General features: G+C 70.3%; 204 protein-coding genes, 15 pseudogenes and 1 riboswitch (2 of these 220 running past the window's edge). Of the genes and pseudogenes, 127 read left to right on the plus strand and 92 right to left on the minus strand.

Annotated elements, in window-relative coordinates; genetic code table 11:
- The 3 genes from P2L57_RS03615 to P2L57_RS03625 all read left to right on the plus strand — a co-directional run.
- Positions 1-289, plus strand: the end of a protein-coding gene (locus P2L57_RS03615; protein WP_275808054.1) for an exo-beta-N-acetylmuramidase NamZ family protein. Its footprint begins 1013 nt before the window's first position; the window shows 289 of its 1302 coding nt (coding positions 1014-1302); the start codon falls outside the window, past its left edge; the stop codon is at positions 287-289.
- Between the two features lie 47 nt (positions 290-336).
- Entirely contained in the window at positions 337-2118 is a 1782-nt protein-coding gene (locus tag P2L57_RS03620; protein ID WP_275808057.1) for a serine hydrolase domain-containing protein, read from the plus strand.
- Positions 2119-2257: 139 nt separating this feature from the next.
- Entirely contained in the window at positions 2258-3343 is a 1086-nt protein-coding gene (locus P2L57_RS03625) for a glycoside hydrolase family 6 protein (protein WP_372515613.1), read from the plus strand.
- Here the strand turns inward: P2L57_RS03625 and glxA are convergent.
- The gene (gene glxA / locus P2L57_RS03630) at positions 3291-5222 is read right to left on the minus strand and encodes a radical copper oxidase GlxA (RefSeq protein WP_275808063.1); all 1932 of its coding nucleotides are present in this window, start codon (positions 5220-5222) and stop codon (positions 3291-3293) included. The two genes, P2L57_RS03625 and glxA, sit on opposite strands and share 53 nt — an antisense overlap.
- A gap of 29 nt (positions 5223-5251) precedes the next feature.
- Positions 5252-7129, minus strand: a complete 1878-nt coding sequence (locus P2L57_RS03635; RefSeq protein ID WP_275808066.1) for a glycosyltransferase family 2 protein — start codon at positions 7127-7129, stop codon at positions 5252-5254.
- Between the two features lie 263 nt (positions 7130-7392).
- On the opposite strand from P2L57_RS03635, the gene P2L57_RS03640 reads away from it, so the two are divergent.
- Complete coding sequence (locus P2L57_RS03640; protein WP_275808069.1) at positions 7393-8136, plus strand: type 1 glutamine amidotransferase domain-containing protein; 744 nt, start codon at positions 7393-7395, stop codon at positions 8134-8136.
- Positions 8137-8145: 9 nt separating this feature from the next.
- Here P2L57_RS03640 and P2L57_RS03645 read toward each other — a convergent pair whose 3' ends face one another.
- Both P2L57_RS03645 and P2L57_RS03650 read right to left on the minus strand, forming a co-directional pair.
- Complete coding sequence (locus tag P2L57_RS03645) at positions 8146-8817, minus strand: UdgX family uracil-DNA binding protein (protein ID WP_275808072.1); 672 nt, start codon at positions 8815-8817, stop codon at positions 8146-8148.
- 94 nt (positions 8818-8911) lie between these two features.
- Positions 8912-9799 (minus strand): UbiA family prenyltransferase, encoded by an 888-nt coding sequence (locus P2L57_RS03650; RefSeq protein ID WP_275808075.1) that lies wholly within the window; start codon positions 9797-9799, stop codon positions 8912-8914.
- Positions 9800-9979: 180 nt separating this feature from the next.
- Between P2L57_RS03650 and P2L57_RS03655 the strand changes: the two genes are divergently transcribed.
- Entirely contained in the window at positions 9980-11044 is a 1065-nt protein-coding gene (locus tag P2L57_RS03655; protein WP_275808078.1) for a type III polyketide synthase, read from the plus strand.
- A gap of 81 nt (positions 11045-11125) precedes the next feature.
- On the opposite strand, the pseudogene P2L57_RS03660 reads toward P2L57_RS03655, so the two are convergent.
- Positions 11126-11539, minus strand: a pseudogene (locus P2L57_RS03660) (L,D-transpeptidase); the annotation flags it as partial.
- A gap of 14 nt (positions 11540-11553) precedes the next feature.
- On the opposite strand from P2L57_RS03660, the pseudogene P2L57_RS03665 reads away from it, so the two are divergent.
- Positions 11554-12341: pseudogene (locus P2L57_RS03665) on the plus strand (serpin family protein).
- 23 nt (positions 12342-12364) lie between these two features.
- Here the strand turns inward: P2L57_RS03665 and P2L57_RS03670 are convergent.
- From P2L57_RS03670 to ligD, 3 genes are all read right to left on the minus strand, one after another.
- Positions 12365-12835 (minus strand): LysR substrate-binding domain-containing protein, encoded by a 471-nt coding sequence (locus P2L57_RS03670; protein ID WP_275808084.1) that lies wholly within the window; start codon positions 12833-12835, stop codon positions 12365-12367.
- Positions 12836-12918: 83 nt separating this feature from the next.
- A complete protein-coding gene (locus tag P2L57_RS03675; RefSeq protein WP_275808087.1) occupies positions 12919-14268 on the minus strand; it encodes a phosphodiester glycosidase family protein in 1350 nt (449 codons plus the stop codon).
- Positions 14269-14547: 279 nt separating this feature from the next.
- On the minus strand, positions 14548-15555 hold the full coding sequence (gene ligD / locus P2L57_RS03680) for a non-homologous end-joining DNA ligase (RefSeq protein ID WP_275808090.1): 1008 nt from the start codon (positions 15553-15555) through the stop codon (positions 14548-14550).
- Positions 15556-15621: 66 nt separating this feature from the next.
- Here ligD and P2L57_RS03685 point away from each other — a divergent pair, with 66 nt between their 5' ends.
- The 7 genes from P2L57_RS03685 (at position 15622) to P2L57_RS03720 (ending at position 23863) form a co-directional block, all read left to right on the plus strand.
- Positions 15622-16683, plus strand: a complete 1062-nt coding sequence (locus tag P2L57_RS03685; protein WP_275808092.1) for an ATP-dependent DNA ligase — start codon at positions 15622-15624, stop codon at positions 16681-16683.
- A gap of 409 nt (positions 16684-17092) precedes the next feature.
- The gene (locus tag P2L57_RS03690) at positions 17093-17386 is read left to right on the plus strand and encodes a hypothetical protein (RefSeq protein ID WP_275808095.1); all 294 of its coding nucleotides are present in this window, start codon (positions 17093-17095) and stop codon (positions 17384-17386) included.
- 1061 nt (positions 17387-18447) lie between these two features.
- On the plus strand, positions 18448-18879 hold the full coding sequence (locus P2L57_RS03695) for a VOC family protein (protein WP_275808098.1): 432 nt from the start codon (positions 18448-18450) through the stop codon (positions 18877-18879).
- On the plus strand, positions 18876-20975 hold the full coding sequence (locus P2L57_RS03705; RefSeq protein ID WP_372515593.1) for a PfkB family carbohydrate kinase: 2100 nt from the start codon (positions 18876-18878) through the stop codon (positions 20973-20975). Before P2L57_RS03695 ends, P2L57_RS03705 begins: the two co-directional genes overlap by 4 nt.
- Before the next feature lie 194 nt (positions 20976-21169).
- Positions 21170-21736: a GNAT family N-acetyltransferase gene (locus tag P2L57_RS03710; protein ID WP_275808101.1), complete on the plus strand. Its 567-nt coding sequence runs from the start codon at positions 21170-21172 to the stop codon at positions 21734-21736.
- A gap of 22 nt (positions 21737-21758) precedes the next feature.
- Positions 21759-22784, plus strand: coding sequence for a glycosyltransferase family 9 protein (locus P2L57_RS03715; protein ID WP_275808104.1), 1026 nt, complete (start codon positions 21759-21761; stop codon positions 22782-22784).
- Complete coding sequence (locus P2L57_RS03720) at positions 22781-23863, plus strand: GNAT family N-acetyltransferase (RefSeq protein WP_275808107.1); 1083 nt, start codon at positions 22781-22783, stop codon at positions 23861-23863. The genes P2L57_RS03715 and P2L57_RS03720 overlap by 4 nt, the downstream gene beginning before the upstream one ends.
- A gap of 43 nt (positions 23864-23906) precedes the next feature.
- Here P2L57_RS03720 and P2L57_RS03725 read toward each other — a convergent pair.
- Positions 23907-24281 (minus strand): annotated as a pseudogene (locus tag P2L57_RS03725) (transposase); the annotation flags it as partial.
- A gap of 85 nt (positions 24282-24366) precedes the next feature.
- On the opposite strand from P2L57_RS03725, the gene P2L57_RS03730 reads away from it, so the two are divergent.
- From P2L57_RS03730 to P2L57_RS41080, 13 genes and pseudogenes are all read left to right on the plus strand, one after another.
- Complete coding sequence (locus P2L57_RS03730) at positions 24367-25614, plus strand: DegT/DnrJ/EryC1/StrS family aminotransferase (protein WP_275808110.1); 1248 nt, start codon at positions 24367-24369, stop codon at positions 25612-25614.
- Positions 25611-25775, plus strand: coding sequence for a hypothetical protein (locus P2L57_RS03735; protein WP_275808112.1), 165 nt, complete (start codon positions 25611-25613; stop codon positions 25773-25775). The genes P2L57_RS03730 and P2L57_RS03735 overlap by 4 nt, the downstream gene beginning before the upstream one ends.
- A complete protein-coding gene (locus tag P2L57_RS03740; RefSeq protein ID WP_275808115.1) occupies positions 25772-26767 on the plus strand; it encodes a GNAT family N-acetyltransferase in 996 nt (331 codons plus the stop codon). The genes P2L57_RS03735 and P2L57_RS03740 overlap by 4 nt, the downstream gene beginning before the upstream one ends.
- Positions 26768-27310: 543 nt before the next feature.
- Complete coding sequence (locus P2L57_RS03745; protein ID WP_275808118.1) at positions 27311-28732, plus strand: FAD-binding protein; 1422 nt, start codon at positions 27311-27313, stop codon at positions 28730-28732.
- Between the two features lie 45 nt (positions 28733-28777).
- On the plus strand, positions 28778-29644 hold the full coding sequence (locus tag P2L57_RS03750) for a sugar phosphate isomerase/epimerase family protein (RefSeq protein ID WP_275808121.1): 867 nt from the start codon (positions 28778-28780) through the stop codon (positions 29642-29644).
- Positions 29645-29685: 41 nt separating this feature from the next.
- A complete protein-coding gene (locus tag P2L57_RS03755) occupies positions 29686-30102 on the plus strand; it encodes a hypothetical protein (protein WP_275808124.1) in 417 nt (138 codons plus the stop codon).
- The gene (locus tag P2L57_RS03760) at positions 30099-31337 is read left to right on the plus strand and encodes an MFS transporter (protein WP_275808126.1); all 1239 of its coding nucleotides are present in this window, start codon (positions 30099-30101) and stop codon (positions 31335-31337) included. The genes P2L57_RS03755 and P2L57_RS03760 overlap by 4 nt, the downstream gene beginning before the upstream one ends.
- Positions 31338-31459: 122 nt before the next feature.
- Positions 31460-32134 carry an SIS domain-containing protein gene (locus tag P2L57_RS40540; protein ID WP_372515596.1) on the plus strand — a complete coding sequence of 225 codons (675 nt, stop codon included), beginning with the start codon at positions 31460-31462 and terminating at the stop codon, positions 32132-32134.
- Positions 32131-33102 carry an NAD-dependent epimerase/dehydratase family protein gene (locus tag P2L57_RS03775; RefSeq protein WP_275808133.1) on the plus strand — a complete coding sequence of 324 codons (972 nt, stop codon included), beginning with the start codon at positions 32131-32133 and terminating at the stop codon, positions 33100-33102. The genes P2L57_RS40540 and P2L57_RS03775 overlap by 4 nt, the downstream gene beginning before the upstream one ends.
- The gene (locus tag P2L57_RS03780; RefSeq protein WP_275808136.1) at positions 33099-33863 is read left to right on the plus strand and encodes a D-glycero-alpha-D-manno-heptose-1,7-bisphosphate 7-phosphatase; all 765 of its coding nucleotides are present in this window, start codon (positions 33099-33101) and stop codon (positions 33861-33863) included. The genes P2L57_RS03775 and P2L57_RS03780 overlap by 4 nt, the downstream gene beginning before the upstream one ends.
- 77 nt (positions 33864-33940) lie before the next feature.
- Positions 33941-35524, plus strand: coding sequence for an FAD-dependent oxidoreductase (locus tag P2L57_RS03785; protein WP_275808139.1), 1584 nt, complete (start codon positions 33941-33943; stop codon positions 35522-35524).
- Positions 35524-36249: an SDR family NAD(P)-dependent oxidoreductase gene (locus P2L57_RS03790; RefSeq protein WP_275808143.1), complete on the plus strand. Its 726-nt coding sequence runs from the start codon at positions 35524-35526 to the stop codon at positions 36247-36249. The genes P2L57_RS03785 and P2L57_RS03790 overlap by 1 nt, the downstream gene beginning before the upstream one ends.
- 321 nt (positions 36250-36570) lie before the next feature.
- Positions 36571-36636 (plus strand): annotated as a pseudogene (locus P2L57_RS41080) (ISAzo13-like element transposase-related protein); the annotation flags it as partial.
- Positions 36637-36639: 3 nt separating this feature from the next.
- Here the strand turns inward: P2L57_RS41080 and P2L57_RS03795 are convergent.
- Positions 36640-36946, minus strand: a pseudogene (locus tag P2L57_RS03795) (PHP domain-containing protein); the annotation flags it as partial.
- Positions 36947-37176: 230 nt separating this feature from the next.
- On the opposite strand from P2L57_RS03795, the gene P2L57_RS03800 reads away from it, so the two are divergent.
- Positions 37177-38382, plus strand: a complete 1206-nt coding sequence (locus P2L57_RS03800; RefSeq protein ID WP_275808147.1) for a cytochrome P450 — start codon at positions 37177-37179, stop codon at positions 38380-38382.
- A 56-nt stretch (positions 38383-38438) separates the two neighbouring features.
- Positions 38439-39581 carry a type III polyketide synthase gene (locus P2L57_RS03805; protein ID WP_275808150.1) on the plus strand — a complete coding sequence of 381 codons (1143 nt, stop codon included), beginning with the start codon at positions 38439-38441 and terminating at the stop codon, positions 39579-39581.
- Here P2L57_RS03805 and P2L57_RS03810 read toward each other — a convergent pair.
- From P2L57_RS03810 to P2L57_RS03845, 8 genes are all read right to left on the minus strand, one after another.
- Positions 39549-40430 carry an ABC transporter permease gene (locus P2L57_RS03810; RefSeq protein WP_275808152.1) on the minus strand — a complete coding sequence of 294 codons (882 nt, stop codon included), beginning with the start codon at positions 40428-40430 and terminating at the stop codon, positions 39549-39551. The genes P2L57_RS03805 and P2L57_RS03810 overlap by 33 nt on opposite strands.
- Entirely contained in the window at positions 40430-41443 is a 1014-nt protein-coding gene (locus tag P2L57_RS03815; protein WP_275808155.1) for an ATP-binding cassette domain-containing protein, read from the minus strand. The genes P2L57_RS03810 and P2L57_RS03815 overlap by 1 nt, the downstream gene beginning before the upstream one ends.
- 122 nt (positions 41444-41565) lie before the next feature.
- On the minus strand, positions 41566-42564 hold the full coding sequence (locus tag P2L57_RS03820) for a carbohydrate kinase family protein (RefSeq protein ID WP_275808158.1): 999 nt from the start codon (positions 42562-42564) through the stop codon (positions 41566-41568).
- A gap of 64 nt (positions 42565-42628) precedes the next feature.
- Positions 42629-43618, minus strand: a complete 990-nt coding sequence (locus tag P2L57_RS03825) for a zinc-dependent alcohol dehydrogenase family protein (protein WP_275808160.1) — start codon at positions 43616-43618, stop codon at positions 42629-42631.
- Positions 43615-44445, minus strand: coding sequence for a carbohydrate ABC transporter permease (locus P2L57_RS03830; RefSeq protein ID WP_275808163.1), 831 nt, complete (start codon positions 44443-44445; stop codon positions 43615-43617). Before P2L57_RS03830 ends, P2L57_RS03825 begins: the two co-directional genes overlap by 4 nt.
- Positions 44442-45410, minus strand: a complete 969-nt coding sequence (locus P2L57_RS03835; protein ID WP_372515597.1) for a carbohydrate ABC transporter permease — start codon at positions 45408-45410, stop codon at positions 44442-44444. The genes P2L57_RS03830 and P2L57_RS03835 overlap by 4 nt, the downstream gene beginning before the upstream one ends.
- Before the next feature lie 43 nt (positions 45411-45453).
- The gene (locus P2L57_RS03840) at positions 45454-46830 is read right to left on the minus strand and encodes an ABC transporter substrate-binding protein (protein ID WP_275809167.1); all 1377 of its coding nucleotides are present in this window, start codon (positions 46828-46830) and stop codon (positions 45454-45456) included.
- A 54-nt stretch (positions 46831-46884) separates the two neighbouring features.
- Complete coding sequence (locus P2L57_RS03845) at positions 46885-47646, minus strand: DeoR/GlpR family DNA-binding transcription regulator (RefSeq protein WP_275808166.1); 762 nt, start codon at positions 47644-47646, stop codon at positions 46885-46887.
- A 637-nt stretch (positions 47647-48283) separates the two neighbouring features.
- Between P2L57_RS03845 and P2L57_RS03850 the strand changes: the two genes are divergently transcribed.
- Together P2L57_RS03850 and P2L57_RS03855 are read left to right on the plus strand one after the other, a co-directional pair.
- Positions 48284-51202, plus strand: a complete 2919-nt coding sequence (locus tag P2L57_RS03850; protein WP_275808169.1) for a non-ribosomal peptide synthetase — start codon at positions 48284-48286, stop codon at positions 51200-51202.
- Between the two features lie 185 nt (positions 51203-51387).
- The gene (locus tag P2L57_RS03855; protein WP_275808172.1) at positions 51388-52725 is read left to right on the plus strand and encodes a phosphoribosyltransferase family protein; all 1338 of its coding nucleotides are present in this window, start codon (positions 51388-51390) and stop codon (positions 52723-52725) included.
- A 12-nt stretch (positions 52726-52737) separates the two neighbouring features.
- On the opposite strand, the gene P2L57_RS03860 is transcribed toward P2L57_RS03855, so the two are convergent.
- A complete protein-coding gene (locus P2L57_RS03860; RefSeq protein ID WP_275809170.1) occupies positions 52738-53073 on the minus strand; it encodes a YnfA family protein in 336 nt (111 codons plus the stop codon).
- Between the two features lie 140 nt (positions 53074-53213).
- Between P2L57_RS03860 and P2L57_RS03865 the strand changes: the two genes are divergently transcribed.
- The 4 genes from P2L57_RS03865 to P2L57_RS03880 all read left to right on the plus strand — a co-directional run bounded on the left by P2L57_RS03865 (position 53214) and on the right by P2L57_RS03880 (position 57621).
- A complete protein-coding gene (locus P2L57_RS03865) occupies positions 53214-54515 on the plus strand; it encodes an RNA polymerase sigma factor (RefSeq protein ID WP_275808175.1) in 1302 nt (433 codons plus the stop codon).
- 94 nt (positions 54516-54609) lie between these two features.
- Positions 54610-56022, plus strand: a complete 1413-nt coding sequence (gad, locus tag P2L57_RS03870; RefSeq protein WP_275809173.1) for a glutamate decarboxylase — start codon at positions 54610-54612, stop codon at positions 56020-56022.
- A gap of 305 nt (positions 56023-56327) precedes the next feature.
- The gene (locus tag P2L57_RS03875) at positions 56328-57350 is read left to right on the plus strand and encodes a tetratricopeptide repeat protein (protein WP_275808178.1); all 1023 of its coding nucleotides are present in this window, start codon (positions 56328-56330) and stop codon (positions 57348-57350) included.
- 40 nt (positions 57351-57390) lie between these two features.
- On the plus strand, positions 57391-57621 hold the full coding sequence (locus tag P2L57_RS03880) for a DUF2277 domain-containing protein (RefSeq protein WP_275808181.1): 231 nt from the start codon (positions 57391-57393) through the stop codon (positions 57619-57621).
- A 58-nt stretch (positions 57622-57679) separates the two neighbouring features.
- On the opposite strand, the gene P2L57_RS03885 is transcribed toward P2L57_RS03880, so the two are convergent.
- Both P2L57_RS03885 and P2L57_RS03890 read right to left on the minus strand, forming a co-directional pair.
- Positions 57680-58462: a peptidylprolyl isomerase gene (locus P2L57_RS03885; RefSeq protein WP_275808183.1), complete on the minus strand. Its 783-nt coding sequence runs from the start codon at positions 58460-58462 to the stop codon at positions 57680-57682.
- Complete coding sequence (locus P2L57_RS03890) at positions 58459-63675, minus strand: glycoside hydrolase family 38 N-terminal domain-containing protein (protein ID WP_275808186.1); 5217 nt, start codon at positions 63673-63675, stop codon at positions 58459-58461. Before P2L57_RS03890 ends, P2L57_RS03885 begins: the two co-directional genes overlap by 4 nt.
- 288 nt (positions 63676-63963) lie before the next feature.
- Here P2L57_RS03890 and rpmB point away from each other — a divergent pair, with 288 nt between their 5' ends.
- Together rpmB and rpsN are read left to right on the plus strand one after the other, a co-directional pair.
- Complete coding sequence (gene rpmB, locus P2L57_RS03895; RefSeq protein WP_275808189.1) at positions 63964-64200, plus strand: 50S ribosomal protein L28; 237 nt, start codon at positions 63964-63966, stop codon at positions 64198-64200.
- Positions 64200-64505, plus strand: a complete 306-nt coding sequence (rpsN, locus tag P2L57_RS03900; RefSeq protein ID WP_275808192.1) for a 30S ribosomal protein S14 — start codon at positions 64200-64202, stop codon at positions 64503-64505. Before rpmB ends, rpsN begins: the two co-directional genes overlap by 1 nt.
- A gap of 458 nt (positions 64506-64963) precedes the next feature.
- On the opposite strand, the gene P2L57_RS03905 is transcribed toward rpsN, so the two are convergent.
- Positions 64964-66592 carry an FAD-dependent oxidoreductase gene (locus tag P2L57_RS03905; RefSeq protein WP_275808194.1) on the minus strand — a complete coding sequence of 543 codons (1629 nt, stop codon included), beginning with the start codon at positions 66590-66592 and terminating at the stop codon, positions 64964-64966.
- Positions 66593-66959: 367 nt separating this feature from the next.
- On the opposite strand from P2L57_RS03905, the gene P2L57_RS03910 reads away from it, so the two are divergent.
- The 7 genes from P2L57_RS03910 to P2L57_RS03940 all read left to right on the plus strand — a co-directional run bounded on the left by P2L57_RS03910 (position 66960) and on the right by P2L57_RS03940 (position 72326).
- Positions 66960-68114: a SchA/CurD-like domain-containing protein gene (locus P2L57_RS03910; RefSeq protein ID WP_275808196.1), complete on the plus strand. Its 1155-nt coding sequence runs from the start codon at positions 66960-66962 to the stop codon at positions 68112-68114.
- A gap of 71 nt (positions 68115-68185) precedes the next feature.
- Positions 68186-68599 (plus strand): cupin domain-containing protein, encoded by a 414-nt coding sequence (locus P2L57_RS03915; RefSeq protein ID WP_275808199.1) that lies wholly within the window; start codon positions 68186-68188, stop codon positions 68597-68599.
- Entirely contained in the window at positions 68596-69864 is a 1269-nt protein-coding gene (locus P2L57_RS03920) for a beta-ketoacyl-[acyl-carrier-protein] synthase family protein (RefSeq protein WP_275808202.1), read from the plus strand. The genes P2L57_RS03915 and P2L57_RS03920 overlap by 4 nt, the downstream gene beginning before the upstream one ends.
- Positions 69861-71105, plus strand: a complete 1245-nt coding sequence (locus tag P2L57_RS03925; RefSeq protein ID WP_275808205.1) for a ketosynthase chain-length factor — start codon at positions 69861-69863, stop codon at positions 71103-71105. The genes P2L57_RS03920 and P2L57_RS03925 overlap by 4 nt, the downstream gene beginning before the upstream one ends.
- Positions 71106-71147: 42 nt before the next feature.
- A complete protein-coding gene (locus tag P2L57_RS03930; protein ID WP_275808208.1) occupies positions 71148-71399 on the plus strand; it encodes an acyl carrier protein in 252 nt (83 codons plus the stop codon).
- 2 nt (positions 71400-71401) lie between these two features.
- Positions 71402-71893, plus strand: a complete 492-nt coding sequence (locus tag P2L57_RS03935; protein ID WP_275808212.1) for an SRPBCC family protein — start codon at positions 71402-71404, stop codon at positions 71891-71893.
- A gap of 100 nt (positions 71894-71993) precedes the next feature.
- Positions 71994-72326, plus strand: coding sequence for a TcmI family type II polyketide cyclase (locus P2L57_RS03940; protein WP_275808215.1), 333 nt, complete (start codon positions 71994-71996; stop codon positions 72324-72326).
- 2 nt (positions 72327-72328) lie between these two features.
- Here P2L57_RS03940 and P2L57_RS03945 read toward each other — a convergent pair whose 3' ends face one another.
- The 3 genes from P2L57_RS03945 to P2L57_RS03955 all read right to left on the minus strand — a co-directional run bounded on the left by P2L57_RS03945 (position 72329) and on the right by P2L57_RS03955 (position 75669).
- Positions 72329-73360 (minus strand): methyltransferase, encoded by a 1032-nt coding sequence (locus P2L57_RS03945; RefSeq protein ID WP_275808218.1) that lies wholly within the window; start codon positions 73358-73360, stop codon positions 72329-72331.
- A 30-nt stretch (positions 73361-73390) separates the two neighbouring features.
- Entirely contained in the window at positions 73391-74449 is a 1059-nt protein-coding gene (locus tag P2L57_RS03950) for a right-handed parallel beta-helix repeat-containing protein (protein ID WP_275808221.1), read from the minus strand.
- A gap of 431 nt (positions 74450-74880) precedes the next feature.
- Positions 74881-75669 carry a VOC family protein gene (locus P2L57_RS03955; protein ID WP_275808224.1) on the minus strand — a complete coding sequence of 263 codons (789 nt, stop codon included), beginning with the start codon at positions 75667-75669 and terminating at the stop codon, positions 74881-74883.
- Positions 75670-75997: 328 nt separating this feature from the next.
- Here P2L57_RS03955 and gnd point away from each other — a divergent pair, with 328 nt between their 5' ends.
- The gene (gene gnd, locus P2L57_RS03960; protein ID WP_275808227.1) at positions 75998-77437 is read left to right on the plus strand and encodes an NADP-dependent phosphogluconate dehydrogenase; all 1440 of its coding nucleotides are present in this window, start codon (positions 75998-76000) and stop codon (positions 77435-77437) included.
- 30 nt (positions 77438-77467) lie between these two features.
- Here gnd and P2L57_RS03965 read toward each other — a convergent pair whose 3' ends face one another.
- Complete coding sequence (locus P2L57_RS03965; RefSeq protein ID WP_275808230.1) at positions 77468-78679, minus strand: PucR family transcriptional regulator; 1212 nt, start codon at positions 78677-78679, stop codon at positions 77468-77470.
- A 140-nt stretch (positions 78680-78819) separates the two neighbouring features.
- Here P2L57_RS03965 and P2L57_RS03970 point away from each other — a divergent pair, with 140 nt between their 5' ends.
- The 3 genes from P2L57_RS03970 to P2L57_RS03980 all read left to right on the plus strand — a co-directional run bounded on the left by P2L57_RS03970 (position 78820) and on the right by P2L57_RS03980 (position 82342).
- Positions 78820-80007, plus strand: a complete 1188-nt coding sequence (locus P2L57_RS03970) for a lactate 2-monooxygenase (protein ID WP_275808232.1) — start codon at positions 78820-78822, stop codon at positions 80005-80007.
- Between the two features lie 10 nt (positions 80008-80017).
- Positions 80018-81004, plus strand: a complete 987-nt coding sequence (locus tag P2L57_RS03975; RefSeq protein WP_275808235.1) for a 2-hydroxyacid dehydrogenase — start codon at positions 80018-80020, stop codon at positions 81002-81004.
- A gap of 165 nt (positions 81005-81169) precedes the next feature.
- The gene (locus tag P2L57_RS03980; protein ID WP_275808238.1) at positions 81170-82342 is read left to right on the plus strand and encodes a permease; all 1173 of its coding nucleotides are present in this window, start codon (positions 81170-81172) and stop codon (positions 82340-82342) included.
- Between the two features lie 93 nt (positions 82343-82435).
- Here the strand turns inward: P2L57_RS03980 and P2L57_RS03985 are convergent, their stop codons facing one another.
- The 3 genes and pseudogenes from P2L57_RS03985 to P2L57_RS03995 form a co-directional block, all read right to left on the minus strand.
- Positions 82436-82723 carry a hypothetical protein gene (locus P2L57_RS03985; protein ID WP_275808241.1) on the minus strand — a complete coding sequence of 96 codons (288 nt, stop codon included), beginning with the start codon at positions 82721-82723 and terminating at the stop codon, positions 82436-82438.
- 33 nt (positions 82724-82756) lie between these two features.
- Positions 82757-83962, minus strand: a pseudogene (locus P2L57_RS03990) (globin domain-containing protein).
- A gap of 100 nt (positions 83963-84062) precedes the next feature.
- On the minus strand, positions 84063-84509 hold the full coding sequence (locus P2L57_RS03995; RefSeq protein WP_275808244.1) for an RrF2 family transcriptional regulator: 447 nt from the start codon (positions 84507-84509) through the stop codon (positions 84063-84065).
- 182 nt (positions 84510-84691) lie between these two features.
- On the opposite strand from P2L57_RS03995, the gene P2L57_RS04000 reads away from it, so the two are divergent.
- The 4 genes from P2L57_RS04000 (at position 84692) to P2L57_RS04015 (ending at position 87490) form a co-directional block, all read left to right on the plus strand.
- Entirely contained in the window at positions 84692-85564 is an 873-nt protein-coding gene (locus P2L57_RS04000) for a polysaccharide deacetylase family protein (protein WP_275808247.1), read from the plus strand.
- 20 nt (positions 85565-85584) lie between these two features.
- Positions 85585-86400, plus strand: a complete 816-nt coding sequence (locus P2L57_RS04005; protein ID WP_275808250.1) for a uracil-DNA glycosylase — start codon at positions 85585-85587, stop codon at positions 86398-86400.
- Positions 86401-86479: 79 nt separating this feature from the next.
- Entirely contained in the window at positions 86480-86767 is a 288-nt protein-coding gene (locus P2L57_RS04010) for a hypothetical protein (protein ID WP_275808253.1), read from the plus strand.
- 63 nt (positions 86768-86830) lie between these two features.
- Complete coding sequence (locus P2L57_RS04015; RefSeq protein ID WP_275808257.1) at positions 86831-87490, plus strand: PhzF family phenazine biosynthesis protein; 660 nt, start codon at positions 86831-86833, stop codon at positions 87488-87490.
- A 65-nt stretch (positions 87491-87555) separates the two neighbouring features.
- Here the strand turns inward: P2L57_RS04015 and P2L57_RS04020 are convergent, their stop codons facing one another.
- From P2L57_RS04020 to P2L57_RS04075, 12 genes and pseudogenes are all read right to left on the minus strand, one after another.
- Positions 87556-87948, minus strand: coding sequence for a CBS domain-containing protein (locus tag P2L57_RS04020; RefSeq protein WP_275809176.1), 393 nt, complete (start codon positions 87946-87948; stop codon positions 87556-87558).
- Between the two features lie 217 nt (positions 87949-88165).
- Positions 88166-89167: a proline racemase family protein gene (locus tag P2L57_RS04025; protein WP_275808260.1), complete on the minus strand. Its 1002-nt coding sequence runs from the start codon at positions 89165-89167 to the stop codon at positions 88166-88168.
- A gap of 9 nt (positions 89168-89176) precedes the next feature.
- Positions 89177-90100, minus strand: coding sequence for a dihydrodipicolinate synthase family protein (locus P2L57_RS04030; RefSeq protein WP_275808263.1), 924 nt, complete (start codon positions 90098-90100; stop codon positions 89177-89179).
- Positions 90100-91581 (minus strand): NAD(P)/FAD-dependent oxidoreductase, encoded by a 1482-nt coding sequence (locus P2L57_RS04035; RefSeq protein ID WP_275808266.1) that lies wholly within the window; start codon positions 91579-91581, stop codon positions 90100-90102. Before P2L57_RS04035 ends, P2L57_RS04030 begins: the two co-directional genes overlap by 1 nt.
- Positions 91578-91898 (minus strand): (2Fe-2S)-binding protein, encoded by a 321-nt coding sequence (locus tag P2L57_RS04040; RefSeq protein ID WP_275808269.1) that lies wholly within the window; start codon positions 91896-91898, stop codon positions 91578-91580. The genes P2L57_RS04035 and P2L57_RS04040 overlap by 4 nt, the downstream gene beginning before the upstream one ends.
- Positions 91895-93103: an NAD(P)/FAD-dependent oxidoreductase gene (locus P2L57_RS04045; protein WP_275808272.1), complete on the minus strand. Its 1209-nt coding sequence runs from the start codon at positions 93101-93103 to the stop codon at positions 91895-91897. The genes P2L57_RS04040 and P2L57_RS04045 overlap by 4 nt, the downstream gene beginning before the upstream one ends.
- Before the next feature lie 39 nt (positions 93104-93142).
- The gene (locus P2L57_RS04050; RefSeq protein ID WP_275808274.1) at positions 93143-93763 is read right to left on the minus strand and encodes a helix-turn-helix domain-containing protein; all 621 of its coding nucleotides are present in this window, start codon (positions 93761-93763) and stop codon (positions 93143-93145) included.
- Positions 93764-93835: 72 nt separating this feature from the next.
- Positions 93836-94191 (minus strand): annotated as a pseudogene (locus tag P2L57_RS04055) (ArsR/SmtB family transcription factor).
- A 21-nt stretch (positions 94192-94212) separates the two neighbouring features.
- Entirely contained in the window at positions 94213-94731 is a 519-nt protein-coding gene (locus P2L57_RS04060; RefSeq protein ID WP_275808277.1) for a hypothetical protein, read from the minus strand.
- A 113-nt stretch (positions 94732-94844) separates the two neighbouring features.
- Positions 94845-95789: a polysaccharide deacetylase family protein gene (locus P2L57_RS04065; RefSeq protein WP_275808280.1), complete on the minus strand. Its 945-nt coding sequence runs from the start codon at positions 95787-95789 to the stop codon at positions 94845-94847.
- A 635-nt stretch (positions 95790-96424) separates the two neighbouring features.
- The gene (locus P2L57_RS04070; protein ID WP_308292429.1) at positions 96425-96742 is read right to left on the minus strand and encodes a histone-like nucleoid-structuring protein Lsr2; all 318 of its coding nucleotides are present in this window, start codon (positions 96740-96742) and stop codon (positions 96425-96427) included.
- A gap of 136 nt (positions 96743-96878) precedes the next feature.
- Positions 96879-97466 carry a pyridoxamine 5'-phosphate oxidase family protein gene (locus P2L57_RS04075; protein WP_275808286.1) on the minus strand — a complete coding sequence of 196 codons (588 nt, stop codon included), beginning with the start codon at positions 97464-97466 and terminating at the stop codon, positions 96879-96881.
- A gap of 185 nt (positions 97467-97651) precedes the next feature.
- Between P2L57_RS04075 and P2L57_RS04080 the strand changes: the two genes are divergently transcribed.
- Both P2L57_RS04080 and P2L57_RS04085 read left to right on the plus strand, forming a co-directional pair.
- Positions 97652-99370: a purine-cytosine permease family protein gene (locus tag P2L57_RS04080; protein WP_275808289.1), complete on the plus strand. Its 1719-nt coding sequence runs from the start codon at positions 97652-97654 to the stop codon at positions 99368-99370.
- Positions 99371-99555: 185 nt separating this feature from the next.
- Positions 99556-100602: an ArsR/SmtB family transcription factor gene (locus tag P2L57_RS04085; protein ID WP_275808292.1), complete on the plus strand. Its 1047-nt coding sequence runs from the start codon at positions 99556-99558 to the stop codon at positions 100600-100602.
- Between the two features lie 209 nt (positions 100603-100811).
- Here the strand turns inward: P2L57_RS04085 and P2L57_RS04090 are convergent, their stop codons facing one another.
- The 4 genes and pseudogenes from P2L57_RS04090 to P2L57_RS04105 all read right to left on the minus strand — a co-directional run bounded on the left by P2L57_RS04090 (position 100812) and on the right by P2L57_RS04105 (position 103640).
- Complete coding sequence (locus P2L57_RS04090) at positions 100812-101567, minus strand: PP2C family protein-serine/threonine phosphatase (protein WP_275808295.1); 756 nt, start codon at positions 101565-101567, stop codon at positions 100812-100814.
- A gap of 180 nt (positions 101568-101747) precedes the next feature.
- Positions 101748-101888, minus strand: a pseudogene (locus P2L57_RS04095) (BBE domain-containing protein); the annotation flags it as partial.
- 114 nt (positions 101889-102002) lie between these two features.
- The gene (locus P2L57_RS04100) at positions 102003-102704 is read right to left on the minus strand and encodes a metal-dependent hydrolase (protein WP_275808298.1); all 702 of its coding nucleotides are present in this window, start codon (positions 102702-102704) and stop codon (positions 102003-102005) included.
- Between the two features lie 465 nt (positions 102705-103169).
- Positions 103170-103640 (minus strand): C40 family peptidase, encoded by a 471-nt coding sequence (locus tag P2L57_RS04105; RefSeq protein ID WP_275808301.1) that lies wholly within the window; start codon positions 103638-103640, stop codon positions 103170-103172.
- Between the two features lie 505 nt (positions 103641-104145).
- Between P2L57_RS04105 and P2L57_RS04110 the strand changes: the two genes are divergently transcribed.
- Positions 104146-104601, plus strand: a complete 456-nt coding sequence (locus P2L57_RS04110) for an NUDIX hydrolase (protein WP_308292430.1) — start codon at positions 104146-104148, stop codon at positions 104599-104601.
- Here the strand turns inward: P2L57_RS04110 and P2L57_RS04115 are convergent.
- The 5 genes from P2L57_RS04115 to P2L57_RS04135 form a co-directional block, all read right to left on the minus strand.
- Positions 104595-104987: a profilin gene (locus tag P2L57_RS04115; RefSeq protein WP_275808304.1), complete on the minus strand. Its 393-nt coding sequence runs from the start codon at positions 104985-104987 to the stop codon at positions 104595-104597. The genes P2L57_RS04110 and P2L57_RS04115 overlap by 7 nt on opposite strands.
- A gap of 203 nt (positions 104988-105190) precedes the next feature.
- Positions 105191-105433 carry a helix-turn-helix domain-containing protein gene (locus tag P2L57_RS04120; protein ID WP_275808307.1) on the minus strand — a complete coding sequence of 81 codons (243 nt, stop codon included), beginning with the start codon at positions 105431-105433 and terminating at the stop codon, positions 105191-105193.
- A gap of 292 nt (positions 105434-105725) precedes the next feature.
- On the minus strand, positions 105726-107468 hold the full coding sequence (locus P2L57_RS04125; protein WP_275808309.1) for a TIGR03767 family metallophosphoesterase: 1743 nt from the start codon (positions 107466-107468) through the stop codon (positions 105726-105728).
- Between the two features lie 182 nt (positions 107469-107650).
- Positions 107651-109567, minus strand: coding sequence for an ABC transporter ATP-binding protein (locus tag P2L57_RS04130; protein ID WP_275808312.1), 1917 nt, complete (start codon positions 109565-109567; stop codon positions 107651-107653).
- Positions 109568-109875: 308 nt separating this feature from the next.
- Positions 109876-110307, minus strand: coding sequence for a hypothetical protein (locus P2L57_RS04135; protein ID WP_275808315.1), 432 nt, complete (start codon positions 110305-110307; stop codon positions 109876-109878).
- A 261-nt stretch (positions 110308-110568) separates the two neighbouring features.
- Between P2L57_RS04135 and P2L57_RS04140 the strand changes: the two genes are divergently transcribed.
- The 6 genes from P2L57_RS04140 to P2L57_RS04165 all read left to right on the plus strand — a co-directional run bounded on the left by P2L57_RS04140 (position 110569) and on the right by P2L57_RS04165 (position 120094).
- Positions 110569-112962: a phosphoketolase family protein gene (locus tag P2L57_RS04140; protein ID WP_275808320.1), complete on the plus strand. Its 2394-nt coding sequence runs from the start codon at positions 110569-110571 to the stop codon at positions 112960-112962.
- A 98-nt stretch (positions 112963-113060) separates the two neighbouring features.
- Positions 113061-115499, plus strand: coding sequence for a glycoside hydrolase family 65 protein (locus tag P2L57_RS04145; RefSeq protein WP_275808323.1), 2439 nt, complete (start codon positions 113061-113063; stop codon positions 115497-115499).
- A 154-nt stretch (positions 115500-115653) separates the two neighbouring features.
- Positions 115654-116082 carry an Hsp20/alpha crystallin family protein gene (locus tag P2L57_RS04150; RefSeq protein WP_275808326.1) on the plus strand — a complete coding sequence of 143 codons (429 nt, stop codon included), beginning with the start codon at positions 115654-115656 and terminating at the stop codon, positions 116080-116082.
- Between the two features lie 63 nt (positions 116083-116145).
- A complete protein-coding gene (locus P2L57_RS04155) occupies positions 116146-117570 on the plus strand; it encodes a nicotinate phosphoribosyltransferase (protein WP_275808329.1) in 1425 nt (474 codons plus the stop codon).
- A 76-nt stretch (positions 117571-117646) separates the two neighbouring features.
- A complete protein-coding gene (locus P2L57_RS04160; protein ID WP_275808332.1) occupies positions 117647-118249 on the plus strand; it encodes a class I SAM-dependent methyltransferase in 603 nt (200 codons plus the stop codon).
- A 114-nt stretch (positions 118250-118363) separates the two neighbouring features.
- The gene (locus tag P2L57_RS04165; RefSeq protein WP_275808335.1) at positions 118364-120094 is read left to right on the plus strand and encodes a sensor histidine kinase; all 1731 of its coding nucleotides are present in this window, start codon (positions 118364-118366) and stop codon (positions 120092-120094) included.
- Here the strand turns inward: P2L57_RS04165 and P2L57_RS04170 are convergent.
- Entirely contained in the window at positions 120091-120840 is a 750-nt protein-coding gene (locus tag P2L57_RS04170; RefSeq protein ID WP_275808338.1) for a response regulator, read from the minus strand. The two genes, P2L57_RS04165 and P2L57_RS04170, sit on opposite strands and share 4 nt — an antisense overlap.
- Before the next feature lie 103 nt (positions 120841-120943).
- Positions 120944-121441 (minus strand): CBS domain-containing protein, encoded by a 498-nt coding sequence (locus tag P2L57_RS04175; protein ID WP_275808341.1) that lies wholly within the window; start codon positions 121439-121441, stop codon positions 120944-120946.
- A gap of 197 nt (positions 121442-121638) precedes the next feature.
- Here P2L57_RS04175 and P2L57_RS04180 point away from each other — a divergent pair, with 197 nt between their 5' ends.
- The 3 genes from P2L57_RS04180 (at position 121639) to P2L57_RS04190 (ending at position 123791) form a co-directional block, all read left to right on the plus strand.
- Positions 121639-122520, plus strand: a complete 882-nt coding sequence (locus tag P2L57_RS04180; protein ID WP_275808344.1) for a universal stress protein — start codon at positions 121639-121641, stop codon at positions 122518-122520.
- Between the two features lie 77 nt (positions 122521-122597).
- Positions 122598-123158, plus strand: a complete 561-nt coding sequence (locus tag P2L57_RS04185; protein ID WP_425574829.1) for an Rv1733c family protein — start codon at positions 122598-122600, stop codon at positions 123156-123158.
- A gap of 210 nt (positions 123159-123368) precedes the next feature.
- Complete coding sequence (locus tag P2L57_RS04190; RefSeq protein WP_275808350.1) at positions 123369-123791, plus strand: pyridoxamine 5'-phosphate oxidase family protein; 423 nt, start codon at positions 123369-123371, stop codon at positions 123789-123791.
- Between the two features lie 9 nt (positions 123792-123800).
- Here P2L57_RS04190 and P2L57_RS04195 read toward each other — a convergent pair whose 3' ends face one another.
- Both P2L57_RS04195 and P2L57_RS04200 read right to left on the minus strand, forming a co-directional pair.
- Positions 123801-124031, minus strand: coding sequence for a hypothetical protein (locus P2L57_RS04195; protein ID WP_275808353.1), 231 nt, complete (start codon positions 124029-124031; stop codon positions 123801-123803).
- A gap of 18 nt (positions 124032-124049) precedes the next feature.
- Positions 124050-124334 (minus strand): hypothetical protein, encoded by a 285-nt coding sequence (locus P2L57_RS04200; RefSeq protein ID WP_275808356.1) that lies wholly within the window; start codon positions 124332-124334, stop codon positions 124050-124052.
- Positions 124335-124602: 268 nt separating this feature from the next.
- Here P2L57_RS04200 and P2L57_RS04205 point away from each other — a divergent pair, with 268 nt between their 5' ends.
- Positions 124603-125601, plus strand: coding sequence for a CapA family protein (locus P2L57_RS04205; protein ID WP_275808360.1), 999 nt, complete (start codon positions 124603-124605; stop codon positions 125599-125601).
- Here the strand turns inward: P2L57_RS04205 and ftsH are convergent.
- The 5 genes from ftsH to P2L57_RS04230 all read right to left on the minus strand — a co-directional run bounded on the left by ftsH (position 125596) and on the right by P2L57_RS04230 (position 130710).
- Positions 125596-127551, minus strand: coding sequence for an ATP-dependent zinc metalloprotease FtsH (gene ftsH / locus P2L57_RS04210; protein WP_275808363.1), 1956 nt, complete (start codon positions 127549-127551; stop codon positions 125596-125598). The genes P2L57_RS04205 and ftsH overlap by 6 nt on opposite strands.
- A 168-nt stretch (positions 127552-127719) precedes the next feature.
- Positions 127720-128583, minus strand: coding sequence for a universal stress protein (locus P2L57_RS04215; RefSeq protein ID WP_275808366.1), 864 nt, complete (start codon positions 128581-128583; stop codon positions 127720-127722).
- 22 nt (positions 128584-128605) lie between these two features.
- Complete coding sequence (locus P2L57_RS04220) at positions 128606-129079, minus strand: STAS domain-containing protein (RefSeq protein WP_275808370.1); 474 nt, start codon at positions 129077-129079, stop codon at positions 128606-128608.
- A gap of 164 nt (positions 129080-129243) precedes the next feature.
- Positions 129244-130245, minus strand: coding sequence for a 2-hydroxyacid dehydrogenase (locus tag P2L57_RS04225; protein ID WP_275808373.1), 1002 nt, complete (start codon positions 130243-130245; stop codon positions 129244-129246).
- Positions 130246-130260: 15 nt separating this feature from the next.
- The gene (locus P2L57_RS04230; protein WP_275808376.1) at positions 130261-130710 is read right to left on the minus strand and encodes an SRPBCC family protein; all 450 of its coding nucleotides are present in this window, start codon (positions 130708-130710) and stop codon (positions 130261-130263) included.
- A gap of 86 nt (positions 130711-130796) precedes the next feature.
- Here P2L57_RS04230 and P2L57_RS04235 point away from each other — a divergent pair, with 86 nt between their 5' ends.
- From P2L57_RS04235 to P2L57_RS04250, 4 genes are all read left to right on the plus strand, one after another.
- Complete coding sequence (locus tag P2L57_RS04235; RefSeq protein WP_275808379.1) at positions 130797-131036, plus strand: hypothetical protein; 240 nt, start codon at positions 130797-130799, stop codon at positions 131034-131036.
- 53 nt (positions 131037-131089) lie between these two features.
- Positions 131090-131617 carry a SixA phosphatase family protein gene (locus P2L57_RS04240; protein ID WP_275808381.1) on the plus strand — a complete coding sequence of 176 codons (528 nt, stop codon included), beginning with the start codon at positions 131090-131092 and terminating at the stop codon, positions 131615-131617.
- Between the two features lie 219 nt (positions 131618-131836).
- The gene (locus tag P2L57_RS04245) at positions 131837-132616 is read left to right on the plus strand and encodes a hypothetical protein (protein WP_275808384.1); all 780 of its coding nucleotides are present in this window, start codon (positions 131837-131839) and stop codon (positions 132614-132616) included.
- Positions 132617-132750: 134 nt separating this feature from the next.
- Positions 132751-133821 carry a hypothetical protein gene (locus P2L57_RS04250; protein ID WP_275808387.1) on the plus strand — a complete coding sequence of 357 codons (1071 nt, stop codon included), beginning with the start codon at positions 132751-132753 and terminating at the stop codon, positions 133819-133821.
- A 191-nt stretch (positions 133822-134012) separates the two neighbouring features.
- Here the strand turns inward: P2L57_RS04250 and P2L57_RS04255 are convergent, their stop codons facing one another.
- Entirely contained in the window at positions 134013-135335 is a 1323-nt protein-coding gene (locus tag P2L57_RS04255; RefSeq protein WP_372515599.1) for an MFS transporter, read from the minus strand.
- A 109-nt stretch (positions 135336-135444) separates the two neighbouring features.
- Here P2L57_RS04255 and P2L57_RS04260 point away from each other — a divergent pair, with 109 nt between their 5' ends.
- On the plus strand, positions 135445-136962 hold the full coding sequence (locus P2L57_RS04260) for a glutamate synthase subunit beta (RefSeq protein ID WP_275808393.1): 1518 nt from the start codon (positions 135445-135447) through the stop codon (positions 136960-136962).
- 20 nt (positions 136963-136982) lie between these two features.
- On the opposite strand, the gene paaK is transcribed toward P2L57_RS04260, so the two are convergent.
- Complete coding sequence (gene paaK, locus P2L57_RS04265; protein ID WP_275808397.1) at positions 136983-138329, minus strand: phenylacetate--CoA ligase PaaK; 1347 nt, start codon at positions 138327-138329, stop codon at positions 136983-136985.
- A 259-nt stretch (positions 138330-138588) separates the two neighbouring features.
- Between paaK and P2L57_RS04270 the strand changes: the two genes are divergently transcribed.
- The 15 genes from P2L57_RS04270 (at position 138589) to hypE (ending at position 153472) form a co-directional block, all read left to right on the plus strand.
- Positions 138589-140298, plus strand: a complete 1710-nt coding sequence (locus P2L57_RS04270) for a hydrogenase maturation protein (RefSeq protein WP_275808400.1) — start codon at positions 138589-138591, stop codon at positions 140296-140298.
- 172 nt (positions 140299-140470) lie between these two features.
- A complete protein-coding gene (locus P2L57_RS04275; protein WP_275808403.1) occupies positions 140471-141556 on the plus strand; it encodes an NADH-quinone oxidoreductase subunit B family protein in 1086 nt (361 codons plus the stop codon).
- 83 nt (positions 141557-141639) lie between these two features.
- Positions 141640-143418 (plus strand): nickel-dependent hydrogenase large subunit, encoded by a 1779-nt coding sequence (locus P2L57_RS04280; RefSeq protein ID WP_275808406.1) that lies wholly within the window; start codon positions 141640-141642, stop codon positions 143416-143418.
- Positions 143415-144005: a NifU-related iron-sulfur-binding protein gene (locus P2L57_RS04285; protein ID WP_275808410.1), complete on the plus strand. Its 591-nt coding sequence runs from the start codon at positions 143415-143417 to the stop codon at positions 144003-144005. Before P2L57_RS04280 ends, P2L57_RS04285 begins: the two co-directional genes overlap by 4 nt.
- On the plus strand, positions 144002-144652 hold the full coding sequence (locus P2L57_RS04290) for a DUF5947 family protein (protein ID WP_275808413.1): 651 nt from the start codon (positions 144002-144004) through the stop codon (positions 144650-144652). Before P2L57_RS04285 ends, P2L57_RS04290 begins: the two co-directional genes overlap by 4 nt.
- Positions 144649-145308, plus strand: a complete 660-nt coding sequence (locus tag P2L57_RS04295; protein ID WP_275808416.1) for a DUF6084 family protein — start codon at positions 144649-144651, stop codon at positions 145306-145308. Before P2L57_RS04290 ends, P2L57_RS04295 begins: the two co-directional genes overlap by 4 nt.
- The gene (locus P2L57_RS04300; RefSeq protein ID WP_275808419.1) at positions 145305-146684 is read left to right on the plus strand and encodes a hypothetical protein; all 1380 of its coding nucleotides are present in this window, start codon (positions 145305-145307) and stop codon (positions 146682-146684) included. Before P2L57_RS04295 ends, P2L57_RS04300 begins: the two co-directional genes overlap by 4 nt.
- Entirely contained in the window at positions 146681-147229 is a 549-nt protein-coding gene (locus P2L57_RS04305) for a hydrogenase maturation protease (protein WP_275808422.1), read from the plus strand. The genes P2L57_RS04300 and P2L57_RS04305 overlap by 4 nt, the downstream gene beginning before the upstream one ends.
- Positions 147226-147330, plus strand: a complete 105-nt coding sequence (locus P2L57_RS40545) for a DUF6893 family small protein (RefSeq protein ID WP_372515600.1) — start codon at positions 147226-147228, stop codon at positions 147328-147330. Before P2L57_RS04305 ends, P2L57_RS40545 begins: the two co-directional genes overlap by 4 nt.
- 171 nt (positions 147331-147501) lie before the next feature.
- Positions 147502-147891 carry a hydrogenase maturation nickel metallochaperone HypA/HybF gene (locus P2L57_RS04310; RefSeq protein WP_275808425.1) on the plus strand — a complete coding sequence of 130 codons (390 nt, stop codon included), beginning with the start codon at positions 147502-147504 and terminating at the stop codon, positions 147889-147891.
- Between the two features lie 3 nt (positions 147892-147894).
- Positions 147895-148602: a hydrogenase nickel incorporation protein HypB gene (hypB, locus tag P2L57_RS04315; protein ID WP_275808428.1), complete on the plus strand. Its 708-nt coding sequence runs from the start codon at positions 147895-147897 to the stop codon at positions 148600-148602.
- A 14-nt stretch (positions 148603-148616) separates the two neighbouring features.
- Positions 148617-150968 (plus strand): carbamoyltransferase HypF, encoded by a 2352-nt coding sequence (gene hypF / locus P2L57_RS04320; RefSeq protein WP_275809179.1) that lies wholly within the window; start codon positions 148617-148619, stop codon positions 150966-150968.
- Positions 150969-151000: 32 nt separating this feature from the next.
- Entirely contained in the window at positions 151001-151288 is a 288-nt protein-coding gene (locus tag P2L57_RS04325; protein WP_275808431.1) for a HypC/HybG/HupF family hydrogenase formation chaperone, read from the plus strand.
- Positions 151285-152409 (plus strand): hydrogenase formation protein HypD, encoded by a 1125-nt coding sequence (gene hypD, locus P2L57_RS04330; protein WP_275808434.1) that lies wholly within the window; start codon positions 151285-151287, stop codon positions 152407-152409. The genes P2L57_RS04325 and hypD overlap by 4 nt, the downstream gene beginning before the upstream one ends.
- On the plus strand, positions 152402-153472 hold the full coding sequence (gene hypE / locus P2L57_RS04335) for a hydrogenase expression/formation protein HypE (protein WP_275808437.1): 1071 nt from the start codon (positions 152402-152404) through the stop codon (positions 153470-153472). Before hypD ends, hypE begins: the two co-directional genes overlap by 8 nt.
- A 108-nt stretch (positions 153473-153580) precedes the next feature.
- Here hypE and qcrB read toward each other — a convergent pair whose 3' ends face one another.
- Genes qcrB through qcrC form a run of 3 tightly spaced genes read right to left on the minus strand, consistent with a single transcriptional unit; the run spans position 153581 to position 157070 of the window.
- Positions 153581-155221, minus strand: a complete 1641-nt coding sequence (qcrB, locus tag P2L57_RS04340) for a cytochrome bc1 complex cytochrome b subunit (protein WP_275808440.1) — start codon at positions 155219-155221, stop codon at positions 153581-153583.
- Positions 155218-156270 (minus strand): cytochrome bc1 complex Rieske iron-sulfur subunit, encoded by a 1053-nt coding sequence (qcrA, locus tag P2L57_RS04345; RefSeq protein WP_275808442.1) that lies wholly within the window; start codon positions 156268-156270, stop codon positions 155218-155220. Before qcrA ends, qcrB begins: the two co-directional genes overlap by 4 nt.
- Positions 156270-157070: a cytochrome bc1 complex diheme cytochrome c subunit gene (qcrC, locus tag P2L57_RS04350; RefSeq protein WP_275809182.1), complete on the minus strand. Its 801-nt coding sequence runs from the start codon at positions 157068-157070 to the stop codon at positions 156270-156272. Before qcrC ends, qcrA begins: the two co-directional genes overlap by 1 nt.
- 268 nt (positions 157071-157338) lie before the next feature.
- On the opposite strand from qcrC, the gene P2L57_RS04355 reads away from it, so the two are divergent.
- Both P2L57_RS04355 and P2L57_RS04360 read left to right on the plus strand, forming a co-directional pair.
- Positions 157339-157740 (plus strand): DnaJ family domain-containing protein, encoded by a 402-nt coding sequence (locus tag P2L57_RS04355; protein ID WP_275808445.1) that lies wholly within the window; start codon positions 157339-157341, stop codon positions 157738-157740.
- 138 nt (positions 157741-157878) lie between these two features.
- Complete coding sequence (locus tag P2L57_RS04360; RefSeq protein ID WP_275808446.1) at positions 157879-158523, plus strand: DUF4360 domain-containing protein; 645 nt, start codon at positions 157879-157881, stop codon at positions 158521-158523.
- 102 nt (positions 158524-158625) lie between these two features.
- Here the strand turns inward: P2L57_RS04360 and P2L57_RS04365 are convergent, their stop codons facing one another.
- Both P2L57_RS04365 and P2L57_RS04370 read right to left on the minus strand, forming a co-directional pair.
- Positions 158626-159390, minus strand: coding sequence for a VIT1/CCC1 transporter family protein (locus tag P2L57_RS04365; RefSeq protein ID WP_303655974.1), 765 nt, complete (start codon positions 159388-159390; stop codon positions 158626-158628).
- A 266-nt stretch (positions 159391-159656) separates the two neighbouring features.
- Positions 159657-160976 carry a cytochrome P450 gene (locus P2L57_RS04370; protein ID WP_275808452.1) on the minus strand — a complete coding sequence of 440 codons (1320 nt, stop codon included), beginning with the start codon at positions 160974-160976 and terminating at the stop codon, positions 159657-159659.
- A gap of 313 nt (positions 160977-161289) precedes the next feature.
- Between P2L57_RS04370 and P2L57_RS04375 the strand changes: the two genes are divergently transcribed.
- From P2L57_RS04375 to P2L57_RS04395, 5 genes and pseudogenes are all read left to right on the plus strand, one after another.
- Positions 161290-161643, plus strand: coding sequence for a hypothetical protein (locus P2L57_RS04375; protein ID WP_275808455.1), 354 nt, complete (start codon positions 161290-161292; stop codon positions 161641-161643).
- A 122-nt stretch (positions 161644-161765) separates the two neighbouring features.
- Positions 161766-162020, plus strand: a pseudogene (gene tpg, locus P2L57_RS04380) (telomere-protecting terminal protein Tpg); the annotation flags it as partial.
- Between the two features lie 83 nt (positions 162021-162103).
- On the plus strand, positions 162104-162382 hold the full coding sequence (locus tag P2L57_RS04385) for a hypothetical protein (protein ID WP_275808458.1): 279 nt from the start codon (positions 162104-162106) through the stop codon (positions 162380-162382).
- A gap of 74 nt (positions 162383-162456) precedes the next feature.
- On the plus strand, positions 162457-162777 hold the full coding sequence (locus P2L57_RS04390; RefSeq protein WP_275808461.1) for a plasmid stabilization protein: 321 nt from the start codon (positions 162457-162459) through the stop codon (positions 162775-162777).
- Between the two features lie 117 nt (positions 162778-162894).
- The gene (locus P2L57_RS04395; RefSeq protein ID WP_372515615.1) at positions 162895-164115 is read left to right on the plus strand and encodes a threonine synthase; all 1221 of its coding nucleotides are present in this window, start codon (positions 162895-162897) and stop codon (positions 164113-164115) included.
- Positions 164116-164198: 83 nt separating this feature from the next.
- On the opposite strand, the pseudogene P2L57_RS04400 reads toward P2L57_RS04395, so the two are convergent.
- Positions 164199-165032 (minus strand): annotated as a pseudogene (locus tag P2L57_RS04400) (DMT family transporter); the annotation flags it as partial.
- Positions 165033-165100: 68 nt separating this feature from the next.
- Between P2L57_RS04400 and pdxR the strand changes: the two are divergent.
- Positions 165101-166519, plus strand: a complete 1419-nt coding sequence (gene pdxR, locus P2L57_RS04405) for a MocR-like pyridoxine biosynthesis transcription factor PdxR (protein ID WP_275808467.1) — start codon at positions 165101-165103, stop codon at positions 166517-166519.
- An 83-nt stretch (positions 166520-166602) separates the two neighbouring features.
- Here pdxR and P2L57_RS04410 read toward each other — a convergent pair.
- Positions 166603-166959 (minus strand): annotated as a pseudogene (locus tag P2L57_RS04410) (transglycosylase family protein); the annotation flags it as partial.
- 4 nt (positions 166960-166963) lie between these two features.
- A riboswitch (cyclic di-AMP (ydaO/yuaA leader) is annotated at positions 166964-167128 on the minus strand.
- Between the two features lie 313 nt (positions 167129-167441).
- Between P2L57_RS04410 and P2L57_RS04415 the strand changes: the two are divergent.
- The 6 genes from P2L57_RS04415 to P2L57_RS04440 all read left to right on the plus strand — a co-directional run bounded on the left by P2L57_RS04415 (position 167442) and on the right by P2L57_RS04440 (position 172795).
- Complete coding sequence (locus P2L57_RS04415) at positions 167442-168767, plus strand: deoxyguanosinetriphosphate triphosphohydrolase family protein (protein ID WP_275808470.1); 1326 nt, start codon at positions 167442-167444, stop codon at positions 168765-168767.
- A 78-nt stretch (positions 168768-168845) separates the two neighbouring features.
- Positions 168846-169388, plus strand: coding sequence for a hypothetical protein (locus tag P2L57_RS04420; RefSeq protein ID WP_275808473.1), 543 nt, complete (start codon positions 168846-168848; stop codon positions 169386-169388).
- A 42-nt stretch (positions 169389-169430) separates the two neighbouring features.
- Positions 169431-169847, plus strand: a complete 417-nt coding sequence (locus tag P2L57_RS04425; protein ID WP_275808476.1) for a cytidine deaminase family protein — start codon at positions 169431-169433, stop codon at positions 169845-169847.
- Positions 169848-169948: 101 nt separating this feature from the next.
- On the plus strand, positions 169949-170590 hold the full coding sequence (locus P2L57_RS04430; RefSeq protein ID WP_275808479.1) for a GNAT family N-acetyltransferase: 642 nt from the start codon (positions 169949-169951) through the stop codon (positions 170588-170590).
- Between the two features lie 103 nt (positions 170591-170693).
- Positions 170694-171449, plus strand: coding sequence for an alpha/beta fold hydrolase (locus P2L57_RS04435; protein WP_275808482.1), 756 nt, complete (start codon positions 170694-170696; stop codon positions 171447-171449).
- A 5-nt stretch (positions 171450-171454) separates the two neighbouring features.
- Positions 171455-172795, plus strand: a complete 1341-nt coding sequence (locus P2L57_RS04440; RefSeq protein ID WP_275809185.1) for a cytochrome P450 — start codon at positions 171455-171457, stop codon at positions 172793-172795.
- Between the two features lie 94 nt (positions 172796-172889).
- Here the strand turns inward: P2L57_RS04440 and P2L57_RS04445 are convergent, their stop codons facing one another.
- Positions 172890-174137: a PucR family transcriptional regulator gene (locus tag P2L57_RS04445; RefSeq protein ID WP_275808485.1), complete on the minus strand. Its 1248-nt coding sequence runs from the start codon at positions 174135-174137 to the stop codon at positions 172890-172892.
- A gap of 173 nt (positions 174138-174310) precedes the next feature.
- Between P2L57_RS04445 and P2L57_RS04450 the strand changes: the two genes are divergently transcribed.
- From P2L57_RS04450 to P2L57_RS04460, 3 genes are all read left to right on the plus strand, one after another.
- The gene (locus P2L57_RS04450) at positions 174311-175678 is read left to right on the plus strand and encodes an alkyl sulfatase dimerization domain-containing protein (protein ID WP_275808489.1); all 1368 of its coding nucleotides are present in this window, start codon (positions 174311-174313) and stop codon (positions 175676-175678) included.
- 208 nt (positions 175679-175886) lie between these two features.
- Positions 175887-176240 (plus strand): class I SAM-dependent methyltransferase, encoded by a 354-nt coding sequence (locus P2L57_RS04455; protein ID WP_275808492.1) that lies wholly within the window; start codon positions 175887-175889, stop codon positions 176238-176240.
- 65 nt (positions 176241-176305) lie between these two features.
- Complete coding sequence (locus tag P2L57_RS04460) at positions 176306-176821, plus strand: hypothetical protein (protein WP_275808495.1); 516 nt, start codon at positions 176306-176308, stop codon at positions 176819-176821.
- 2 nt (positions 176822-176823) lie between these two features.
- Here the strand turns inward: P2L57_RS04460 and P2L57_RS04465 are convergent, their stop codons facing one another.
- The 4 genes and pseudogenes from P2L57_RS04465 to P2L57_RS41240 form a co-directional block, all read right to left on the minus strand.
- Complete coding sequence (locus P2L57_RS04465; RefSeq protein WP_275808498.1) at positions 176824-176988, minus strand: hypothetical protein; 165 nt, start codon at positions 176986-176988, stop codon at positions 176824-176826.
- A gap of 27 nt (positions 176989-177015) precedes the next feature.
- The gene (locus P2L57_RS04470; RefSeq protein WP_275808501.1) at positions 177016-180243 is read right to left on the minus strand and encodes an LpqB family beta-propeller domain-containing protein; all 3228 of its coding nucleotides are present in this window, start codon (positions 180241-180243) and stop codon (positions 177016-177018) included.
- Positions 180244-180710: 467 nt separating this feature from the next.
- Positions 180711-181094 carry a beta-ketoacyl-[acyl-carrier-protein] synthase family protein gene (locus P2L57_RS04475; RefSeq protein WP_275808504.1) on the minus strand — a complete coding sequence of 128 codons (384 nt, stop codon included), beginning with the start codon at positions 181092-181094 and terminating at the stop codon, positions 180711-180713.
- A 236-nt stretch (positions 181095-181330) separates the two neighbouring features.
- Positions 181331-181552, minus strand: a pseudogene (locus P2L57_RS41240) (hypothetical protein); the annotation flags it as partial.
- Between the two features lie 32 nt (positions 181553-181584).
- Here P2L57_RS41240 and P2L57_RS04480 point away from each other — a divergent pair.
- On the plus strand, positions 181585-182358 hold the full coding sequence (locus P2L57_RS04480; protein WP_275808507.1) for a polysaccharide deacetylase family protein: 774 nt from the start codon (positions 181585-181587) through the stop codon (positions 182356-182358).
- 105 nt (positions 182359-182463) lie between these two features.
- Here the strand turns inward: P2L57_RS04480 and P2L57_RS04485 are convergent, their stop codons facing one another.
- Complete coding sequence (locus P2L57_RS04485) at positions 182464-183000, minus strand: DUF4232 domain-containing protein (RefSeq protein WP_275808510.1); 537 nt, start codon at positions 182998-183000, stop codon at positions 182464-182466.
- 250 nt (positions 183001-183250) lie between these two features.
- Between P2L57_RS04485 and P2L57_RS04490 the strand changes: the two are divergent.
- Positions 183251-183784 (plus strand): annotated as a pseudogene (locus P2L57_RS04490) (fructosamine kinase family protein); the annotation flags it as partial.
- 57 nt (positions 183785-183841) lie between these two features.
- Here the strand turns inward: P2L57_RS04490 and P2L57_RS04495 are convergent.
- A complete protein-coding gene (locus P2L57_RS04495; protein WP_275808513.1) occupies positions 183842-184525 on the minus strand; it encodes a DUF429 domain-containing protein in 684 nt (227 codons plus the stop codon).
- Between the two features lie 423 nt (positions 184526-184948).
- Here P2L57_RS04495 and P2L57_RS04500 point away from each other — a divergent pair, with 423 nt between their 5' ends.
- The 4 genes from P2L57_RS04500 (at position 184949) to P2L57_RS04515 (ending at position 188214) form a co-directional block, all read left to right on the plus strand.
- Positions 184949-185410 (plus strand): transglycosylase SLT domain-containing protein, encoded by a 462-nt coding sequence (locus P2L57_RS04500; RefSeq protein ID WP_372515602.1) that lies wholly within the window; start codon positions 184949-184951, stop codon positions 185408-185410.
- Between the two features lie 299 nt (positions 185411-185709).
- Entirely contained in the window at positions 185710-186396 is a 687-nt protein-coding gene (locus tag P2L57_RS04505) for a transmembrane-type terpene cyclase (RefSeq protein WP_275808516.1), read from the plus strand.
- A gap of 77 nt (positions 186397-186473) precedes the next feature.
- A complete protein-coding gene (locus P2L57_RS04510) occupies positions 186474-187661 on the plus strand; it encodes an AAA family ATPase (protein ID WP_275808519.1) in 1188 nt (395 codons plus the stop codon).
- Between the two features lie 373 nt (positions 187662-188034).
- Positions 188035-188214, plus strand: coding sequence for a hypothetical protein (locus P2L57_RS04515; RefSeq protein WP_275808521.1), 180 nt, complete (start codon positions 188035-188037; stop codon positions 188212-188214).
- Positions 188215-188256: 42 nt separating this feature from the next.
- Here the strand turns inward: P2L57_RS04515 and P2L57_RS04520 are convergent, their stop codons facing one another.
- The 3 genes and pseudogenes from P2L57_RS04520 to P2L57_RS04530 all read right to left on the minus strand — a co-directional run.
- Positions 188257-189915 (minus strand): APC family permease, encoded by a 1659-nt coding sequence (locus P2L57_RS04520; RefSeq protein WP_275808524.1) that lies wholly within the window; start codon positions 189913-189915, stop codon positions 188257-188259.
- 360 nt (positions 189916-190275) lie between these two features.
- Complete coding sequence (locus P2L57_RS04525) at positions 190276-190596, minus strand: PASTA domain-containing protein (protein WP_275808526.1); 321 nt, start codon at positions 190594-190596, stop codon at positions 190276-190278.
- A gap of 266 nt (positions 190597-190862) precedes the next feature.
- Positions 190863-190991, minus strand: a pseudogene (locus P2L57_RS04530) (GNAT family N-acetyltransferase); the annotation flags it as partial.
- A gap of 124 nt (positions 190992-191115) precedes the next feature.
- On the opposite strand from P2L57_RS04530, the gene P2L57_RS04535 reads away from it, so the two are divergent.
- Genes P2L57_RS04535 through P2L57_RS04550 form a run of 4 tightly spaced genes read left to right on the plus strand, consistent with a single transcriptional unit; the run spans position 191116 to position 194752 of the window.
- On the plus strand, positions 191116-191706 hold the full coding sequence (locus P2L57_RS04535) for a hypothetical protein (RefSeq protein WP_275808528.1): 591 nt from the start codon (positions 191116-191118) through the stop codon (positions 191704-191706).
- A gap of 13 nt (positions 191707-191719) precedes the next feature.
- Positions 191720-192640: an MNIO family bufferin maturase gene (gene bufB / locus P2L57_RS04540; RefSeq protein WP_275808531.1), complete on the plus strand. Its 921-nt coding sequence runs from the start codon at positions 191720-191722 to the stop codon at positions 192638-192640.
- Positions 192633-193469: an HvfC/BufC family peptide modification chaperone gene (locus tag P2L57_RS04545; RefSeq protein WP_275808534.1), complete on the plus strand. Its 837-nt coding sequence runs from the start codon at positions 192633-192635 to the stop codon at positions 193467-193469. The genes bufB and P2L57_RS04545 overlap by 8 nt, the downstream gene beginning before the upstream one ends.
- Before the next feature lie 47 nt (positions 193470-193516).
- Positions 193517-194752, plus strand: a complete 1236-nt coding sequence (locus P2L57_RS04550; protein WP_275808537.1) for a ferritin-like domain-containing protein — start codon at positions 193517-193519, stop codon at positions 194750-194752.
- Between the two features lie 67 nt (positions 194753-194819).
- Here the strand turns inward: P2L57_RS04550 and P2L57_RS04555 are convergent, their stop codons facing one another.
- Positions 194820-196325: a pyridoxal phosphate-dependent aminotransferase gene (locus P2L57_RS04555; RefSeq protein WP_275808540.1), complete on the minus strand. Its 1506-nt coding sequence runs from the start codon at positions 196323-196325 to the stop codon at positions 194820-194822.
- Positions 196326-196451: 126 nt separating this feature from the next.
- Positions 196452-197426, minus strand: a complete 975-nt coding sequence (locus P2L57_RS04560) for a magnesium transporter CorA family protein (RefSeq protein WP_275808543.1) — start codon at positions 197424-197426, stop codon at positions 196452-196454.
- Positions 197427-197544: 118 nt separating this feature from the next.
- Here P2L57_RS04560 and P2L57_RS04565 point away from each other — a divergent pair, with 118 nt between their 5' ends.
- Positions 197545-197745 (plus strand): hypothetical protein, encoded by a 201-nt coding sequence (locus P2L57_RS04565; protein ID WP_275808546.1) that lies wholly within the window; start codon positions 197545-197547, stop codon positions 197743-197745.
- On the opposite strand, the gene P2L57_RS04570 is transcribed toward P2L57_RS04565, so the two are convergent.
- Both P2L57_RS04570 and P2L57_RS04575 read right to left on the minus strand, forming a co-directional pair.
- Positions 197714-198466, minus strand: a complete 753-nt coding sequence (locus P2L57_RS04570) for an ArsR/SmtB family transcription factor (RefSeq protein ID WP_275808549.1) — start codon at positions 198464-198466, stop codon at positions 197714-197716. The genes P2L57_RS04565 and P2L57_RS04570 overlap by 32 nt on opposite strands.
- A 58-nt stretch (positions 198467-198524) precedes the next feature.
- On the minus strand, positions 198525-199781 hold the full coding sequence (locus P2L57_RS04575) for a benzoate/H(+) symporter BenE family transporter (RefSeq protein WP_275808552.1): 1257 nt from the start codon (positions 199779-199781) through the stop codon (positions 198525-198527).
- 36 nt (positions 199782-199817) lie between these two features.
- Here P2L57_RS04575 and P2L57_RS04580 point away from each other — a divergent pair, with 36 nt between their 5' ends.
- The 3 genes from P2L57_RS04580 (at position 199818) to P2L57_RS04590 (ending at position 203343) form a co-directional block, all read left to right on the plus strand.
- The gene (locus P2L57_RS04580; RefSeq protein ID WP_275808554.1) at positions 199818-200411 is read left to right on the plus strand and encodes a helix-turn-helix domain-containing protein; all 594 of its coding nucleotides are present in this window, start codon (positions 199818-199820) and stop codon (positions 200409-200411) included.
- Positions 200412-200805: 394 nt separating this feature from the next.
- Positions 200806-201804 carry an MASE1 domain-containing protein gene (locus P2L57_RS04585; RefSeq protein ID WP_372515604.1) on the plus strand — a complete coding sequence of 333 codons (999 nt, stop codon included), beginning with the start codon at positions 200806-200808 and terminating at the stop codon, positions 201802-201804.
- Between the two features lie 210 nt (positions 201805-202014).
- On the plus strand, positions 202015-203343 hold the full coding sequence (locus P2L57_RS04590; RefSeq protein ID WP_275808557.1) for an alpha/beta hydrolase family protein: 1329 nt from the start codon (positions 202015-202017) through the stop codon (positions 203341-203343).
- A 72-nt stretch (positions 203344-203415) separates the two neighbouring features.
- Here P2L57_RS04590 and P2L57_RS04595 read toward each other — a convergent pair whose 3' ends face one another.
- On the minus strand, positions 203416-203865 hold the full coding sequence (locus tag P2L57_RS04595; protein ID WP_275808560.1) for a hypothetical protein: 450 nt from the start codon (positions 203863-203865) through the stop codon (positions 203416-203418).
- Between the two features lie 200 nt (positions 203866-204065).
- Positions 204066-205109 (minus strand): alpha/beta fold hydrolase, encoded by a 1044-nt coding sequence (locus tag P2L57_RS04600; protein ID WP_275808563.1) that lies wholly within the window; start codon positions 205107-205109, stop codon positions 204066-204068.
- A gap of 445 nt (positions 205110-205554) precedes the next feature.
- On the opposite strand from P2L57_RS04600, the gene P2L57_RS04605 reads away from it, so the two are divergent.
- Both P2L57_RS04605 and P2L57_RS04610 read left to right on the plus strand, forming a co-directional pair.
- Positions 205555-206262, plus strand: coding sequence for a GntR family transcriptional regulator (locus P2L57_RS04605; protein ID WP_275808566.1), 708 nt, complete (start codon positions 205555-205557; stop codon positions 206260-206262).
- A 296-nt stretch (positions 206263-206558) separates the two neighbouring features.
- Entirely contained in the window at positions 206559-206930 is a 372-nt protein-coding gene (locus tag P2L57_RS04610; RefSeq protein WP_275808568.1) for a hypothetical protein, read from the plus strand.
- Between the two features lie 64 nt (positions 206931-206994).
- On the opposite strand, the gene P2L57_RS04615 is transcribed toward P2L57_RS04610, so the two are convergent.
- Positions 206995-208917 carry an alkaline phosphatase family protein gene (locus P2L57_RS04615; RefSeq protein WP_275808571.1) on the minus strand — a complete coding sequence of 641 codons (1923 nt, stop codon included), beginning with the start codon at positions 208915-208917 and terminating at the stop codon, positions 206995-206997.
- Positions 208918-209421: 504 nt separating this feature from the next.
- On the opposite strand from P2L57_RS04615, the gene P2L57_RS04620 reads away from it, so the two are divergent.
- The gene (locus P2L57_RS04620) at positions 209422-209904 is read left to right on the plus strand and encodes a hypothetical protein (RefSeq protein ID WP_275808574.1); all 483 of its coding nucleotides are present in this window, start codon (positions 209422-209424) and stop codon (positions 209902-209904) included.
- 85 nt (positions 209905-209989) lie between these two features.
- Here P2L57_RS04620 and P2L57_RS04625 read toward each other — a convergent pair whose 3' ends face one another.
- Positions 209990-210412 (minus strand): HIT family protein, encoded by a 423-nt coding sequence (locus P2L57_RS04625; protein ID WP_275808577.1) that lies wholly within the window; start codon positions 210410-210412, stop codon positions 209990-209992.
- Positions 210413-210608: 196 nt separating this feature from the next.
- On the opposite strand from P2L57_RS04625, the gene P2L57_RS04630 reads away from it, so the two are divergent.
- From P2L57_RS04630 to P2L57_RS04640, 3 genes are all read left to right on the plus strand, one after another.
- Positions 210609-211751: a site-2 protease family protein gene (locus P2L57_RS04630; protein WP_275808580.1), complete on the plus strand. Its 1143-nt coding sequence runs from the start codon at positions 210609-210611 to the stop codon at positions 211749-211751.
- Between the two features lie 164 nt (positions 211752-211915).
- Positions 211916-212554: a DedA family protein gene (locus P2L57_RS04635; protein WP_275808583.1), complete on the plus strand. Its 639-nt coding sequence runs from the start codon at positions 211916-211918 to the stop codon at positions 212552-212554.
- 130 nt (positions 212555-212684) lie between these two features.
- A complete protein-coding gene (locus P2L57_RS04640) occupies positions 212685-212966 on the plus strand; it encodes an acylphosphatase (protein ID WP_275808586.1) in 282 nt (93 codons plus the stop codon).
- 138 nt (positions 212967-213104) lie between these two features.
- Here the strand turns inward: P2L57_RS04640 and P2L57_RS04645 are convergent.
- Together P2L57_RS04645 and P2L57_RS04650 are read right to left on the minus strand one after the other, a co-directional pair.
- Positions 213105-213208 (minus strand): annotated as a pseudogene (locus P2L57_RS04645) (alpha/beta hydrolase); the annotation flags it as partial.
- A 143-nt stretch (positions 213209-213351) separates the two neighbouring features.
- Complete coding sequence (locus tag P2L57_RS04650; RefSeq protein WP_275808589.1) at positions 213352-214533, minus strand: thiolase family protein; 1182 nt, start codon at positions 214531-214533, stop codon at positions 213352-213354.
- A 133-nt stretch (positions 214534-214666) separates the two neighbouring features.
- Between P2L57_RS04650 and P2L57_RS04655 the strand changes: the two genes are divergently transcribed.
- Both P2L57_RS04655 and P2L57_RS04660 read left to right on the plus strand, forming a co-directional pair.
- Entirely contained in the window at positions 214667-215176 is a 510-nt protein-coding gene (locus P2L57_RS04655; RefSeq protein WP_275808592.1) for a winged helix-turn-helix transcriptional regulator, read from the plus strand.
- A gap of 49 nt (positions 215177-215225) precedes the next feature.
- Positions 215226-216344 (plus strand): PP2C family protein-serine/threonine phosphatase, encoded by a 1119-nt coding sequence (locus P2L57_RS04660; protein ID WP_275808596.1) that lies wholly within the window; start codon positions 215226-215228, stop codon positions 216342-216344.
- Positions 216345-216493: 149 nt separating this feature from the next.
- On the opposite strand, the gene P2L57_RS04665 is transcribed toward P2L57_RS04660, so the two are convergent.
- From P2L57_RS04665 to P2L57_RS04675, 3 genes are all read right to left on the minus strand, one after another.
- Positions 216494-217549, minus strand: a complete 1056-nt coding sequence (locus P2L57_RS04665) for an NAD(+)/NADH kinase (protein WP_275808598.1) — start codon at positions 217547-217549, stop codon at positions 216494-216496.
- A 117-nt stretch (positions 217550-217666) separates the two neighbouring features.
- The gene (locus P2L57_RS04670; RefSeq protein ID WP_275808601.1) at positions 217667-220012 is read right to left on the minus strand and encodes a glycoside hydrolase family 65 protein; all 2346 of its coding nucleotides are present in this window, start codon (positions 220010-220012) and stop codon (positions 217667-217669) included.
- Complete coding sequence (locus P2L57_RS04675) at positions 220009-220752, minus strand: HAD family hydrolase (protein ID WP_275808604.1); 744 nt, start codon at positions 220750-220752, stop codon at positions 220009-220011. Before P2L57_RS04675 ends, P2L57_RS04670 begins: the two co-directional genes overlap by 4 nt.
- A gap of 215 nt (positions 220753-220967) precedes the next feature.
- On the opposite strand from P2L57_RS04675, the gene P2L57_RS04680 reads away from it, so the two are divergent.
- Both P2L57_RS04680 and P2L57_RS04685 read left to right on the plus strand, forming a co-directional pair.
- Positions 220968-222782, plus strand: coding sequence for an APC family permease (locus P2L57_RS04680; protein WP_275808607.1), 1815 nt, complete (start codon positions 220968-220970; stop codon positions 222780-222782).
- Between the two features lie 227 nt (positions 222783-223009).
- Positions 223010-223759, plus strand: coding sequence for a DUF4118 domain-containing protein (locus P2L57_RS04685; RefSeq protein WP_275808610.1), 750 nt, complete (start codon positions 223010-223012; stop codon positions 223757-223759).
- A gap of 41 nt (positions 223760-223800) precedes the next feature.
- Here the strand turns inward: P2L57_RS04685 and P2L57_RS04690 are convergent, their stop codons facing one another.
- On the minus strand, positions 223801-226347 hold the full coding sequence (locus P2L57_RS04690; protein ID WP_275808613.1) for a sensor histidine kinase: 2547 nt from the start codon (positions 226345-226347) through the stop codon (positions 223801-223803).
- A 459-nt stretch (positions 226348-226806) separates the two neighbouring features.
- Here P2L57_RS04690 and kdpF point away from each other — a divergent pair, with 459 nt between their 5' ends.
- Positions 226807-226896 (plus strand): K(+)-transporting ATPase subunit F, encoded by a 90-nt coding sequence (kdpF, locus tag P2L57_RS04695; RefSeq protein WP_275808616.1) that lies wholly within the window; start codon positions 226807-226809, stop codon positions 226894-226896.
- Between the two features lie 114 nt (positions 226897-227010).
- Positions 227011-228217: the 5' portion of a potassium-transporting ATPase subunit KdpA gene (gene kdpA / locus P2L57_RS04700; RefSeq protein WP_275808619.1), read on the plus strand. 458 nt of this gene lie beyond the right edge of the window; 1207 of the gene's 1665 nt are visible here — the first part of the coding sequence; its start codon is at positions 227011-227013; the stop codon falls past the right edge of the window.

Here is a 228217-nt window from a genome sequence, read left to right on the forward strand (position 1 = left end):
CTTCGACAAGTTCGCCAACACCACATGCGGCGGCGTTCAGGTGCATCTCACCGACCGCCGCCAGGTTGATGCCATCAGCACGGCGGTGGCCATGATCGTGACCGCCCGTCGGCTGTACCCGTCGGTCTTCGGCTGGCGCCCGGACCACTGGATCGACGATCTCACGGGCTCCAGCAGACTGCGCACCATGGTCGACGCGGGCGCCTCGGCCGATGAGGTGGTCGGCGCCTGGCACACCGAACTCGAGCACTTCCGCAAGCGACGCGAACCGTTCCTGCTGTACCGCTAGGCGCGCGGGCGCCGAGTGCGTATGTCCGAGTGAGGGGAGGACCCGCGATGTTCGCTCGCCGAGCCGCCCTGGCGGCCGTGGCGGTGGCCGCGACCGCAGGGCTGATCGCCGGGACCGCGAGCGCCGGTGCCACATCGGCGCGCCCGGTCCGTCCCCCCGCCGCCGGGCGGTTCGACCAGCCGTACCGCGGTTTCGCGCCCGCCTGGACCGTGCTGCGCCATGGCACGCCCGAGCAGGCCGGGCTCGACCCGGCTCCGCTGCGTACCGCCGTGGACCAGGTGGACGCCTGGACCCGGCCCGACCCGGGCACCGGCCACCCGATGTTCTCCGGCCAGGTGACGCTGCTGGCCCATGACGGGGTGGTGGTGGCCGACCACCCCAGTGGGTACGCACTGCGCTACGCGGACCAGAAGGGCGATCCGCTCCCCGCCGACCAGCAGATCCCCATGCGCGCCGACACCATCTTCGACCTGGCGTCACTGTCGAAGCTGTTCACCTCGATCGCGGCCGTCCAGCAACTCCAGGCCGGGCGCCTCGACCTGAACGCCACCGTCGCCGGCTACCTGCCGGAGTTCGCCGCCAACGGCAAGGGCTCGATCACCGTCGAGCAACTGCTCACCCACACCTCCGGCCTACCGCCGGACCCCAGCCCGCCGTTGTGGCAGTACCCCGACATGGGCTCCCGGATCAAGGCCATCTTGGACACCACACCGCAGCACCCGCCAGGCACCGCGTACCTCTACTCCGACCTGAACATGCTCACGCTGCAGCAGGTGCTGGAGCACATCTCCGGCAAGCCACTGGACGCCCTGGTACGCGACGGCATCACCGGCCCGCTGGGCATGCACGACACCATGTACAACCCGCCCGCCTCCCTCAGGCCGCGCATCGCCGCCGAGGAGTACGAGGAAGGGCCCGGCGAGCCGCCGCGTGGACTGGTCTGGGGCCAGGTGCACGACGAGAACGCCTGGGCGATGGGCGGCGTCGCCGGTCACGCCGGGGTGTTCTCCACGGTCGGCGACATCGCGGTGCTGGCACAGACCATCCTCAACGGCGGTACCTACCGCGGCCGCCGCATCCTCAGCCCGCACTGGGTGCGCGAGATGCTGACCGACTTCAACAGCGGGTTCCCCGGCGACGGCCACGGCCTCGGCTTCGAACTCGACCAGCGCTGGTACATGGGCCGGCTGGACGGTCCCGCCACGGCGGGGCACACCGGCTTCACCGGCACCACCGTCGTCATCGACCCCGAATCGCGGTCCATCGCGCTGCAGTTCAGCAATCGCGTCCACCCGACCCGCGACTGGGGCTCGACCAACCCGGCCCGCCGCGCCGTCGCCAACGGCCTGGCCGACGCCATGGCGGTCCGCGCGCCGCACGACGTACCGTCCTGGTACTCCGGCATCGGCGACGCGACCACCGCGACGCTCACCACGTCCCTCAGCCCGCTCGGCGGCCCGCTCGCCATCCGCTACAACACCTTCGTGGACACCGAAGCCGACTCCGACTTCGTCTACCTGGAGTCCAGTACGGACGGCGGCACCACCTGGCAGCCGGTCCCGGTGACCGTCACCGGGCGCGGCGCGCCGCCCGGCACGGTCTCCGCGCTGTCCGGTGGCGCCCGCTCCTGGTGGCGGGCGTCCGCGCAACTCCCCTCCGGAGCGGGCAAGTTGCTGCTGCGCTGGCGGTACACAACGGACCCCGCGTACACCGGTCGAGGGGTGAACGTGTCAGGAGTCCGGGTGTCCGACGGCCATGGCCTGCTGCTCGACGGCGACCGCGATCCCGGCGCCTTCGCCGCTGACGGGTGGACGCTGAGCGGCCGTTGAGGACGGCCGGCCGGTCATCGACACGACGCGCCTGACACGTTGAATCATGTCTGATTAATCGCCATATGTGAGTCTAGGAGGGATGCCGGCGGTATCCGGCTGCCGCCGTTGACGGAGAAGAGGGTGAGTACTGGTGCGTCTGTCGGCTCGCTATACGACGTCCGCCTGTATCGCTGCCGCACTGCTCGGGGTCCAGGGGCTGCTCACCCCGTGGTCCACGGCCGCTGGCGGACCGCTGGTCGTACCACTGGACCAGCCCGCATCCGGCCCGGGTTCGCCCTTCTGGGTGGATCCGCAGAACCGGGCGGACGAGCAGGCCGCCGTGTGGCAGGAGCGGGGCAGGGAGGACGACGCCGATCTGCTGCGGCGGATCGCGGATCAGCCGACAGCGACCTGGCTCGGCGAGGGGGACCCGGAGGAACGCGCGCGACAGGTCACGATGCAGGCCCAACTGGCCCAGCGGGTTCCCGTGCTGGTGGCCTACAACATCCCGCACCGCGACTGCGGCCAGTACTCCGCGGGGGGAGCCGCGGACGGCGCCGCGTACCGCGCCTGGGTGGACAAGCTGGCCGACGGGATCGAGAACCGCACGGCGTGGGTGGTGCTGGAACCGGACGCGGTGGCCCAGCTGGTCACCTGTCCCGCCAGCCAGGGTGACGGCGAGCGGCTTGCTCTGCTGGCGTACGCGGTGCGGACGCTCAAGGCGCGGCCGAACACCTCCGTGTACCTGGACGCCGGTAACGCGGGCTGGATCCGCAACCCGGAGCAACTGGCGGACGCGCTGCGGAAGGCGGACATCGAGCACGCCGACGGGTTCGCGCTCAATGTGTCCAACTTCCAGACCACACGGGCCAGTGGGGTCTACGGCCATCGGCTCTCCGCGCTGCTGGGCGGCGCGCACTTCGTCATCGACACCAGTCGCAACGGCGGCGGCCCCCTGCGGCGCTCCGCGGGCACGGAACCCGAGGGGGCGCAGCCCTGGTGCAACCCGCCGAACCGGGCCCTGGGCAGACCGCCGACCACGGCGACCGGCGACCGTCAGGTGGACGCCTACCTGTGGGTCAAGCGCCCCGGCGAGTCCGACGGAGCCTGCCGGGGCGGCCCGCCTGCGGGACAGTGGTGGCCCGACTACGCCCTCCAACTGGCCCGCAGGTCCGGGGACTGGCCGTCCGTCAGTGAACATGAACCCAGCGGGCCTGTGATGGAGTCCCCCGCTGGTCGGTGAGGAACAGCATGTACCAGCCGGACTGCAGCAAGGACGGGTCCTGCGGCACCGTGACGGTGACCGAGCGGTCATGCCGTACCAGGTCCAGCGCGATCGACCGCTGTTCCACGTCGGTGGCGTGGGTGACCGCGCTCGGGCGCATCAGCCGCGCCGCTCGCACCCCGGCGGCGGATGAGCTGGCGAACGTCATCGACTGCCCGCGATCCACCTCCACCGGGCCGGAGCCCAGTTCCGGCCTGGTCCTCCCGTACAGATACGGCGGGCTGTAGACCTCGATGCGCTGCTCGAAGGGCGCGTCCTGGGTGTTGGCCTTGTCCGCGAACAGCGGGTTGGATCCGAAGACGGCGATCCGCCCGTCCGGCAGCAGCAGTGCCTCGGAGTGGTAGTCGCGGCCGACGGTCGGCGCGGCGGCCGGGCGGAACGTGCCGTGGGCTGGGTCGTAGAACTGCGCCCGGAGGATGTCGCTGGCGCTCTTGCCCCGGTAGTCGCCGGATCCGCCGGAGGTGAAGACGGAGTCGTCCGGAGTGAGCACCGCGTTGAGGTAGCGGGTGCCCTGCGGGAGGTCCGGGCCGTCCGTGTAGTGCGGGTGCTGCTGGGCGAGGTCCACGACCGCGGTCCGCGCGGTGGACCTGTGGGACTCACCGACTCCGCCACCGCCGAGGATCATCACCGACTGCCGCTGCGCCGGGGGCAGCAGCACGGACGCGGAGGTCTCGGTCTGGTCGGGGTCGTGCAGGCCGGGGACCGGGGCGAAGGTGTTGGTGTGCGGGTCCCACACACCGGGTGTCCGGCCCTGGTTGGCCGGTCCGTACCCGGCGTTGGAACCCGAGTAGAACAGGTTGCCGCTCTTGGTGAGGAACAGCGCGGGATAGGTGGGGAAGTAGCGCGTGGGGCCCGGGGACCACTTGCGCGTCGCCGGATCGAAGATCTCGTTCTTGCCGGGAATGATCTGACCGATGTCGTCCAGTCCGGAGACGGCCATCACCCTGTTGTCCGCCAGCGTGACCAGGGTCGGGTACCAGCGGGCCTCCGACATGGAGTCCACCTGGACGTAGCGCTCGGTGTCCGGGTCGAACGCATACGATTCCCTCAGCCCCTGGAAGTCCTTCTTGTCCAGGCCGAGTTTGGTCGCCAGCCCGTAGTGGTTGCGCGCTTCGCTGCCCTTGAGGCCGACGATCTCGTACTGGTCGGCGGTGTTGGAGATCCCGGCCTCGCCCTCGTTCACCGCCTCGACGTAGACCCGCGCCTCGCTCGCGGTGACCGTGACCTTCTGCGTGGGGCCGGACCCGGTCACCGTCTTCTTCGCCGCCGGTACCACGATGGGGAGTTGGGAGGCGTACTCCTTGCCGGTCGAGCCGCGGAAGACGGTGCCCTTGGGGAGCACCTGTGGCCGGTCGGGGCTTTCGTTCTTGACCAGCATCGCGCCGCCGGCCCGCTTCACATCGCCCTGGAGCTTCTCGTAGCGGGCCGTCCCGCCGGCCACCAGCAGCTGACCGTCGGGGAGTTGGGCGTGACCGCCGCAGAACATGTCCTTGGGGGTGGGGATCTCCTTGAAGGTGTTCTTCACCGGGTCCCACAGCACGCTCTGGAACGTCCCCGCCCTGAAGTTCTTCTCGTTGTTCCCCGATCCTGCGATCAGCAGCACCTTGCCGGTGTGCAGCAGCGCGGCGTGGATGGAGTTGATCCGGTACTGCTTGGGCACGTCGACCAGGTCCCAGTGCCCGTAGAGTGCCTTGTACCGGGGCTGGTTGATCCTGTACTGGTGGTAGGAGTGCTCGGCGAAACCCAGTGCGGCCGGGCCGTTCATCGCAGCGAGGACGACGAACGCCGTGGCACCGAGTGCGGTCTTACGGGTCTGCGGGCTGGGGCGGTACCTCACGGGATGTTTCCTTTGACTGGTGCGGTGTACTAGCTGGTGCGCTGGGCGACGGGCCGGGGCGCCTGCCGGCGCGGCGCGCCCAACCGCTGTCTGGCGGCTGTGGCCCGCCACACCAGCAGTGGTGCGAGGGCGGTCAGCAGGGCGAGCACCGCCCAGATGCGCATCGCCACATGGGTGTGGCCGAGGAAGAACGACGCGGCCAGTGAGCCGCCGAAGAGCGCAGCCCAGCCCAGATGGGTGGAGAAGGTCGCGAGCCGGTCGGGGCTGGCGGAGTTCCCCTTGGGGGTGACCACGAAGCCCGCCTTGCGCCGCAGCAGGGCGCCGACCAGCGATCGGGCGTACAGCGGCGCGGAGAGTGCGGACATCACCATGCCCGCGGCGCCGGACGAGCCCTCCGGCTCATGCGGGCTGACGTTGTGCCGCCGGTTCCACAGGTACAGCCCGATCTGGAGAGCCGCGGCGTCGCTGTAGAGCATCATCCAGATCTGCGACTCGATGTGCACACCGGAGGCGCCCAGGACCATGAAGAGGAAACAGGAGACGCCGCCGAGGATCCAGTTGAGTGCCGAGATCGGATAGAACGAGACCAGCATCAAGTAGTTGAACAGACGGCCGGGAGACAGGATGAAGTGCGTCTTCCACAGCTGCCGCAGCAGCGTCTCGTAGGTGCCCCGGCTCCAGCGCAGCTGTTGGTTGAAGAAGTCGGTCCATGACGACGGGCCTTCACCGACGGCCAGCACGTCCGGGGTGTACACCGAGCACCACCGGTTGCCGGTGCGCGGATTGCGTCTGCGGTGGATCTCCAGGCCGGTGGCCATGTCCTCGGTGATGGAGTCGTACAGCCCGCCGATCTGCCGCAGCGCGCTGATGCGTACGCAGTTGTTGGTGCCCACGAACATCGGCGCGCGGTAGGCGTTCCCGGCGCGCTGGATGAGCGCGTGGAAGAGGAACTGCTGGCTCTCCGAAGCCTTGGTGACCGCCGTGTCGCAGTTGCCGTAGACCTGGGGGCCGACGACGAACGCCACGTCGAGGTCCCGGAAGTAGCCCAGCATCCGCTCCAGGAACTCGGGCAGCGGTACATGGTCGGTGTCCACACAGGCCATGAAGTCGTAGTCGCGGCCGTGCGCGTTCAGCCAGGAGTTGTAGTTGCCGTGCTTGGTCTTGGCCCGGAACGGTCCGCTGGGCCGGTTCCACTTGTCCACGCCCTTGCGGGAGAAGTGGTGTACCCCCAACTCCGCGCACAGCGCCCGCACTTCGGGGACATCGCCCTCGTCCAGCAGCCAGATGTCCAGTGGGCCGTCATGACGCAGTCGCACCGCGCCCTGAAGGGTGGCGCGCACCATCTCCAGCGGCTCCTTGCCCGGTACGAAGCTGGTCAGGAACGCCACCCGGGTGCCGGGCTCGGGCCGGACCGGGATCGGGTCGCGGGCGACCAGTGTGGCGTGTGCGTTGGAGAGCACGTTGACCACGCGGAAGCTTTCGATGAGCCCGATGGAGACGAGCATCACGACGTCCAGCGCGGACTGCCACTCCGGGACGTAGCGCCGGTGCACCCAGTGCTCCGGCAGCATCAGCCACACCAGCAGCAGCAGCGAGAGGACCGGCGCCGCGGACAGCAGCAGGGCGGTCCGCACCCGGTGCCCTCCCCTGGCGAGCAGGTTGCGGTACCGGACCCGGTACGTCCCGTCCGGACCGGGTTCGGGTTCGGTGAGCGGTCCGGCGAGCTGGCTGAAGTGTTCGTAGTCGTACTTGGCGGAGCGTCGCACTCCGCGTCTGCTGGTGGTGGTCTGGTTGCTGGGCTCGCCGCTCGGCGAGCGAGGACCGGGTGCGATGGCCGGGACCGGCAAGCGGGTGTTCGTAGCTGTACGGCCGGTCGTCTGCCGGTCGCTGTCCTGCGAAATCGTCACAGCATCCCCGTATGCATAGTGAAGACTGGCGCCCTAAAAGACGCGAATGTCTAATTTCAGGCAGAAGATAACAAATGATTTATGGACGGCATGACAGGCTGATCTTCGGCGCGGCGCCCGTCCCGCACTGGGCGCTGTTCTCGCGCGCGCCCCGCCATCTCCTGGCGGGCCGCACCCCGATCGGCCAGCGGGGTATCGCCAGGATGAAAATAGGACTGCCTGAGTCTTCTGCCCTTGCCGACCTCTCACCTCTAGGACGACCAGTGCGTGTTCTTCTTCCCGTTCCCGACCGGGATTTCGACGTCACCGAAGTGTCGGTGCCCTGGCGGATTCTGCGTGACGCCGGGCACGACGTGGTCTTCGCCACCGAACGGGCGGGCACCCGCCCCGCCGCCGACCCACGGCTGCTGTCGGGCGTCATCTTCGGGCAACTCGGCGCCACGGAAGAGGCGAAGCGGTGCTACGAGGAGCTCACCCGGGCCGACGAGTTCACTGCCACCGCCGCGTGGTCGGATCTGGACCCGGCCGCCTTCGACGGACTGATACTGCCCGGCGGGCACGCACCGGGAATGCGGCAGTACCTGGGCTCGCCCGTACTGCGTCAACTGGTCGCGCGCTTCTGGTCGTTGGACCGGCCGGTCGGGGCGATCTGCCACGGAGTGCTGGTGCTGGCACGGGCCACCGACCCCGCCACCGGCCGCGGCCTGCTCGCGGACCGCCGTACCACCTGCCTGCCCAAGTACATGGAACGCACGGCCTACTTGACCACCGCCTGGCGGCTCGGCCGCTACTACCGGACGTACCCGGCGTATGTGGAGGACGAGGTCAAGTCCGCGCTGGACGATTCCGGCAGCCAGTTCCAGCGCGGGCCCAGGGTCCTCACCTGCCGCGGCACGGCGACCGATGACACACCGGCGTTCGTCGTCACGGACCGGAACTACCTGTCGGCACGATGGCCGGGTGATGCGTACCTGTTCGGCCGCCGCTTCCTCGAACTGCTGAAGTGAACTCGCCGTTCAGCCCAGCGCCTTGGCGGCCACCCGCAGGTCAGACAGCAGCCCCTGGTACGCGGCCTCCCGATCGTCGGCCCGCAGCACGGCGGACGGGTGGATCGTCGCCACCAGCCGGCAACCGCTCCCACTGTCCGCCCCGTCGTCCCCGTCCAGCGGCGGAAGCCGCAGCAGGGCCCCACGCTGTTGGGTCACCCGGAACGACGGGCCCAGCAGGGCCTTACCCGCCGTCGCGCCCAGGGCAACGACGACTTCGGGGTCCACAAGCCTGAGTTCGGCGACCAGCCAGGGCCTGCACGCGGACACCTCGCGAAGGCTCGGGGCCTTGTGGATCCGCCGCTTGCCCCGCTCTGCCCGCTCGAACTTGAAGTGCTTGACCGCGTTCGTGATGTACGTCTGCGCCGGATCGATGCCCGCCTCGTCGACGGCGCGCATCAGCACCTTCCCCGCCGGGCCGACGAACGGCCTGCCCTGGCGGTCCTCCTGGTCCCCGGGCTGCTCGCCGACCAGCACCATACGAGCCGCGACATCACCGGAGCCGAAGACGGTCTGCGTGGCTTCGCGGTACAGGGGGCACCCCCGGCAGTCGGCCGCGGCTGCCGCGAGCGCCGCCAGATCGGCCCCATCGGGTACGTGGGGACCCGCGTCATACGCTTCCGGCGCCCAACCGTGTGCCATGGCGGCCTCCGTCTGCCCTCGACGGTTTCGATCGCCCCCCGCTGACCTGCGGATACCCAGCCCCGCGAGGTTCAGACCTCGACGGCCGACCGGTTCAGGCCAGCGTGGCGCCGCGCAGCAGCAACAGCGCGACATCGACCACCGCGATGGCCATGGCGGCCAGGAACGGCGTACGGCCGCCGGCCCCCGAGCCCGGCGCGGCCACCGCGTAGCCGGACAGCGAGGCGGCGAAAGCGAGCGCCGCCCATCCGGCGGCGCCCACCGGCCCGGCAGGCCCGAAGACCAGCACCGCCGACGCGCTGAACAGCGCGCAGACCGCCAGCACCCTGGTACGGCGCCGCCCCAGCCGCTGCGGCAGGCCGCGCACCCCGGCGCTGGTGTCGGCCTCGATATCCGGCAGCACATTGGCCGCATGGGCGCCCACGCCGAGCAGCGCCCCGGCGAGCACCGCCCAGGCAGCCGGCCAGGGGTGGCCGGGGAGCCCGAGCGTCACGGCCGCCGGCAACAGGCCGAAGCCGATCGCGTACGGCAGCCAGGAAGCGACCGTTGCCTTGACCCCGAGGTTGTAGCTCCAGGCCGCGGCCACCCCGACGAGATGCACGGTACCCGCGAGCAGCCCGTATCCGAGCGAGAACGGCACACAGGCCGCCAGCGCGACGCCCGCCGCCACCGAGACGGCGGCCGGGCGGATGTCTCCGGTCACCAGCGGCTTGTCGGCACGCCCGGCGGCGATGTCCCGTCGCAGATCGACGCGGTCATTGCACCAGCCGACGGAAAGCTGTCCGGACAGCACCGCGAGCCCGGCCAGTGCGCACCCCGTCGCACCGCGCCCGCTCAGCGCTGTCAGGGCGGTCGCCAAGACGGCGACGACCATGGCCGGAGCGGGATGGCAGGCGCGGAACAGCCCGAGCAACGGGACAGGGCGCGCCCCGTACCGAAATCGCGGCTGGGCGTCGAATTCCGCGGCCTGGTCGATGGGCACCCGGGGATGCTATGGCACCGCCACCGCACCAACGCCCATTGCCGGGTACCGCGTTTTGCCGGGGCACCGGCGGACCACGGGCTGAAACCGCGGGCCGGGCGCCGTTGCCGCGGCGACATCGCAAGGCGAAGCCCGATAGCAATACCCGTCGATCGTGGTGAGCCGTGATACCCCTGAGCGATGACGCGAATCGCGGCCGTTTGCGGGGCGCTTCCACCGCATCGTTACGAGCAGCGCGAAATCGCCGACGCGCTGGCCGCCATGTGTGTGCCCTCCGGCGTCGACCGAGGCGTACTCGACCGGTTGCACACCACTTCCACGGTGCGCAGCCGGTATTTCGCGCTGCCCCTTGAGCGGTACGAGACGCTGGGCGGTTTCGGTGCCGCCAACGACATGTACATCGAGGCCGCCCTGGAACTCGGCGAACGCGTCCTGCGAACGGCGCTCGCACAGGCGGGGATCGAAGCCCGCGAGGTCGACCTGGTGATCTCCACCTCCGTAACGGGCATCGCCGCACCGTCAGTTGAGGCCCGGCTGGCCGGGCGGGTGGGCTTGCGGCCGGATGTGAAGCGGGTCCCGGTCTTCGGCCTCGGCTGCGTGGCGGGCGCGGCCGGAATCGCGCGGCTGCACGACTATCTGGAAGGCCATCCCGGTGCGGTGGCGGTGCTGCTGTCCACCGAACTGTGCTCCCTCACCCTGCAGAAGACCGACAACTCCATGGCCAACCTGGTGGCGGGAGCCCTGTTCGGCGACGGCGCGGCCGCGGTGGTCGCCGTCGGCCGCGCGCGGCCCCGCCACCACGCGTGCCGCGGCCCGGCGGTCGTGGCGACCCGCAGCCGCCTGTACCCGGGCACCGACCGGGCACTGGGCTGGGACATCGGCGACCATGGCTTCCGGATCGTGCTCGGCGGCGATCTGCCTGACCTGGTCAGACTGCAGGTGGGCGAGGAGGTCCGGGCGTTCCTCGCCGAGCACGACCTCAAGCCGCAGGATGTGACGGGCTGGGTCTGCCACCCCGGTGGCCCCAAGGTGCTCGACGCGCTGGCCGAGTCCCTCGGCCTGCCCCAGGACGCACTGGAGCTGTCCCGGCGCTCACTGGCCGAGGTCGGCAACCTCTCCTCGGCCTCGGTCCTGCACGTACTGCGCGACACCCTCAGCCTGCGCCCGCCGCCCCCGGCAACCCCGGGACTGCTGCTCGCGCTGGGCCCCGGGCTCAGCTCGGAACTCGTTCTGCTGCGCTGGTAGCCGCCGTGCGGACAGCCGCCGACCGCTGTCTCGACCCGAGCGGCCGTCGTCCATCGGGGTCCACGAAGGACACCGGATGGTTCAGGTGCCGGGCTTGCGGCCGTAGACGAAGACGTCGTCGCCGTTCCTCAGCAGCCCCCAGTACCTCCGGGCGTCGTTCGGCCGCATGCTGACACAGCCGCCCGAGCCCGGCGGAGACCAGACGCTCTTCGCTATGGAGTGGAACGCCTCCCCGCCGTCGAAGAACTGGCTGTACGGCATGTCGACCTTGTAGAGCGTCGACCAGTAGTGCAGCGAGCGCCAGTAGACGCGCTTCAGTCCCGTCCGGGTCGTGCTGCCCGCGCGCCCGGTACGTACCGGCACCGGGCCGTAGACGAGCCTGCGGCCGTCCTGGATCCAGCTCAGCTGCCGGGCGAGGTCAACGCAGGCGACACGGCCCCGGTTGGTCGGACAGTGACCGCCCCGGTTGGGGTTGTGACCGGCCGCTCTCTGCTGCCTTCGACACCGGCGTGCACGCCGTCGACTTCCGGGCCGATCCCGACGGAGCCCGCAGGACCGTCAACGATCTGGTCAAGCGGCAGACCGACGGGCAGATCAAGGGCCTCTTCCCGTCCGGGTCGATCGACGGCAGCACCCGGCTGGTGCTCACCGACGCGGTCACCTTCAAGGCGAAGTGGCAGCAGTCCTTCCGCGCTGATGAGACCACTGGCGAGCACTTCCACCGCCTCGACGGGTCAACGAGCGATGCCCGGCTGATGAACCACGACGGCCGGTACGGATATGCCGAGGGCGCGGGCTGGCAGGCCGTTGAACTCCCGTACCAGGGTGGGCACCTGGCCATGGACGTCCTGCTGCCGAACAGTGGCGGCCTGCAGGGCCTGCAGGGGTTCGTCAGCTCGCTGACTCCCGGGCGGCTTGTGCAGATAGCCGGAGGTCTGCACGAGACCGGAGTGCGCCTGGCGCTGCCCCGTTTCACCTTCGACTACCAGCAGACGCTGAGCTCCACCCTGGCGCGGCTGGGTATGCCCACCGCCTTCAGCGACGGGCAGGCGGACTTCGGCGGCATCGCGACCGATCCCGCGGAGCGGATCCACGTCCGGAACGTGGTGCAGAAGGCCCATGTGGCGGTCGACGAGGACGGCACGACCGCGGCGGCGGGCAGCGGAGTGGCCGTGGGCGTGGCCGCCGCCCCTCGCACACGGTGTTCCGGGCGGACCGCCCGTTCGTCTTCCTCATCCGCGACCTGCGGTCCGGACAGATCCTGTTCCTCGGTCAGGTCACCGATCCACGGCGGTAGCTCTCGGCAGGGCGCGGATCCCTTCAGTCCGCGCGGATCGGGGTGCGCAACGCGGTTCTGGCGTGGCCGATGAGGGCCCGGCCGGCCGGGCCGATCGGTCCTTCCGCTCGCCAGGCGAGCGCGATCCGCCCGCGCAACCGCGGGTGGGTGATGCGCACCGCGTGCAGTTCCGTCCGGTGCGCGGCCGCCAGGGAGGCAGGCAGAACGGCCACGCCCAGCCCTCGCGCGGCGAGTTGCACGAGCACCCGCGGATCGCTGGCCTCGAAGGCGACACGCGGCGGGAAGCCCGCCGCCGCACAGGCATCATCAACACGTGAGCGCAGGCCGGTGCCGCGGGGGAGGCTGATCAGCGGAAGGTCCCGCAGCCCCGAGAGCGTAATGGTCCGCCGCCCGTCCAGTGTGTGGCCATGGCTGACCGCGGTGACCAGCAACTCGTCCGCGACGACATGGATTTCGACTCCCGATGGCGTCGTGGACCCCAGGCCGACAGCCACAACGTCATGCGCGAAGGGGCGGATGACCTGCTGAAGATCCTGCTTGAGGTGCCGCGGCGGTAACCCGACGTACAGGCAGGGGGTTAGGGCCTGGAGAACAGTCCGATGCCCTCGGGCACCAGCCGCTCGGTACCGTCGCACGGATGGTTGCGTACGGTCACCCGGTCGCTCCCGGGGTTTCGGGCGACGAGGGTGGCCGAACCGCCGCCGTCCAGGTCCACCGCGTTGTCCGCGCCGATGGCCCGCATCGTGTGGGCGAACTGGGTCAGCGTCATACCGTGGTGGCCCTGCGGATTGCCGTCCAGCGCCAGCAGGTACAGGCGGCGCCCGCCGGAGCCGTACCCGGCGCCCGCCCGGACCGCGCTCTGCCGGTCGTCGAGTCCGCGCAGCGAGCGGCCGTCGCGCAGAATCGGTACCGCTCCTATCGCGAACCGCAGTGGCCGGGGCTGCACACGGGCCAACTGGTGTGCCAGGCTCGCCTGCTCGCCCTCGGCCAGTTGCTGCAGGGTCTGGGCCAGGCCGGTCGGCTCGCCGCCCTCCTGTGAGACGGTCTCAGCGGCCATCGTCAACGGCGGCGTGACCGGCGCGGATCCGGCGAGCTGGTGCTGCACGTCGACCCGTTCGCCGACGCGCAGCCGACGCAGCGCCTGGGCGCCGCCCTCCCGTCCGACCAGCACGACGGTGTCATGTCCGATGGCTCCGGAACCGGGCTGGTCGGAAACGGAGTTGACCCGGCCACCCCGCACCACCACCTCGTAGGTCTCCGCGCCGCATCCCGTGGCGCGCGGGCCGCAGACCGCGCGGTAGCGGGACGCCTTGCCCCACCGTTCGGTGAACGCGGCGATACCTCCCTCCGGAATCGCGTACTGGTTGAGTCCGCGCAACGCGAGGGTGCCATGTGCGGTGCCGACCGAACCCGACACGGACACCCGGTCCAGTCGTGCCACGCCGTCGGTGGCGACACCGATGACGTCCTCCACCGAGGCGCCGCTGGGCAGGCGCGGTCCCATGCGCTGGCTCCGGGGCGCCGCCGCCTTGAGCATCTCGCCTTCGGAAATCGCCGGGCCGACGGCGGCGCCGGTCGCCGCCGCGCCTTTTATGTCGAAGAAATCCCCGTTGACACCGCCGACCGCGCCCTGTGCGTCGGCCATTCGCGACACGGTGTCCCGCGCCGCCACCGCGCCGGGACGCAGCAGACCCACCCGTACCCGGTGGTCGCTCAGGTCGGCGATCAGCACATGGCCGTAGGCTATGCCGTGTCCAGCGGGGGCCATGAAGCCCCGATACTCGACGCCGGGCGCCACCTGGGACCGTTCGGTGAATCGCACCGCGCTGTCGGCGGAAGCGTTGATCACCCCGGTCCCGGTGCTCAACACACCGGACAGGATCAAGGACACCCACGCCGTACGCAGACGGCACGCATAACTGGCCACGACTTCCCCAAGTCCTCTTCGGATACCGGATATCCAGACGAATACCCGTGAATTCGCTCTGATTAGCGGGGATATCCCTACATGGCGGAAGTACTCGCCGCATTGGGCGCGCAGGAATTGCGGGACGCCAGACGGTGTGGTTACTGGTTGATCAACGCTCCGGTTGATCAGGGCTGCGTCGATCAACGCTGAGTCAGTCAACGCTGAGTCAGTCAACGCAGAGTCAGTCGACGCGGAGTCAGCCGACGCTGAGTCGATCAGCGATCAGTTGATCAGCGATCAGTGCCGGCGGGCCCGGCTCGGCTGGACCCGGGTCGGCTCGCCCTCGACCTTCGGGTGGTCCGGCGGATACGGCATATCGCCCAAGCCCTCGTCGTGGGCCTGCCGTTCGGCCAGTTCCAGCAGTGGTTCCAGGCTGAAAGCGTGCTCGGCCATATCCGCGTGCACATCGCCGAGTTCGGCGAATCGGGCCGGAACGGTACGCAGGTCGAAATCCTCCGGTACCGCTTCCGGCAACTCCTCCCAGCGCAGCGGGGTGGAGACGGTGGCGCGCGGCTGGGCGCGCAGGGAGTAGGGCGAGGCGATGGTGCGGTCCCGGGCCATCTGGTTGTAGTCCACGAAGACCTTCTCCCCCCGCGACTCCTTCCACCAAGCGGAAGTGACCTGACCGGGCATGCGCCGCTCCAGCACCCGGGCCAGCGCGATCACCGCACGCCGGGCGTCGGTGAACGTCCAGCGGGGGACCAGCGGTACGTAGATGTGCACACCGCGCCCGCCAGAGGTCTTCGGCCAGCCGCGCAGTCCGTACTCCGCCAGCAGTTCGCGTAGCCCGTGGGCGGCGCGCACGGCGTCCTGGTAGTCCGTGCCCGGCTGCGGGTCGAGGTCGATCCGCAGCTCGTCGGGGTGCTCGGTGTCGGAACGCCGTACCGGCCAGGGGTGGAACGTCAGGCAGCCGAGGTTGGCCGCCCAGAGCACGGCGGCCGGCTCTGTCGGGCACACCTCGTCGGCGAAACGGCCGCTGGGGAACGTGATCCTGGCGGTCGGCAGCCAGTCGGGAAGGTTCTTGGGGGCGCGCTTCTGGTAGAAGAACTCGCCCTCGACGCCGTCCGGGAAGCGCTGCATCGTGGTGGGACGGTCGCGTAGGCCGCGGAGCACGCCGTCGGCTACCGCCAGGTAGTACTCGGCCACGTCCAGCTTGGTGAATCCGCGCTGCGGGTAGTACACCTTGTCGGGATTCGACAACCGCACCGTTCGCCCGGCCACATCCAGCTCGACGGCTCCTGCCATGGCTCCACGCTAGGTTCTGGCGGCCGTCGGCGCGCGCGGTGGACCGCTGGGACGCAGCATCGGAGTATGCGCCTGCCCGTGATGCCGCCCGTCGCACCGATGCTCGCCAAGTCGGTGGCCGACATCCCGCCGAGCATGCAGTACGAGGCCAAGTGGGACGGCTTCCGGGCGATCGTCTTCCGGGACGGTGACGAGGTGGAGATCGGCAGCCGTACGGGCAAGCCGCTCACCCGCTACTTCCCGGAAGTGGTGGCGGCGGTACGGGCACAGCTGCCGCCGCGGTGCGTTGCGGACGGTGAGATCGTGATCGCCCACGGCGGGCGGCTGCACTTCGAGGAGCTGCTGGAACGCATCCATCCGGCCGCCTCCCGGGTCCGTACGCTGGCAGAGCGCACGCCCGCCTCGTTCGTCGTCTTCGACCTGCTGGCCCTGGGATCCGACTCGCTGATGGACACACCCCAGAGTGAGCGGCGCCAGGCGCTGCTGGCCGCGCTGCGGGACGCCGCCGCTCCGGTGCACACCGCACCCGCCACCACGGATCAGGCGCTGGCCCGCACCTGGTTCGGTCAGTTCGAAGGCGCCGGTCTTGATGGAGTGGTCGCAAAACCACTCGATCTGGCGTATCGGCCCGGGGACCGCGCCGTGTTCAAGATCAAACACGAGCGGACTGCGGACTGCGTCATCGCCGGATACCGGTTCCACAAGAGCGGTCCGGTGATCGGCTCCCTGCTGCTGGGGCTCTACGACGCCGAAGACCGATTGCAGCACGTCGGGGTCTGCGCCGCGTTTTCGATGGCGCGGCGGCGTGTGCTCGTCGAGGAGCTGGCGCCACTGCGCCTCGATGACACCTCCGGTCACCCGTGGGCCGACTGGGGCGACGAGTCCGCGCACACGACCCTGCGGATGCCGGGCGGCCCTAGCCGATGGAGTGGGGCCAAGGACCTTAGCTGGGTGCCACTGCGTCCGGAGCGCGTCTGCGAGGTGGCGTACGACCACATGGAGGGCTCCCGATTCCGCCATACGGCCCAGTTCCGCCGCTGGCGCCCGGACCGCTCGCCGGAGAGCTGCACGTACGAGCAACTGGAGGAACCGGTCAGCTACAACCTGGAAGAACTGCTGGGCGGCTGAGCGGTGCCGGTCTGCCGGTGCGCGCGCTCGCCCGGCTTGCCCGAGGAGAACACCTGGGGACGGGGGAAGCCGGTGTCCAGGTTCTCGACGTTCCTACCGGTGAGCGACGGGCGACACGGGCAGTCCCTGTCTTCTGCCGTCGTCTCAGGGATCACCGAGTGGAGGTGCTGTCCTGAGTATCGAAGCGGCGTCGGGCCGCCTCGATCTGGCTCGGCCGCAAACTCCGGTCTGGTTCGCTTGGGCTTCGCAAGCGCCTTGTGAGTGGACGGGGACGTCCCCGCGGATGCCGCGGCCGGCGGTCAGTAGGTGGAGATCAGCTGGTTGCCGGCGAAGGCGTCGCGGAGTCTTTGTTCTGCCAGGCGGGAGATGAGCGCCGGCCGGCAGAACAGGGTCCAGGTGGCGGGGTCCCGTGACGCAGTCGGCGGGCGAGGTCGTCGGCATCCGGGCCGGGGATGGACAGATCGGCGGGGGCGGCGGGGCGATGCATCGCGTGGGTACCGAGCAGGGACAGGACGAACGACGAGTCGTCGCCCGGCGGGTGAGGCCGCATCAGGTAGAAGATCGCGCCGAGGACGGCTTCGCGGCGGGCGTTGAGGAGGTTGTGGCTGCGGCGGATGGTGCCTTCTGCGGCAACGAGGATGTCGGCGCCCGTGGCGGGGAAGGCGGCGACCTGGCGGCGGGCGATCTGGCCGCTGATCAGTGACAGGACGTCCTTCGCCCTCTTGCGGACCCTTGTCCTTGCCCAGCCACCGTGCCCGTCTTGAAATATTCGGCACAGCCATCCGGCAATTGGCCGGGGGGTTGACAGGCATGGCGCCGCACCGGAGGATTCCAGCAGTGCAACGCCGGATCGAGAGTTTTACGAAGACGCCATCGTCCTGCGGCTGACGCAGAAGAGACGCTCGTTTTGCGCCAAGGTCGATCTCCAGTCATTCTCTCCCTTCCTCAAGACCCGGGGCAGGTCTCCGACACCAGCTCGACATTCCTTCCACTCCTTCCAGCGAGCACGAGCACGCCCTCTAGGCCACTTTCTGTCCGATTACTGATAGTTTGCATTACTACAGTAGGAAAATATTCGAACTTGAGTAGCGCGCATGCTGACGGCTGGGCTCCAAGCGTTCAGGAAATGCTTCGAGCGCCCGGTTTTCACACCTCCCCAGCCACCTCGGGCACCCTCAATATTGTCTGTGGCGGAAACGATCGCGAAATGAAACAGCAGTTGTAGATCGTGATCGCTGATGCGGCTGGCGCTGGACAGCAGGCAGCGCGGGAGATGCACACCGCATATCGCAGCTCTCATACAGAGTGTTCGTTGGTCCCCGCCTGCGCGCCAGGCGTCAGGTTAATTCGTCAGACGTTTGCTGTGCGAGCGCCCCGCTTTCATCGGTTCCGGAAGTAGGGAGTAATCCATGAAGCCAGCTATGACGGCCGCTGCCGTGGGTGCGTTCGCGCTCGCTAGCGTGCTGGTGTCCTCGCCGGCATACGCCGGCAGTAATGGCCAGCGGATCTACTTCCGCCCCGAATCCGGCCTGCCTTCGCGCACCAGCACCGTGCCGACCCGGTGCCCCCGGGGGTATCACCGCGGCAGCCGATGGATCCGTACGGCGCCGCACGGCACGCAGCACCTCACAGATTTCCGTCCGTCCACTCCAGCCAGCCTGTGATCGGAGGGTGTCTTGGATTCTGTGAAATTGGATTCCGTGAAAGCGGATGTGGCCGAATTAGGTGGCGGAACTTCCGTCACTGCTGAAGGAGGATCGCGGCTTGGATAGCGAATCGCAGGACCGTGTGTACGCAGCTGCCTCGGTCACCGCCTTCGACCACATCAGGCTGGACGTAGCGGACATCGACGTCGCCGAACGATTTTATGCCGACGCGCTCGGGCTGTCTAGCGTCGTGCGCTACGATCTGGCCGATCGCGTCATCCTGCAGATGGCGCCGGACGGCATACCAGCGGGTATAGAACTATGGCAGGAACGAGATCTCGTGCCGAACCCGCATCCTACTCACCACGTCGCGTTTCGCGTCGCCGACGTTCCGGCATTGGTAGAACACATTCGCGCGCTCGGTTACCGAGTGGTCACCGAGCCATACCGAATCGAGCAAGAGACGGTGGCGTTCGTGGCCGACCCGGATCGCCACACCATCGAACTCAACGACTTCCTGGGACGCCCGACAGCAGGAGTACCGGCATGACGGCCGACACCTCGACCGCTACGGACTCCCTGAACCAGCTCACCACAGCCCTGAGCGAGATAGACCTGCCCCGGGTCGCGGACTGGGGATCACGGCTGGCTCAGTTACGCAGCAACGGTCAGCGTCTGCTGGTAGCCGGCAATGGCGGGTCCGCAGCGCAAGCCCAACACCTGACGGCCGAGCTGGTGGGTCGATTCCAGACGGAACGCCCTCCGATGTCCGCGTTAGCGCTGCACGCCGAGACGTCTTCGGTCACCGCAATCAGCAACGACTACGGTTACGAGCACGTCTTCGCCCGGCAAGTCCGGGCACACGCGCGTCCAGGCGACACTGTGCTGCTCATGTCCGGCTCCGGTCGCAGCCCCAACGTGTTGCGCGCTGCGGAGGCCGCGCGCGAGGTCGGCGCGGTGACCTGGGCGCTGACGGGACCAGCACCCAACCCGTTGGCGACGCTGGTGGACGAAGCGGTGACCGTACCGGCGCGGGCGGTATCCACGGTGCAGGAATGCCACCTCGTGGTCATCCACCTGATGTGTGCCGGCATGGACGCCGCCGTCGCTGCCATGGACGCCACCGCCACGGACGCCGTCGGTTCCGCCCCGTCCGTGCCGCCACCTTTGTCCACCTCGTCACCGGAGCCGGTGAGGGAACGCCAGCCGGCTACGGCACGCGGAGTCCGCCCGAACCTGGTGGTGGTCGGCGACGCGTTCGTCGACCACGACCACCTTGGCCGTGTGGAGCGGGTCGCATCCGACGAGCCGGCCCTGGTCGTGTCCGGTGGCACCACACACATGCGCCCCGGTGGTGCCGCCCTGGCCGCTGTACTGAGCGCGAGACGGGGCTACCCGGTCACCCTGGTCACCGCGCTCGGCCAGGACGCGGTCGGCGACCGGCTGCGCACGCTGCTGGACGAAGCGCGAGTCGGGGTGGTCGATCTCGGGCTGGACGGCCCGACCGCGGTGAAAACGCGGATCCGCGCCGCCGGGCGCACCCTGATGATGCTGGACGAGCACGACGTCTGCCCGCCCGTTGGGCGGGAGGGCGAAACGGCATTGGCTGCGGCACGGCGCGCGTTGATGGCAGCCGGCGGCGTCCTGGTGTCCGACTACGGTCGAGGCGTCGCCGCGTATACCGACCTGCGTGCCGCACTGGCTGAGGCTGCCCGGCGGTCTCCGTTGGTCTGGGACCCGCATCCGCGCGGCGCGGTTCCGGTCCCCCATACGGCTGTCGTGACGCCGAACAGCCGAGAAGCTCGGGTGATCGCCTCCCTCACGGGCAGCGACACGTTCTCAGATGACATCGAAGCGGCACGTGCGGTATGGCGCGCGTGGGGGCCGGTCCAGGTGGCGCTCACCCGGCACGAGCATGGCGCTGTCCTGCTCGCCGACGCGGATCTGCCGCCGCTGGTCGTGCCCACGAAGGTTGCCGCAGGACGGAAGGCCGACCCCTGCGGTGCCGGCGACTTCTTCGCCGGTCACCTCGCCACCATGTTGGCCTGCGGCCAGCTACCCAGCGAGGCGGTGGCATCGGCGGTGTGGGCAGCGTCGGCGTACGTCGCGGCGGGTGGTCCCAGGTCCTTAGACTTCCCGCCCGACGACGGCTCACCGATGACCGGGCTCTCGGGCGCCGGGCCCGCGGCGGCCGCGCACGGAGCGATCGAGCTCGCCGATGCGGTCCGTGCGAGGGGCGGTACCGTGGTCGCTGCTGGCGGGTGTTTCGACCTCTTGCACGTCGGGCATATCCGGCTGCTCGAACAGGCGCGCCAACTGGGTGATTGCCTGATCGTCTGCCTGAACAGCGACGACTCGTTGTCCCGGCTGAAAGGCCCGTCGCGCCCGATCGTACCGGCGGCACAACGCGCTCTCGTGCTCGAAGCACTCGCTTCCGTGGACGCCGTTCTGGTGTTTTACGAGGACACCCCCGAAGCGGCCATACGCGCGCTGCGACCCGCGATCTGGGTCAAGGGTGGCGACTACTCGGGAATGGAAATTCCCGAGAACGAGCTGGTCAGCTCCCTGGGCGGACGAACCGTGGTCGTACCTTTCGTCGCCGGCTGGTCGACGTCGTCGCTGATCGAGTCGGCACGGACACCGTGATGAGACAACAGAGCGTGCTGGTCACGGGAGCAGCCGGATTCACCGGGAGACGTATGGCGCGGGGCCTTTCTGGACGCCGAGTACCGGGTCACACGGTGGACTTCACCACGTCACCAACAAAACTATCCTGAAAGCGCGTCAGTCGGGGCGCGGAACAAGCCGTTCGATGGAATTTCCGAAGGGATGGAGATCACGTGAGTATTGATACGGTCGTGGTGAGCAAGGATAAGCTGGACATGCTCATGCCTCTGATCGTCGAGCAGCAGTATGACTGCGGAAAAGAGGTCGACCTCGCCACCACCCGCACCTTCTTCGAGGGCATCGTCGACAATGAGGCGAGCTTCCAGATCATGGCGGCAGAAGACGACGTCGCTGTGGGCTTCGTGATGGTCGATCCCATTCCGAACCTCCAGTTCGCCGATAAGGTGGCGTATGTGCACGACGTCTTTGTGACCGAGTCCCTTCGTGGTGTCCGGGGCATCGGAGCAATCCTGATGGTTGCGGGGTTCGCGGAGGCGATGCGGCGCGGCTATGAGTTCGCCGAAGGCGAGACCGACCCCGACAACCGTCCCGCGCGGAAACTCTACGAGCGCATGGCGAAGAAATTGGGAATCGGCTGCAAGGAGGTGGCCTCGGTGCGTTACCTGGTGGACCTTCGTCCCGGCATCGAGCGCGCGCGCCGCGAGCCAGAGTACCTGGACCTACTCGCTACCCCCCAGCTACTCAGCCGTCAGAGTGCTCGACCGGGAGCCGATAGTTAGACGCTGACCTAGAAGGGCGAGTATGCGTACTGCAATGGTCGTGATAAACGAAGGCGTGGGTAACGGGATCATTGTGGCGCCACTACTGGCGGCGCTCGAGCGATGTTATCCGGGATGGCGCTACTTCATGGCACCGAACATTGCGCTCGACGCTGAATGGGTGCGTTCGGCGGTCGGCATACATGGTGCTTCCGGGACGTTCCCGGCGCTGTGGCGGCGGTTCTTACCGGCGGACCGGGAGGCACTGTGGAACTTTATCGATCGCACTGGGGTGGAACTGGTCGTAAACCTCAGAATGGAGTTCGCCGAAGAGGACGGAAACTACTTCGAATTCCGGGCGGAGGCGACGAAAAGGGGAGTCGAGTGCTGGGATCTGCACGAATTGGGCGGGCGGCCGCAGCGGCTGCCCTTCGGTGAACAGGCCGCCAATCTCCTGCGCGCGCACAACGTCCCCGTCGAGCTGAATCGCCCGGCCTGGCTCGCCGACCGACGGCGACCACGTCCGGGCGTGGTCGGTTGCTACGTCGGTGCCAGTGCCGCGGTCAAACGCTGGCCGCTGGGTGACTGGTCGACTCTGATCTCGCATCTGGGCGACCGGCGACTGATCGTCGAGGTCGCGGTCGGCCTGGGAGCGGACGAGCAGGCATTGGCACATCGGCTGTCGTCGGTGCCGGCCGTCGCCGACACGGTGTTCCTGCACTCTCTGGAAGCTCTCCGCGACTGGATCGCCGGGCTGGACGTGCTGGTCAGCAACGACACGCTGGCCGTACACCTGGCGGCCGCACTGGGTTGCCCGGTAGTAACGCTGTACCTGGCGACCGACGGTGACATCTGGTCACCGGCGGCGGCCCCTGATGTCTCGCGGGCCGTGCAGAGCGCTATCGCGCTGTCCTGTTCCTACATGAAGCCGAACGGCACCTGCCGGCGCTACTACGTCGGCTGTCCGGCTCCGTGCGCGGCCGGTGTGCGCCCGGCTGATGTGCTGATCGAACTGGACCAGCTGGAATGGAGTGGGCGGCAAGCCAGTCACCAGGAGGTGGTCAAATGACCCGCCGGCGGGCGATCGCGGTGCTCGGTGGCCGGCCCGGCAATGCGGGAGCCGACGTCCTCCGGCTGGCTGAGATGATCGGCGAGGAGCTCGCCAAACGTGGCTACGGCGTGGTGAGCGGCGGCGAGGGCGGCGTAGCGGCCGCAGCCAACAAGGGCTGCCAGGCCGTCGGCGGCGACACACTCGCGTTGTTGAAGTGGAACCGTCTGTCCGACGCCGAGGATGGGACCACCTGGGCCCTGCCCACGTCGATGGACCTGGCCCGGAGCAACATCCTCAACTGGTGCGGTGACGGCATGATCGCGTTCGAAGGCCGCTACGGCACGCTCACCGAGATCGGTCTCGCCCTGGACACGGGACGCCCTCTGTTGGTCTTGGGTAACCACCCGTTTCTCACCGCAGAGGCGTTCGCGGCGCCCACTTGCCGCGTCGTGCCGGACCCTCGGCCGGAGGACGCCTCCGAGCTGGTCGACCTGCTGGAAACGCTGATCGCGGCCGGCGAGCAGGCATCGGTACGGCCCGGTGCCGCCGTCGTCGAGGACGACCAGGTCGACGAGAGCGGTATCGGTTTGCGACGTGCGATTCCGGGGGACCTGGAGCTGTTCCGCCGAGCGTTCGGCGACGCCGACGTGCTGGCGTGGCGAGCGCTGGAGCCGACCGACGGGGTGCTCAGCCGATTCCAGCACGAACGCTGCCTGGTGATGCTCGAGCGGAATCGTCCGGTCGGCTTCCTGGAGTACCGCACGGAGGCTGATCCGGAGCTCGACCATATCCAGGTCGAGGCGGTGGCGGTGGCCGACGCGGCCGACCGGGGCCGGTCGATCGGGACACGAGCGTTGAGGTTGTTCGCCGGGTCGGTCTTCGCCGCCGGCCGGCACCGCATCACCGCGGCGCCCCATCCCGACAACAGGGCTGCCGTGCGGTGCCTGGATAAGGTGGGTTTCCAGCAGGTCGGCCTGATGAGGGCGTACGAACGCCACCGCGGTACGTGGCGGGACGCGCTGCTGATGGATCTGGTCCCGAGCGACCTGGCCGGCAGGTCGTCCAGGCCACCGGAGATCGAGGTCGGGTACGGATAACTCTCTCGACCACCCAGCGGTGGTGGCTGGTGATCGGGTTGGTCTTCGATCCGGCCTTGTCGCGATCGGTCGGATTCGGTCCGTCAGTGGCCCCCTTGTACAGCCCTCACGCTGACGGAGTCGACTGCGCACCGGGACCGGTCCAGTTCCCCGCGGGCGCCGAGTTCGTCGAGGATGACACGGTGCGGCCTGGCCCAGACCCGGGCTTTGCTCCACTGGGCGAAGCCCGGTAGACCGTGGGTCAGGCCGGGCCGAACACGGGCGGGAGCTGCCGCCAGGTGCAGCCCGACGTAGCCACGAAGATGATCGCGGCCAACGATTCACGGTCACCGGCCCGTCGTCGGCCCCTGCCCTGCGGTCGTATGACCTCCGTGCGAGGCACCACCCGCCGAAACAACTCCCACAACTCGTCCGGCATCAACCGCTCAACCAGATCAAGCGCGAACCGACCAACGACGCAGCAAGCCAAAAGAAGCGATGTATGAGACGAACGGAGGATCGCCATGGCCGGACCAGGAGTTTCCCGCATCGGCCCGGAAGAGGAGGCCGAGGTTCTGGACGTGTTACGTGAGCGAGAGCTGAGCCGGTACCGCTTCGACGACCACGACGGGTCTGCGCGGTTGTCGAAGGTTGCGCGGTTCGAGCAGGAGTTCCGCACCTTGACCGGTGCGCGCCACTGCCTGGGCATGAACAGCTGCACCAGCGCTTTGTTTGCCGGTCTGCTCGCGGCAGGGGTCGGTCCGGGCGACGAGGTGATCGTGCCGGGCTACACCTTTATCGCCCCGATCGCCGCAGTTGCGCATACGGGAGCCGAGCCGGTGCTCGCTGAGATCGACGAGAGCCTCCTGCTCGATCCGGCGGACGTGGCTGCGAGAATCACCTCGCGCACGAAGGCGGTGATCGCCGTGCACATGCTCGGAGCGCCGTGCGACCTCGACGACCTCGACGCCCTCACACGTGAGCACGGGCTGCTGCTCGTGGAGGACTGCGCGCAGGCCGGTGGTGGCACGTACCACGGCCAACACCTCGGGACTTTCGGCCGATTCGGCGCGTTCAGTCTCAACGTCTTCAAGACCTTCACAGCGGGCGACGGTGGCGTCCTGCTCACCGAGGACGACGATCTGTACGAGACGGCGTTCGCCCTGCACGATCACGGCGCCGCGCCGTTGCGGTCGGGCGTCACCGAGGGGCCCCCGCTGTTCGGTCTGAATCTACGGATGCACGAGCTGACCGGCGCGGTCGCGCTTGCCCAGGTCCGCAAGCTGCCGGGCACCCTGCGGACGTTGCGAGCCAACCGGGACAAGTTCGCGGACGCGATCGGCGACCTGCCCGGGGTGACGCGTCGCCCACTGCACGACCCGGACGGCGACTGCGCCACGGTGCTCGCGTACACGTTCGCGTCCGCGGCCACGGCCGGCGAGGTGGCAACCCGACTGGGCACGATCACCCTGAGCCAGTCGGGCAAACACAGTTACGCCAACATGTCCCAACTACAACCGGATCGACTGATCTCGACGGCGTCCGGGACGCGCAGGCCGGATCGCGCCGCCCTGCGTCGGTCCTATCCGCCGGGCAGCCTGCCGCGCACGGACGACCTGCTCAACCGCAGCATCGCGTTGAGCGTCGGGGTGGTCGACTCCTACCTCGGCAGCGGAGTAGGCATCGACGTGACCGCCGATGACGACGCGATCGAGGCAGCGGCACGGCTGTTCAAGAACACAGTTGAGGACGTTGTCAAGGCAGCGTCATGAGTGTGGGAAGGGATACCGACGCCGAATTCGAGGCGGCCGCGACGACCTTGCTGCCGACCGTCGCACTGCGTGGCTGGGCCGTCGCTACGGAAGCGGAGGCTGACGCGGCTCTGCCGGCCTGCGTCGAGCAGGCGTTGCGGTGGAAGGAACGCACCGGATGAGTACAGTTGCGTTCGAGTACGGCGCGCGGGCGGCGACGGATTTCCTGGACGCGCACCGGCTCTCGGCGCGGACGCCGTTCCAGACGCGCGGTTGGTGGCGAGCGTGGATTCGTGAGGCGGCGGACGCCGAGGGCGCGACCCCGGTGCTGGTCCATATGACGCGTACCGACCGGCCCATCCTGGTGGTCGGCCTGCAGTTGCACCAGGACGGCAGTACGGCGGTCCTGCGCCCATTGTCCTGGCCATGGGCCGACTACCACGAGGTCGCTGTGGTGGGCGACGCGTCGCCCACCGGCCCCGAGCCCGACATCGGGTGGTTGGCCGAGGCGATCGACCGGTGTCAGCGGGAGTTCGGCGCCCGACTGGAGTTGAGTGACCTGATTGCCGATGGAGCGCTGCTACGCGCCGTGTCCGAGTTGGGCGCCGCGCCCCGGCCGTCGGAGGTGGTTGTCCGGCTCGACCTCACCGACCCCGACGTCGTCCAACGCGTCAGCGAGCGGCGCGACATGCGGCGAAAGCGCCGCCGGATCGAGCGACTCGGCACGCTCCGGCTCACCTGCGCAGACACCTCGGCGCGGGTCGCCGCCCGCCTGCCGGCCTTCATCGACCTGCATACTCAACGGTGGCGGGACCGGCCTGATGCTGTGGCGCCATTCGACGGCGGTGTGGTCGACCGGACGTTCGCGGCCGTCGCAGCCGAGCCGTCCAGCGCCGCGCGATTACACGAGTTGTGGCTGGACGAAACCCTGCTCGCCGGATGGTTCGGCTTCTGGCACGATCGCACGTACTACGCCTACCGTGCGGCCTACAACACGGGCCACGGCCGCGACTCGCCGGGGCACCTACTGGTGGCCGCGATGGTCACCGAACTCGTCGCCCAAGGGACGGACACCTTCGATCTGACGCGCGGTGCCCACGCCTACAAGCTCGAACTGCCCAGCATCCGCGCGCTCACCATGGCGGCAAGTCTGGAGCAACCGTGCCGGGTGTGACCCCCCGTCGCTCGAGGGCCCTCGGGCACCGGACCGCCTCGCCGACTTGGCGGAGCCATCGGCCGTGGTCGTCCCGTGCACATCCTGCGTCACCTCGACGGGCGGCCGAGGACCGCTGAACACGGTGACGATTTCGGCTCGTTCGTCCGGCCACGACGAGGTGTGGCACCGCCCGGTCCGGACCGTGCAGACAGGCCTGGATTCCGTCGAGCCGAACGCTGCGGAGAGCAACAAGCCGTCGGAGTCGCCGGTGCATTCGAGCCAGGCAGCCTCGGAGGACAACCCTCGTGCCCGTCCTCCCCAGTTGGTGACGACGACCCGGGCAAACCCGGCGGCCTGGAGGGCGCGCGGCGGGCGGATTCCCGACTGGAGGACGAGATCGTCGGGGTGGGACAGAGAGGACGGGGCCTGGTCATGGTGCCGATGCGTGCACCTTGCGCATCAGCGGGGCTGATGCGCACCGCCCACGCGGTCGCCTCACTGCCGGATGACAACACTCAGACTACAAACAACTGTGGGGTGTCCGTGGGATCGTCGGTTGACGTGGAGACAGTCGTAGTCGGCGCAGGCATGGCCGGCCTCGCGACAGCGGCAGAACTCGGCCGACGGGACCGGGGTTCGGTGGCCGTACTGGAGGCTGGGCCTGACCGAGGTCGCACACATATCCAGAACGAATTTTCTTCGGCCGAAGCGCTCCAACTCTGGTTGCGTCCGGACACCGACCCCGACTTCCGCCGTCCGTACCAGACAGTCGGCGGGGTCTACCGCGACTTGGCCGGCCTGCGTCGCCGGGTCGGCGGCCGCTCGCTCTACTGGGGTGGCGTACTGCTACCCATCGAACGCTGGGCCCTTTCCGAGGGGTGGCCGGACGCGGTCGTCACCGAATTGACCGAGACATGGGATGGGGGGCCGTCGTTGTACCAGCGGGTCGTCGACGACGTGGTCAGTTGGGGCGCCGAGCCTCCCGGAGCACCCGGGCTGACCATCGGTGAACTGGCGTTCGACCGAACGCCGCACGCCACCCGCACGGAACCTGCCGGCGGGTGGAGCGCGTTCAGTCCGTTGGCATGGTGGGACGACGACGGCGACTCAAGGGTGCGCCGTGTGCCGATCCTCGCCGGCCATGACGTTCTGGGGGTCCGTGTCGAACACGGCAGGGCGACGGGCGTGCTGGTACGCACCGAGGACGGTGAGCTGCGCGACCTACGTGCGAACCGGGTAGTCCTGGCCGCCGGTACGGTCGTGAACAGCCGGCTGGCGATCCAGGCCCTGGCTGCCTCGGACGCTGACACACCGCGTGAGCTGCCGGGACTCGTGGACAAGATCTCACAAGGGTTCACGGTCGCCTTCACCGATGTCGAACGGCTTCCCGACGCAGTCCGGGCGGCTGCTCATGAGGGCCACGTCTACCATCGGATCGGTACCGTCAGTACCCGGTCCAACCAGTTCGTGCGATTCACCGAAAGCGTGAACGGCACGGTCACCATGGACAGTTGGACCATGGGCGAGCAGCGCCGCGGCCCGCACGGCCGGGTGCGGTGCGACGGCGGCGGCGAATGGCCCTGGTCGACGACTGTGCACGCCCGACTTGAAGCGGCCGACGAGGCGGTGCGCACCAGCCAGCAACACCTGCTCGGCGAACTGTGGGCTGAAATGTCGCACCTACTCGGAGTTCCGGCTGACACGCTTCAATTCTCGCCGCAGCACGGTTCGCCTGACCTGGCCGACCGGCTGACAGCGGTCCGCGAACCGACGCCACTCACCTACAGCTTCCCGCTCGGTTCCGAGCAACACGAGGCCGGCACGTTGGCCCTCGGCGAAGTCCTCGACGAGGACCACCAGTTCACCGCCGTACCGGGTCTGTACGCGTGTGGGCCGTCGGTGATGCCACGCACCGGAGCGGCGAACCCGTCAATGACAACGCTCGCGCTCAGCAAGCGGTTGGGAGCGATCCTCGCCCGGTGACAAGCACCAGAAGCAGCAAGCAGAGAGGCAGCCCCGATGCAAGGAATGTCGATCGCGGTTTCCGGCACCGAATTCACGGACACCGACGGCGTGGACGGCCTGATCGAAATGGCCAGGTCCGCTCAATGCGACGCGGTGGAATTCTGGTATCCGAAGAACGCCCTGCGGGACGGTGTCGACGCCACACTCCGCAAGCTGGACCGTGCCGGGCTGCGGATAGCCTGCGTATCAACCCCCAGCCAGCTCTACGGTTCCGGCGAAGCGGACGCCGTCTCGCTTCTCCACGAGGCGATCACGATAGCGGCACGGACCGGCGGCAACCGGGTGAACACCTACTTCGGTCACGCGCCGGTGGTCGATGACCAGAGGGCAATCGCGGCCTACGCCGGCGCGCTGGCACCGGTCCTCGACCACGCTGCGGCCGAAGACGTGGTGGTCGTGTTGGAGAACGAGTTCGACGCGTTCGGATGGGACCCGGTGGCGTCCGACGTCAGCAGGCGGCCGGTAGCGTTGGCGGCGCTGTTCGCCCGGGTTGACTCGCCCTGGTTCGGCTTGAACTTCGATGCTGCAAACTTCCTCTGCGCGGCGGTCGCCCCGGCCCGCGACGCGTTGCCCCTGCTCCTGCCGTGGGTGCGCTATGCCCACGTGAAGGACGTGTGTCGAGCGTCGGCGGAAACCCCGCCCGATGGCTGGACCCGGTACACCGATCACGGCAGGGCCTACGACACGGCGCCTCTCGGCACCGGGGAACTGGACTGGCCGGCGATCATCGAAAGCCTGGCGAGCGCGGACTACGACGGGTACCTCACGCTCGAACCACACTGCGCGCGGTCGATTCTCCTGGCCGAGACGGCCGGGGCAGCCGACTACCTGCGCGACGTGATCAACGTTCACGCGCCGTCCCACCGGTGATCCAGGAGAATCTTCTCACTACGACTGATTGGCAACCGCGCGTGCTCTCCGACATCGAGGCATCCAGACCCCTTGCCCACACCCTGGGCCAACAGCTGCTTACCCGGTTGCAGCCACGAGGTTCGGTCGCCTCCACCGCCGACGACATGCGGCTGCCCACCCGAGAGGCGGACACCGAGGTCGTGACGGTCGCCTTCGAGACCGGTCGTCAGTGGCTGGAGCGCTCTGAGAGCGACCCGCACACCTACCTGTCGGAGCGGAAGAGGTTTGGGGCGGTCGTCGTAGCCGCCCAGCACTGCTCCGGCGGTACTGCGCTCACCTCGGAGGAGCCGGCCCAGTTCGACGAGGAGTACATCGCCTTGCTCAACCGCCGGCACCGTGAACCCGCCCCCGGCACACGGCACATCTGCGTGCTGTTCCATGCCTTCCCCACCCCCGACCCGACGGAGGCGTCGTGACCTCCGCGGCCGCCGAGCCGTCGCTGTGGCGCAACCGCGACTTTGTCACGCTCTGGAGCGGCCAGGTCGTCTCCACCCTCGGCGCCCGGGTCAGCGCGACAGCGATGCCGCTGCTCGTACTGGCCACGACCGGCTCGCCCGCCGACGCGGGCCTTGTCGGAGCCGCCGGCACTTTGCCCTTTCTCGTCGCCTACTTACCGGCCGGACCACTGGTGGACCGGTACAACCGTCACCGGATCCTGCTGACGAGCGAGATCCTGGCCGGCCTCGCTCTGGCCACCGTTCCGATCGCCCTGTGGCTGCGACTGCTGACGGTCGCTCAGCTCATTGTCGTCGCGTTCGTCCAGGGGCTGTGCTTCGTGTTCTTCAGCCTGGCGGAGACGGCCGCCCTTCCCAAAATCGTGCCGGCCGTCCTGCTACCTGCGGCCCTGGCCCAGAACGAGGCCCGCAGCCGCGGCGCTGCCCTGGCCGGTGGGCCGCTCGGCGGCCTGCTCTTCGGAATCGACCGCGCCCTGCCCTTCCTGGCCGATGCGCTCTCCTACGCCGCCGCCTCCATCGCGCTGCTGTTCCTCCGCAAGGACCTGCAGAACACGACGACCGCGCCGGCCGAGCCGCTGTGGCAGGCGACCGTGGCAGGACTGCGCTGGATCTGGCGCCACCCGCTCATCCGCACCGCGATCCTGCTGATCACCGCCAGCAACCTGGTCTTCCAGGCGCTCGTCCTGACGATCGTCGTCCTCGCCCAACGCCACGGTGCCACCCCCGGCGCCATCGGCACAATGCTCGGCATCTACGCCGGTGGCGGGCTCATCGGCGCACTGGTTGCCACCAGGGCCCACCGATACTTCACCCCCAAAATGGTCATCATCGGGGTCAACTGGATCTGGGCCGCGCTCTTGCCGCTCTTCCTGCTCACCACCAACCCCCTGCACATCGGGGCGATCGGCGCAGCCACCGCGTTCATCGGACCAGTATGGAACGTCGTGATCATGAGCTACACCGCACTCCTGGTCCCCAACGAGATCCTGGGCCGGGTCACCAGTGCGGCGATGACCCTCGCCTGGGGCGTCATGCCCATCGGCTCCCTCGGCGCCGGGTTGTTGCTGACCACCGCAGGCCCCACCGGTGCCGTCCTCGCCCTCTCCGCCATCATGCTCGTCACAGCGGTCGGCGCGACCATCAGCCCGGCCGTTCGCCGCGCCCCACCGCTGACCGCACCCGAGGATGCGATCTGAGGGCGCACTCTGTCCCTGCCCAACGACGTCACCAACGTGGTCTTGAGCGAAGTGGGGTCAACGCCCGGCCAGTTGATCGTCCCTTACCCGCGTTTGACCGTCCCGCCAAGGAGTTGACCGTGATGACGCCAGGTCGCGAGCACGTCCAGGCACTGGCCACCGTCCTGCCCGCGCTGGACACCGATCGTCTCCATGCCTGGGCGCGCATCCTGGCCGACCGGCTCCCGGCAGGCCGGCGGTTGCCGGTCGCGGGCAACGGAAGGAGCGCGGCCGAGGCCCGACACCTGACCTCCGAAATGGGCGGCCGGTTCCACAGCGAACGCCCGCCGCCGTCGGCCATCGCCCAGCACGCGGATTCCTCCTCGGGGACCGCCATCGCCAACGACCACGGCACCGAGGAGGTCTTCGCCCGCCAGGTGGGCGCCCACGGTCGCCCGGCGACGTCCTGCTGCTCTCGACCTCCGGGGCCGACCCGAAAGTTCTCAGCGACGACTCCGGTCCGCCGACTCAAGGGACCAGACCGGCCCGTGGTTGCAGACCACGAACGCGCCGCGCTAACAGAAGCACTGGACTGCGTCGACGGTGTCCTCGTCTTCGCTGAGGACACCCCCGAACGCGTCCTGGCCGAACTGCGCCCCGATATCCGGGTCAAGGGCGATGACCACGCGGGCCGGCGGATCTCCGAGGCCGGCCTGGCGGAAGGCCGTGGCGGTGAGGCCATCGTCGTTCCGTACCTGAACGGGCACTTCACGAACCCCTTCGTCATCCGACTCACCCAGCAGGCAGGCACACCATGAACCCGCGCGTGCTCGTCACAGGTGCGGCCGGCTTCATCGGCCGGCACACCACCGCGGCCTTCCACCAGGCCGGTTACCAGGTCACTGCACTCGACCTACGCTCTGCCCCCGGGCACCTCGCCGAGTCAGCGCGCTGGCAGCGCATGCCCTTCACCTCCCGGGCTCTCCTGGACGAGATTGCATCCGGCCGGTACCAGACTGTCGTCCACCAGGCCGGGATCAGCGACACCCGTGCGGTGGCAGGACCGGAACTGGACGACACCAACACCCACGGCGTATTGCGGCTGGCCGAGGCCTGCCGCACCGGGGGTGCCCGCCTGATCTACGCCTCCTCGCACTCGGTTTACGGCACCCTGCACCACCGAAAGCCGATCCCCGAGCGCGCCGACACCGACCTCACACGTTGCTCAGGTCCGCTGAACCCGTACGCGGCATCCAAGCTCGCCCTCGACCAGCAGATGCGCTCCTGGTACCGCACGGGCCTGGACTGGGTAGGTCTGCGCTATACCAACGTGTTCGGCCCTGATGAGACAGACAAAGGCCCCATGGCCTCGATCCTGTCCCAGCTCCTGCGCTCGGCCGCCGGTACCGGCGAAGTACGCTTGTTCGACGACTCTCTGACCGCGGCCCGCGACTATATCCCCGTCGAGATCGTCGCCGCCACGATCCTCCAGCTCACCCGACAGCACGTCCCTGCCGCGGTTTACAACCTCGGCGCCGGCTTCGCCGTTTCCTTCGCCGAGATCACCCAGTGGTGCGCCCGCCTGCACCGCGAGACCGCCGGTGAGGCACCGCTGCGGGTGACGTTGGTACCGAACGCAGTCGCAGCCGCCTACCAGTACTACACGTGCGCGGAGATGACCGCCCTGGACACCGTGCTACGCGGCCGACCCACAGTCTCCTTCCAGGGTGTGGAAACCCAAGCTGCCGAACTGTTCCACGCCTTCGGCACCCGTGAAGCAGCATGACCGACCCGGCGCGCACCAGCGCCCTTCGGCTGCCGGCGGTGTTCCTCGACCGCGATGGCACCCTCACCGAACCCCGGCACTACCCGTCCCGCCCCGAGGACCTGGTACTCCAGGCGGGCATCGGGCCACCGCTACTCGCCCTCCAGCACGCCGGATTCGCCCTGGTCGTGGTCACCAACCAGAGCGGCCTGGCCCGCGGCCTGGTCGACGAGGCCGCCATCGCACCGATGCACCAGCGGCTGCGGGAACTCCTGGCCCACCACCAGGTCCAGCTGGACGGGATCTACCTGTGCCCGCACCATCCAGGCGGTACCGTGCCGCGGTTCTCCATCGCCTGTTCGTGTCGCAAGCCCGCCCCTGGAATGCTCCACCAGGCCGCCGGCGACCTCGGCCGTGACCTGTCCTCCTCGTGGATGGTCGGCGACTCCGTCTGCGACATCGACGCCGGCCACCGCGCCGGAACCCGCACCGCCCTCGTCGGCCCACAGCCCCGCGCTGATGTCGCACCGACCCTGTACCGGACCACGACCGCGCAGGCACTCACCGCCATCGCGGCCTGCGAAATCCCCCTGTACGAGAGTGACGAGCTGGGGAGCAATGATCTCGGGGCGAAGTGGGCGGCCGTTCGAGAGTCGGTGCTTGGTGAAGCTCACCAAAACGATCGGCCAGGCCTTGCGCGTCCCGTTCACGCCGTGGATGCTCACCCGGGACCGGACGATCGCCGAACTTGGCCTGAAGATCGACGCGCTGACGGCGGCTGAGGAACCGCCCTCAGGGTGAGTGCGACCCGATCCGTAGACCGCATACACGGACCCGACGAACTCAATGGAGAACCATCGTGTCGACAGCTGATCTCTCCCCAGGTCTTGCCGAATGGCAGTGGCCCGCTACGGTTCCAGGCACCGATGACCCGCACTGTCGGGTAGTGATCGCCGGAGGTGGGCTCGCCGGCCTCGAAGTGGCCCGGCAACTGGCCGCTCTCGGTGTCGACGACGTCCTGGTCATCGAAGCTGGACCCGCGCAGGATCTGTTACACATCAACTCCGCGCACAAGCACGATCAAGCGCTGCGCACCTTCCTCGATCCCGCCAGCGACCCACACTTCCAGCGTTGTTGGACATCGGAATCCGCCCCGCACTACGCCGTCAACGCCGGTCTGCGCAAGCGCCTCGGTGGACGTTCACTGTACTGGTACGGCGCGTCACTGCCGGTTGAGGACTGGGCGTTGGCCGACTGGCCGGAGTCGATCGTGACGGACCTGCGCGGCTCGTGGCGGGGCGGCGGACCGCTCTACGAACAGGTCGCGGCAGACCTCCGAATAGATCCGAACCGACTCGACTCGCAGCAACCGGTTCTGAAGCTAGGAGGATTCCGTCTCGTCCGCACCCCGCAGGCCGAAACCCGGTTCGGTGACGATGGCCGCTGGTACGCCTACTCCCCGCTGGACCATTGGCGACACCCGGTAACGGGCGCCGTGCTGGACGGCCCGCGTGGCATCCGGTTCCTGTGTGGCACCGACGTCCTCTCGGTTGACATCAAGGACGGGCGAGCCTGCGGCGTCCTCGTCCGGGAAACCGGCCCGAACGGCAGGGCCCGCCGGATTTCCGCGGACTCGGTGGTCCTGGCCGCCGGGACCATCGAGAACAGCAGGCTGGCCATCCAGGCGCTGTGCGCGATCGACCCCTGCCGCCCGCCCCGGCTGGACGGGCTTACCGACCACATCGTCCAGGGCTTCTTCGTGCGGGTGCGCGACGCCGACGACGACAGGGCATCCCATGGCTTGTCGGACGCCGCATCCGGCTCGTACGTGACCGCGTGCGAGGACGTCGTCCGGTCGAACCTGTTCATCACGGTCGAACGGCCCGAACCCGGCGTCCTTCTGTTCGATGTGCGGCTCACCGGGGAGCAGATGCCCGGAACTGGTAGCCACGTTACGTGCGAGCCGACCGGCGAGTACCCGTGGCGCACAACTGTCACGGCGGATCTGGCCCCGGCCGACCGGGACGTCGTCGGACGCCAGCGCCAGGTGCTGGACAAGGTTTGGCGCCAACTGGCCGCCGAGTTCGGTCTCACCGCCACGCCCCTGGCTTTCGACGACTTCGACCACCCGGTTCGCACCAACGCGTTCGTGCTGCCGGAGTCGATCGGCGCGGAGGCGTCCGAAGGGCCCTTCACCTGGTCAAGCCTGCTGGGTACCGAGGACCATGAGGGGTGCACGTTGCCGCTGGGTGACGTACTTGACAACCGTCACGTGTTCGCCTCCATCCCTTGCCTCTACGCCTGCGGGCCAGCGACCTTTCCCCGCATGGGCGCCGCCAACCCCTCGCTCACCACCCTGGCTCTCGCGCGGCGACTAGCACACTTCCTGGCCGCCACTCATGGCGAGCAATCACACCGAGCAACATCGGAGGCAGACGCGTGATGCTCACGGACAAGCGGGTCCTGGTCACCGGAGCGTCGAAGGACATCGGCCGGGGCATCGCGCTCGACCTGGTCAGGCGCGGAGCAACCGTCGTCGGCACGTACAACACCGGCGCGGCCGACGCAGAGGAACTCCTTGTCCTCGGCGTCAAGGAGATGGTCCACCTCAATCACTTGGACCGGGAGGAATCAGCGGCCACGCTCGGCCGACTGGCCGCTACCGGCCCCTTCCACGGGCTCGTGAACAACGCCGCGGTGATTGAGTTCACTTCCTGGGAGTCCAGTTTGGACTCCTGGGACAGGGTGCTGGACGTCAACCTCCGGGGTCCACTGGCCACCACGATCGCGCTTGCCCCGACCATGCCGCCCGGCAGTTCAATCGTCAATATCTCCAGCACAGCGGGGACGATGGGCTCATTCGATTCACTCGCCTACTCGGCGAGTAAGGCCGCGCTCACCAACCTGACGAAGAGCCTCGCCAACGTGCTCGGGCCATCCGGGATCCGCGTCAACGCCGTCTCGCCCTGCTATATCGACGTCGATGCACCCGCGGAATCAGCCGGATTGACTCCGTTGAGGCGCAACGGGTTCCCAGATGACATCGCCTCGGTCGTGGCGTTCCTGCTCACCGGCGGCGCTCGCTTTGTCACAGGCACGGAAATCACCGTGGACGGTGGCTACACGGCTGCGGATGCCCTCGCGAAACGCGCGTATGACGCGGGCTGACCGATCCACCGCCGATGCAGACCGGGACAACAGAGCCACACCAGAAAGCAGGCAGATCGCGTCGCCATCACGGAGCTCCGCCACTTGCGGAATGTAGCCGGCTCGGCTGTCGGCCTGCCAGTTGGGTGTGTTGGCGGCGGCGAGCATGAACACGTTGTACGTGCATGCCTTGAAAACGACTCATAGGCACCGTTGGCCGTCCGGGACGAAGACGTCTCGGACGGGGAATGGGCGACGGCCTGCTGTTCGTTTACTCCTCGGGCCCGCCGTAGCTGCAATCACTACGGTTGCCTGTCGGGTCCGATGTCACGTCATGTGCGCACCGGCTGGGTCAATGTGGGCACCGACCATGACACCGCTGCGTTCGCCGTCGAATCGATCCGCCGCCGTCGACCAGTCCGAGTGCGCGTGGCAGTCGCCGCGCTGCGCCCGCCGCAGCGTCTCGCCCCGGCGGCCGGTGGCGTCGCCGCCTCCTCCAGCCGGGCCAGGTACACCGGGACCCGTCCACGGCCGTGGTGGTCGGCCCGAGCCCCCGTACGTCCCGCAGGGTTCCCGCGGCGGCCCGTGCCGCCACCTCGTCGTCCCCCAGGGCGCGCAGGGCCTCGGCCGCCCTCCGGAAGGCCTGCACCCGGTACGTCGGCGCCTGCTCGCGCTCCAGCAGGAACGCGATCCTCTGCAGCGCCGTCACCGGCTCCACCGCGCATCCCTCCGGCACCGGACCCCGCGCCCGCCCCCGCTCAACCGTGGCGCACGACGGGTGGCAGCGCATCATGGCGGTATGCGGCCAGACAACACCTACGAGTGGTTTGGGCGTCGGGCGCACATGAGTCTTCGGAGCCGGGGGCAAGGCGTGGTCATTCGAATGGCGGAACGCAAGCGGAACGCGTTCCTCCACAACCTTGCCGCCGCCGGACCTGGAGTCGCTCCATGGAAAAACCCGCCACCGTATGGGACTGCCCGTTCAAGCACGACACCGACCTGGAGTTCGATCCGCTGATGCGGCGATTACTGGCCGAGGAACCGGTCGCCAGGATCCGTATGCCGCACGGCGAGGGCGAGGCATGGCTGGTCACCCGGTACGAGGACGTCCGTACCGTGACCACGGACCGCCGTTTCAGCCGCGCGGCCGGTATCGGGCGCGATCTGCCCAGGATGACCCCCGAACCGATCGCTCAGGTCGAGTCGATCAACCTGATGGATCCGCCGGCCCACAGCCATCTGCGCAGGCTGGTGGCGAAGGCGTTCACCAACCGCCAGGTCGACGAGATGCGCCCGAAGACCCAGCGGATCGTGGACGCCCTGCTCGACGAGATGACGGCGCACGGCAGTCCCGCCGACCTGGTGCGCCACGTGTCGTCCCGGCTACCGCTGATGACGATCAGCGAGATGCTCGGCATACCCGAGGAGGACCGCCCGAGGCTGCGCGAATGCGCCGTCACCATGATGTCGACGTCACCGGAGGGGCGGGCGGCCGCCGCCGCGGCCAAGGCGGAGCTGCGCACCTACTTCACCCAACTGACCGGTCGGCGTCGGCGGAATCCCGCCGACGACCTGCTGAGCGCCCTCGCCGCGTCACGTGACGGCGAGGAGTTGCTCGACGACAGCGAACTGGCCGTCATGGGCATGGTGTTGATGGTCACCGGCCATGACACCAGTACCTACCAGATCAGCAACATCGTCTACACCCTGCTCACCCACCCCGATGAGCTCGGCACCCTGCGGGCCCGGCCCGACCTGCTGCCGAAGGCCATCGAGGAACTGCTGCGCTTCATCCCGTTCCGGCAGGGGGTCGGCATCGCCCGGATCGCCATGGAGGACGTGGAGGTGGGCGGCGTGACCATCCGTGCGGGGGAGCCGGTGCATGTCTCGTACCTGTCCGCCAACCGCGACGAGCGGATGTTCGACCGGCCCGACGAGTTGGACCTGGAACGGGGCGCCGCGAATCACATGACGTTCGGCCACGGCACGCACCACTGCGTCGGCGCACACCTGGCCAGGATGGAACTCCAGGTTGCCGTCGGCACCCTGCTGAACCGCTTCCCGAAGTTGCGGTTGGCAGTGCCTCGCGATGAGATTGACTGGAACAGCGGATCGATTTGGCGGTATCCGCAGGCCCTACCGGTTTCCTGGTGAAACCGGTGAGCTTACCGGATTCCTTCCCGCACCCTGCGCCCGATAGCGGAGATCTCATGGCAACCCTGTGCAGACCGGCTATCCGTGTTCCCGAGCATGTCATCACGATGGAGCAGACTCTGGAACTCGCCCGCACTCTGCATGCCGACCATCCGCAACTCGGCCTTGTGCTGCGGCTGATCGAGAACACCGGTGTGCGTACCCGCCACATCCTCCAGCCCATCGAGGAAACCCTCAGACACCCGGGATTCACCCAGCGCAACGCGCTCTATGAGTCCGGGTCGAAAAGACTCGTGCCTCCGGTCATCGAGGAGGCACTGGACTACGCGCAGTTGCGCCCCAAGGACATCGACCTGATCGTCTATGTGTCCTGCACGGGATTTCTGATGCCCTCGTTGACCGCCTGGCTGATCAACACCATGGGCTTCAGATCGGACACCCGGCAGACGCCCATCGCCCAGCTGGGCTGTGCGGCCGGCGGCGCCGCGATCAACCGGGCACACGACTTCTGTCTGGCCTATCCCGGCGCCAACGTGCTGATCGTGGCCTGCGAGTTCTGCTCGCTGTGCTACCAGCCCACCGATGTGGGCATCGGCTCGCTGCTGTCCAACGGACTGTTCGGGGACGCGGTCGCGGCGGCCGTGGTACGCGGCGAAGGGGGCACCGGCATACGGCTGGAGCGCAACGGCTCCCATCTGGTGCCGGACACGGTGGACTGGATCGCCTACGGGGTGCGCAACACCGGATTCCACTTCCTGCTGGACAAGCGGGTTCCGAAGACGATGGAAATGCTGGCCCCGGCGTTGCGTACGTTGGCGGAACAGCATGAATGGGATGTGTCCGGCCTCGACTTCTACATAATCCATGCGGGCGGCCCGCGTATTCTCGACGACCTGTGCCGCCTGTTGTCGCTGAAACCCGCCGCGTTCCGCTACAGCCGTGCCACGCTTGAGGAACGCGGCAACATCGCGAGCGCGGTGGTCTTCGACGCCATGGCCCGGTTGTTCGCGGACGGTACCCAGGTCGACTCCGCGCGCGGAGTGATCGCCGGATTCGGTCCCGGAATCACCGCCGAGATCGCGCTCGGCAGTTGGACTTCGGCGAGGACGGCACAGGACGAGCGCCTGGTCGCGGTCAACGCCTCGCTTTCTTCCGACACGTCGCTGTCAGGAGAGCACGCGACGGCGGAAGTTCCGTAGGCCCAGGCCGAGAAAGAGCGCGCAGAATCCGGTGAGTACCGGATACACCACGTAGAGATGCATATGTGATGCCTCGGTGAACCCGGCGCGCATTCCCTCGGTGATGTAGATCAACGGGTTGACGAGCACCAGGACTTGGAGCCAGTGGAAACCACCGACATGGACCAGGGACAGCTTGGTCCACTGGTAGTACGTGCCGCCCAGGAACACCAGTGGCAGCACCACGAAACCGAACATGACACCGATGTTCCGCGGCTCGAACGTGGTGCCGAGGAGCAGCCCCAATGAGGTCATGGTGATGCACGCCAGGGGGATCAGGGTGACCACGATCCACCAGTGGACGGTCAGATGCGCGTGCACCCCAGGCGCGTGGACGACGGCCGCGATGGGCAGCACGATGACCGCGGAGATCAGGCCCTGGGTGGCGCCGGACAGTACCCGGGCGACCGCCACCAGCCACAGTGGGCACGGGGCCTGCACCCGGTCCTCGATCTCCCGGGTGAAGCCGAACTCCTGGGACATCTGGATGGCCACCGACTGGATGCCCTGGAACATGATGGCGATCGACACCACCCCCGGCACCAGAACCGTGGCGAACGCCGATTCGCCCGCCGTACCGCCGCCGGAGCCGATGCCCTGGCCGATGGTGGGGAAGACATAGAGGAACACGAACACCAGCAGGAACGGCTGCATCAGCGTACGGCCCACGAACTCGCCGAAGTTCTTGCGCAGTACGGTCAGATCCCGCCGGATCAGCGCGGCCAACGCCGAGCGGCTGGCGGCCGCCGCGGACCTGGTCGGCCGTACGGTGATACGAGTGGGCGCCGAGGGGGCGGTGGGTGCGGTCATCAGTCCCTCAGCTCCTTTCCGGTGAGGCTGATGAACACCGTCTCCAGGGTGCTTTCGGCGATGGAGAGGTCGACCAGGTTGAAGCCGCCGGACTCGGCGCTCGCCACCACCCGGGGCAGCACCCTGTCGTTCCCCTTCACCTGGAGTTCGACCCCGCCGTCGACCAGACGGGTGCGCACGACCCCGTCGATGTCCCGGTGCAGCCGCGCCGCGAGATCGTCCGCGTCGCCGCTGGTGGCCACCGTGACGACGGTGTCGGCGCCGATGCTCCGCTTGAGCGCGTCGGGTGTGTCCAGCGCGAGGATCCTGCCGTGGTCGATGATCGCCACCCGGTCGCAGAGGCGGTCGGCCTCCTCCATGTTGTGTGTGGTGAGCAGGATCGTCTGGCCGTCGGCGATCAACCGGTCCAGGACATCCCACAGCGCCAGTCGGCCCTGCGGATCGAGTCCCGCCGTCGGCTCGTCGAGGAACAGCACGGCCGGGCGGTGGAATATCGCCCGCGCCACCATCAGCCGCTGGGCCATCCCCCCGGACAGCGTGTACACCGAGGACGCCGCCCATTTGGACAGCTGGAACTGATCAAGGAGTTCGTCCGCCATTCGCCGGGACTGCCGAGCGGGAACGCCGAACAGCAGACCGTGGAAGTAGAGGTTCTCCCACACCGTCAGCGCCCGGTCCAGGGTGTTCTGCTGGCTCACCACGGCGATGACCTGCTTGGCCAGGGTGGGTTGGTCGATGACGTCGATGTCGCCGATGTACGCGGAGCCCGCGGTGGGGATGACACGGGTGGTCAGCATCCCGACCGTGGTGGTCTTGCCCGCGCCGTTCGGCCCGAGCAGCCCGAAGATCTCCCCCTGGTACACCCGCAGGTCCAACCGGTCCACGGCGGCGAAATCCGTCTTCGGATAGACCTTGGTCAGCCCCGACGTACGGATGACCGGCTCCCGGCCGTCCGCCGCTCGCGGGCAGCGCCGCGCCGCCGCGCTGTCCGTTTCGGTCTCCGGCGTCCCCATGGCTCACCTCGTCGCATCCGGCCCCGGGGCACCATCCATCGTCCGCCAGCAGTCCGGCCGGTACAACTCGCCGGACGCCGGGCGGGCGGGAGCCCGCGGCGACCGTCAGCGCGTCGAGCCCGTCACCCGACCGGCGGAACGGCCGTCTGCCGATCGGTGAGCTCCGCCAGCGTCGGCGGGTCGGCGCCCGGGCGGCCGCAGGTGAGCGCCGCCGCCAGGCTGGCCCGGGCGAGGGCGGCCGCCACGGCGGCGTCCAGCGCCTGCGCGCCGGTCGCCGCGCGCAGCCTGGTACGGGGTGACGGCTCGGCCCCGGCCGGGAGGCTGCCGAGCATCCCGGCCGACAGCAGCCCGCTGATCAGGCCCGCCATGAACGCGTCGCCCGCGCCCACGGTGTCGACGACCCGCACCTTCGGCACCGGCACCTCGCACCGGCCCACCCGCCAGAAGGCACCCGTACTGTCGGCCCCCCGCGTCAGTACGACCAGGGACGGTCCGGACGACGCCCAGCGGGCTGCCACCTCCTCGGGCTTCCGCTCGGGGTAGAGCCAGGCGAGGTCCTCCTCGCTGGCCTTCACCACGTCGCTGGACGCCACGAACGCCTCCACCCGGGGCCGCTCCTCGGCGGCGTCGCCGAGCAGGCTGGGCCGCAGGTTCGGGTCGTACGAGATGGTGGTGGCATCGCGCGCGGCCCGCACCGCCGCCTCGACATGCCGGGCGCCGGGCTCGAGCGCGGTGGCGATCGACCCGGTGTGCAGGTGGCCCGGGGCGCCGTCCCGCACCAGGGCGAGGGTGCTCGGCGGAATGTCCCAGTGCAGATCGAAGGTGTACGTGGCCGATCCGTGCTCGTCGAGCACCGCGGTCGCGGTGGGCGAGGCACCGGGCACCACGGAACCGTGCGTCAACTCCACACCGCTGTCCAGCAGATGCCGCCGCAGCGCCGCCCCGTTGCCGTCCTGACCCACCCTGGTCGCCAGGCGCACCGGGTGGCCGAGGCGGGCCAGTCCGAGCGCCACGTTCGCCGGACTGCCACCGGGGCGGGCGCTACGGGACCCGTCAGGTCCGCACAGGATGTCCGTGAGCGCCTCCCCGATGACGAGTACGGGTGGTGCGGACGAGGTCATGGCGTGCTCCTTGGCGTCGGGGGGAGCTGCGGCGGCGGGCGCAGAGGACGGAGCTTAGGGGAGCTCACGGGAGGACCTGGATCTTGCGGCCCTTGCCGGCCCGGAAGCGGTCCAGCGCGGTCGGGTACTCGTCCAGTGGCAGCCGGTCGCTGATGAACACCTCCGGGTCCAGCACACCCGCGCTGAACAACTCGGCGGCGCGCTCGTAACTGTGCAGTACCGCCATGGAGCCGGTGATGGTGATCTCCTGGTTGTAGATCCGGTACGGCTCGATGGTGGCGCGGGCCGCGTAGTCCGAGACACCGAACTGCAGGAACGTACCGCCCTTGCCGACCCGGCCGAGCGCGTCCTGGATCGCCTTCTCGTTGCCGGTGGCGTCGATGACGACGTCCCAGCCGCGCGGCCGGTCGATCTCGTCAGCCGAGGTGACCGCGGAACTGCAGCCCAACTGCCCGGCCGTCGCCAGCCGTTCGCGGTTGACGTCGACCATGTCCACCGAGGCGGCACCGGTCAGCTTGGCGAGCTGCAGCATCATCAGGCCCATGGTGCCGGATCCGTAGATCAGCACATGGGCCGCCAACTGGCCGCGCAGCACGTCGTATCCGCGGACGGCGCAGGACAGCGGCTCGATCAGCGCGGCGTCCTCGGTGCGGACATGGTCCGGGAGCTTGACGCAGTTGGCGGCGGGCGCCACCGCGTACTCCGCCGCGCCGCCCGCGGTGCTCACCCCGATCGCCGCCCAGCGCTCGCACAGGTTGTTGCGGCCGCGACGGCAGTAGTAGCACTCATGGCAGTACAGCGAGGGATCCACCGCGACCCGGTCGCCCTCGCGCAGCTCGTCGACGTCCGCACCGAGCGCCACCACCCGGCCGGCGAACTCATGACCCGGTACCACCGGCAGGGTGGGTGCGAACTCGCCCTGCAGGATGTGCAGATCGGTACCGCACAGCCCGCACGCCGCGACCTCGACGACCACCTCGCGGGGGCCGGGGGTGGGGTCCGGAACCTGTCCGACCTCCACGGAACCGACGCCGGTGATGATGGCTGCCTTCATTTGACTGCTCCTAGTGACAGGCCCTGGACGAGCTTGTCCTGAGCGGCGAACCCGGCGATCAGCACGGGCAGTGAGATACAGGTCGCGGCAGCGCACACCTTCGCCAGGAACAGGCCCTGGCTGGTGACGAAACTGGTGAGGAACACCGGTGCGGTACCCGCCACCACCCCGGTCAGCACCCGTGCGAACAACAGCTCGTTCCAGCTGAAGATGAAGGAGATCAGCGCTGTCGCGGCGATCCCGGGCATCGCGACCGGCGCCACGATCCGCACCAGCGTGGTCGGCAGCCGCGCGCCGTCGATGGCGGCCGCCTCCAGGATCTCCACCGGGACCTCGGCGAGGAACGAGCGCATCATCCACACCGCGATCGGCAGGTTCATCGAGGTGTAGAGGATGACCAGCAGCCAGATGTTGTCCAGCATGGCGAGGTGCTCGGCGATCAGATAGACCGGCAGCAGTCCGGCGACGACCGGCAGCATCTTGGTGGACAGGAAGAAGAAGAGCACGTCCGACCACTTGCGCACCGGTTTGATGGACAGCGCGTACGCCGCCGGTACGGCGAGGACCAGGACGAGCAGGGTGGACATCACGCTGGCCGTAAGGGAGTTCAGCAGCGGTGGCCAGGGACTGACCCCGGTGCCCGCGCCGAAGAACTCCCGGTAGCCCTGGAGCGTCAGGGCGGCGCCGGGGCTGGGCGGATTGGTCGCCGCGTCCTGCTCACTGTGCAGCGAGGTCAGCACCATCCACAGCACGGGCAGGACGAACAGGACGCCCGCGATCCAGGCCACCAGTGACCAGACGGCGCCACGTCGTGCCGTTGAACTCATCGTGATGCCTCCTGGCTGAGCAGGGACGAGACGGTACGCAGCGCGAAGGTCGCCACGATGATCGAACCGATGACCACGACGACCCCCTCCGCGGACGCCTGCCCGTAGTCATGGGCCTGGTAGAAGGTCTGGTAGATGCTGTACGGCAGGTTGGCGGTGCCCAGGCCGCCGGAGGTGATGGTGAAGACCGCGTCGAAGTTCTGCACCACGTACACCGAGCCGAGCAGCGCCGCGAGTTCGAGATAGCGCCGCAGATGGGGAAGGGTCAGATAGCGGAAGATCTGCCAACTCCCCGCGCCGTCCACGGTGGCCGCCTCGACCGCGTCCAACTGCCTGCTCTGCAGTCCGGCGAGCAGGATGAGCATCATGAACGGGGTCCACTGCCACACCAGCGAGATCTCCACCGCCATCAGCGGTGTGTGCGAGATCCAGTCCGGCTGCGGTGCGTGATGGCTGCCGAACAGGCTCCACAACCAGCTCAGCACCCCGTTGATGACACCGTACGAGGCGTTGTAGAGGGCATGCTTCCACAGCAGTGCGGAGGCCACGGGGACGATGAGGAACGGCGTGATCAGCAGGGTGCGCACGATGCCCCGGCCGCGGAAGCGCCGGTCGAGCAGGAGGGCGAGGCCCAATCCGAGTACCAGGCTCACCACCACGACCGTGGCGGTCAACGCGATGGTGGTCAGCACCGATGAACGCAGCATCGGATCCGAGATCACCGTCTGGTAGTTGGTGAGTCCGGTGAAGCGGCGGTTCTGCGGCGCCAGCGCGTTCCACTGCATGAAGGAGATCACCAGCGTTGCCACGAACGGCAGTTGGGTGACGATGACCATGAACACCAGCGCCGGGAGCAGCGGGGCGCGGCGCGCCCAGGCCTTGGCCCGTGACCCGGCCTGCCGCGCGGCCCCGGCGCGGCCCAGTGGCGCGGTGGGGGTGAGGGGATAGGTTGCGTTCGTACTCATGCCTGTTCTCCGCTCCGTACGGGGCGCCGAGGCGTGGCGGCTTTCACTTGGCATAGGTCGCGGCGACTCTCGCGGCCAGTGTCTGGCTGTCCTTGAGGGCCTGCTGGACGCTTGTCTGTCCGGCGATGGCGGAACTGAGGTTCTGCGAGACCCTGGTGCCCAACGCGGAGAACTCCGGTATGCCGACGAACTGGATTCCGGGGGCCGGTCGCGGCTGTACGCCGGGGTGGTCGGGGTCGGCACCGGCGATCGCGGTCCTGGTGGGGTTGGCGAACGCGGCGGACGCACGCAGATACGCCGGATTGGCGTACGTCGACGCCCGCTTCCCCGCGGGGACCCGGGACCAGCCGAGTTCCTTGCCGACGAGTTGTTCGTACTGGCTGCTGGTGGCCCAGGAGATGAACTTCCAGGCGTCGTCCTGGTGCTTGCTGGCCTTCTGCAGCGCGAGCGCCCAGGTGTACAGCCAGCCGGAGTTGCGCGTCTGGTCCACCGGCGCGGGCGCGTACCCGATCTTCCCGGCCACCGGAGACCCGGCGCCGTCCAGCGAACCGGCCGCCGCGGTGGAGTCGTACCACATGGCGACCTTGCCCTGCTGCAGATCGTTGAGGCATTCGGTGTATCCGGCCTGTGCGGCACCCGCCTCGCCGTGGGCGCGGATCAGGCCCACGTAGAAGTTCGCGGCGCGGGTGAACGCGGGGCTGGTCAGCTGCGCCTTCCAGCCCTTGTCGAACCAGGTGCCGCCGAAGGTGTTCACCACGGTGGTGAACGGGGCGGCCATCTGGCCCCAACCGGGCTGGCCGCGCAGGCAGATGCCCCGCATGCCCGGTGCGGCGCCGTCCAACTTGGCCGCGGTGTCGGCGACCTGGCTCCAAGTGGGCCGCGCGGGAATGGCGAGTCCCTTGGCGGCGAGCAGGTCCTTGCGGTACATCAGGAACGACGACTCGCCGTAGAACGGCTCGGCGTAGATCTGGCCGTCGGCGGCCGTCAACGAGTGCCGCATCGGGGGCAGCACGTCCTGCTGGTCGTACGACGGATCCTGCGCGGCGCGGCTGCCCAGCGGTGACAGCCAGCCGTTCCTGGCGTAGAACGGCACCTCGTAGTTGCTGATGCTGGCGATGTCGTATTCGGCCGCCTGGCTGGAGAAGTCCTGACTGATCTTGTCGCGGACATCGTCCTCGGGCAGCAGGGTGAAGTTCACCTTGATGCCGGTCTGCCGGGTGAAGTGCTCCGCGGTCAGCTTCTGCAGATCCACCATCTGCGGATTGTTGACCATCAGGACGTTGATGGTGTGGCGGTGCGAACCGCCGCCGAGGGCGTCGCCGCCCGCTCCGGCGCAGCCGCTGAGCAGCAGCGCGGCGCAGGCTCCCAGGGCGCCGAGGCGGCGCCTGAGGGAACGCCTGGTGGGTGGTGTTTTGGGCATGGGGGTGCCGGTGAGGGCGGTCATATGGGTGCCTTCGGGGGAGGGGGAAGGGGGTCAGACCCTTAGCACCTGGGGTCCGAGCAGCGAATAACGGTGGGCTTCGGCGGCGGACAGCCCGGTGTCCGTGACGATGGTCTCGAAGTCCGCGATGCCCGCGAACCGGCAGAAGCTGTTGGCCCCGAACTTGCTGTGGAAGCCGAGGAACACCCGCCTGCGCGAGGACCGGATCGCCTGGGACTTGACCGCCGCCACCGCCGGATCGGGGGTGGTCAGGCCGAACTCGCGGGAGATGCCGTTGGCGCCGAGGAACGCCAGATCGATCACGAAGGTGGAGAGCATCTCGGTGGCCCAGGAGCCGACCGACGCCAGTGTTCTGCCGCGGACCCGGCCGCCGAGGAGCAGGACGGTGATGTCGTCCGATTCCGCCACGGCGGCCGCCGTCGCCAGGGAAGCGGTCACGATGGTGAGCTTCCGGTCGGATGGCAGCATGGAGGTGAGGAGTTGGGGGGTGTACCCCTCGTCCACGAAGACCGTCTCCGCGTCACCGAGCAACCGCACCGCGGCTGCCGCGATACGGCGTTTGTCCGCCACGTTCTGGCTCTCGCGGCGCGCCAGGCTCGTTTCGAAGCCCGCGCTTTCCACCGGGTAGGCGCCGCCGTGGGTGCGGCGGACCAGGCCCCTGTGCTCCATTTCGCGCAGATCGCGGCGGATGGTCTCCGGCGCCACGCCGAAATCGGTGGCAGCGGCCGACACCTCGACCCGGCCCTCGTGCCGTGCGAGGGCGAGGATCCGATGTTGCCGTTCCTCAGCCGTCATGACGGTGCTTGCCTCCTTTCCCGCGCGGTGGTGGCGGCTTTGCCTGATCGGGCATGTGCGGCCCGTTTATGCCCGCCCGAGAGTTATACCAACGGGGTGCTTCGGCGGGTTGGCCCGGAACTGGGAAAGTTATGCCCGGTTTTCTCTGTGGGCGATATCGAGTTTACGCAGGTAGCGGCGGCAAACGGTTGCGAAGCGGGTGGTTTTGCGCCGCCAGCGGTGTCTGTTTGGTGCCCGGGTCCGTTCGGTCATGGTTTTCGGCGGCGATGGGCCGCGGTGGGTTTTACCGGGGCGTGGGTTTGACGCCAGGTGCTGACCGGTGGCAGGGCCGCCGAGGCGGCGACCCGAGTGCGACCCGTTCGAAGTCATCTGCCGTACATCGGGAATACATGCGTCCGCCGCTCAATGCCCCGCAAAGCGGTCGGAATTGACCGAGGGAGACCGAGCGTGGTGGCCAACTACACTGTTTGCCGGTGTTTTTAGGCCAGATCAGCAGAGAACGGGGAATTTACTGTTGAGTACGCCAACCAACAGGGATCGATCGTTCAGCGGACCGACCGCCGCTGGAAATCGCCCCTACAGCAGGGCCGTCTCACCCCTTGAGTGGACCTTCTTGGGTGTCGAGCCGGAGCACAGTGTGATCCACCATCTCGTCGAAGGGGAGGGCAGACTCCGGGCCGAAGAACTCGCCCGCGCCGTGGCCGTTGCCTCGCGGGCCAATCCAGGGGCTCGAGTGGTGCGCCAGGACAAGCGCTGGGTGGACAGCGGGAAGGCGCCCGAAGTGCGTCTACTCGCAGGAGAATCGTTCAATCGGGCGCGTCTCGACGCGCCCGCGCTGCGCGCCGCGCTGACCGATGCGGGACCGACCTGCGAAGTGCTGCTGGTTCCCGGGGACCCGGCAACCGTGGTGTTCCGCGCTGCGCACGCGGTGATGGACGGGCGCGGTCTGCTCATGTGGGCTGCCGATGTGTTCCGCGTGCTGCGCGGCGAGGAGCCGCGGGGCGCGACCGCACCGGTCAACAACGACGATCTGCTGCGGCAGATCTGCGCACCGGATGATCCACCGCCGCCGGCCGACGCGGCGGCCATGGAGTTCCCCTCACCGCTCGGACCGCGCCCGGCTGGTTCAAGCAGTCTGCTGTGGCGGCGCCGGACGGTCGACGGGACCCATCTCGGTGCCACCGCCAAGGCGACCGCCGCGCTCGCCGCGGCATACGGCCCCGGGCGGTACTTCGTACCGGTCGATCTGCGCCGTCACGCCCCCGGAGTCCGGTCGACAGCGACGTTGTCACACCCGCTCCGCCTGGAGACAGCCGCCGACGACGGCTGGGAGGAGGTACAGCGCAAGATGCTCACCGCCATGGCCCAACGGCAGGAGCTGGCCACCGGCGCGGACCCGGCCATCATGGAACTGCCGTTGCCCCTACTGCGCACCGGCATCGCGGAGTTGGACCAGAACGCGGCCCGTGCCGATACCTACACCGGGCGGGCCTTCGTCTCACACCTCGGTTCCGTCGACCTCGACGAGTTCTCCACCGACCACTTCCACGCCACGTCCCTGTACACGCTGGGCGGTGCGAACCCCGGCAGCCCGCCGGAGATCAACCTGGTGGAGACGGCGGGACGCACCGAGATCACGGTGGCCTGGTACGACGGCCCGGACACCCCCGCTCGCGCCGAGGCGCTGCTGGACGTCGTCGAGGAGGCGCTCTCCCCCCGGGAGCACCGCCAGTGGGCCGGAAACCGTACCGAGCGTGCGCTGCCCAACGAGCAGTCGGTGGTCCGGCTCTTCCGCGAGCAGGTCGAACGCACTCCGCACCGGATCGCGCTCAGCGGACCGGAAGGCGAGATCAGCTATGCGGAGCTGAGCCGCCGCGCCGACGCGGTGGCGGCCGAGCTGCGCCGCCGCGGGGTGGGCCCCGGCACGGTCGTCGGACTGCTCGCGGGTCGCTCGGTGGCGGCCGTCGCCGGGCTGTGGGGCGTGCTGCGGGCAGGCGCCTGCTACCTCCCGCTGGACGTACGCCATCCCGATCTGCGCCTCGCCGAGCTGCTCGCCGACGCCGGGAGCACGTACTGCCTGGTGGAGTGGCACTACCGGGAGCGTGACTGTGTCCCCGAAGGCTGCCATGTGCTGCCGCTGGACGACCTGGTGCGTGCGGAGGGCGCACACAGCGCCGATGTTGAGATCAGCCCCTCCGATCTCGCCTACATCATCTACACCTCCGGGTCCACCGGTCGGCCGAAGGGCGTGCAGATCGAGCATCGCAACCTGGTCAACTACGTCCACTGGGCGACCCGCGAGTTCGATGTGGACGAGGGGACCCGGCTGCCACTGCTGACCTCGCCGTCCTTCGACGTCTCGGGCACCTCGGTCTTCCTGCCGCTGCTGGTCGGCGGCCAGGTCGTGCTGATGTCGGACGACCCCAACCACCTCTCGCTGCGCCGCCTGTTGGAGGACTCCGGGGCCAACGCGCTGAACCTGACGCCGTCTCACCTCGATCTGATCGGCAGGCTTGACCTCGCGCCGACCGGCTACCGCAGTGTGGTGGTGGTGGGCGAGCAGCTGCGGGTCGAAGTCGCCGCTCGTGCTCAGGAGATGTTCGGGCCGAAGTGCCGGATCATCAACGAGTACGGACCGACCGAGGCGACCATCGGCTGCACCGCGCACACCTACGATCTGGCGACGGACGGGGACGGGCCGGTGGTGCCCATCGGCATCCCCGCGGACAACACCACGGTGTTCCTGCTCGACGCCGAACGCCGGTTCGTCGCACCCGGCGAGGTGGGCGAGATGTATCTCGGCGGTGCCCAACTCGCCCGCGGCTACCTCGGCCGACCGGACCTCAACCGTGAGCGTTTCCCGACCCTGGCGGACGGCACGCGGGTCTACCGCACCGGTGACCTGGCCCGGGTACTGCCGTCCGGGGAACTGGAGTTCATCGGGCGGATCGACGACCAGGTCAAGGTCCGCGGCCACCGGGTGGAACCCGCGGAGGTGGCACAGGTCCTGGAGGACCATCCGGCCGTGGATCGCGCCGTCGTGGTGGCCAGGAGCAGAGCAGGCCAGTCGGGCAAGGCGCTGTACGGGTACGTGCTGGCCAACTCGGCCGTCACACCGGAGGAGTTGGAAGAGCACCTGGCGGTCCGGCTGCCCGGCTACATGGTGCCCGCCGCGACCCTGGTGGTGCCGGAGCTGCCGTACACGGTCAGCGGGAAGGTGGACGTACGGGCCCTGCCGGACCCGTTCGGCGACCAGCCCGGTGCCGCGTCCGACCCGGCGGACACCGTCGTGGACCCGGTGCAGCAGGCGGTGGCCCAGGTCTGGGCGCGGACCCTCGGGGTGCCGCACGTCCGGCTGGACGGCCAGGCCGACTTCCACCGGCTGGGCGGCGACTCCGTCTCCTTGCTGGCGATGCTCGCCGGAGTCAGCCGGGAGGTGCTGACCGCCGACGGCGAGGCCGCCTTCATGGCCTCGCTGCCGGAGATCCTCCGTGAGCCGACCCTGGAGCGGGTGACCGCGCTGGCCCGCCAGGCGGGTACCAAGACGACCGCCTGACGACCGCCCCGACCTGCGACTTTCCGGTCGTCGTCGGAAGCCCTGCCGGGAGCGCCGGGCGAGGACGACACTGGTAGGGAGCAGGTCGGGGCAGACACGCAGGTCGCTCACCGGAGTCGTCGCCCGCGCGCGGTGTCCGCCTTGGTCCGAAGGGGCCGGAATCCGGCGTGCGAGGAGGTGCGATCGTGTACTTCTACGATCGGCTGGACGCGGGACGGCGCCTCGCCGAGCGCCTGGTACATCTGCGCGGAACGGATGTGGTCGTACTCGGCCTGCCACGGGGGGGTGTCCCGGTCGCCGCCCACGTCGCGGAGGCGCTCAACGCACCCCTGGACGTCTGCGTGGTGCGCAAGCTCGGCGCACCGTTCCAGCCGGAGCTGGCCATGGGGGCGATCGGCGAGGGCGGGGTGCGGGTCATCAATGACGAGGTGGTGGGCTTGGAGCGGGTCTCCGACGAGGAACTCGCCGAGGTGGAGGAACGGGAGCGGGCCGAACTCGCCCGGCGCGCCAGCCAGTACCGTGGCGATCGGCCCCGCCTGGACATCGGAGGGCGCACGGTGATCGTGATCGACGACGGCATCGCCACCGGCGCGACCGCCCGGGCGGCCTGCCGGATCGCTCGCGCACAGGGCGCGGCCAGGGTGATACTCGCCGTGCCCGTCGCGCCGCCCGACCGGATCGTGCCGATGCGACAGGACGCCGATGAACTGGTGTGCCTGGAGACGCCCCATGACTTCTTCGGCGTGGGCCAGTTCTACGCGGACTTCTCGCAGACCACCGACGAGGAGGTCATGGACTGCCTCGCGCGGGCCGCGGAGCGCGGCGGCGCGCTCGGGGCCGCCTCGTCACCGTCCCACGACCACGAGCCGTACGACGGCGAGGTCGAGATACGCGCCGGATCCGCGCAGCTCGCCGGGCGGCTCACCGTACCCGCCGGGGCGACGGGCATGGTCGTCTTCGCGCACGGCAGCGGCAGCAGCAGGCACAGCCCGCGCAACCGCCTGGTCGCGAGCGTGCTCAACCAGGCCGGACTGGCGACACTGCTGTTCGACCTGCTGACCCGGGACGAGGAAGTGGACCGGGCCAATGTCTTCGACACCGTCCTGCTCGCCCGGCGGCTGACCGACACCACGAAGTGGCTGCGGGAGCGGCCCGAGGTGCGCGGCCTGCCGTTGGGGTACTTCGGTGCCAGCACCGGCGCGGCGGCCGCGCTGTGGGCGGCGGCGGAACCCGATGCACAGATCTACGCGGTGGTGTCCCGCGGCGGTCGCCCGGACCTGGCCGGGCCCCGGCTGTCCGCGGTGACCTCGCCCACGCTGCTGATCGTCGGCGGTCAGGACCACGAGGTGCTCGCGCTCAACCGGCAGGCCCAGGCGCGGATGCGCTGTGAGAGCCGACTCGCGGTGGTACCCGGCGCCACCCACCTCTTCGATGAGGCGGGCACGCTGGAGCAGGCGGCGGAGCTGGCGAAGGACTGGTTCCTGGGACACCTCGCCGCCGCACCGGGCGCCGCCGCCGGATGAGCCGCGCCGCGGTCAGTGACCGCGTGGCGCGTACATGATCACCGCCACACCGAGCAGACACACGCACGCTCCGACGATGTCTGCCCAGTCCGGCCGGTAGCCGTCGACGACCACGCCCCAGGCCAGCGACCCCCCGACGAACACACCGCCGTACGCCGCCAGGATCCGCCCGAACGCCGCATCGGGCTGCAACGTCGCGGCGAAGCCGTAGATCCCCAGCGCCAGCACACCGGCCCCCACCCAGGCCCAGCCGCGGTGTTCCCGCACCCCCTGCCACACCAGCCAGGCGCCGCCGATTTCGAAGAGGGCGGCGACGACGAACAACACGACGGAGCGAAGGACGAGCACCGGAGCGACTTCCGTGACGGGGACGGGGGCAGGCGACATGATCGCCTCGCAGAGCGTAGCCCGCTACCTCCGGCGGAAGCCGTCCGGTGGGGCGCGTCGGCCTTGCGGTGGCAGGGATACCACTGCTCTGATGGGGCGGCGTGACAGCTTCCGACACCCATCGCGCGATCGACGCGGTCTGGCGGATCGAGTCGGCGAGGGTGATCGCCGGTCTCACCCGGATCGTCCGCGACGTCGGCATCGCCGAGGAACTGGCTCAGGACGCACTGGTCGCCGCGCTGGAGCAGTGGCCGGAATCCGGCATCCCGCGCAACCCGGGAGCATGGCTCATGGCCACCGCCAAGCATCGTGCGATCGATCTGCTGCGGCGGCAGGAGCGACTCGACGTGAAGGTCCAGGAGCTCGGCCGTGAACTGGAGACCGAACAGCGCGGTGCCGCACCGGACTTCGACACCGCCCTCGACGAGGACTTCGGTGACGACCTGCTCCGGCTGATGTTCATCTCCTGCCACCCGGTGCTGTCCACCGAGGCCCGGGTGGCCCTGACGCTTCGGCTGCTGGGCGGGTTGACCACCGGGGAGATCGCACGTGCCTTCCTGGTGTCGGAGCCGACCGTGGCGCAGCGGATCGTGCGGGCGAAACGGACCCTCGCCAAGGAGAACGTGCCCTTCGAGGTCCCACAGGGACCCGAACTCGCCGACCGGCTGTCCTCCGTGCTGGAGGTCGTCTACCTGGTGTTCAACGAGGGATATGCGGCGACCGCCGGTGACGACTGGATGCGCCCGGCGCTGTGCGAGGAGGCGCTGCGACTGGGCCGCGTCCTGGCCGAGCTCGTGCCGGACGAACCGGAAGCACACGGCCTGGTGGCGCTGATGGAGATCCAGGCGTCGCGGTCGGCCGCGCGTACCGGCCCCTCCGGCGAGCCCGTTCTGCTGCTGGACCAGGACCGCTCCCGATGGGACCAACTGCTGATCCACCGAGGGCTCGCCGCCCTGGAGCGTGCCGAGAAGCTCGGCGGCGCGCGGGGCCCGTATGCCCTGCAGGCCGCGATCGCCGCCTGCCACGCCCGGGCCCGTACCGCGCCGGAGACCGACTGGGTGCGGATCGCCGCGCTGTACCAGGCGCTCGCGCACCGCGCGCGGTCTCCCGTCGTCGAGTTGAACCGAGCGGTCGCGCTGGGCATGGCCTACGGTCCGGCCACCGGACTGGAACTCGTCGACGAACTGGCCTCGGAACCCTCGTTGAAGAACTACCACCTGCTGCCGAGCGTGCGCGGCGACCTGCTGGCCAAGCTCGGTCGTCTGGACGAGGCGCGCGGGGAGTTCGAGCGCGCGGCGGCGCTCACCGGAAACGAACGCGAGCGCACTCTGCTCTTGGCACGCGCCGCCGCGTGCGGCCGTACTGGAGAGGGCGGCCCCGGGCCGCTCAGCAACGGGCACTAGCCTGTCCGCCGCGCGTGACCGGCCCGGCCGGGCCGGCCGACGCCGCATGAATCGGTACGTACGGAACGACGTCGGCGAAAAGGACATGCTCACCATGCCGCTCAAGCGCCCGCACCAGCACCGCGAAGCCAGCAGCCACCTGACGGTGAACCCGGTCTTCACCCGGGAACCCGTTTGCGTCCCCCGGTTCGAGTTGCCCGAGGGGGGGATCGACCCGGACACCGCGTACCAGATCGTGCACGACGAGTTGATGCTCGACGGGAACGCCCGGCTGAACCTGGCCACCTTCGTCAGCACCTGGGCCGAGCCGCAGGCCCAGCGGTTGATGGCCGAGTGCGCCGAGAAGAACATGATCGACAAGGATGAGTACCCGCAGACCGCGGAGGTGGAGGCCCGCTGCGTACACATGCTCGCCGATCTGTGGAACGCCCCCGACTCCCATGCGGCCGTGGGCTGTTCGACGACCGGCTCCAGTGAGGCCGCGATGCTGGCCGGTCTCGCCTTCAAGCGGCGCTGGCAGCACCGCCGCCGCGCCGAGGGCAAGCCGGCGGACCGGCCGAACATGGTCATGGGCATCAACGTGCAGGTGTGCTGGGAGAAGTTCGCCGACTACTTCGAGGTCGAACCCCGTTACGTACCCATGGAGGGCAACCGCTTCACCCTGTCCGCGGACGCCGCCGCCGAGCTGTGCGACGAGAACACCATCGGCGTCGTGGCCGTGCTGGGCTCGACCTTCGACGGTGCGTACGAGCCGGTCGCCGAGATATGCGCCGCCCTCGACGCGTTCCAGGAGCGCACCGGTATCGACGTTCCGGTGCATGTGGACGGCGCGTCGGGTGCGATGATCGCCCCGTTCCTCGACCCCGACCTGCCGTGGGACTTCCGGCTGCCGCGGGTCGCCTCCATCAACACCTCGGGGCACAAGTACGGCCTGGTGATGCCGGGTGTCGGCTGGGCACTGTGGCGGGACGCCGAGGCCCTGCCGAAGGACCTGGTCTTCCACGTCAACTACCTCGGCGGGGACATGCCGACGTTCGCGCTGAACTTCTCCCGGCCCGGCGCCCAGGTGATCGCCCAGTACTACAACTTCCTGCGGCTGGGGTTCGAGGGCTACCGCCGCGTTCAGCAGACCTGCCGGGACGTCGCGACCCGGCTCGCCAGCGAGATAGCCAAGCTGGGGCCGTTCAGCCTCATCACCGACGGCAGTGAACTTCCGGTCTTCGCCTTCCGGGTGAGCGACGAGATCACCAACTTCACGGTGTTCGACGTGTCCGCCGCCCTGCGCGAACGCGGCTGGCTGGTGCCCGCATACACCTTCCCGGCCAACCGCACCGACCTGGCGGCGCTGCGCGTCGTCATCCGCAACGGCTTCGGACACGACCTCGCCGACCTCTTCCTGGAGGACCTGCGCCGGGTACTGCCGCGCCTGCGGGCACAGGCCCAGCCGCATCGCGACGCGGAGAACGCCGGCGCCTTCGCACACGGCGCCGAGACGAAGTCCCGCTGAACCTGGATCGCGTGCCCCGGGGGCAGGCCTCCAACACCCGTTGAGGGTTGGGGGCTTGCCCCCTACACGGCTGCCGAGGCGCGGACCGGCGGTGCCAGGCAATCGGGCCCACCGCCGGGCGGGCGATGTCCTGCGCGGACTCGGTCCGCACCGGGCGTCCCGTACGACTCAATGATGACAGCCACCTTTCGGTGGTACCGGAGTTTGATGCCACAACCCGCGTACAGGTTGATCCGGCGAACTGCCCTGCGCCCATAGGTTCTTGATCGAAGACCGGTGACCGGCGATCAGGAAGACAGACACACATGTACAGCAAGGCGTTCGCTCCCGAGTACCAAGGCGTTCTGGGATCCGCTCTGTCGGTGAACTCCTCGTACGAGGAGGTGCTGGCCAAGGCGACCGAGGAACAGCGCGAGTCAGTGCTGGGGTACGCGCGGGCCGGGCTCGCCGTCGCCGAGGCGAACCGGCGCCTGGGGCGGGTGGCCGACGCGGAGCGGGCCTGGCGGGACAGCTATCGCGCCGCCCGGCGGGCCGGTGACAGTGCGGCGATGGCCTGGGCGCTGTGGAGCGGCGGCACCCTGGCCCGGCAGCGCGGCCGGCTCGCGTTGGCCCGGCGCTGGCTGTCGGCCGCCGCCGAGTGCGCGGAGCGCGGCAGTGACCGGATCGCCCGTGGGTACGCACTGGCGGGGCTGGCGGAGACCGGCCGAATCCAGGGCGACTACGCGGCCGTCACCGAACTGCACGAGCAACTCCTCGCCGAGGCCCGCGCGCACGGCGAGGCCCGGCACACGGTGTGGGCGCTGGAGGGCATCGCGCAGATGCACCGCAACACCGGCTCGTACGACACCGCGCTGGCGATGTTCGAGGAGGCCGCCGAGATAGCCCGGCGAGCGGAGGACGCCCGCGGTCACGCCTGGGCGCTGCGCGGCATAGCCGATGTGCTGTCGGTACGCGGCGAGACCGAGCGGGCGCTGGAACTGCTCACCGAGGCGGAAGCCGTTTGCCGGGGGATGCGGCTGGAGAGCGCGCTCGCGTACAACCACAAGATGCGCGGCAACGTGCTGTTCCGGGCAGGACGGTACGAGGAGGCGCGCGAGGTCTACTCCGGTGCGCTGGAGGAGTTCCGCGCCATCGGCGAGCCGCGCGGCGCAGCACTGTCCCGGCTCGGCTTGGTCAAGTCCCGGGCGCGGCTGGGGCGTTCGGACGCCGAGACGGCGGCCGAGCTGGCCGAACTGGACGAGACCCTGCAGCGCATCGGGCTGCGGCACGCCCGCGCGATGCTCCGGGACTTCCGTGCCGAACTCGGTGGTCAGGCGGAGGCCGCCTGACCACCGAGGGGGGTCGTCTACGCCAGTGCACACTGGACGTATGTGCAGAAGCATCAAGACCTTGCGGCCGCCCGTCATGGAGCAGGTCGGCGACGAGGACATCCGGGCCGCGGCGCTGCAGTACGTGCGCAAGGTGTCGGGATTCCGCGCACCGGCCGCGCACAACCGGGTCGCCTTCGACCGAGCGGTGGACGCGGTGGCGTCAGCCACCGCGTCCCTGCTGGCGGATCTGGAGGTCCGCGGCGCCGCGCCACGGGCGGGCCGATCCTGACGGCGGGGTGCGGCGGTCCCGGCCGCACGACGGGGTGTCGTGGGCCGCGGCCGCAGCATCAGTGGCGGTGGACGGGGTCGGGGAGGCTGGGGTCGCCGGGGTGTTCGTAGCCCGGGGACAAGTGGACGAGGGCGGCGCGGCGGCCGGCCAGCCAGTCGTCGAAGGCCAGGCCGCGGGCGGCGGCCAGTAGGTCGGTGTGGATGGTGTCCCGTACCGCCTCGTACGGCAGGGTGCCGGCCCGCTCGATGTGGTCGAGGACGGCGACATGCCAGCCGAACACCGTCCGCACCGGACCGATCCGGTCGCCCGCGGCGGCGGCGAAGAGGGCGTCCTCAAGGGGGCCGCTGAGCTGGCCGCGGGCGAGTGTCTCGGCGGGCGCGAGGTCGTCGGGGCGCAGGGCCGCGGCCTCCTCACGGGTGGCGCGGACCGCCTGGCGCAGGGTGCGCAGCTCGGGGCGGGTCCACAGGTCGGGGTTGGCGTCGTAGTACCGGCGCAGTTCGGCTTCGGTGACCGTGACATCCGCGGTGACCTGGTCGAACAATGCTCGGGCCGCATGGGTGAGCGCCTGCTGGGTGCCTGGATCCGCGCCGCTGTCATGCACCGGATGCGCCATGGGTGCCTGCGGCGGGACGGTGGTGTGGCGTGCCTCATGGAACACCAGCGCCTCGGAGGCGAGCAGTTGGGCGACCCAGCGGCGCAGCCGCACACCCGCGGGAGTGTGGTCCTTCGGCAACCGTGGGCCCAGTGGCCCGCCCCGGATGGCGGCCAGCCGACGTTCCAGCTCGGCCGTGGTGATCACACGGCCGCCCACCTGGGCGACGATTGGCGACTCGGCGGTCACGATGGCCTCCAGGCGGTGTGGCCGTGGGTGGACGAGCGGCCCTTGTCGCCGTCAGCGCTCTGCCGGGGGGCCGGAGTCTGCGTGGAGGAGCTGATGATGATGGACGCCGTCGGGGTGTAGAGCAGTCTGCCGAAGTACATCAGCTTCACCAGCGCCCACCAGTTGCCGGGCCGGGCGCCCGCCGGGGCGTTGATCTCGAAGCTGACCGCGCTGTCGCCGCCCGCCGCGACCGAGAAGGGCTGGCTCCAGGGCCCGCTGATGGGCCAGATCGCGTACGGGGTGATGAGTTGGGCCTCGCCGTGGATCCGCGAGTGCGCGGTGTTGCGCAGTGCCACGGACAGGTGTCCGGTCTGGCCGGGGGACACCACGAGGTCCTGGGCGACCAGAGCCGCTTCGAGCTCCCCGGCCGGGTTCCACTGCTCGGGGTGTTCGGGTACGACCAGACGCGCTTTGCGGGTGATCTTGTCGATGGACAGCGAGAGCGCCCGTTCCGCCGACGAGTCCTGGACCGGCTCGGTCGGGTCGGAACCGGGCAGCACGGTCCGTACCGGGGATGCCGCCGCCCGGGCGGCGGGTACGTGGTCGACGGTCACCACGTCCTCGTGGATCTGACCGCTCCCGTCGGCGGTGCGGACGGCGACGAAGTAGCGCCCGCCGGGCCCGTTCGGCTGGAGGTGGACGGAGTAGCGAAGATGCGCGCCCGGCGCCAGCGCGTACATACGGGTGGGGGGATCGGCCGTCCAACCGTCCGGCACGATGACCTCCACCATCCCGGCGACCTGCTCGACGGTGTGTGAGGAGGCGACGGTGATCGTGATGTCGTACGGTCCGTGGCCGGTGACGGCGGTCGGCTCGGCCTCGATCGAGGTCATGCGGTAACCCATGGACGCGGCACCCTTGTTGTGCCGCCAGTACCGCGCGAAGACCGGCTGGGCGGGCTCCGCGCTCGGCGCGAGTTGCGGCCTGGCCGTACTCGGCGGCATTCCGCGCTGCCCCTCGGCGGGCTTGCGCGGTGTCGCGACCATGGTGCGGACCTCGAAGGCACCGAGTTCGGCGGTGATCCCGTGCTCCGAGCGTGCCATCGGACGGGCGTCCTGCTCAAGGGGGTTGGCCGTGGCCGCCCAGTCGAGCGGGCGGAAGAACCTGAAGCGGGCGGTCGTCGGCCGACCGGTGGACTCGTAGGCCCGCAGCACGATCCCGGCCGCCGGGTCCATGTCGGTACCGGCCATCGACGCCATCGGGTTGCCGTGCGGCTTGAGCGCGGTGATCACCACGCCATCGCCGTCGGCGGACAGGAAGTCCGCGGCAGCGCCCAGTGGTCCGCGGTGCACTGCCTCCTGCCGGGTGGTGAACGGGTTGTTGTACGCGTGGCCGCGCCGGGCCAGACCTGCCCTGCGCCAGTCGCCGCGGTGACCGACCAGCGCGTAGGCGAAGGTGTGGCTCCAGTGGTTGGTCTCGAAGTTCGCGCCGTCCGGCAGGGTCCGCCGTGGCGGGTCGATCCACGTACCGGACGGCCAGCCGGTCGAGGACCGCAGGATGCCCAGGTAGACGTCGCCGGAGTTGTCGATGGTGAAGCCCGGCAGGCCCCGGTTGAGCACGGCGAAGCCGTACGGTTCGACCTGGCCGGTGGTGCCGTCCAGTTCCGCGGGCTGGACGACGTCGATCCGCGGCGCGCGGCGCAGTTCGGCGGCGAGGCGGTGCAGTGCGGTGCGGGTGTCGGCCGGGGTGCGTCCGGCGATCACGAGCACCGGCAGAGCGCGCGGGCCGCGTAGATCGGCACGCGGGATCCATGCCTCGGCCAGCGGCTTGTCGGCCGGTACCCATACGCGTGCGGTGCGGCCGTGGGTCAGCTGACGGTCCAGTTCGGCCTGGTATCCGGGCGGGGCCGCGTCCAGTACCGCGGCGGTGAAGTCGTTCTCGGCGGGGCCGCCGACGCTGATGCGGACATCGGGCAGATTGGAGTCCACGTCGAGGCTGCCGTAGCGGGACCCGTCATGGGTGGAGGTGGTGGCGGTGACGCCGGTGGCCACCAGGGCGGTGACCGCGTCCCGGGCCGGTTCCGCGTAGGCGGTGATACCGGGTACCACGACCTCGGCGACGCTCACCGCCCGTGCGGCGCGCACCGGGTCGCCGCCCGCCGCGTCCACCAGCGCGACCACGAGCGTCGAACCGAGCTCGACCCAGTTGTAGGCGGGGTACTCCAGCGTCCACTTCGCCTCGGCGTAGTCGACGTTGGGGAACCCGAAGCCCCGCCCCACCACGGCGTCGCCCACCTCGGAGACCGGCATACCGCCCTCGACGTCGGGCTGGAACCGTACCCGCATCAGGCGGTTGGTGCCGGTGAAGCCGTCGATACGGGTGGTCAGGTCGACACGGTCGACACCGTCCCACAGCATGATCTCCTGGGTGTATCGACACAGTGCGAAGTCGGCGGACACCGTGACGCGCTGTCCGATGGGGCAGCGTTCGACACTGACCGTCGCCGGGTAGTTCGAACTCCTCGCGACCGGGCCGCCTTTGGGCACGGTCACCCAGGGGCCGCCGGAGGGAGCGCCGGGGCCGTCCTCGTACTCGTCGTAGGCCAGCAGCTCGTTGGCGAAGCCGCCGGAGCGGAGCATCCGCTTGTCCGCCTTCTTGTCGTACAACGAGCTGATGGCGCCGCCGCGTTCGGGATCCACGGCGAGGTGGTAGTACTCGTTCTCGATCGCCAGCCCGTCGGAGCTGTTCCAGGAGGGTCCGTCCAGCGGGGTGTTGGAGGGGATGACGCGGTAGGTGGCGTAGCCGGTGGCCGGAACGTCATGGGCGACGAACGCCAGCGCGGCGGAGGCGAGTGTGCCGTCGGGGTGGCGGGTCAGGTGCTCGATATGGACGGGCACGCTCCGGCCGGTGGAGTCGAGCAGCGAGATGCCCACCGGGCCGGGCGCCGGGAAGTCCACCGTGGCCCGGGCGGCGTCGGTGCGCGGCCAGGCCATGGCGTTGAACACCAGCACCGGGGTACCGGGCCCGGAGGTGTCCGCGTGTGCCGCGATCAGCGCCTGCGAGCTGTCCAGTGCGGTCCGCCCCAGTTCCAGCGCCTCGCGCCAGCCGCCGAGCAGATCCAGATAGACCTGGTCGCACTCGGAGCCGGTGATCGCGTCGTGGTGGGCGCCGAAGCAGAGCTGGCGCCAGGCCTTGTCCATCGCCTCGACGGGGTAGCGGGCGCCCAGCAGCGCGGCGATGGTGGCGAACCGTTCCGCCGAGAGCAGGGTGTTCTCCGCCTGCCGCTGCGCCTGCTTGGTGTCGATGAACGAGATGTCCTTGCCGGTGAAGATCGGGTTCATGTCCCGGGTCTGCGGAGAGAGCGCCACCCGGTCCCGGGCCAGGTCCCGGCGTACCGCGTCGAAGAACTCGCTGGGCACGGCGGTCACGAACTTCGGCCATACGTACTTCTCGGCCCAGGAGCGGTGGATACGGGTCACCCATCGGTTCGGCGGTGAGTAGTCGGTGCCCACGGGCAGGAGGCAGTTCTTCGTGGCGGCAACCGACTTGAGGTCGCGGAACAGTTCGTAGGTGGCCGCCTCGGCGGTCGGCAGGTCCTTGGCGGTGTCCATCCACCAGCCCGCCGAGTAGTGGTTGGGCATGTAGCTGGTGAGCAGCGACCTCCCGCTGGGCGCGATCCAGTCGAACTCACTGCGGAACTGCATACGCCGGTTGTCGCCGACGCTGCTCTTCGGCCCCCACTCGTGGTGCGGGCCGCGCGCCCATGAACTCGACGTGAGCCCGGCGTCCGCCATGATCCCGGGGAACTGCGGATCGTGCCCGAACACATCCAACTGCCAGGTGCTGCGCGGCGGTCCGCCGAGGACGTCGCGCTGGTATCCCACGCCGTACACGGCGCTGCGGATGGTCAGCTCCATACTGGTGAGATTGGTGTTCGGCTCGTTGTACAGCCCGCCGACGAGCTCCAACCGCCCTTCGCCAAGGAGCTGCCGCACATAGTCGCGCTCCTCCGGGTGGGAGTCCCAGAACGGCTTGAGGTAGTCCAGTTCGGCCAGCACGAACTTGTAGTCCGGATCGCGCCGCGCCATGTCCAGGTGCGCCCGCACCAACGCCAGCCCGGGGCGCTGGAAACCGGAGTTCTCCCATGACTCGGTGTAGGCGCCCTGGGTGTTCCACCAGACCGGGTCGTAGTGGTAGTGCGAGACCATGTACATCGTCCAGCCGGGCTCGGCCGCGGTGATCCGCACCGACTGGGTGTCGCGGACATCACGGGTCCGCGCCTGGACGCGGGCCCGGTGCACCGTGCCTTCGGTCTGCGCCGAGGCGTAGACGACGCCGACCTCGACGGTGTCCTGATGGCCCGGTGGCAGAGCGGTGACGGTGACGGGTTCCGGCAGGCTGATGCCGTCGCCGGTCAGGGTGACGGTCGCCGGAGCGCGGGAAGTCACCGGGCGGTCGCCGATGTTGGCGACGGTGATGTGCACCAGTTGCCTGGGTGCCCGCTCGGAACCGGTGAACAACTCCGTCGAGGCCACCGAGGTGACCTTCACCGCCGATCCGCCGACCGCCGGCTGCGCGCTGACCGCGATCAGCTTCAGCGCCGGGGTGTCCGGCAGCGTCAGGCTCACTGCCTGCCGTGCCGGATCGAAGGGCACCACCTGGAGGAACAGCCGCACCCGCGGGCCCGCGTCGCCCTCGGGCCGGTGCCGGTGGGTGGTCTCGACGGCCACCGCCTCCAGGAACTGCGGCAGATGCGCCCAGTCGGTGAACTGCAGCGGTACCGAGTCGGTGTCGCCGTCGGCGTAACCGACCCGCGCCGTCGCGCTGACCGAACCGCCGGAGGCCGCGCCGATCAGATACAGCAGCGCGTGCCGCCCCTCCGGTACGTCGAGGGTCTGGCCCCGCGCGGCCAGGAAGTTGTTGGCACCCGGCGTGTACGTGGGGAACACGAACGGCACCCCGGCGATCCAGGTGGGCCCGGAGGGCAGTTCCTCGGCCGGAAACGCCCATCCGTGCCCGTCGAAGTCCCCGGCCGAGCGGTCGGAGTCGTACGACGCCCCGTCCAGGTCGTATGGCAGGGGCAGCGGTACCGCCTCGGGCACCGCCACCCCCGCCCGCGCCGCGGCGGTCGTGCCGCCGTCCACACCCACCGCCGCCGCTGACGCCATCGCCAACGACGCCATGAACCTGCGCCGGCTCAGTTTCGCCGCGCGCTCCTCAGGCAGCCCAGACACGGCACCTCTTCTACGGTCGATGTTTGACCACGGCGGTCGGCCCGCCGATCTCCCGCCCAAGATGCCAGGACAAACCCGTACAGATCACTACAAACATGGATTTAGGGATCAACTATGCAAATACGACTAAGCGCTTGCCGTGTCGTCCGGCGATGCGGCGGACGCGCGAGCGGGCCCGTCGTGCGGGTGCTTCCGGGAGCCTGGGGCGCAGATATATAGAATTGGTTTTCATTTTCGTCTAGCTGCTACGGTGGTCTGCCAAGCGCGACTCACCACCGAAGGGACCGTATGTCCGCCCACTGCCAACTCACCGGCCGTCAGCCCGGATTCGGGCACCACATCTCGCACTCGCACCGGCGCACCAAGCGTCGCTTCGACCCCAACATCCAGCGCAAGCGGTACTGGCTGCCCAGCGAAGGACGCCATGTGCGTCTCACGCTGAGCGCCAAGGGGGTCAAGACCGTCGACGTCATCGGCATCGAGGCCGCCGTGGCCCGTATCCGAGCCAGGGGAGGGAAGGTCTGATGGCCAAGAAGAGCAAGATCGCCAAGAACGAACAGCGGCGCGCGATCGTCGCCCGGTACGCCGAGCGGCGCGCCCAGCTCAAGGCGGTCATCGCCGATCCGCGCGCCTCCGACGAGGAACGCACCGCGGCCCAGCAGGAGTTGCGCCGCCAGCCGCGCGACGCCAGTGCCACCCGGGTCCGCAACCGCGACTCGGTCGACGGCCGCCCGCGCGGCCACTTCCGTGCCTTCGGCCTCTCGCGGATCCGACTGCGGGAGATGGCCCATGCGGGCGAGTTGCCGGGCGTGACCAAGAGCAGCTGGTAGGCGGGCTGGACCGCCCCGGCCGGGCGCCTCCGCCCCAACGACCTCCCGCGCCTCCGTCGAGTTGCGGGCCCCCGTACCGCGACGACGCTGAACGGAGGGGAACGGGGGCGAGGGACGCCGGCGGCCGGGGCGAGCGTCCTTCGTGGCTCTCGCCGCTCTGGCTCGGCCTGATCGGCGGCGGCCCGACGTTCCTCGGTACCCTGACCGGTCCGCACCTGGTCGACGACACGCTGTCCATCGCCTTCCTGGCCCTTGTCGCGGGCTCGATCCTGTACCTGGTCATCGAGCTACCGGCGGTCGCCCGCAAGGCCGCCCTCAAGTCGCTGACCACCTGGTGCATCCTGCTGGGCCCGCTCACGGGCTTCGCCATCGACGCCGTCGTCACCGCGGACGGCGCCTGACGATCCGTCGACGCGAATCCGGCCCGGCCCCTGCCGTCCTCGGCGGCCCGGGCCCGGTCAGCCTCTGCGCAGGACGGATTCCAGGACCTCGGTGAGCGCCGCCTCCGGCTCGGCGCTGAAGCCGGCCGTCCGCCAGGCCACGAATCCGTCCGGGCGCACCAGCACGGCACCGTCGGATGAGGTGCCGTGCACCTGTGCCCAGTCGGCGCCCGGTTCGCACACCAGGTCGTGGTCGGCGTCCGGCCCGACCCGGTAGCACTCCAGCGGCAGCCCCAACCGGTCGCCGACCCGCCGCCCCGCGTCGTACCACGTGCGGCCACCGGTACCGCAGAGCAGGACGAAGGCAGCCTCGTACAGATCGAGCGAGGACAGCCGCACACCGTCCCGGCGCAGCCACATGTGGGGTGCCCGGCTGCCCGGTTCGGCGCTGAGCTCCAACTGCTCGGGCACGATCGGCGCGGCCGGATCCGTACCGACGACCGCACCCTCGGTGTAGCGGTAGCCCAGCGCCGTCGCCAGGACGCCGCGTTGCCTGCCGGTGGGCGGTGCGGCGTCGTACCCCGGGTGCCGGTGCTCGGTGGAGCGGGCGGAGGCGCGCTCGCTCGTCGCCCGCGCCACCGGTTGCCGTTCCGACCCGTACGTCTCCAGCAGCCCCGGCCCCGCCCAGCCGTTCAGGACGGCGGCGAGCTTCCAGGCCAGGTTGTGCGCGTCCTGGATGCCGGTGTTCGAACCGAACGCGCCGGTGGGCGACATCTCGTGTGCGGAGTCCCCGGCCAGGAAGACCCGCCCGGTCCCATAGCTGCGCGCCACCCGCTCAGCGGCGTGCCAGGGCGCCTTGCCGGTGATCTCCACCTCCATGTCCGGTACGCCCGTCGCCTGGCGGATGTGCTCGGCGCACCGCTCGTCGCTGAAGCTCTCCAACTCCTCGCCGCGCTCGGGGTGCCACGGGATGTGGAAGACCCACTGCTCCCGGTTGTCCACCGGCAGCAGCGTCCCGTCGGCCTCCGGGTTCCGCAGATAGCAGGCGATGAACCGCCGGTCGCCCACCGCGTCCGCCAACCGCTTGGCCCGGAACGTGACGCTGACGTTGTGGAAGAGGTCGCCGCGCCCGGTCTGGCCGATGCCCAGCCGCTCGCGGACCGGGCTGCGCGGGCCGTCGGCGGCGACGAGGTACTGGGCGCGCACCGTGCGGCACTCGTCGGTGCCCCTGCGGCACACCACGGCGGTGATCCCGTCACCGTCCTGCTCGAAGGAGCGCAACTCCGTCGAGAAGCGAAGGTCGCCGCCGAGCTCGCGGGCGCACTGCACCAGCACCGGCTCAAGGTCGTTCTGACTGCACAGGCACCAGCTCGTCGGGCTGAACAGGGACAGCCGACCGCCTGGGTCCACTTCCTTGAACAGCCACTCCTGCTCGGTTCCGGTCAGCGTCTCGGCCTGCAGGATGCCGTGGTTGTCCGCCAGTGCCGACGCGGCCACATGAATCTGCGGCTCCACACCGGCCACGCGGAAGAGCTCCATCGTGCGCACGTTGTTGCCGCGGCCCCGCGGATGCCGCGAGGTGCCCGGATGCTTCTCCACCAGCATGTGCTCGATGCCCAGGCGCCCCAGGAACAGCGAGGCGGACAGACCCACCAGGGACCCGCCGGTGATCAGCACCGGTACGTGGTCGTCGATCTTCGCGTTCATCAATGGCTCCAGCCGTTACGGGGATTCACAAGTGCGAGAGCGGTTCTGCCGACCACGGCGGCTGCGGGGCCCGCGTCATCGATCCTTGCCCCCGCACCGGTATTCCGCCCGGCCATGTCACCCGAACGGCCTATACGCGTTGCGGCATCCGTGGTATCCCATCACCATCGATTCACGGGCCTGATTCCCGAAATCCGGAAAGATATCCGGGGGAGCGGGTCCGGTGTTCCGGGGAAATTCCGTGGAGCGCCGTGGAGCGATAAGTGCGGCCCGCTGGAAAAGCTTATCCGGCTTAGGCGTGTTTGGCATCCAGTCTGGCCCGAGGCCCGTTGACGCCGAGTCCCCTGCCCGCGAAGGAGCGGTGAAGATGACGGTGCTGTCCAAAGCTGAAGAGCCCGGATCCAAGGTCGACGCGCTTGAATTCGCGCCCGGTGACTCCAAGTTGCGGGTAATTCTCGTGCTGCACATCAAAGAGGGTGCGGAAAAGCGCTTCATGGAAGTCTACGAGAAGCTCAACAGACAGGTGGTGAAAGTTCCGGGGCACATCAGCGGCCAGCTGTGCCAGTCGATCCAGAACCCTTCCGAGTGGATCATCACCAGTGAATGGGAGAGCCCTGCTCCCTACTTCGCCTGGGTGAACAGCGCCGAGCACGTACGCATGGTGGAGCCGATGCACGAGTGCGTGCACAACACCCAGTCGCTGCGCTACGGCGTCCTGCGGGAGAGCCGGCCGGATGCCGCCGCACCCGCCGACGGCGCACGCAGGGCGGAGCGCAACGGGGGCCGCCGCGCGGCGCAGGCCGGCGACAACGTGGTCCGACATGCCGTCACCTTCACCGTCAAGCCCGGCAGCGAGCGGGCCGCCGCGAAGATCCTGGCCGAGTACACCTCACCCGAGGCCGAGGTCGACGCGATCACCCGGCTGCACCGCACCTCCCTGTTCATGCAGGGCAATCGGGTGGTCCGGGCGATCGAGGTGATCGGTGACCTCGGCGCCGCGCTGCGCCATGTCGCCGGCCAGCCGGGGGTCAAGGCGGCCGAGGAAGCGCTGAACCCGCATCTGGAGGAGGCCCGCGACCTCGACGACCCCAAGGCCGCGCGCGAGTTCTTCATGCGGGCCGGGCTGCCCGCGGTGCACCAGCTGACGGTCGGTGACGTCACCGCGCCGGGCGTTCGGCGGCGCGCCTTCAACTACCGCGCCCGTCCCGGCTGCGGGGCCGCGGTGGCTCTGCTGCTGGCCCGCCAGGACCAGCTGGCCGCGGCCCGGCATCCGACCCCGCTGGTGAGCAGCACCATCTTCCAGCGAGATGACATCGTTATCCGGGTCGTCGATCTGCGGTCGCCGAGCGAACCGGACCCCACGGTCGTCCTCGGCATCGACGGACCGCGCGCCCCCGCCGTACTCAGCCGACTGGTCGACCTCGGTGAGAAGGACGACCTGACCAGCGAAGCAGGGATCAAACGCTTCCTCGCCGACTGCGACATGGACCTGGTCACCGACCGCCGGGCGCAAGAGGCCTGACGCCTGCCGCCTGACGCGACTCAGCGGCCAGGCACAGCCCACACGACGCCATGACGCCTTCGGAGAGCCCCATGCCCACACAGACCGCACGCATCGTGCACATCGACGAGACCAAGCCCAACCGCCGACGCGGTGGCGACCTGCGCACCCTGCTCACCCCCACCACCGTGGGCGCCACGAGCGGGTTCATGGGACTCGCCATCATCCGGCCAGGCGAGCGCATCGCGGAGCACTACCACCCGTACTCCGAGGAGTTCGTCTACGTCGTCCACGGCCAGGTCGAAGTCGACCTGGACGGGGAGCCGCATCCGCTGGGGCCCGACCACGCGCTGCTGATCCCGACTCATGTGCGCCACCGGTTCCGCAACGTCGGGGACACCGAGGTCCGGATGGTCTTCCACCTCGGGCCGCTGGCCCCCCGCCCGGAGCTGGGGCATGTGGACACCGAGGACGGGCCGCCCGACCCGGCGAAGGCGGTGTCATGATGCGACGCGTAGCCGTCACCGGAGTCGGCGTGGTCGCGCCCGGCGGAGTGGGGGTGCCCGCGTTCTGGGACACGCTCACCGCCGGACGCACCGCGACCCGGGGAATCTCCCTTTTCGACCCCGAGGGATTCCGCTCGCGGATCGCCGCCGAGTGCGACTTCGACCCGCTGGAGTGCGGTCTCGGCGCCGACCAGGTGGTGCGTGCCGACCGGTACGTGCAGTTCGCGCTGGTGGCCGCGGCGGAGGCGGTGCGCGACTCCGGCCTCGACCTGGAGGCCGAGAACCCCTGGCGGATCGGGGTGTCGCTGGGCTCGGCCGTGGGCGGCACCACCCGGCTTGAGCACGACTACGTCCAGGTCAGTGCCTCCGGGACGCGCTGGGACGTCGACCACCGGCAGGCGGAACCGCATCTGCAGCGCGCGTTCTCGCCCAGTGCGCTCGCCTCAGAGGTGGCCGAGCAGACCGGTGCCCGCGGCCCCGCCCAGACGGTCTCCACCGGGTGCACCTCCGGCCTCGACGCGGTCGGCTACGCCTTCCACGCCATCGAGGAGGGCAACGCCGACATCTTCGTCGCCGGTGCCGCGGACTCGCCCATCTCACCCATCACGGTGGCGTGTTTCGACGCGATCAGAGCGACGTCTCCCAACAACGACGATCCCGCGCACGCCTCGCGGCCCTTCGACGCCCGCCGGGACGGATTCGTCATGGGCGAGGGCGGTGCGGTGCTGGTGCTGGAGGAGACGGAGCACGCGCGGCGCCGCGGAGCACGGATCTACTGCGAGGTCGGCGGCTTCGCCACGTTCGGCAACGCCTACCACATGACCGGTCTGACCCGGGAGGGCCTGGAGATGTCCCGGGCCATCGACTGCGCACTGGAGCACGCGCGCGTGCACAGCTCCGATGTGGACTACGTCAACGCCCATGGTTCGGGCACCAAGCAGAACGACCGGCACGAGACGGCGGCGGTGAAGCGGTCGCTGGGGGAGCACGCCTACTCGACACCGATGAGCTCGATCAAGTCCATGGTGGGGCACTCGCTCGGCGCGATAGGGGCGATAGAGGTGGCGGCCTGCACCCTCGCCCTGGCCAACGGCGTGGTGCCGCCGACGGCGAACTACGAGACCCCCGACCCCGAGTGCGACCTGGACTATGTACCGCGTACCGCGCGCGACATGCCGTTGCGGACCGTGCTGTCGGTCGGTAGCGGATTCGGCGGATTCCAGTCCGCCGTCGTCCTCAACCGCAGGGAGAGGCGGGCACGATGAGTCAGCGCAAGAGTCGCCGGGTGGTCCTGACGGGCATCGGTGTCATAGCCCCCAACGGGGTGGGCACCCGCGCGTTCTGGAAGGCGTCGAAGGAAGGGATGAGCGTCCTGGACGCGGTGTCCCGCGACGGATGCGAGAGCTATCCGCTCCGGGTCGCGGGCGAGGTCCGCGGCTTCGACCCGAAGGACGCGATAGAAGGTCAGTACCTGGTGCAGACCGACCGCTTCACGCACTTCGCGATGGCCGCGGCCGACCTGGCGAAGGGCGACGCGCGACTCGACACGGCCGACCTCCCGCCCTTCTCGGTGGGGGTCGCCACCGCTTCCGGTTCCGGCGGTGGTGAGTTCGGCCAGCGTGAACTGCAGCAGCTGTGGGGCCAGGGGCCGAAGTACGTCGGCCCGTACCAGTCCATCGCCTGGTTCTACGCGGCCAGCACCGGCCAGATCTCGATCCGCGGCGACCACAAGGGGCCCTGCGGAGTGCTGGCCAACGACGAGGCCGGCGGCCTGGACGCGATCGCCCACGCCTGCCGGAACATCCGGCGCGGTGCCGACGCGATCATCGTGGGCGCCGCCGAGGCCCCACTGGCGCCGTACTCGATCGTCTGCCAGCTCGGGTATCCGGAACTCAGCCGGGCGAGCGTTCCCGAGCGCGCCTACCTGCCGTTCACCGCGGACGCCTGCGGATTCGTGCCCGCGGAGGGCGGCGCGATGCTGGTGGTCGAGGACGCGGGCGCGGCCCGTCGGCGCGGTGCCACGGCCAGGGCGGTCATCTGTGGTCACGCGGCCACCTTCACCGGGGCGTCCGCCTGGGAGCGGTCGCGGGACGGGTTGGTGCACGCCATCCGCGGGGCACTGGACCAGGCGCGGTGCGCACCCGAGGAGATCGATGTGGTGTTCGCCGACGCCCTCGGGGTGCCCAGCGCGGACCGTGCCGAGGCGCTGGCCATCAACGAGGCCCTGGGCGGCCACGCCGCCGACGTGCCGGTGACCGCGCCGAAGACCGGTATCGGCCGGGCGTACTGCGGGGCCCCGGTACTGGATGTGGCCACCGCGGTACTCGCCATGGAGCACGGCCTCGTACCGCCCACCCCCAACGTCGTCGAGGCCGTCCATGACATCGACCTGGTCACCGGCCTCGCGCGCCCCGCGCAGGTGCGCACCGCGCTGGTGCTCAGCCGCGGACTCATGGGGTGCAATGCCGCGCTCGTGCTGCGGCACGGCGCCGACGAGCCGTCATGACCGCACCGCCGTCAGCAGAACCGGAAGGGAAGGAGAGTACTGGTGAGTGATCGACTGACGTTCGGCGAACTGGCCTCGCTGATGCAGACCAGCGCCGGAATCACTGTGGACGCCACGGAGTTGGAGAGCCACCCGGACTCTCCGTTCGCCGAGTTCGGCCTTGACTCTCTCGGCCTGCTCGGCATCGCGGAGAAGCTGGAACACCGCTTCGGCCAGCCCGTCGAGGCGGAGACCTGCAAGACCCCCGCCGAGTTGCTCGACCTCGTCAACTCGGCACTGACCGCAGGAGCGTGAACATGTCCGGACACACCGAGAACGAGATCACCGTCGCGGCTCCGTTCGACCTCGTCTGGGACATCACCAACGACCTGGAGAACTGGCCCCGATTGTTCAGCGAATACCGGCACGTCGAAGTGCTCGGCCGGGAAGGCGACAAGACGACCTTCCGGCTGACCATGCACCCCGACGACAACGGCCAGGTCTGGAGCTGGGTCTCCGAGCGGGAGACCCACCGTGCCGCGCGTACCGTGCGGGCGCGCCGGGTGGAGCCCGGACCGTTCGAGTTCATGGACATCCGGTGGCACTACGAGGAGACCCCGGACGGCGGCACGAAGATGCGCTGGATCCAGGACTTCGCCATGAAGCCGACCGCCCCGGTCGACGACGCCGCGATGACGGACCACCTCAACCGCAACACGCGGATCCAGATGGACCTCATCCGGGAGAAGATCGAGCGCCGGGCCCGGGTACGGACCGGGCCGCACCCGCGAGCCGCGGTGCCGAACTAGTGGTGACTCCCGGCGCACCCCGGCCGGGCGCACCCCGGCCGGGGTGCGCCGGGAGGGCCGTCGCACGCCCGAAGGATCTGACGAGGAGAGGACACCGCCCATGCACCGCGCTCTGATCGTCGCCCGGATGAAACCCGGCGCGGCCCCCGGAATCGCCGAGGTCTTCGCCGACTCCGACCGAGGCGAGCTGCCGCGTCTGATAGGCGTCAGCGGCCGCAGCCTGTTCCAGTTCGGCGATGTGTACCTGCACCTGATCGAGGCCGACGAGCCGCCCGGCCCCCGGGTGGCCAGCCTGACCGGCCACCCGGAGTTCCGTACCGTCAGCGAGCGGCTCGCCGCCTACGTCCAGGCCTACGATCCGCAGACCTGGCGGGAACCGAAGGACGCCATGGCCCACGAGTTCTACCGCTGGGACCGCGGCGGCACGGCCTGACCTCAGACGGGCACGGTGGCGTCGAAGGCGTGCAGATAGGCGTTGACCGGCCGGATCTCGCCGAGCTCCAGACCGGCCTCCTTCATCAGCTTGACCATGCTCCCCTTGGAGTGTTTCGCGCCCCCCACGTTGAGCAGCAGCAGCAGGTCCATGGCGGTGGTGAACCGCATGGAGGGGCTGTCGTCGACCAGGTTCTCGATGACGATCACCCTGGCGCCAGGACGAGCCGCGGTCATCACGTTCCGCAGGGTCATCCGGGTGCTCTGGTCGTCCCACTCCAGCATGTTCTTGATGATGTACAGATCGGCCTGGACCGGGACCTCGTCACGGCAGTCGCCAGGCAGTAGCTGGGCCCGCTCGGCCAGCGCGCCGCCGGGCCGCAGCCGTGGATCGGCGTTCGCCACCACCTTGGGCAGATCGAGCAGCGTGCCGCGTACGGTGGGATCCTTCTCCAGCAGGCTGGCGATGACATGCCCCTGCCCGCCGCCGATGTCCACGACGGTCGACACCCCGGTGAGATCGACGAACGCCGCGAGGTCTTCGGCGGACTGCTTGCTCGACTGCGTCATGGCTTTGCTGAAGACATCGGCCGATGCCCCCGCGCCGTCGTGCAGGTAGTCGAAGAACTCCTTGCCGAAGACATCGGGAAAGACCTTCTTGCCCGAGCGTACGGCTTCGTCCAGCCGCGGCCAGACCTCCCAGGTCCACGGCTCGGTGCACCACAGCGAGATGTAGCGCAGGCTGTTCGGCGCGTCCTCGCGCAGCAGCCGGGACATCTCGGTGTGCACCCACTGGTCGTTGCCGGTCTCGGCGAAGATCTCGTAGCAGGACAGGGTGCGCAGCAGCCGGCGCAGCGGTCGTGCCTCGGTTTTCAGCGCCGCGGCCAGTTCCGCGGTGCTGGCCGGGGCGTCCTGCAGGGTGTCCGCGATGCGCAGTTGCGCCGCCGCGCGTACGGCAGCCGCACACGCGGCGCCGAACACAAGCTCCCGAAGCCGCATACCCGCGGGCGGTGAGGTGGATCGTGCGGTGGTCATGAAGCCGCCTTCCCAGTCGTGGAGCCGCGGTCAGCACGAGCCGGTTGGCTCGGAGACACGGCAGGAGTTCCTGGCGAAGGTGTTGTCCTCGCCCACATCCCGGTTGGCCAGGTCCGCCGGGTTGTTGTCGCGCACCGTGTTGTCACGGATGGTGATGTGGGAGTTCGGTGCCCCGAAATGACTGCGGTACAGGACGATCCCGCCGGACATGGGCGAACGGCCGCTGTTGCCGCGTACCAGGTTGTGCGTCACCAGGGTCTGCTCCGCGCCGGTGACCAGGATTCCCACACCCTGGAACTTCGGCAGGTGGGCGGACTTGGGGCAGAGCTTGTTGTTCTCCTCCACCCTGTTGCGGCGGATGGTGATGGCTCCCGCGCGCGGGACGTTCTCGTCGCCCACGACGAAGACGCCACCGCAGTTCCCGGTGATGGTGTTGTGCTTGATCACCAGGTTCCTGGCCCGCCGGATCACCACACCGTAGTGGTTGCCCTGCAGGTAGTTGCCGCCGATCACCGCGCCCTGGGTGTCGATGGCACCGCCCTCCCTGCCGATGACGTTCGCCAGCAGGATGCCCGACTCACCGTTGTTCCTGATGACGTTGTGCCGGAACTCCCCGCGCGTGGACAGCTGTTGGCTGATGCCCTGCTGGCCGTTGTTCTCGACCCGTACGTCGCGGACGCTCATCTGGTCGGTCCAGGAGGCCGAGATGCCGTCCTTCGTGAAGCCGGAGACGGTCAGGGACTGGATCCGCACACCGGCGAGCGGCTTGTTCCCGGTGCCGGTGACGCAGATGCCGTGACCGGCCTTCGCGCAGGCGTTCTCGGGCCTGGTGGTTCCCGGGGTGAGCACGGTTTCGGGGCCCACACCGCGAAGGGTCAGCCCGGGGACGGTGACCTCGATGCTCTCCCGGTACGTGCCGGGGAGGAGGTACAGGGTCTCCCCGGGGCTGGCGTGTTCGACCGCCTGTTGGATCGACTCGCCCGGGTGGACGATGTGCCGATTCGCCGCGGCGGCGGGAGGGGCGGCTGTCCAGCCGCTGACGAGGACCGTGGCGAGTGGCACGAGGTACTGGGCTCTTCGCTTGCGCATGGGACGGTGTCTGCCTTCCTGGATGCCGCGGCGGAGCACCGGGGGTGCTCCGCGCCCGGGCGGGGAGGGAACGTTGCGGGGCGCAGGGCGCACAACGCAGCGGGTCGGACGGCCCTGCCGAATCGAAGCTATGAGTGCCCGTCAGCCCCCGCCACTTGTGCGCCCCCGTCTGGCGCACGAAGATCCCGACCGCTGCTCCGCCCGGGCTACCCGGCGGCCGAGCGTGCGACGCGGGCAGGGTGCCGTATCCCGCTGTCGCCGTCCGCGCGGCGGCGCGGCACGGCGGCGAACCAAGCGCATGGCCCCGGTACCAGTGGCAGTTCTCCCCCTCACGGTCCCGCCCAGGGTGCTGGTGATCGGGAGACCCCCAAGCCCCCTGCCGCGCCACCGCGGCGCGGCCGAAGTCCCTCCCGATCACCTGGCGGAAACGGCTAGCCAGCGGCGGCGCTGGTGATCACGGAGAACGGGGCGCCGAAGGGGTCGGTGAGCGCGGCCATGCGTCCGACGCCCGCCAGGTCCGCGGGCGGTGCGACGACCTGGCCGCCCTTCTCCTTGGCGACGGCGACCGCGGCGTCGCAGTCGGCCACCTCGAAGTACGGCCGCCAGCCCGGCTTCCAGCCGGACTCGCGCAGCTCGTCGTTCACTCCCATGATTCCGCCCTGACCGGCGTCCTCGCCGCCGCCGGCCGGAACGACGACGGTGTACGTGAAACCTTCCATCGGCATGTCCTGGGTCTGCCAGCCGAAGACCGAGCGGTAGAAGGTCTTCGCCGTGTCGGGGGCAGCGGTGTGCAACTCGGTCCAACACAGGGTGTTCGGGTCGTTGACCGCCTCCAGCCCCTGGTTCTCGATGGGCTGCCAGACGGCGAACTCGGCGCCGGTGGGGTCGGTGAAGCCAGCCATCCGGCCCTCGGTGAAGACGTCCATCGGCGCGAAGCGCACGGTGCCGCCCGCCTGCTCCACCGACTTGGCGGTGGCGTCCGCGTCGGGGGTGTGGAAGTAGAGGGTCCAGGCCGGAGCTGCGCCCTCCTGCATGAGGGGTCCGACGGCCGCGACCGTCTTCCCGTCGAGCGTGAACATTCCGTAGCCGCCGGCGTCGGGCCCCGCGGACTGGAACTGCCAGCCGAACAAGGCGCCGTAGAACGCGACCGAGGCGTCCACATCGGGGCTGCCAAGGTCGACCCAGTTGGGGGATCCGGGCACGTGCGAGGTGCTGAGCATGACGGTCTTCCTTCGACGTTTTCCCTGGTGGGACCGCCCGCCGACCAGCTCGTCCGGGCGGCTTCCCTTGGACACACTCAGCATGGCAGGGGGCACTGACAATCGCCCCGCGCAGCGCCCCCGGCCGGGCCGGCCGGCGCTGCGACGCCACCGCGCGCGAACCGTGCGGCTGCCACATGGTGGGGTGGAGGGCTGTCCGCTCGGTGGGGTCCTTCGGGGGCCGCGGCCACCCCTGACACAGGGCGTGGCCACCCCTAAACACCAGGCAATGTCCAGACGTTCTCCATCAACGACAGCTACACTACGCGCTGACTTGAAGGAGCGTCAGATGACTGCCAAAGCGCAGATCGGGGTGACCGGGCTCGCGGTCATGGGCCGCAACCTCGCTCGTAACTTCGCCCGCAACGGCTACACCGTCGCCGTCCACAACCGCACCCCCGCCCGAACCCGAGCGCTGATCGAGGAATTCGGTCACGAGGGCAGCTTCGTACCCGCGGAGAGCCCCGAGGAGTTCGTGGCCTCGCTGGAGCGGCCGCGGCGGCTACTGGTGATGGTCAAGGCGGGAGAGCCCACCGACGAGGTCATCAGGGAGTTCGCGCCGCTGCTCGAAGACGGCGACATGATCATCGACGGCGGAAACGCCCACTTCGCGGACACCCGCCGTCGCGAGGCCGCGTTGCGTGAACACGGCATCCACTTCGTCGGCACCGGGGTGTCGGGCGGTGAGGAGGGCGCGCTGCACGGCCCCTCGATCATGCCCGGCGGCTCGGTGGAGTCATATCGGACGCTCGGCCCGATGCTGGAGAAGATCAGCGCCAAGGTCGACGGCGCCCCGTGCTGCACGCATATCGGAGCCGACGGCGCCGGGCACTTCGTGAAGATGGTGCACAACGGCATCGAATACGCCGACATGCAGCTGATCGCCGAAGCGTACGACCTGCTGCGCGGTGTGGCGGGCATGACGCCGGCGCGGATCGCCGAGACCTTCCGCCGGTGGAACACCGGCCGCCTGGACTCGTATCTGATCGAGATCACCGCGGACATCCTCACCCACACCGATGCCGCCACCGGCAAGCCCTTCGTCGACGTCGTCGAAGACCAGGCCGAGCAGAAGGGCACCGGCCGGTGGACCGTGCAGATCGCGCTCGACCTGGGCGTACCGGTCCCGGGCATCGCGGAGGCCGTCTTCGCCCGCTCGCTGTCCGGGCACACCCACCTGCGGGCCGCCGCCCGGTCGCTGCCCGGTCCGCGGGGCAACACGCTCGACCCCAAGAGCGCGGAGCGCTTCGCCGACCAGGTCGAGCACGCCCTGTACGCCTCGAAGATCGTCTCCTACGCACAGGGCTGGAACATGATCCAGGCCGGTAGCGCCGAATACGGCTGGGACATCGACCTCGGCGCCGTCGCGGCGATCTGGCGCGGCGGATGCATCATCCGGGCCGCCTTCCTCGACCGGATCCGCGCCGCGTACGACGCCGACCGGACACTGCCGACGCTGCTGGCGGACGCGCAGTTCGCCAAGGAGATCGGCGAGGCGCAGAGCGCCTGGCGCACCGTGGTGGCGGCCGCGGGTGAACACGGCATCCCGGCCCCCGGGTTCTCCGCGGCGCTCTCGTACTACGACGCGCTGCGCGCCGAGCGGCTGCCCGCCGCCCTCACCCAGGCGCAGCGTGACTACTTCGGTGCGCACACCTACCGGCGTGTCGACCGCAAGGGCACCTTCCACACCCGCTGGGCCGACGAGGACCGGAGCGAAGCAGAGGTGTGACCCCCGCCCGAGCAGCGGACCGGCCAACCGTCAAAGGCCCAGCGGACTGGGGCGGTTGGCCAGCGTCCGCGCGATGTCGAGGGTCAGGCGCTGCCACGGCTGCCGCGGATCGCGCCCGGTGAGCTGCCCGACGCGGCGCAGGCGGTAGCGCATGGACTGCGGATGCAGATGGAGTCCGCGGGCCGCGGCGGTGGCGGAGCCGGTGTCCAGATAGGCGCCGAGAGCCGCCAGCAGGTGCCGTTGGCCGGGCTCGGTGAGCGGGCCCAGTACCACGCGGGCGATCTGGTCCGTCGTGGCGGCGGCGCGGCCCGCGAGCAGACTCAGCACATGGGCGTCGGCGTCGGTGAGCATCCGCTCCGGCTGATGGGCATGGGCGGGCGCGGTGTCCAGGGCGTCGGCGGCCAACCGGTACGCGGCGGCGATGCGATCGAGGCTCTCCCGGGTGATGGCGCACCCGCGCCACTCGCGGGCGTGCAGCGCCGCCGCCGCTCCGGCGGCCGCCGCCACGGGAAGCAGCAGGACGACGCGCGGACTCCGGGTGGTGGCCAGGATCGTCGCACCACCCTCGGCGGGTGCCAGGCAGTCCAGTAGCTCGGCCGCGGTCGCCTCGGCGACGGAGTGCGCGGAGGCGTCCGTGAAGGTGTCGGGTCTGCACGGCTCGGCCAGCAACAGGCAGTATGGATCGGGCAGTTGTACCCCCAGCCGGGTGGTGCGGTCGGTGATCGCACCGGTCGAGGCGTGCCGTCCGGCGATCAGGTCGTCGAGCAGATCGCGCAGCGCGCGAGCGCGGTCGCTGGCCAGGTACTCGGCGGTGGCGGCGTAGGCGGTGGCCATCACCTCGGAGAGGGTGTCCAGCGTGGTCAGCAGCAGTCGGGTGAGGGCGAAGATGTCATCGCCGTCCACCTGTCCGCCGGTTCGCCCGGCGATCAGCTCGGTGACCTTGGTCAGCGCCACCCGGTAGGCCCGCAGCACGGCCTGCACCGGACGGCCGTCGGCGGCGCGGGCCGCCGCGATGCCGCGCAGTCGACGCAGATCCGCGGCGTCCAGCGCGCCGTCGGTGGTCCACAGGTACAGCACGCGGTTCAACGCCCTGCCGGTGATGGCTCTGACCTCCGCCATCCGGCTGTCGTCGAGCGCGGCGTAGGCGGGCACCTGCTCGCCCACCGCGTCGATGACGGCCTCGATCGTCCGGGGATCGCCGACGAGCTCCCGCCGGATCCGCTCCCGCTCGCGATGCGTCATCCGCAGCCCCTTCCGACTTTGTCACACCGTGATAGTCCTGGCGGTGCCAAGTGCGCAGCGCCATGGACTGGCATTGTCACTCTGACGAGGATCAGGCGTGCAGGGCAGTACCGGACCCCGGCGAGAGGCAGGGCGTATCGATGAGTGGCAGCACGGATCCGGCCAGGGAGTGGGCGGCGTTCCAGTACGAGATCTATCTGAACGGCATGACGGGCGCGGTGCCCCGGCTGCCCACCGATCTGACCCGGCTGGAGGAGGTCGCCGAACAGCGGCTGGGCCCAGGACCGGTCGGCTACGTGGCGGGCAGCGCGGGCAGCGGCCGTACGGCGGAGGCCAACCGAAAGGCCCTGGACCGCTGGCAGATCGTGCCGCGCATGCTGCGCGACGTACAACGCCGTGATCTCTCGGTCGAGTTGCTGGGTGCCCGGCTGCCGGCACCGCTCGCCCTGGCCCCGGTGGGGGTGCTGTCGATCATGCATCCGGACGCCGAACCCGCCGCCGCCAGGGCCGCCGCGGCGCAGGGCGTCCCCTTCGTCCTGTCCTCCGCCTCCAGCACGCCGATGGAGGAGGTCGCCGAGGCGATGGGCGAGGCGGAGCGCTGGTTCCAGCTGTACTGGCCCAAGGACCGCGAGGTCACCAAGAGCCTGCTGGGCCGGGCCAAGGCCGCCGGATACACCGCGCTGTTCGTCACCCTTGACACCTGGCTGCTGGCCTGGCGGCCGCGTGACCTGGACCAGGCGTACCTGCCGTTCCTGCACGGTGTCGGCACCGCCAACTACTTCACCGACCCCGCGTTCCAGGCGGGGCTGGCCAAGCCGGTGCACGAGGACCGGGACGCCGCCGTACTGCACTTCGTGCGGATGTTCGCCGACCCGGCGAAGACCTGGGACGATCTGGCCTTTCTCCGCGAGCACTGGGACGGGCCGATCGTGCTCAAGGGGATCCTGCACCCCGACGACGCCCGCCGCGCCGCCGACGCGGGGATGGACGGCATCGTCGTCTCCAACCACGGCGGCCGCCAGGTCAACGGTTCGATCGGCGCCGCCGACGCGCTGCCCGGTGTGGTCCGGGCGGTCGGCGACCGGCTGACCGTCCTGTTCGACAGCGGCATCCGCACCGGCGACGACATCTTCAAGGCCCTCGCGCTCGGCGCCCGTGGCGTGCTGCTCGGTCGGCCCTACGCGTACGGGCTCGGCCTGGACGGCCAGCCCGGCGTGGAACACGTCATCCGCTCGGTGCTGGCCGAGTTCGACCTCACGCTGGCGCTGTCCGGACACACCGCGCCAGGACAGCTGACCCCCGACGCCCTCACCCGCGCCAACGCCTAGGAGCCCTCCGTTGTCGAACGAGCAGAACACCCTGCGACATGTGCTCGCCGTCGTCTCCCCGCACGTCGGCGGCCGAGCCGCCGGAACCGCGCTTGCCGCCGTCTTCGCCGACCGGGCCCAGGTCACCGCCGTCGAGGCAGCCGACGAGGACCCGAACGCCCTGCGCCAGGCCCAGGTCATCATCACCGGTCTGGGCCCGGTGACCGCGGAGCACATCGCCGCCGCGCCCGACCTGCGGCTGATCCAGTGCGCCAGCCACGGCTACGACTACGTCGATCTGGCCGCCGCCGCAGACCGGGGCATCCCGGTGTGCACCATCGGCTCCAGCGGCGCGGAGCAGCAGAACGTCGCCGAGCAGACCTTCGCCCTGATGCTCGCCCTGGCCAAGCAGCTCATCCCCGCCCACACCGCCCTCGTCGAGGCGGACTGGGCACTGCCGCGGCTGCAGCAGTCCATCACCGAGCTGTCCGGCAAGACCCTGGGCGTCATCGGCTTCGGCCGCATCGGCCAGGAAGTCGCCCGCCGCGCCGCCGCCTTCGAGATGCACCTGCTCTACACTGACCGGTCGGCCGGATCGCCGGAGGCGGAGCGCCAACTCGGTGCGCGCCGGGTGGAGTTGGACGAACTGCTGCGCGCCTCGGACTACGTCTCCCTGCACGCCCCGCTGACCGAGGAGACCCGGCACCTGCTCAACGCGGAGCGGCTGCGCCTGCTCAAACCCACCGCGTTCGTCATCAACACCGCCCGCGGCGCCCTGATCGACCAGGACGCGCTGGCCGACGCGCTGGAGGCGGGAGCGCTCGCCGGAGCGGGCATCGATGTCTTCGACCCCGAACCGCCCACCGCCGCACTGCGGTTGCTCCGCGCGCCGAGGGTGGTCCTGTCGCCGCATGTCGCCGGAGTGACCAGGGAGACGCTGGTCCGTATCGGGCTGGCCGCGGTGCGGAACGTCGCCGACTACCTGGACGGCAAGGAGCCGCGCGACGTCATCCGGTAGCCCGGCGGCTCGCCGTCGCAACGGATCGAACCTCTCCGCCGCGACGGCGAGCATCCACGCGGGCCCGGAACGGGACAGCCCGCGAACGCCGTTGGAGCCCGCCATCCCGGCGACGTGCCCGCGCGCCTTCCGCTCGGGCGTCGATGAGTGATACCGCATAGGGGTATGCCCGCCATCCTGCACGCGCTGTCCATCACCGGCTCGATGACCTGGGAGATCACCTGGGCGCTGATTCTGGGCTTCACCCTGTCGGCCATCGTGCAGGCCGTGGTGCGCAAGTCCACGATCGTGCGGCTGCTGGGTGACGACCGCCCCCGCACCCTCGCCCGCGCGGCAGGCCTCGGCATGGCCTCGTCCTCCTGCTCCTACGCGGCGGTCGCGCTCGCCCGCTCGCTGTTCCGCAAGGGTGCGAACTTCACCGCCGCGATGGCCTTCGAGATCGCCTCCACCAACCTCGTCGTCGAACTCGGGGTGATCCTGGCCCTGTTGATGGGCTGGCAGTTCACCGCGGCGGAGTTCATCGGCGGTCCCGTCATGATCGTCATGCTGGCGGTGCTGTTCCGGCTGCTGCTGCGGGACCCGCTGCTGCGCGGCGCCCGGGTACAGGCGGAACGCGGCCTGGCGGGTGCCATGGAGGGCCATGCGGCGATGGACATGTCGGTACGGCGCCCGGGGCCGTTCGCTCAGCGGCTGTTGTCCCGGGAGGGCTTCACCTCGACCTCGCACGTCTTCGTCATGGAATGGGCCGCGATCCTCAAGGACCTGGTGATCGGGCTGCTGATCGCGGGGGCGGTCGCCGCCTGGGTCCCGGACGGGTTCTGGCGCGGGTTCTTCTTCGCGGGGCATCCCCTCGCCGCCAAGCTGTGGGGGCCGCTGATCGGCCCGTTGGTGGCGGTCGTCTCGTTCGTGTGCTCCATCGGCAACGTGCCGCTGGCCGTGGTCCTGTGGAAGGGCGGGATCAGCTTCGGCGGCGTGGTCGCGTTCATCTTCGCCGATCTGCTGATCATCCCGATCCTGAACATCTACCGGAAGTACTACGGCGCGAAGACGGCGCTGTTCCTGCTGGCCACCTTCTACGTCTCGATGGTGGTCGCCGGGTACTGCGTCGAGTTCCTCTTCGACGGCCTCGGCATCGTCCCCGAGCAGGCCAGAGCCCGGATTCCGGCGGAAGGCGTCTCCTGGAACTACACGACCTGGCTCAACATCGTCTTCCTCGTCCTGGCGGGTGTGCTGCTGGTGCGCTTCGCGCGTACCGGTGGGATCGCCATGCTGCGGATGATGGGCGGCTCACCAGCCGGGCCGGAGCCGAGGGGCGAGCACGGCCACAGCGCCCGGTAGGCCGCTGCGCGGCCCGAACAGCGCTGAGCGACGGCGAGTTGGGCGCCGTGCGCCGGTGGCGAGGCGGCGGCAGGCGCCGCCGGTGCGACGGTTTCACACGATGGCGCGCTCCGGCATGAGCGCCTCTTCGTCGTCGATTTCCAAGGTGCAGTGGGGGATGGCGCAGCCGAACCGCGCCTGATGCACATGGATGCGGAACGGCAGGGGCGGATCCTCGGGCAGCTCGCCGGTGACCAAAGTGGTGCCGGAGCCGCGCACCCGCTGCAAGAAGACCTCTTTGCCGTCGACGAGCAGCTCGATCTCACTGGTCGGCGCGGACCGGACGGTCACCGTGATCGAATGGCCGAGGCGGTCGACGTGGAAATGGTGAGGACGCGCCATGACGCACCTCCGTTGTGCCGTGCACCCTCCAGCTTAGGACCGCTTCGCCCGGTTTTCCGGCTGGCCGATCCACAGATCGGGGCCGAAGACCTCGTAGTGGATGTCGGCCGCGCGGACTCCGAGTCCGAGGAGTTGGGAGCGTGCGGCGCGCATGAAGGGGAGCGGTCCGCACAGATAGGCGGTGGTGTGCGGCGGAACAGGGACGGTGGCAAGGTCGATCAGGCCGGTGCGGTCGGCGGGCCAGGGGCCCTCGGGGTGCTCGTACCACACATGGGCGGTGGCGTTGGGCAGCTTGGCCACGAGCTGGTCGAGCTCGGTCCGGAAGGCGTGGCTGCGTTGGCTGCGGTCGGCGTGGATGGCGATGACCTGGCGCCGTGCGCCGGTGGCGGCGAGCTGGGTGAGCATGGCGTTCATCGGCGTGCAGCCGATCCCGGCGGAGGCCAGCAGTACGGGGGTGTCGCGGTCGTCCAGGGTGATGTCGCCGAACGGGGCGCTCAGGCGCAGGGTGTCACCGTCGTGGACGTGGTGGTGCAGATGGTGGGAGACGACGCCGTCGGGTTCGCCGTCGATCCTCTTCACGGTGAACTGCAGCGCGTCGGCGCGACCACCGGACAGGCTGTACTGGCGTATCTGCCGGGAACCGTCGGGCAGTTGCACCTGGACGGAGACGTACTGCCCCGGCCGGGACGGTGGTGGTGAGCCGTCCGCCGGATGGACCAGGAAGCTGACGACCTCCCCGGTCTCCTGGAATCTGGCCAGCACCCGGTAGTCCCGCCAGGTGTCCCCGTCCGGCGCCCCGGCCTGCGCGTACAGCCGCTCCTCGATGGCGATGAGGGCGTTGGCCATCAGCCAGTAGACCTCCTCTCAGGCAGCGGCGACCTCATCGGTCACCGCCTCTCCCAGCACATCGGCGATGGCCGCGAACAGGTGCGTACGCACGATCTCGTACTGGTCGCGGGTGATGCCGAGCGAGGCGTGCTTGTGGGCGATGCGGGTGAGCATCGTGTCCGGCCGTACGTCGGGGTGCTCGATGAGCGCGGAGGCGAACGCGGCGACGGAGCCCGCCAGGGCCTGCCGCTGGGCGCCGTTGGCCTGGTTGCCGCGGTTGAACAGATCGCGCTCCAGCTCAGGATGTGCCGCGAAGAGCTTGGTGTAGAACACGGCGGCGATCTCGTCGATGGCCGCGCCCACCGCGGGAAGGGTGGCGCGGATCGTCCTGGTCGACTTCTCCGACAGCATCAAGGGCCTCCAAACGAGTATGTCAGATTCGTATTTTCGGGCGAGTGGAACCTGTCGTCGGGTATGGAACGGGACTGGACCGGTGTGGCGCCCGGTCGGCTCAGCCGCCGCCGGTTCGCAGCGGCAGCCCCACCAGGACCGGTCCGGTGGGGGAGGCGACCAGGTCCTCGACGGTGATCGGGTCGAGCGTGGTGTAGAAGGCGTCCTGTGCGGCGCGTAGCGCGGTGCGCAGTCGGCAGGCCGAGCGCAGCGGGCACGGTGGATCGTCCTCGCAGCCGACCACGTCTCCCACCCCCTCCAACTCCCGCACGAGTCGGCCGAGGGAGCTGGTCCGTCCGATGTGGGTGAGGGAGAGGCCGCCGCCCCGGCCGCGGCGGGCCTCGACGACGCCGAGGTGCTGGAGCCGGGTGACGACCTTCGCGGCGTGGGTGTACGGCACCGCCATGGCGTCGGCCACCTCGCGGGTGGTCGGCGCGGTCTGCGCGTCCGCCACGGCGAGGCGCATGGCGATGCGCAGTGCCAGGTCGGTGCTCTTGGTCAGTCGCACGACAGGAGTGTATCTAATGCGAATATGAGACTCCGGATTGGCCCCGGTAGTACGTCACCTACCGCCCGCCGCGGTACCTCCGCCGGGCAACCGGCGATCGACCGCCGCGTTCATCCAGGTCTTAGGGTTGTCCATGCCGGTCGCCGGGACGGCGGGGAATCAGAACATGCGTGGAGGAATGGATGTCGGTGAGTCGCCGCGCGGCACTTGCGGTCATGGCGGGTGGTGTCCTGGCGGGCTGCGGCACCGCGCGGAAGACGTCCGCCGACGCGTCATCGACACCGGCGGCGAGCCCCTCGGGGAGCGGCGCCGCGAGCCCGGAGCCCTCGGCGTCGGCGGCGGGTGGCCCGACGCGCGCCGAAGTGGTCGCCCGGTATGGACGTCTCGTCCCCACCCAGTGGGGGCTGGACGGCGTTCCCGGCATGGTCGCGAGGCTGCCCGCCGCACAGCAGGCGATCGTGCTGACCTTCGACGCGTGCGGCGGCCCGGGCGGCAGCGGCTACGACAGCGCACTGATCGACTTCCTACGGGCACACAAGGTACCCGCCACCTTGTTCCTCAACTCGCGCTGGATCGACGCCAATCGGGCCACGTTCGACCAACTCGCTGCGGACCCGCTGTTCGAGATCGCCAACCACGGGACCCGGCACCGCCCGCTGTCGGTCTCCGGACGCTCCGCCTACGGCATTCCCGGCACCCGTAGCGCGGCAGAGGTGTACGACGAGGTGGCGGGGAACCGGGAGAAGCTCGCCAACCTCCTCGGACGTCCACCGCGCTTCTTCCGGTCGGGCACCGCCTACTGCGACGACGTGGCCGCACGTATCGTCACCGACCTCGGCGAGCGGTTCGTCAGCTTCGACGTCAACGGAGACGGCGGAGCGACCTTCACCCCGCAGCAGGTCCACCAGGCCGTGCTCACCGCACGGCATGGATCGATCATCATCAGCCATATGAACCACCCGAAGGGCGGCACCGCTCGGGGAATGGCCGGCGCCGTACCGAGACTGCTGGAATCCGGCCACCACTTCGTACGGCTCTCCGACGCGCTGACGTAGGCGATCCCGGGAGGTGGAGCATGCGCGACGAGCAGCGGAACCGGCGGCCCGAGGCGCGCCGCCCCGGGCCCGGCGACCCGGGGTACCCGGCGCAGCGCGCGCCGCGTCTGGCGTCGCTGGCGGAGCTGGACGCCGCGGTGCCCGACTGCCGGGCGTGTCCACGTCTGGTGGAGTGGCGGGAGCAGGCCGCACGGGTCAAGCGCAGAGCCTTCCGGGACTGGGACTACTGGGCGCGGCCGGTGCCCGGATTCGGGCCGCCGGACGCGGCACTGGCCATCGTCGGGCTGGCTCCGGCCGCGCACGGCGGCAACCGTACGGGGCGGGTCTTCACCGGTGACCCTTCCGGCGACGTCCTGTACGCGGCGCTGTACGACGTGGGCCTCGCCTCGCAGCCGACCGTCACCCACCGCGGCGACGGGCTGGAGCTGTACGGGGTGCGGATCACCCTCCCGGTGCACTGCGCACCGCCGCAGAACCGCCCTACCCCCGCCGAGCGGGACACCTGCCGACCCTGGCTGGCGCGGGAGCTGGAACTGCTGCGGCCGACGCTGCGGGCCGTGGTGGTGCTCGGGGCGTTCGGCTGGCAGGCGCTGCTGCCGGTGCTCGCCGGCGCGGGCTGGCAGCTGCCCAGGCCCCGTCCGGTGTTCGGCCACGGGGCCCGGGTGCTGCTGCCGGACTCGCGTGGCGGCCCGGGACTGTATCTGCTCGGCTGCTACCACCCGAGCCAGCGCAATGTGTTCACCGGCAGACTCACCCCCGCCATGCTCCGCGAGACGCTGCGGGAGGGCGCCGAACTCGCCGGTCTGCGCCAGCCCCCGGCCGCCGACCGTCGCTGACGCCCCGTGCCGCGGGCCCGCCGCTGCCGGACGGCACGCCCGACATGCGCCGTACGCCGACCTGGCGGATGGTGAGCATATGAACCAGCATCACCACCACCATGGCTCCTCAAGGGCGCTCGACATCGACACCCGCCTGGTCACGGCCGGAGCGATGCTCACGATGTGCGGCTCACTGGTGGCGTTCGCCGGTGTGGCACTCGTCGGTGTCGCGGTGGTCAATGCCGGGCGGCGGTGGGTACGGCGGATGGAGGTGCCGCCGGGCGAACTGGCGGCGGCCAAGCTGCGCCAGGCCAAGCAGGCGTCCCTGGCGGGAATGCAGGCGTGGCAGGCGGCATCGGGCGACGGCGGTAGGTCGGCCCAGTAGCGGGACGGGCGGTCCGGTCGGCCCGCCCGGCGCCCGCGTCTCACGCCGTGCTTCAATCGCCGGATGATTGATCTTGTCGAGCTGCGCGTGTTCATCGGACCTGACGGGCGTGGCGGAAATCCGCTCGGCGTCGTGACCGACGGTGCTCAGGTCCCGGGCACCGCCGACCGGCAGCGGCTGGCCACCCAACTCGGCTTCAGCGAGACCGTGTTCATCGACGATGTCATACGTGGCGCGGTCGACATCTACACCCCCAGCGCCCAGCTGGCTTTCGCGGGGCACCCGCTGGTCGGCACCTCGTGGCTGATGCGGGAGCGCGGGCAGGCGGCTGAGGTGCTGCGTCCGGCGGCGGGGGAGGTACGGACCTGGGCGGAGGACGATTTCACCTGGATCCGCGGGCGCGCGCAATGGGCTTCCGGGCGGCGTACGCACCAGTACGCCACGGCGGCCGAGGTGGACGCGCTGCCCGCACCGCCACCGGGTACGGGATGGCTGTACGCCTGGGCCTGGCTGGACGAGGCGGCCGGACAGGTCAGGGCCCGGGCGTTTCCGCGGCGCGGGGACAACATCGTGGAGGACGAGGCGACGGGCGCCGCCGCCGTCGTCCTCACCGGCGAACTGGGCCGTCCGCTGGACATCCGGCAGGGCGCCGCCTCACAGATCCTCACCCGGGTGCATCCCGGCGGCTGGATCGACGTCGGTGGCCGCGTCGCCCGGTCCTGAGGCGGGTCACAGCAGAGACGGTGCCCGTACCGGAAGAACCGGTACGGGCACCGTCACGCCGGGGATCACCGTGCGGCGTACACCTTCTCGCAGAACTCGGCGACCTCGTGCTCCGGAAGGCTGCGCACCACGTCCGCCTCGCTGATCACGCCGACCAGCCGTTTCTGCTCCAGGACCGGAAGCCTGCGGATCTTCTGGTCCTCCATCAGGTGCAGGGCCTCGCCGATGTCCGCGTCGGCGTCGATCCAGTGCAGATGGCTGGCGAGTTCGCGGGCCTTGACGGTCGACGGGTCGCGGCCTTCCGCGACGCACTTGATCACGATGTCGCGGTCGGTGATGATTCCGGTCAGCTTGTCGTGGTCGCAGATCGGCAGCGACCCCACGTGGAGGTCACGCATCGTTCGTGCGGCCTCCTGGAGGCTCTCGTCCGCCTGGACGCACTTGGCGCCCTGATGCATGATGTCGCGGGCTTTTCCTTGGATTGCTGACTTCCGCTTCGCCACTGTGGCTCACCTCCTCGGTGAATCCCGGCCATGCCGGTAGTCCTCTGCCAGGGCGAACCCGTGCATACCGAGAAAAGTGCAGATCGCTTCCATACTGGACGCCCGGCGGGAATCACACCATTGGAAACCGCCGAACGGGTGAATCTTCCCGGCGGATGCCACCGTCCTCCCCCTACAGCACGAACCCGTATGGAAACGGATCATCGGGGTCGAGCAGGTAGTTCGCGGTGCCCGTGATCCACGCCCGGCCGGAGAACTCCGGCACCACCGCGGGCCGACCGCCGACCTCCGTTTCACCGACCAGCCGGCCGGTGAAACGGGTGCCGATGAACGACTCGTTGCTGAACTCCGTGTGCAGCGGCAGTTCGCCGCGTGCGTGCAACTGAGCCATCCGCGCCGAAGTGCCGGTACCGCACGGTGAACGGTCGAACCAGCCCGGATGGATGGCCATGGCGTTACGGGAGTGCCGGGCGTCCGATCCCGGGGCCAGGAACTGCACATGCTTGCAGCCGTTGATCAGCGGATCGACGGGGTGCACCGGGCGGCGCTGTTCGTTGACGGCCCGCATCGTCGCCAGCCCGGCGGCGAGGATCTCGTCCTTGCGCGCGCGGTCAAACGGCAACCCGAGCTGTTCCAGCTCGACGATGGCGTAGAAGTTCCCGCCGTACGCCATGTCGTAGCGGACCTCGCCCAGCGCCGGAACCTCCACCCTCGCGTCCAGCGCGAGCGCGAACGCGTCCACATTGCGCAATGTCACCCGCTCCGCGACGCCGTCCCGAACCGCCACCCGCGCCTCCACCAGGCCCGCTGGGGTGTCCAGGCGTACGACCGTCTCCGGCTCGGTCACCGTGACCATTCCGGTCTCCACCAGCACGGTGGCCACCCCGATGGTGCCGTGCCCGCACATCGGCAGGAAGCCGCTGACCTCGATGTAGAGCACACCCCAGTCCGCGTCCGGCCGGGTCGGCGGCTGCAGGATCGCACCGCTCATCGCCGCATGCCCGCGCGGCTCGTCGACCAGGAACCGGCGCAGCCCGTCCAGCCGGTCGACGGCGTACCGGCGCCGCTCGGCCATCGTCCCTCCGGGAACCGGCCCCACTCCACCGGTGACCACCCGGGTGGGCATGCCCTCGGTGTGCGAGTCGACCGCGCTGATCGTACGGACAGAACGCATCCGTGGGCCCTACCTTCCGAGGGCCGCGACAGCCCTTGCCATGTCGGCCGCGACCTGTTCGCGGTGCGCCGGGACCAGTGGGCCGCGCGGTGGGCGACAGGGGCCGCCGTACCGCCCGACCAACTCCATCGAGGCCTTGATGGCCTGTACGAACTCGGTGCGCGAATCCCAGCGGAACGCCGCCACCAGCGGCTCGTACAACGCCCTGGCCTCGTCCAGCCGCCCGGCGGCGGCCAGTTGGAACAGACGGACGGACTCGGCGGGGAAGACGTTCGGAAACCCCGCGAACCAGCCCGCGGCCCCCATCAGCAGGCCCTCCAGGACCACGTCGTCCGCGCCGCACACCACCTCCAGGCCGGGTGCCCGCTCCCTGATCTCCAGCACCCGCCGGACGTCGCCGGAGAACTCCTTCACCGCGACCACGTTGTCGATCGCGGCGATCTCGGCGAGCAGGTCAGGGGTCAGGTCGACCTTGGTGTCGATCGGGTTGTTGTAGACCATCACCGGCAGGCCGACCCGGGCCACCGCCTCGAAGTGCGCCAGGACCTCACCGCGGTTCGCCCGGTACATCGTCGGCGGCAGGCAGAGCACGCCGTCCGCACCGTCCTCGGCCGCGGCCTCGGCCCACCGCACGGCCTGGTGCGCACCGACCCCGTGCACCCCGACGACCACCGTGCCACCGCCGCCCACCGCCTCGATCGCGGTACGGGCCACGGCGCGCCGCTCCTCGTCGGTCAGCGACGAGTACTCGCCCAGCGAGCCATTGGGGCCGACCCCGTGACAGCCGTTCGCCACCAGCCATGCGCAGTGCTCCGCGTAGCGGTCGTGGTCGACCGCCAGACCGGCGGGCGCGGACGCCTTCTCGTAGAACGGCAGCGCGGTGGCCACGATGACCCCGCCCAAACCGCTGATCTGCGATCGTGTTGCGTTCATCAACTCCACTCCTCGGTATCGGAGTTCGGGATCCGCTCGGGCGGGGCGGCCAACTCGCCCAGCCTGATCGGCTGGGCGATCGGCCGTCGGTGCGGGCTGGCCGCCGGCAGCCCCTGGACCTGGCGTCCGGCGGCCTCGCCGGACAGCCGCTCGGTCAGCTCGGCGACCGTCGGTCCGCAGACCCGTGCCTGGCAGGGGCCGAGTCCGGCGCGGGTGCGCAGCCTGATGACGCGGGGATCGGCACCGGCCTGGCCGGTGGCGGCCCGGCGCAGTGCGTCGTAATCCGTCTCCTCGCAGCGGCAGATGACCGTCCGCGGTCGCAACCACCCCGGCCACTGGCCGCCGATGGGGTGTGCCCGGGCCAACCGCCGGGCGAACGCCCGCCCTTGGTCACGGCTGCGGCGCAGCGCGAGCAGGGCGGGCAGCCGGGAGTCACCGCCTCCGGCCACCCATCCGGCGAGCGCGCCCTCGGCCCGCGCGGCCTGGGCCCCGGCGATCCCGGTGATCTCCCCTGCGGCGTACACCCCGGGACAACTGGTGCGCTGGTCGCGGTCGACGGCCACGAACTCGCCGGATGACACGGCGCGCAGTGCGCAACCCGCGGCCACGGCGAGTTCCAACCGCGGGCTGAAGCCGTGGGTGACGCACAGCGCGTCCACCGGTACGGTCCGCTCGCTGCCGGGCACCACCGACCAGTCGGCGCGCAGCCGCGCGATGACCACTTCCTCGACCTGGTCCGCACCCCGCGCCTCGATCACGGTACGGCCGGTACGGTACGGCACACGGTGGCCCGCCAAGTCGGCCGCGTACTCGACGAGTTCGGGAAGCTTCGCGGCCTGGGCGGGCAGTTCCCATGGGCGCCGCAGCCAGCCGCGCGCCACGGTGGCCGCCGGATTGGCCTCGAGCACCTCCAGCACCCGTGATCCCGCCTCGAGGAGTGACCCGGCCACAGGGAGCAGGAACGGCCCGGTGCCCGCGACCACCACCCGGTCGCCGACCACTACCCGCTCGCCCTTCGCCAAGGCCTGTGCGGCTCCGGCGGTGAACACTCCGGGCAACTCCCAGCCGGGGAACGGCAGTACCCGGTCATGCGCGCCGACCGCGAGCACCAGTGCCCCGGGCTCCAGCACATGACGGCTGCGTCCGCCGCCGTCGGCGGGGCCGCGCAGCAGATGGACCCTCGGCGGACCCGGCGTTCCGGGGTCCGGGCGCTCCAGCGCCCACACGGCGGTCCGCGGCCACCAAGCACAGCGCGGATGGGCCAGCACCCGCCGACGGCGGCGGTCGAAGGCGTTCCAGCCGTGCTGGAGGCGTTCCGGGTGCGTGGCCGCGTAGGGCTCCGGCAGCATCCGGTGGTACTGGCCGCCGGGCTGCTCCTCGCTGTCGATCAGGGTCACCCGGGCGCCCGCGCCCAGCGCGGCCTCGGCTGCCGCGAGACCCGCGGGTCCCGCGCCGATGACGGCGACATGGCGGCGCGTCATCGGGGCAGCGTCCCCGGCGCGGTCCGGGACTGGGTGGTCACCGCATCACCGTCGCGGGCCGGGCGGCGGCAGGCGCGGACATCGCGCTCGGCGTTGACCGTCACCAGGCAGTCGAAGCAGACGCCGATCCCGCAGAACACCCCGCGCGCCGCGCCGGAGGGGCCGCGCCGCCAGGCCAGCCGCCCGGCGGCGAGCAGCACGCCCGCCACGCTCTGGCCGTCGACGCCCTCGACGGTCTCGCCGTCGACGGTGATCCGCAGTGGTCGCTCGCACCGCCCGACGGCGTCGGTCTCGGCCGGAACACGTCGTGGGCTCATACCGTCTCCTCACTCGAACCGGGTGTGCCCGGCCCCACCACTGCCGGGCGGTCCACCCGGAACACGGTCGCGTCGATCCGCGTCGGCCGCCCCAGCACCAGGTCGCGCAGCAGCCGCGCGGTGCCCAGCGACAGACCGATCCCGGCGCCCTCGTGGCCGGTGGCATGCCACAGGCCGGGCAGCCGTGGATCGGCGCCGATCACCGGCAGATGGTCGGGGACGTAGGGCCGGAAGCCGCCGTACGCGCGCATCACGGGGACGTCGGCCAGGCAGGGGAACAGCCGCAGCGCCTTGGCCGCGATCGACGACAGCACCTCGGGGCGCGGCCGGTCGTCGAACCCGGCGTACCGGCGCGACGAGCCCAGGAGCAGGGTCCCGGCCGGTGTGGACTCCACGACCGCCGAGGTCTGCGACTCCTCGGTACCGCTGCCGACCGCGGCCACGTAGTCGGCGTCGTAGACCTTGTGGAAGACCGTCGGCGGCAGGGGTGCGGTCACCAGGACATCGCCCCGCCGCGGACGGACGTGCACCGGTACGCCGAGCCGGTCGGCCAGTTCCGCCGCCCACGGGCCCGCGCAGTTGACGAAGGCATCCGCTTCGATGAGTCCGGCACGGGTGCGCACCGCGGTGAGCCGGCCGCCGCGGACGGCTGCGCCCAGCACCTCGCATTCGCGCCGCAACCGTGCCCCGGAGGCGAGCGCGTCGGTCAGCAGGGCGACGGCCGCGGCGGCCGGCTGGACCTGGGCGTCCTGCGGGTAGTACACGGCGGCGGTGTTGTCACGGGTGACGAACGGCTCGGCTTCGGCGAGCGCCGCGGAGTCGAGGACCTCGGCGCGTACCGACGCGGCGCGCTGCTCGGCGGCGAAGCGGGACAGCCGCCGGGCCCCGGGGTCGGTGGTCGCGATGACGATGCCGCCCTTGGGCTGCCATTCGACCGCCGCCACCGCCTCGGCGGCTTGGGCGGAGCGCTCGGCGACGGCGGCGAGCACCTCGGGCCACAAGCGCCGGGAGAGCTGGGCCAGTTCGAGTTCCGGGCCGGGGGCCTTGTCGGAGACCAGGATGTTGCCCTCGCCGTGCGAGGTGGTGGCGGCCGCCGCGCCACCGCGGTCGACTACGGTGACGTCGAACCCGGCGAGGGCCAGTTCGCGAGCGCAGGCGGCGCCGATGATCCCGGCGCCCAGAACCGCCACCCGCGTTCCCCGCATGGAAGCCCTCCTCGTTCGATAAAACGAACGATGGTGAGGCTATGGCGCCACTGATGGAGAGTCAACAGTCAGGTCGTGCGGCGCGGCCGGGTGCAGCCGCTGGCCCTTCTGGTACTGCAGCAGCAGCACCGAGCGGACCGCCGCGCCGAGCGCTGTGTAACTGTGCGGCCGGGCCGCGTTGAAGCCCACGTAGTCGCCGGGGCCCAGCTCCACCCGGTGCCCGTCCACCTCGACCCGCAACCGGCCCGCCTGCACGACGGTGTGCTCGGTGCCGACGTGGCCGAGCGAGTCCTGCCGGCAGTCCGCCCGCACCAGTTGGTCGTAGACGTCCACCACGGCATCGCCCGACGTGATGCGCCGCAGTGCGCGCAGGTCGACGCCCGCACCGCTGAGCACCTCCACCTGCGCGGCGCGCACCACGGTCAGTTCGCCGGGCGGCTGGCTGTCCAGCAGGTCGGCGATGGGTACTTCGAGCACCCGGGACAGGCTGAACACCGTCTCGATGGTGGGATTGCCGCTACCGGACTCCAGTTGGGACAGCGTCGCCTTGCCGATTCCGGAACGCCGTGCCAACTCGGAGAGGGAGAGCCCGCGTTGTGCTCTGACCCGCTTGAGGTTGGCTGCCAGCATCTCCCGGATCGAGGCCTCAGGGACGCTCACGCACGCTCTCCTTCATCCCATGATGTTCGTTATGGCGAACGAAGGCGGCAAGCGCAGCGTTCGATGTAGCGGTCAGTGTTGGGGCAGGCGGCACCGCCGCGCAACCGGGGGCGGGTCCTCGCGCAGCACCAGCGCCAGCAGTCCGGGGAACCGCCGGTCGAACTCCGCACGGGGCGGCCGGTTGACCCGCTTGGGGCCCGCGTCTCGCTGTTCGATGAGACCGGCCTGCCGTAGCACGCTGAAGTGGTCGCTGAGCGCGGCCTTGCCCACTGGTACGTCGAAGCTGCCGCAGGCACGTGGCAGTCCTCGGAAGCGGCCAGTTCCCGGACGAGTCCCAGCCGGACCGGGTCGGAGAGGGCGGCCAGGGCGGTCAGCAGCGGGACCTCGTCGGGGTGGGTGTGCTCTGGTGCGGGCCGGTGGCTGCGCATGGGCGGATCCTTCCCTCGTGCCTACCGGGTGGCGACCCGCGCCTGCAGGTGCACCAGTCCCGCGACACCGAACTGGAGCGTCAGCGGCAGGGTGTGGCTGGCGTTGCCGACGTTCACCTTGGGGAGCAGGATGCTGGGTGCGTCCTGACTGCCGAACGTGATGGTCGTTCCCGGCCTGAGCAGGATGCCGGCGGTCGACAGTGATCCGTTGGCCGCACTGCCGCCCCGCAGCGTGGCGCGGCCGCCGTCCGCGGTCGCCAGCATGGCCAGGTGCTCCGGCACGCTGCCGTTGTTGCGGAGGGTCATGGTGAGCTGGCCGGTTCCGGACGGTCCGATGTGGGCGACCGCGTCATGGATCGCCAGGTCGGTGCCGGTGCGGGCGTCCTGGATCACCAGCTCGCCCGGGGTGGTGGGGCTGCTGGACGTAGCGGGGGCTGAGGGCTGGCTCTGGCCACCCGAACAGCCCGCTCCCAGGCCGATGATGGCGGCCGAGACCACGGCCGCGCGACTGGTTCGGGCAAAGACGCCATTGCGTGTCATCTCTGCATTATGCGAAACGTGGTTGGCCGTTCCGTGGTGCACCCCACCGACAACGGCCTCGGTCCGCACCGGTCATGGTGCGGGCCGAGGCCGAGGCCGTGGGCTTGGCTGGTTCAGCGTGCCGGGTAGCTGTAGGTGTAGCCCTGGGCGTCCAACTGGTCGAGCAGCACCGCGAGCGCCGCGACGCTCTGCGAGCGGTCGCCGCCGGCGTCGTGCATCAGGATGATGCCGCCGGGCTTCAGCTCCTGGTTGATGGTCTGCAGGATGGCCGGCACACCCGGACACTTCCAGTCGTTGGTGTCGACCGTCCAGCCGAGCGGCCGCAGGCCGTGGTCCGCCGCGATGTTCCGGATCGCCGGGCTGAAGTCACCGCCGGGCGCACGGTAGTACCACAGCTTCGCCCCGGCCCCGGCGGCGTCGGATATCTCGCGCTGGGCGTCGACTATCTCGTGCGTGTTGTAGTCGAGGGACTTGTGGCTCTGCTGCTCGTCATGGTGGACCGAGTGGTCGCAGAGCCGGAAGCCGGCCGCGGTGATCTCCTTGGTGAGATAGGGGTAGCGCTGGGCGTTGGGGCCTATCTCGCAGAAGGTGGCCTTCGCGTGGTGCTGCTCCAGCAGTGCCAGGACCTGCGGCGTCCACCGCGGGTCAGGCCCGTCGTCGAAGGTCAGTGCCACCGACTTCCCGCCGTCCTCCGTGCCGTGCTGGATGGCGGTGCTGACCAGCGGCACGCCGGTCGGACGGGTGCCGGACGGGGTGCCCGGCTGCGGGGTGGGACTCGGCGTCGGAGTGGCGGAGGGGGTGTGCCGCGCGGACGCCGACGCCGAGGAGGCGGTCGACGACGGTGCGGAGGCGGAGTGCCCGTCCGAGGTTGCCGAGGGAGTGCCGGACCCGGAGGCGGAGGCGGAGTTGGCGACGGAGGCGGAGGCGGAGGGCGAGGGGGACGGCGGGGCGACCGGAGCGGTGTGTGCGCTCACATGCGGACCGCACGCCGCCAAGGCGGCCCCGGACAGGGCCACCACCAGGGCGGCTGTCGCCTTCTTCGCACTGGCGAATGCCACAGCTGTACCTCCAACGGCATCCTGACGGACGCCTGAGTTGCACCTTCAGTAACTACATATGCGCGGTCAGTACGGATCGGGCGGGGAGTCGGGTTCGGCCAGTCCGGCCGCGAGCATCTGATGCGACGGGCCGCACCTTATGACTGATGGCGGCTGGCTCGCTCAACTCCGCTTCACCCCATGCAGGGGATCGGGTACGGAGAGTCCGATTTGCGTACTATGTCGTCAACCGTAGGGGAAGAGTGGTGGGTCAGCCCAGGCTGTTTGGATGTGAGATACGTCCCTTATGCGCTACGGCTCGCGTGTGACATGAGGGGAGGCGGGGTGACGTTTCCGCTCGTTCGGCTGACGCCGGCCGCTCGGTCGTGACGGCAGCCCCGCTGCCTCAACTCACTCAGTATGGGGGCGCGTTGCGGGATTCCGCACCGGTGCGTGCACGGTACGGGCGGCGAGGCCGCGCTGCGGGGTGGCGGGGCCTGGACCCTGGAGATGATGTGTGAGGGAAGCCTGTGGTTCGTGTGACCGGTGATCACTGGGATGCCGACGGCGGCAGGCAGGCGGTGGTCGCACTTCCGCCAGGAACGCTGGACGACGATGAGTAGCCGCCTGCCGCGTACGGGGTTTGCCGGGCGAGGTCAGCTCGCCGCTTCGTACCGCTCCAGTACGTCGCGGGGAATCCGGCCGCGCGGGCTGACCTCGATGCCCTGCTCCTTGGCCCAGGCGCGGACCTTGACCGGGTCGGGGCCGGTGGCGGCCGACTGCTTGCCGAGGCTCCGGCGCGACCCTCCGGTCTTCCTGCCGTGCCGGATGAAAGGCGCCAGCGCCTCCAGGAGTTTGTCGTAGTTGTCGGCTCCGAGGTCGATCTCGTAGCCGATGCCGTCCACACTGAAGGTGTGGGTGGCAATGTCGTCACCCGGTTCACCGTTGATGTCGTCGGTGAAAAGAGTGATCACGCGCTGAACCATTGTCTTGGATCCTTTCCAGGCAGGCCAGTGGATGCTACCCGCGTCTGCTGCACGGACCCAAAGGCATGGGGAAGTAATGGCTGTTCCGGGCTCCTTGACGGCCCCGGCCGACAGTCATAACCCCTCAAGTGGTGCGCGGCGGTAGGGGGAGCGGGAGACCTGGCAGGCCGTCGAGACTGAAGCCCACGTGCTCCTTCTTCTCGCAGTAGGCGGAGAAGGACTCCTCGGTCTCCCGGGCGAAGCGCTGGGTGTGCAGGGTACGGTCCTCGCGGTAGTCCAGATAGGGCACCGCGTATCCGCAGGTGTCACTGATGCGTTCCGCGGTGACCACGATGACCGCGCGCAGGTCGGTGCGGCCGCGGAACTCGTCGCCGAAGTGCGGGAGCAGCTCGTCCCAGCGTGGGTCGTCGCGGAAGACCGGCTCACCCCGCCCGTGGATGCGGACGATTTTGGGCGGGCCGGTGAACGCGCACCACATCACGGTGATGCGGCCGTTCTCCCGCAGGTGGGCGATGGTTTCGGCGCCGCTGCCGCCGAGGTCGAGGTAGGCGACGGTGCGGTCGTCCAGCACCGCGAAGGAACCGGCGAGGCCCTTCGGCGAGACATTGACATGGCCGTCATCGGCCAGTGGCGCGGTGGCCGTGAAGAACAGATGCTGTTCCGCTATGAACTCCCGCAACCGGCCGTCGATTCGCGCATGAGTCTTTCCCATGACGCCATTGTCACCACCCGGCACCGTGACCGCCCACGGTTTTCTCCGTTCATGGCAACGGCGGCCCGGCGCGCCATGATGGTCCGAATCGCGTTACGGGCGTGTCATCCGGGGCCGACCACCGTAACCGCGTGGTAATCGGGTAGGCCGACGGGCTGTCACATCCGGCTCTTACCGTCCGTCGCATGACCGATACAGCCGTGCACTCCGCCGAAGGATCCTCCACCGCTTCGCCGTCCGCCGACCGAAGCGCGGCGCCGCTGCGCAACTATGCCAAGTCGGCCGCCGACGAGAGCCGGGAGGACTACTCGCTGCGCTACGCGCCGCATTCCTTCCGCCGGTGGTCTCCCGGGATGGTCACCTCCACGGCATTGGGCGGTATCGCCTATCTCGCCGACTTCGCGATCGGCGCCTCCATCGTGATGGCGTACGGATTCACCAACGCGGCGGCGGCCATCGCGACCGCCGCCGTGGTCATCTTCCTGACCGGGATTCCGATCGCCCGTGCGGTCGCCCGACACGGTGTGGACATGGATCTGCTCACCCGGGGCTGCGGATTCGGCTACTTCGGTTCGACGTTGACGTCGCTGATCTACGCCAGCTTCACCTTCATCTTCTTCGCGCTCGAAGGCTCGATCATGGCGCAGGCCTTCCACGAGGCGCTCCATCTGCCGCTGTCGGTCGGGTATTTGGTCACCACGCTCATCGTGATCCCTTTCGTCTTCCGGGGGATGAGCGCGCTGGCCAAGCTGCAGGCGTGGACGCAGCCGATCTGGCTGATCGGCATGGCGCTGCCCTTCGTCGTCCTTGCCGCGACCGCGCCCGGGAAATTCGCGTCCTTCACCCAGTTCGGCGGTACGGACGGCGCCGGATCCGGCTTCTCGCTCATCGGTTATGGCACGGGCATCGGCATCGCGCTCTCGCTCATCGGGCAGATCGGCGAACAGGCCGACTATCTGCGCTTCATGCCCGCCAGGAGCGAACAGAACGCCAGGAAGTGGGAGTTCGCCGTGCTGGCGGCGGGGCCCGGCTGGGTGGTGATCGGGGCGCTCAAGCAACTCGGTGGCGCGTTCCTGGCGTTCTGCGCTCTGGAAGCGGTCGGCAAGGCCCATGCCCTGGAACCGATCGCGCCGTACGTGCAGGCGTTGCGGCCCTGGTTCGGGGCGGCCGCGCTGCCGGTGGCCGCGGTCTACGTCGTGGTCTCCCAGATAAAGATCAACACGACCAACGCCTACTCCGGCTCGCTGTCGTGGTCGAACTTCTTCTCGCGGATCACCCACCGGCACCCGGGCCGGGTCTGGTACATCTTCCTCAACGTCGGAATCTCGCTGGCGCTGATGGAACTGAACATGTTCAGCGCGCTGAACACACTGCTCGGCTTCTACTCCAACGTCGGTATCGCGTGGATCGCTTCGGTCGCCGCCGACCTGGTGATCAACAAGCCGCTGGGGCTGAGCCCGAAGTACATCGAGTTCAAGCGGGCCTATCTGCACCCGGTGAATCCGGCCGGCTTCGGGTCCATGGCCGTCGCGTCACTGGTGTCGATCGCCGCCTTCTTCGGTGCGTTCGGCAGCCTCGCGAAGGCGTTCAGCACCTTCATCGCACTGGGGCTCGCGATGGTGCTCAGCCCGTTGATCGCCCGGCTGACCCGGGGGCGTTACTACCTGGCCCGGCCGAACCCGGTGAGCGGTCCGGGCGTTGAGGTCGCCGACATCACCGCCACCCACACCTGCGCGGTCTGCGAGACGGCCTATGAACTGCCGGACATCGCCGACTGCCCGGCGCACGGCGGGGCGGTCTGCTCACTGTGCTGCAGTCTGGACGCCGGGTGTCACGACAGGTGCACCAAGCAGTCGGGAGACGGGCCGGTCCTGCTGCCGCCGCCGACGCTGCGCGGCGCCTGACCCGGCGCCGGTGAGAGTGCGGTATCAGCCCGCCGATGCGGTGTTTATCGGCTGCTTATGGGGGCCCTGGACGGTGGTGAGCGCAGTTCCGCCGTCGGCGAGAGAAACCGGAGTACCCCATGGGCCCCCACGCTGTCGATCGTTTCAAGTGCAGTGCTCTCGTGGTCCGTCGTGGCGTGTAACGGATGGACCTTCCACAGGGCCAGGCCCTGATGCGGATCGAGCTGGACGCCCGCGCGCTGGGCCACGTCAGGTTCGCCCTGTCGCCGCTGCACACTCTCACCGAGGCGCTGCTGCTGATGCGCGGCGCCGCGGCCCCCGGCCGTGCCGGGGTGGCACGGCGTGTCGCGGAGACCCTGCGTGCCCGCCGACTCGACCTGCTGGCCGCACTGTTCGGCGAACCCTGCGACTACATCCCCGACTTCATCACCCCGCGGCCGGTCAGCTACGAGGAGTCCATGGACGGCGAACTCCACCGGATAGCGACGGCGCGGCCAGCAGAGGTCCGGGAGGAAATGGCCCTGCTCATCCACGGCGGTCCCGGGACCCGCGGGCTGGCCGGCAGCCCCGTGCCCCGGCCGCTGCTGCGGGCGTTACGCCGCGGCGAGCGCGTGCTGGCGGAACAAGTCGCCGCGGAGCTCGCCCAGTTGTGGCAGACGGTCGTGCACCCGCACTGGCCCGGTTTGCGGGCCCGGATGGAGGCCGACATCGCGCACCGGGCCCAGCTGATCGCCCGCCAGGGCATGGTCAGCATGCTCGTCGGCCTCCACCCGTGGATCGAGTGGGGCGGCCATCAGGTGCGGCTGGCCGGTCCGGCCCGTACCCAAGTCCGCGGCGCCACCTCCCTGTTGCTGGTGCCCAGGGGGTTCGGTTCCAGCCTGATCACCATCAGCGGCTCCCGCGACCACCGCTACCGCCGTCAGCCGCTGCTGATGTACCCCGCCCTGCCCGTGCCGGACGCCCCACGGCCCGCCCCACCCGCCGCCCATGAACTCCTCGGCAGCACCCGCGCGATACTGCTCGCCGATGTGAGCACCCCGCGCACCACGGCTCAACTCGCCGGTCGGCACGGCCTCAGCAAGAGCACCGTCTCCTACCACCTCGGAGTCCTGCACCGTGGCGGCCTGGTCACCAAGACCCGCGACGCCCGCCAGGTGCTGTACCAGCGGACCCACCGGGCGGACCGGCTGCTGCTCGATCCGTCGCTTGGCCTCCCGGTGCGTACCGGTTGAGTCGAGGGTGGACCTGACGCAGGAATTGAAAAGGATTCGAGGGAGGATTCGAGCCCCTTCGAATCAATTGCCCCCATCGCGGCACCTGGTGTTCCGTGATGGCGCTCACCCGTCGTCAGACGGGCGCCATGAACGGGCTGCGGTCGCCGGTCTGCAGGGGGGACCGGCGGCCGTACGCCTGTGTCGTGGAGTCCCGCCCGGGCAGCGGTTCAGGAAGCGGGGGACCACTCACCGATGCGCACCACGGCAAGCGTGATGTTGTCCGGGCCGCCCGCCTCGATCGCCGCCTTCCACAGCTCGAAGGCCGCTCGGCCGTCCTCGTACTCGCGCAGCAGGCGCTCGAGCACGTCATCGGGCACCGGATCGGTCAGACCGTCGGTACACACCAGATAGCGGGCGTCCTCGGTCAGCGGGTGACGCAGGACGTGCGGATGGACTTCGCTGAACTCAATGGTGCCGCCGAGCGTCTGGGTGACGATGGGTGTGGTGCGCTGCCCCGGAGCCAGCGGTGGATTGTCGTCCACACTGAGCTGACGCAGCCCGTCCTGGCCGATGTGGAAGACCCGGCTGTCGCCGACGTTGAAGGCGAGGACAGACTCCGGCAGTACGACGACACCCGCGACCGTGGTGCCCATGGTGAGCAGGTCGGGGTTGGCCTCGGCGGCCGCGTACACATCGTGGTTGCAGGCGTTCAGGGCTTCGCGGACGGCCGACTCGGTGTCGAGCGCACGGCCGACCCTGGACAGCCGGCGGACGGTCAGCGCGCTGGCCACCTCACCCCCCGGCTGCCCGCCGAGACCGTCGGCGACCGCTACGGCCAGCGGCGTGCCGAACGGGAACAGCAGGGTCTGCGGGTTGTCGGTCACGGTGCCACACAGCGTCCACGGCCCGACCGCCAGGCTGTCCTCGTTGTGCTCCCGCACCAGTCCGACGTGGCTCAACGCGCTCACCGCGATGTAGGCCATGACGGCTCGCCTCCCGTCCCGGCAGGCGTACTGCCCTCTGTCCCATTGTCGCGCCCAGCCCGACGGTGTGCGCAGTGTTCGGGCCGTCCGTGCCGACCGCGCTTCACCTGCGAGCTCACCGCAGGTACGCGCTGACCGCTGGAAAGCGCCGACGCGAAGCGGCCACCGCGCGGCGCTGGGTCAGGGCAGTTGTGCGGACTGGGCGTGCCGGAAGACGTTCTTCGGGTCCCACTTCGCCTTCGCCCGGCGCAGACGGGCATGGTTGTCCTTGTGGCAGAGCGTCGACCACGGCACTTTCGAGGTGTTCCACTCGGCGTCGCCGAGGTCGGTGTCCTCCCTGCCTGCTCGGGCGTCTCGGAGCGCTCAGGGGCAGGCCTGCCCGGGCACCGCCCGCGGCACCGACGTGGCGAAGGCTCAACTGCCCGTCGGCTGGCGTCACTTGTGGAATGCCGGCGACAAAAGTGCGTACCCCAGCAGTCCGAAGGTCGCGACTGACATGAGCGGGACCAGGAACTTGGTTTCGACGCTGTTGCCGCTGCTCTTTATCAGGACGATCTCGTAGCGCTGCTTATGTGGCCACAGCAGCGGTGCACCCATCTTGGTGAGGCAGTCGCCGATGAGATGGGCGAGGGTGCCCAGTGCCACGGTGTACGGGAGCCAGACCGGAGCGCTCGGCATGAAGCGGTCGAGCACGAAGGTGCCGGCGACCGCGAGGACCATCACGGTGAGCCACGTGTGGTGACCGCGGCCGGGCCAGTGCGCGTGCAGTGCCTTGAGCGCCAGCGCAAGGAGGACGAAGGTGGTACCCAGGGTGAAGTCGCGTCCCAGGTAGGTGATTCCCGCCCAGGTCCCGCCGCCGACGAGCGCGGTGAACAGCAGCGAGTGGGTGGCGTGCCGGTGCCCGCCGGAGATCCAGGCCACGATGCGGCACAGCGCTTTGGAGAGCGGACCGAGGAAGTTTGCGATCGTCCCGTCGTGGTGGTCGAGATCGGGCAGCAGCGCGGCGCCGGCGCACAGGATGGTGCCCAACACGATGTCAGCGGGTTTGAGATGGGTGTGCAACAGCAGCGGCGGAAGGAAGGGCGCGGCGCCCGCGTACAGCATCGCTCCGCTGACGGCGTGTGAGTGACCCATCATGGTTGGTTCTCAACCCCCGTTGACCGTCTGAGATGCCGGCCTGGTCAGGCCGCCCGCTTCGGTGAGCGCGGATGACGTTATCAGCAGAGGCTGGCACAGGATTCGGGGGCGGCCATCCCGTCTGACACCGACCCAGGCGGAGCCAAGCAGCCTTGGCACCCAGGGGCGAGCTCGCTTCACGTTCGTATGGGTCGATGGCAGACGGGATGGCAGCCAGGACCCGAACTGGTCGTCCAGGGGCGCGGGGAGTGCGGCGCCGGCCAGTTGGCCCAGGCCGGCGGGGATGGGCGATGATGAGCGGGTAGGCACGGTCTTCCGTCGTGAGGATCAGGGACGCGACACCTCATGATCACCGGAAGCCATGCCTACCTCCGACTCACCGCCGGACAGCCGACCACGAAACATCGCGATCCACCCGATCGCCTGTCAACCGGATAGAGCGCGAGAACCACGACGCCCTGGGCGTTACTCCACGTGTCCGTACCAGACATGGGCCGTCCAGATGCGCTCAAGGCGGACACGTGAGCCAGCCCTGGAGGCATGCCAGATCCTGTCGTGCCCGGCATAGATGCCAACGTGGTAGATGCTGCTTCCGTGGTGGAAGAAGACCAGGTCACCGGGGGCACGAGAGGCGGCAGCGACATGATGTGTGCGGGAATACTGAGCGGTTGCGGTCCGTGGCAGTAGCCTGCCTGCCGCGCGGAACGCGTACAGGGTCAGCCCGGAGCAGTCGAATCGGGACGGCCCGGCGGCGCCGTACTCATACGGTGATCCCTGCTTGGATGCTGCCACCTCCAAGGCCCGCCTGGCCACAGTCGTTCCTATGGCTTGGGAAGGAAGGCTGGGAACGAGGGCGCCCGCGGTGAGAGCTGCAGCGGCGAGGATCGACGTTGCCTCTGGCCGGGAGAACAGGGCGGATGCAAACCGAACAGTCATGCACACCCCTATCGTTTGCCTGCGAAGGATGGCCTGTCCGGGGTCGGGCAGGCCATGATGCCCGGCCACGGCTGCGGTTCCATCCCAAAGGGCTGTCCTGCGGTCTCGGGAGGCGCACTGTGATCGGGCCCTTCGTTCCTGCCGTTTCTGTGGTGTCGACCTTGCGTCCGAGTGCCGACAGGACTCGGCGTACCCCGGACCGCCCCGCCGTAGGGACGGGGAATGTCAGCAGGGATGATTGCGCACGAATGCGACCGTTGCCAATCGTAATGAACGAGGGTGTCGTAATCTGTGTGGCCCCAATTGCCCCGCAATGTAGGTAAGTTGAGGTCGCACAATTGTGTCGGCCCGGTCTGTGCAAGTAGCGCGGTAAAACCCTCGGATGGCGCATATCAGGTCGCACGGCAGCCCCGGGACGGTATCGGCGGTGACGGCGCCTGCAGATCACCTTCTTCAACTTCCGTACCTTGTCAGAGGCGGTAAGCCCAACCCTTGCTTGTGAAGGGTGGGCGTCCGCAGCCCCCTTGCAGGCATTGTCCTCGATGGCCGTGTCCTGCTGCTCCGCCGGGCGGTCGCGGAGGGTGCCCTGCTGTGGGCGTTCCCCGCGGGCAAGGTCGAGGCCGGGGAGTCTCCCGAACCGGCTGCTGTCCGTGAGGCGTTGGAGGAGACCGGGCTGGTCGTGGAGGCGCTGCGGGTGCTGGGCGGCCTGGTACATCCGGCGACGGGGCGTCGGATGGTGTACGTGGCCTGCCGGGTGGTCTCAGACACGGCCTGTGTGGGGTCGCCGCGGGAGGTGGCGGAGGTGGCCTGGGCCGACCGCGTACAGCTCGCAGAGCGCTGGGGTGTTCGGGCCTGTGCGGGGGTATCTCGACGAGGCATTGGGTGGGGGTGTGGGCTGACGGTCCGATGTCCGGGCGCCAAAGCGCCCGGACGTTGTGTGCGGGCTCCGTGGTGTCAGTAGTTTGATTGCTTCAGGTAGTCAGCCGTGCTTTCGATGGCCGTTCGTGCCTGGGCAGCTTCGGAGGACTGGCCCTCGAAGAGGGCGACGATGATGGTCTGGTTGGTTGAGGTGGCGAAAACGCCCTTGGTGCCGGCCTTGCCGAAGATGAGGTTTTCGTCGACGCGCGGGACGATGTATTTGGTTCCGGCGACGGTGACGCCGGTGGCAGGGACGCCGTTCAGGTCGGTGAATGCTTTGGAGAGGGCGGTGCATTCGTCGGTGGTGATGGCGAAGTTGTCCGGGAGCTTCCCCCAGAGGCTGCCGTCTGTTTTGCCGATGATGGCTCCCTGCTTGATCGCGTCAGCGTTGTCCATCATGTTCTTCACGTAGTCCGCCCAGCCTGACATGGCCGTTCCCTCCCTTGGTCCCGTCCGACGCGGGACTGCGGCGTGATCATGGCACAAGGCGAGTGCCGCCCCGGCGTGCTACGTCGCGATCTGGCCAAGGTCTACGGGGGGCTATCGGTGTAGAGCACCGGCCCGCGGTCCGGGCCGGTCCGGGCGTACCTCGGTGGGGTGCCGCGGGAGTTGTGGCGGTGAATTGGAGTCGCTCAGCCGCGAGGGATCGGTTGGCCGCCTACGAGGATGATCTGGGCTGAGCCTGTTTGCCAGCCCAGTGCTTCCTCGATGTGTTCGATTGCCCTTGGGAGGCGCGCGAGTTCGCGGCCACTCTCAAGGCCTTGGACGGTGGCAGGGGACACGCAGGCGAGCAGGGCGAGTTCGTGCCGGGTGAGGCCCTTCTCTTCGCGGGCGGCGAGAATCGCGTCGGCTAGGAGGTTCCAGTCCCTGTCCATGGGCACATGATGCCGGAGCTGACCCGGTTGGATGGCGGGGTCTGCGGAGCGTGAGCGTGTGGTGCACCGGCCCGGGTGTCGGGCCGGTGCGTGCCGGAGTCAGGGCTGGCGTCCTGCCCGTCGTTTGGCTGCTACCCCGGCGGCGACGCTGCTGCCCGCAGCGCCGGATGACGCCACTGGCACCCACATCGAGCACCGCACCCTGGACGAGGTCCACGCCTGCCTCCGCTGCGGCAACCGCGCACGGCTGGCGTGGGTCGGCCGGTGGACCGGCCGAACCCGCTGGCGGGTGTCAGCCTTGCGGCTTGGCCAGGAGCAGTTCGGTGTTGTGGTCCGCCGGTGTGCCGATCTTCTTGGCCGGGGTGGCGTACGGGTCGTTGTAGGACAACTCGCGGTAGAGCGCGGCCAGTCCGGCGTCCGAGGTGTCGCCGAAGTCGGTCGCGTAGCGGGCGGCCGACTCCACGAGGGTGGTGAACAGCGACAGTGTGCCGTCGCCGTTGTCGGCGATCTCGATGATCCGCGCGTGCTGCGGGTAGTCGATGTGCGAGGCGGTGTTGATCTCCCAGAAGGCGCGCTCGGGCACCGCGTGGCCGTGGGCGATGATCTGGTTCTGGTGGGTGTGGCCGTTCACCCAGGCGACGACGTTGGGGTAGCGCTGCAGCAGTGCCACAAGGGCGTTGCCGTCGTGGCGCCCTTCGAACGGGTTGTACGGGTCGGGCAGCAGATTACCCATGGACCCGCTGGTGTGGTGGCTGAAGATGACGATCAGCTCGTTGGACTGACCGCCGCGCACCGGGTGGCCGTCGGTGTCGTACCAGTGGTTGCTGTGCGACTGGAGCACCGACTCCAGCCAGTTCAACTGCGCGGTGCCGAGGGAGCCGTCGGCGAATCCGGCCCGGTTGGTGGTGTCCAGGCTGATGCCCAGGACACCGTCCGAGACCGGGAACGTGTAGTACAGCCGCCCGCTGTCGGCGGCGGACGAGGTGAAACCGTGGCCCACGGGACCCGGACCGGTGTAGGCGGGGTTGAGATGGGCCCGGGCGAACTCCTTGGGCGTGAACGGCAGACGCCGCGGATCGGACGTCACCTGGCGCACCGGACCGCCTTCGCCCAGCAGCCGGGCGAGCAGCGCGACCGCCTTCGCCGGATCGTTGCGCAGGGCGTCGGCCAGCGCGGCGGCGTCGGCGTCGTCACACCCTTCGAGTTTGCGGTCGCCGGTGTAGAGGGAGTTCAGCAGCCCCAGGTCCGGCAGCGAGCCCTCGATGCTGTCGTCGTGGTTGCCGACCGTGGTGTACCAGGGAGTGCGCAGACCGGGGGCGGTGAAGGTGCCGCCCGCCGCGGACAGGAAGCCGGGTATCTGGGGGAAGCCGTGCGCCTTGTAGGTGTCCTGGAAGGACGACTCCGGGTTCCAGTACGCCGAACCACCGGAGTTCTGCACGCCCTCGTAGCGCTTCGGATCGCCGCTGTTCGGGGTGATCGCACCGCCGCTCATCACGGACAGATACCAGTCGAGTTCGATCTGCTCGTGGTTGTCGGTGTTGTCACCTGTCGCCATGACCAGGGAGAACGGTGTGCCGGTGAAAGGGCCGCCGGACAGCGAGTTGATCCGCTCCACCAGGGCGGAGGCACCGCGTACCGTCAGCGCCTCGTGCGGGCGGTGCGCGCTGTCCAGGTACTGGGCGAGGTACTCGAACCGTACCGGGGACTCGGTGTCCACCAGGTGCAGGTCGGTGAACTGTACGAACGAGGCCAGTGCGGTGCGCCGGTCATCGCGCGCAGCCCCCGCCGCGGCGAGATCGGTGCGCACCACGAGCGGCCAACCGGGTCCGGACTGAAGCCGCTTGTATGCTCCGCCGCCGGTCGGTGTGGCGACCTGTTCGAGCGTGGTGCCCGCGGTGCGGACGGCTCGGGTGGCGGTGGTGGCGAGGGCGCGATCGCGCGTCGCGGCGGACGCGAACGGGCCGTAGCTCAGGGCCAGGGCCGCTGCCGCGGCCGAAGCGCCGGTGATGAACTGGCGTCTGCTGTATGCGGGCATGCCGCGTTCTCCTGACGGTCGATCGGGACAACTCCATGCGCGCGGGTCGCCCGAGCACCCCCTTGGCCCCGGCGCCGGGCTACCAGCAAGTAACGCGCCGTCGGACAGCATGCCTGAACGATGTTGGTTGTCCTGTGAACAACCGGCGAAGTATTGGTGAGGAATCGTCGTCCGATCGGCCCTCAGGAGACCTCGTTCGCCGGGGCGGACGTCCTGCGCGAGGTGGGGACACCGCGGTCGTTCTGCAGCGACCACAGATCCCGGAACAGGCCCGGCACGGCGACGAGTTCGGCGAACGTGCCCTGCTGGATGACGCGGCCGTGGTCGAGGACCACGATCCGGTCGGCGATGGTCACGTTGGTCAGCCGGTGGGTTACCAGCACGACCGCCCGGTCCGCGGCGATGTCGCGCAGACCGGAGAAGACCCGGTGTTCGGCTCGCGCGTCGAGCGCGGCCGTCGGTTCGTCCATGACCAGCAGCCCGGCGGGCCGGTGGAACGCGCGGGCGAGCGCGATGCGTTGCCACTGGCCGCCGGAGAGCTCTTCGCCGCCGAGCCACTCCCGCGCCAGCAGGGTGCGCAGGCCGTAGCGGAGACCGCTGACCACCTCGTGGGCGCCGCTGGCCTCGCACGCTTCCCACACCGCGGCGTCACCGTGCGCCGCGGGCTGCCCGAGGGTGATGTTCTGGCGTGCCGACAGCGGCCAGCGCGCGTACTCCTGCGGCACCACGGCGACACGTTCCCACGCGGCGATCGGATCCACTTCCCGGGTGTCCACCCCGTCCCAGCGGACCACACCGGACGTGGGCAGGTAGAGCCCGGTGAGCAGCTTGGACAAGGTGGTCTTCCCGGAGCCGTTCTCGCCCACCAGCGCCAGCACCTCGCCCCGGCGAACCGTCAGCGTGACACCGTCCACCGCGTTGCGGTCCGCACCCTCGTACCGGTACACGAGGTTGTCCGCCCGGACCTCCCGCGGCTCCGTGGGCAGCGCCTCACCGCGCCGCAGGCGGTAGCCGCCGGCCTCGTCCAGGAACTGCGACCAGTCCTCCACGTACATCCCGGTACGGAACATCCGAGCGCCGCCGCCGACCAGGCTCTGCACCGACGAGGTGACGGTGCGCAGGGCGAAGATCGCCGTACCGGCCGATGCCACCGACATCCGCCCGGTGGCGAGCAGCAGCATCAGTGCCGCCCACACCAGGCTCGACGCCAGACCACCCGCCGCCGCGCCGAGCAGGGCGGTACGGGCGCCCTTGCCGACGGCCCGCCGTTCCGAGGCGTTCACCCGGTCGGTGATCCGCCGGTACTTGCCGAGCAGGAAGCCCGCCATGGTGCCGGAACGGATCTGGTCTGCGGCGTGGGTGTCCGCCATGTGCCAGCGCAGGACCGACAGCATCCGGCGGTGGCCCACCATCTCCATGGCCGCCAGATAACTGATCCGTGCGCTGCGCACCTGCGCCAGCCCCTGCGGAAGTCCCGCCAGGAACAGCAGCGGCAGCAGGACGGGGTGCAACGCGGTGAGCACGCCCGCTCCGGCGATCAGTGAGGCGGTCGCGGAGAGCAGGTCCTGGCCTTCCTGGATGAGGTCCTGCGACACCTGCGCGCCGCGCTCCGCCGCCTCCCTGCGGTCGTTGAAGCCGGGGCTGTCGTATGCGGCGAGTTCCACATTGACCGCCGCGTCCAGCAGCATCAGTTCGGCTTCCTGGGACATCAGCGGGGCCAGCCGGGAGGACAGCCAGGTGACCGCGATGCCGAGCACCGCCCGCAGTCCGGCCGCCGCCGCCAGCACCGCCAGCGAGGGCCAGGCCGCCCACAGCCGTTCGGCGATCCGGCCGGAGGAGATGAGCGCCGTGATCGTCCCGGTGGTGGCGAGCAGCCCGAACGCCTGCGACACACCCGAGACGACCTGGCAGACCAGCAGCCCGAGGACCGAGGCCCGGTCCGCGCGCCAGGCCAACGCCAGTGAACGGCGGACCAGTTGCGGAAGCTTGCGTGCCATCTGCCGTGTGGTGATGGACTTTCCGGCCTTCCAGCGCTGGTCGTCGTCGCGCTGGAAGTCCAGTTCCTCGTCAGATTGCGCTGGAACAGTGGTTTCGACCATGGCGCCCCCCATTCAGGTCGGGGTGCTTCACCCGACGGGATGGCCGGACGCTATTGGGGACGGCCGATGCCGTGTCGGTCGTTCGCCGGAAGAACGCCCGATCGAGTGGGGGCGCGTGGTGGCCCTTTCAACGGTGGGGGGACCGCTGGCGCGAGCCACCGGTGGCAGCGGCGAAGCGGCCCGCGCCGTGCGGCGCGGCCGCGGCGGTGGGAACTGTCCGCCGCCGCGGCCGTCGCTTCCCGTCGCGGATCCGCGTCCGCGCCGGACGGGGCGTGGAGGTCGGACGGGGCGTGGAGGTCGTCCGGGGTTTAGAAGAAACCGCCGTCATCGTCCGAGACGTCCTCGTAGACGTCCGTGTTCTCGTAGTAGTTGTTCTCGATGACGGTGCGCGGCTCGTCGTCCTCCAGCATCTCGCCGATGAGCGCGCCGCCCACCAGGCCCGCCACGCCCGCGCCCACCACGGCGGCGGTGCTGTGGCCGGGGCGCTGCTGCGGATAGCCGGGCTGGGCGTACCCGGGCTGGGCGTACCCGGGCTGCGGGTATCCGGCCTGCGGGTAGCCCGCCTGCTGCGGGTACCCGGCCTGGGGCGCGCCCTGCGGCATGTAGTACGGCGGGGGTGTGGTCTGCACACGCTGGGCGCAGGGACCGCAGGCCTGGATGGGGCGGGCCACGCCCCACTGCGGCGACCACATCACGCTCACACTGCCCGGCGCGTGCGCGGAGTCGAAGAAGCAAGTCACGTGTGCCCCCTTGAGGTTACCGGCGGACTTCGCCGGATAGACGATCGGTAGCGCACCCTGCCCGATCCCTTCCGTACAGGGTGCCGCCAGCGTACCCGCGGCCGGTGCGGGGTCTCGGCGTGGGCCGTTCGGCTCTCCTTGGCCTCCCGGACGGCCCGTGCCCGGTGTTACGGGTAAACCCCAGCTGAAGGGTGGCCGCCGCCCGTGACACCCGGCCGCCGCGACCGCATCCGGTGTACCGACGACGATTCGGAGGACGTCATGACCGACGCTGTGGCGGACACCGCCAGCCCCGTCACCGACGAGGAGCTGGCCGCACTGGACGCCCACTGGCGGGCCGCCAACTACCTCGCGGCAGGTCAGATCTATCTGATGGGAAACCCGCTGCTGACCGAGCCGCTGCGCCCCGAGCACATCAAGCCGCGGCTGCTGGGGCACTGGGGGACCTCGCCGGGGCTCACCTTCGTGTACACGCACCTGAACCGGGTCATCAAGGGCCGCGGGCTGGACGCGATGTGCGTCTGGGGGCCGGGGCACGGCGGGCCCGCGGTGCTGGCGGGCGCGTGGCTGGACGGCAGCTACGCCGAGAAGTACCCGGATGTGAGCCGGGACGGGCAGGGCATGGCGCGGCTGTTCCGCCAGTTCTCCTTTCCCGGCGGTGTGCCCAGCCATGTCGCGCCCGAGACGCCCGGCTCCATCCACGAGGGCGGTGAGCTGGGCTACTCGCTGGCGCACGGCTACGGGGCCGCGCTGGACAACCCTGATCTGCTGGTCGCCTGCGTGATCGGGGACGGCGAGGCCGAGACCGGGCCGCTGGCCGCCGCCTGGCACTCCAACAAGTTCCTCGACCCGGTCTACGACGGCGCGGTGCTGCCGATCCTCCATCTGAACGGCTACAAGATCGCCAACCCGACGGTGCTGGCCCGCCTCCCCGAGCCGGAACTCGACGCACTGCTGCGCGGCCACGGGCACGAACCGCTCTACGTGACCTGCGAGGACGGCGACGAGCCGGAGTGGGCCCACCGGGCCATGGCCGCCGCCATGGACACCGCCGTCGAGCGGATCGCCCTGATCCAGCGCGCGGTCCGCGAGGAGGGCGCCGCCGAGCGGCCGCGCTGGCCGCTGATCGTGCTGCGTACCCCCAAGGGCTGGACCGGGCCCGCCGAGGTCGACGGCCTTCCGGTGGCCGGCACCTGGCGCTCCCATCAGGTACCGCTTCCCGCCGTTCGGGAGAACCACGAGCATCTGCGGCAACTGGAGGTCTGGCTGCGCTCGTACCGGCCGGAGGAGCTGTTCGACGCCGATGGGCGGCCGCGTCCGCCCGTGCTGGCCTGCGTACCCGACGGCGACCGCAGGCTCGGTGCCACCCCGCACGCCAATGGTGGGCAGCTGCTGCGGGAGCTTCCGCTTCCGCCGCTGGAGCGCTACGCCGTCGCGGTGGACAAACCCGGTGGCACGCTGCACGAGCCCACCCGGGTGCTCGGCGCGCTGCTTGAGGCGGTCATGGAGGCCACCGCGCAGCGCCGTGACTTCCGGGTGGTCGGCCCGGACGAGACGGCCTCGAACCGGCTGCAGGACCTCTACAAGGCAACGAGCAAGGCATGGCAGGCGGAGGTGCTGCCCACCGACGAGAACCTGGGCCGCCACGGCCGGGTGATGGAGATCCTCTCCGAGCACACCTGCCAGGGCTGGCTGGAGGGCTATCTGCTCACCGGGCGGCACGGGCTGTTCTCCAGCTACGAGGCGTTCGCGCATATCGTCGACTCGATGGTCAACCAGCACATCAAGTGGCTGAAGTCGGCCCGCGCCCTGCCCTGGCGCGCACCCATCGCCTCCCTCAACTACCTGCTCACCTCGCATGTCTGGCGGCAGGACCACAACGGCTTCTCGCACCAGGACCCCGGCTTCGTCGACCACGTGCTCAACAAGTCGCCGCAGATCGTGCGGGTCTACCTGCCGCCGGACGCCAACACCCTTCTCTCGGTGGCCGATCACGTGCTGCGCAGCCGGGACTACGTCAATGTGGTCGTCGCGGGAAAGCAGCCCTGCTTCGACTGGCTCACCCTGGACGAGGCCCGGGCGCACTGTGCGCGCGGCGCCGGGATCTGGGAGTGGGCGGGCACCGAGACCGCGTACGGGGAACCGCAGGTGGTACTGGCCTGTGCGGGCGATGTGCCGACCCAGGAAGTGCTGGCGGCGGCCCAACTGCTCCGTACCCACCTGCCCGAGCTGGCGGTCCGGGTGGTGAACGTGGTCGACATGGCGCGGCTGATGCCCGAGCGGGTCCATCCGCACGGCATGCCGGACGCGGAGTTCGACGCGCTGTTCCCCCCGGACAAGCCGGTGATCTTCGCCTACCACGGCTACCCGTGGCTGATCCACCGTCTGGCCTACCGCCGGGCGGTCCATCCGCAGCTACATGTGCGCGGCTACAAGGAGGAGGGGACCACCACCACCCCGTTCGACATGGTGGTCCGCAATGACCTCGACCGGTACCGGCTGGTCATGGACGTCATCGACCGTGTGCCGGGGCTGGCGGTGTCCGCGGCGGCGGTACGGCAGTCGATGGCGGACGTCCGCACCCGGCACCAGGCGTGGATCCGTCAGCACGGCACGGACCTGCCCGAGGTGGCCGACTGGACCTGGACCGGCTGAACGACCCCTCCCGAGCCCGGCACGGGATGCCGTCCAGAGCGCTCGCGGCGACCCTTGAGGGACGGCAGCGATCAGGGAGAGGTGAGTGGAGAGGCGCGATGCCGGAGGACTGGACGTGGGAGTACGAGGGCTGGGACCCGGCCGAGGAACGGCTGCGGGAATCGCTGTGCACCCTGGGCAACGGCTACTTCGCCACCCGGGGCGCCGCCCCCGAGACCACCGGCGGCCCGGCGCACTACCCGGGCACCTATGTGGCGGGCTGCTACAACCGCCTGGTGTCATCGGTCGCCGGACTCTCGGTGGAGAACGAGGACCTGGTCAATCTGCCCAACTGGCTGCCGCTGCGCTACCGCATCGCCGAAACCGTCGACCGGCCCGCCTCCGCCTGGTTCGGCCCCAACCATCGCGGTCTTCTGACGTACCGTCAGGTGCTCGACTTGTGGCGGGGCACCCTCACCCGGCAGCTGCGCTTCACCGACCGGCTGCGCGGGGACCGCCGACACCTCGGTGTCGAGCAGGTGCGCCTGGTCCACATGGGCAGTCCGCACCTGGCGGCGCTGCGCACCACCTTCACCGCCGAGGACTGGTCCGGCGCACTCCTCATCGAATCCGCGATCGACGGCCGGACCACCAACGCCGGAGTGGAGCGCTACCGCGAGCTGGACGGACACCATCTCGGCCGGATCCGCACCGCGGCGGAAGGCCCGGACATCCTGCGGCTGCGGTGCGCCACCAGGACCTCCGGCATCCGCGTCGCCCTGGCCGCCCGCACCACGGCCTGGCCGAACGCCGCCGACGGCAGGGCGCCGCAGCCGGTACCGCTGCGCGTCCGCCTCGGGGAGCGCACGGCGGCCCATCATCTGACCGTGCCGATCACCCCTGGGCAGCCCGTCGTGGTGGAGAAGGTCGTGGCACTGCACACCTCGCACGATCCGGCGACCAGCGACCCTGACGCGGCGGCCCTCGACCAGGTGGCGCGCGCCCCGGGCTTCGCCGATCTGCTCGAGTCGCACCAGGCGGCCTGGGAGCGGCTGTGGCGGCGGGCCGAGCTGGACGTGTCCGGGGAGCCCGGCCGCATCCTGCGGCTGCACCTGTTCCATGTGCTGCAGACGCTCTCCCCGCACACCGCGGAACTCGACGTCGGCGTGCCCGCCCGTGGACTGCACGGCGAGGCGTACCGCGGGCACGTCTTCTGGGACGAGCTGTTCGTGCTGCCGTATCTGAACCTGCACTTCCCCGAGGTGTCCCGGGCGCTGCTGGAGTACCGGCACCGCCGACTGCCGCGAGCCTGCCGGGCCGCCGAGCAGACCGGGCGGGCGGGTGCGATGTACCCGTGGCAGAGCGGCTCGGACGGGCGCGAGGAGGCCCAGAAGCTGCACCTCAACCCGCGCTCCGGCCGCTGGGTGGCCGACCACTCCTATCTGCAGCACCACGTCGGCTCGGCCATCGCCTACAACGTCTGGCGTTACGGACAGGCCAGCGGGGACACCGAGTTCCTGTACACCAAGGGCGCCGAGACGCTGCTGCAGATCGCCCGCTTCTGGGCCAGCGCCGCCGAGTACGATCCCGCGGCGCACCGGTACCGCATCCGCGGTGTGGTCGGCCCCGACGAGTACCACGACGCCTATCCGGGCGCCCCCGAGCCCGGGGTGGACGACAACGCGTACACCAACGTGACCGCGGCCTGGGTGCTCGGCCGGGCGCTGGAACTGGCTGAGACGATGCCCGAACCGCCCAGACAGGAGCTCTTCGAGCGGCTCGGGCTGGCCGACGAGGAGCTGGCCGGCTGGGAGGACATCTCCCGGCGCGTGCGGGTGCCGTTCCACGCGGGCGTCATCAGCCAGTTCGAGGGCTACGGCGACCTGGCGGAGCTGGACTGGGACGGCTACCGGGAACAGTACGGCGACATCCGCCGCCTGGACCGGATCCTGGAGGCCGAGGGCGACACCACCAACCGCTACCAGGCGTCCAAGCAGGCCGATGTGCTGATGCTGGGTTACCTGTTCCCGCCCGCCGAACTGGCGGCCGTCTTCCAACGCCTCGGATATGCCGTCGACGACGCGTTGTGGCGGGCCACGGTCGACTACTACCTGCGGCGCACCAGCCATGGCTCCACGCTCAGCGGCGTGGTGCACGGCTGGGTGCTGGCCAGGGCCCGGCACTCCGACGCGTGGAAGTACTGCCAGGAGGCCCTCACCGGCGACGTGGCCGATCTGCAGGGCGGAACCACCGCCGAGGGCATCCACCTCGGGGCGATGGCCGGAACGCTGGACCTCGTGCAACGCGGTCTGACGGGGCTGGAGATCCGCGACGACACCCTGTGGCTCGACCCGGCACCGCTGCCGGAGCTCTCCGAATTCGGCCTCACACTGCGGTACCGCGGCCAATGGGGCATCGGCCTGCGGATGAAGCCCGGACAGCTGCTGACCAGCGTCCCCGAGTCGAACGAGGCACCGGTCCGCTTCGTCCTCGTCGACCGGGCCTGGCACGTCACGCCGGGGACGGAACGGGTGGTGGCGCTGCCCCCAGCGGAATAGGGCGGCGGTCAGCGCGGCCGAGGACGGCCCGTGTGCGTACCGCCGGTGCGCGCGCGACGCTGGATAGCGGGGGCTGAAGGCCATCGGGGGCCTGCGGGACGCGGGACACCGGCCACCCGGCTGACAGCGATCACCCGACGGAAGGGAGTAGGCGATGAACCACGTGGTAGAGCGACGCCAGAAGAGGCCCTTCGCACTTCAGGACGTGTTCGACTGGTTCGAGACCGGCCTGCCCGGAATCCACGCGCCGGGCATGCACGGCATCCGGATCGAGGAGCGGACCACCGACGACGCGTACGTCGTGCGTGCCGAACTGCCGGGGATCGATCCGGACAAGGATGTGGAGATCACGGTGGACAACGGAGTCCTCACGCTGCGCGCCGAGCGCACGGAGCGCACCGAGGACGTACGGCACTCCGAGATCCGGTACGGGTCGTTCTCCCGTGCCCTGCGGCTGCCACCGGGCGCGCGCGCCGACGAGGCCGCCGCGTCCTACAAGGACGGCATGCTGACCATCACCATCCCCGTGTCGGAGAAGCAGGCCAGCACCAAGAAGATCACCGTCAAGCACGAGGGGTCCTGATCCGTCCGATGCGGTGCGCGCGACGCGGTCGGGCGCACCGCACGCGGGAAGGAGACGGCACCGATGTCGAGGGCGACCACCACCGACCTCTACGAGGTGACGATGGCGCTGTCGTATCTGGCGGAGGACATGACGGCACCCGCGACCTTCGACCTGTTCGTACGGGACCTGCCGGACGACCGCGGCTTCCTGGTCGCGGCGGGTCTGGAGCCCGCGCTCGACTACCTGTCCGGTTTCCATGTCACCCGTGCGGACGTCGAGGCGTTCGCGACGGTGCTGCGCCGGCCGTACACGGAGGTCGAGCCGCTGCTGGGGCTGGAGTTCACCGGCGAGGTCCGCGCGGTGCCCGAGGGCCGGATCGTCCTGGCGGGCGAGCCGCTGCTGGAGGTGACGGCGCCGCTGCCGCAGGCCCAGCTGGTGGAGACGTACCTGCTCAACCTGGTCAGCCATCAGACGATGATCGCGTCCAAGGCGGCGCGCTGTGTACTGGCCGCGGGCGGCCGAGCGGTGGTGGACTTCTCGCTGCGGCGCACCCATGGCGCGGACGCCGGAATGCAGGCGGCCCGGCTCGGCGCGCTGGTCGGATTCGCGGGAACCAGCAACGTGGCGGCGGCCGTCGCCTACGGGATCGCCGCCACGGGCACCATGGCGCACTCCTACGTGGAGGTGTTCCCCAGCGAGGAGGCGGCGTTCCGGGCCTTCGCCCGCACCCATCGGGGCCCGGTGACGTTCCTGGTCGACACCTACGACACCGAGGAGGGCCTGGCCACGGCCGCGCGGGTGCTGCGCGACCTGGGGCTCGGGCAGGGCAGTGCCGTCCGGCTGGACAGCGGCGACCTGGCGGCGCTGGCGGTACGCGCCCGGCGGATCCTGGATACCGCGGGGCTGCCACAGGTGCGGATCGTGGCCAGCGGCGGCCTCGACGAGTACGCCGTGGACGACCTCGTCGGCGCCGCGGCGCCGATCGACGTGTTCGCCGTCGGCACCCGGGTGGGGGTGTCGGCCGACGCGCCGTATCTGGACTCCGCCTACAAGCTCGTCGCCTACCACGACCGGCCCGTCATGAAGCTCTCGTCGGCGAAGGAGACGGCGCCCGGGCTCAAGCAGGTGTTCCGCCGTCCTGGATACAACGATGTGATCGGCCTGCGCGACGAGACCCCGCCCGCGGACGGTGAGCCGCTGCTGGAGCACGTGATGGTGCGCGGCAGACGGGCCCGCGAGTCGTATCCGGTGCCGTACGCGCGGGAGCGGTTCGCCGCGGACCTGGCGGGTCTGCCGGCCGCGGCCAGGAGGATCCACCACCCGGAGCCGCCCCGGGCGACCCAGTCCGAAGGTCTGACCGCGTTGATCGGACGGGTGCGGCACCGGATCGAGGACGATGTGGTCGGCGCCCACCGGCGGCCCGCCCGGGGGGAGTACGTGCCGAGGACGGCCCGCCCCGGGCCGTCCGGCGAGCCGGCCGGGGGAGACGGAGGCAAACCACGATGAAGGCGCAGACCAGGACGGCACGGGTACCCGAGGCCCGGGTAGCCCAGCGGGCACGCGATCACGATGGTCCAGGGCCATGGCCGCGGTACTGACGCGCGTCCTGGACGCGGTGTTCGGCCATCCGCGCGGTCTGGTCGGACGGCTGGGCGGCGCGCTGATGGCCCGCGGCAACGTGGAGCAGGAACGCTGGGCCGTGCAGCACGCCGGGCTGCACCCGGAGGAGCACGTCCTGGTCGTCGGACCGGGCCCCGGGGTCGGGCTGGCCCTGGCCGCCGAGGCGGTCGGGCCGGACGGGCTGGTGGTGGGCGTGGATCCGTCCACGACCATGCGCGAGATGGCCGCGGCGCGGTGCGCGGCGCAGATCGCCGCGGGGCGCGTCCAGATCCGCCCCGGCCGTGCCGAGCGGACCGAGTGTCAGGACGCCTCGATGGACGCGGTGATCTCGGTGAACAACGTGATGCTCTGGGACCGCCCGACCGGTTTCCGTGAACTGCTGCGTGTGCTGCGTCCCGGCGGGCGGCTGGTGATCACCGTGCACCGGCATGTGCTCGGCGTACCGCCCCAGCAGGTGGTGAGCGATGCCGTGGCGGCCGGATTCGTCGAGCCCGAGCTGACCTTGCGCAAGCGCCGGGCCAACAGCGACGCCGTCCAACTGCTGCTGCGACGCCCCGCCCCCTGAGCCCCCACCGGTCCGGTTCCGGGGGGCCGGATGGCCTATCGCCGGTCGCTGGGGTCTACTGGCGCATAGGGGTGGCTCTCGTTGTCCGACAGCCGACGGAGGGATCGGTGGCTGGTGGGGACGGAAGGTGCCAGGGGAGCTGAGAACCTGCGGCGACTGCAGCTCGATGAGCTGCTGGAGGAGCTGCAGGTACGGGTGGACGCGGCGCGCCACACCCGGGACCGGGTGCACAACCTGCTGGAGGCCGTGCTGTCGGTCGGCCGGAGGCTGGAACTCCCCCAGGTGCTCCGGGGCATCGTGGAGGCCGCCGTCGAACTGGTGGACTGCGAGTACGGGGCGCTCGGGGTGATCGGGGAGCGGCAGAAGCTCTCGCAGTTCGTACCGGTGGGCATGGCCGAGGAGCAGCAGCGCCTGATCGGGCACTTTCCGGAAGGCCACGGGGTACTGGGCGAGCTGATCCGGCACCCCAAGACGCTGCGGCTGCGCGAGCTGTCCGACCACCCCTCGTCGTACGGCTTCCCCCCCAACCACCCGCCGATGCACTCGTTCCTCGGTGTGCCCATCAGGGTGGGCGATGAGGTGTTCGGCAATCTCTACCTCGCCGAGAAGCACGGCCAGCGGGAGTTCGACCTGGAGGACGAGGCGGTGCTGCAGGCGCTGTCCGTGGCGGCCGGCATCGCCGTGGAGAACGCCCGGCTCTACCAGGAGACCCGCGACCGGCAGCGCTGGATGGAGGCGACCGCCGAGGTGACCCGCCGTCTGCTGTCGGGGGCGGACGAGCAGCCGGTGGTGCAGGTGATCGTCGAGCACGCCCGGCGCATCCTGTCCGCCGACCTGGGGCTGCTGGCACTGCCGGTCGAGGGCAGTGACAACCTGCAGGTCGCCCTGGCGGTGGGCGTCGACGCGGAGATCCACCGCGGCCTGGTGCTGCCGCGGGAGGGGTCGTTCGTCGGCGCCGCCTTCGCCGGCGCAGAGCCGGTCACCAGTGTCGACATCGGTGCCGACCCACGGGTCACCGTGGGTCCGCCGCGCTGGGAGGGGCTGGGCCCGGCGGTGGCGGTGCCCATGATCACCGCTGGCGAGACCCGCGGCGTGGTGCTGCTGGCCCGCGCCGAGGGAAGGCCCATGTTCAGGGAGACCGAGACTGTCCCGCTGCTCGCCTTCGCCGGGCAGGCCGCGCTGGCCATGGAACTGGCCGAGCGGCGCCGTGACGCCGAGCAGATGGCGTTGCTGGAGGACCGCGACCGCATCGCCCGCGACCTGCACGACCTGGCCATTCAACGGCTGTTCGCCACCGGTATGACGCTGCAGAGCGCGGTGCGTTTCGTCCAGCATCCGGAGGCGACCGAGCGGCTGCTGAGCGCCGTGGACGAACTGGACGAGACGATCAAGATCATCCGGTCGACGATCTTCGGGCTGCGGGCGCGGGAACGCGGGCCCGCCGAACGCGGGCTCAGGGTCCGTGCCGTCAGCGCGGTCGAGGACGCGGTGCGGGCGCTGGGGTTCACGCCCTCGCTGCGGATGGAAGGACTGATCGACACCGACGTGCCGCATCCGGTCGCGGACGATGTGGTGGCGGTGCTGGGCGAGGCACTGTCCAATGTCGCGCGGCACGCGCACGCGCGGTCCGCCGACATCCGACTCGCGGTCGGCTCGGGCGAACTGACCCTGACGATGACCGATGACGGCGTCGGCGTTCCGGAGGGGATCCACCGCAGCGGCCTGGCCAACCTCGCCGAGCGGGCCGCCGAACGCGGCGGAGAACTGGTGCTGGACACCCCGCCGGGCGGCGGCACACGACTGGTCTGGCGCGTGCCGTTGCGGGAGGCCCCGGCCGAGGGCTAGTAGGGCGACTCCGGGCGGTGTCCGCAGGCCGGGCCGGGCTTGTGGCCGTGTCGTGGCTCTTCGCCGTGCGCGCCCGCCTTCGCCGCCTCGGTGGCGAGCACGGCGGCCTGGATGCGGCGCTCGACGCCCAGCTTGGCGAGCAGCCGGGAGATATGGTTCTTGATCGTCTTTTCGGAGAGGAAGAGCCGCTGGCCGATCTGCCGGTTGGTCAACCCCTCGCCGATGAGCACCAGGATTTCCCGTTCCCGAGGGGTGAGGACGGCGAGCGTCTCGTCCTGCCGGTGCTCCTGGCCGTCGTCGCGCAGGCTGCTCATCAGCCGCGCTGTGGTGTGCGGATCGAGCATCGACTGGCCGGACGCCACCGTGCGTACCGCCGAGACCAGGTCGGAACCCTTGATCTGCTTGAGCACGTACCCCGAGGCACCGGCCATGATCGCGTCCAGCAGGGCGTCGTCGTCGTCGAACGAGGTGAGCATCAGACAGGACAGCCGAGGCAGCTGGGAGCGGAGCTCACGGCACACCGTGATGCCGTCGCCGTCGGGCAGCCGCACGTCCAGCACCGCGACGTCCGGCCGCAGCGCGGGCCCGCGGGACAGTGCCTGTTCGGCGGTCCCCGCCTCGCCGACCACCTCGATGTCCGGCTCGACGTCCAGCAGGTCGTGCAGCCCGCGCCGCACCACCTCGTGATCGTCCAGCAGGAACACCCTTATCGGCGCCTGCGCCGTGAACACGTGCGGCTCAGCCATCTCGGCCCCTTGGGTAGCCCGAACCCCCGCTGACAGCCTGCCCCGTACCGTCACCCGTGCACATGGGCCGAACGGGCGGTCGGGCAGCCGTGGCGCGGCCCGGTCACCGACGCTTCGACTGCCTCGGCGCAGGGCGCGCACGGCCGTCGGGACCGCGGTCGGCCAGTGCCCGGACCACGATGTCCCGGGTCACCACGCCGAGCACCTCGCCGTGCGCGTCGACCACCGGGAGAGCGTCCGCCTCGTAGTCGGTCAGCAGCCGCGCGACGGCGGTCAGGCTGGTGCCGGGTGCCAGCGCGGGGCGGTCGAGGCAGCCGATGTCCCGGACGCGAAGGCTGCGCAGCGACCGCTCGTCGAACGGCGCGCGCGCCGCCAGATGGCGGTCGGACAGCAGTCCGCGGTAGCGGCGCCGGCCATCCACGACGGCGAGGTGCCGGGTGTGCTGGGTGAGGAAGCGCCGCAGTGCCTCCCACAGCGTGGCGTCCTCGCCGATGGCCGCCCCCACCGGACCGACCAGGTCCGCGGCGGTCAGCTCGGCCAGCGGCCTGACCGGCTGCTGGTGCCCCACGCGCACTCGGCGGGCGTTCGCTGTCATGGTCATCGCGGCCACCTCCTGGCGGCACCGTGCCGCTCTGCTTCGAGGGTTCTGTGCGGTGCGTGCCGCCGACAGGGGCTGACAGGGTCGGGCAAGGGGCCGACCGGCCCCTTTCCGCTCGGCCCGCATCACGAGGGAGGCTGGAGGTAGCAGGTCCCGTCCGGTACGGGGCTCGCTCCGCACGCGATCCGGAGGTACGCGCCATGGCTCGCCCCCTCACCGTCGGCCTGAACGGCTCCGCGGAAAGCACCGCCGCCGCGCACTGGGCGGCGCGTGAGGCACAGCTGCGCGGTCTGCCGCTACGGCTGATGTACGCCTGGGAGTGGCTGCCGTCCCATCAGGACCGCGCACCGGACACCGGCGCACGGCAGAGCTGGCCGGAACGCATCTTGAACGACGCGGCGACCGACATCGAGTCCCGCTACCCGGGGCTGCCCGTCTCGGTCGGCGAGATCGAGAACCTGCCGGTCAAGGCGCTCGTAGCGGCCGCGCTCGAATCCGAGCTCCTGGTCCTCGGCTCCCGGGGGGTCGGCGGTGTGCACGGATATCTCACCGGCTCCGTCTCCCTCGGCGTGGTGGCTCGCGCGGAGCGGCCGGTGGTGCTGGTACGCGCCACCGGGACCGCCGCCGAAGCTGCCGGGGCGGCGCGCGATGACCGGCGCGAGGTCGTCGTGGGGCTCGACCCGCGCCACCCCTGCGAGCCCCTGGCCGAGTTCGCCTTCGAGGCCGCGGCTGTCCGTGGGGCTCCACTACGGACCGTGTTCGCCTGGCACGCACCGGCCTTGTACGACTACGCGGCGGGCGGCGTCGACGCCGAATCCGCCGACACCGCGGAGCGGCAGGAACGGCAGGAGCTCTCCGCCGCGCTGCGGCCCTGGCGGGAGAAGTACCCGCGGATCGCGGTGCGCGAGCAACTCGTCGCCGGGAGCCCCGCGGAGCACCTGGTCGCCGCAGCGCCCGACGCCGCCCTCCTGGTGGTCGGGCGGCGCACCCAGCGAACGCCGATGGGCACCCGGCTCGGGCCGGTCGCCCATGCGGTACTGCACCACGCACCGTGCCCGGTCGCCGTCGTCCCGCACGGGTAGCCGCGCGGACGGACCGCGCCACGGCAGGCGCGTATTCCTCGGAAGGGCGGGTGAAGCCCATGGGCGCCACGGTGAGGATGTGGAGAGGGCGGCACAATCCGCTCATGCGGCGGTCGGACGTCGCCGAGGGGTGGATCGGTGTGGCGACGGCCGTGTTGGTGGCCGGGCTGGCCCCGCTGACCGGGGCGGTGCTCGCCGGGAATGTCGATGCGCAGTTGCTGAGCCAGCAGCAGGGCTGGCACCGCACCTCCGCCGTACTGACCCAGGACGCCGCGTCCGCGGCGACCGCGGTGACGACCGGGCAGGACACCGGAAAGGCCCAGGCGACGGTTCGCTGGACGGCTCCCGACCACTCGGTGCGCACCGCGCCGGCCCAGGTGACGGCGGGCGCGAAGGCCGGTTCCACCACGCTGATCTGGACCGACCCCAGCGGGCGGCTCCGGCACCAGCCGATGACCCCGCACCAGACCGGGGTGCTGTCCGACCTCGCGGGCGCCTGCGCCGCGGGCGGGGTGTGCGTGCTGCTGCTGGGCGGCCGTCGGATCATCGTCCGGGGGGCGTTGGACAGGTGGCGGGCGCGGGCGTGGGAGCGCGCGTGGGCCGAGGTCGAACCGCGGTGGACCCACCGGCATGCCTGAACCGCGGCTGCGTCAGGGCAGGTTGGCCGCTGTCCACGCGTCGATTGGGGCCGGTGTCCACTCGGCACCGGCCGACCGACCTCGAAAAGAGCCGTTCGGCCCCTGGCCCGGCGCGGAACCGCGCCGTGTGCTGGTAGCGGTGGCGGCAGGCCGTGCCGTTGACCGTGTGTTCGCGTGCGAACGCGCCGGTGCGCGTGCTGGAGGTGGCAGATGACTGCTGAGAGGCGTTCGCTCGCACGCATGGTCGAGCTCACCAGGAGCGAGGCAATGGAGTTGCTGGCGGGCGTGTCGTTGGGGCGGGTGGTCTACTCGCACCAGGCACTACCGGCGATCCGTCCGGTCAAGCACATCGTTGACGACGGCAATGTCGTCCTCCTGGCGCAGGACGGTGCCGCGATCCTGAGTCCGGGGGAACGCGGGGTGGTCGCCTACGAGGCGGACGAGCTGGATCCGTCGCGGCACACCGGATGGAGCGTAACCGTCACCGGTGCGGCCCGCCTGGTGAGCGACCGCACCGAACTGGCCCGCTACCGACGGACGTTGGCACCGTGGACCGACACCGGGGTGGAGCATGTCATCCGGATCAGCCCGGACATCGTCACCGGCTACCGGCTGACCATCGGTGAGGATTGACCCCGCGGTTTACCCCGGTTTCCTGGCCACCAGGGTGGGCTGCCCGGCATGGATCTCCACCCGCAGCTGGTTGAAGATGTCCGGAAGAGTGGAGTCGACGTACCCGGCCGGTACCTCGACCTCGGCCACCTCGTGGCCGTCCGTGGCGATCAGCCGGTGGCCGGGCTGGCCTTCCTCCACGGCTGTGCCCGACAGGGCGATGAGATTGCCTTCGGTGTCATAGAGCACCTGGACCCTCATACCGCTCCTTTCTGCCGTCTAGGGCGTGACGACGGTCATGACCGCCTGGAATTCCTGCGGGTTGAAGTGTGCGTTGTGCCAGGTGACGAGGCTGTCGTACCGTCTGTCGCCGGAAACCACGTCCCAGTCCTGCGCCTCCTTCTCGATTTCGATCGGAATTCCGTCGCTGCGCGGGGTGGGAGAGGCGGACACACGTTGCCAGGTATGCCAGTCCGCCACGCCCGGCCAGAAATACGCCACCGTTACGCGGGCATCCGCGGCCAGCACCGACAGTGGCAGTGTTCCGAAATGAACCTGTGCCATGGACCCTGATCTTTCCTTTGCGCGATGGTTCCGGCCGCGCCATGGCGAGAGCAGCGGCCTGCTGCGGCGCAATACGCGATCCGCCGCGTCATGGAATGTGGACCCCCCCGCGTGCTGTCGTCTTCCGACCGGCTCTCGTTGAAACGGACAGCCGCATTACCCCTCATTGTGCTCACCACCCAAATGTCCGATACACCGGTCGCCCGGGATTCACTCGGTTGGCCTACGTGGACGGCTCGTGGCCCGGGGATGCCCGACACTCCGGCCGGTGGCAGGCGCACGATGGACGGTGATGACCGTCAAGCTCGCACTGGCCGGCGACACGATGCTCGGCCGCGGGGTCGCCGAATGGCTCGCGCGGTACGGGCCGGGGGCGCTGTTCGCGCCAGAGCTGAAGGAGACCGTGGCGGAGGCCGACGCCTTCGTCCTCAACCTCGAATGCTGTGTCTCCGACCGCGGCCGCCCCGCCCCCGTCCCGGGCAAGCCCTTCTTCTTCCGGGCACCGCCGCTCGCCGTCGAAGCGCTGGCCGAACTGGGTGTGGACGCCGTGTCGCTGGCCAACAACCACGCACTCGACTTCGGCCCCACCGCCCTCGCCGACACCCTGGCGCTGCTGGCCGCCGCCGGTATCCAGGTGGTGGGGGCGGGCGCCACCGCTGAGCAGGCCCGCGCCCCCGTCGTACTGACCGTGGGCGGACTACGGATCGGACTGATGGGCGTCGTCGACCACGCGGAGGAGTTCGCCGCCGGTCCCGGCCGGCCCGGGACCGCCTACGCGGACCTCGCGAGCGGCGTACCGGCCTGGCTCACCGAGGCGGTGCGCGCCCTGCGCCGGCGCACCGACATCACGCTGGTCGCCGTGCACTGGGGGCCGAACATGGTCGGCCATCCCGTGCCGTACGTGCGCCAGGCCGCGCCGGTGCTGACGGCGGCCGGTGCCAGCCTGGTGGTGGGCCACTCGGCCCATGTGTTCCACGGATTCACCCGCCAGGTGCTCTTCGACCTCGGCGACTTCATCGACGACTACGCCGTCCATCCGCTGCTGCGCAACGACCTCGGGCTGCTCTTCCTGGTGACCCTGGACGCGTCGGCGGTGCGCCGCGTCGAAGCTGTTCCGCTGACCCTGAAGTACTGCCACACCCGGCTGGCCCGGGGCAGCGACTACACCTGGATACGGGACCGGCTCAGCCGGGTGTGTGCCACCTTCGGCACCGACATCACGGACCGGGACGGTCGGCTCACCGCGTCCTGGACGGACCGGTCATAGCCGGGCGGCGCGGGGCGCGGCACCGGAGGAGTGCGCATCGTCCGGTCGCTGCTCCTGGCGCAACACCTCAAGGACCGCGGAACCGTCCACCGTCTCCCGAGCGACGAGCAACTCGGCCAACTGGTCCAGGGCCGCGCGGTGATCCGTCAGCAGGGCGAGCGCACGCTGCTCCGCCTGGCGCAGCAGCCGGGCCACCTCTTCGTCGACGACACGCTGGGTCTGCTCCGAGTACGGCGGCCGGGCCAGCAGGTCCTCGGTGTTCTGGCCGAGGTACTGCGGATTGGACGAGGCGTAGCCGATCGGGCCCAACTCCGGGGACAGCCCGAACTCCCGGACCATACGGGTGGCGATCTGGGTGGCACCGGCCAGGTCGTTGGCGGCGCCGGTGGAACCCTCGCCGAAGACGACCAACTCCGCGGCCCGACCGCCGAGTCGTACGGCCAGCAGATCGGTGAGATACCCCTCGCTGTACAAGTGCCGCTCGGCTTCGGGGAGTTGCTCGGTGACGCCGAGCGCCATACCGGAGGGCAGGATGGTGACCTTCGCGACCGGGTCGGCGTGCTCGCACAGTGCCGCGACGAGCGCGTGGCCGGACTCGTGGACGGCGACGGAACGCCGCTCGTCGGGCAGCAGGGCGTTGGACGTCTCCCGTCGGCCGAGCAGCACCCGGTCGCGGGCCGCGTCCAGGTCCTCGGCGCCGATGATCGACCGGTCGGCGCGCACCGCGTTGATGGCCGCCTCGTTGACCAGGTTCGCCAGGTCGGCGCCGGAGAACCCGGGGGTCGCGCGGGCGACTGCGTCGAGGTCGACATCGGGGGCGAGGACCTTGCCGCGGGCGTGGACGGCGAGGATGGCCGCCCGCTCGGCCTGGTTGGGCAGCGGCACGGTGACCTGTCGGTCGAACCGGCCGGGGCGCAGCAGCGCCGGGTCCAGGGCCTCGGGCCGGTTCGTGGCGGCCAGGACGACGATGCCGGTGCTCTCGTCGAAGCCGTCCATTTCGGCCAGGAGTTGGTTGAGGGTCTGTTCGCGCTCGTCGTTGCCACCGAGCCGTACCCCGCTGCGTCGGCTGCCCACGGCGTCGATCTCGTCGATGAAGATGATCGAGGGCGCCCGCTTGCGCGCGTCGTCGAACAGATCACGGACCCGGGAGGCGCCGACACCGACGAACATCTCCACGAACGCCGAGCCGGTCACGGACAGGAACGGTACGTCCGCCTCTCCGGCGACCGCCCGGGCCAGCAGGGTCTTGCCGGTTCCCGGCGGCCCGACCATGATCACACCGCGGGGTCCCTTGGCGCCCGCCGCCGCGTAGCGCGCGGGGCTGCGCAGATAGTCGACGACCTCGCTGATCTCCTGCTTGACCCCGCCGTATCCGGCGATGTCGTCGAAGCGCGTGGTCGGCCGCTCGGCCTCGATGATCTTCGCGCGTGACCGGCCGATGGCGCTCAGCCCACCGGTCAGCGAACTCGCCGTGCGGCGCGCGGTCCACAGGAAGAAGCCGATGAGCAGCAGGAACGGCAGGAAGCCCAGCAGCACCGAGATCAACGGGCTGCCCCTGCCGCCCTGGCTCGCGGTGATCTGCACGTGATGGGACTGGAGTTGCTGCTGCAACTGGCCGGTGCCCAACGCGGTCGGGATCCGGGTGGTGAACCTGGTGCCGTCCGTGAGGGTGCCGCTCACCGCGCCCTTGTCGTCGATGTCGACCTTCTGCACCTGGCTGGCGCCCACCTTGTTGACGAAGTCGCTGTAGGCCAGCTGGGTGTGCGGCGGTCCGGTCGGGGCGCGCGCCAGCAGCACGATGATCGCCAGGGTGGCGAACAGCAGCGGCAGCACCCATCGGCGCCACGGCGTCGGCGGTGGCGCCCCCGGCCGCTGGGGCGGCTCGCGCGGCGGCCCCGGCTTGGCGGGCGGTGTCAGGTGGCGATGCGGCAGGCGTACTCGTGTGATCACGGGAGCGATCTCCTTCACACGGACGTTTACGGGCACGCACCCGCGCACCGCGATCGCGTCCGCGGTCTCTTCCTCCAGTGTCGGCCAGTGTCGGCATTCCGCCATGCGCCGGTCAGCGGCGTGGTGAGCCCGCCCGCGTCGGCCGGGGGCAACCCGGGGCGCGGGAGGTCAGACCGGAACGACCACGACCGGGCAGTGGGCGTGATGGAGCACCCGTCGGGTCACCCGCCCGAACGGCAGCCCGAAGCGGCCACGGTGCCGACGTGCCCCCACGACCACCAGCGACGCCGCTCGTGACGCCTCGACCAGCGCGGCTTCCGGCTCCGCCAGCCGCGCCTCGGTCTCCACCGGTACGTCCGGGAAGGACTCGCGCACCGGCGCCAGCAGGGCATCGAGCTCCTCGCCCTCGCCGCGATCCCGCTCGGCCGTCTCGTGCGGGGGCACCACCGCCTGACCGGGCAGGGCCTGCGGATGCAGCCAGGTCCGCACCGCGTGCAGCGGCACGCCGCGCCGTTCGGCCTCCACGAAGGCGAACTCCAGCGGTCCTCGGGCCTCATCCGGCGCGACGCCCACCACGACCGGCCCGGCCGCCGAGCCGGTCGATCGCACCACGGCCACCGGACATGTCGCGTGTGCCGCCACCGTCTCACTCACCGAGCCCAGCAGCACCGGCTCGAACCGGCCCAGTCCGCGAGCCCCCACCACCAGCAGATCCGCGCCGTCCGCCATGCTCAGCAGGTTCACCGCGGGCTCGCCGGGCAGCGGTTCGGCGGTCACGTCGAGTTCCGGACGGCGGGCCAGCGCCCGCCGCGCGGCCCGCTCCACCAGCTCCTCCGCCGCCTTCTGAGCGGCCTCCACCAGGTGCCCGCGGTCGGCGTCCGGCAGCAGATGGGTGGCCAGGCTCCACGCATGGCCGATGCGCAGCTGGGCGCGGCGCTTGGCGGCGTCATCGACCGCCCAGTCCAGTGCCGTCTCCGCCCCCGCGGACGCGTCTGCGCCCACGACGATGTACGGGTCGCGGGAATCGCTCATCCGCGCCGCCTCGCTCGACGGGTCATCCCGGCAGCGGCGCCGCGTCCCCCAAAGCGCGGGTGCCGGAGAGAGCGGAGACGGGCTGCCCGTCGGCGCCGCTGCTGTGCGCCGCGAGGGCGTCATCGAGCCTGCCGTGGACGTCGAACGCCTTGGACAGCCCGGCCAGCGACAACGTGCGCAGCACATGCGGGTCAGTGATGACCAGTGCCAGTCGGCCGCCGCGCATCCGGACCCGGCGCCGGGCCCGGCACAGCACCGACAGACCGGCGCAGTCGATGAAGGTCACCGGACGTAGATCCATCAGCACCACCTGGCGCCGCCCGGCGGTCAGCGCGTCGATGCGGGACTTCACGGCGCGAGCGGACACGAAGTCGACCTCGCCGTGCAGTTCCACGACCAGGATGCGGCCGACCGCCCTCTCCCGTACGTGGGGCACCGGCTGGCCGTCTGCACAAGTCGCTGACTGGCCGTCCTTCGACGACTGGCTCTCCAACATCGCAGCCTCAGCCTCTTGGTGGCGCTGGCGCCCGACGGCTGTCGTCGGGCCGGGACACGTTCAGCAAAGGCCGGATCCGGCAGCGGCTGGAAGAGCGGATGGTCCCTGGTCGATGGGGCCATTGGTCCCTGCCGGAAGTCGGCCGGCCTCCGGCAGGGACCGCGTCATGCCTGGTCGTGCGGTGAGGTGAGGGTGTTCTCGCCGGTTCGCCCGGCGAGGTAGTCCTCGACGTTCCGAACGGTGGTGTCGACGATCTCGCCGACGGCGTCCTGCGTGAAGTACGCCTGGTGGGAGGTGACCAGGACGTTGCGGAAGGTCATCAGCTGGGCCAGGGTGTCGTCGGCCATCACCTCCAGGGACCGGTCGAAGGAGACCCCGGCCTCCTCCTCGTACATGTCCAGACCCACACCGTCGAGACCGCCCTGTCGCAGCGTCTCCACCAGGGCACCCGCGTCGATCAGACCGCCCCGGCTGGTGTTGATCAGGATCGCGTCGCGCCTCATCCGCCCCAGCGCGTCCGCACCCAGCAGCCGGTGCGTCTCGGGGACCAGCGGGAGATGCAGGCTGACCAGGTCGGCTGCCTCAAGCAGGGGGTCCAGGTCCACGTACTCCATGCCGAGGGCCAAACAGCGGGCGTTCTGCGTGATGTCCCATCCGAGCAGCCGCATGCCGAAGCCGTTCGCGATACCGGCGAAGGCGGTGCCGATCCTGCCGGTGCCCAGGATGCCGACGGTACGGCCGTGGAAGTCGCGGCCCATCAGACCGGTCAGCCGGAAGTCGAACTCGCGCGTCCGCCAGACGGCGCGTACCACCCTGCGGTTCACCGCGAGGGCGAGCGCCCAGGCGAACTCCGCGACGGCATACGGGGAGTAGTGCGCGACCCGGGCCACGGTCAGCCCGAGTCTGCGCGCCTGGTCGAGGTCGATGTTGTGGTAGCCGGTGGAGCGCTGCGTGACCAGCCGGGTGCCGCCCTGGGCCAGTGCGCGCAGGACATCCGCGGCCAGGCAGTCGTTCACACTGCTGATGACCGCCTCGTATCCGGCCGCGGTCGGCGCGGTGTCCTGGTTGAGCACGAGGTCGAGGCAGCGCAGATCGTGCCGCTCCCCGAAGGCCTGCTCCAAGGCGGAACGCTCGTCGGCGAGCACGCCGTAGGCGATGATGTCCACGGCGGTACCCGCCTGTCAGCGCTGGTGTTCCACTAGGTCCTTGAACTTTTCGAGGTCGTGCTGGACCAGCTCCTGGATGGCGTCCGACTGGGCGAAGCCCTTGGGGCCGCCGAACGTGTCCCTGGTCTTCTCCGGGTCGTACTCCACCCGCACCTGGACCTGGGTGTGCTGGTCGTCGATCGCGCGTACGGTGAACGCGCCCTTCAGCTCAGCCCCCTCACCGTGCGCGGTGTGCCAGAGCATCACGTTCCCCTTCGTGCCGCTCTTCGCGCGGTCGGTGATCTCCGCGTCCACCTCCCGCACCTTGCCACCCCCTTCGAGATCCAGATGTGCTCGGCGCTTGCCCTCTGGTCGCGCCTCCCGGACACCGTCGACGAACTGTGGATAGCTCTCCACGCTGTGCAGGCAGTCCCAGGCGACGTCGGCGGGGACGCTGACATCGATCTGCTTCTCGATCGTGCTCATCACGCACCTCCGTGATCATCCGTACGTACACGGCCGGACCCCACCTCCACGATGCGCCGTCCGGGGGATGGCCGCACCCTGAAGGTATGAGGCACTCCACGAAGGCGACCAGCCAGGACTACCCGGTCGAAGTGGCCCCGTACGACACCGACAGCCGCTACCGGCGCGTGCACCTGAAGGGAGTTGGATGGGTCCCCTTGGAACGGGAGGAGTTCGAGCCCCGGGTGCACCAGGAATTCCCGTGGCTCAACCTCGACGACCCGCGCCAGGTGCACTGGGACGACCGCCCCTGGGAGTGGCCGCCCTGGCACCCGGGAGAGGCGTGAGGGCCCGGCCGGTTCCCGACGACTGACCGCGGACGGTGGGGGACACTGGCGCCATGACGATGCCGGGGTACAAACGTGTCTACGTCCTGCGGCACGCGAAGTCCGCGTGGCCGGAGGGCGTCGATGACCGCGAACGCCCGCTGGCCGGCCGCGGGCGCCGGGACGCCCCGGCTGCCGGGCGCTGGCTGCGGACCGCGGGCCGCCTGCCCGACCTGGTCGTCTGCTCTCCGGCGCGGCGTACTCGCGAGACATGGGAGCTGGTGCGCGGCGAGTTGGCGGCCGAGCCGTCCGCCGTCTACGACGATCGGCTGTACGCGGCCGAACTGCCGGAACTGCTCGGTGTACTGCGCGAGACGCCCGAGGAGGTGCGCGCCGTGCTGTTGATCGCCCACCAGCCCGGTGTGCAGGAGCTGACGCTGGCGCTCGCCGGTGATGCGGCGGGTGACTCGCTGGATCGCGCGCGGGAGAAGTTCCCGACCTCCGCGGTCGCCGTGCTCAGCGTCGACGGCCCCTGGTCGGGGCTGGCTCCGGGGTGCGCCCGGCTGACGGAGTTCATCGTTGCGCGCGGTCCGAAGAAGTGACGCGACCCGCACCGGGGTAGCGGACGGCCGGGGCCGGGCCGACACTGGATGCGGCGCACCCGCGCCGACGCCCGCCGCGGCAGCCGTCGCGCCCGCGCCTCCAGCGGGCCGGGCCCCAACCGCGCGCCTGGCGGCGGTGGTTGACGGAGCGGCCGACCCGCCCGGCGGACGCGGTGGCGGCCCGCGGGGACGAGGCCGACGGCACGAGTGGAGGACGACGTGCGTCTCACCGATCTCCGTACCGGGCAACGCGCCGAGATCCAGTCCACCCGCCGCGGTCTGCTCCGGGTGTGCGTGCACCTGTCGGCGCGCGGTGGTTCGCTCGGCTTCGGCGATCTACGTGCGCTGCTGGTGGCCGATGTGCTGGCCCGCACGGCCGAGACCGAGGGCGCACAGGTGGTCCTCGTCCACGCCGCGGGCGGACTCACCGAGGAGCGGGCGAAGGCGTGGGCGCGCGACACCGGTCCACTCGGCATCCACCCGCCCGCCGAGCACGCCGACACCCGCGATCCACGGGCCGCCCTCGGCGGTCCGGTGGACGTACATCTGGTCGCGGACTCGGCCGAGGCATGGAAGGCGGCCGACGAACCGCTCTTCACCACCGGTCCCGTCCACGCCTCGGGCATCGACCGTCTGCCACAGGCAGACGCCCCCGAACCGCTCGCCGTCCGCCTGGCGCTGCTGGGTCAGGCACACCAGCGGGCCGCGGACCTAGATCCCGCGGTGCTCGCCGATGCCCAAACGCTCCTCGACCGCTGGCGGCGGCTGGTCGCCACATGGGCGGACGCGCCTTCCCTGCCCCTGCACATCGAGGCGGTACGACGGGCCTTCGCCGCCTTCCACGACGACCTGGACACCGCCACCGCGCTGACCGTGCTGCGGGAGCTGGAGTCCGATCCGGGTGTCCCGGACGGTGCCAGGTTCGAAAGCTTTCTGCGGGTGGACCGGGTCCTCGGCCTCGAACTCCCCAGGGACATCGGTCGCCAGCACGCGTGGTGACCGGCCATCAGGTTGTAATTTCTCCGCGATATGCGGGATGTCCGGTCTATGGGGGAACCATTAGCCAGGGTGGACAGTCCCTGACTCCATAGGCGTACGAACGCAACCACAGCCCGAATGTGGGGGGAGCCACGATGACACGAAGAATCGCACAGCAGCGTACGGCGAAGGCACACAAGGCGGCCGCGGGTTCGGCGGTGGCGCTGACGGCCGGGCTGGCCCTGGTGGTCGGCACGGCCGGGACCGGACAGGCGGCCACCGTTCCGTCGGTGGACGGCACGCAGACGGCGCCGAGCTGCGGCGCCATGCAGGGCGCGGCCACCGCACCCGCGGACTCCCAGGCCCCGTCGGTGACCGCGGTGGGGACCGCCGGGCAGAAGATCTCCTACGGCCTTGCCTCGCAGGCGCCGATCGGCCTGTGGTCGTCCTCCAGCGTCACCCTGCGCACACCCGTCTCGAAGGGCATGGTGCGGCTGGACGTCAGCAGCCGCGGCTTCAGCACCGACTCGCTCGAAGTACAGCGGTACGTTCCGCAGACCCACCGGTGGGTCGACCTGAACACCAGCCCCGGCAGCGGCAGTTGGCCGCAGCACGGTGTCTTCTCCTTCCCGGTCAGCGCGGCCGCGAGCCCCCGCCACCCCTACACCGTGGCGCTGCGGCTCCAGGACCTCGACCGCCCGGGCAGCCTCACCGTCGCCGCCTCGGTGAACGACGGCCATGGCCACACCTACCGCGCGGCGGCCCGCACCGCCACCGCCACCCGCCCAGCGGTCACCGTCAGCGGCTGGCAACGCGGCACCACGCTGGTGCGCGGCGGCGCGGCGCGCGATCTCACGCTCACCGTGAAGAACACCACCAACCGGGCCTACCCCGCGCTGAACGCCACCTACTTCGCCTACGGCCAAGGCAAGGCGCAGGCACTGGTGCCGAAGGATCTGGTGCTGAAGGAGTACCAGCCCGGCCGCGGCTGGGTGCGGATCTCGCTGCTGCCCAACGGTTGCGACCCGGGCATGGCAGTCCAACTGCGACCGACCGGCAAGGCACCGCTGGCCCCCGGCGCCACCGCCGTCTACCGGCTGCGGCTGGCCGTCGCCAAGTCCGCCCCCGGCGATGTGACCCACGCGGACGCGGGCCTGTCGGTTGGCAACGGGGAACTGCCCTTCACCTCCCAGGAAGTGCCGTTCGCGATCCGCGGCGGCAGGTAGCGTCGCCGTCCTGTCCGGCGGGACCTGACCACCGGGTGTCTCGGCGGTTGATGCCCGCCGGACAGCGTCGCCATGCTCTTCCCCGTCGCGGCGCGATCTTCCTGCCGCCGCGACGGCGAGTAGTCCCACGGCGTGGACCGGCGGTGTCGCGGCATCCCTCAGCGGCCTCCAGCCGCGCAACCGCACCCCGATCACGATCCGCCGGACAGGCCCACCCGCATCCGCACGGCGTGCTCGTTGGTGCGCGCGTCGTACGACATCAGCTTCGGCAGCGCGGCGGCCAGCAGCCCGACCGCCGCCGCGCACATCAGGCCGCCCGACCAGACCGAGGTGCGCGCGGAGGTCCAGCCGGCCATGCCGCCGGACCGCACCTGACCGAGCTGCGGCCCCACCGTGAAGGACAGCAGCTCGATCCCGGCGAGCCGGCCGCGCAACTCGTCGGGAATCGTCTGGTTCCAGATCGTCACCCGGAAAAGACCGCTGACCTGGTCACAGCCGCCCGCGACAGCGAGGAACAGCAGCACCAGCCAGACGTTGCCCACCCGTCCCGCGGCCGCCATCGCAAGGCCCCACACCACCGCCGCGTACACCACCATCCGCCCGTGTCGGTGCACTCTCGAAGACCAGCCGCTGGTCAGGCTGACGACCAGCGACCCGAACGGAACGGCCGCGTACATCAGCCCCAGCGACCAGCGGGCGTGCAGGTCGTCGGCGAGGAAGGGGAAGATCGCCAGCGGCATGGCCAGGAACATCGCCGCCAGGTCGACGGCGTACGTGCCCAGCAGTTCCTTGCGGCTCCACGCGTAGCGCGCTCCGTCGACGATGCTGCGCAGCGACGGCCGATCCGCGTCATGACCCGCGGGCGACGGCCGCAGCCCCGCGCAGAGGGCCAGCGAGACCACGAACGACGCGATGTCCAGTCCGTACGCCCATCCCAGGCCCGCGTAGACGATGAGCACGCCCGCCAACGCGGGTCCGGCGACCGCACCGGCCTGCCAGCGCATGGCGTTGAGCGCGGCGGCCGCGGTGAGCTGCTCATGCGGGACGATCCGCGGCACGATGGAGTCCAGCGCCGGGCGCTGTAGCCCGCTCAGCGCGCTGTCCAGCGCCGCCACCACATACAGCGGCCAGACCGCGGGGTGCGGCAGCAACGTGTTGACCAGCAGGAACACCGAGAGCAGACCGAGGGCCGCCTCGGAGTAGAGGATCAGCTTCCGGCGGTCCACCGCATCGGCGAGCGCGCCGCCGTACAGCCCGAAGACGATCAACGGCACCAGTTGCACCGCCCCGATCGCCCCGACCGCGAGCGCCGAGCCGGTCAACTCCTTGATCTGTACGGGTAGCGCGACAGCGGTGACACAACTGCCGAAGATCGTCACCACGCCCGCACACCACATCAGCCGGAAGTCGCGGGAGGAGCGCCACGGCGCCAGGTCAGGGAGCAGGGCGCGCAGCCTGGGGCCGCGCGCGCCGGGATGGTCGCCGGTCACGAGAGGCCATGGTCCGCCCGGCATTCTGCCGCATCAAACGAATTACCCGGTCGCAATTCCGAATACTCCTGTCGATAGCCGAACAAACTAGCCGTATCGTGACCAAAAGCCTTAGCAAGCTACTGGAGGCCCCATGGCCGACCCCAGAGGCTTTCTCACCACCCCGCGCCGCACCTGCGCCCGCCGCCCGGTCGAGGAGCGGGTGCAGGACTGGAACGAGGTCTACGACGGCCAGAGCCTGCTGCCGATCATCAACGCGCAGGCAGGCCGCTGCATGGACTGCGGCATCCCGTTCTGCCACAGCAGTTGTCCACTGGGAAACCTGATCCCGGAATGGAACATGCTGGTCTCCCGGGACGACTGGGAAGCGGCGAGCCACCGGCTGCACGCCACCAACAACTTTCCCGAGTTCACCGGACGGCTGTGCCCGGCGCCCTGCGAGAGCGGCTGTGTGCTGGCCATCAACGCGGATCCGGTGACCATCAAGAACGTCGAGATGGCGATCGCGGACCATGCCTGGGAGCGCGGCCTGGCCCCGCCGCTGCCCCCGCAGCGGCTCTCCGGCCGGACCGTGGCGGTGATCGGGTCCGGCCCGGCGGGCCTGGCGGCCGCCCAGCAGCTGACCCGTGCCGGGCACACCGTGGTGGTGTACGAGCGCGCTGACCGCGTCGGAGGGCTGCTGCGGTACGGCATCCCCGAGTTCAAGATGGAGAAGCGGCATCTCGACCGCCGGATAGCCCAGATGCGGGCCGAGGGAACGAAGTTCCGTACCGGTGTCGCCATCGGCACCGATGTCGACGCCGCCGATCTGCGGGCTCGCCACGACGCGGTGATGATAGCGGTCGGTGCGACCGCATGGCGTGAACTCCCGGTGCCAGGGCGCGAGTTCACGGGCATCCACCAGGCGATGGAGTACCTGCCGCTCGCCAACCGGGTGCAGGAGGGGGACTTCACCGAGTCGCCGATCACCGCGGAGGGAAAGCATGTCGTCATCGTGGGCGGCGGTGACACCGGTGCCGACTGCCTGGGCACCGTACTGCGGCAGCGCGCCGCCTCGGTGGTCCAGCTGGACATCAACCCGCGACCGGGCGATGACCGCTCCTACGACGAGCCCTGGCCGGTCCATCCGCGCGTGCACCGGGTCTCGCCCGCGCACGAGGAGGGCCAGGTACTCGCCGAGCACCGCGACGTGGACACCGGTGGGCTACCGCTGCCGGAGACCGACGCCGACGTACGGATGTTCTCCGCCTCCACCCTGCGCTTCGAGGGAGACGCCGACGGCCATGTGCGGGCGCTGCACCTGGCCGACACCGAGCCGGGGGAGCGCCGCCCGATACCCGGTACCGAGCGGCTGATCCCGGCCCAACTGGTGCTGCTGGCCCTGGGGTTCTCCGGACCTGAACGGGACAACGGCCTCGTCGAGCAGCTGGGGCTGCAGCTCACCGCCCGCGGCCATCTGGCCCGGGACGTGGATTTCGCCGCCGACGCGCCGGGAGTGTTCGTCGCCGGTGACGCGGGACGCGGCCAGTCCCTGATCGTCTGGGCCATCGCGGAGGGCCGGTCCGCCGCGGCGGCGGTCGACCGCTATCTGACCGGAAGCACCGAACTGCCCATGCCGGTCCGGCCGACGGACCGCCCGCTCGCCGTCTGACGGCCGCGGCCGTCGCGGCACTACGGTGTCCGCTGGTCGATCACCCGCCGCAGCTTGCCCACCGAGCGCTCCAGCGTGCCGGGTTCGACGATCGCGACCTCGACGGTCACGCCCACCCCGTCCTTGACGCCCTCGGCGATGGCCGTCGCCGCGGTGTCCCGTTCCCGGGAACCGGCCTGCGGCCGGGCCTCGACGCGGACGGTCATATGGTCCATCCGGCCGCGGCGGGTGAGCAGCACCTGGAAGTGCGGGGAGACGCCGGGGGTGCGCAGCACGATCTCCTCGACCTGGCTGGGGAAGACATTGACTCCGCGCAGGATGATCATGTCGTCGCAGCGGCCGGTGATCTTCTCGATCCGGCGGAACGCCGGGCGCGCGGTGCCGGGCAGCAGGCGGGTCAGGTCGCGCGTGCGGTAGCGGATGACCGGCATCGCCTCCTTGGTCAGCGAGGTGAAGACCAACTCGCCGCTGTCCCCGTCGGCCATGACCTGGTCGGTGATCGGGTCGACCACCTCCGGGTAGAAGTGGTCCTCCCAGACGTGCAGTCCGTCCTTGGTCTCCACACACTCCTGGGCCACGCCCGGACCCATCAGCTCCGAAAGTCCGTAGATGTCCACCGCGTGCAGATCCAGCCGCTCCTCCAGTTCGCGGCGCATCTGCTCGGTCCAGGGTTCGGCGCCGAATATCCCGATCCGCAGCGAACTGGTCCGCGGGTCGACACCCTGCCGCTCGAACTCGTCGAGCAGGGTGAGCATGTACGACGGGGTGACCATGATGATCTCGGGCTGGAAGTCCTGGATGATCTGTACCTGACGGGCCGTCATGCCGCCGGATGCGGGGATGACCGTGCATCCGGCCCGCTCGGCGCCGTAGTGGGCGCCCAGGCCGCCGGTGAACAGCCCGTAGCCGTAGGCGATGTGCACCTTGTGGCCGGGGCGGCCGCCGGCGGCGCGGATCGAGCGGGCGACGACATCGGCCCAGATCGACAGATCGCGCTCGGTGTAGCCGACCACGGTGGGGCGGCCGGTCGTGCCGGACGAGGCGTGGATACGGCGGACATCGGCCATCGGGACGGCGAAGGTGCCGAACGGGTAGTGCTCACGCAGATCGGCTTTGGTGGTGAAGGGGAACCGCGCGAGGTCCGCGAGCGTCCGGCAGTCGCTGGGCGTCACACCGGCCGCGTCGAACTTGCGCCGGTACATCTCGACATGCTGGTAGGCGTGCCGCAACGTGGCCTGTAGGTGGGCCAGTTGGTTGGCCCTGAGCTCCTCGCGGCTCAACCGCTCGCCGTCGTCCAGCAGTCCCGCCGGCGGGGCTTCGCCCAGTCGCCGCCGCGGACCCGGGGCGGCGGTCAGGTCACTGCTCATCGTGCCTCCCACACCCATGCCGACCGAACATTCGGTTAGTGATGCGCACGGTCATGTAACCCAGCGTGCGATCCGCCTGTCAAGACCTGTTGAGGGCGAACGCACCGCCGAGCGGCCGGACGCGGCGCCGACCCCTGCCTCCCCGCCGCCGACCGGGTGACCCTGCGGGCGGGGCGGCCGAAGGGGTGCTGGGCGGGGCGTCATGATCGCCGTGGCGGGTCAGGGTTTCGCGCCGCGCCGCGGCGCACGGGAGGTTGCGGTGCGTATCCTGCTGATCGCGAGCGCGTTCAACAGCCTGACGCAGCGGGTGTTCGTCGAACTGGGCGATCAGGGCCACACGGTGGCGGTGGAGCTCGCGCTGAGGGACGAGTCCGTACGGGAGGCGGTGCGGCGGCACGCTCCGGACGTCGTGGTCGCCCCGATGCTCAAGACCGCGATTCCACATGATGTGTGGTCCGCGCACACCTGCCTGATCGTGCACCCGGGGCCGGTGGGGGACCGCGGTCCGTCCTCGCTGGACTGGGCCGTTCACCAGGGCGCGGACACCTGGGGCGTGACGGTTCTGCAGGCGAACGCGGAGATGGACGCCGGGGATGTGTGGGCCGCGGTGCCGTTTCCGGTGCCGTCGGTGGGCAAGAGCGACCTGTACCGCAACGAGGTCTGCGACGCCGCGCTGGAGGCGGTGCTGCTGGCAGTGGAACGGTTCGCCTCCGGCACGTACCCGCCGCGCCCGCAGCCACAGGGCGCGGCGCGCATTCGGCCGTACTTCCACCAGAGCCTGCGGCGCATCGACTGGACGTCCGATCCGACCGAGACCGTGCTGCGCCAACTGCGGGCCGCCGACGCACAGCCCGGAGTGCTGGATGATCTGCTCGGCGGTGAGTGGTACCTGCACGGCGGCTGCCCGGAGGACAGCCTGCGGGGGCGCCCGGGTGAACTGCTGGCGACCCGGTCGGGCGCGGTCTGCCGGGCGACGGTGGACGGCGCGGTGTGGATCGCGCAACTGCGGCCGCGGCGGCGACCAGGCGGTCCGGCCACCTTCAAGCTCCCGGCGGTGCTCGCGCTCGGCGACCGGATGCCCGCGCTCCGCGAGGTCCCCGCCCCGCTCTGGCTGCCCGAGCACCGCAGGACCTGGACGGATCTGCGCTACCGCGAGGACGGCGCGGTCGGCTTCCTGTGGTTCTCCTTTCCCGGCGGTGCGATGAGCACCAGTCAGTGCCGACGCCTGCTCGCCGCCTACCGCTTCGCCTGCTCCCGGCCGACCTCCGTCCTGGTGCTGGGCGGTGCCCGGGACTTCTTCTCCAACGGCATCCACCTGGGCGTGATCGAGGCCGCCGCCGATCCCGCCGAGGAGTCCTGGGCCAACATCAACGCCATGGACGACCTGGTCGAGGCGGTGCTGACCACCACCGACCGGCTGGTGGTGGCCGCCCTCGGCGGCAACGCCGGAGCGGGCGGTGCGATGCTGGCGCTGGCCGCCGACCAGGTGTGGTGCCGCCAGGGCGCGGTGCTCAACCCGCACTACCGGCTGATGGGCCTGTACGGCTCCGAGTACTGGACGTACACCCTGCCCCGCCGGGTCGGGGAGGCCGCGGCGGAGCGGCTGACCCGGCAGGCCCTGCCGGTGACCGCGGCGACGGCGCATCAGCTCGGACTGGTGGACCGCCTGGTGCGCTGCGCGCCCGAGGACTTCGGCGGGGCGGCCGCCCGCCTCGCCGCGCACCTCGCCTCCTTGCCGCGGACGCAGCGGTACATCGCCGACAAGAAGGCGGTGCGCGAGCGCGACGAGGCCGTCAAGCCGCTGAGCGCGTACCGCGAGGAGGAACTCACCCGGATGCGCCGCGACTTCTTCGACCCCGAAGCGCCCTATCACGCGCTGCGCAGGGCGTTCGTACGGAAGGAGCCGCCGTCGCAGACGCCCCCGCACCTGCGGATCGAGTCGGCTCGGCCGACCACCCGGCGGCGGTGAGCGGCCCGCGGCGCCGCGGCGGGTGCCGGTCGGCGCGGTGACCGTCACCGGATTGGTCCCGCATGGGGCATGCATTGGCCGCTTGCCTGGTAGGAAGGGCAGAGATTGATTTGAGGTTTATGTAACTCCTATTCCTTTCGTCCATGCCGCTGACTTCCCAGGAGGCCTCCAGATGGGTGCACCGCAGACCGCCGTCGACACCGGCCACGGGCGCGCGCAGGCGGGTGATGAGGCCCCCTTGATCCATGTGCTGTGGATCAACGCGGGTCTCAGCTGCGACGGCGACTCCGTATCGTTCACCGCCGCGATGCAGCCGAGCGTCGAGGAGATCGCACTGGGGGCCCTTCCGGGGCTGCCGAAGGTGGCCATGCACTGGCCGCTGATCGACTTCGACTCCGGTCCCGTGCAGGGCGCGGACACCTTCATCGAGTGGTTCTTCAAGGGCGAGCGCGGCGAGCTCGACCCCTTCGTCCTGGTCGTCGAGGGCTCCATCCCCAACGAGAAGGTCAAGGCCGAGGGGTACTGGTGCGGCTTCGGCGACAATCCCGACACCGGCCAGCCCATCACCACCAGCGAGTGGATCGACCGCCTCGCACCCAAGGCCGCGGCGGTGGTGGCCATCGGAACCTGCGCCACCTACGGCGGAATCCACGCGATGGCCGGCAACCCCACCGGTGCGATGGGGGTGCCCGACTACCTCGGTTGGGAGTGGAAGTCGAAGGCCGGCATCCCGATCGTCTGCGTGCCCGGCTGCCCGATCCAGCCCGACAACTTCTCGGAGACGCTGACCTACCTGCTGTACCAGATGGCCGGGTCGGCCCCGATGATTCCGCTCGACGACAAGCTCCGGCCCACCTGGCTGTTCGGGGCCACCGTGCACGAGGGCTGCGACCGGGCCGGGTACTACGAGCAGGGCCAGTTCGCCGAGTCGTACAACTCGCCGGAGTGCCTGGTGAAGATCGGCTGCTGGGGGCCCGTGGTCAAGTGCAACGTCCCCAAGCGCGGCTGGATGGACGGCATCGGCGGCTGCCCCAACGTGGGCGGCATCTGCATCGCCTGCACGATGCCCGGCTTCCCCGACAAGTTCATGCCGTTCATGGACGCCCCGCCCGGAAGCAAGGTCTCCAGTGCCGCCAGCCACACCTACGGGGGCGTGATCCGCAAGCTGCGTTCCATCACCGCCAGGACCGTGGACAAGGAACCGAAGTGGCGGCGCACCGGCCGCGAGCTGACCACCGGCTACCACCCTCCCGCGTGAACCGGGCCAGGGATCCAGCCACCACGTTGAACTTCCGCTTGATGACCGGCAGTTACGGCTTGTAGAAGGGCGCGACACACACAATGGCACCGACGACGAAAACAGCCGGGGACGGCCTGGTGGAGATGTCCTGGGATCCGATCACCCGGATCGTGGGCAGCCTGGGCATCCACACGAAGATCGACTTCAAGCAGAAGCGGGTCGCCGAGTGCTACAGCACGTCATCGGTGTTCCGCGGCTACAGCGTCTTCATGCGCGGCAAGGACCCGCGGGACGCGCACTTCATCACCAGCCGGATCTGCGGCATCTGCGGCGACAACCACGCCACCTGCTCGGTGTACACGCAGAACATGGCGTACGGCGTCAAACCGCCGCACCTGGGCGAGTGGATCATCAACCTCGGCGAGTCCGCAGAGTACATGTTCGACCACAACATCTTCCAGGAGAACCTGGTCGGGGTCGACTACTGCGAGAAGATGGTGCGGGAGACCAACCCCGGTGTCCTGGAACAGGCGGAGCGCACCGAGGCCCCGCACGCCGCGGAGCACGGCTACCGCACCATCGCCGACATCATGCGCTCCCTCAACCCCATCGAGGGCGAGTTCTACCGCGAGGCGCTCCAGGTCAGCCGCTACACCCGCGAGATGTTCTGCCTGATGGAAGGGCGCCATGTGCACCCCTCCACGCTGTACCCGGGCGGGGTGGGCACGGTCGCCTCCGTCCAGTTGTTCACCGACTACCTCAGCCGGCTGATGCGGTACGTGGAGTTCATGAAGCGCGTCGTGCCGATGCACGACGACCTGTTCGACTTCTTCTACGAGGCGCTGCCCGGCTACGAGGAGGTGGGCCGGCGACGCGTGCTGCTCGGCTGCTGGGGCGCCATGAACGACCCCGAGTACTGCGACTTCACCTACCGCAACATGACCGACTGGGGCCGTCGGATGTTCGTCACCCCGGGCATCATCGTGGACGGCAACCTGATCACCAACGACCTGACGGAGATCAACCTCGGCATCCGCATCCTGCTCGGCAGCTCCTACTACCAGGACTGGCAGGGCCAGGAACTCTTCGTCACCCACGACCCGCTCGGCAACCCGGTCGACCCGCGCCACCCGTGGAACCAGCACACCATCCCGGCCCCGCAGAAGCGCGACTTCTCGGACAAGTACAGCTGGGTGATGTCGCCGCGCTGGTTCGACGGCAAGAACTACCTGGCGCTGGACACCGGCGGCGGCCCGCTGGCCCGCCTGTGGTCCACCGCGCTGTCCGGGCTGGTGGACATCGGCTACATCAAGGCCACCGGGAACAGCGTGGTGATCAACCTGCCGCGCTCCATGACCAAACCGGAGACCACCTTCGAGTGGAAGATCCCGCGTTGGAGCAACGCCATCGAGCGCAACCGCGCACGCACCTACTTCCAGGCCTACAGCGCGGCGATGGCACTGCACTTCGCCGAGCGGGGGCTTGAGGAGGTCAGGGCCGGGCGCACCCAGACCTGGGAGAAGTTCGAGGTGCCCGACGAGAGCATCGGCTGCGGATTCAGCGAGGCGGTACGCGGTCTCCTCTCGCACCACATGGTGATCCGCGACGGGAAGATCGCCAACTACCACCCCTACCCGCCGACCCCATGGAACGCCAGCGTCCGCGACAGCCACGGCACTCCTGGCCCGTACGAGGACGCGGTGCAGAACACCCCGATCTTCGAGGAGAACCGCCCGGAGAACTTCAAGGGCATCGACATCATGCGCACCGTGCGCAGCTTCGACCCGTGTCTGCCGTGCGGTGTGCACATGTACCTCGGCAACGGCAAGACGATGCGGCAGACGCACATGCCCACCGGGCTGAGCGGCCTGGCCGGATGAGCGCGCCGAGCACAGCGGCCGGATCCGGCGTGGTGAACGCGGAACAGACCGGCAAGCGGTTGGAGGCCGTACTGGATCGCCTGGCACAGGGCGGTGACCCCACGGTCTCCGCCGCCGCCGAGGAACTGGTGCGCATCCTGATGGACTTCTACGGTGCGGGGCTGGCCCGTGCCGTCGACCTGGTCGCGGCGGCCGGGCAAAGTGGCGGTCCGCTGGCCGCCCTGCTGGGCGACGAGTTGGTGGCCAGTCTGCTGGTGCTGCACGATCTGCACCCGGAGGACACCATGACCCGGATCGCCCGGGCCGTGAACACAGTCGCCGGGCGACCGTTCGAGCTGGCCGGGCTCGACAAAGTCTCCGGCGTCCTGCGGTTGCGCCCGGCCGCAAGCTCCGGGTGCGGCTGCGGCAACACCGCGCAGGCCGCCAAGGAGCAGGTCGAAGCGGCCCTGTCCTGCTTCGCGCCGGAAGTGACCGCCGTGGAAGTCGAACCGGCCCAGGGCGGCGCGTCCGAGCCCAAGCTGCTGAACATCGGCCCGACCCGCACCAGGTCCGCCGACCCCGAGCCGCAGCCGGCGGAGGCACGGTGACCGCGCAGCAACAGACGGCAGCGCCGCCGCGCGCGGGCCTGCGCCGGTTCCTCGCCCCGACACCACCAGCGCCGCAGCAGTGCGAACTGTGCGGACGCCAACTTCCGGACGGACACCGGCATTTGGCCGACACCGAGCAGCGCGCCCTCGCCTGCGCATGCGACATGTGCGCGGTGCTGTTCACCCGGCCAGGAGCGGGCGGCGGCCGGTTCCACACGGTTCCCGACCGCTACCTCGCCGACCCCGGGCCGGGCCTCGACGAAGCCACCTGGCAGCGGCTGCGGATCCCGGTGAGCGTGGTCTTCTTCTTCCACAACGCCGCGCTGGACCGCCCGGTCGCGCTCTACCCGAGCCCCGCGGGCGCCACGGAGAGCGAACTGGACCCGGAGAGCTGGCAGACCGTCGTGGCCGCGACCCCGCTGGCGGAACTGCTGGCACCCGATGTGGAAGCGCTGCTGGTGCGTCGCTCGGCAGGCCGTGGCGAATGCTTCCTGGTACCGATCGACGACTGCTACCAACTGGTGGGCAGGATGCGGCTGCACTGGCAGGGCTTCGACGGCGGATCAGCGGCGCGAGCCGATCTGGACGCCTTCTTCGGCCAGGTGGCGGCGCGCGCCCGGCTGCCGCGGAAGGACGAACAGCGGTGACCGAGCTGACCTTCGCCTGCACCGGCGTACGAGCCGACCCGTACGCCGCCGGCCCGGCCCTTGTCTTCCGGCTGCGGATCACCGCCGCGGGCGGTGCCCGGGTGCATGCGCTCGCCCTGCGCTGCCAGATCCGCATCGAACCGGCGCGCCGCCACTACGAGCCGTCCGAGACCGACCAGTTGGGCGACCTGTTCGGTGAGCCGTCCCGCTGGGGCAGCACGCTGAACCCGCTGCAGCTCGCCCAAGTCCCGCTCACCGTATCGGGCTTCACCGGACAGACCGAGGCGGACCTGGTGGTCCCGTGCACCTACGACATGGACATCGGCGCGACGCGGTACTTCCGGGCGCTGCGCGACGGTGAGGTGCCGCTGCTGATGCTGTTCTCCGGCACCGCGTTCACCGGTCACGGCGGCTTCCAGGCGGAACCAGTGCCCTGGGACCGCGAGGCGCGGTACCGGATGCCGGCAGGGGTATGGCGGGAGATGATCGAGCAGCACTTCCCCGGCTGCGGCTGGATCCGCCTGCCCCGCGACACCATGGACGCACTGCTGCGGTACCGCTCGCAGCGGGCGCTGCCCTCCTGGGAGGCGACACTGCGGTCCCTGCTCCAGGTGGCCGGGCCGGTCGACGCGCGGGCCGAGGCGGTCGCGACATGACGGCGCCGACGCTCACCGCACGGACGGACCCGAGGTTCTCCCTGGCCCGGCAGGTCGCCGACGCCGTGCTGTTCGAGGGCTATGTGCTCTACCCGTACCGGGCCTCGGCGGCGAAGAACCAGCTGCGCTGGCAGTTCGGGGTGCTCGTCCCCCCGGCCTGGGGTGCGGGGCGCGCCGAGCACACGTATCAGCGCACCGAGTGCCTGATGGAACCGCGCCGCGATGCGACCCTGTCGCTGGAGCTGCGCTTCCTGCACGCACAGCGGCGGACGGTACAACGGCTGGGCTCGGACGGGGAGTTCGAGACCGCCGAGTCGCTGGACGCCGATGACCGCGTGTACGTCCCCTGGGACGAGGGCGTCGAGGAGAGCGTGGAACTGTCGGTCCCGGTAGCGGAGTTGACCGGTGACGGCGTCACTGTTCCCTTCACCCGGCCCGCGCACCAGGAGACCGAATCGGTGCGCGCCGACGGCCGGATCGCCGGGCGCTTGCTACGCCGCCGGGAGCGGCTCGACGGGGCGCTGCGGCTGTCCGCCGACGAGATCGACGGCCCGTACGCCGCGCTGCGGCTGACCGCGGTGGTGCAGAACACCGGCGACTGGCCGTCGGACGGCGGCGAGGCAGAGCGCGATGACGCGCTGCTGCGCTCGCTGGTCTCCGCCCATCTGCTGCTCGGACTGAGCGACGGATCGTTCGTGTCGATGGCCGATCCGCCCGAGTGGGCCAAGGGCGCCGCGGCGCACTGCCGCAACGAGCACACCTGGCCGGTACTGGCAGGAGAGGGCGACCGCGCGGATGTGATGCTGTCCTCGCCGATCATCCTGGAGGACCATCCGCGGATCGCGCCGGAAAGCCTCGGCACGCTCTACGACGCCACCGAGATCGACGAGATCCTCGCCCTGCGCACCGCGGCACTGACCGACCAGGAGAAACGGGAAGCACGCGGCACGGACGACCGGGCCGGTGCGGTGATCGACCTGGCCGACACCATGCCACCCGAGGTCCTGGAACGGCTGCACGGCGCGGTACGCGCACTGCGCGAGGTCACCGAACCGGCGGGCGAACCGGACACACCCTGGTGGGACCCGGCGGGCGACCCCTCCGTCGACCCCGCCCACGACCGGGTCCTGGTGGACGGCCGGGAGGTGGGCGCGGGCAGCAGGGTGCGACTGCGTCCCGGATCGCGCCGCACCGATGCCCAGGACCTGTTCCTGCACGGCCGCACCGCGATGGTCGAGGCGGTGCTGCACGACGTGGACGGCCTGGTGCACCTGGCGGTGACCGTGGACGGCGACCCGGGCGCGGACCTGCGCCGGGAGCAGGGCCGGTTCCTGTACTTCCAGCCCGACGAGGTCACTCCGCTGGAGGACGCGTGAACGCCCCGGCAGACGGTGTGCTGGTCGCGGGGGTCGGCAATGTCTTCCTCGGCGACGACGGTTTCGGCGTGGAGGTGGTCCGGCGACTGACGCACCACCAACTGCCGCCGTACGTCGAGGTCGTGGACAGCGGAGTGCGCGGCGTGCACCTGGCGTACCAACTCCTGGACGGCTACCGCACCGTGGTGCTGGTCGATGCCACGGCTCGCGGCGCGGAGCCCGGAACGGTGTACCTGATCGACGCCTCGGCACCGGCGGCGGTCGAACCGCGGCAGACACAACTGGACGGCCATCACATGTCCCCGGACGCCGTGTTGGCGCTGCTGGACACGCTGCGCCAGAGCATCGGCGGCAGCGCGCCGGGGCGGGTCCTGGTCGTCGGCTGCGAACCGGCCTGCGTGGACGAGGGCATCGGCCTCAGCGCGCCGGTCGCCGCGGCGGTGGACGAGGCGGTGCGCCTGGTCCTGCGCGTCGTGCGGGATGAGGAGCCGCTCACGGTGACCGTGGCGGACAGCAACTACCCGGAGAGGAACCCCCAGCCATGAAGAAGATCACCATCAGCGCAGCAGTGGCGGGCCTGCTCGCCGTCATCGCGGCCCGCAACCTGCCGGACCTCAGGCGCTACCTGCGGATCCGCGCCATGTGAGCGTCCGGCTCGCGACCGCCGCGGCAGATCGGGCTGCGGCGAACGGCGTACGCCCGGGCGCCCGGGCGGCGCGTCGGGACCGCCGCCCCCGGGCCGCCGCCTGTAATGGGACACAGCGGGCGGCCCCGGCAGCGGCGGCCCTCGGTCGGCACGCGCGGCAGAAAGAGACCGATGCACGAGATGTCCATCGCCATGGCGGTCGTGGAGCAGGTTGCGGCCGCCGCCCGGGACGCGGGCGTCGACTCGGTCCAGCAGGTGCGGCTAGAGGTCGGCGAACTCGCCGGTGTGGTTCCGGACGCGCTGGACTTCTCCTTCGAACTGGCCTGCGCGGGAACGGCGCTTGAGGGAGCCGAGCTGATCGCCGAGCCGGTCCCGGGCCGGGCCCGCTGCGAGGAGTGCCGGGCCGAGTGGCCTACCGGGATGCCGCCGCAGCTGCGCTGCCCGCGCTGTGCGGTCTCGACCGGGCAGCTGCTGTCCGGCAGGGAACTGCGGATCACCAGCGTGCGCTGGGCCGGTGAACCTGAGGAACCCGAGCCTGTACGCGTCCGTGAGGAGTGCTGAGCCATGTGCCGAGTCGTTGACCTCCAGCAGTCGGTGCTCGCCAAGAACGACGAGTACGCGCAGCGGTTGCGGGCCGACATGGCCGCCCGCGGCGCCACCGTCGTCAATCTGCTGTCCAGCCCGGGCAGCGGCAAGACGGCACTGCTGGAACTCGAACTGTCCACGGCCCGTCAGCGCGGCCTGACGGTGGCTGCGCTGACCGCGGACCTCGCCACCGAGAACGACGCGGTGCGCCTGGCCCGATCCGGAGCGCCGGTCAAACAGGTGCTCACGGACGGTCTGTGCCATCTGGAGGCCCGGATGCTCGCCGGCCACCTGGACGGGTGGCTGCCCGAGGCGACCCGGCTGCTGTTCGTGGAGAACGTGGGCAACCTGGTCTGCCCGGCCTCCTACGATCTGGGCGAGTCGCTGCGCGTGGTGCTCGCCTCCGTCACCGAGGGCGAGGACAAGCCGCTCAAGTACCCCACCGCCTTCGGGCTGGCCCACCTGGTCGTGGTGACCAAGACCGACATCGCGCGAGCCGTCGGCTTCGACGAGGCGGCGTTCCGCGCCAACGTCGCGCAGGTGAACCCCGGTGTCGAGGTGCTGCTCACCTCCGCCCGCCGCGGACAGGGCGTCGGCGCCCTCCTCGACCGGGCGCTGGCCGCCGGGGACGGCGCCGAGGTCCACCGACCGGTGATGGCCGTGCCGTCCGCCCACCACCACTCGTGACGCAGCAACGGGAGATGGTGCCGAGCGCCGCACCGGTACAGCGCCGCCGGGTCACCGTGCGAGGGGTGGTGCAGGGCGTGGGGTTCCGGCCCTTCGTCTTCACCCTCGCCACCGAGCTGGGGTTGGCCGGGCATGTGACGAACACCTCCGAGGGCGTCCTCGCCGAGGTCGAGGGCGATCCACAGGTGCTGGCCGCGTTCTGCGACCGGCTCACGGCCGACGCGCCGCCGCTGTCCGTGGTCGAATCGGTCGTCCATGAGCCGGTCGCGCCGACCGCCGCCACCGGGTTCGCCATCCTGCCCTCCAGCGCGGGCGGACAGCCGCGCACCCTGGTGTCGCCGGACACCGCCACCTGCCGCGACTGCCTTGCCGAACTGGCCGATCCGGACGATCGCCGCCACCGCCATCCGTTCATCACCTGTACGCACTGCGGACCGCGCTTCACGATCGTCACCGGACTGCCCTACGACCGCGCCAACACCACGATGGCCCGGTTCGCGATGTGTCCGGACTGCGCCCGGGAGTACGCGGATCCCGCCGACCGCCGCTTCCACGCCCAGCCCGTCGCCTGCCACGCCTGCGGGCCCCGGCTGCGGCTGCTCGAACCGTCGCCGGAGCGTGCGGCGTCCGGTGCGCAGGCGCTGGCCCGGGCCCGGCGGCTGCTGGCGGCGGGTGCGGTGCTGGCGGTCAAGGGACTCGGCGGCTACCACCTCGCCTGTGACGCGGCTGATCCGGACGCGGTCATGACGCTGCGCCGCCGCAAGGCGCGCGGTGACAAGCCGTTCGCGCTGATGGCGCGGGACATCGCCGATGTGGGGCGGCTGGTGCATCTGGGGCCGCGGGAGCGGGAGTTGCTCACCGGTACCGTCCGGCCGATCGTACTGATGCGCCGGCGCCAAGGGGCCGAACGGCCCTGGGACGCCCTGCCGGTGGCCGAGCCCGTGGCGCCCGGCAGCCCCGACCTCGGCGTCATGCTGCCGTACACCCCGCTGCACCACCTGCTGCTGGGCCTGCCGGGCGATCCGCCGGGCCCTCGGCTGCTCGTGATGACCAGTGGGAATCTCGCCGGCGAGCCGATCGTCACCGACGATGACGAGGCCCGTGAGCGGCTGGCCGGTCTGGCCGACGCCTGGCTGGTCCACAACCGCCCGATCCATGTGCCCTGCGACGACTCGGTGGTCCGGGTCTGCGACGGTGCCGAACTGCTGGTTCGCCGCTCCCGCGGGTACGCGCCGCTGCCGTTGACGCTGCCGGTACCGGTGCGGGCGGCCCTCGCCGTCGGCGGAGACCTGAAGAACACATTCTGCGTGGCCGAGGGACGGCACGCCTGGCTGTCCGCGCACATCGGCGACATGGACGACCTGGCGACGCAGCGCGCCTTCGACCGCGCGGTACGGCAGTTGACCGCGATCAGCGGAGTGGAACCGCGGTTGCTGGCAGTAGACCGGCACCCGGGCTACCGCTCCATGCGGTGGGCGCGGCGCCATGCCGACGGCCGACCGCTGGCGTACGTCCAGCACCATCACGCGCACATCGCGTCGGCCATGGCGGACGGCGGCCTGGACGGCGGCCGCCGGGTGATCGGGGTCGCCTTCGACGGCACCGGCTACGGCGACGACGGCGCGGTGTGGGGCGGGGAGGTGCTGCTCGCCGACTATGCCGGGTTCCACCGCTTCGCACAGCTCGCCTATGTGCCGTTGCCGGGCGGGGACTCCGCGGTGCACCGCCCGTACCGGATGGCGCTGGCCCACCTGCGCGGCGCGGGACTTCAGTGGTCGGCCGACCTGCCCTGCACGGCGGCCTGCCCGCCGACCGAACTGCGGGTGCTGGAGGACCAGTTGGCGCGGGGCCTGGGCTGCGTGCCCACCTCCAGCATGGGGCGGCTGTTCGACGCGGTCTCCTCGCTCGCCGGAGTCTGCCACCGGGCGCGGTACGAGGCCCAGGCGGCCATCGAACTGGAGGCCGCAGCCCTGGCCGGGGACCCACGGGCGCCCGGATACGCCTTCGCACTGCGCCGCGGTGGGCCGGAGCCGGGCGCGGCCGAACTGGTCGCTGATCCGGCGCCGGTGCTCGCCGCCGTCATCGCCGACCTGCGGGCGGGCGCCAACGCCGCACAGTTCGCGGTGCGTTTCCACCACGCGGTCGCCGACCTCGTCCGCCAGCTCTGCGTCATGGCGCGGGAGCGGTACGGACTGGAGACGGCCGCGCTCACCGGCGGAGTCTTCGCCAACACCGTGCTGCTGTCGGCCTGTTCCCGGGCGCTGCGGCGGGAGGGCTTCACGGTGCTGCGGCACCGCCGTGTCCCGCCCAACGACGGAGGCCTGGCCCTCGGGCAGCTGATGGTGGCCGCGGCCCGCACCACCTGACCACCGACCGCACGAACAGCGAGGAGAACGCCATGTGCCTGGCGGTACCAGGCAAGGTCCTGGACATCGAGGACCGGGACGGCACCCGGATGGCCACCGTCGACTTCGGCGGTGTGCTCAAGGACGTGTGTCTCGAATACCTGCCGGACCTGGAAGTCGGCGAATACGCCATCGTCCACGTGGGGTTCGCCCTGCAACGCCTTGACGAGGAATCGGCCAAGCGGACTCTGGCGCTGTTCGAGAACCTCGGCATGCTGCAGGAGGAGTTCGGCGATCCATGGGCCATGGCCGCCGCGACACCGCAGGAGGCACAGGGATGAAGTACATCGAGGAGTTCCAGAACCCGCAGCTGGCCCAGCGCCTGCTCGACGACATCCACGCCACGGTCACCCGGCCGTGGGCGCTGATGGAGGTCTGCGGCGGCCAGACGCACAGCATCATCCGGCACGGCATCGACCAACTCCTGCCGGAACACGTGGAGTTGATCCACGGCCCGGGCTGCCCGGTGTGCGTGACCCCGCTGGAGGTGATCGACAAGGCCCTGGAGATCGCCTCCCGCCCCGAGGTGGTGTTCTGCTCGTTCGGGGACATGCTGCGGGTGCCGGGCACCGGACGCGACCTGTTCCGGGTCAAGAGCGAGGGTGGCGATGTGCGGGTGGTGTACTCGCCACTGGACGCGCTGCGGATCGCCCAGCAGAACCCCGAACGGCAGGTGGTGTTCTTCGGGATCGGCTTCGAGACGACCGCACCTCCGAACGCCATGACGGTGTATCAGGCGCGTCGGCTCGGCATCCGCAACTTCAGCCTGCTGGTCTCCCATGTCCGGGTGCCGCCCGCCATCGAGGCGCTCATGCTGTCGCCGGACTGCCGGGTGCAGGGGTTCCTCGCCGCCGGGCATGTGTGCAGTGTGATGGGCACCGACGAGTACCCGGAGCTGGCCGAGCGGTTCGCCGTACCGATCGTGGTCACCGGCTTCGAGCCGCTGGACATCCTGGAGGGCGTGCGCCGAACGGTCCGCCAGCTGGAGCGCGGCGAGCACCGCGTCGAGAACGCCTATCCGCGCGCGGTGCGCCCGGAGGGCAACCCCGCGGCCAAGGCCATGCTGGAGGACGTCTTCGAGGTCACCGACCGCGCCTGGCGCGGCATCGGCGTCATCCCGGACAGCGGATGGCGACTGTCCGAGCGCTACCGCGAATACGACGCGGAGCACCGCTTCACGGTGGGCGGCATCACCACCGAGGAACCGGCCGCCTGCCGCAGCGGTGAGGTCCTGCAGGGCCTGCTCAAGCCGCACGAGTGCGAGGCGTTCGGCACCCTGTGCACCCCGCGCAACCCGCTGGGCGCCACCATGGTCTCCAACGAGGGAGCGTGTGCCGCCTACTACCTCTACCGCCGACTCGGCGGCGCCACCGCCCCCAAGGAGACGAGCCCCGTTGCCTGACACCACACAAGCACCGCCCGACCTGACCGCCTGGACGTGCCCGGCGCCGCTTCGGGACCAGCCCAAGGTGGTCATGGGCCACGGAGGCGGCGGAGTGATGTCGGCCGAACTGGTCCAGAACATCTTCGCCCCCGCCTTCGGCGGCCGGGTCCTGTCCCAACTGGGCGACTCGGCGGCGCTGAGCCTCGGCGGTATCCGGCTGGCGTTCTCCACCGACTCCTTCGTGGTGCGCCCGCTGTTCTTCCCCGGCGGCAGCATCGGCGACCTCGCGGTCAACGGGACCGTCAACGACCTGGCCATGAGCGGTGCCCGGGCGGCCTTCCTGTCCTGCGGGTTCATCCTCGAAGAAGGCGTCGAGATGGAAGTCGTCGCCCGGGTGTCGCATGCGCTGGGCGCGGCGGCGCGGGCGGCGGACGTCGAGGTGGTCACCGGCGACACCAAGGTCGTCGAAGCGGGCCACGGCGACGGCGTCTACCTCAACACCGCGGGAATCGGGCTGATCCCCGACGGGGTCGACATCCGACCGCAGCGTGTGGTCCCCGGCGACGTGGTGATCGTCAGCGGTGCGATCGGGGTCCACGGAGTGGCGATCATGAGCGTTCGGGAGGGGCTTGAGTTCGGCGTGGAGATCGTGAGCGACTGCGCCGCCCTCGGTGGTCTGGTCGCCACGATGCTGGACGTCACACCGGATCTGCACGCGCTGCGCGACCCGACGCGCGGCGGTCTGGCCGCCGCACTCAACGAGATCGCGGTCGCCGCCCGGGTCGGCGTGGAGATCCGGGAGAAAGCCGTCCCGGTGCCGCCCGAGGTCGACGGCGCCTGCACGATGCTCGGCCTGGACCCGTTGTACGTGGCCAATGAGGGCAAGCTCGTCGCCTTCGTCCCCCGGCAGCACGCCGACGCGGTACTCGCGGCGATGCGGGCCCATCCGCTGGGCGCCGGCTCGACGGTGATCGGCGAATGCGTGCGGTCCCACCCCGGAATGGTCGTCGCCCGTACCGGGCTCGGCGGTACGCGGGTGGTGGACCTGCCCATCGGTGAGCAGCTGCCGCGCATCTGCTGACGGCCCGTACCACGCGGCGAACGCGTGGCCGCCGGCATCTCCTCGTGCCGGGGGCCGGGTCGAAAGACCCGGCCCCCGCGGTGTGTTCCGCTTGACTCCCGTGGCGCTTCAGTGGTGCTGGCTGGTGCTCTCCTCCAGCTCCTCGGCCGTCGGCTTGGGCACCTGGCTGTGCTCGCCGAAGTAGACCGAGGACAGCTTCGCGCGGAGCTTCTCGGAGAACGGGACCTTGCGGGGGATACCGGTCCTGTCCTCGGCCGGCGGCAGTTCCAGCGGCTGGAGTTGGTCGTGCGCGGTGAGTTCGTAGATCCTCTCCTGCGGCAGCCGCTCGTGGACCTCGATGAACTCGCCGTGCGGCAGGCGCTTGATGACCCCGGTCTCCCGGCCGTGCAGCACCTTGTCCCGGTCGCGGCGCTGCAACCCCAGGCAGATCCGCTTGGTGGCGACGAAGACGATCACCGGCAGCACGAAGAAGCCGATCCGGACGATCCAGGTGATGGCGTTGATCGAGAGCTGGAAGTGGGTGGCGACCAGGTCGTTTCCGCCGCCGAGCAGCAGGATCAGGTACAGCGCCAGCCAGGCGGTGGCGAGCGCGGTGCGCACCGGCGCGTTGCGCGGGCGGTCCAGCAGATGGTGCTCGCGTTTGTCGGCGGTGACCCAGGACTCGACGAACGGGTAGACCGCGATGGCCACCAGCACCAGGATGAAGACCACCAGCGGGATGAAGACGCCCAACTCCAGGGTGTGGCCGAGGAAATGGATCTCCCACCCGGGCATGATGCGGATCAGGCCTTCCGAGAAGCCCATGTACCAGTCGGGTTGGGCGTCGGTGGTCACCTGGTCGGAGCGGTACGGTCCGTACGCCCAGATGGGGTTGACCTGAGCGATCGCGGAGATGAGCGCCAGCGCACCGAAGACGACGAAGAAGAAGCCGCCGGCCTTGGCCATGTAGACCGGCATCAGGGGCATGCCGATGACGTTCTTCTCGGTGCGGCCGGGACCCGCGAACTGGGTGTGCTTGTGGTAGAAGACCAGGATCAGATGGGCCACCACCAGACCGGCCATGATGCCGGGGATGAGCAGGATGTGGACGGTGAACAGACGCGGGATGATCACGGTTCCGGGGAACTGCCCGCCGTAGGCGAACATCGTCAGATAGCTGCCGACGATCGGCACCGACAGGACGGCGCCCTCCAGGAACCGGATGCCGGTGCCGGACAGCAGGTCGTCCGGCAGTGAGTAGCCCATGAAACCGTCGAACTGGCCGAGGAACAGCAGGAGGAAGCCGAAGAGCCAGTTCACCTCGCGCGGTTTGCGGAACGCACCGGTGAACAGTACGCGCATCATGTGGACGAACATGGCCGCGACGAAGACGATGGCCGCCCAGTGGTGGACCTGACGCATCAGCAGACCGGCGCGCACGTCGAAACTGATGTCGAGCGTCGTCTTGTACGCCTCCGACATACGGATGTTGTTCAGCGGCGTGTACGTGCCGTGGTAGACGACCTCGTTCATGCTCGGGGTGAAGAACAGCGTCAGATAGACGCCGGTCAGGATGATGATGACGAAGGTGTACAGGCAGATCTCGCCCAGCATGAACGACCAGTGGTCGGGGAAGATCTTCCGCAGGTTGGACTTGGCCAGGCTGTAGATGCCGAGCCGTCCGTCCGCCCAGTCCGCGATCCGCTCGCCCGGGTTGGGCTGCCTGTTGCGGTCCGCCGAGGCGCCCTCGGCCGAAGAGTGAGTGCTCATGCGCTGCGCTCCCAGAATCCAGGGCCGACGGGCTTGTCGAAGTCGCCCTGGGCCGCCAGGTAGCCCTGGCTGTCCACGGCGATCCGCAGTTGCGGCAACGGGTGCCCGGCCGGGCCGAAGATGACCCGGCCGCCGTCTGCCAGGTCGAACGTCGACTGGTGGCAGGGGCAGAGCACATGGTGCGTCTGCTGTTCGTACAGGCTGATCGGGCAGCCGACATGGGTGCAGATCTTGGAGTACGCGAGGATGCCCTGGTGGCCCCAGTCCGCCGACTGCTTGTCCTTGATCTCCGTCGGGATCAGCCGGACGATCATCAGCGCCGCCTTGGCCATGACCACCTGGAAGTCCGCGTCGCTCTCGTGCACCCCTTCGGGCTGGGCGAAGGTCAGTGACCCGACCAGGATGTCCTCGGGCCGCAGCGGCCGGTCGTCACTCATGTTGATCAGGCGCTTGCCGCTCGACCACACGGTGTGGAAGAGCTTCTTCTCCGGCAGTGGGCCGAGGTCCCGGAACAGCACGATCGCGGAGAGCGGGACGATGGTCAGTGCGCCGAGCAGCGCGTTGCGCAGCACCTTGCGGCGGCCGATGGCGCTGTCCGCGGCGCCCTGCTGGAAGTCGGCGAAGACCTGCTGGCGCACCTGAGGCGGGGCCTCGATCGGGTGGCGCTCGGACACGTGCTCCACGTCGGACATCAGGGTGCGGGCCCAGTGGATGGCGCCGACGCCGATGCACAGCAGCGCGATGCCGAGCGTCCCGCCGAGCGCGAAGTTCTGTGCGCTGACATGACCCACCGGGAAGATGAAGACGACCTTCTCCTTCGGGATCAGGACGTACGACGCGATGAAACCGAAGGCGGCGATCACCGCGGTCGCGAACAGCCTCGCGACAACGTGCTCGGAGCGTTTCGCGGCGCGTTCGTCGATGTCCTGGCGGCGCGGCTGGTGCGGGGGCAGGCCCGGATCGGCGAAGGGGTCCGCGAGCTTGGGCGGCTTGCCCGGCTTGCCGGCCTCTGGCAGGCGCTCTTCGGGGCTGTTGTCCTGGTGGGTCATTACTTCCTGGCCTTTGCGGTCCGGGCGGCGATCCAGATGGAGGCGGCGATCAGCACGCCCAGTCCGAAGATCCAGCCGAAGAGCCCCTCGGGGACCGGACCCAGCGAGCCCAGGCTCAGGCCGCCGTAGCTGGGATTGGTGGCGGGGTTCGTGGTGTGCGTCACGAACGCGATGAGGTCCCGCTTCTGCGCCTCGGGCATCGTCGTGTCAGGGAAGGACGGCATGTTCTGCGGCCCGGTCAGCATGGCCTCGTAGATGTGCTTGGGGGTGACACCGCGCAGTTCCGGTGCGAACTTGCCCTGGCTGAGGGCGCCACCCGCACCGGCGAAGTTGTGGCACTGGGCGCAGTTGGTACGGAAGAGCTGACCGCCGGCCGCGACGTCACCGGGCGCGTACTGCGAAGGGTTCGGGATGCCCGGGCCGGGCCCCAGGGAGGCCACGTACGCGGCGAGCTGGTCGATCTGCGGCTGCGAGTAGACGGGCTTCTTCTTCGGAACCTGCGCGCCGGGCTGCTGGGCGGGCATACGGCCGGTGCCCACCTGGAAGTCCACCGCGGCCGCGCCCACGCCGACCAGGCTGGGGCCGAGGTGGCTGCCCTGGCCCGAGGGGCCGTGGCAGGTGGAGCAGCCGACCTCGTAGAGCTTCCGGCCCTGATCGATCGCCAGCGACTGGGCGGGGTTGGCCTGCGCCCTCTGCGTCGGTGCGAACGCGGCGTACAGCCCGCCGCTGGCCGCGAGCGCGATGAGGAGTGCGACGAGCGCCGCCAGCGGATGACGGCGTCGTGCGGAGAGTTTTTCCACGGACAACCCCGATGTGCTGAGCATGATGTGTCGAATGGGTGGCCGTTCGGCCGACCGGCAGGTGCTGGCGACGAAAGCCCCTGTCCGGGATGAATCAGGCAGAACGGCCAGCCCCTAGGACATCACACTCCTGTTCGTGATCCATGGCTCTCGGTGATCGTGTCTCGGACGGGCTGGGCTTCATGGGCTGCGCGCCGCCGATCCGGCGACCCATCCGGCTGCCGTTCCATGCTCGGCGCGGCCGTGGGAAGCGCGGGAGAATCACAGCATGACCGAACGCAAACCGCCCGGCGTCAGCTTCGAGTCGTGGGTCGACCGGCAGATCCGCGAAGCGGCGGAGCGCGGGGAGTTCGACAACCTGCCGGGCATCGGAAAGCCCCTCCCCGACTTGGACCAGCCCTATGACGAACTGTGGTGGGTCAAGCGGAAAATGCGCCGCGAAGGAGTGAGTTACCTGCCGCCGACGCTGGTGCTGCGCAAGGAAGCGGAAGACGCGCTGGCCGCCGCGTCGGGAGCCGGCTCGGAGCCGGAGGTGCGGCGGATCATCTCGGAGGTCAACGAGCGGATCCGCGAGGCGCTCAGGACCCCGGTTCCCGGGCCGCCGCTCAACCTGGTGCCCTTTGACGTCGAACGCGTCGTCCGCGAGTGGCGCGAGCGGCACTCCGGCTAGCGCCGCGCTCGCCCGGGTGTCCGCCCGGTCGGCGTACAGGATCGGCTCAACCTGTCCTATGCCCGACGCGTTCCCGGTGGTGACATGAACGCACCAACCCGTTCGAGCGGGGACCGCACAGGGACCAGAGGGGAAACCATGCTCAAATCGATGTTCGTCGGCGGCGCCGCCGCAGCACTGCTCGCAGTGCCGTTATCCCCGTCGGCGTCTGCCCACATCACAGATCCCCCGCCCGGAAAGATCGTCATCGACCTGGTGACCGTCAACGGCTCGGGCTGCCCGGCGGGCACGGCCGCGGTGGCCGTGTCGCCCGACAACACGGCGTTCACCGTCACCTACAGCGACTACCTCGCCCAGGTGGGCGTCGGCTCCAGACCCACCGACTTCCGCAAGAACTGCCAACTCGGGCTGGACGTGCACGTCCCGCAGGGCTTCACCTACGCCGTCGCCGAGGCCGACTACCGCGGTTACGCGCATCTGGCGAACGGTGCGAGCGGCCTGGAGAGGGCCAACTACTACTTCCAGGGCATGCAGCAGACCGGGTACAACGAACACCCCTTCAGCGGCGCGATGGACCAGGACTGGCAGACCACCGACACCACCGACGTCGCGTCCCTGGTCTACGCCCCCTGCGGCGAAGAGCGCAACTTCAACATCAACACTGAACTGCGCGTCAACGCCGGTACCTCGGACCCGACCACGACCAACAGCTTCATGGCGATGGACTCGACCGACGGCAGCATCAACACGATCTACCACTTCGCCTGGAAGCAGTGTCCCTGACACCAGGTGGCCCGCGGCCCGGATCCCCTCCGTCGGTCGGGGTCCGGGCCGCGGGCGGACTCGCGCCTGCCGGGCCGCAGGCCGGACGCTCGGCACGCCCGCCTATGAGATGTTCGCTCCCACGAGGTGCCCGACGAGGAACGTCATCCCCGTCGCGAGGGCACCCAGTACGAACTGGCGCAGTCCGCCGTTCAACGCCGGGCGGCCGGTGAGCCGGGCGACGGCGCCGCCGCCGACGAAGGCCGCCAGGCCGGCGAGCACCAGGGCCAGTACGAAGCTGGGGAAGCCGATGAAATAGGGAAGCAGCGGGATGAGCGCGCCGACCGTGAAGGACGCGAAGGACGCCCCTGCCGCCGTCCAGGGCGACGGCAGGTCGTCCGGGTCGATGCCGAGCTCCTCGCGCACATGCACGGCCACGGCCTGCTCCGGGTCGGCGGAGATCTGCCGGGCGACGACGTCCGCCAGATGGGCGTCGACACCGCGCTTGACGAAGACCTCGGCGAGCTCCCGCTGCTCAGCCCGGGGATTGCGCTCGTGCTGGAGTTGCTCGACGGCGACCTCGGCCTCGGTGAGTTCGTTCTGCGAGCTGACCGAGATGTACTCGCCGGTGGCCATGGAGAAGGCACCGGCGATCAGACCGGCCAGTCCGGTGAGGGCGATGGTGTGGTTGGCGGCCCCGCCGCCGCCGACGCCCGCGATCAGCGACGCGTTGGTGACGAGTCCGTCCATGGCGCCGAACACCGCTGGCCGAAGCCAGCCGCCGGAGACGTCACGGTGCCGCAGCGCCCGGTGGCGGCCGCTCGTCTCACGCCTGTTCGACGGCGCCTGCCCGAAGGGGGGTGCGGTCGGTGGCTGGGGTATGGGCATCGCGTACCGCTCGTTCACCAACGTCTCGTTCACCGGACGTCCGTTCGGATACGGATCGGCGGGGTACGGACCGTTCGGGTACGGATCGTTCGGGTACGGATCGGCGGCGTAGAACCCCGTCGCGTTCGTGCCCGGAGGGTACGGCCCGGGGGGTGTATCAGGGGATGAGAGCCACTGCGTGTTGACCGACACGTCTACCCTCCAACAGCACGGACACTTCGTGAAGCCTGCTTTCGGGTGGGTAACGGAGCTACCAGGTCCGTGGTTCACCAACGGCGGTCAGAACGCGGTCGGCGTCGCACGATCAGGGGCATCGCGCTGGGCATCGGCATCAGTCGGGTGACCAGGTGGGCCGGCCTTCCCGGTACCGGCTGCACGCTGCACCGGCTGAAGATGACGCTCAGGAAGGCGGCCATCTCCGCTCGGGCGAACTGCTCTCCGGCGCATCCGCGCAGCCCGCTGCCGAACGGGATGTACGCGTCCCAGGGGATCCCCGGAGTCGACTCGGGCAGCCATCGGTCGGGGTCGAACTGCTCGGGGTGTGCGAACAGTTCGGGGTCGCGCTGCAGCGCGTAGATGGAGAACAGCACGGTGGCTCCGGCCGGAATGCGGTGTCCGGCGAACTCCACGTCGTTGGTCGGCCGTCGCGTCAGCGTCCAGGTGGAGGGATACAGCCGCAGCGTCTCGGCGATCACCCGTTGCTGGAAAGCGAGTTCCTGCAGGGTCTCGTGGGAGACATGCCGCACGTCGCGCCTACCGAGCGCCTCGTCCAGTTCGCGCTGGAAGCGCCGTTGGGCGTCGTGGTTCCGGCTGAGCAGATGGCAGGCCCAGCTCAGGGCGCCGGCGGTGGTCTCGGTACCGGCGATCAGCATCGTGAGGACCTCGTCGTAGACCTGCTCATCGCTCAACCCGGCGCCGGTCGCCTCGTCCCGCGCGGTGAGCAGCATCGACAACAGATCACCGGATTCAAGCCCACCGGCCGGGTCGGCACGGTACTCCGCGATGGTGTGGCGCACCGCCTCCTGGAGGGTGCGCAACGCCCGTTTGAAACGCAGGTTCATCGGAGTGGGAAGTCTGTCGAGTGCGCTGACCGGGGTCAGCGCCCGTCTGCCGAGCCCCTCCAGCAGTACCGGCACGGTGCGCCGGATGTCCTCGGCGAGGCGCTGTCCGGCATGCCCGGAGAACAGCACCTTGGTGACCGTCGCGAGGCTGAGCGAGAACAGCTCCTGGTCCAACAGGATTTCCGCTCCGTGCCGCCAGGAGTCGACCCGTGCCTCCGCCAGTTCGCACATGGTCGCCGCGTACTGCCGGATCCTGGACGGGTGGAACACCGGCCGAACGGGTCCGCGCCGCGGCACGGGGGCATCTGCCGCCGCCTCGGTCACCAGCAGCTGCCGGATGAGCACGGGGGAGTTGACCGCATAGGCCGCCCGGGGGCCCAGGCGGAACCGCACGACATCACCGTGCGCCCGCAGCGATCGGACGAACTCCAGTGGCTGACGGCGCAGTTGCGGCATGTGCCCGAGAAGGGGGAGTGCGCCCGGCATGGACGGGATCGGAAGGTGGTGGGAAGTGGTGGCACGCATGTGTCGGCTCCTCCTCGGGCGAGCGATGACCGACGGACGCGCGCCGGGGATGCCGCTCACTTCCAGCCGTGGCTTCCCCCGCTCCTGCCCGTGCGAGGTGCCGCAAAACGGGCGGAGCCCGGCCCACGGGTGCGAAGGAGCGCAGGCGGCGCGGACCGTATGGGCCGCTGGCCCGTTGCGAGCGCTGTGCGCTCCGGCGATCTCGTCCGGACTTGTCCGCCGGGGCGGGCGCTCATCGCGTTTATAGGCATTTAAAAGCCCCTGTTACGTACTACGCTGTTGTCGTTCTGCTGAACAAGTTGGAGATGGTGCGATGCTGGCGGTGGATGTGCGGCAGTCGCTGCGTCATGGGGAGACGGTCGAGGAGGGCGCGGCGCGCTGGTGGCGCTTTTCGGCGCACACCGTAGAGCAGCACGGTGACTACCTGCTGGCCTTCGTGGACGGCGGGGTGTGTGTCGGCGCCTTCGAGATCCGTTCCGCCCGGGCCGATGAGGAGGCGGGCGGCAAGTACGTCTTCGACCTGGCTCCGGCCGACCGCTTCCAGTGGGCGCTGGGCCGCAGACTGCCGCTGCCCGCCGGGCGGAATCCCGCGCGGATCCTGACCGGACAGGCTCTGCGGGAGTTCCTGGACGCCCAGCCCCGCCAGGCACCCGCGACGCGGAGCTGAGGGAGGCTGACCGTATGTCCCGCGAGCATGAAGCCGTCGAGGCCCTTCTGGAGGGCGGGCCCGTTCTCATGGACCTCCCGGATCCCGGCCGACGCCTCCAGCTGCGCACCTCCTACGGGTTGACCCGGGCGCGCTTCGGCTTCACCGCCGCTCCCGGCTCCACCGGCGACCCGCGGCTGCGCAGGATCACCGAGCACCTGCCGCCGACGTTCGCGGCCCGGCTGTTCGAGGCCCACCAAGCCGGTTCCACCGAACGGCAGTTGGAGCTCATCACCGCCGAGGGCCTACAGGAGATGTACTTCACGGACCGCGGCCGCCGGGCCCGCGACCTGACGGTGGACTTCACCAATCTCGACTACATCGAACTCGGCTACTGAGACCGGCACGGTCTCGCGTTTCCCCGGTGGTGCCATGATCTGCACCGCGGCGGATACGCGCGCCGGAACCGCGGAGGGATGACATGACGCGTCACCGTGCAGGCACGGCCAGCACAGCGGAAACGCCTGCGACGGCTGCCGAGAACCCAGTGGATCCCGCACAGTTCGCCACGGAGGAGTTCCGTATCAAGGCACCCATACGCCCGACGATCTCCAAGGTGAGCTGCCCGCACTGCCCGGGAGCGGCCTTCTTCGACGGCACGTCGGGCTGGATGTGCATGAAGTGCGGTCCGGTGTACGGGGCGGCGCTGCAGGCAGACGGCGTGAGCCGGGAACCGTCCTCGGACGACACCCGCCAATGATCTTGCGCTGGTGACCGGCCCATTGGGGGCCGAGCCCCCACGACTCGATGCTGACCCCGCTCACCGTTCGTGGTGTGTGGGTCGCACCGCGTGGGGATGCGTCTTGCGACGAGCACCTCAAGGAGAGCGCGCTGGAGCGCGGCGAGAGCGAGCGCCGGGCGGAGGAGATCGCGTCCCGCACGGTGAACAAGGAACGCGCCCGCGCCGGTGAGTCCACGTCGGCCAGCCGCCAGTCCGTCGAGGGCATGTCCTCCTCCCGCCGTGGCGGACTGCGCTCCGGTTCCGGCGCCGAGGGGCCGACCAAGGACCAACTGTATGCCGAGGCGCAGCGGCGGCACATCAAGGGCCGCTCGTCGATGACCAGGTCCGAACTGAAGGACGCCCTGGGCGAGTAGGGCGGCATCGGCGCAAGCCGCCCGCCGCCGTAGTGGCGAGCAACCCCCACGGAGCGGACCGGCCGACCCGAACCTGCCGCAACCCGACCAACAGCCGCCGGACAGGCCCTAGGCTTCCTGACCATGACGGCAGGAGACTCGCTCGCGACCGGTCAACGCTCCCTCGGTGACAAGGACATCAGCTACCCGCTGTGGCCGCCGTTGACCAACGGCTGCCCGCGGACGAGCACGGACGAGGTCGCGTACCCCGTCGAGGTCGACTACACCTATGAGAGGGTCAACTCCGACCTCCTCTCCCACTCCGGTCGTGGGAGCCGCGGAAGTGGGCTCGACCGGTGGGCGCCGCTGCTGCCGCCGCTGGCCGCGCCGGGACTCGGTGAGGGGGGCACGCCACTGGTCGACATCGGCGGCGGCGTCTTCGTCAAGGACGAGTCGCGCAACCCGACGTGGAGCCACAAGGACCGGTTGAACCGCTGCACGGTCAGCGCCGCCGTCGGTGTGGGAGCGCAGGGCGTCGTCGTCGCCTCGTCCGGCAACCACGGCGCCTCCGCCGCCGCCTTCGCGGCGCGTGCCGGACTGCGCTGTGTGGTGCTCGCATCCGACGGTATGCCGCCCGCGGTCGACACCTTCCTGAACGCCTACGGCGCCACCGTGCTGCCCGTCCCGGAGGCCGCCCGATGGCCGCTCATGCGGCAGTTGGTCGAGCGGTTCGACCTGCATCCGGTCAGCAACCTCACCGTCACCCACACCGGCCACCCGTTCGGCGCCGAGGGCTACAAGACGATCGCGTACGAGATCTTCACCGAACTCGGGGTGCCGGAAGCCGTGTTCGTCCCCACCGGCTATGGAGAACTGCTCTTCGGCGTCTGGAAGGGCTTCGCGGAACTGAAACGCCTCGGTCTCGCGCAGCGGACCCCGCGCATGTTCGCCTGTGAGCCCGCCGCCGGGGGCCCGCTCGCCGCCGCCCTGCGCGCGGGGCGGCTGACCGGGCGGATCCCGGTGGGGCCGACCTCCGCGTACGCCATCGACTGCTCGGTCGCGGGCCACCGGGGCATCGTCGCCGTCCGGGAGAGCGGCGGCGAGGCGCTTGTCGTCAGCGACGAGGAGATGCGCTCCGCCCAGTCGGAACTGGCCGGGCAAGGGCTGTGGGCGGAGCTCTCCAGCGCCGCGGGGCTCGCCGGGCTGCGCGGCTACGGCGCATTCGACGGACCGGTGGTGTGCGTGTCCACATCCAGCGGTTTCAAGGACCTCAGCGTCGGCTCGCGCAAGTCCGAGGCCGTCGAACCGACATGGGACGGGGTGCTGAGCCGACTGCGTGCCACGGGCTTTCCCACGTGATCGGCCGAAGTCCCGCCCAGTGCCGCTGAGTCGACCGCGAGTCGGGCTCCGGGACCTGCGGGGGTGATCCCCACGCAGACCCCGGCCCCCACCAGCAGGGCGCCCAGCAACTCGCCGATGTGGAGGCTTCCCGTGCCGAGGGCCCAGGCCGAGAGCGCCGCGGCGATCGGGACCAGTCCGGCGAACAGCCCCGCGCGCTCCGCGCCCAGCCGGGACAGCCCGGCGTACCACAGCAGGAACGCGATCGCGGTGAGCAGGACCGCCAGGTACAGCAGCGCGGTGAGCTCGGCCGCCGTCGGGCGGCGTAGCACCGCGGCGCCGTCGACGGCCAGGCCGGTGCCGGCGAACAGCGGAACCGCGATCACGGTGGCGTACGCGGAGATACGGACCGGCCCCAGTCGGGGCAGCAACGGTATGGCCACCAGCGAGAAGGCCGCCTCGCAGGCCAGTGTGCCCAGCGCGTACAGCACTCCGGTCGGGCTGGCCGCGCCGACGCCCTGCACCACCGCCGCCCCGGCCACCACCAGTGCGGAGGCGGCGATCACCCGCGGCCGTGGGCGGCGCCGGGCCAGCGCCGGTCCGACAAGGGCGAGCACCAGCGGGGTGCAGCCCACCACGCTGCCCACCGCGGCCGGGTCGGCGGCGCGCAGCGCGTGCACCATCAGGATGTTGAAGGCGAACAGGCCGGTTCCGGCGAGCACGGTCAGCCGCGCCAGCTCGCGCGGGGTCAGACGCGGGGTGAGCGGGCCCCGCAGCCGGGCGATCGGCAGCAGGACGGCGGCGGCGAGCAGGTATCGGGCGGCCTGGCCGCCGGACAGCGGGTAATGGACGATCGCCGCGGTCACGCCCGTAGAGCAGCCCAGCAGGACCATTGCCGTGGCGGCCTGTACACCGCCGGTGGTGTGGGGAAAGCGCATGCCTGGCACGCTAGGCAGTGGAGTGGACCTCGATACAGGTCCATTGATCTGGCGGTCTGGAGGACCACTTGCTGGATTTGCTGATCGCCGTGGACCGTGAGCGGGGCGATCTGGCCCGGCAGCTGACCGCGGCCCTGCGGGACGGCGTCCGGGCGGGACGGCTGGGCGGCGGCTCCAGGCTTCCGTCGACCCGTGTGCTCGCCGCCGACCTGGGCGTTTCGCGGGGCGTCGTCGTCGAGGCGTATGCACAACTGGTCGCCGAGGGCTATCTGACCAGCCGGCGCGGATCGGGGACCCGGGTGGCGAACGGCGTCTCGCAGGCGGCCCCGCCGCAGCCGGGCGCCGGTATCACGCTCGTCCCGGCCGTCAGGTACGACCTCAAGCCCGGCACCCCTGATCTGGCCGCGTTCCCGCGCACGGCCTGGCTGGCCGCGACCCGTCAGGCGCTGGCCGACGCCCGGCACAGCCACCTCGGCTACGGGGATCCGGCCGGGCTGCCGGAGCTACGCGCCGAGCTGGCCGCCTATCTGGGCAGGGTGCGCGCGGCGGTCGCGGCGCCCGAGCGGGTGGTCGTGGTCAGCGGCGTCGCACAGAGCCTGGCATTGCTCGCCACGGTGCTGGCGGCCCGAGGACACCGGCGGCTGGCCGTCGAGGACCCCGGCTCGCCCGGGGCGCTCGCGCTGCTGCGCGCCCATGGCTTCGACCCGGTGGGCGTACCGGTGGACGCGGAGGGCATGGACGTCGCCAAGCTGGCGGACAGTGGCGCGACCGTAGCGCTGGTGACCCCGGCGCATCAGTATCCGACGGGGGTCGTGCTCTCACCGCGGCGCAGGGCCGCGCTGGCCGAGTGGGCGGGCGCGGTGGACGGCCTGGTGCTGGAGGACGACTACGACGCGGAGTTCCGCTACGACCGTGAGCCGGTGGGCTGTCTTCAGGGCCTCGCGCCGGACCGGGTGGTGCACCTCGGCTCGCTGAGCAAGGCGCTCGCACCGGGACTGCGTCTTGGGTGGGCGGTGGTGCCGGAGTGGCTGGTGGGTGAGTTCCGCGAGGCCAAGCGGTACGCGGACCTCGGTACCGGCGCCCTCGACCAGCTGGCCTTCGCCGGGCTGCTCACATCCGGGGCCTATGACCGGCATCTGCGGGCGATGCGCGGCCGCTACCGGGCGCGCCGTGACGCGCTCGTCGAGGCGCTGGCCCGACGTCTGCCCGCCGCAGACGTCCGTGGCGTCGCGGCGGGGCTGCACCTCTATCTGGACCTTCCGCGCGACGCCGCGGAAGCGGCCGTAGTGACCGCCTGCGCCGAGCGGGGCCTGGGCGTCGAGGCGGTGGCGCCCATGCGGTTGACGCCGGGCGGCCCCGCCCTGGTGCTGGGCTACGCCGGTCACTCGCAGCGCCACCTGGCGCTGGCCGCGGGTCTTCTGGGCGAGGCGGTGGCCGCCTGCGCGCCGGTGACGACCTCGCGCCGTGGCGCAGGGCAACCAGGATGATGCGGACCGGCGGTCATGCGACTACCGAAGCAGAAGGCCTGTCCGGGGAGTTTCCCGGGCAGGCCTTGAGCCGTGGGTCACTTCAGGCCGCCGGCCTTGGCGCACTGCCAGGCGCCCGGGCCCTGCATGGCCAGGAGCTTGTTGGCGACGGTGATCTGCTGGTCCTTGGTGGCGTGGTCGGCGCGGGGGGCGAACTTCAGGCCGCCGGCGGCTGCCCAGCTGGAGGGGGAGAACTGCAGGCCGCCGTAGTGGCCGTTGCCGCCGGTGTTGTGGTTGGACCAGTTGCCGCTGGATTCGCACTGGGCTACGCGGTCCCAGGTGGCGGTGGTGGCGGCGGAGGCGGTGGTGGCGCTGAGGACGGGGATGGTGATGGCGGCGGTGGCGATGCCGGCGAGCGTGGCGATGCGGGTGGTCTTGGAGGCATGGCTGAGCTTGGGCATGGGTGTGGTTCCTCACCGACGCCTGCGAGGTCAGCTGTCGGGTTCGGGCTGGTGAGTGCCCGGTCGCGGCTGGTGTGGCGCGCGGCTTTACCCCTAGCCGGTCCGTGTCGTGGGGTGGACCGGCGGTGGACCTTGGGTCCCCCGCTCCTGCCTTCGGCGCTGTCGCGTCGGGTGTTCCCGTCGGTTGGCGGCAGGATTCGGCGTTCCGACCGGCGGGGCCCGCGGCAGCGGGCGATGTCGACAGAAACATGGATCGCGGGGGTGGGGCAAGACCCCCCTGAACGGTAGAAAACGGGCACCTGGCGATCACTGGGCGCGCGAAACCGCAGGTCAGTGGGCGTAAAGTCCGGAAAATGACCGATTAGTCCAGGTTTTCGAAGAGAGGTAAGTCACACCCGCGCTCGCGTCCCGCCCCCCCGTCGGTGCCCTGGTGGGGCGCCCAACTGGCCCTCCGACCAGCCGCTTCCGCGTAGCATCTGCGCATGCGACCGGCCAAATACCGCGATGAGGACCTGGAACAGCACGCACTGCACCGCAGGGTGTCCGACGACGGGCAGCGTTCCGGTTTCGAGCACGACGTCGACCGGATCCTGTACTCGACCCAGTGGCGGGCGTTGGCCGGCAAGAGCCAGGTCGTGGCCAGCGCCGAACTGGGCGCGTATCACACGCGATTGACGCACTCGATGAAGGTGGCCCAGTTGGGCCGCCGCATGGCCGAGCGCCTGGAACGGCGTTACGGCGGCCCCAATCCGGCGCTGGTCGAGGCCGCCTGCATGGCGCATGACATCGGCCATCCGCCCTTCGGGCACGCGGGCGAGACGGCGCTGCGGGCGACCATGGACGAACTGCGCCGCGCGGAGGGCTCGCTGGACAGCTTCGAGGGCAACGCCCAGACGCTGCGCGTCCTGACCTTCCTGGCCGCGCACAAGTACCCCGGCCATCGCGGGTTGCACCTCACCCGGGCATGTCTGGACGCGTCGATCAAGTACCCATGGGTGCGGGCCCCGTTGGCCGAGGACCCGGCACGGCACGCCAAGTGGGGCGTCTACGCGGCGGACCGGGAGGCGTTCGCCTGGGTGCGGGCGGGCCGCACCGGAACCGGGGTGCCGGTCGAGGAGCAGGTGATGGACTGGGCCGACGATGTCACCTACGCCTGCCACGACGTGGAGGACTTCTACCGGACCGGCCTGATTCCGCTGGCATCCCTGTTCCCGCCGGAGGGGTGCGCGGGCGGCGACACCGAACGCGAGACCAGGCGCTTCCTGGACTACGTGGAAGCGAAACGGGCCCGCGACCAGGAGCCGTTCGACCGCGTCGCGGCGCTGCAGCTCATGGCGGACATCGGCAAGCGGCTCCAGGTGCCGGCGCCGTACAGCGGCCGTCATGCGGACGCGGTCGCCGTGAACAGGCGCACGGCCGATCTGATCGCCTACTTCACCCGGGACATCGACCTCGAAGTCAGCGGCCCGGCCGCGATCCGCTGCGGCGCCCGCCTGATCATCCCCCAGGAGCGCCGCGCGGCCTGCGACTTGCTCAAGGAACTGGTCTGGTGCTACGTGATCGACCGCCCGGCGCTCGCCACCCAGCAGCACGGGAAGCGGCGCATCGTCAGTGAGTTGCTGCGCTGGAGCCACGACGCCCCGGAACTGCTACCGCCGGACCGGGCGGAGGAGCTGGAGCTGCACGGAGACCGGCTGCGCGTCGCGGCCGACCATGTCGCGTCGCTCACCGAGGACCAGGCCGTCGCCTTGCACCATCGCCTGTCCGGCGTCGGCCTCGGGGCGCTGAGCGACAACATGTGGCTGTGACCGGATGAGTGACCGGCGTATCGGCCGACGCCCCAGCCGATACGCTCGTCCATCCCGTCCGGGATAAAATCGACACGTATGTCTGTCCGTGCGGAGGCTGCCGCCTTCGCGAGAGTCGAGGCGTCGACGATGGGAAGCAGTGATCACGGTCGATCATCGGCAGGCGGCCACGACCCGGTCCCGTCCGCTGTGCCGACGGCCCTCGACGCTCAGAGCGCGATGTTCGCCGAGGCGCTGCGGCAGCTGGTGCGGGCACTGCGCGCCACCACCGCCATCGGCTACGTAGCCGTCGACGACGGCCGGAGCCTGGCCGCGGCGGTCGTGGCGGGCGGGCCGCTGTCGATATTCGCCACCGCGGAACGCATCGCGGCGGCCAGCGAGCCGTACACCGCCGCCATCGCGCACCGTACCGGCAAGCAGTCCGTGCAGACCTTTCCGGAGACCATCGGCATTCCGTCCCGGCTCGATGTGACGATGCCGTTCGCCTATACGGCGGCCTCCACCCCGGTGCGGGCCTCGGGGCGCGGAGTGGGCGTGCTCACCGTCATCTGGGCTCCGCCGCTGGGGCCGAGGACGCTGCTGCCCGAAGAGCGGGAGCGTCGAGATGGCCCTCCCATGTAGGGCCCGCAGGGTGCTACGGCCCGTCGGGTGGGTGGATGAACGATGATGCAAGGCACTCCCGTCGACCACGAACTCGTTCAGGCCGCCACCAGGACGGCGCGCACCTTCTGCCGGGGCGACAACCACACCGTTGCCGCCGCGGCGCGCACCCGCGACGGCCGGATCGTCACCGGGCTGAACGCCTACCACTTCACGGGCGGCCCGTGCGCCGAACTCGTCGTCATCGGCGCGGCAGCGGCCCAGGGCGGCTACGACCTCACCACCATGGTCGCGGTGGGCGATCACGAACGCGGCGTCATCCCCCCGTGCGGCCGCTGCCGCCAGGTCCTGTTCGACTACTTCCCGGCACTCGACGTCATCATCGGCGCAGCCGACCACCTACGAGCCGTCCCCATCGCGCAACTGCTCCCCGAGCCCTACGCCTGGTCGGACCACCAGCCCGACGACGGTACCGACTGACCGCGCCGATCAGTCGTGCGGCTGCCGAGTCGGAGTCGACGGCTGGTCAGCGCGCCGATAATTGGCTCGACGGTGTCGTGGCGGTTCGGCAGGATCCGGTCATGGACAGGCACTTTTGGCCCCTGCTCGGGCTTCGGGTCACCACACCCCGCCTGGAACTGCGGCTTCCGGACATGGAGTTGGCCGAGGAACTGGCGGCAGTGGCTGCGGACGGTGTGCATGACGCGGCGAACATGCCGTTCACGGTTCCGTGGACAAATGCGTCCCCGCAGGAGCGGGGGCGTGCGACGTTCCAGCATGTACTGGGAACCATCGCGAACTGGCGCCCCGACAACTGGACGCTGAGCCTTGCGGTGCTGGACGGCGGAAAGGTCGTCGGACGGCAGGATCTGACCGCGGTCGACTTCGGGGTGACCCGGGAGGTCACCACCGGATCCTGGCTGGGGCTGGCTCATCAGGGGCAGGGGGTCGGCACGGAAATGCGGGCAGCGGCGGTGCACCTGGCGTTCGAAGGGCTGGGCGCGCGGTATGCGACCTCGTCCGCGATGACGGACAACGCGCCCTCGCTGGGTGTGTCCCGAAAGCTCGGCTACCGCCCCGACGGCCTGACCGTGGCCTCGGTGCGCGGGCAGGCGCAGACCCTGCAACGGTTGCGTCTGGACCGTATGGCATGGCGGTCGCACCGCTCGGTCCCTGTCCGCATCGAGGGATTGGAACAGTGCCGCCCACTGTTCGGAGCGTAGCCCCAGGCGTCGGCCCCGGTTGTGCGGCGCTCTGGTCGGGGTGAGGGAGCCGCACTATCGTCGTTGCCCAGGGAGCAGGAGGGCGGAACACAGGGGGTTCGTAGTGGGAAGCGCGCATACCCTGATCGGAACCGGTGAGCACCAAGTCATCGCGCTGCACGGCTGGTTCAGTGATCGTACCGGCTACCAGGGGCTGTGGCCGTACCTCGATCGGCAGGCGTTCTCCTACGCGTTCATGGACTACCGGGGCTACGGTGAGGAGATAGGCGCCGCCGGGGAGTTCACGCTGGACGAGATCGCGGGCGATGTCCTCGCACTCGCCGACCAACTCGGCTGGGCCGAGTTCAGTCTGATCGGGCATTCGATGGGTGGAGCCGCGATACAGCAGGTGCTGGCCCGGTCACCAGGGCGGGTGCGCAAGCTGATCGGCCTGTGCCCGGTGCCCGCGTCGGGCGTCCCGTTCGACGACGACGGCTGGCGGCTGTTCTCCGGAGCCGCGGACAGCGCCGACAACCGGCGGGCGATCATCGACCGGACCACCGGCGGCAGACTGGCCGACGGCTGGCTGGACGTCATGACGGCCCGTTCGCTGGAATGCTCCGCCCGGGACGCCTTCGCGGCCTATCTGCCGCAATGGGCCAGGGCCGATCTGGTGCACCTGGTCAAGGGCAGCACGCTGCCGGTGAAGGTGGTGGTGGGCGAGCATGACCCCGGGATGTCCGCCGACTTCATGCGCGCCACCTGGCTGACGACATATCCGAACACCGATCTCGAGGTGATGGGAAACTGCGGCCACTATCCGATGGACGAGACACCGATCGCCCTGATCACCTCCGTTGAGTCCTTCCTCCGCGAGTGACCGCCATGCCGGTGAGCGCGCAGGAGCGCCGAGACGCCGCGGAGATCCACAGCCCGGACACCTATGTGCACGGCATGCCGCACAGCGCGTTCGGACGGCTGCGCGAGCGGGCCGCGGCGGTGCGGTTCGAAGGCTCCGCCGAGCTCGGCGCCGGATTCACCGCGGTGCTGCGGCACGCGGAGGTACGGCAGGTGCTCCGCTCGCCCCAGCGGTTCTCGTCGCATCTGGGAGGCACACAGATCAGGGATCCGGCGACCCCGGAAGACCTGACGGCGGTGCGCCGGATGATGCTCAACATGGATCCGCCGGACCACTCCCGGCTGCGAACGCTGCTGACGAGCGCCTTCACCCCGCGTGCGGTGGCCGCGTTGGGCGAGCGCATCCGGTCGCGTGCCCGCGCACTGGTCGACGCCGTGGCCGAACGCGGCGAGTGCGACTTCGCCACCGAGGTCGCCGCCGACCTGCCGGTCGCCACCCTCGCCGAAATCCTGGGAGTCCCGGCCGCCGACCGCGCGCTGCTGTACGACTGGTCCAATCGCGTCGTCGGCTATCAGGACCAGGAGTACGCCGCCTGCCACACCGTCGACCCGCAAGGCGTGAGCGAAGCCGCCCGCCGTGCGCTGGCCCTTCGCCCGCAGCCCGATGCCGCGGGCCGGATGCCCGATCCGCGATCGCGCCGGGGCATGCCCGATCTCTACGGGTACGCCCGTGAACTGGGGGAGTGGAAGCGGGACCGGACGTCAGGCGGGGAAGCGGGCGACATCATGGGCATCCTGATGCGGCAGGTGGACACGGAGGGCGGCCGGGTCTCGATCGAGGAGTTCGAGCAGCTCTTCTGGCTGCTGACGGTCGCCGGCAACGAGACCCTGCGCAACGGCCTGCCGGGCGGTCTGCTCGCCCTGATCAGCCACCCCGCCCAGTACCGCAGGCTGCGCGCGGACCGGTCGCTGCTGCCGGGAGCGGTTGACGAGATGCTGCGGTGGTGGACCCCCGTACTGCACATCCGCCGGACCGCCACGGTCGACACCGAACTCGGCGGGGTGCCGATCAGGGCGGGGGAGAAGGTGGTGGTGTACTTCTGCTCGGCCAACCGTGACGAGCGGGTGTTCACCGAGCCGGACAGCTTCGACATCGGCCGGGTGCCGGGCGGCCATCTGTCGTTCGGGCACGGTCCGCACTTCTGCCTCGGCGCCCAACTGGCGCGGGTGCAGATGCGGGAGATGTTCGCCGCCGTGCTCGACAGGCTGGGCGAGGTGGAACTCGCCGGAGAGCCACGGCGGTTGCGGTCGAATTTCCAGAACGGGGTCAAGCATCTGCCGATCCGCTGGCGGCCGGTCGGCGGCTGACCGCACCCGCGGCGCGTCCGAGACCACGAGCGGGCAGGCGACCCCGATGGTGGCCCGAGTCCGAGTGCCGCCCGCCCGCTCCCTGATGCCGCTGTCAGGCGATCACGCCGCGCAGCAGCAGAGCGGCCAGTGCGAGGGCCGCGCCGCGGGGTGTGGACAGGTCGAGGGCGGTGAGTTCGGTGATCCGGGCGAGCCGGTTGTCAACGGTGTTGGGATGCAGGCCCAGTTGACGCGCGGTGCCCCGGCGGTCCCGCTGGCTCTCCAGATAGGTGCGCAGGGTTTCGAGCAGTTCCGGCCGGTCGTCGACGGGGTCGAGCAGGGCGGCGATCGGGCCGCTGCTCTCGTTGTCGCGGGACAGGTGGAATTCGAGCAGCACGTCTTCGAGGCGGTGCAGTCCGGGCGGCCGTCCGCAGGCGCGGGCGACCCGGATGATCTCGGCGGCGGTACCGGCGGCACCCGGCAGGTCCGCCGCCGTCGCGGCGGGGCAGGCGGCCATACGAACCTCGGCACCGCAGTCGCGGCGCAGCCGTTCCGCGAGCCCCTCGGGGACCTCGGGCGGTCCGCCGTGGCCGTCCCGCCCCGGCACGATGGCGTGCCCTCCGTCCTCCGCCAGGACGGTGAGCACCTCGGTACCGAAGCCGCGGTCCAGCGCCGTCTGCAGCCGGCGCCTGCGGCGGCGGTCGGCGACCGCGTGGCCTGCCGTCACGGGGGCGGACGTCGGCGGCCCGATCCGCAGGCACAGCACCAGCCCGCCGTGCTCCACTCCGAGGGCGCGCACGGCTTCGTCATCCGGCACCCGCGTGCCGTCGAGGAGTCCGCGCACCAGGGAACGGCGCCGCTCCTGCCGTTCGGCGTCGAGCGTCGCCCGCTCGTCGAGGTAGGTCTCGGCGACCGCGCCCATGATGCCCTCCTGCGCGCGCAGCAGCAGCCCGGCCAGCTCGGTCAGGGCGGCCTCCTCGCCCGGCCGGGCGCTCTCGTGCAGCGCCTGCCACAACACGTACACCCCGAGCGCATGGCTGCGCAGCAGCAGTTGCAGCGGTACGCCCTCCTCGGCGCGCTGGGCGGCGCGCTCGCGGAACAGCCGATGGTCGTCGGCGCGGTGCAGCGGGTCGTGGATCCTGCGGACGAACAGGCGCAGACCGTACCGGGCGGTGGCGGCGATCTCCATGTCCTTCATGTCGCCGGGTAGTTCGGCGTAGCCCGGGATCCGCTCGAAGGAGTCACGGGACATCCGGCGGGCGAGTTCGTTGATCCGGGGCTCGCAACGAGCCGCGAGGACACGGGCGTTCTGGGAGATCTGGTACCGACCGGGTGGGCGACTCGTGGGCGGATGTGCGGTCATCGCTCTCCTTCGAGCACTCGACGTCGCCTCCCTGGCTGTGAGGAATCACAGTATCCAGCCGGGACCACTGTGACGAGAGGTGCTGTCCACCGACCCGTGAGGAGACCAGGATCGGCGGCGGGAGTGGGGGAGTTGGGGTATCCAGGGCTGACCAGGTGACGAGACGAGGTCCTATGACGGAGCACAACGTGGACACCTATCTGTCCTACGCCGACGGGGTCTGGAACGGTACGGAGAGCCTGCTGCCGCACTTCAGTGGCCGCTTCACCGGCCCTGAACTGGTGCGCGTCGGCGAACGCGGTGGATTCTTCCCGGCGTTCGCCAATGTGTCGGTCTTCGACACCGGCGACGGCCTGGTGCTGGTCGACAGCGGTGACTTCCGTACCGCCGAGACACTGCACACGGCCGTACGAGCGTTCTCCGACGCCGAGGTGCGCGCCGTCGTCTACACGCACGGACACATCGACCATGTCTTCGGGGTCTCCCCGTTCGACGCGACGGCGGACCGGGACGGCACCGGGCGGCCGGAGGTGATCGGGCACGAGGCGGTGGCCGCGCGCTTCGACCGCTACCGGGCGACGGCCGGCTACAACGGCTGGATCAACCGCCGCCAGTTCGGGGTGCCCGGGCTGGAGTGGCCGACCACGTACCGCTATCCGGACACCGTCTACCGGGACCGGCTGACCGTGCGGCGCGGCGAGCTGACCTTCGAGCTGACGCACGCATGGGGCGAGACGGACGATCACACCTATGTGTGGATTCCCGAGCTGAAGACGGTGTGCACAGGAGACCTTTTCATCTGGAACTCTCCCAACGCCGGCAACCCGCAGAAGGTGCAGCGCTATCCCGAGGAGTGGGCGCGGGCGCTGCGCGACATGCGGGCGCTGGGCGCCGAGGTGCTGCTGCCCGGTCACGGCGTGCCGATCCTGGGGGCCGACCGGATCCGCCAGGCGCTGGACGACACGGCCGAGTTGCTGGAGACGCTGTGCACCCAGACCCGTGACCTGATGAACGCGGGCCTGCGCCTGGACGAGGTGATCCATGCGGTACGGGTGCCCGGTGAACTGCTCGCCAAGCCGTATCTCCATCCCGCGTACGACGAGCCGGAGTTCGTGGTCCGCAACCTGTGGCGGCTGTGGGGCGGTTGGTACGACCAGAATCCCGCACACCTCAAGCCCGCGCCGCAGGCCGCCGTCGCCACCGAACTGGCCGCGGCCGCCGGTGGCGCGCGGGTACTGGCGGACCGGGCCATGGAGTTGCTGGACGCCGGTCAGCTGCGGCTGGCCTGTCATCTGGCGGAGACCGCCGCGCTGGCCGCCCCCGAGGACCGCGGCATCGCACGGGTACGGGCGGCGGTGTACGGGAAGCGGGCGGCGGCCGAGAGCTCGACGATGGCGCGTGGAGTGTTCGGCTGGGCCGCCGCCGAGTCGGCGGCGGTGGCCGAAGGCACCGATGTGGCCACCGAGTTGACCCGCACCGAGGAGGGACGTCGGCGTGCGGCGGGCGCCATCAGCGTAGGCGTGGTCGACGACGACCGCTGAGCGAGAGAGCGCTGAAGCCATCTCCCGCACCGGGTGGTCCGGCCGCGGATGGTGAGCCGAAGGCCGCGTCACACGAACAGCCGGTCGCTGTGGCCAGCTTCGTAACCTGACGGGACGACCGGCGTTCACACGGTGGCTGCCTCATGCAATGACCTCGCGGCCGAGGCGGCGGCGTCGCGAGGACCCGATCGGTGGAAGGGCTGCCGCTGTGCCGTACACCTCGGCCACGCCCGCCACGCCGGTCGGTGTCCTCGACCCGGTGGGGGCGGACTACCGCCACGCCTTCCAGGCGTTCCCGGCGGGCACCGATCAGAAGCGGGTCGCCGAGGAGTATCTGTCCGGTGTGGTGCGGCGGCTGCGGCACCGCCGTCTGTTCGTCGACGCGGGTGCCGGGGACGGCGGAACCACCCGGCACCTCGCCGGGCACTTCGGGCGGACGATCGCCGTCGAGCCGAGCACGTACCTGCACGACGCGCTGCGGCGGGCCTGCCCGGGCGCCGAGGTGCTCGGCGAGACGATCGGCTGTACGCAGGACTTCCTGCGCGTCCGCAGGTCGCGCTGATGCACCGGGGACAACCCGCCGGTCCAGGCCTCCGGTTCGCGCCCGCCGGACCAGACACTCCCTCGATGGAAGACAGTTGGTGCCACACCGTGGTTGACCGGGACTACACCGCTGCTCGTACGCTGCCCCGACTGCTGCTCCTCGGCGCACTTCCGGCGCTGCTGTGCGGCTGCGTCGCCGTACGCTCGCCCGCGCAATCCGCCGAGGTCGCGGGCCAGTTCGACCCATCGTCCACGCCAGGACCGGCCCGGTCCGCGCGGGCGCTGACGGGGGAGGGTACGCCCTCGGCGTCGGCCCCCTTCGTGCGGATCACCGCACCCGCCACCGCGCCGCCGCACAGCGCGCCCGCGGTTCGGCGCCCGGACATCCCCGCCCCCAGCGGTCCGCCCGCCGGCGAGGACGCCGCCCCGCAGCAGAGCCCCCAGCGGCCGGCGCCGCACCGGCGCCGCGAGGGCCGGTCACCGGAACCAGCGGGACCGCCGGCGAACGTCCGACCGGGCTATCTGTGCGACCAGGCGGTGGAGTCCGGGCAACTCCCGCCAGGTCTCGCGCCGTCGTGCCGCCAGATGTTCGGGCACTGAGGTCACAGACCGCGCAGTCGGTCGATCACCTCGCGGAGCAGTTCGGGGTCCGGCTGGCCCTTGGTGGCGCGGGCCGGAGCGACGGTGACCAGACCGGCGTCAACAGGTCGAAGACGACGCCCACCCCGATCAGTGCGGTGGGCGCCCACCGCACGACGGTGAGCCACGGATCGACGGGAGGGCCCATGAGCTGTTCAGAGCAGGGTCGGGTCAGTGGCGTCGGGCGGGGCGCAGCAGGCTTCCCGGCGTAGCTGTGTGCTGATCGCCAGCCAGGCCGCCTCGTCCACGCGGTGCGGATCGGTGTGTTCCGCCCTGGCGCTGAACGCGTCCACCAGGTCCCGTTGGCGGTGCACGACACCGTCGCGCATCACCATGCTGGTACGCACCAGATGGGAGAAGTCCTGGAACGGGTTGCCGTCGACAAAGGTCAGGTCCGCGAGCTTGCCCGGTTCCACGGTGCCGAGATCGTCGCTGACCCCGAACATCCGCGCGGGCGCCGCGGTGACGGTGCGCAGCGTCTGCGCCGGGGTCAGCCCGCCGAACCGGTGCAGGGCGCGCAGGGCGAGGTGCAGATGCAGCCCGTAGGGCACGAGCGCGGCGTCGGTGCCGAGTGCCAGGTTCGCCTGCTGGCCGATGAGCCGCCAGTAGATGTCCATCTCCCGGCGCAGGGCACGCAGTTGGTCATCGTTGGGCGGCTTGTCGGCGGTGTTCCTGACCAGGGCGGCGTCCCAGCGTGGCATCAAGGTGGTGACCCGTGGGTCATCGGCCAGGTACGGGTCGGCGCCGAGCAGGGGTGCGGCGGTGAACGGGGTGGCGATGATCTGGAATTCGGCGTCGCGGTAGACCTCGCCCACGTCCTGGTAGGAGTGGCGGGTCGGGGACAGGGCATGCCCGAACTCCAGCCGCTGGGTGGCGTGCAGATGGGTGGTCAGGTCCAGCCCAAGACCCAGCCCCGGCGCGCACAGATGGCCGCCGGTGCGCACTCCCAGGACCTGGTGGGCGGTGCGGGCCGCCTCCGCCATGATCCAGGCCGGTGCTCTGACGTACGTCTTGACGAAGTCGTAGTCCAGCGCGACGGCACGCTGCAGCGAGCGCCGCACACCGTCGGCCGTGCGGTGGGCCCGGTCGTGGTTGGACGCGACACGGCTGCCGTCGATCAGCTCACCGGTGGCGAACTGGCGTGGCCCGTGCATCGTCCCCGCGGCCACCGACTCGCGGATGCGCACCGATTCGTAGGCGAATCCGCCCAGGAAGACGCATGTGGTGATGCCGTAGGCCAGCATCAGATGGTTCTGCCGGCCGCCGTAGCAGAACTGCCAGGGATGGATGTGGGAGTCCCACAGCCCGGGGAGCACGGTGCCCTCGGAGGCGTCGATGAGCCGCTCGCCGCGGCGGGCGGCCCCCGGGCGGTGCGGTTCGATCGCGGTGATGCGGTTGCCGCTGATGACGATGTCGACGTTGGTGCGCACCGTCTCGCCGGTGCCGTCCCACAGCCGTCCGGCGTGCACCCGGGAGACCGCGGAGCGCGGCGGCAGGCGGCGGCCGTGGTGCAACGGGACGGGGACCGTGCGCCGCCCTGTGCCGTCCCGCCGGATCAGCCGCAACATCCCGTTGGACAGGTACAGCAGGGTGTTGGAGTCGCCCGCCCACGAGGGGTGGTCGGCCGCCTCGTCGGCCAGCAGCCGCGGCGGGCCGCTGGGCGAGCCGTCCGGGCGCACCGGCAGCACCCACAGGGCGGATTCCATGATGATCGCCATCCACCTGCCGTCCGGCGACCACACCGGCCCGCAGTCCCCGCGGTCGGACAGCGGGGAGTGCGGCAGCGGCAGGTGGCCGGTCCACCTGCCGGTACGGGTGTCGACGACGCGGATGTGGTTGTAGCCCTCGCGGAAGCGGTGGTTCAGCCGGTTGCGGTCGCAGAAGGCCAGGTAGCGCCCGTCAGGGGACCAACTCGGCCGCCCGGGAAGGCCGCCGCCGTGCAGGGAGGAGGCGAGGGTGCGCTCGGTGCCGGTGTGCAGGTCGCGGACGACCAGCCTTCCGGTGACGTCCTGGCAGGCGAGCTTGGAGCCGTCAGGTGACAGCGCGGGGTTGAGCCTGCCGCCGGTGGCCAGCACGGTGTCGGTCCCGTCGGCCAGCCGTCTGCGGTGCACGGCGAAATGCCCGTCTCCGTCGTACGCGTACAGGATGCTGCCGCCGTCCCGGGCCCACGACGGCATCTGGAGGTATCGGGACGGGTCCGCCTGCGCGAGCTTGCGCGGGCGCCCATCGATCGGCATCAGCCACAGGGCGTTCAGCGCCACGAAGGCGACCGACGCTCCGTCGGGAGACAGCGCCGGAAGATGGATGCCGCGCGTCGGCACCATTGCCGTGGAGTCGAAGCCGAAGCGCTTCTGACGGTAGCGTGGGCGGGGCACGTCGAGGTGTGCGGCGAACGGGATCCGCTCGGCGTAGTCGGATCGCGTTCCGGTCCTGCGCACCTTGATGTGGCCGTCGGCGATGTAGAACAGTTCCCCGCTGGGGGTCCAGCAGGCGGGCTGCGGGGATACGTCCTCGCCTTCGGTGATCGCCTTGCCGTCCACGATCAGTGTCGAGGTGCGCGCGCCGGTCGGCAGTGGGCCGGGGTCGAGGTAGACGTACGCGATCCGGCCGTCGGGGGACACCGCGGGCCCGGACACCGCGCCGTCCTGCACGGTGTGCCGCACGGTGACCTTGCCGCCCCGGGCGGACACCGAGGCGATGATCCGGCCGTTCCCCCGCGCGCTGCCGCCCTGGTGTTCGGAGCGTACGAAGGTCACCTTGCTGCCGTCGGGGTGCCAGGCCGGGTCGTAGTCCTCGGACGGCCCATGGGTGAGCCGATGCAGCTCACCGGTGCGGACGCGGACCGTCCAGATGCTGTACGAGCTGCCGGTGACATCGCTTCCGCCGCGTTCGGACGAGAAGGCGATCCGTTCGCCGTCCGGCGACCAGGACACGCCCCGGTCGTCCCAGGGGCCGTCCGTCAACCGGCGCAGAGCGGAGCCGTCCGGTGCCATGGTCCACAGATGGAAGGCGCCGCCCTTGTAGGCGCAGAAGGCGATCTGCGAGCCATCCGGTGACCAGGCCGGACGGGTCGGTTCCAGGTCGACCGGGGTCAGCGCCTTCGCCGTGCCACCCTCGCGCGGCAGCGACCACAGCACGCCCTGGACCTCAAGCACCAGCCGGTCTCCTGTGGGCGAGACGGCCACACAGGCGTTGGTGCCGCCGGTGAAGGTGACCGTTCTGGTCGCCGCCTCCTGCGTCGCCGCCTCCTGCGTCGTCGCCTCCTGCGTCGTGGGCAGTGCGGCGGCTGCCGCCGGGGAGCGCACGGCAAGAGCGGCGACGCTCGCTCCCGTACTCGTCAGGGCCGCCGCTCTTACGAAACCTCGTCGGGTCAGGTGGTCCACAAGGGTTCCTTCCGAAGTCAACGGGCACGGAGGGCATGGGGGAGGGGGAGCGTGAGCGGCGGGGTCCCGGTATCGGTAACAGGCCCTGGCGGCAGTGCGGTTCACGGCATCGGCAGCCGTCGCCGTGCTCACGGGCGCGGATCTGAGCACGGTGGCTGTGCGGGCAGGGCAACTGTGGTGATTCCTTTCATACCTGACATGACGTATGAAACTCCACCAGGAAACCCGATCCCTCCGCTTGTGGACGTGTCAGGGAGACAGACAGCCCGAAAGCAGTAGGCGGCCGCGTGCGCCCCGGTCAGCAGTACGAATCGGCGGTACGGGTGGACGGCGCAGGGCGTCCGACCGGGGAGCCCGCTGCGGGGCATGCCGCCGCAGGCGATGGCGGGCCGTCACGGGGCGGGCGCGGGATCCGGCCGGCCGGAAGGCCAGTACGGTGATGTGGCCGCCGAGGCCGCGGGAGTCGCTCAGGCAAGGCGGATGTCCTGCTTTCGGGCGGCGCCGACCACCAGGTCGATGACGCTGGTGCCGGGCTCCGGGCAGCTGAAGTGGGCGCCGTGCGGGGCGATTTGGTGCTCGACCGCCGGTACCGTCAGGGCCGCCTCGATGGCTCCGGCCGCGTCCATGGTGTGCCCCAGGACCCCCTTGGGCGCGGTGGCCGAGGGGGGATCGGCGACGAAGACCCGGTGCAGTACGGCGGCTTCGATGAGGTCGTTGAGCGGCGTGCTGGTGCCGTGCGCGTTGACGCGGTCGATGTGCCCGGGGAACTGCGCCGACAATGTCGCGTGCGCCGTCCTCCCGCCATGGGCGTTGAGCGACGCCGTGTCGAACCGCACGGCGAGCCGCGCCATGGTGATCTCCCCTTGGCCCGCGCGACGTTGCGCCCCAGGCTTCGTCTTCCACTCGGTTCCACCCACCGCGGGTCCAGGAGATCCGCCACCCGGTAGCCGCTGCCGCAGGCGCATGCGTCCAGCGGGGTCCGCGTCCGCTCAGCAGAGCGCCGTGAGCTCCGCCCCGGCGTCCTGGCCGTCCTCGAACGGATCATGACGCGGCCCGGCGACACGTCATCGGAGCTGAACCCCGCGTCGTCGGGGCAGACCGTGCGCTGACGACGGCGGGCCAACACCTCGGCGATCAGTTCGGGCACCGGCGCCTTGGGCTGTGTACCCCTCCAGTCGACCGGTCCGGTCAGGCCATGACGGAGCGCGCTCGCGGGCGCACCTGTAGTGATGGCGCACTGGTGGTGATCGAGACACTGAATGGCTCGTTCGCTGGTGCGGCAAGATGGATATGGGCAAGAAAAGGTGATGCGCGATTAGGCAGCGGCGTATACGCACAGCCTTGGCGCTGGCCGTGCTCTGTGTCGCGGTCCTGGTCACGGCGGTGGTGACACACGGCCGCGGTCGTTCGGTGTCCACCGTCGGCTCCGGCCCGCCGCGCGCCGTCACGCTCTCGCGTCATCTCGGGCCGAGCGCTCTTCCGCCGCTCCGCGCCCCGCGGACGCCCGCCGTGGACTGCCGTAAGGCGAAGTGCGTGGCGCTCACCTTCGACGACGGCCCCTCCCGCTACACCGCGGCACTGCTGGACATCCTGGACGCACGGCACGCCAAGGCCACGTTCTTCCAGATCGGCCCGCACGCGCTGACCTATCCGCAGGTGGCCAGGCGCGCTTACCGGGAGGGTTTCGCCATCGGGGACCACACGGTCACCCATCCCCACCTCACCCGGATCTCCACGGCGCGGATCAGATACGAGGTCAGGACCGCTGCCCGGCAGATCGCGCAGGTCACCGGCCACGCCCCGGCCATCATGCGGCCGCCGTTCGGCGCGCAGGACGCGCGGGTGCGCGCCGCGGTCGGCATGCCGGTGATCATGTGGGACGTCACTCCGCGGGACTGGAAGATCCGTAAGACGCCGTCGGTCGAACACAAGGTGCTGGCCAAGGTGCACCCGGGAGCGATCGTGCTGCTGCACGACACCTACCCGACGACCATCGCCGCCGTGCCGCACATCGTCGATGTGCTGCACGCCCGCGGCTACACGCTGGTGACCGTGCCGCAACTGCTCGCCCACCCGGGGATGTCGCCGGGCGTCGCCTACTTCCACGGTCCCTGAGCGGACGCCCGCCCGAGCGGCGTGGTGACACCGCTCGCGCCGACCACGACGGCCCCACCGAGAGATACGGCGGGGTCGTCGCCGTGTGCCCCTCGGAGGCTGCCGCTACGAGACCTTGACGGAGCGTGCGAAGGCGGTCACCGACAAGTCGCCGTTGGTCACGACGTTCTTGAACGGAATGGTCAGATGGGTGCGGGAGCCGGGCGGTGTGAGCTCCAGGTAGCCGGCGTGCACCATGCGCGGGGCGTCGGCGTCAGCCCACGCCAGGTCGGCCTCCGCGGACTGGCCGGGGCGCAGCGCGATGGTCTTCGTGCCCGGGTCGGGCACGAAGTAGGTGCCGCCCCAGTGGGTGTGGGTGGTCTGCGGCTGGTGGCGGCCGTTCTCCAACCGCAGACCCGGGTAGCCGCGCAGGGCGCAGGTACGGCCGGAGGTGTTCTTCAGCACCAGCACCTTGCCTATGTGCGACATGCCGACCTGGCTGCCCTTGTCGACCAGCGAGGCGTGCAGGGCGGACGTGGTGCAGGTGGCCGCGGGCGCGGCAGGCGCCGCGGAGGCGACTTCGGCGGTCGTGAGGACGGTGCCCGCGGCGAGTGCGATCCCCGCGGCAGCCGCGGCCGTCTTGCGAGCGGTGCTCCGCATCATCGGATGCTCCTTCGGTGTGTTCCGGGTCCTGGCCGCCCATCGGACACAAAAGGCATATTCCTCCCAAGGGGGAAACGGTGGCCTCATCCGTCACTTTGCGGTATGGACGTCGCAGTTCCGCCCCCCGCTCGTAACCGCTTCGAACCGTTGCCCGGAGAGAGGTGATGGACCGTCAACGGCCTTTCATCACATGGCGGTTACCCACGTGACGTACGGGGCACAGGCGGTCGCACCGGACGAACGCGCCATCGCCTCAGGCGCCGTCATGCACCGCGCGCAGCCCGGGTACTCGCCCCGCGCCCGGTCGGCCTTCTCAGCGGTACCGCAGCTTCGATGGTATGATGTTCGGCGCGGTCCGGCCGCCGCACAGCGCGGGACCCCCGCCCCGTACCCTGGCCGACGTGCATGTCTGCTTCGATTGCAGCGGGTCTGCCAGCTGCCGCCCGAACCGGCCGGTCCGGCCGCGCCCCCGGCACGGCTGCACGGTGACCTGTGGAGCGGCAACGTGGTGTGGGGGAGGGACGGGCACGCCCCGCTGATCGATCCGGCGGCGCACGGCGGGCACCGGGAGACCGACCTCGCCATGCTGCGGCTCTTCGGCTGCCCTCATCTGGACCGGGTACTCGCCGGCTACCAGGAGGCCTCCCCGCTGCCCGACGGCTGGACGGACCGCATAGGCCTGCATCAGCTCTTCCCGTTGCCGGTGCACGCCGTGCTGTTCGGGCGCGGCTACGCCCGGCAGGCGGTCGCGGTGGCCGGCGGCGTGCCGGCGCCACGGCGCTGACGACGACCCGTCCTCCGGCCGAGCACGACGGGGCTGGTGCGGCCGGGGTGGTGTGGATCAGTACCAGATGGCCACCGGCAGCCCGCCGAGTGTGCGTTCAGGCGGGTCGGGCAGTGGCTGGGCGGTGTGGCAGCTGATGCGGGCGGCGCTCCAGGCGGCCGCGCAGGCGTCCAGGATGTCATCGGGCGCCACCGTGCCCACCGCACCCGCGAAGTGCTCGGGTACCGCGATGCCATGGGCGACGAGGAGACGGCGACGTGTCATCTGACCGTTCCAGCTCCTCTTGCTCCAGGAGACCGGCTGGCTGTCGTTCATGGCGGCGAAGGAGATCTCGGGGTGGACCTCGTACAGTCGGTCATCGCCGTGCTCTCGGCGGGAGTTGGCCTCGCGCAGCTTGCCCTTCAGCGCCCAGGCCTGGCGGCTCAGTCCGGACCCGGTGAACTCGCGGCAGCGCTGGTTCGCCGTGGCGTAGTCGGCCTCCTCCCAGATCGGCCGCGGCGCCACCCGGAAGACCCGGGACCGGTGCCGCCCGAGCCAGTCGGCGGCCAGCAGGTCGGCGCGCCGCCATGCCGCGGTTTCCAGCAGCCCCAACGGCATGTCGATCCCGACCACCGCCGCGTCCGGCACCTCGGCCAACAGCACGTCCAAGTCGCGCGCCACGTATGAGCCGTGAAACTGCCCGTCCCGCAGGACGACGCCGACCCAGCCGACCGCACAGGCATCGACCCCTAGCACTGTCATGGGAGCAATCGTGGCAGCGCGCTACGGATCGGGCATGCCGGTCACCCAGGGCGGGACGGGAGCTCGCGCGGTGTGAATTCGACGTATCGGGCCTGCTGTCTTTCTTCCGGGCGCCGTGGGCAGCGGTCCCGGCACCGCTTTTACCGACGGAGTGCCAGGGGTGTGAGCTGGGCGATATGGCGTGGGTCACTATTTCAGGTTGGCGGTGTGACCTTCGTTATGTGGCGCATGTCACTACGAACCCCAATAGTGGAAAAAACGGGCGTTACGCCCACATGGGGGTCATCGGATGTATCTCAGCTTAGGGAATATACGAGGGTTGATAGTAGTAAAGCCCTATTGACCCGGATTTATGCACCGTTAACACTTCCGGTTACCCGATGGGGCTTCCTCGGGTTCCTGAATGGTTGAGGTGGTCCTCTCATGCAGTTTTCCGTGATGTCGAAGTTCGGCCGACTGGCCAAGGCCGCGAAGTACTCCGTGGGCGCCACGGTCGCCGGTGTCGCCGTGGCCGCCGGTGCGCTGGCTGCCGCTCCGGCCGCGTCCGCGGCCGCGCCCGCCCACCAGAGCAACCTGGACGGCTGGATCAAGCAGTCGCTGGCGGTCCTGCACTCCCATGGCATTCCGGGCAGCTACCAGGGCATCTACCGCAACGTGCTGCGTGAGTCGTCCGGCAACCCGGCGGCGATCAACCTCTGGGACTCCAACGCGGCGATCGGCACCCCCTCCAAGGGGCTGCTGCAGGTGATCGACCCGACGTTCAACGCGTACCACGTCCAGGGCACGTCCTGGAACATCTACGACCCGGTCGCGAACATCACCGCCGCCTGCAACTACGCGGCCCATCGCTACGGCTCGATCGACAACGTCAACTCGGCTTACTGATCCGCACGTTCCGGCCACTGGCGGCATCCTGCCGCCAGTGGCCGGGTGACGAGTGGATGAGTGAAGTGCCCTCCCTGCGAGGGCCGCTGGACCTGCCGAAGGTCTGCGCGGTCCCAGCGGGAGGGCACTTGCCATGCGCCCGCGAGTCGACGCGGTGATCCACCCGGGTAGTCCGGTCCCGGCCGGCCGGGACCGTGCGCAGGCCGGTGCGCCCTCTGCCCGCTGCCGCAGGGCGCCCCTACACTCGGACCACGCCGGTCGGTTCGGGCAGGGGCGCGCATCCGGGAGTAGCGGTGGAGATGGCCTTCTCTGTGCTGTGCGGTCTGTGCTGGACCGCGACATACGTCCTCGCGATCCGGGCGGGCGTTCGCGACCGCACGTTCGCGATGCCGGTCGTTGCGCTGGCGACGAACATCTCCTGGGAGTTCCAGTTCGCCTTCGTCCGCCCGCCGGGCGGGTTCCAGAACGCCATCAACATCACGTGGTTCCTCCTCGACTGCGGTCTGGTCTACACGGTGCTGCGTCACGGGCCCCGGGAGTTCCCGTACCTCACGCCGCGCGTCTTCTACCCGGCCTTCGCGGGGCTGCTGGCGCTGGCGTACGCCGGGATGGATCTGGCGTCCACCCAACTGGACACGGGGCAGGGCGTGTTCACCGCCTTCGGCTCCAACGTGGCGATGTCCGGGTTGTTCCTGGCGATGCTGGCCGCTCGTGGCAGCAGCCGCGGGCAGTCGCTGGGCATCGCGGCCACCAAGCTCGCCGGTACGGCCGCCGCCTCCGTCTCCTGGTACCTCCGGCACGATCCCGCCCAGCGCTACCGGGGCGGGCTCCTGACGTACTGCTCGGTGGCCTGCTTCGTACTCGACCTGGGCTATCTGCTCGTGCTCGCGGCGGTGATCCACCAGGAGAACGGCGGTCGGTGGAGCGCGGTCGGCAAGCCGGGTCGTACGGAGGCGACGGTGGCCGGCTCCGAGCTCGCGGTCTAGCCCGTGACGCACGCGGCCGAGGCAAGGCTCGACGGGCGGGTGCGTGCGCCGGTGTGAGCGATGGTTAGAGTCGGTCCATGATGACGACGCTCGCGGTCGAGAACTACCGTTCGCTGCGGCACCTCGTCGTCCCACTGGGGCCGCTCAACGTGGTGACCGGCGCCAACGGCAGTGGCAAGTCCAGCCTCTACCGGGCGCTCCGGCTGCTCGCCGATGCCGCACGGAACGGTGCTGTGGCGGCGCTCGCTCGCGAGGGAGGGCTGACGTCCACCCTCTGGGCCGGTCCGGAGAAGATCGGCCGGGCCGTCCGCGAGGGTCTCCATCCAGTCCAGGGCACGGCCCGATCCGAGCCGGTCAACCTGCGGTTGGGCTTCGCCGGTGGCCGCGACGACTTCGGTTACGCCATCGATCTGGGCCTTCCCCCGCTCGCCGCGCAGACGATGTTCGGCTCGGATCCGGACATCAAGCGCGAATCCGTTTGGAGTGGGCCGGTCCTGCGTCCCGCGTCGCTGCTCGCGGACCGACACAAGGGCGCCGTCCGCATCCGCGACACCGACGGCACCTGGTCCCACCAGACGCACTCCATCCGCCCCTACGACAGCATGCTCAGCGAGTTCGCCGACCCGAGGCACGCCCCCGAGGTCCTCAGGCTCCGCGAGCGCATCCGCTCCTGGCGTTTCTACGACCACTTCCGTACCGACGCCGCCGCCCCGGCGCGCGGCAGCCATGTCGGTACCCGCACTCCGGTGCTCAGCCATGACGGCGCGGACCTGGCGGCCGCGCTGCAGACCATCCGGGAGATCGGGGACAGCGGTGCGCTGGCCGCGGCGATCGACCTGGCCTTTCCCGGCAGCCAGCTCACCGTGGCCGACCACGCGGGGCGTCTCGACCTGCAGTTGCGGCAGCCGGGGCTGTTGCGTCCACTCGGCGCCGCGGAGCTGTCCGACGGGACCCTGCGCTATCTGCTGCTCGTCGCCGCGCTGCTCACCCCGCGGCCGCCGGAACTGCTGGTGCTCAACGAGCCCGAGACCAGCCTGCACCCCGATCTGCTGGCCCCGCTGGCCCAGCTCATCGCCATGGCCGCGGACCACTCCCAGATCATCGTGGTCTCGCACTCCCGGCCGCTGATCACCGCGGTGGAGCGCCTTGCCGTCGATCATGCGCCGGAGGTCAGGACCATCGAGCTGACCAAGGATTTCGGCCAGACGCACATCGTCGGCCAAGGACCGCTCGACGAGCCCCCCTGGCACTGGCCGAAGCGTTGAACGCGCGCGTGGGCATACGACAGCCTCCGGTGTTTCGTATCGGTCCCGTGAGTCTCAGTCGTCGCTGCCAACTCCGAAACCGGCACGTACTGGCCGGAGGCCTAACCAGAGCCAAGCAGGGGGTCACTCTGACCGACAGACGTCTCTGTCGGTGGTGCGGCTCTCTCTGGTTTTCTGGTGTATTGCTATCTTCCTCCCTATTTGCCCAGAGTCAAGAGATTTGTTCGAAGTCAAGGGGTGCGGCGGAGATTCACCCCTTGGCGGCGGCTACGGGGAGTGCCGGTAATTCAACTAAAGGATCACGGCGGCGTAGCCTTGGGTTGGGACTTGGGGGGCCGAGGGCGACCCCCGGAGGCGCACTATGGCTGAATCTATGGACTGGTGGCCGTGTCGGAACTGCGGCGAGACGGACCCGGAGAAGGTGCGCTGGAGCGAGCCGGAATTCGCCGTGAAGACCGATGCCGAAGGCCATCAGGTGGTGTATATCCGTGCCGCGCTCATGGAGTGCGCCACCTGCGGCACCGAACGGCGCGAAATCCTGGAGGGCGACTGACGCCTCAGCCGCCCGGCCACACGGGGTCACTTCGCCGCCCCGTCAACCGTGTTCGCGACGCCCGCCGGGCGGTACCGGCTCGCCCGTCGCCTCTCCCCGCACCGCCGCGTCCACCGCCTCGGGCGCCATCGCCAGCCGTACGGCGGTGTAGTGCACGGCCAGGCTGAAGGCGATCACGATCAGCAGGTCCCACCAGTTGGGAAGAGCATGGGTGCCGCCGTAGCGGCCGAAGCGGCAGATGGCGACCAGGCCGCCGAGCCAGGGCCACACCCAGGCGGCGGACCGCCAGCGCAGCAGCCCCCGGTCGCCCGGCGGAATCCCGCGACGGGTGAGCGCGAGGACGGCCAGCCCGAGCACCACGGTGACCGCGAGCTTCCAGTCGGCCTCGTACCCGGACCAGTAGAAGATCAGGTTGGCGCAGACGAACCCCGCCGGAGCCAGTACCGACCAGGCGGGCAGCCGGTACGGCCGTGGTCGCCCGCGGTCCCGCACCCTGAGGGCGTGCAGCGCCACCGGTGCGAAGGCGTACATGATCGCCGCCGCCGAGGTGACCACACTGACCAGGGCCTGCCAGCTGGGGAACGGCAGGAAGGCCAGTTCGCCGACGACGAAGGCGAGCAGGACCGAGACGACCGGTACCCCGCGGCGGCCCACCTCGGCGACCGGTCCGGGCAGCACCCGCTGCCGACCCATGGCATAGGAAAGCCGGGCCGCACCGGCCATGTAGACCAGGCCGGTGCCCGCCGGGGAGATGACCGCGTCGACGTAGAGGACGGTCGCCAGCCAGGCGGCCCCGAGGGCGGTCGCCAATGTGGCGTACGGCCCGAAGTTGCCCTTGCCGACCGGGCTGGCCCAGCCGTGCGTCAGCGCCGAGGGTTCCAGGGCGCCGATGAAGGCGATCTGTAGCAGGAGGTACACCGCGGTGCCGATCGCCATGGCCACGATCACCGCCCGGGAGACGTCCCGTTGCGGATCGCGTGCCTCCCCGGCCAGCTGGATCGCCTGCTCGAAGCCGAGGAAGGCGAACACCACACCGGCGGGCAGCGCCGCGAAGACGCCGTGTGCTCCCTGCGGGGCGAAGCCGCCGCCCGCGGTGAAGTTCGAGCCGTGGAAGGCCAGTGACATCAGGACCGCCGCGGTCAGCACCGGCACGGCGGTCTTCACGACGACGGTGACCGAGTTGGTCGAGGACAGCAGCCGTACGCCGAGGATGTTGATGACCGTGAACAGCAGCATGAAGCAGCTCGCGATCACCAGGCCGGCGGGGGTGAGGGTGCCGTTCGGGTGCAGGATGTGGACCTGGTCGTGGACCCAGCCGATGCGGTCGGAGTAGGAGAGGGTTGCCTCGACCTCGATCGGCGAGATCATGACCGACCGCAGCCAGGACACCCAGCCCGCGGTGAAGCCGACCAGCGGACCAAAGGCGAAGAACGGGAACCGGGCGGTGCCCCCGGCGATCGGGTACGCGGCACCCAGCTCCGCGTGGGCCAGCGCCAGTACACCGAGCATCACCGATGCCAGTACCCAGGACAGCAGCGACGCCGGACCGGCGATGACGGCGGTGGTGAGCGCGCCCAGCAGCCATCCGGAGCCGATGATCGACCCCAGCGAGATGAACATCAGGCCCCAGAACCCGACCGCCCGATGGAGATGGCCGTTTCCGGTGGCGCTTCCGTTCGCGGCTGCGTTGGCCTTCGTCACGCGTACTCCCGCTTCTCCGGAACCATCCTGGTACCGGGACGCGGGCCCGCACGCCAGGGCGCAGCCGCCCGCCCGAACCTGACGGTCCCGGCTGCCGAGGGACCCCCGGCGCCGCCGGTCCGCTGGGGGTCGGCCACTTCTCCGGCGTGCTGCTGGTGGTCGACTGGCAGATCGCCGGCTTCCCCGGGCCGGGAGACCTCCCTTCGGCGACCGCCCGGACACCGTCCAGCAGGATCTGGCAGGAGACGATCCCGTTCCCGGCCGGGGCCACCTCCAGCCGGGCTGCTGCCCCGGTGTTGACACCCTGAGGTCGCACGCCCCGCCGTCACCTCAGTGGTCTGGCTGACGGTGCCGATGGCATCAGGAGCACTGCTCCTGCTTCTTGACGACCCGCAGTTCCACCCGCCCGGATTCGAGCGACCTACCCGGCGCGGGACTTTGCGAGCAGACCTTCCAGTTCGCCGGCCAGAACACGTGGCGCCCGGCGCCGCGGGCGTCGACCAGCTTGGCCCGCACCCCGTGGGGGAGCGCCTGCTCGGCGACGACCAGGCCCTTGCCCGTGACGTTCGGCATTCTGGCCGCGCCGGTTCCGCGGGCGGCGACCACGGTGGCCTGGGCGGGCAGGGTGAGCGTGCCCAGGAGCGCAACGGCTCCCAGAGTGACAGCGGCCGTACGGCGCATCGGTGACACCTTCCTTGACGGGATCCGGAGACACCCGGCCTGGAGCTCCGGGTGTCTGGTGAAATCCCCACAGGGGGCACGCGGATACCGACGTTCACCCGTCCGCCCCACAAGCGGCCGGGCGGCCCGACTCCGGACTGCTCCGCCTGGCGAAGCGCGTACACCGTGACCGGCTTGCCCCACAGAACGTCCTCGCGCAGCAAGGAGAACCCCAGTCGTTGCGCGACGCGTACCGACGCGGTGTTGCCCGGATGGATCATCGCAGTGAAGTAGTCGACGCCCAACGTCGCGAAGCCCCAGTCAAGGCACGCCCGAGCGGCCTCCGTCGCATAGCCGCGGCCCCACGCCTCGGCCTTCAGCGTCCAGCCGCTTCGACCTCGTCGAACTGCTCCCAGTAGATGATCCGCGACAGGAAGCGTGCGTACCCGTCGGCAATCAAAACTCTTATGGTCGGTTTATTCGGAATATGTCAACGGAAACTTCTCGTACGGGTACCGGGGGCCGAGGAGGAGGTTGGTCATGGGCTCGAAGCGGCAGCACAACGGGCAACACGATGGGCAGTTTGACGGGCAGTTGGCCAATCTGGAGGACATTCCGGTGCTCATCGCCGGGGGTGAGATCGGAACCGGGAACCGCCAGGAAGCACATGAGGCCGGCCCCACCCGCATCGAGGCGAAGAACCTGCAGGCGGAGGTCGATCTGCACGTCTGCATGGGCCTGAACGCGTGCAAGGGACATGGGCACGGCGGCACCGGTCTGATGGCCGGGATGGGAGAGTGCGCCACGGTCTGGCACATCTGCCACGGCGCCAACGAGTGCCGGGGCCAAGGCGGCTGCGGATACAGCGGCTCCGACGCGGAGCAGGCCAAACCGGGCGACCAGACGTGCCGTTGGAACGGCAGCTGCGCCAGCCCGATCAACGAGAGCCGGGTGCACGCCGCCGGGCCCTACCGCGGCACCAGTGTGTGGAAGCGGGCGCGCCAGATCTTCGAGCACCGGATGTTCGAGTCGGGCATCGCGTTCGGGCCCGCCCCCGGCGAGGGCTACCCGGACGACCTGGTCCCCAGCTACGAGAAGAAGCGCGGCACCCCGCACTCCTCCGGCTCATGAGCGGCACCGCCCAGTGAGCAGCGGCCACCACCCGCCCGCCGCCCGATCACGGCCGGTCCCGGCAGCGGACCTCGGCCTCGGCGTCGGACTGCGCTCCCCGCACTTCGCCCATGTGCTGAGCCACTGGCCCGAGGTGGAGTGGTTCGAGATCATCTCCGAGAACTTCATGGACTCCGGCGGCTATCCGCGCCATGCGCTCGACCGCATCGCCGAGCGCTACCCGATCGTCATGCACGGCGTTTCCCTGTCGGTGGGCAGTACCGACCCGCTGGACTTCGGCTATCTCGACCGGCTGCGCCGCCTGGCGGACGCCACCAGGGCGCGCTGGGTCTCCGACCATGTGTGCTGGACCGGGGTGGCCGGGCTCAACACCCATGACCTGCTGCCGGTCCCGTTCACCGAGGAGTCGCTGGCCCATGTGGTCCGCAGGGTCAAGGTGGTCCAGGACGTACTGGAACGCCCGCTGGTCCTGGAGAACCCCAGCACCTACGCGGCCTTCTCCGGCGCGGCCATGTCCGAGTGGGAGTTCCTCGCACGGCTGGCCACCGAGTCCGGCTGTGGACTGCTGCTGGACGTCAACAACGTCTACGTCTCGGCGTTCAACCATGACTTCGACCCCGAGGAGTACGTGCGGGCGCTACCGCACGACCGGGTGGTGCAGATCCATCTCGCCGGTCACTCCGACATGGGCACGCATATCGTGGACACCCATGACCAGCCGGTCGCCGAGCCCGTGTGGCGGCTGTACGAACTTGCCACCAGCCTGACCGGGCCGGTTCCCACACTGCTGGAATGGGACGACCACATCCCGCAATTCCCTGAACTGCTCGCGGAGTTGGACAAGGCGCGCCGGTACACCGCCGTGTCCGACGCCGAAGCGCGGGCCGAGAGCCGCACCGCGGTCCCGGTGGCGATGCCGGTGCGCTGTGGCTAGCCCGCCCGCGCTCGCCGAGGCGCAGCGCTGGCTCCAGCACGCGGTCCTCGCACAGCACCCGCCGTCGCAGCCGGTCGAGGACATGCTGACCGCCTCTTCGCGGCTCGGCGCCGCACAGCGCCTCGGGGTCTACCGGCGCGGCTACCGGCTGCGGCTGCTGCAGGCGATGCGCGGACTGCACCCGGGGCTGCGCGCCCTGCTGGGCCCGGAGTTGTTCGACGACTTCGCCCTGGACTACCTGGACGCCTGCCCGTCCGGCTCGTACACGCTGCAACGGCTGGACGAGCGGTTCGCCGGCCATCTCGCGGCAGGTCGGCCGGACCGGGAACAGCCGGTGCGCCTGCGCGAGACCTGGATCGACGTGATGATCGACCTGGCCCGCTACGAGCGGGTGTTCGCCGAGGTCTACGACGGTCCTGGCACCGAGGGCACGGGGATACCGACGTGGACCGGTCCGTTGGAGTCGGCACCGGAACTGCTCGGCCGGCGCGTGCTGTTGGCGCCTTGTCTTCGGGTGCTGCGACTGTGCGCGCCGGTCCACACGTACCTCGCCGCGGTCCGCCGGGGCCGTCGACCGGAACCGCCCGCCCCGCGGCCGGTATGGCTCGCCGTCTCGCGCCGGGACTACGTGGTCACCGCGACCGAGATCGCGTCCGACTCCTACCAGTTCCTGGCGGCGCTGCTCGGGGGCGCCGCTGTCCGCGTGGCGGCCGTCGAGGCGGGGATGGACACCGCCGACGCCGTGAACCGGCTCCGCGGGTGGGCGGCGAACGGCTGGGCGCGCGGACTGGCTCGCGCTCAGCCGTTCGCCGTACCGGCCTCGGCGTAGGACCGGTGAGGAGCGATTTCAACCAGCCCTGTCTGCAAGGAGAAACCATGGCATCCCCCACCACCACCGAGATCAGCCTGCCACCGATCGTCCTCAGCTCGCCGGTCGATCCAACCACCGAGATCAGCGATGTCAGCCAGCTGATCAACCATCTCAAACAGGCCGCGTACCTGGAGATGTCCACCATCCCCATGTATCTCTACGCGTCGTTCTCGATCGGTTCCCGCGGCTACTCGCAGTGGGACCCCGGGATGGGGGCGTTCCGGCTGATTCGCAGCATCGTGGTCGAGGAGATGCTGCACCTGTGCCTGGTCCGCAACCTGCTGGTGGCGCTCGGCTCCGACGAGATCGCCTTCTACTCGAAGGACTTCATGCCGAAGTACCCGTCGCCCATGCTGCACCGCCACCCCGAGCTGATCCTGCATCTGGGGCCCTGTGACAAGAAGTTGGTGCGGGACGTGTTCATGGAGTTCGAGCGGCCCAAGCCCAGGAAGGGCGAAGGGCCGCCGCCTCCCGGTCAGTACGCCACCATCGGCGAGTTCTACAAGGCGGTCGGCAAGGGGCTCGCCGCCCTCGACAAGAAGATGGGGCCCGCGCTGTGGCGGCACAACCGCCCGGAGTTGCAGTACGTGGCCGCGTACTGGAACAAGGACGGCGGCGGTGCACCGGTGCTGGTCCACAACCTGAAGACCGCCAAGGACGCCCTGAAGATCATCGTGGAGCAGGGGGAGGGCATCGACCCCGACAAGCCCTCGGTGCCGATCGATCCGCTCAAGCCCATCCCGGGCCTGGACGAGCTGCCGCACTACACCAAGTTCAAGCGCATCGCGGACGGCGTCGAGCCGTTGGGCCCGGTGTGGGCGCTGCCCACCGACCCGTGCGCCAAGATGTACGACGGCGACGCCGCGGTGAAGGCCGTCAACACCCTGTTCAACGCGATGTACTGCTATGTGCTGCACATGCTGGACGTCATGTACCACACCCCGTGGAAGGACGTGGAGCCCGGCAAGCACAGCAAGCGCTACGGACTGGAGCGCACCTTCATGTCGGCGATGCAGGGCGTGCTGGTGACCGTGGCGGACATGATGGTCGCCACCCGCACCACGGTGGGCGACCTGGCTGTGCAGTACAACGCCGCGCCGACCTTCGAGTACCACAAGCTGCCGAAAACCGGGAAGCGCAAGCACCTCATCGAGCTGTGCGACAAGGCGATGACCTACTTCCCGCAGCTCGGCGGGGACAACAGCGTGCGCTGGCTGCTCGGCAAGATGCCCGACCTGTGAGCCGGCTCGGCTGACCGGAAGCGGGAGACGGCGAGCCCTCCGTTCCTCGGTGGGCTCGCCGCCCGCGTCAGACGGTCGCGTCGGCGGTCGGCTGCCAACCGATCTTCGGTGCGTGGGAGAGGAGTTGCCCCAGAGCCTCGCCGATCAGCTTGACGGCCTTGGTGACCGTCTCGCGGGCGTAGGCCGTGAAGCACAGACGGAAGTAGCCGGGCTCAGGGCAGGACAGGGTCGTGCCGGGGAGCAGCTGTACGCCGGTCCGCTCGGCGATGTACCACCGCAGCAGTTCCTCGGCGGGCGGGATGTCCCGGAAGACGATCGGAAGTCGGCGGCGCTCCGACTCCGGAAGGCAGTCGTGGAAACGCCGCGGTTCGGGGAATCGCTCCCGCAGGCAGTCGAGCAGATCCACCGGCGGCTGGTTGAAATACGGCAGGTAGTTCCGCAGATCGAGCAGGAAGAACTGCGCCGGATTGGCCTTCTCCCGGTACACATACGGAAGGCCCGCCTCCTGGAGCGCTGCGCGGACGCCGGCGAAGTTCGCGGTGAGCGTCTTGCCGTACTCCTTCATCAGTGTCGCGGTGTACGGCTCGCTGTCATGGCCGCGGCTCTCCAACAGTTTGCCGATCACGAAGTGCTTGAGGGAGTCGAACGGGCTGAACCAGGAGAGGGTTTCCCGGCTACTGGTGCCGCCCATGGCCTCATGGACCACGGGCGAGCGGGAGATCACCACTCCCGCGCGGAATCCGGAGAGGCCGAAGTCCTTCGCGAAACCCCACACGACGTGGATCCGGTCGCTGTTGCCCGGTTTCTTGTAGGCGTCCAATGCGAGCGCACTGGTGAACGAAGGGGTGGCGCCCGCGATTTGGGAATGCGCGTACATCTCGTCCGAGATGATGTGCATCTGCGGGTCGCGTTCCAGCGCCCACGAGTAGATCGATTCCAGCAGCGCTTTGTCGTAGTTGACGCCGAGCGGGTTGTGCGGATTGGTGAGGACCAGCAGTTTCGGCGGGACGGGCTGTGCGGCGTAGGCGTCCTGGAGGTTCTTCAGGGTCAGTGTGAACGGCGGGTCGCCCTCGGGTGAGACCGGGGCGGGGACGCAGACCAGGCCAGGACGTTGCTGGAAGCACCACTTGAAGCCCTGCCAGAACGGCGCGGGCAGCAGTACGCCGTCGCCTGACTTGAGGGCGCCGCCCTCCTTCAGCGCGAAGGCCAGGCATTCCAGGGCGCCGGACACGCCCGCGGTCCCGAAGACATCGCGCCAGTCGACGTCGACGTGGAAGGCACGGCTGAGCATCCGCGCCGTCTCCTGGCGCAGTTGGTCGGTTCCGTACGCTCTGGTGTATCTGATCCCGTTCTCCGGGAGAACGCCCAGCTGCTTGAACACCTTCTCCTTGAGGGAGTCGTAGAGCAGGACGTTCTCCGCGGTGGCGAGATTGACCGTCTTGGGGTGGTACTCCTGATACAGGGCGAGGCGCTGTTCCGGGTCGGCGACGTGCGCCAGCAGAGTTGACAGTTCGTCTGCTGCCAGGGCGTCGACCACGTGCTGCGCCGTCGTCGTGTCGGATTTCACGGTCATGGTGCTTCTCCTGCGCGTCGTTGAGCGGAGTGAATTCGATGTCACATGACGCGCAGATGTTATCGCCGACGGTAATCAATTCCGGGGCGGCGCGATGGTCAGGCCGTCAGTTGATTCCGCTGACGGTCAGATCCAGTCCTTGCGCTTGAAGCTGACGTACAGGATGGCGGAGAGGATCACGATGGCCGCGGTGGATTCCACGAAACCCCATTCGGTGCTGAATCCCGGATAGGGGACGTTCTGCCCGTAGAAACCGGTCACCGCGGTGGGCACGGCGATGATCGACGCCCAGCTGGTCACCTTCTTCATGATGAGGTTCATGCGGTTGCCCTGGACGGTGAGGTTCGTCTCCATGATGGAGGTGACCATGTCGCGCAGGGATTCGGTCCATTCGGTGGCCCGCAGCACGTGGTCGTAGACGTCCTGGTAATAGGGCATCAGCGGTTCGTTGACGATGTGCAGATCGCGGCGCAGCAGGCTGTTGACCACTTCCCGCATGGGGATGACGACCCGGCGCAGTCTGGTCAGGCTCTTGCGCAGCTCGTAGGAACGGCGTTGGACGGAGTCGATCTGCGCGCGGCTGTCCTCGAAGAGGAGGTCCTCGACCTCCTCGATACGGTCGTCGAGGGTCTGCACCGCTGCGAAGTGCCCGTCGACGATGACGTCGAGCAGCCCGTACAGCAGGAAGCCGACACCGTGTTTGGCCAGGTCGGGGTTGTTGTCCCAGCGGGCCACGACCTGTTCGATGTCGAAGCTGTCGTCGTTGCGGATGGTGATCAGCGCCGTCTTGGTGACGAAGACCGAGATCTCGTGGGTGGTGAGCAGCCCGCTGTCGGGGTCGGTGCTGACCGAGTAGGCGCTCACGAAGGCGTGGGTGCGGTAGTGGTCGAGTTTGGGGCGCTGGTGGTCGTGGCGTGCGTCCTCCACCGCCAGTTCGTGCAGCCCGAACTCCTCGCTGATCATCGCGAAGTCGGCGGGCCCGGGGGCGCACAGATCGAGCCACACCGCCGCGTCGGGATCGGTGATGTATTCGGATATGTCCTCGACCGGGAAGTCTTCCAGTGCGAGGGTGCCATTGCGGTAGAGACGGGTTCGAGCCATGGCGCCAGAGCCTAGGGGGACGGCCGCTCGCCCTGGCAGGGGGGTGGCGAAGATCCGCTCAACAGGCCACCGGCCGACCGTCCGCCGGCTGCGGCCGCAAGGGCGTAGGCCGAGGTCGGTGCCGCGTGCCGGTGACCGTGTTGAGGTACTGCTCGATGCCGTCGAGGATTCCCTCGGTACCGGCGACCGCCTGATCACAGGTGTAGGGGGCGATGACGTCCTGGTGGTGGACGGCGACCGTCTGACCCGCGCGGACCTGCCGGGCGCGGCCGTGCCGTGGGGCCGGATCAGCAGTAGCGGAGCGAGCCCGGCGTGGTGAGCAGTTCGCCCGTCTCAAGCCAGGTCTTCAGACCGGAGAGGATCATCGGCCAGCCGCCGTAGAGCTCTTCGTTGGCGCCCTCGCGCAGCTGGTCGTGGGTGACGGTCAGCCGGCAGGAGTCGCCGATGGGTTCGATCTCCCAGGTGATCCGCGACGCTCCCTCGCTCTTCACCTCGTCGCTCCACAGCGCGGTCATGGTCTGCACGAGTCGGCGCGGCGGGTCGACCTCCAGGTTCTCGCCCTCGCCGAGCGGCCCCGGGGCGCCCGGGGCACCCATCTCGAACCGTGAGCCCGGTGTCCAGTCCGAGGTCACCCGGGCGCCGAAGTTGTACTTGCTCCTGATCTCGGGGTCGGTGATCGCCTCCCAGAGGCGCTCCGGGGTGGTGCGGATGTAGATCTCGAAGATCTTCTGCATCGGACTCTCCAGTCGGCTCTTGAGGCCGCTCAGCGCGGCGGCCCAGGGCTCCGCGTACTTGCTCACCCACCGGTCGTGGACGAGCCGGATGGGGACGGGGTTGAGGAAGTGCAGCTTCTGCCGGCCTTGCCGCCGCGTTACCACCAGCCCTGCCTCCTCAAGCTGCTTGAGGTGCTTCATCACCGCGAAGCGGGTGATGTCGAACCGTGCCTCAAGCGCGCTGAGCGTCTGCCCGTCCTCACGGAAGAGCTCGTCGAGCAGGCTGCGTCGCGTCGGGTCGGCGAGCGCCTTGAATACCGCGTCCACCCCTCGAAAATAGGTGACCAATTGGTCACATGTCAATGATGCGGGCCGGCGGCGGGTGTCAGGCGCGAGGTCGTGCGGCGGCGCGGTGAGTCCGGGGCAGCGAGTGGAAGGCGAGCCCGGCGAGGAGGCCCCAGAAGGCGGCGCCGATACCCAGCACGGTGATGCCCGACGCGGTGACGGCGAAGGCGATCATGGAGGCTTCGCGGGCCTCCGAATCGGCGACCGCGGCAGCCAGGGCGGAGCCCAGCGTGCCGAGCAGGGCGAGGCCCGCGACCGCCTCGATGAGCAGCGGAGGTGCGGCGGTGAGGAGCGCGGTGGACACACCCGCGGTGAGTCCCAGCCCCAGATAGGTCGCGCCTGCCGTGGCGGAGGCTATCCAGCGGCGCTTCGGGTCGGGGCCCGCGTCCGGCCCGGCCGCGAGCGCCGCACTGATCGCTGCCAGATTGAGCGCGAAACCGCCGAAGGGTGCGCACAGCGCGCTGGTCGTGCCGGTGCTGACCAGGATGGGCCGGGTGGGCGGTCGGTAGCCGAACTGGTTGAGGACCGCGATCCCAGGAACGTTCTGGGCGGCCATCGTGACCACGTAGAGCGGTAGGGCGATGCCGATCACCGCGCCGACACTGAAGGCCGCAGGGGTCAGCGTCGGGGTGGGCAAGAGCTGCTCGAACGAGCCCAGATGGGGATGGCGCAGAACGGCGAGGCTGCCGAGCGCGACGACAAATGCGGCAGGCGTGGCCCAGCGGCGGGCGAAGGGGGTGAGCAGTGCCCAGGTGGCGATGGCTGGCAGGGAGAGGGAAGGCAGCCGCACGGCGGCCTGCACCGGTGTGAGACACACCGGCAGCAGCACTCCGGCCAGCATGGCGGATGCCAGCGGTGCCGGAATGCCGGTCACCCAGCGGCCGAGCCGACGCCAAAGGCCGGTGGTGGCAAGCAGGATTCCGGCGATGACGAAGGCGCCGACCGCACAGGAGTAACCGCCGGGTTGGCGGCCGGTGGAGACCAGAAGCGCGGCTCCCGGAGTCGACCAGGCGATGCTGATCGGCTGCCGGTAGCGGATCGAGAGTCCGATGCCCAGTAGTCCCATCGCCGTACAGAGCGCCAGGAGCCCGGAGACGGCCTGGCGCTGGTCCGCGCCGACCGCGCGTAGCCCCGAGATGACCACCGCGAAGGCACCGGAGAAGCCGACGACGGCGGTGACGACTCCGGCGGTCAGCGGTTGCGTGAGGCCGCGGGCCGGATCGCCGGTCGAACCGGCGCGGGCATCGGGTGTGGAGCCGTTGCGCCTGCGGGCCTCGGCGCGAAGCTGCTGTTCCATATACGGAACACTATCCCGGCCGGGATACTGAATGCCATGGTTCAGGCGTGGACCGCGCAATCCGCGGTCGAGACGGGTCGACGGATCCAGCGGCTTCGACAGGAACGCGGGCTCAGCCTCTCGGAGCTGGCGCGCTGCGCGGGCATCGGTAAGGCGACCCTGTCCGGACTGGAGTCGGGCACGCGCAACCCGACGCTGGAGACGCTCTACGCCATCACCGGGCAACTGGGCGTCCCGCTGGCCTCCTTGCTGACGGCCGAGGGCGAGACGGCCGGATCGGGACGTGCTGTGGCCGCGATCCGTGAGGTGCGTGGGGCGGCGGTGACCGCGAGGCTGCTGGAGGTCTTCGACGACGAAGCGGCCACCACCGAGCTCTACTGGCTGACGATCGAGCCCGGTCGGGTGCAGCACTCGCCCGCGCATCCGCCGGGCGTGGTGGAGCACTTGACGGTCGTAGCCGGAGTCGCGCGGGTGGGGCCGCAGGACGCGGAGGTACTCGTGCCCGTGGGGGAGCACGTCTCCTGGCACGCGGACGTGCCGCACACCTATGCCGCCGCGACCGACGAGGTGGTGCAGGCCAGTCTGCTGATCCGGCAGCCGCGCGCCGCGTTGCACGGTAAGCGCGGCTGAACGACCTGGTGCGCGAGGTCATCCGTCGCCGGGCGGGACGCAACGGCTCGGATCCGGGGGAGAGTTGTGGCCATCCGCGTCCAGCGTGCTGGGGGCGAGCCTCCGGCCGCTCCCCTCATCGGGCACCTACCGCCCGTAACGGTCCGTGCGGACGCTGACCACGGCGGGCTGAACAGCGGGTCTAAAGTGGCAGCGGGGGCGAATCGGAACTCCTCGGAGCGGTCATGAGCCGACGCCGCACCATCCCGCCGGACAGCGAGGGAGGTCTGCCGCACGCCCTCGCCCGGCTCGGCAGGGCTCCCGGGGCGCGCACCGCGCCCGATCGGACCCGACGCAGCGCCGCTCCCCACATCCGCCACGGCGTTACCGCGCGCGGTAGAGAAACGGTCGTCGGGTGAGCACCGTGGTGCCAGGCGAAGGGATCCGGCGGTATCGCGCCGATGCCCTGCGGATCCTTGCCCTGGCCGCCGTCTACTACGGCGGTGGCGAGCTGGGGCTGATCGCACAGCAGGTGCGCGGCCAGGTCACGCCGCTGTGGCCGCCGACCGGTATCGCGTTGGCCGCGCTGCTCCTGTTCGGCCTGCGGATCTGGCCGGGGATCGCGCTGGGCGCCTTTCTGGTCAATGTCGCGATCGGGCCGTCGGCGCCAGCGGTCCTGGGGATCGTCGCGGGGAACACGTTGGCCCCGGTCTGCTCGTATCTGCTGCTGCGGCGTGCCGGGTTCCGCGCCGAAGTGGACCGGCTGCAAGACGCCCTCGCGCTCGTCTTCCTCGGCGCGCTGCTCGGGATGATGGTCAGTGCCACCGTGGGCAGCGGTGTGCTGGCGCTCGCGGGTGTCCTGCCCGCCCGTGGCTTCTGGCCGACGTGGTCGGTGTGGTGGACGGGCGACGCGATGGGGGTGCTGGTGGTCACGCCGGTGCTGCTCGTGCTGCGCAGGGCCCGGTGGCCGCGCGGCGTCCCGCTGTCCCGCTGGGTGGAGGCGTTGCTGCTGGTGGTGGCCACGCCACTGGTCGCGTTCGTTGCGACCCGAACCTCGTCGCTGCTCTTCCTGGCCTTCCCGATCGTGCTGTGGGCCGCGTTCCGCTTCCAGCGGGCGGGCGCCGCCCCGTGCGCCTTGGCCATCTCGACGATCGCGATCTCCGCGGCCGCCAGCTGGGTGGGTCCGTTCGCCCATCACGATCTGTTCCACAACATGGTCACCGTCCAGGCGTTCAACGGCGCGGTGGCCCTGACCGCCCTGCTGATCTCGGCGACCATCACCCAGCGCAACAAGACGCACGAACAGATCACCCGGCTGTACACGCAGTTCTCCGAAGTGATGGCGCAGCTCGATCCGGGCGAGATGTACCGGCTGTCACGCCCTGAGGACCGCACCGAGGGCGACAGTTCCTAGAACGTCTTCTCCGCGCAACGTGGTCCATGCGACGAGTCCGGCGTCGGGCGGGGCTTCCCACCGAGGGCGAACCGCATGCTCCAGGTGCTGCACCCCGCTGTGCCTCCCAGGACTGGAATTCCAGGTCGAGGCGGCGGTGCGCGCCGCCCCGTGGTGGGGCTGACGGCACGGTGATGGCAAGCCGAATCATCAGAAGAAAGGGCAAATGCCGTGAGGAACCGGAGCCGCTGCCAAGCCGTCGCCCGCACCACCATCGCGAGCGGGCCCCCACGCCCCCGGCGTGCCACGAAGGCCCTGGTCGCCGTAGGCACCGCGGCGGCCCTCGCCGTGGCCGCGGGCGGCTGTTCCTCCGGCGCCTCCACACCCGCCCCGGGCGCCACGAGATCCTCCGGACACCCCAGCGCCGCGACCCCGGACGTGCGGGTCACCGACCACACCTACCAGGTTCCGCGGCCGTTGCCGCCCGGCGCCCCCGGCGCGCTGATCGCCGCCACTGACCACGGGCCGGACCGCCTTGTCGGCTCCGCGCGCCGCTGGACGGTGCTGTACCACTCGGTCAACGCCCATCACGCGGACGTCCCGGTGAGCGGCACCGTGCTCGTCCCGCAGGGCACCCCGCCGCCCGGCGGCTGGCCGGTGGTGTCCTGGGGGCACGGCACCACCGGCGTCGCGGACAGCTGTGCGCCGTCGCAGACACCGAACCTGGGCTTCAACGAATACGCCCAGGAGCTGCGCGCCTTCGTACGGGCCGGCTACGCGGTCGCCGCGTCGGACTACCCGGGGCTCGGCACACCCGGTATGCACACCTATCTGGTCGGCGCCGACGAAGGCAACGCCGTCGTCGACATCGTCACCGCCGCACGCCAGTTGGCGCCGACGCTGGCGCCGACATGGTTCGCCGTCGGGCACTCACAAGGCGGCCAGGCCGCCCTCTTCGCCGCCAACGCGGCGCACCGGTCGGCCGGTCTGCACCTCGGCGGCACGGTCGCCATCGCACCGGCCAGCCACCTCGAATCCATGCTGCCCGGCGTCATCGCCTCACACCAGTCCTCCGAGCTGTCCTTCGCCCTGTACTCGCTGGCCGGGTTGAGCGCCACGGATCCGTCGGTCAACCTCCGCTCGCTGCTCGGGGCTTCGGCCGCCAGGACCGCCGCACGGGTGCTGGCCCAGTGCCTCAAGGCGGGGTACACGACGCTGAGCGATGTCACCACCGAGCAGACCCTGCCGCTGAGCGGCGAACAGCTCCGCCGGGTGGGCAGCGAGATGGGTGCGTACGGTGACCCTGACCGCACCGCGATCCACGGTCCGGTGCTGGTCATCCAAGGCGGGGCCGACCAGGACGTACCGCCGCAGTGGACCTCGGCCGTGGTCCACAACCTGCGGTCGCTCGGTTCGCCCGCGGTCGTCGAGCGCACCTATCCGGGCCTCGACCACGACCAGGTGCTCGGGCAGTCCGTCTGCGACCTGCTGACGTTCCTCGGCAGCCATGGAGGACGCTCCGCGGCCAACTGCGCCCCGTTCCAGACCGGCGTCGGCTGAGGCCGGGGCGGCGCGGCGGATCTTCGGCGCCCTCGACCGCCGCGCCGTGCGGGTCGGCCCCGAGCGGTGCGGTCAGCCTGCGGCCGGTCGCGGCCGAGGGAGCGGGATGTGCTTCGTGCGATGCGCCATGGGCCGCTTCCTGGCCTGCTTCAGGGTGCTGCGCAGGCATTCCTCGACCAGCTTGACCTGCTCCAGCATCGCTCGCGCCCAGTCCCGCTCGTGGGTGTACAGCTCCGAGGCGGCCTCGCGGATCGACAGCGACTCGGTCAGGCCGCGCAGTCCCGTCTGCATGGCGTGGACATCCGCTTCCAGCCACAGTCGTACCATCGACGCCAGCTCCACCGGGTGGCGGTGCAGCGACTCCTCGTGCCACCAGCGTGCCGGAGCAAGGTCGAACAGCCAGTTCTTGGCCGACTGCTCAAACCCCGGTGAGCCCGGCGGGCGCACCGAGCCCGGCCAGTTCGCGGGCGGTCGCTCGTGCGGGTAGGGGGACGAATCCGGGTGCGGAGTGGAACGTGCCATGTTGCGCTCCCTGGTTGATCACCTCATTGGCGAGGCTGTTTACGGATTACGCCGGGGGACGAGGAGCGGTGGGGGTGGTGTGGGCCGGGGGCTCCTCGCGCACTGGGACCAGGATCTCCAGCAGCTAATTGTCAGCGAACGATATCTACTCACTGGTATGCGCACAAGGTTCCGAATTGCCAGCACTGGCGCGAGAGGGCTCAGCGCGCCGCGGGGGTGGCCGCGAGTGTCTCCACCGAGGCTGCGACCGCGGCGGGGTCGGAGATCATGGTGAGGTGGCGGCCCCCGGGGATGATGGTGGGTGCCGGAGCGCCGATGCGTACGGCGGTCTGGGCCGGTGTCTGACGGCTGAAGACGTCGTCCTGCGCGCCGAAGACCACTGCCTTGGGCAGGTGCACATCGCGCAGCCGGGCCAACTGGTCAGCGGGCAGGCCGGGTACGCCGTCGCCGAGCATGCTCCACAGGCCCCCTTCGGCGCCGGACACCTGGTAGGGCCGCCGCCATACGTCCACGCCCCTGCTGTCCAGCGCCGGGCACCCGGGCCCGCACCGCGAGTTGTACAGCCCGCGGATCAGCGAGTCGGAGCTGAGTCCGAGCCGCAGCAGGCTGGTGCGGTACGGATCGAGCAACACGTAACGGAACGCGGGCGGCGATCCGGCGCCGGTGTCGAGGGCGTCGCCGTCGAGGAGCATCAACCCGCCGATGCGTCCGGGCGCGCGCAACGCTGCCTTCGCCACCATGGCGGCCCCGCTGGAGTGGCCCACCAGCAGCGGACGACGGCCCGGACCGCCCAGATGCATCGCGTCCAGGAAGCCGAGGAGTTGTCGGGTGAGGTGGTCGACCGTGTACGGGCCGCGCCGTTGGCTGTAGCCGTCGCCGGTGAGGTCGAGGGCGTACACCCGGTGGTGGCGGGCGAGCAGCGGGGCGAGCCGCGACCAGGTGTCGACCGATTCGAAGGCGCCGTGCACCAGGACGATCGGGCTACCGGTGTTCCCCCATGCCTGGTAGCGGGTGCGGACGTCGGCCGCCTGCACGTAGCTGAGCCCAGAAGGCGGTGCGGCCCGCTCGGCCGTGGCGGCGTTGTACGCGAACGACGCCAGGGTCACCGCGACCAGTAGCCCGGCACAGGTCAGGGCTATGCGCCGGGTCCACCGCGCCAGCCGGGAGGGGGCGGCGGAGCGGGGCGGCGCCTCGTCGGCGGATCCGCGCGGGCCGTCGATCAGCTCTGTCTCGTCGTTCGTCACTGCGTGATCCAAACCGCGTGTCCTGGTGGTGAGGGCCTGGTCCTTGATGGAGGCCACCGCCGCCCGGCCGTTGGCGGTGGCGGCCGGGGCGGCACGCGCAGCATTGTGCCCCGCCCGGCTGTCCGCCCCGCGAGCAACCCTCGCTCCTGGTCCCCGTCCACGCGTCGCACCGCGGAAGGAATCCGGGGTACTCCGTCCGCAGCATTGACCGGGACATGGTCAAGGCCTACAGTCCCAAATCGAGTTAGGAAACTTTCCTAACGGCTGGCTGGATCGGATTCTGCACCGCCACCGGCGACATGCTGGGGGCCGGGCCAGGACGAGCACGCCTACTTCGCCGACTTCGAGTTGAGCACCCAGTGCATCGGCCCCTGAGCCTCCTCGCGGAGCAACGTGACATTGTACGCTGGGGTCCCGTAGGCCCATAGAGGACCGAGGACCGCCGATGAGCCACCTCAAGCGCAGCTTGACCACCGTTCAGGAACGGCTGCGCGACAAGGTCGCCGATGCCCTGCACGCCGCGCTCATCGCCGGTGAACTCCGCCCAGGGGTGGTCTACTCGGCTCCCGCGCTCGCCGCCGACTTCGGCGTCTCGGCAACGCCCGTCCGGGAGGCCATGCTTGACCTGGCGCGCGAGGGACTGGTCGAGCCGGTACGCAACAAGGGCTTCCGCATCACCGAGATGACGGAGAGCGATCTCGACCAGTACACCGAGATCCGCGCCCTCATCGAGGTGCCAACCGTCGGCCTCGTCGCCAGGAGCGCCGACCCCGAGCGGCTGCGCGAACTGCGCCCGGTCGCGGAGGAGATCGTCACCTCCGCCCGGGCGCACGACCTCATCGGCTACCTGGATGCCGACCGGCGGTTCCACCTCGGCCTGCTGTCGCTGGCCGGAAACGCCCGGTTGGTCGAGTCGGTGGACGATCTGCGCAAGCGCTCCCGCCTCTACGGGCTGACACGGCTGGACGAACGCGGTGAACTGGTGACCTCGGCCGAAGAGCACCTGGAACTGCTGGACCTGGTGGCCGCCGGTGACGTCGAGGGAGCCGAGGCCTGCATGGCCCGCCATATCGGGCACGTTCGCTCGCTGTGGGCGAAGGGCGGGGAAGAAGGCGGCGTCCGGCGTCCGTCTCTGAGGTCCGTCAGCCGCTGAGGCATCCCAGCGCGCACTGCTGGTTCCTGACCCCTGGTCAGTGAAATTTCACATTACTGTGTTACCGGTCGCATCGCAGAGCTCTTCGCCCTTCACCGCCACTGTGGAGTGACCATGGCCAAGCGCTCCGCCCAACTCGCCCTGGCCGCAGCCCTGTCCGCCGCACTGGCCGTACCGGCAATGGCTACGAGCGCGCCGACAGCCCGTCCGGCTTCGATGCCTGGCGGACCAGACGGGGCGCCGACGCCGCTCTGCAGAAGGAGTACAACGCCTTCCTCGACCGGCAGATCGCCCAGGTGGCCAAGCTCTGGGTGCCCACCACCACGTTCACGCCCATCGGCTCGCTGAAGTACGCGAGCGCCGCGCAGGTGCGTTCCGCCTTCATGAAGGCCACGCGGCTGACACCGGTGTGCCGGGGCAACGGCGGCTGGAAGAACAGACCCCGCTTCATCTGCACCGGCCGAATCGCGGCCGAACTCACCAACTCCGGCAACCGCGACCAGGTCTTCAAGGACATGTCCCACGCGGTCGACCACCTGATACTCGTCCGCACCACGAAGACCGCGAACAACCCGGCCGACATGAACTGCTACTTCGGAGCGGTCACCATCAAGACGGATAGCCGCACCGGCACCGCCGACTACACCTGCGAGGGCCCGCTTCGCTGACGGCAGCCGCCGCGGCTGGTTTCGTTCGCCAGCCGCGGCGGGGTCGAGCAGGGGAGTCGGACGCTCAGCGGCGCCGCGGTTCGTTCCAGATGCCGTTGATGGGTTCGGCGTACAGGTCGTTCTTGGTCAGACTGGGCAGGCGGAGTGCCGCCTCGACGGTGCGCAGCATGCTGTAGTGCGTGTAACGGTCCGCGGAGGTGCTGCCCGCCCGCACTCCCCGGGAGCCGAGGACGAGGGTGGGAACGCGCTGCAACGACTGCTGTCCGTCGGCCGCGTCCTCGTCCCAGGTGAGGATGAGCAGGGACCGCTGGGTCTTCCACGCGGGGGAGTTGAAGATGGTCGGCAGGGTCTGGGAGAGCCAGGTGTCCCCGGCGGTGACGCCGCACCCCTCCATGTCGTAGCAGTCGTCGGCGCTGAGCCAGGAGAAGGTCGGGGTGGTCGAGGTCTTCTGCAGGTCGCTGCTCATCTGGGTGAGCGGCTGGAGGTGCGTCTTGCAGTTGACCGGGTTGTCCTTGACGTCCTTGAAGAAGTAGAAGGGCAGGTCGTCGATGGTGTACGCGCCGTGGGCGGTGGTGTCGCAGGGGCCCGCCGCGTTCTGCATGTAGCCGCGCCAGGTGCCGCCCGCCTTGGTCACCAGGTCACCGATGTGCGGGGCGTTGACCGTGCTGGCGAACGGGGTGTTGTCGTTGACGTTGAACAGGCTGCCACCGGCCATGGCGACGTAGTTGGGGTCGCTCGGGTGCACTTCGGCTATGGCGTTGGTGAGGTTGGCACCCTTGGGGACCAGGCTGTTGATGTAGGGCGCGCCCGTCGTGTTGCCGATGATGCCGCGGTAGTCCTGGTTCTCCATCATCACGTAGAACACGTGGTCGTAACCGGGTACGTGGGGCTTCGGCGGAACGGGCTTCGGCGGCGCGGGTACCGGGGCGGAGATCTTGAGGGAGAGGTCGTCGACGTAACCCTGGCCGTGGCCTTGGCGGTTGGTGGGCTGCGGCCCGGTGACGGTCATCACCGTGCGGATCGCGCGGGTGCCGACCGGGATCCTGCCGAGGGCCTGTTCGGGAAGCAGTTCGGTGGTGTAACGGCGCATCTGCGGGGTGACCGGCTTCAGCGTCGCCGATCCCAGTACCTTGCCCTTGGAGCCCAGGAAGGTGCTGGTCACGGTGGCGTTGTCGCTGACGGCACCGGTGCCGCCCAGCCATCCGGTCAGGTTGTAGGTGACGTTGCCGCGGTCGATGCGCTTGGCGGCGGCGGACACGTCGGCGGTCTGGGTGCCGGTGCTGACCCCGCCACCGCCGCCGGAGAAGAAGTTCCTGCCGCGGCTCTTCGGGCCGGGGCTGGTGGGCGTCGGGTAGTTGGTGATGCCTTCGCCGCCCTTGGCGCCGTAGGCCGTGGCGTTGAGCAGGCCGGTGACCTGCCAACCGGGGACGGTGTTGGTGTCCACGCCGATCTGGGTGCCTTCGCCCAGCTCGGCGTCGCCGTTGACGATCAGGTTCGGTCCGCTGCCCGTCTTCGGTGCGGGCGGCGGGGTGGTCGGGGGCTGCGGTGTCGGCGCGGGCTGGACGGTGAGCTGGACCGGCCCGGCCAGTGCCGTGTAGCCGTCGTCGTGGAGGTAGTAGACGTCGTACGTGCCGGGGGCCAGCGTGTAGGTGTCGAAGGTGACGGAGCCGCTGGCGTTGGGGGTGTACTGCCACATCGTCGAGGACTGCGTGCCCGGCTTGACGCCGGCGGGGTAGAGCCCGACCCAGTTCTTGGCACTGAGGTCGGCCGCGGGAGCCGAGTAGTTGAAGGTGACCGCCTCACCCTGGTGCACGGGTGCGGGGGTCGACTCGGTCAGTGTCGGCCCACCGGCCACGGCGGCCGAGGAGGCGGACGGCGCGGGTGCGGAGACAGCCTGAGAAGCGCCGGTGGCCGCCAGCGACAACGTCACCGTGGTCACCGTGGCGAGCTGGAAGCCTCTGCGGCGCCAGGAAAGTTGTTTAGACATGTTGAGGACTGTGGTCGGTGATGTGATCCCTCGCACAACACGTGGATGACGGCATGGCGAACAGTTGATGGGCGGCGATGGTGTGCGGCCATCCGCGCTGAACTGCGCCCGGTTTACGGCGTTTTGTGGGGCCGGTGGCTGGGGTCCGTCCGGGAATCCGCCAACGGCCGCGCCCGCCAACACGCCCAAGTCGGCGAACCCGCCGTTGGCCGGGCGGGGCGCGGCGGGTGAAATCGGACGAACGGGGATGTGTGGCGGGCGCCGTCGACCCGTTGTCCGGTTCCCGCGCGGCTGCTGGTCCGGGGTCTGCTGTGGTCCGGGTCGCGGGCGGCGCGCGGCTCTCCGGCCGGTTGAGCACGGGAGGGCGGCACTGGCAGGAAAGGGTCGCTCGCTGCGCAGTGATCACGCCAGTCTCAATTTCCCTCTGTAGTCGGCGACTTGCTCACGGTTACCGTTGCCGTGTTCGTTTCCACCGCTTCGATCCAAAGGATCCAAAGGAGACGTATGCGCACGTTAGCGCCCTTGGGGCGGTTCGTTGCCATCGCCGTGTCGGGTCTCGCGCTCGCCGCGATTCCCGTCTTCGCCGCACCGGCGCAGGCGACCCCCGCCCCGTCAGCCGGCCACCACGCCGCGGTCAAGCGACCGCTCGACAACGGCTACTTCCTGGCCGGCTCAACGCTCTTCCGCAACCAGGCCTGGACGTCCGGCAACGGGCGGGCGGTCCTGCGCCTACAGCAGGACGGCAACCTGGTGCTGTACAAGGACGGCCGGGCCGCGTGGCAGGCCGTCGGAGCCTGGCCCAGCGGCACCAGTGCCGTGATGCAGGCCGACGGCAACTTCGTGGTGTACGCCCCGGGCGGCGTCCCGGTCTGGGCCTCGGGGACGTGGGGCTACGCCGGGGCCTACCTGGCTGTACAGGATGACGGCAATCTCGTCATCTACACCCCCGACGGCGTCCCGGTCTGGGCCTCCAGCACCGGAGACTGACGCGTCGTGAACTCCCCATGGCGGCGGCACCGCGCCGCCATGGGGAGCTTTGCGGGTGTCCGGCATCCAACCGCGGCGGCGACCGTCACACCCGGTCCGCCTCCAGCGCGGTCCGCACGCGCATCGCCACGTCCGCCGCTTCCTGCTCCGAGGAGTAGCGCCTCCGGGGCCAGAAGAAGCCGCGCAGCCCGTCCTTGGGATTGCGGGGCACCACATGCACATGAAAGTGCGGCACCGACTGGCTGATCCGGTTGTTGGCCGCGACGAACGACCCGGCGGCTTCCATGCCGCGCTCCACCGCCCCCGTGATCAGCTGGACCCGGGTGAAGAACGGCCCCACCTCCGCCTCGGGCAGGTCCATCAGGGTCTCCATATGCCGCTTGGGCACCACCAGCACATGGCCCGGAAACAGTGGTCGGGCATCCAGGAAGGCCACTGTCGTCTCGTCCTCGAAGACCCGGTGGGCGGCCGCCTCACCCGTCGCGATCGCACAGAAGATGCAGTTCACGACGACAGTCAACTATCCGTCCGGCTGATCTGGCCGGTTAGGCGTGGGTGGGTTCCGCTCGCCCAGGGCGGAACCTCCGGCTCGCGACGGGAACCGCGGTCCCGGGCGCTGTTCCCGATACCGCCGCGGAGCGCGAAGCTGGAGGAGAGGGGGGTGTCGCGGGCGAGCGGCGTGGGCCGGTGCATGGAGGAGCGGGATGAACGGCTCCGTACCGATCGGGAAGATCTTCGGAATACCCCTGCGGGCCCACTGGAGCGTGCTGGTGCTGCTGGTGCTGCTGGGGTACGGCCTCGGAAGGGGCACCATCCCCGCGCTGGCCCCGGGCCGGGGTACGGGCGTGTACACGGTGGCCGCGCTGCTCGGTGCACTGGCCTTGCTGGCGAGTCTGCTGCTGCATGAGTCGGCGCATGCCGTGGTGGCCCGCAGGCGCGGTGTGGTGGTGGAGGACATGACGCTGTGGGCGCTGGGCGGAGTCACCCGGATCGGGCGTGCCGAGACTCCGCGCGCGATGCTGCTGATCTCCGGCTGCGGTCCGCTGGCCAGCCTGCTGCTGGGCGGGATCGGGATCGGTGGTGCGGTGGCGGTACGTGCGGCGCTCGGTTGGAACGTGGCCGCGGCCGTCCTGTTCTGGGTGGGTTGGGCCAATCTGCTGCTCGCCGGGTTCAATCTGCTGCCCGCCGCTCCGCTGGACGGAGGGCGGATCGTGCAGGCCGTGTTGTGGGGGCGTACCGGCGATCGGGAGCGCGCGGAGCGGGCCGCCGGGCGCAGCGGGCAGGTCGTGGGAGCGCTGCTGGTGGGGCTTGGTGTCATCAGCTTCTTCCGCGGCGCCGCCAACGGCCTGTGGCTGATGCTCATCGGGTTCTTCCTATCCGGTACCGCGGGGGCGGAGGCCCAGCGCGCCACGCTGAGCGCCGCACTGCGCGGGGTTCCGGTGGCGCGCGCCATGTCGGCCCCCGTCGTGGCGAGCCCGGAGTGGCTGACGGTGAGCCGGTTCCTTGAGGAGATGGAGTCGCAGCGGCGGCATTCGGGTATACCGCTGCTCGACTTCGAGGGTCGGCCATCCGGCATGGTGACCATGCGTCAGCTTGCCATGGTGCCCGGGCCGGACCGTGACCACGTCCGGCTTCGCGACGTGGCCACGCCCCTGTCCCGTTGCACCGTCGCCGCCCCGGACGAGGACCTCGTCGAGGTGCTCGGCCGGGCGGGCCCTGCCGGCCCGCTGCGGATCCTGGTCGTGGACGGCGGCCGGCTCGTCGGCATCGTCACCGCACACGACATCTCGCGGCTCACCCAACTCCTCTCGGATCGCCGCCCGGTCAGGCGCGACGGCCCGCGGTGACGGACCCGGTCTGAACGCCGTCGCGCCGTGGCGCACCGCGTGGTCGCTCTCCCCAGGGCCGTGGGCGGCCTAGGGTCGATCCAACGGATCTGCGCCGGGTACCGGCTGAAGATCCGCCGGACAGGTTCCGGCCCACCGCCCGCCGACGATCACAGGAACCGACTATGAACGCCCCGCCGCAACTCCCCGGCGTGCTGGCCGACTTGGCCCCGCTGCTCGATCACTGGGGGTACCTGGCGGTCGGCGGCCTGGTGTTCCTGGAGGACTTCGGCATTCCGGTGCCCGGGGAGACCTTGCTGATCGCTGCGGCGGTCTACGCGGGAGCAGGGCGCCTGAACATCTTCGTGGTCGCCGTGATCGCCTTCGTCGCCGCTGTCTGCGGCGACAACATCGGCTACGTCATCGGCCGCTTCGGCGGCCACCGGCTCGTCACCCGCTACGGACGCTATGTGCTGTTGACCCCTGAGCGCATCGCCAAGGCCGAGTCGTTCTTCGCCCGGCACGGTGGGAAGGTCGTCACCGTCGCCCGGTTCATCGAGGGACTGCGTCAGGCCAACGGCATCATCGCCGGTCTGGCCGAGATGCCCTGGCTGCGGTTCCTGTTCTTCAACGCCGTGGGCGCGGCGCTGTGGGTCGGCACCTGGGTGACCGTCGGCGTTCTCGCCGGGGAGCACCTCGACACCCTCTATCCGGCGATCCAACGCTACGAGCTGTACGTACTGGCCGCGGTCGCGATGCTGATCCTCGTCCTCCTCACCCGCCGCCTGCGCCGCCGCAGGGCCGCCCAGAAGTCGGATTCCTGACGGCACCTCGGACGCCGGTGCGGCGTGGCCGTGCCATCCAACGGGTGAAACCTGATCAGCCGGAGTTCCCGGCCGGAACGTCTGGGCAGAAGATGTGCGGTGCCACCCGGTCGCTGACGATGAGGCAGGCGTGATCCGTAAGAGAGTGATCGTGTCCGGAGAGGTACATGGAGTGTTCTTCCGCGACACCTGCCGTCGTACCGCGCTGGAGCACGGCGTGGCGGGCTGGGTGCGGAACCTCCCGGACGGGACGGTCGAGGCCGTGTTCGCGGGCGCGCCGGACGCCGTGGAGCAGATGGTGGCCTGGGCGCGCCAAGGCCCACCTCTGGCGATCGTCGACCGGGTGCTGGTCTACGACGAGGAACCCGAGGGACTCACCGGCTTCGAGATCCGCCCGACGCCAGGGGGCTGAGCGGCCTTCTCGTGGCGGAAGTCGAGCAGGGCCCTGTCGACCTCCTCGGCATGGGTCCAGCCGATGTCGTGCGGGCCGCCGGAGATCTCCACCAGTCGGCTGTCCTCGATGAGCGCGGGTAGGCGCCTGCGGGTGGCTGAGCGGGTACCCGTGGATCAGGCTCACGGGCTGCCCTCGCCGTGGTCCTCGTAGTACAGATCGATGCTCCCGGAGTTCTCCTGGCCCACAGTGACGTACGGCATCGTCTTCCCCGATCTCCGCCGCGCTCCGCCGAATCCGCCCCGGACGCACCAAGCTCCATCGCAACCGACGCCACCGGTGATCGCATCTCGGGCAGTCACGCACCGGCTGCCGTGTGCCGTCTTCGCCGGGTGGCCCCGAGCCGTCAGACCGCCTCCAGGATCGTGGCGTTGGCGAGGCCACCGGCTTCGCACATGGTCTGCAGGGCATAGCGCGCACCGCGCTGGCGCATGGCGTGGACGAGGGTCGTCATCAGCCGGGTTCCGCTGGCGCCCAGCGGGTGGCCCAGGGCGATGGCGCCGCCGTTGACGTTGACCTTCGCCGGGTCCGCGCCGGTCTCCTGCAGCCAGGCCAGGACGACGCTGGCGAACGCCTCGTTGACCTCGAACAGGTCGACGTCCGCCAACCGCAGCCCGGCGCGGCGCAGCACCTTCTCGGTTGCCGGTATCACACCGGTGAGCATCAGCAGCGGGTCGGACCCGGTGACCGCGAAACCGTGCAGCCGAGCCATCGGCCGCAGCCCGAGGCGGGCGGCGGTCTGGCTGGAGGTGATCAGCACGGCGGAGGCCCCGTCGTTGATCGGACTGCTGTTGCCCGCCGTGACCGACCAGTCGATCTGCGGGAAGCGCTCGGCGAAGACCGGGTCGGCGAAGGCCGGGCGCAGTCCCGCGAGGACGTCGGGGGTGGTGCCCGGCCGTACGGACTCGTCGGCCGTCACCACGTTGGCGCCGGTGGTGACGGGGGCGAGTTCGGCATCGAACAGGCCGTCAGCGTATGCCCGTGCCGCACGCTGGTGCGAGGTGGTGGCGAAGGCGTCCATCTGGTCCCGGTCGATGGACCACTTGGCGGCGATCAACTCGGCGCTGACGCCCTGCGGCACGAGGCCGTCGGGGTATCGGGCGGCGATCCCGGGGCCGAACGGGTCGGCGCCCGGCGGCACGTTGGACCACATCGGCACCCTGCTCATGGACTCGACACCGCATGCGACGACCAGGTCGTAGGCGCCGGAGATGACGCCCTGGGCCGCGAAGTGGACGGCCTGCTGGGAGGAGCCGCACTGCCGGTCGACGGTGGTCGCCGGGACGGACTCGGGGAATCCGGCGGACAACCAGGCGTTGCGGGTGGTGTTCATCGCCTGCTCGCCGACCTGGTCGACACAGCCGCCGATCACATCGTCGACCAGCGCGGGATCCACGCCGCTGCGGTCGATGAGGGCGCTCAGGGTGTGGGCGAGGAGCTGGACCGGATGGACGGCGGCGAGCGCACCGCCCGGCTTGCCCTTCCCGATCGGAGTGCGTACGGCTTCGACGATGACGGCGTCATTCATGTCCGGCTGCCTCCTGGGCGATCGGGTCGGCCGTTGTATGCCGGACAGCGTCGCCGTTGGGGTGGGTTTGAATTCTGAACCCACTCTAACTCGGTTAGTTTGAGAAGCAAACGCACAGAACTATGCTGGGACGATGAAGAACCCACGCCCGTGTTCGGTCGCCGACACGCTCGCCGTCGTCGGGGAGAAGCACTCCCTGCTGGTGCTCCGCGAGGCCTTCCTCGGCGTCCGGCGCTTCGACGCGATGGTCCGCAACATCGGCGCTCCGCGTGACGTCCTCGCCGCCCGGCTGCGGCACCTCGTCGAGGCCGGGGTGCTGGAGAAGGTCCCCTACAGCGAACGGCCGCAGCGCTTCGAGTACCTCCCCACCGCGGCGGGCTGGGAACTCCAGCCCGTGCTGCTGATGCTCATGAACTGGGGCGACCGACACCTCGCCGACCGGCCGCCGATGGTTTTGGAACACTCCTGCGGCGCCGACCTGGCCCCCGTCGTCGTCTGTGGGAACTGCGGCGATCACGCGAACCGGGGCACGCTCACGCCGCGGGTAGCGGCCCCTGGCTGGACCACCACCGGCCCCGCCGACGACGGAAAGCCGCCCGCTGACCCCATCGGCTCCACTGCAGCGGTCACGCGGGACCACTGATCACCGGTTCAGGCGGCGCCCGGCGGCGATCTGGAGGCAAGCTGAGGACATGCTCCGTTGGCCGCCGAGGGGATTCGGCCGTTCCTGGCAGCCTGGCCATGCGCCCGCGATGGTCGCGTTTCCGCTGGCGCTCATCGCCGTGATCTGCGTCGTCGACATACTGTCCCCGCCGCACATCCATCTCGGCCCGCTGCTCGTGGCGGCCCCCGCGGTCACGGTGGCGTTCGCCGGAGTGCGGCTCACGGCGCTGATCGGTGTCCTCGCGGTCGGGGCGCAGGTGCTGATCGGGGTGATGAGAGGGGTGCTGGCCACCGCCAACCTGGAGGCCCAGATCGCCGCCCTGATCGTGGTGTCGGGCCTCCTCGTCGCCCTCTGCCTGGTACGTGACCGGCATGAGCGCCAGCTGCGCCAGGTGAGGTCGGTGGCCGAGGCCGCCCAGCACGTCCTGCTGCGGCCGCTGCCCCGCCGCAGCGGCCCACTGCGGATCGGCTGCCTCTACCTCCCGGCCGAGGAAGAGGCCGAAATGGGCGGGGACCTCTACGCGGCCGCCCGCACCCCCACCAGCACCCGGCTGCTCATCGGTGACGTCCGCGGCAAGGGCCTGGCCGCGATCAGCCATGCGGCCCTGCTGCTCGGCGCCTTCCGTGCGGCCGCCCACCGGCAGGCCACCCTGCCGCGGCTGGCTGTCCACCTCGACGGCGCCACCCGGTGGGACACCAGCCAGTGGCAAGGCGATGCGGACCAGGACACCGACGAGTCCTTCGCGACCGCCACCTTCCTGGACCTCCCCGACCACGAGGCGGTCGTCCACCTGATCGCCTGCGGTCACCCGCCACCGCTGCTGTTCCACGACGACAGCGTGACCACGCTCCCGGCCAAGACCAGCCACCTGCCGATCGGCCTGGGCGGACTCATCGGTTCCAACACCTACGACGTCGAGACGTTCCCGTTCGAAGACGGCGACCTGCTGTTGTTCTACACGGACGGTGTGAGCGAAGCCCGCGACGCCGACGGGAGGTTCTACCCGCTCCGCGAACGGGCGGCGGCGTGGACCAGGTGCGAGCCCGAAGAACTGATCCGCCATCTGTGCGCCGACCTGCTGGCCCACGTCGATGGCCACCTGGGCGATGACGCGGCGGTGGTCGCCATCCGGCGCGGCGCGGTCTGACCCCTTCCGAGACGGTCATCCGGTGCCGGAGCCCGCGGCTGGGTCCGCGTGACCGTGAGTGTGCGCGGTCCGCCCGTGGTGCCGGCCGTCGCGAGCAACTGAGTTGCCCTGCACGGCAGTTCGGGTGCCCGCGGGCCGTAGCGCACCGGTCACTTGCCGGGCGGCGGAGGCAGCCGCAGATGGGCCAGGTCCGCGGGCACCGGGGCACTGGGCCGGACGAACGGCGGGGCCTGGTCCGCCGAGGCAGGGGCGTCGGCGAGCCGGAAGCGTTGGCGCAACCGCCGGTAGAAGTCGTCCGGGCCCAACCGCAGCAGGCGCAGGCGCTCCGGAGCCTTGTAGGCGGCGACCCAGTCGCCGGGGTCCAGAACCCCGCGCAGTTGCCCGTCGATGCTGACCGCCACCTGCCCCGAGTTCGGCAGCACCCGCACCGCGATGGCCTCGTCCGCCGAGGCCACCACGGTGCGGTCGAAGGCCATGTGCGCGGCGACCGGGGTGAAGATGACCGCGTCCATGAAGGGGGAGACCACCGGCCCTCCGGCGGCGAAGCTGTAGGCGGTCGATCCCGTGGGGGTGGCCACGATGACCGCGTCGGCCGAGTAGGCGGCGAGCAACTGCCCGGTGATGTACACGGCCAGACTCGCCTGCCGGTCCCGGGCCAGCTTCTCGAAGACCACGTCGTTCACGGCGATGACGTCCAGGGCTACGCCCCAGCCGACCTCCGGGGGCGTGCCGGGGCGGGCCTTGGGTGGGGGCAGGGCCGGGCCGCGCCCGTAGCGCAGCAGGGCGTCCATGCCGACCGGCATCTCCAGGGGCCGCGACGCTCGCAGGGTGAGCATCATGCGTTCCTCGATCGTGGCCCGGCTCTCATGGACGGCGTCCAAGGCGCGCACGATCTCGTCGCTGGTGGTCTCGGTGAGGAAGCCGACCCGGCCCACATTCACGCCCAGCACCGCGGCACCGTTCTTGGCGGCGATGCGCGCGCCCCGCAGGAACGTACCGTCGCCGCCGAAGGTGACGATGAGATCGGGGTGGCCGGCGGCTGCCGCCTCCTCCTGGCCGCTGCGCCGGGGCGCGTCGCTGCGCCACACATCGATTTCGGTGCACGGGATGTCCCGGTCCGCGCACCAGGCGCGTACGGCGGCTGCCGCCGCGACGGCGAGGGGGCGGGCCTGGTGGACCACTAGGCCAAGGCGGTTGACAGGCATCGTCGTCTCCACGGTAGAGCGAACCGGAGCGCGCGGGCGCGCCCGGGACCGCGTACGGCGGACGGCCCCGCAGTCCAGGCCGCGCACACCCGGTGGCGGCAGGGGCGCACCGCGGCATCACTCGCGGTGAGCGGGACGGCGGCCGGGGGGTGGCTCCGGTTCGGGGCGGGTGGTGGGGAGTGTGAGCGGCCGGGACTGCGGGCTCTTACTGGACACGGTGACCGCCTGGCCGCAGTGGCGGATCTCCAGCGGCGCCCCGTCCAGCAGGGTGTAGGTGGCGGTCGAGCCGGTGATCTCGACCCGCAGCCGCCGCCGCAGGACCTGCACCGTGAAGGCGAGCCGCCCGAGTTTCTCGGGCAGCCGGGGCGCGAAGCAGAGCGTTCCGTCGGCGTGCCGCATGCCACCGAACCCCGCGACGAGGGTCAGCCAGGTCCCGGCGAGGGAGGCGATATGCAGGCCGTCGCGGGTGTTGTTCTCCAGGTCGTACAGGTCCATCAAGGCCGCCTCCGACAGATAGTCGAAGGCCAGCCGCAGATGGCCGACCTCGGCGGCCACGATCCCCTGGATGCACGCCGACAGCGACGAGTCCCGTACCGTCAGCGGCTCGTAGTACTCGAAGTTGCGCGCCTTCTGCTCCTCCTCGAAGGCGTCTCCTCGGATGAACATCGCGAACACCAGATCCGCCTGCTTGACCACCTGCTTGCGGTACAGGTCGAAGTACGGGAAGTGCAGCAGCAGCGGGTACTGGTCGGGCCGGGTGTGTGCGAAGTCCCACACCTGGTGGCGGGTGAAGTCCGCGGACTGTTCGTGGACCCGCAGCGCGCTGTTGTACGGCAGGGTCATGGCTTCGGCGGCGTCCCGCCAGGCGGCGGCCTCCTCGTCGTCGACGCCGAGCGCGGCGGCCTGCTGCTCATGGCGCTCGACGGCGCTGGCGGCGTTCCGCAGGTTCTCCTGGGCCAGCAGGTTGGTGTAGACGTTGTCGTCCGCGACCGGGCTGTACTCGTCGGGGCCGGTCACCCCGTCGATGTGGAAGCGGCCGTGCGGATCGTGGTGACCGAGCGACTGCCACAACCGAGCGGTCTCCACCAGCAGTTCCACCCCGGTGTCACGCTCGAACTCCTCGTCGCCGGCGGTCGACACATAGAGCGCGGCGGCATGCGCGATGTCCGCGTTGACGTGGAAGGCGGCGGTTCCGGCCGGCCAGTACCCGGAGCATTCCTGGCCGTCGATGGTCCGCCAGGGGAAGGCGGCCCCCTTCAGACCCAGCTGGCGGGCCCGCTCCCGGGCGGTGGGCAGGGTGCTCTGCCGCCAACGCAGAGCCTCGGCGACCGAGTCCGGAGCGGTGTGGGTGAGCAGTGGCAGGACGAAGCCCTCAGTGTCCCAGAACGAGTGCCCGTCATAGCCGGAGCCGGTCAGGCCTTTCGCCGGGATCGCCCGCCGCTCGGCGCGGGCACCGGCCTGCAGTACGTGGAAGAGGGCGAAGCGGACGGCCTGTTGGATCTCCTCATCGCCGTCGATCTCGACATCGGCGCACGCCCAGAAGTCGTCCAGGTATCCGCGCTGTTCGTCGAGCAGACCCTGCCAGGTGGTGCTGCGGGCGGCAGCGATCGCGGCCTCCACCTGGTCGCGTACGGCGGGCAGCGAGCGAACTGCCGACCAGCCGTAGGCGACCAGCTTCTCCAGCCGCAGCGTCTCGCCGGGCGCCAGCTCGCAGGTGACGGTGAGTCGGCCGACGTCCTCCATGCTCTCACTGGAGACCTGGGTGGCCGGCGGCCCCTGCACGGTGTGGTCGGTGGCCGCCGCGACCCGCAGGCCGCTCGCGGCGGTGCAGTGCACCAGCCGCATCCGCATGCCCTGGGAGTAGTGCTCCTCGGGCTCCAGTGGGGACTCCAGGGCGGCGGAGACCCGGGGATCGCCGGTGACCTGCGGCAGCTGCTCGTTGGCCACGAGCTCGGACTGGACGACCAGCCGCACCTTGGCGTTCAGCGGTTCCACTTCGTAGCAGATGGCGGCGATGGACCGCTGGGTGAGCGAGACCAGGCGGGTGGAGCGCACCCGGACGGTGACGCCGGAAGGCGAGGTCCAATCGCAGGTGCGGTACAGGAACCCGCCGCGTAGATCGAGCACCCGCTCGTGCGAGCGCAACTGCCCGTAGCGCAGATCGAACGGCTCGTCATCGACCAGCAGCCGGATGATCTTTCCGTTGGTCACGTTGATCACCGTCTGGCCGGACTCCGGATAGCCGTAGCCCGCTTCCGCGTACGGCAGCGGATGTACCTCGTGCACTCCGTTGAGATATGAGCCCGGCAGGCCGTGCGGCTCGCCCTCGTCGAGGTTGCCACGCCAGCCGATGTGGCCGTTGGACAGGGCGAAGACCGACTCGGTCTGGGCGAGCACATCGAGGTGGAGGCTGGTCTCGCGCAGGCACCAGGGCTCGACCGCGAAGGCGTCGTGGCTGATCATGTGCGATCCTCCAGCAGCTCCGCGAGGTCCCGCACGACGATGTCGGCGCCGTGCGCCCGCAGGGCGTCCGCCTGGCCGACCCGGTCGACGCCCACCACGTAACCGAAGTGGCCGCTTCGGCCCGCGTCCATGCCCGCCAGGGCGTCCTCGAACACGGCCGCAGCCACCGGCTCGACGCCAAGGTCGTGGGCAGCCTCCAGGAAGGTGTCGGGGTGCGGCTTCCCCGGCAGCTTGCGCTCCTTGGCGACGATGCCGTCGATCCGCACGTCGAAGCGCTTGTCCATGCCCACCGAGGCCAGGACATCGCGGCAGTTGGCACTGGACGAGACCACGGCCGTACGCAGACCGGCCGCGCGTACCGCCTCCACATAGCGGACGGATCCGGGGTACGCCTCGACGCCCTCCGTGTGGATCTTCTCCAGCAGCAGAGCGTTCTTGCGGTTGCCCAGGCCGTGCACGGTGTCGCGATCGGGCGGATCGTCATCGCTGCCCTCGGGCAACTCGATGCCGCGCGAGGCGAGGAACGCGCGTACCCCGTCGGCTCGCGGGCGCCCGTCGACGTACTCGTCGTAGTCGGCCACCGCGTCGAAGGGCCGGAAGCCCGGCCCGTCGCGGCGACGCAGGAACTCGTCGAACGTCGCCTTCCACGCGGCGGCGTGCACGACCGCGGTCTTGGTCAGCACGCCGTCGAGGTCGAACAGGCACGCCCGGATGCCGTCCGGGAGACCGATCTGTGTCATGGAACGCGCTTCCCCGCACCCTGTCCGCGGCATGCCTGATGCCGCCTCGGGCCAGCCGTACGCCGGAGAGTTGTCAGCCATGCCGACGAACCCCGGCACGGCCGCCGCCGGCCATGACACCCGTACGGCGCTCACGGCGCGTTAGCGACCCCCGGCAGGACCGCGCCGTCACACTGGCTCGGGGGCGTGGTCGGACGAGAGCAGGTGAGGTCGCTGTGACGTTTGGGCTGGCTCCCCGCAAGGCGCTGCCGAGGGTGCCACTGCACCCTGGAGAGGGTGACAAGTCCCATCTGACCAGCATCGAGGGCCTGGCCGCGCTGTCCCTGGACGCGCTGAGCTCGGTGGCCTACGGTCCCGAGGCGATCGTGGTGGTGCTGATCGCCGCCGGGACCGGCGCCCTGACCTCGACGCTCCCGGTCACCCTGGTCATCACCGGCCTGCTCGCGGTGCTCGTCATCTCCTACTGCCAGGTGATCGCGGTCCACCCGGACGGCGGCGGGGCCTACGCGGTGGCCAAGCAGTCACTCGGGGCACGGGCCAGCCTGCTGGCGGCGGCGAGCCTGGTCGTCGACTACGTACTCACCGTGGCGGTCAGCCTCGCCGCGGGCGCCGCCAGCCTCGCCTCGGCCTTCCCGGCACTGGCCCACCATCTGCTGGCCGTCTGCCTGGCGGGCCTCGTGCTGCTCACCGCCGTCAACCTGCGCGGCATCGCGGAGAGCGCGCGGGTGCTGATGCTTCCCACGGTGCTGTTCATCGTGAGCGTCCTCGGCATCATCGTCGCGGGACTACTGCGCTCCCACCCGGCCGCGACGGTCGGCAGCGTCCAGCCCGTGCACGCCACCCAAACCCTCGGTCTGCTCCTGCTGTTGAAGGCGTTCTCCTCCGGGTGCTCGGCACTGACCGGAGTGGAAGCCATCGCCAACGGCGTACCGGTGTTCCGCGAACCGCGTGTCAAACGCGCTCAACGCACGGAACTGATGCTCGGCTCGCTGCTCGGTGTGATGCTCGTCGGCCTGTCGGTCCTGATCCGCCGCGACCATGTGGCACCGCGCGGCGGGGTGACGGTGCTGGCCCAACTGACCGCCGGGGCCTACGGAACCGGGTGGGCGTACTACGCCACCAACCTCATCGTCACGCTCGCCCTCGCACTCGCCGCGAACACCAGCTTCGGCGGACTGCCCGTCCTGATGAGCCTGCTGGCCCGCGACCACCGCCTGCCGCACCTGTTCGCGCTGCGCGCGGAACGCCCGGTGTACCGGTACGGAGTCGTGGCGCTGGCCCTGCTGGCCGGCGCACTGCTCATCGCGGTGGACGGCGACACCCAGCGGCTGATCCCGTTGTTCGCGATCGGGGTGTTCATCGGCTTCACCATCAGCCAGGTCGGCCTGGTTCGGCACTGGGCCGGACAGCGCCCGGACGGTTGGGTGCCGCGAGCGCTGATCAACGGCACCGGCGCCGTGCTCACCGCCGTCGCGTGCCTGGTCCTGCTCGCCACCAAGTTCGTCGCGGGAGCCTGGGTGGTGGTCATCGCGGTACCGCTGATGATGCTGCTGTTCACCCGGATCGAGCGCTACTACACCGCCGTTGGCATCGAGCTCGGGATCGGCAGCATTCCCGCCACGCCGACCAGGACCACCAGCCTGGTCATCGTCCCGTTGAGCGGAGTCAGCAAGCTCGCCGAAAGCGCGATCAGCGCCGCGCTGGCCCTGGGCGACGAGGTCATCGCGCTGTCCGTGCAACACGACGCCGCCACCGCCGACCGACTGCGGCGGACCTGGGAGGAGTGGGACCCCGGCGTGCCCCTCGACATCATCGACAGCCCGAACCGCTCCCTGGTCGGGCCCGTCATCGACTACGTACGGCGGGCCGCACACAACGGCAGACGGGTTGCCGTGCTGATCCCGCAGGTCGAACCGTGCCACCGGCGCTACGACATCCTGCAGGACCAGCGCGGCATTCTGCTGGCCACCGCCCTGCGCTACCGGACCGACACCGTCGTGTGCCTGCTTCCGTACCACCTGAGCCTGTAGCCCGGAGACCTGGCCGCGCGGGGCCCGGCTCGGCCCCGCGCTCGGTCGACCGCGCCGCTACGGTGCTTCGGTGAGCCGCTGTGTCAGCCAGTCGGCGGTGGACGGCAGCCAGTCCGCCCCGGCGTTGCCGAGCAGATGGTCACCGTGCGGGACGAGCAGGTACTCGCCACCCGGCGCCTCGCGGGCGAGTCAGCGACCCTGTAAGGAGGGAGACGGGAGGTACCGCAATGCGTCGCTTCCTGGACAGGGACCTTGTCGCTGCCGCTGCCGGGCTGCTGGCTCCGCTCGCCGTGGCGGCGGCGCTCATACCCGCTCGTACGCACATCTCCAACACCGACGTCGCCCTGGTGCTGGTGGTGGTCGTCGTGGCGGTGGCCGCCAACGGACGCCGCCTCGCCGGTGCGCTCGCGGCGCTGTCGGCCGCCGTCTGGTTCGACTTCTTCTTCACCCGGCCCTACGAGCGGTTCGCCATCACCAAGTCCGCGGACATCCGTACCGCCGTTCTGCTGCTCCTGGTGGGCCTGGCGGTATCCCAGCTCGCCGCGCGGGCCAGGCGGCTGGAGGTGATCGCCATCACCGATGCCCGCTACCTCGATCAGATCCACGCCACCGCTGAGCGGGCACAGACCGCCACATCGGCGAGCGAGGTGGTCGACCAGGTCAAGGGGCAACTGACCGATCTGCTGGCGCTGCGTGGCTGCCGCTTCGAGTACGGCTCGCTGCTCGGCCATCCGGCACAGCTGCGACCGGACGGCAGCGTGCTCGTGCGCCGAAAGCCCTGGGACGTCGAGGGCCAGGGCCTGCCGGACGAGGAGATCGAACTGCGTGCCTTCGGCAACGGCCGCTACCTCGGGCGGTTCATGCTGCGCCCCGCACCGGGCGCCAAACCGTCACTGCAGGCCCGTCTGGTCGCGGTCACCCTCGCCGACCAGGTCGGAGCGGCCCTGCACACGACGGGTACGGCAGGCGGGGAGTAGCCGTCGGCACACCGGCGTCGGTGCAGGAACGGCGCTCCGGCTCATTCGGCGGCCCGGTCCGCCGCCTCACCCACCTCGGGTGGCGGGAAACGGTGCGCCGAGGTCGGGAAGTCCAGCGTCACGCAGAAGGCGGGTCCCTCGGTGGTGGGCTCCAAGGTGCCGCCCATCGCCTCGGTGAGGTCTCGCGACAGCCGCAGCGCAAGGCTGTCTGACAGGGCGTCAGGCAGCCCGGACGCCGAGGGGACGGCGGCTTCCGGGCCCGCTTGGTCCATGCCGTCCGTGACGCGGATCCGCAGCCGGTCGGGCAGCACCTCAGCCGTAAGGGTCGGCGGTCGGCCCTTCGGGCTGCGTCGCAGTGCGTCGGCTCCCAGGGCGGTGAGGGCGCGGGTGAGGGCGGCGGCGTCGGCGATGATGTCGGGCATCCGCTCCGGCAGCTCAAGCAGGATCGTGTGGCCGCCGGGGCCGAGATCGTCCAGGACCGCGGCCAGCACCTCGTCGAGGTCGACCGGGCGCAGATACAGATCGAGTGCTCCGGCGTGCAGACGGCCCAGTCGGTCGAGGTCGGAGACGAGCTGGACGGCGCGATGCACCGCCGAGCGGGCGGTGCTGAGCAGACGGCCCTGTTCCTCCACCGATCCACCGGGGTGGAGATCATGTAGGCGCGCCAGGGCCGCTTCGGCCGAGTGCAGCGGGGTGCGCAGGTCGCGTCCCGCGGTGAGCAGCAGCGAGGTGCGGGTGCGTTCGACCGCGGCGACGGTGTCCGTCTCGGCGGCACGTTGCGCGAGTCGGCCGTGGGCGTGCGCCATCCCCAGCTGCGCCGCGCACGCGCTGAGTACCCGTTGGTCGTCGGCGCCCAGCGGACGGCCGCGCGCGGCCAACGTGAGATCGTCGTTGACCCGGCTCTCCAGGTCCGCCTCGTAGGGCCGCTCCGGCGGCCGCTCACCCGCGCTGGCGATGACGTACCAGCGGGGTCGGGAGCCGTGCTCCCGGTCGCGTTCCAGGAGGCTGACCGCCGCCAGGCCGAAGTACTCCCGTACCTGTTCGAGCAGGGTGGGCAGGCTTTGCCCGTGCATCATCGCGGTCGCCAGACGACTCAGGGCGCGGGCTTCCGCGGTGGCACGCAGGGCCTGGTACGTCCGCTGAGCGGCGGTCCCCGCGGCCGTGCCGACCAGGGCGGCCGTGGCGATGAACACCACCAGCGCGAGGATGTCGTTGATGTGCTCGACGTTCAGCGAGTGCAGGGGTGACGTGAAGTAGTAGTCGGCGAGCAGCCCGGCGGCCACCGCGGCGATCAGCGCGGGGTACAGGCCGCCGACGAGGGCGATCACGACGACCAGCAGCAGGTAGAGCACCAGGTCGCTGGCGAGGCCGAGGTGGCCGCGCAGCGCGGTGAGCAGGAGCGTCAGCGCGGGCAGCAGCAGTGCCGTACCGGCCATCGCGGTCCAGTACCGTCGCGGCCCGGTGCCACGGGTCGGGTGCGGCAGCCGCAGCAGCGGAGCGGAGGCACCGGCTGCCTCCTCGTGGGTGACGATGTGCACGTCGATGGGTCCTGAGCCGTCGATCGTGCGCTTGCCCACGCCTGCCCGCAGCAGCGAGCGCATCCGGCCCCGGCGGCTCGCGCCCAGCACGATCTGGGTGACGTTCTCGGACCGGGCGAACTGCAGCAGCGCCTCGACGACGTCCTCGCTGGTGGCCTGGTGATAGCTGCCGCCCAGCGCCTCCACCAGGGCCCGCTGGTCGTCCAGGGCGGCCGGGTCGGCGTCGGCGAGACCGTCGCTGGGAACGACATGGACGGCCAGCAGTTCGCTGCCCGGCGTCTTGGCGGTGATCCGGGCCGCGCGGCGGATCAGGGTCTCGCCTTCCGGGCCGCCGGTGAGGCCCACCAGGATCCGCTCCCGGGTCTCCCAGGGAGCGGCGATGCCGTGCTCCGCGCGGTACCGCTGCAGACCCTCCTCCACCCGGTCGGCCAGCCACAGCAGGGCGAGTTCGCGCAGCGCGGTGAGGTTGCCCACCCGGAAGTAGTGGGTGAGAGCGGTCTCGATACGGTCCGGCGGGTAGATGTCGCCGTGCGCCAACCGGCGTCGCACCACCTCGGGAGGCAGATCGACCAACTCGATCTGCTCGGCGCGCCGGGCCACCTCGTCGGGCAGCGTCTCGCGTTGCCTCACGCCGGTGATCTGCTCGACCACGTCGTTGAGGGACTCAAGGTGCTGGACGTTGAGCGTGGTGACGACGTCGGTACCGGCCTCCAGCAGTTCCTCGACGTCCTGCCAGCGCTTGGCGTTACGCGATCCGGGCACATTGGTGTGGGCCAGCTCGTCGACCAGCGCCACCTGGGGGCGGCGGGCCAGTACGGCGTCTAGGTCCATCTCGGTGAAGCCGATTCCCCGGTAGGTCAGGGTGTGCCGGGGTACGGTCTCCATGCCCTCGGCCATGGCGGCGGTCGGCCGCCGTCCGTGCGGTTCCACGAACCCGACCACCACGTCGGTGCCCTGGGCGCGCAGGCGCTGGCCCTCCGCGAGCATGGCGTAGGTCTTGCCGACCCCGGGAGCGGCCCCGAGGTAGATCCGCAACCGTCCGAGTGCCATGGCCGTGCTCCTGCCGACTCGCCATGATCCATGATCATGCGCTCCGCACTCCCATGGTGCGCCCGGTCGGCCTTCGGGGCGGTGTTCGCGCCCGCGCCGCGTGTCCGGAATCCACGGGATCGGCTGCCGGGGCGACCGCCGCGATCACACGGCTGTGAACGGCGCCACCACTCAATCGGCTGCGGCGTGTCAAGAGCCCATCAAGGCGGGCATCGCTAGCGTCAGAGCTCCGCTGACAGGGGTCGCCAGCGGGGGCCGGCAGCCCTTCTCTGGGAAGGCCGGTTTCGGCCGACACCGCCCTCGGCTCCAGTGCCCCCATGTCCGTACGCCGCAGCCGAGCGGTCCTGTCCCGTCATTGCTCCGCGGGGGTGTGTCGCACATGTCGGATCTTGTCTTCATCGGCCTCACCATCGTGGCCTTCGCCCTCATCGGCCTGGCCGCCAGGGGGGTGGGCCGGCTGTGAGCGTCGAGAACATCGTGGGCCTGATCGTCGCCGTGGGCCTGGTGCTCTATCTGGTGTGCTGCCTGATCTTCCCCGAGAGGTTCTAGGTGTGTTGTTCGGCGGATCCTGGTCCGGTCGCGGCCCGTTCGGCGCCGTGACACCGATCCGTCGGGCAGGCGCCGGCCGCCTCCGCACTGGGTTCTGAACCGGAGAGGTTCTCCATGAACGACACTCTCGCGGGCTGGCTCCAGATCATCGCCCTGGTGGGCGCGCTGGCCCTGACCTTCCGGCCGCTGGGTGACCACATGGCCCACGTCCTCACCTCCCCTCGGCACTGGCGGGTGGAGCGCCTGATCTACCGGGTCGCCGGTGTGCACGCGGACGCCGACCAGCAGTGGTCCGCATATCTGCGCGGCGTCCTGGCGTTCGCCGCGGTCTCGGTGCTGTTCCTCTACGCCTTCCAGCGACTGCAGAACCACCTGCTGCTGTCCATCGGCATGAAGCCGGTCGCGCCGGATCTGGCGTTCAACACGGCGGCGTCGTTCGTCACCAACACCAACTGGCAGAACTACTCGGGCGAGTCGACCATGGGCCATCTGGTGCAGATGGCCGGTCTCGCGGTGCAGAACTTCGTCTCCGCCGCGGTCGGCATCGCCGTGGTCGCCGCCCTGATCCGCGGTTTCACCAGGAAGAAGACCGACCGGGTCGGCAACTTCTGGGCGGATCTCACCAGGATCGTGCTGCGGGTGCTGCTGCCGATCTCCTTCGTGATGGCGATCGTGCTGGTGGCCAGCGGCGTGATCGAGAACTTCCACGGCATCCAGTCGATCACCACCATCGCGGGAGACCACCAGAGCATCACCGGTGGCCCGGTCGCCTCGCAGGAGGCCATCAAGGAGTTGGGCACCAACGGCGGTGGCTTCTACAACGCCAACTCCGCGCACCCCTTCGAGAACCCCAACCCGTTCACCAACTGGCTTGAGATCTACCTGCTGTTGGTGATCGGATTCTCGCTCCCGCGTACCTTCGGCACGATGGTAGGGGACCGGCGCCAGGGCTATGCCATCGTCGCCGTGATGGCTCTGATCTGGGCATCCTCCGTGGCCATCGTGACCGCCAACGAACTGCACAGCGTGAGCAGTTCGGTCGGACACACGGCCGGGGGAATGATGGAGGGCAAGGAGCAGCGGTTCGGGATCTGGGCATCGGCGCTGTTCGCCGTGTCCACCACGCTGACCTCCTGCGGAGCGGTCAACTCCTTCCACGACTCGTACACGCCGGGTGGCGGCGGGATGACGATCTTCAACATGATGCTGGGTGAGATCGCGCCCGGCGGCACGGGCTCCGGTCTCTACGGGATCCTGATCCTGGCGGTCGTCGCGGTGTTCGTGGCCGGGCTGATGGTCGGCCGCACCCCTGAGTACCTGG

This window comes from Streptantibioticus ferralitis (genome assembly GCF_029223525.1).
Taxonomy (GTDB): Bacteria; Actinomycetota; Actinomycetes; order Streptomycetales; family Streptomycetaceae; genus Streptantibioticus_A; species Streptantibioticus_A ferralitis.

Bases quoted from the DNA above. Each gene is read 5' to 3' on its own strand.
- P2L57_RS03620 (WP_275808057.1), top strand. From the start codon at position 337: ATGTTCGCTCGCCGAGCCGCCCTGGCGGCCGTGGCGGTGGCCGCGACC.
- P2L57_RS03645 (WP_275808072.1), bottom strand. From the start codon at position 8,817: ATGGCACACGGTTGGGCGCCGGAAGCGTATGACGCGGGTCCCCACGTA.
- P2L57_RS03655 (WP_275808078.1), top strand. From the start codon at position 9,980: ATGACGCGAATCGCGGCCGTTTGCGGGGCGCTTCCACCGCATCGTTAC.
- ligD (WP_275808090.1), bottom strand. From the start codon at position 15,555: ATGGCAGGAGCCGTCGAGCTGGATGTGGCCGGGCGAACGGTGCGGTTG.
- P2L57_RS03685 (WP_275808092.1), top strand. From the start codon at position 15,622: ATGCGCCTGCCCGTGATGCCGCCCGTCGCACCGATGCTCGCCAAGTCG.
- P2L57_RS03705 (WP_372515593.1), top strand. From the start codon at position 18,876: ATGACGGCCGACACCTCGACCGCTACGGACTCCCTGAACCAGCTCACC.
- P2L57_RS03715 (WP_275808104.1), top strand. From the start codon at position 21,759: ATGCGTACTGCAATGGTCGTGATAAACGAAGGCGTGGGTAACGGGATC.
- P2L57_RS03720 (WP_275808107.1), top strand. From the start codon at position 22,781: ATGACCCGCCGGCGGGCGATCGCGGTGCTCGGTGGCCGGCCCGGCAAT.
- P2L57_RS03730 (WP_275808110.1), top strand. From the start codon at position 24,367: ATGGCCGGACCAGGAGTTTCCCGCATCGGCCCGGAAGAGGAGGCCGAG.
- P2L57_RS03735 (WP_275808112.1), top strand. From the start codon at position 25,611: ATGAGTGTGGGAAGGGATACCGACGCCGAATTCGAGGCGGCCGCGACG.
- P2L57_RS03740 (WP_275808115.1), top strand. From the start codon at position 25,772: ATGAGTACAGTTGCGTTCGAGTACGGCGCGCGGGCGGCGACGGATTTC.
- P2L57_RS03750 (WP_275808121.1), top strand. From the start codon at position 28,778: ATGTCGATCGCGGTTTCCGGCACCGAATTCACGGACACCGACGGCGTG.
- P2L57_RS40540 (WP_372515596.1), top strand. From the start codon at position 31,460: ATGACGCCAGGTCGCGAGCACGTCCAGGCACTGGCCACCGTCCTGCCC.
- P2L57_RS03775 (WP_275808133.1), top strand. From the start codon at position 32,131: ATGAACCCGCGCGTGCTCGTCACAGGTGCGGCCGGCTTCATCGGCCGG.
- P2L57_RS03780 (WP_275808136.1), top strand. From the start codon at position 33,099: ATGACCGACCCGGCGCGCACCAGCGCCCTTCGGCTGCCGGCGGTGTTC.
- P2L57_RS03790 (WP_275808143.1), top strand. From the start codon at position 35,524: ATGCTCACGGACAAGCGGGTCCTGGTCACCGGAGCGTCGAAGGACATC.
- P2L57_RS03800 (WP_275808147.1), top strand. From the start codon at position 37,177: ATGGAAAAACCCGCCACCGTATGGGACTGCCCGTTCAAGCACGACACC.
- P2L57_RS03805 (WP_275808150.1), top strand. From the start codon at position 38,439: ATGGCAACCCTGTGCAGACCGGCTATCCGTGTTCCCGAGCATGTCATC.
- P2L57_RS03810 (WP_275808152.1), bottom strand. From the start codon at position 40,430: ATGACCGCACCCACCGCCCCCTCGGCGCCCACTCGTATCACCGTACGG.
- P2L57_RS03815 (WP_275808155.1), bottom strand. From the start codon at position 41,443: ATGGGGACGCCGGAGACCGAAACGGACAGCGCGGCGGCGCGGCGCTGC.
- P2L57_RS03820 (WP_275808158.1), bottom strand. From the start codon at position 42,564: ATGACCTCGTCCGCACCACCCGTACTCGTCATCGGGGAGGCGCTCACG.
- P2L57_RS03825 (WP_275808160.1), bottom strand. From the start codon at position 43,618: ATGAAGGCAGCCATCATCACCGGCGTCGGTTCCGTGGAGGTCGGACAG.
- P2L57_RS03830 (WP_275808163.1), bottom strand. From the start codon at position 44,445: ATGAGTTCAACGGCACGACGTGGCGCCGTCTGGTCACTGGTGGCCTGG.
- P2L57_RS03835 (WP_372515597.1), bottom strand. From the start codon at position 45,410: ATGAGTACGAACGCAACCTATCCCCTCACCCCCACCGCGCCACTGGGC.
- P2L57_RS03840 (WP_275809167.1), bottom strand. From the start codon at position 46,830: ATGCCCAAAACACCACCCACCAGGCGTTCCCTCAGGCGCCGCCTCGGC.
- P2L57_RS03845 (WP_275808166.1), bottom strand. From the start codon at position 47,646: ATGACGGCTGAGGAACGGCAACATCGGATCCTCGCCCTCGCACGGCAC.
- gad (WP_275809173.1), top strand. From the start codon at position 54,610: ATGCCGCTCAAGCGCCCGCACCAGCACCGCGAAGCCAGCAGCCACCTG.
- P2L57_RS03875 (WP_275808178.1), top strand. From the start codon at position 56,328: ATGTACAGCAAGGCGTTCGCTCCCGAGTACCAAGGCGTTCTGGGATCC.
- P2L57_RS03880 (WP_275808181.1), top strand. From the start codon at position 57,391: ATGTGCAGAAGCATCAAGACCTTGCGGCCGCCCGTCATGGAGCAGGTC.
- rpmB (WP_275808189.1), top strand. From the start codon at position 63,964: ATGTCCGCCCACTGCCAACTCACCGGCCGTCAGCCCGGATTCGGGCAC.
- rpsN (WP_275808192.1), top strand. From the start codon at position 64,200: ATGGCCAAGAAGAGCAAGATCGCCAAGAACGAACAGCGGCGCGCGATC.
- P2L57_RS03905 (WP_275808194.1), bottom strand. From the start codon at position 66,592: ATGAACGCGAAGATCGACGACCACGTACCGGTGCTGATCACCGGCGGG.
- P2L57_RS03910 (WP_275808196.1), top strand. From the start codon at position 66,960: ATGACGGTGCTGTCCAAAGCTGAAGAGCCCGGATCCAAGGTCGACGCG.
- P2L57_RS03915 (WP_275808199.1), top strand. From the start codon at position 68,186: ATGCCCACACAGACCGCACGCATCGTGCACATCGACGAGACCAAGCCC.
- P2L57_RS03920 (WP_275808202.1), top strand. From the start codon at position 68,596: ATGATGCGACGCGTAGCCGTCACCGGAGTCGGCGTGGTCGCGCCCGGC.
- P2L57_RS03925 (WP_275808205.1), top strand. From the start codon at position 69,861: ATGAGTCAGCGCAAGAGTCGCCGGGTGGTCCTGACGGGCATCGGTGTC.
- P2L57_RS03935 (WP_275808212.1), top strand. From the start codon at position 71,402: ATGTCCGGACACACCGAGAACGAGATCACCGTCGCGGCTCCGTTCGAC.
- P2L57_RS03940 (WP_275808215.1), top strand. From the start codon at position 71,994: ATGCACCGCGCTCTGATCGTCGCCCGGATGAAACCCGGCGCGGCCCCC.
- P2L57_RS03945 (WP_275808218.1), bottom strand. From the start codon at position 73,360: ATGACCACCGCACGATCCACCTCACCGCCCGCGGGTATGCGGCTTCGG.
- P2L57_RS03950 (WP_275808221.1), bottom strand. From the start codon at position 74,449: ATGCGCAAGCGAAGAGCCCAGTACCTCGTGCCACTCGCCACGGTCCTC.
- P2L57_RS03955 (WP_275808224.1), bottom strand. From the start codon at position 75,669: ATGCTCAGCACCTCGCACGTGCCCGGATCCCCCAACTGGGTCGACCTT.
- gnd (WP_275808227.1), top strand. From the start codon at position 75,998: ATGACTGCCAAAGCGCAGATCGGGGTGACCGGGCTCGCGGTCATGGGC.
- P2L57_RS03965 (WP_275808230.1), bottom strand. From the start codon at position 78,679: ATGACGCATCGCGAGCGGGAGCGGATCCGGCGGGAGCTCGTCGGCGAT.
- P2L57_RS03970 (WP_275808232.1), top strand. From the start codon at position 78,820: ATGAGTGGCAGCACGGATCCGGCCAGGGAGTGGGCGGCGTTCCAGTAC.
- P2L57_RS03980 (WP_275808238.1), top strand. From the start codon at position 81,170: ATGCCCGCCATCCTGCACGCGCTGTCCATCACCGGCTCGATGACCTGG.
- P2L57_RS03985 (WP_275808241.1), bottom strand. From the start codon at position 82,723: ATGGCGCGTCCTCACCATTTCCACGTCGACCGCCTCGGCCATTCGATC.
- P2L57_RS04000 (WP_275808247.1), top strand. From the start codon at position 84,692: ATGTCGGTGAGTCGCCGCGCGGCACTTGCGGTCATGGCGGGTGGTGTC.
- P2L57_RS04005 (WP_275808250.1), top strand. From the start codon at position 85,585: ATGCGCGACGAGCAGCGGAACCGGCGGCCCGAGGCGCGCCGCCCCGGG.
- P2L57_RS04010 (WP_275808253.1), top strand. From the start codon at position 86,480: ATGAACCAGCATCACCACCACCATGGCTCCTCAAGGGCGCTCGACATC.
- P2L57_RS04015 (WP_275808257.1), top strand. From the start codon at position 86,831: ATGATTGATCTTGTCGAGCTGCGCGTGTTCATCGGACCTGACGGGCGT.
- P2L57_RS04020 (WP_275809176.1), bottom strand. From the start codon at position 87,948: ATGCATCAGGGCGCCAAGTGCGTCCAGGCGGACGAGAGCCTCCAGGAG.
- P2L57_RS04025 (WP_275808260.1), bottom strand. From the start codon at position 89,167: ATGCGTTCTGTCCGTACGATCAGCGCGGTCGACTCGCACACCGAGGGC.
- P2L57_RS04030 (WP_275808263.1), bottom strand. From the start codon at position 90,100: ATGAACGCAACACGATCGCAGATCAGCGGTTTGGGCGGGGTCATCGTG.
- P2L57_RS04035 (WP_275808266.1), bottom strand. From the start codon at position 91,581: ATGACGCGCCGCCATGTCGCCGTCATCGGCGCGGGACCCGCGGGTCTC.
- P2L57_RS04040 (WP_275808269.1), bottom strand. From the start codon at position 91,898: ATGAGCCCACGACGTGTTCCGGCCGAGACCGACGCCGTCGGGCGGTGC.
- P2L57_RS04045 (WP_275808272.1), bottom strand. From the start codon at position 93,103: ATGCGGGGAACGCGGGTGGCGGTTCTGGGCGCCGGGATCATCGGCGCC.
- P2L57_RS04060 (WP_275808277.1), bottom strand. From the start codon at position 94,731: ATGACACGCAATGGCGTCTTTGCCCGAACCAGTCGCGCGGCCGTGGTC.
- P2L57_RS04075 (WP_275808286.1), bottom strand. From the start codon at position 97,466: ATGGGAAAGACTCATGCGCGAATCGACGGCCGGTTGCGGGAGTTCATA.
- P2L57_RS04080 (WP_275808289.1), top strand. From the start codon at position 97,652: ATGACCGATACAGCCGTGCACTCCGCCGAAGGATCCTCCACCGCTTCG.
- P2L57_RS04085 (WP_275808292.1), top strand. From the start codon at position 99,556: ATGGACCTTCCACAGGGCCAGGCCCTGATGCGGATCGAGCTGGACGCC.
- P2L57_RS04090 (WP_275808295.1), bottom strand. From the start codon at position 101,567: ATGGCCTACATCGCGGTGAGCGCGTTGAGCCACGTCGGACTGGTGCGG.
- P2L57_RS04100 (WP_275808298.1), bottom strand. From the start codon at position 102,704: ATGATGGGTCACTCACACGCCGTCAGCGGAGCGATGCTGTACGCGGGC.
- P2L57_RS04105 (WP_275808301.1), bottom strand. From the start codon at position 103,640: ATGACTGTTCGGTTTGCATCCGCCCTGTTCTCCCGGCCAGAGGCAACG.
- P2L57_RS04115 (WP_275808304.1), bottom strand. From the start codon at position 104,987: ATGTCAGGCTGGGCGGACTACGTGAAGAACATGATGGACAACGCTGAC.
- P2L57_RS04120 (WP_275808307.1), bottom strand. From the start codon at position 105,433: ATGGACAGGGACTGGAACCTCCTAGCCGACGCGATTCTCGCCGCCCGC.
- P2L57_RS04125 (WP_275808309.1), bottom strand. From the start codon at position 107,468: ATGCCCGCATACAGCAGACGCCAGTTCATCACCGGCGCTTCGGCCGCG.
- P2L57_RS04130 (WP_275808312.1), bottom strand. From the start codon at position 109,567: ATGGTCGAAACCACTGTTCCAGCGCAATCTGACGAGGAACTGGACTTC.
- P2L57_RS04140 (WP_275808320.1), top strand. From the start codon at position 110,569: ATGACCGACGCTGTGGCGGACACCGCCAGCCCCGTCACCGACGAGGAG.
- P2L57_RS04145 (WP_275808323.1), top strand. From the start codon at position 113,061: ATGCCGGAGGACTGGACGTGGGAGTACGAGGGCTGGGACCCGGCCGAG.
- P2L57_RS04150 (WP_275808326.1), top strand. From the start codon at position 115,654: ATGAACCACGTGGTAGAGCGACGCCAGAAGAGGCCCTTCGCACTTCAG.
- P2L57_RS04155 (WP_275808329.1), top strand. From the start codon at position 116,146: ATGTCGAGGGCGACCACCACCGACCTCTACGAGGTGACGATGGCGCTG.
- P2L57_RS04160 (WP_275808332.1), top strand. From the start codon at position 117,647: ATGGCCGCGGTACTGACGCGCGTCCTGGACGCGGTGTTCGGCCATCCG.
- P2L57_RS04170 (WP_275808338.1), bottom strand. From the start codon at position 120,840: ATGGCTGAGCCGCACGTGTTCACGGCGCAGGCGCCGATAAGGGTGTTC.
- P2L57_RS04175 (WP_275808341.1), bottom strand. From the start codon at position 121,441: ATGACCATGACAGCGAACGCCCGCCGAGTGCGCGTGGGGCACCAGCAG.
- P2L57_RS04180 (WP_275808344.1), top strand. From the start codon at position 121,639: ATGGCTCGCCCCCTCACCGTCGGCCTGAACGGCTCCGCGGAAAGCACC.
- P2L57_RS04185 (WP_425574829.1), top strand. From the start codon at position 122,598: ATGTGGAGAGGGCGGCACAATCCGCTCATGCGGCGGTCGGACGTCGCC.
- P2L57_RS04190 (WP_275808350.1), top strand. From the start codon at position 123,369: ATGACTGCTGAGAGGCGTTCGCTCGCACGCATGGTCGAGCTCACCAGG.
- P2L57_RS04195 (WP_275808353.1), bottom strand. From the start codon at position 124,031: ATGAGGGTCCAGGTGCTCTATGACACCGAAGGCAATCTCATCGCCCTG.
- P2L57_RS04200 (WP_275808356.1), bottom strand. From the start codon at position 124,334: ATGGCACAGGTTCATTTCGGAACACTGCCACTGTCGGTGCTGGCCGCG.
- P2L57_RS04215 (WP_275808366.1), bottom strand. From the start codon at position 128,583: ATGAGCGATTCCCGCGACCCGTACATCGTCGTGGGCGCAGACGCGTCC.
- P2L57_RS04220 (WP_275808370.1), bottom strand. From the start codon at position 129,079: ATGTTGGAGAGCCAGTCGTCGAAGGACGGCCAGTCAGCGACTTGTGCA.
- P2L57_RS04230 (WP_275808376.1), bottom strand. From the start codon at position 130,710: ATGAGCACGATCGAGAAGCAGATCGATGTCAGCGTCCCCGCCGACGTC.
- P2L57_RS04235 (WP_275808379.1), top strand. From the start codon at position 130,797: ATGAGGCACTCCACGAAGGCGACCAGCCAGGACTACCCGGTCGAAGTG.
- P2L57_RS04240 (WP_275808381.1), top strand. From the start codon at position 131,090: ATGACGATGCCGGGGTACAAACGTGTCTACGTCCTGCGGCACGCGAAG.
- P2L57_RS04250 (WP_275808387.1), top strand. From the start codon at position 132,751: ATGACACGAAGAATCGCACAGCAGCGTACGGCGAAGGCACACAAGGCG.
- P2L57_RS04255 (WP_372515599.1), bottom strand. From the start codon at position 135,335: ATGCCGGGCGGACCATGGCCTCTCGTGACCGGCGACCATCCCGGCGCG.
- P2L57_RS04260 (WP_275808393.1), top strand. From the start codon at position 135,445: ATGGCCGACCCCAGAGGCTTTCTCACCACCCCGCGCCGCACCTGCGCC.
- paaK (WP_275808397.1), bottom strand. From the start codon at position 138,329: ATGAGCAGTGACCTGACCGCCGCCCCGGGTCCGCGGCGGCGACTGGGC.
- P2L57_RS04275 (WP_275808403.1), top strand. From the start codon at position 140,471: ATGGGTGCACCGCAGACCGCCGTCGACACCGGCCACGGGCGCGCGCAG.
- P2L57_RS04280 (WP_275808406.1), top strand. From the start codon at position 141,640: ATGGCACCGACGACGAAAACAGCCGGGGACGGCCTGGTGGAGATGTCC.
- P2L57_RS04285 (WP_275808410.1), top strand. From the start codon at position 143,415: ATGAGCGCGCCGAGCACAGCGGCCGGATCCGGCGTGGTGAACGCGGAA.
- P2L57_RS04300 (WP_275808419.1), top strand. From the start codon at position 145,305: ATGACGGCGCCGACGCTCACCGCACGGACGGACCCGAGGTTCTCCCTG.
- P2L57_RS40545 (WP_372515600.1), top strand. From the start codon at position 147,226: ATGAAGAAGATCACCATCAGCGCAGCAGTGGCGGGCCTGCTCGCCGTC.
- P2L57_RS04310 (WP_275808425.1), top strand. From the start codon at position 147,502: ATGCACGAGATGTCCATCGCCATGGCGGTCGTGGAGCAGGTTGCGGCC.
- hypB (WP_275808428.1), top strand. From the start codon at position 147,895: ATGTGCCGAGTCGTTGACCTCCAGCAGTCGGTGCTCGCCAAGAACGAC.
- hypF (WP_275809179.1), top strand. From the start codon at position 148,617: ATGGTGCCGAGCGCCGCACCGGTACAGCGCCGCCGGGTCACCGTGCGA.
- P2L57_RS04325 (WP_275808431.1), top strand. From the start codon at position 151,001: ATGTGCCTGGCGGTACCAGGCAAGGTCCTGGACATCGAGGACCGGGAC.
- hypD (WP_275808434.1), top strand. From the start codon at position 151,285: ATGAAGTACATCGAGGAGTTCCAGAACCCGCAGCTGGCCCAGCGCCTG.
- qcrB (WP_275808440.1), bottom strand. From the start codon at position 155,221: ATGAGCACTCACTCTTCGGCCGAGGGCGCCTCGGCGGACCGCAACAGG.
- qcrA (WP_275808442.1), bottom strand. From the start codon at position 156,270: ATGACCCACCAGGACAACAGCCCCGAAGAGCGCCTGCCAGAGGCCGGC.
- P2L57_RS04355 (WP_275808445.1), top strand. From the start codon at position 157,339: ATGACCGAACGCAAACCGCCCGGCGTCAGCTTCGAGTCGTGGGTCGAC.
- P2L57_RS04360 (WP_275808446.1), top strand. From the start codon at position 157,879: ATGCTCAAATCGATGTTCGTCGGCGGCGCCGCCGCAGCACTGCTCGCA.
- P2L57_RS04365 (WP_303655974.1), bottom strand. From the start codon at position 159,390: ATGCCCATACCCCAGCCACCGACCGCACCCCCCTTCGGGCAGGCGCCG.
- P2L57_RS04370 (WP_275808452.1), bottom strand. From the start codon at position 160,976: ATGCGTGCCACCACTTCCCACCACCTTCCGATCCCGTCCATGCCGGGC.
- P2L57_RS04375 (WP_275808455.1), top strand. From the start codon at position 161,290: ATGCTGGCGGTGGATGTGCGGCAGTCGCTGCGTCATGGGGAGACGGTC.
- P2L57_RS04385 (WP_275808458.1), top strand. From the start codon at position 162,104: ATGACGCGTCACCGTGCAGGCACGGCCAGCACAGCGGAAACGCCTGCG.
- P2L57_RS04415 (WP_275808470.1), top strand. From the start codon at position 167,442: ATGCGACCGGCCAAATACCGCGATGAGGACCTGGAACAGCACGCACTG.
- P2L57_RS04420 (WP_275808473.1), top strand. From the start codon at position 168,846: ATGTCTGTCCGTGCGGAGGCTGCCGCCTTCGCGAGAGTCGAGGCGTCG.
- P2L57_RS04425 (WP_275808476.1), top strand. From the start codon at position 169,431: ATGATGCAAGGCACTCCCGTCGACCACGAACTCGTTCAGGCCGCCACC.
- P2L57_RS04430 (WP_275808479.1), top strand. From the start codon at position 169,949: ATGGACAGGCACTTTTGGCCCCTGCTCGGGCTTCGGGTCACCACACCC.
- P2L57_RS04440 (WP_275809185.1), top strand. From the start codon at position 171,455: ATGCCGGTGAGCGCGCAGGAGCGCCGAGACGCCGCGGAGATCCACAGC.
- P2L57_RS04445 (WP_275808485.1), bottom strand. From the start codon at position 174,137: ATGACCGCACATCCGCCCACGAGTCGCCCACCCGGTCGGTACCAGATC.
- P2L57_RS04450 (WP_275808489.1), top strand. From the start codon at position 174,311: ATGACGGAGCACAACGTGGACACCTATCTGTCCTACGCCGACGGGGTC.
- P2L57_RS04460 (WP_275808495.1), top strand. From the start codon at position 176,306: ATGGAAGACAGTTGGTGCCACACCGTGGTTGACCGGGACTACACCGCT.
- P2L57_RS04475 (WP_275808504.1), bottom strand. From the start codon at position 181,094: ATGGCGCGGCTCGCCGTGCGGTTCGACACGGCGTCGCTCAACGCCCAT.
- P2L57_RS04485 (WP_275808510.1), bottom strand. From the start codon at position 183,000: ATGATGCGGAGCACCGCTCGCAAGACGGCCGCGGCTGCCGCGGGGATC.
- P2L57_RS04495 (WP_275808513.1), bottom strand. From the start codon at position 184,525: ATGACAGTGCTAGGGGTCGATGCCTGTGCGGTCGGCTGGGTCGGCGTC.
- P2L57_RS04500 (WP_372515602.1), top strand. From the start codon at position 184,949: ATGCAGTTTTCCGTGATGTCGAAGTTCGGCCGACTGGCCAAGGCCGCG.
- P2L57_RS04505 (WP_275808516.1), top strand. From the start codon at position 185,710: ATGGCCTTCTCTGTGCTGTGCGGTCTGTGCTGGACCGCGACATACGTC.
- P2L57_RS04510 (WP_275808519.1), top strand. From the start codon at position 186,474: ATGATGACGACGCTCGCGGTCGAGAACTACCGTTCGCTGCGGCACCTC.
- P2L57_RS04515 (WP_275808521.1), top strand. From the start codon at position 188,035: ATGGACTGGTGGCCGTGTCGGAACTGCGGCGAGACGGACCCGGAGAAG.
- P2L57_RS04525 (WP_275808526.1), bottom strand. From the start codon at position 190,596: ATGCGCCGTACGGCCGCTGTCACTCTGGGAGCCGTTGCGCTCCTGGGC.
- P2L57_RS04535 (WP_275808528.1), top strand. From the start codon at position 191,116: ATGGGCTCGAAGCGGCAGCACAACGGGCAACACGATGGGCAGTTTGAC.
- P2L57_RS04550 (WP_275808537.1), top strand. From the start codon at position 193,517: ATGGCATCCCCCACCACCACCGAGATCAGCCTGCCACCGATCGTCCTC.
- P2L57_RS04555 (WP_275808540.1), bottom strand. From the start codon at position 196,325: ATGACCGTGAAATCCGACACGACGACGGCGCAGCACGTGGTCGACGCC.
- P2L57_RS04560 (WP_275808543.1), bottom strand. From the start codon at position 197,426: ATGGCTCGAACCCGTCTCTACCGCAATGGCACCCTCGCACTGGAAGAC.
- P2L57_RS04575 (WP_275808552.1), bottom strand. From the start codon at position 199,781: ATGGAACAGCAGCTTCGCGCCGAGGCCCGCAGGCGCAACGGCTCCACA.
- P2L57_RS04580 (WP_275808554.1), top strand. From the start codon at position 199,818: ATGGTTCAGGCGTGGACCGCGCAATCCGCGGTCGAGACGGGTCGACGG.
- P2L57_RS04595 (WP_275808560.1), bottom strand. From the start codon at position 203,865: ATGGCACGTTCCACTCCGCACCCGGATTCGTCCCCCTACCCGCACGAG.
- P2L57_RS04605 (WP_275808566.1), top strand. From the start codon at position 205,555: ATGAGCCACCTCAAGCGCAGCTTGACCACCGTTCAGGAACGGCTGCGC.
- P2L57_RS04615 (WP_275808571.1), bottom strand. From the start codon at position 208,917: ATGTCTAAACAACTTTCCTGGCGCCGCAGAGGCTTCCAGCTCGCCACG.
- P2L57_RS04620 (WP_275808574.1), top strand. From the start codon at position 209,422: ATGCGCACGTTAGCGCCCTTGGGGCGGTTCGTTGCCATCGCCGTGTCG.
- P2L57_RS04630 (WP_275808580.1), top strand. From the start codon at position 210,609: ATGAACGGCTCCGTACCGATCGGGAAGATCTTCGGAATACCCCTGCGG.
- P2L57_RS04635 (WP_275808583.1), top strand. From the start codon at position 211,916: ATGAACGCCCCGCCGCAACTCCCCGGCGTGCTGGCCGACTTGGCCCCG.
- P2L57_RS04650 (WP_275808589.1), bottom strand. From the start codon at position 214,533: ATGAATGACGCCGTCATCGTCGAAGCCGTACGCACTCCGATCGGGAAG.
- P2L57_RS04655 (WP_275808592.1), top strand. From the start codon at position 214,667: ATGAAGAACCCACGCCCGTGTTCGGTCGCCGACACGCTCGCCGTCGTC.
- P2L57_RS04660 (WP_275808596.1), top strand. From the start codon at position 215,226: ATGCTCCGTTGGCCGCCGAGGGGATTCGGCCGTTCCTGGCAGCCTGGC.
- P2L57_RS04665 (WP_275808598.1), bottom strand. From the start codon at position 217,549: ATGCCTGTCAACCGCCTTGGCCTAGTGGTCCACCAGGCCCGCCCCCTC.
- P2L57_RS04670 (WP_275808601.1), bottom strand. From the start codon at position 220,012: ATGATCAGCCACGACGCCTTCGCGGTCGAGCCCTGGTGCCTGCGCGAG.
- P2L57_RS04675 (WP_275808604.1), bottom strand. From the start codon at position 220,752: ATGACACAGATCGGTCTCCCGGACGGCATCCGGGCGTGCCTGTTCGAC.
- P2L57_RS04685 (WP_275808610.1), top strand. From the start codon at position 223,010: ATGCGTCGCTTCCTGGACAGGGACCTTGTCGCTGCCGCTGCCGGGCTG.
- P2L57_RS04690 (WP_275808613.1), bottom strand. From the start codon at position 226,347: ATGGCACTCGGACGGTTGCGGATCTACCTCGGGGCCGCTCCCGGGGTC.